Origin of the sequence: Paenibacillus qinlingensis (genome assembly GCF_031455095.1) — a bacterium.
GTDB lineage: Bacteria > Bacillota > Bacilli > Paenibacillales > NBRC-103111 > Paenibacillus_E > Paenibacillus_E qinlingensis_A.
The window spans coordinates 1-230686 of record NZ_JAVDSB010000002.1 but is presented as its reverse complement, the minus strand read 5'-3'; the positions used below and the strand labels follow the sequence as shown (position 1 = coordinate 230686).

The 230686-nt window shown below is 46.0% G+C and carries 163 protein-coding genes and 1 pseudogene (1 of these 164 cut by a window edge); 133 read left to right on the top strand and 31 right to left on the bottom strand.

Features of this window, described 5'->3' with window-relative positions; all coding sequences use genetic code 11:
* Nucleotides 1–473 carry the start of a cation:proton antiporter gene (locus J2736_RS08920; RefSeq protein WP_310225610.1) on the bottom strand. 658 nt of this gene lie to the left of the window's left edge, so 473 of the gene's 1131 nt are visible here — the first part of the coding sequence; the start codon lies at nucleotides 471–473; the stop codon falls past the left edge of the window.
* 154 nt (nucleotides 474–627) lie between these two features.
* Between J2736_RS08920 and J2736_RS08915 the strand changes: the two genes are divergently transcribed.
* The 14 genes from J2736_RS08915 to J2736_RS08850 all read left to right on the top strand — a co-directional run bounded on the left by J2736_RS08915 (nucleotide 628) and on the right by J2736_RS08850 (nucleotide 20932).
* Nucleotides 628–2127 carry a spore germination protein gene (locus J2736_RS08915; RefSeq protein ID WP_310225608.1) on the top strand — a complete coding sequence of 500 codons (1500 nt, stop codon included), beginning with the start codon at nucleotides 628–630 and terminating at the stop codon, nucleotides 2125–2127.
* A gap of 4 nt (nucleotides 2128–2131) precedes the next feature.
* Complete coding sequence (locus J2736_RS08910) at nucleotides 2132–3238, top strand: GerAB/ArcD/ProY family transporter (protein WP_310225607.1); 1107 nt, start codon at nucleotides 2132–2134, stop codon at nucleotides 3236–3238.
* The gene (locus J2736_RS08905; RefSeq protein WP_310225605.1) at nucleotides 3235–4332 is read left to right on the top strand and encodes a Ger(x)C family spore germination protein; all 1098 of its coding nucleotides are present in this window, start codon (nucleotides 3235–3237) and stop codon (nucleotides 4330–4332) included. The genes J2736_RS08910 and J2736_RS08905 overlap by 4 nt, the downstream gene beginning before the upstream one ends.
* A 224-nt stretch (nucleotides 4333–4556) precedes the next feature.
* Entirely contained in the window at nucleotides 4557–5144 is a 588-nt protein-coding gene (locus J2736_RS08900) for a TetR/AcrR family transcriptional regulator (RefSeq protein WP_310225603.1), read from the top strand.
* Between the two features lie 24 nt (nucleotides 5145–5168).
* A complete protein-coding gene (locus J2736_RS08895) occupies nucleotides 5169–6467 on the top strand; it encodes an ABC transporter substrate-binding protein (RefSeq protein WP_310225601.1) in 1299 nt (432 codons plus the stop codon).
* A gap of 23 nt (nucleotides 6468–6490) precedes the next feature.
* Nucleotides 6491–8302: a sensor histidine kinase gene (locus J2736_RS08890; RefSeq protein WP_310225599.1), complete on the top strand. Its 1812-nt coding sequence runs from the start codon at nucleotides 6491–6493 to the stop codon at nucleotides 8300–8302.
* Nucleotides 8302–9849 (top strand): response regulator, encoded by a 1548-nt coding sequence (locus J2736_RS08885; RefSeq protein ID WP_310225597.1) that lies wholly within the window; start codon nucleotides 8302–8304, stop codon nucleotides 9847–9849. The genes J2736_RS08890 and J2736_RS08885 overlap by 1 nt, the downstream gene beginning before the upstream one ends.
* Nucleotides 9850–10095: 246 nt before the next feature.
* Nucleotides 10096–12885, top strand: a complete 2790-nt coding sequence (locus J2736_RS08880; RefSeq protein WP_310225595.1) for a beta-galactosidase — start codon at nucleotides 10096–10098, stop codon at nucleotides 12883–12885.
* Between the two features lie 123 nt (nucleotides 12886–13008).
* Entirely contained in the window at nucleotides 13009–13878 is an 870-nt protein-coding gene (locus J2736_RS08875; RefSeq protein WP_397340441.1) for an ABC transporter permease, read from the top strand.
* Nucleotides 13879–13922: 44 nt separating this feature from the next.
* Nucleotides 13923–14828 (top strand): carbohydrate ABC transporter permease, encoded by a 906-nt coding sequence (locus J2736_RS08870; protein ID WP_310225591.1) that lies wholly within the window; start codon nucleotides 13923–13925, stop codon nucleotides 14826–14828.
* 36 nt (nucleotides 14829–14864) lie between these two features.
* Entirely contained in the window at nucleotides 14865–16478 is a 1614-nt protein-coding gene (locus tag J2736_RS08865) for a DUF3502 domain-containing protein (RefSeq protein WP_310225589.1), read from the top strand.
* 67 nt (nucleotides 16479–16545) lie between these two features.
* The gene (locus tag J2736_RS08860; RefSeq protein WP_310225586.1) at nucleotides 16546–17580 is read left to right on the top strand and encodes a LacI family DNA-binding transcriptional regulator; all 1035 of its coding nucleotides are present in this window, start codon (nucleotides 16546–16548) and stop codon (nucleotides 17578–17580) included.
* A 48-nt stretch (nucleotides 17581–17628) separates the two neighbouring features.
* Entirely contained in the window at nucleotides 17629–19020 is a 1392-nt protein-coding gene (locus J2736_RS08855; RefSeq protein ID WP_310225585.1) for a glycoside hydrolase family 32 protein, read from the top strand.
* A 28-nt stretch (nucleotides 19021–19048) separates the two neighbouring features.
* On the top strand, nucleotides 19049–20932 hold the full coding sequence (locus J2736_RS08850) for a glucosidase family protein (RefSeq protein WP_310225583.1): 1884 nt from the start codon (nucleotides 19049–19051) through the stop codon (nucleotides 20930–20932).
* An 84-nt stretch (nucleotides 20933–21016) separates the two neighbouring features.
* Here J2736_RS08850 and J2736_RS08845 read toward each other — a convergent pair whose 3' ends face one another.
* Nucleotides 21017–21892, bottom strand: a complete 876-nt coding sequence (locus J2736_RS08845) for an AraC family transcriptional regulator (protein WP_310225582.1) — start codon at nucleotides 21890–21892, stop codon at nucleotides 21017–21019.
* Nucleotides 21893–22038: 146 nt separating this feature from the next.
* Between J2736_RS08845 and J2736_RS08840 the strand changes: the two genes are divergently transcribed.
* The 9 genes from J2736_RS08840 to J2736_RS08800 all read left to right on the top strand — a co-directional run bounded on the left by J2736_RS08840 (nucleotide 22039) and on the right by J2736_RS08800 (nucleotide 38165).
* A complete protein-coding gene (locus J2736_RS08840; protein WP_310225580.1) occupies nucleotides 22039–24270 on the top strand; it encodes a GH92 family glycosyl hydrolase in 2232 nt (743 codons plus the stop codon).
* A 3-nt stretch (nucleotides 24271–24273) separates the two neighbouring features.
* Nucleotides 24274–24978, top strand: a complete 705-nt coding sequence (locus tag J2736_RS08835) for a GDSL-type esterase/lipase family protein (RefSeq protein ID WP_310225578.1) — start codon at nucleotides 24274–24276, stop codon at nucleotides 24976–24978.
* A gap of 194 nt (nucleotides 24979–25172) precedes the next feature.
* Entirely contained in the window at nucleotides 25173–29804 is a 4632-nt protein-coding gene (locus J2736_RS08830) for a polysaccharide lyase family 8 super-sandwich domain-containing protein (RefSeq protein WP_310225576.1), read from the top strand.
* Between the two features lie 101 nt (nucleotides 29805–29905).
* Nucleotides 29906–31615, top strand: coding sequence for an extracellular solute-binding protein (locus J2736_RS08825; RefSeq protein ID WP_310225574.1), 1710 nt, complete (start codon nucleotides 29906–29908; stop codon nucleotides 31613–31615).
* A 103-nt stretch (nucleotides 31616–31718) separates the two neighbouring features.
* The gene (locus J2736_RS08820) at nucleotides 31719–32675 is read left to right on the top strand and encodes an ABC transporter permease (RefSeq protein ID WP_310225572.1); all 957 of its coding nucleotides are present in this window, start codon (nucleotides 31719–31721) and stop codon (nucleotides 32673–32675) included.
* A gap of 12 nt (nucleotides 32676–32687) precedes the next feature.
* Nucleotides 32688–33566, top strand: coding sequence for a carbohydrate ABC transporter permease (locus J2736_RS08815; RefSeq protein WP_310225571.1), 879 nt, complete (start codon nucleotides 32688–32690; stop codon nucleotides 33564–33566).
* A 117-nt stretch (nucleotides 33567–33683) separates the two neighbouring features.
* A complete protein-coding gene (locus tag J2736_RS08810; RefSeq protein WP_310225569.1) occupies nucleotides 33684–35411 on the top strand; it encodes a sensor histidine kinase in 1728 nt (575 codons plus the stop codon).
* Nucleotides 35412–35419: 8 nt separating this feature from the next.
* A complete protein-coding gene (locus tag J2736_RS08805) occupies nucleotides 35420–37027 on the top strand; it encodes a response regulator transcription factor (protein WP_310225567.1) in 1608 nt (535 codons plus the stop codon).
* A 28-nt stretch (nucleotides 37028–37055) separates the two neighbouring features.
* The gene (locus tag J2736_RS08800) at nucleotides 37056–38165 is read left to right on the top strand and encodes a glycoside hydrolase family 88 protein (protein WP_310225565.1); all 1110 of its coding nucleotides are present in this window, start codon (nucleotides 37056–37058) and stop codon (nucleotides 38163–38165) included.
* 36 nt (nucleotides 38166–38201) lie between these two features.
* Here the strand turns inward: J2736_RS08800 and blaOXA are convergent, their stop codons facing one another.
* Entirely contained in the window at nucleotides 38202–39032 is an 831-nt protein-coding gene (blaOXA, locus tag J2736_RS08795; protein ID WP_310225563.1) for a class D beta-lactamase, read from the bottom strand.
* Between the two features lie 114 nt (nucleotides 39033–39146).
* Here blaOXA and J2736_RS08790 point away from each other — a divergent pair, with 114 nt between their 5' ends.
* Nucleotides 39147–40532: an aminotransferase-like domain-containing protein gene (locus tag J2736_RS08790; RefSeq protein ID WP_310225561.1), complete on the top strand. Its 1386-nt coding sequence runs from the start codon at nucleotides 39147–39149 to the stop codon at nucleotides 40530–40532.
* A gap of 395 nt (nucleotides 40533–40927) precedes the next feature.
* Here the strand turns inward: J2736_RS08790 and J2736_RS08785 are convergent, their stop codons facing one another.
* A complete protein-coding gene (locus J2736_RS08785) occupies nucleotides 40928–42376 on the bottom strand; it encodes a PAS domain S-box protein (RefSeq protein WP_310225560.1) in 1449 nt (482 codons plus the stop codon).
* Between the two features lie 239 nt (nucleotides 42377–42615).
* Here J2736_RS08785 and J2736_RS08780 point away from each other — a divergent pair, with 239 nt between their 5' ends.
* Genes J2736_RS08780 through J2736_RS08760 form a run of 5 tightly spaced genes read left to right on the top strand, consistent with a single transcriptional unit; the run spans nucleotide 42616 to nucleotide 50500 of the window.
* Nucleotides 42616–44055: an SWIM zinc finger family protein gene (locus tag J2736_RS08780; protein ID WP_310225558.1), complete on the top strand. Its 1440-nt coding sequence runs from the start codon at nucleotides 42616–42618 to the stop codon at nucleotides 44053–44055.
* Nucleotides 44056–44079: 24 nt separating this feature from the next.
* Entirely contained in the window at nucleotides 44080–45891 is a 1812-nt protein-coding gene (locus J2736_RS08775) for a HEAT repeat domain-containing protein (protein ID WP_310225556.1), read from the top strand.
* On the top strand, nucleotides 45867–46958 hold the full coding sequence (locus J2736_RS08770; RefSeq protein ID WP_310226363.1) for an ATP-binding protein: 1092 nt from the start codon (nucleotides 45867–45869) through the stop codon (nucleotides 46956–46958). Before J2736_RS08775 ends, J2736_RS08770 begins: the two co-directional genes overlap by 25 nt.
* Entirely contained in the window at nucleotides 46916–49285 is a 2370-nt protein-coding gene (locus J2736_RS08765) for a DUF5682 family protein (protein WP_310225554.1), read from the top strand. Before J2736_RS08770 ends, J2736_RS08765 begins: the two co-directional genes overlap by 43 nt.
* A gap of 3 nt (nucleotides 49286–49288) precedes the next feature.
* Nucleotides 49289–50500, top strand: coding sequence for a VWA domain-containing protein (locus J2736_RS08760; protein ID WP_310225551.1), 1212 nt, complete (start codon nucleotides 49289–49291; stop codon nucleotides 50498–50500).
* Nucleotides 50501–50947: 447 nt separating this feature from the next.
* On the opposite strand, the gene J2736_RS08755 is transcribed toward J2736_RS08760, so the two are convergent.
* From J2736_RS08755 to J2736_RS08745, 3 genes are all read right to left on the bottom strand, one after another.
* Complete coding sequence (locus tag J2736_RS08755; RefSeq protein ID WP_310225548.1) at nucleotides 50948–51805, bottom strand: carbohydrate ABC transporter permease; 858 nt, start codon at nucleotides 51803–51805, stop codon at nucleotides 50948–50950.
* A 1-nt stretch (nucleotide 51806) separates the two neighbouring features.
* Entirely contained in the window at nucleotides 51807–52757 is a 951-nt protein-coding gene (locus J2736_RS08750) for an ABC transporter permease (protein WP_397340294.1), read from the bottom strand.
* A 79-nt stretch (nucleotides 52758–52836) separates the two neighbouring features.
* Nucleotides 52837–54402, bottom strand: coding sequence for an extracellular solute-binding protein (locus J2736_RS08745; protein WP_310225546.1), 1566 nt, complete (start codon nucleotides 54400–54402; stop codon nucleotides 52837–52839).
* A 291-nt stretch (nucleotides 54403–54693) separates the two neighbouring features.
* Here J2736_RS08745 and J2736_RS08740 point away from each other — a divergent pair, with 291 nt between their 5' ends.
* From J2736_RS08740 to J2736_RS08585, 32 genes are all read left to right on the top strand, one after another.
* Nucleotides 54694–56991 (top strand): AraC family transcriptional regulator, encoded by a 2298-nt coding sequence (locus J2736_RS08740; protein WP_310226359.1) that lies wholly within the window; start codon nucleotides 54694–54696, stop codon nucleotides 56989–56991.
* A 172-nt stretch (nucleotides 56992–57163) separates the two neighbouring features.
* Entirely contained in the window at nucleotides 57164–60142 is a 2979-nt protein-coding gene (locus J2736_RS08735) for a polysaccharide lyase 8 family protein (protein WP_310225543.1), read from the top strand.
* 28 nt (nucleotides 60143–60170) lie between these two features.
* A complete protein-coding gene (locus J2736_RS08730) occupies nucleotides 60171–61226 on the top strand; it encodes an SGNH/GDSL hydrolase family protein (protein WP_310225542.1) in 1056 nt (351 codons plus the stop codon).
* A gap of 239 nt (nucleotides 61227–61465) precedes the next feature.
* A complete protein-coding gene (locus J2736_RS08725) occupies nucleotides 61466–62371 on the top strand; it encodes an ABC transporter permease (protein WP_310225541.1) in 906 nt (301 codons plus the stop codon).
* A 15-nt stretch (nucleotides 62372–62386) separates the two neighbouring features.
* Complete coding sequence (locus tag J2736_RS08720; protein WP_310225538.1) at nucleotides 62387–63262, top strand: carbohydrate ABC transporter permease; 876 nt, start codon at nucleotides 62387–62389, stop codon at nucleotides 63260–63262.
* Between the two features lie 59 nt (nucleotides 63263–63321).
* Entirely contained in the window at nucleotides 63322–64956 is a 1635-nt protein-coding gene (locus J2736_RS08715) for an extracellular solute-binding protein (protein ID WP_310225535.1), read from the top strand.
* 46 nt (nucleotides 64957–65002) lie between these two features.
* Nucleotides 65003–67327, top strand: a complete 2325-nt coding sequence (locus J2736_RS08710) for a helix-turn-helix transcriptional regulator (RefSeq protein WP_310225533.1) — start codon at nucleotides 65003–65005, stop codon at nucleotides 67325–67327.
* 45 nt (nucleotides 67328–67372) lie between these two features.
* The gene (locus tag J2736_RS08705; protein ID WP_310225530.1) at nucleotides 67373–68155 is read left to right on the top strand and encodes an alpha/beta hydrolase; all 783 of its coding nucleotides are present in this window, start codon (nucleotides 67373–67375) and stop codon (nucleotides 68153–68155) included.
* 680 nt (nucleotides 68156–68835) lie between these two features.
* Nucleotides 68836–70824 carry a hypothetical protein gene (locus J2736_RS08700; protein WP_310225527.1) on the top strand — a complete coding sequence of 663 codons (1989 nt, stop codon included), beginning with the start codon at nucleotides 68836–68838 and terminating at the stop codon, nucleotides 70822–70824.
* 53 nt (nucleotides 70825–70877) lie between these two features.
* A complete protein-coding gene (locus J2736_RS08695; RefSeq protein ID WP_310225524.1) occupies nucleotides 70878–71927 on the top strand; it encodes a hypothetical protein in 1050 nt (349 codons plus the stop codon).
* 44 nt (nucleotides 71928–71971) lie between these two features.
* Nucleotides 71972–73687, top strand: coding sequence for a sialate O-acetylesterase (locus J2736_RS08690; protein WP_310225521.1), 1716 nt, complete (start codon nucleotides 71972–71974; stop codon nucleotides 73685–73687).
* A gap of 177 nt (nucleotides 73688–73864) precedes the next feature.
* On the top strand, nucleotides 73865–74875 hold the full coding sequence (locus tag J2736_RS08685; protein WP_310225518.1) for a zinc-dependent alcohol dehydrogenase: 1011 nt from the start codon (nucleotides 73865–73867) through the stop codon (nucleotides 74873–74875).
* 136 nt (nucleotides 74876–75011) lie between these two features.
* Nucleotides 75012–75890: an AraC family transcriptional regulator gene (locus J2736_RS08680; protein WP_310225514.1), complete on the top strand. Its 879-nt coding sequence runs from the start codon at nucleotides 75012–75014 to the stop codon at nucleotides 75888–75890.
* A 150-nt stretch (nucleotides 75891–76040) separates the two neighbouring features.
* Entirely contained in the window at nucleotides 76041–81056 is a 5016-nt protein-coding gene (locus tag J2736_RS08675) for a golvesin C-terminal-like domain-containing protein (protein WP_310225512.1), read from the top strand.
* Between the two features lie 145 nt (nucleotides 81057–81201).
* Entirely contained in the window at nucleotides 81202–82296 is a 1095-nt protein-coding gene (locus J2736_RS08670) for a response regulator transcription factor (protein ID WP_310225508.1), read from the top strand.
* Nucleotides 82293–84071: a sensor histidine kinase gene (locus J2736_RS08665; protein WP_310225505.1), complete on the top strand. Its 1779-nt coding sequence runs from the start codon at nucleotides 82293–82295 to the stop codon at nucleotides 84069–84071. Before J2736_RS08670 ends, J2736_RS08665 begins: the two co-directional genes overlap by 4 nt.
* A gap of 99 nt (nucleotides 84072–84170) precedes the next feature.
* Complete coding sequence (locus J2736_RS08660) at nucleotides 84171–85139, top strand: ABC transporter permease (RefSeq protein ID WP_310225504.1); 969 nt, start codon at nucleotides 84171–84173, stop codon at nucleotides 85137–85139.
* Between the two features lie 27 nt (nucleotides 85140–85166).
* Nucleotides 85167–86042, top strand: coding sequence for a carbohydrate ABC transporter permease (locus J2736_RS08655; protein ID WP_310225501.1), 876 nt, complete (start codon nucleotides 85167–85169; stop codon nucleotides 86040–86042).
* 28 nt (nucleotides 86043–86070) lie between these two features.
* Nucleotides 86071–87699 carry an extracellular solute-binding protein gene (locus J2736_RS08650; RefSeq protein WP_310225499.1) on the top strand — a complete coding sequence of 543 codons (1629 nt, stop codon included), beginning with the start codon at nucleotides 86071–86073 and terminating at the stop codon, nucleotides 87697–87699.
* Nucleotides 87700–87860: 161 nt separating this feature from the next.
* On the top strand, nucleotides 87861–88202 hold the full coding sequence (locus J2736_RS08645; protein ID WP_310225497.1) for a BMC domain-containing protein: 342 nt from the start codon (nucleotides 87861–87863) through the stop codon (nucleotides 88200–88202).
* Nucleotides 88203–88217: 15 nt separating this feature from the next.
* Nucleotides 88218–88724: a EutP/PduV family microcompartment system protein gene (locus J2736_RS08640; protein WP_310225495.1), complete on the top strand. Its 507-nt coding sequence runs from the start codon at nucleotides 88218–88220 to the stop codon at nucleotides 88722–88724.
* A 17-nt stretch (nucleotides 88725–88741) separates the two neighbouring features.
* Nucleotides 88742–90112: an ethanolamine ammonia-lyase subunit EutB gene (locus J2736_RS08635; RefSeq protein WP_310225493.1), complete on the top strand. Its 1371-nt coding sequence runs from the start codon at nucleotides 88742–88744 to the stop codon at nucleotides 90110–90112.
* Between the two features lie 46 nt (nucleotides 90113–90158).
* Nucleotides 90159–91094, top strand: a complete 936-nt coding sequence (gene eutC, locus J2736_RS08630) for an ethanolamine ammonia-lyase subunit EutC (protein WP_310225492.1) — start codon at nucleotides 90159–90161, stop codon at nucleotides 91092–91094.
* Nucleotides 91078–91728, top strand: a complete 651-nt coding sequence (gene eutL / locus J2736_RS08625; protein ID WP_310225490.1) for an ethanolamine utilization microcompartment protein EutL — start codon at nucleotides 91078–91080, stop codon at nucleotides 91726–91728. Before eutC ends, eutL begins: the two co-directional genes overlap by 17 nt.
* A gap of 42 nt (nucleotides 91729–91770) precedes the next feature.
* Nucleotides 91771–93300 (top strand): acetaldehyde dehydrogenase (acetylating), encoded by a 1530-nt coding sequence (locus J2736_RS08620; protein WP_310225488.1) that lies wholly within the window; start codon nucleotides 91771–91773, stop codon nucleotides 93298–93300.
* Nucleotides 93301–93327: 27 nt separating this feature from the next.
* Complete coding sequence (locus J2736_RS08615) at nucleotides 93328–93621, top strand: BMC domain-containing protein (protein ID WP_310225485.1); 294 nt, start codon at nucleotides 93328–93330, stop codon at nucleotides 93619–93621.
* Nucleotides 93622–93663: 42 nt separating this feature from the next.
* Complete coding sequence (pduL, locus tag J2736_RS08610; protein WP_310225483.1) at nucleotides 93664–94542, top strand: phosphate propanoyltransferase; 879 nt, start codon at nucleotides 93664–93666, stop codon at nucleotides 94540–94542.
* A gap of 12 nt (nucleotides 94543–94554) precedes the next feature.
* A complete protein-coding gene (locus tag J2736_RS08605; RefSeq protein ID WP_310225481.1) occupies nucleotides 94555–94827 on the top strand; it encodes a EutN/CcmL family microcompartment protein in 273 nt (90 codons plus the stop codon).
* 4 nt (nucleotides 94828–94831) lie between these two features.
* A complete protein-coding gene (locus tag J2736_RS08600; protein ID WP_310225479.1) occupies nucleotides 94832–95116 on the top strand; it encodes a BMC domain-containing protein in 285 nt (94 codons plus the stop codon).
* Between the two features lie 18 nt (nucleotides 95117–95134).
* The gene (gene mdh / locus J2736_RS08595; RefSeq protein WP_310225478.1) at nucleotides 95135–96076 is read left to right on the top strand and encodes a malate dehydrogenase; all 942 of its coding nucleotides are present in this window, start codon (nucleotides 95135–95137) and stop codon (nucleotides 96074–96076) included.
* Between the two features lie 370 nt (nucleotides 96077–96446).
* Entirely contained in the window at nucleotides 96447–96689 is a 243-nt protein-coding gene (locus J2736_RS08590; protein ID WP_310225476.1) for a hypothetical protein, read from the top strand.
* Nucleotides 96690–96764: 75 nt separating this feature from the next.
* Complete coding sequence (locus J2736_RS08585; RefSeq protein WP_310225472.1) at nucleotides 96765–97439, top strand: MBL fold metallo-hydrolase; 675 nt, start codon at nucleotides 96765–96767, stop codon at nucleotides 97437–97439.
* A gap of 56 nt (nucleotides 97440–97495) precedes the next feature.
* On the opposite strand, the gene J2736_RS08580 is transcribed toward J2736_RS08585, so the two are convergent.
* Genes J2736_RS08580 through J2736_RS08565 form a run of 4 tightly spaced genes read right to left on the bottom strand, consistent with a single transcriptional unit; the run spans nucleotide 97496 to nucleotide 100359 of the window.
* Entirely contained in the window at nucleotides 97496–98041 is a 546-nt protein-coding gene (locus J2736_RS08580) for a D-glycero-alpha-D-manno-heptose-1,7-bisphosphate 7-phosphatase (protein ID WP_310225469.1), read from the bottom strand.
* On the bottom strand, nucleotides 98038–98742 hold the full coding sequence (locus J2736_RS08575) for a nucleotidyltransferase family protein (protein WP_310225466.1): 705 nt from the start codon (nucleotides 98740–98742) through the stop codon (nucleotides 98038–98040). The genes J2736_RS08580 and J2736_RS08575 overlap by 4 nt, the downstream gene beginning before the upstream one ends.
* Nucleotides 98743–98746: 4 nt before the next feature.
* Nucleotides 98747–99331, bottom strand: coding sequence for a D-sedoheptulose-7-phosphate isomerase (locus J2736_RS08570; protein ID WP_310225463.1), 585 nt, complete (start codon nucleotides 99329–99331; stop codon nucleotides 98747–98749).
* A 2-nt stretch (nucleotides 99332–99333) separates the two neighbouring features.
* Nucleotides 99334–100359 carry a GHMP family kinase ATP-binding protein gene (locus J2736_RS08565; protein ID WP_310225460.1) on the bottom strand — a complete coding sequence of 342 codons (1026 nt, stop codon included), beginning with the start codon at nucleotides 100357–100359 and terminating at the stop codon, nucleotides 99334–99336.
* A gap of 332 nt (nucleotides 100360–100691) precedes the next feature.
* Here J2736_RS08565 and J2736_RS08560 point away from each other — a divergent pair, with 332 nt between their 5' ends.
* Entirely contained in the window at nucleotides 100692–102674 is a 1983-nt protein-coding gene (locus J2736_RS08560; RefSeq protein ID WP_310225458.1) for a glycosyltransferase, read from the top strand.
* A 73-nt stretch (nucleotides 102675–102747) separates the two neighbouring features.
* On the opposite strand, the gene J2736_RS08555 is transcribed toward J2736_RS08560, so the two are convergent.
* Nucleotides 102748–103725, bottom strand: a complete 978-nt coding sequence (locus J2736_RS08555) for a glycosyltransferase family 2 protein (RefSeq protein ID WP_310225457.1) — start codon at nucleotides 103723–103725, stop codon at nucleotides 102748–102750.
* A 217-nt stretch (nucleotides 103726–103942) separates the two neighbouring features.
* On the opposite strand from J2736_RS08555, the gene J2736_RS08550 reads away from it, so the two are divergent.
* Entirely contained in the window at nucleotides 103943–104599 is a 657-nt protein-coding gene (locus J2736_RS08550; RefSeq protein WP_310225455.1) for a lysoplasmalogenase, read from the top strand.
* 309 nt (nucleotides 104600–104908) lie between these two features.
* Here the strand turns inward: J2736_RS08550 and J2736_RS08545 are convergent, their stop codons facing one another.
* The 4 genes from J2736_RS08545 to J2736_RS08530 form a co-directional block, all read right to left on the bottom strand.
* Nucleotides 104909–106255, bottom strand: a complete 1347-nt coding sequence (locus tag J2736_RS08545; protein WP_310225453.1) for an LLM class flavin-dependent oxidoreductase — start codon at nucleotides 106253–106255, stop codon at nucleotides 104909–104911.
* A gap of 94 nt (nucleotides 106256–106349) precedes the next feature.
* A complete protein-coding gene (locus tag J2736_RS08540; RefSeq protein WP_310225451.1) occupies nucleotides 106350–107438 on the bottom strand; it encodes an aliphatic sulfonate ABC transporter substrate-binding protein in 1089 nt (362 codons plus the stop codon).
* Between the two features lie 48 nt (nucleotides 107439–107486).
* A complete protein-coding gene (locus tag J2736_RS08535; RefSeq protein WP_310225449.1) occupies nucleotides 107487–108839 on the bottom strand; it encodes an LLM class flavin-dependent oxidoreductase in 1353 nt (450 codons plus the stop codon).
* 18 nt (nucleotides 108840–108857) lie between these two features.
* Nucleotides 108858–110213: an LLM class flavin-dependent oxidoreductase gene (locus J2736_RS08530; protein ID WP_310225448.1), complete on the bottom strand. Its 1356-nt coding sequence runs from the start codon at nucleotides 110211–110213 to the stop codon at nucleotides 108858–108860.
* Between the two features lie 394 nt (nucleotides 110214–110607).
* Here J2736_RS08530 and J2736_RS08525 point away from each other — a divergent pair, with 394 nt between their 5' ends.
* Genes J2736_RS08525 through J2736_RS08510 form a run of 4 tightly spaced genes read left to right on the top strand, consistent with a single transcriptional unit; the run spans nucleotide 110608 to nucleotide 114672 of the window.
* Nucleotides 110608–111387, top strand: coding sequence for an ABC transporter ATP-binding protein (locus J2736_RS08525; protein WP_310225447.1), 780 nt, complete (start codon nucleotides 110608–110610; stop codon nucleotides 111385–111387).
* A gap of 28 nt (nucleotides 111388–111415) precedes the next feature.
* On the top strand, nucleotides 111416–112294 hold the full coding sequence (locus J2736_RS08520) for an ABC transporter permease (protein WP_310225445.1): 879 nt from the start codon (nucleotides 111416–111418) through the stop codon (nucleotides 112292–112294).
* A gap of 60 nt (nucleotides 112295–112354) precedes the next feature.
* The gene (locus tag J2736_RS08515) at nucleotides 112355–113356 is read left to right on the top strand and encodes an aldo/keto reductase (protein WP_310225443.1); all 1002 of its coding nucleotides are present in this window, start codon (nucleotides 112355–112357) and stop codon (nucleotides 113354–113356) included.
* Nucleotides 113353–114672: an LLM class flavin-dependent oxidoreductase gene (locus J2736_RS08510; protein ID WP_310225440.1), complete on the top strand. Its 1320-nt coding sequence runs from the start codon at nucleotides 113353–113355 to the stop codon at nucleotides 114670–114672. The genes J2736_RS08515 and J2736_RS08510 overlap by 4 nt, the downstream gene beginning before the upstream one ends.
* A gap of 540 nt (nucleotides 114673–115212) precedes the next feature.
* Here J2736_RS08510 and J2736_RS08505 read toward each other — a convergent pair.
* The 7 genes from J2736_RS08505 to J2736_RS08475 form a co-directional block, all read right to left on the bottom strand.
* Entirely contained in the window at nucleotides 115213–117213 is a 2001-nt protein-coding gene (locus J2736_RS08505; protein WP_310225438.1) for an exo-alpha-sialidase, read from the bottom strand.
* A gap of 212 nt (nucleotides 117214–117425) precedes the next feature.
* On the bottom strand, nucleotides 117426–118346 hold the full coding sequence (locus J2736_RS08500) for a dihydrodipicolinate synthase family protein (RefSeq protein ID WP_310225437.1): 921 nt from the start codon (nucleotides 118344–118346) through the stop codon (nucleotides 117426–117428).
* Between the two features lie 60 nt (nucleotides 118347–118406).
* Nucleotides 118407–119285: a carbohydrate ABC transporter permease gene (locus J2736_RS08495; RefSeq protein WP_310225435.1), complete on the bottom strand. Its 879-nt coding sequence runs from the start codon at nucleotides 119283–119285 to the stop codon at nucleotides 118407–118409.
* An 18-nt stretch (nucleotides 119286–119303) separates the two neighbouring features.
* Nucleotides 119304–120185 carry a carbohydrate ABC transporter permease gene (locus J2736_RS08490; RefSeq protein ID WP_310225433.1) on the bottom strand — a complete coding sequence of 294 codons (882 nt, stop codon included), beginning with the start codon at nucleotides 120183–120185 and terminating at the stop codon, nucleotides 119304–119306.
* Between the two features lie 229 nt (nucleotides 120186–120414).
* Nucleotides 120415–121815: an ABC transporter substrate-binding protein gene (locus J2736_RS08485; RefSeq protein WP_310225431.1), complete on the bottom strand. Its 1401-nt coding sequence runs from the start codon at nucleotides 121813–121815 to the stop codon at nucleotides 120415–120417.
* A gap of 160 nt (nucleotides 121816–121975) precedes the next feature.
* On the bottom strand, nucleotides 121976–123589 hold the full coding sequence (locus tag J2736_RS08480; RefSeq protein WP_310225429.1) for a response regulator: 1614 nt from the start codon (nucleotides 123587–123589) through the stop codon (nucleotides 121976–121978).
* A complete protein-coding gene (locus J2736_RS08475) occupies nucleotides 123561–125342 on the bottom strand; it encodes a sensor histidine kinase (RefSeq protein WP_310225427.1) in 1782 nt (593 codons plus the stop codon). Before J2736_RS08475 ends, J2736_RS08480 begins: the two co-directional genes overlap by 29 nt.
* A gap of 261 nt (nucleotides 125343–125603) precedes the next feature.
* Here J2736_RS08475 and J2736_RS08470 point away from each other — a divergent pair, with 261 nt between their 5' ends.
* The 7 genes from J2736_RS08470 (at nucleotide 125604) to J2736_RS08440 (ending at nucleotide 138655) form a co-directional block, all read left to right on the top strand.
* Complete coding sequence (locus J2736_RS08470; RefSeq protein WP_310225425.1) at nucleotides 125604–126770, top strand: serine hydrolase domain-containing protein; 1167 nt, start codon at nucleotides 125604–125606, stop codon at nucleotides 126768–126770.
* 177 nt (nucleotides 126771–126947) lie between these two features.
* Nucleotides 126948–129245: a helix-turn-helix domain-containing protein gene (locus J2736_RS08465; RefSeq protein WP_310225423.1), complete on the top strand. Its 2298-nt coding sequence runs from the start codon at nucleotides 126948–126950 to the stop codon at nucleotides 129243–129245.
* A gap of 213 nt (nucleotides 129246–129458) precedes the next feature.
* On the top strand, nucleotides 129459–130463 hold the full coding sequence (locus tag J2736_RS08460) for an ABC transporter permease (protein ID WP_310225421.1): 1005 nt from the start codon (nucleotides 129459–129461) through the stop codon (nucleotides 130461–130463).
* Nucleotides 130464–130473: 10 nt separating this feature from the next.
* Nucleotides 130474–131349, top strand: coding sequence for a carbohydrate ABC transporter permease (locus J2736_RS08455; protein ID WP_310225420.1), 876 nt, complete (start codon nucleotides 130474–130476; stop codon nucleotides 131347–131349).
* Between the two features lie 109 nt (nucleotides 131350–131458).
* On the top strand, nucleotides 131459–133072 hold the full coding sequence (locus tag J2736_RS08450) for a type 2 periplasmic-binding domain-containing protein (RefSeq protein ID WP_310225418.1): 1614 nt from the start codon (nucleotides 131459–131461) through the stop codon (nucleotides 133070–133072).
* A 101-nt stretch (nucleotides 133073–133173) separates the two neighbouring features.
* Nucleotides 133174–136983 carry a CBM96 family carbohydrate-binding protein gene (locus J2736_RS08445; protein ID WP_310225416.1) on the top strand — a complete coding sequence of 1270 codons (3810 nt, stop codon included), beginning with the start codon at nucleotides 133174–133176 and terminating at the stop codon, nucleotides 136981–136983.
* 82 nt (nucleotides 136984–137065) lie between these two features.
* A complete protein-coding gene (locus J2736_RS08440; protein ID WP_310225414.1) occupies nucleotides 137066–138655 on the top strand; it encodes a discoidin domain-containing protein in 1590 nt (529 codons plus the stop codon).
* Nucleotides 138656–138718: 63 nt separating this feature from the next.
* Here the strand turns inward: J2736_RS08440 and J2736_RS08435 are convergent, their stop codons facing one another.
* Nucleotides 138719–139594: a helix-turn-helix transcriptional regulator gene (locus J2736_RS08435; RefSeq protein ID WP_310225412.1), complete on the bottom strand. Its 876-nt coding sequence runs from the start codon at nucleotides 139592–139594 to the stop codon at nucleotides 138719–138721.
* 121 nt (nucleotides 139595–139715) lie between these two features.
* Between J2736_RS08435 and J2736_RS08430 the strand changes: the two genes are divergently transcribed.
* The 3 genes from J2736_RS08430 to J2736_RS08420 all read left to right on the top strand — a co-directional run bounded on the left by J2736_RS08430 (nucleotide 139716) and on the right by J2736_RS08420 (nucleotide 144022).
* The gene (locus J2736_RS08430; protein WP_310225408.1) at nucleotides 139716–140552 is read left to right on the top strand and encodes a phytanoyl-CoA dioxygenase family protein; all 837 of its coding nucleotides are present in this window, start codon (nucleotides 139716–139718) and stop codon (nucleotides 140550–140552) included.
* Nucleotides 140553–140781: 229 nt separating this feature from the next.
* A complete protein-coding gene (locus J2736_RS08425; protein ID WP_310225407.1) occupies nucleotides 140782–143001 on the top strand; it encodes an alpha-galactosidase in 2220 nt (739 codons plus the stop codon).
* 427 nt (nucleotides 143002–143428) lie between these two features.
* Entirely contained in the window at nucleotides 143429–144022 is a 594-nt protein-coding gene (locus J2736_RS08420; protein WP_310225405.1) for an ankyrin repeat domain-containing protein, read from the top strand.
* 49 nt (nucleotides 144023–144071) lie between these two features.
* Here J2736_RS08420 and J2736_RS08415 read toward each other — a convergent pair whose 3' ends face one another.
* Nucleotides 144072–144908 carry a helix-turn-helix domain-containing protein gene (locus J2736_RS08415; protein ID WP_310225403.1) on the bottom strand — a complete coding sequence of 279 codons (837 nt, stop codon included), beginning with the start codon at nucleotides 144906–144908 and terminating at the stop codon, nucleotides 144072–144074.
* A gap of 162 nt (nucleotides 144909–145070) precedes the next feature.
* Here J2736_RS08415 and J2736_RS08410 point away from each other — a divergent pair, with 162 nt between their 5' ends.
* Nucleotides 145071–146204, top strand: coding sequence for a glycoside hydrolase family 88 protein (locus J2736_RS08410; RefSeq protein WP_310225401.1), 1134 nt, complete (start codon nucleotides 145071–145073; stop codon nucleotides 146202–146204).
* Nucleotides 146205–146299: 95 nt separating this feature from the next.
* Here J2736_RS08410 and J2736_RS08405 read toward each other — a convergent pair whose 3' ends face one another.
* Nucleotides 146300–147880 (bottom strand): HEAT repeat domain-containing protein, encoded by a 1581-nt coding sequence (locus J2736_RS08405; RefSeq protein ID WP_310225399.1) that lies wholly within the window; start codon nucleotides 147878–147880, stop codon nucleotides 146300–146302.
* A gap of 139 nt (nucleotides 147881–148019) precedes the next feature.
* Here J2736_RS08405 and J2736_RS08400 point away from each other — a divergent pair, with 139 nt between their 5' ends.
* The 9 genes from J2736_RS08400 (at nucleotide 148020) to J2736_RS08360 (ending at nucleotide 159477) form a co-directional block, all read left to right on the top strand.
* Nucleotides 148020–148883: an AraC family transcriptional regulator gene (locus J2736_RS08400; protein WP_310225398.1), complete on the top strand. Its 864-nt coding sequence runs from the start codon at nucleotides 148020–148022 to the stop codon at nucleotides 148881–148883.
* 86 nt (nucleotides 148884–148969) lie between these two features.
* Nucleotides 148970–149635, top strand: a complete 666-nt coding sequence (locus J2736_RS08395; RefSeq protein ID WP_310225396.1) for a GntR family transcriptional regulator — start codon at nucleotides 148970–148972, stop codon at nucleotides 149633–149635.
* A 33-nt stretch (nucleotides 149636–149668) separates the two neighbouring features.
* Nucleotides 149669–150766 (top strand): mandelate racemase/muconate lactonizing enzyme family protein, encoded by a 1098-nt coding sequence (locus tag J2736_RS08390; RefSeq protein ID WP_310225394.1) that lies wholly within the window; start codon nucleotides 149669–149671, stop codon nucleotides 150764–150766.
* A gap of 129 nt (nucleotides 150767–150895) precedes the next feature.
* Complete coding sequence (locus tag J2736_RS08385) at nucleotides 150896–151804, top strand: hypothetical protein (protein ID WP_310225393.1); 909 nt, start codon at nucleotides 150896–150898, stop codon at nucleotides 151802–151804.
* Nucleotides 151805–151926: 122 nt separating this feature from the next.
* Nucleotides 151927–153792, top strand: coding sequence for a hypothetical protein (locus J2736_RS08380; RefSeq protein ID WP_310225390.1), 1866 nt, complete (start codon nucleotides 151927–151929; stop codon nucleotides 153790–153792).
* Nucleotides 153793–153877: 85 nt separating this feature from the next.
* Complete coding sequence (locus J2736_RS08375; protein WP_397340266.1) at nucleotides 153878–154405, top strand: DinB family protein; 528 nt, start codon at nucleotides 153878–153880, stop codon at nucleotides 154403–154405.
* Between the two features lie 154 nt (nucleotides 154406–154559).
* Nucleotides 154560–155807: a DUF4153 domain-containing protein gene (locus J2736_RS08370; RefSeq protein WP_310225385.1), complete on the top strand. Its 1248-nt coding sequence runs from the start codon at nucleotides 154560–154562 to the stop codon at nucleotides 155805–155807.
* Nucleotides 155808–156045: 238 nt separating this feature from the next.
* Complete coding sequence (helD, locus tag J2736_RS08365; RefSeq protein WP_310225383.1) at nucleotides 156046–158472, top strand: RNA polymerase recycling motor HelD; 2427 nt, start codon at nucleotides 156046–156048, stop codon at nucleotides 158470–158472.
* A gap of 177 nt (nucleotides 158473–158649) precedes the next feature.
* The gene (locus J2736_RS08360; protein ID WP_310225381.1) at nucleotides 158650–159477 is read left to right on the top strand and encodes an AraC family transcriptional regulator; all 828 of its coding nucleotides are present in this window, start codon (nucleotides 158650–158652) and stop codon (nucleotides 159475–159477) included.
* Between the two features lie 32 nt (nucleotides 159478–159509).
* Here J2736_RS08360 and mgrA read toward each other — a convergent pair whose 3' ends face one another.
* Nucleotides 159510–160502, bottom strand: coding sequence for an L-glyceraldehyde 3-phosphate reductase (gene mgrA / locus J2736_RS08355; protein ID WP_310225380.1), 993 nt, complete (start codon nucleotides 160500–160502; stop codon nucleotides 159510–159512).
* A gap of 212 nt (nucleotides 160503–160714) precedes the next feature.
* Between mgrA and J2736_RS08350 the strand changes: the two genes are divergently transcribed.
* The 6 genes from J2736_RS08350 to J2736_RS08325 all read left to right on the top strand — a co-directional run bounded on the left by J2736_RS08350 (nucleotide 160715) and on the right by J2736_RS08325 (nucleotide 168621).
* Nucleotides 160715–162337 carry a glycoside hydrolase family 10-like protein gene (locus tag J2736_RS08350; RefSeq protein WP_310225379.1) on the top strand — a complete coding sequence of 541 codons (1623 nt, stop codon included), beginning with the start codon at nucleotides 160715–160717 and terminating at the stop codon, nucleotides 162335–162337.
* 21 nt (nucleotides 162338–162358) lie between these two features.
* A complete protein-coding gene (locus J2736_RS08345; protein WP_310225377.1) occupies nucleotides 162359–163957 on the top strand; it encodes a response regulator in 1599 nt (532 codons plus the stop codon).
* Nucleotides 163958–164193: 236 nt separating this feature from the next.
* Nucleotides 164194–165099 carry an ABC transporter permease gene (locus tag J2736_RS08340; protein WP_310226357.1) on the top strand — a complete coding sequence of 302 codons (906 nt, stop codon included), beginning with the start codon at nucleotides 164194–164196 and terminating at the stop codon, nucleotides 165097–165099.
* Between the two features lie 62 nt (nucleotides 165100–165161).
* The gene (locus tag J2736_RS08335; RefSeq protein ID WP_397340438.1) at nucleotides 165162–166076 is read left to right on the top strand and encodes a carbohydrate ABC transporter permease; all 915 of its coding nucleotides are present in this window, start codon (nucleotides 165162–165164) and stop codon (nucleotides 166074–166076) included.
* A 112-nt stretch (nucleotides 166077–166188) separates the two neighbouring features.
* Complete coding sequence (locus J2736_RS08330; RefSeq protein WP_310225372.1) at nucleotides 166189–167724, top strand: type 2 periplasmic-binding domain-containing protein; 1536 nt, start codon at nucleotides 166189–166191, stop codon at nucleotides 167722–167724.
* Between the two features lie 60 nt (nucleotides 167725–167784).
* Nucleotides 167785–168621 carry a Gfo/Idh/MocA family oxidoreductase gene (locus J2736_RS08325; RefSeq protein WP_310225370.1) on the top strand — a complete coding sequence of 279 codons (837 nt, stop codon included), beginning with the start codon at nucleotides 167785–167787 and terminating at the stop codon, nucleotides 168619–168621.
* A gap of 155 nt (nucleotides 168622–168776) precedes the next feature.
* On the opposite strand, the gene J2736_RS08320 is transcribed toward J2736_RS08325, so the two are convergent.
* From J2736_RS08320 to J2736_RS08310, 3 genes are read right to left on the bottom strand one after another with little or no spacing between them, the layout of a single operon-like run.
* Nucleotides 168777–171947, bottom strand: coding sequence for an Ig-like domain-containing protein (locus J2736_RS08320; RefSeq protein ID WP_310225367.1), 3171 nt, complete (start codon nucleotides 171945–171947; stop codon nucleotides 168777–168779).
* Nucleotides 171948–171956: 9 nt separating this feature from the next.
* Nucleotides 171957–173015 (bottom strand): Gfo/Idh/MocA family protein, encoded by a 1059-nt coding sequence (locus J2736_RS08315; protein ID WP_310225365.1) that lies wholly within the window; start codon nucleotides 173013–173015, stop codon nucleotides 171957–171959.
* Between the two features lie 32 nt (nucleotides 173016–173047).
* A complete protein-coding gene (locus J2736_RS08310; protein ID WP_397340436.1) occupies nucleotides 173048–174622 on the bottom strand; it encodes an FAD-dependent oxidoreductase in 1575 nt (524 codons plus the stop codon).
* A gap of 244 nt (nucleotides 174623–174866) precedes the next feature.
* Between J2736_RS08310 and J2736_RS08305 the strand changes: the two genes are divergently transcribed.
* The 31 genes from J2736_RS08305 (at nucleotide 174867) to J2736_RS08155 (ending at nucleotide 213888) form a co-directional block, all read left to right on the top strand.
* Nucleotides 174867–175970: an SGNH/GDSL hydrolase family protein gene (locus J2736_RS08305; RefSeq protein WP_310225361.1), complete on the top strand. Its 1104-nt coding sequence runs from the start codon at nucleotides 174867–174869 to the stop codon at nucleotides 175968–175970.
* A gap of 37 nt (nucleotides 175971–176007) precedes the next feature.
* Nucleotides 176008–177513 (top strand): extracellular solute-binding protein, encoded by a 1506-nt coding sequence (locus J2736_RS08300; protein WP_310225359.1) that lies wholly within the window; start codon nucleotides 176008–176010, stop codon nucleotides 177511–177513.
* 58 nt (nucleotides 177514–177571) lie between these two features.
* Entirely contained in the window at nucleotides 177572–179401 is a 1830-nt protein-coding gene (locus J2736_RS08295; protein WP_310225356.1) for a cache domain-containing sensor histidine kinase, read from the top strand.
* 995 nt (nucleotides 179402–180396) lie between these two features.
* Nucleotides 180397–181551, top strand: a complete 1155-nt coding sequence (nagA, locus tag J2736_RS08290; RefSeq protein ID WP_310225354.1) for an N-acetylglucosamine-6-phosphate deacetylase — start codon at nucleotides 180397–180399, stop codon at nucleotides 181549–181551.
* Between the two features lie 23 nt (nucleotides 181552–181574).
* Complete coding sequence (locus J2736_RS08285) at nucleotides 181575–182687, top strand: alanine racemase (protein ID WP_310225352.1); 1113 nt, start codon at nucleotides 181575–181577, stop codon at nucleotides 182685–182687.
* A gap of 41 nt (nucleotides 182688–182728) precedes the next feature.
* Nucleotides 182729–183124, top strand: coding sequence for a RidA family protein (locus J2736_RS08280; protein WP_310225350.1), 396 nt, complete (start codon nucleotides 182729–182731; stop codon nucleotides 183122–183124).
* 1 nt (nucleotide 183125) lies between these two features.
* Complete coding sequence (locus J2736_RS08275) at nucleotides 183126–184622, top strand: M81 family metallopeptidase (protein WP_310225348.1); 1497 nt, start codon at nucleotides 183126–183128, stop codon at nucleotides 184620–184622.
* A gap of 73 nt (nucleotides 184623–184695) precedes the next feature.
* Complete coding sequence (locus tag J2736_RS08270) at nucleotides 184696–186009, top strand: aspartate aminotransferase family protein (protein WP_310225346.1); 1314 nt, start codon at nucleotides 184696–184698, stop codon at nucleotides 186007–186009.
* 13 nt (nucleotides 186010–186022) lie between these two features.
* Nucleotides 186023–186781 (top strand): SDR family NAD(P)-dependent oxidoreductase, encoded by a 759-nt coding sequence (locus tag J2736_RS08265; RefSeq protein WP_310225344.1) that lies wholly within the window; start codon nucleotides 186023–186025, stop codon nucleotides 186779–186781.
* Between the two features lie 21 nt (nucleotides 186782–186802).
* The gene (locus tag J2736_RS08260) at nucleotides 186803–187591 is read left to right on the top strand and encodes an IclR family transcriptional regulator (RefSeq protein ID WP_310225342.1); all 789 of its coding nucleotides are present in this window, start codon (nucleotides 186803–186805) and stop codon (nucleotides 187589–187591) included.
* Nucleotides 187592–187610: 19 nt separating this feature from the next.
* Entirely contained in the window at nucleotides 187611–188552 is a 942-nt protein-coding gene (locus J2736_RS08255) for a Gfo/Idh/MocA family oxidoreductase (RefSeq protein WP_310225340.1), read from the top strand.
* Nucleotides 188553–188601: 49 nt separating this feature from the next.
* The gene (locus J2736_RS08250; RefSeq protein ID WP_310225337.1) at nucleotides 188602–189429 is read left to right on the top strand and encodes an HpcH/HpaI aldolase family protein; all 828 of its coding nucleotides are present in this window, start codon (nucleotides 188602–188604) and stop codon (nucleotides 189427–189429) included.
* A gap of 13 nt (nucleotides 189430–189442) precedes the next feature.
* On the top strand, nucleotides 189443–190234 hold the full coding sequence (locus tag J2736_RS08245; protein WP_310225335.1) for an SDR family oxidoreductase: 792 nt from the start codon (nucleotides 189443–189445) through the stop codon (nucleotides 190232–190234).
* Between the two features lie 37 nt (nucleotides 190235–190271).
* On the top strand, nucleotides 190272–191063 hold the full coding sequence (locus J2736_RS08240; protein WP_310225334.1) for an SDR family NAD(P)-dependent oxidoreductase: 792 nt from the start codon (nucleotides 190272–190274) through the stop codon (nucleotides 191061–191063).
* Between the two features lie 71 nt (nucleotides 191064–191134).
* Complete coding sequence (locus J2736_RS08235) at nucleotides 191135–193378, top strand: helix-turn-helix domain-containing protein (protein WP_310225332.1); 2244 nt, start codon at nucleotides 191135–191137, stop codon at nucleotides 193376–193378.
* A 166-nt stretch (nucleotides 193379–193544) separates the two neighbouring features.
* Entirely contained in the window at nucleotides 193545–194390 is an 846-nt protein-coding gene (locus J2736_RS08230) for a PIG-L deacetylase family protein (protein ID WP_310225330.1), read from the top strand.
* A 186-nt stretch (nucleotides 194391–194576) separates the two neighbouring features.
* A complete protein-coding gene (locus tag J2736_RS08225; RefSeq protein WP_310225328.1) occupies nucleotides 194577–196004 on the top strand; it encodes an extracellular solute-binding protein in 1428 nt (475 codons plus the stop codon).
* A gap of 80 nt (nucleotides 196005–196084) precedes the next feature.
* Nucleotides 196085–196972, top strand: a complete 888-nt coding sequence (locus J2736_RS08220) for a carbohydrate ABC transporter permease (protein ID WP_310225325.1) — start codon at nucleotides 196085–196087, stop codon at nucleotides 196970–196972.
* 16 nt (nucleotides 196973–196988) lie between these two features.
* Nucleotides 196989–197819 carry a carbohydrate ABC transporter permease gene (locus J2736_RS08215; protein WP_310225323.1) on the top strand — a complete coding sequence of 277 codons (831 nt, stop codon included), beginning with the start codon at nucleotides 196989–196991 and terminating at the stop codon, nucleotides 197817–197819.
* Nucleotides 197820–197849: 30 nt separating this feature from the next.
* A complete protein-coding gene (locus J2736_RS08210; protein ID WP_310225321.1) occupies nucleotides 197850–198869 on the top strand; it encodes a Gfo/Idh/MocA family protein in 1020 nt (339 codons plus the stop codon).
* Nucleotides 198870–198908: 39 nt separating this feature from the next.
* A complete protein-coding gene (locus J2736_RS08205) occupies nucleotides 198909–199703 on the top strand; it encodes a phytanoyl-CoA dioxygenase family protein (protein ID WP_310225319.1) in 795 nt (264 codons plus the stop codon).
* A gap of 75 nt (nucleotides 199704–199778) precedes the next feature.
* Entirely contained in the window at nucleotides 199779–200684 is a 906-nt protein-coding gene (locus tag J2736_RS08200) for an aldo/keto reductase (protein ID WP_310225316.1), read from the top strand.
* A gap of 45 nt (nucleotides 200685–200729) precedes the next feature.
* A complete protein-coding gene (gene hisD, locus J2736_RS08195) occupies nucleotides 200730–202016 on the top strand; it encodes a histidinol dehydrogenase (protein WP_310225314.1) in 1287 nt (428 codons plus the stop codon).
* A 173-nt stretch (nucleotides 202017–202189) separates the two neighbouring features.
* Nucleotides 202190–203596: an MATE family efflux transporter gene (locus tag J2736_RS08190; RefSeq protein ID WP_310225312.1), complete on the top strand. Its 1407-nt coding sequence runs from the start codon at nucleotides 202190–202192 to the stop codon at nucleotides 203594–203596.
* Nucleotides 203597–204197: 601 nt separating this feature from the next.
* On the top strand, nucleotides 204198–205940 hold the full coding sequence (locus J2736_RS08185) for a sensor histidine kinase (RefSeq protein WP_310225310.1): 1743 nt from the start codon (nucleotides 204198–204200) through the stop codon (nucleotides 205938–205940).
* Nucleotides 205941–207605: a response regulator transcription factor gene (locus tag J2736_RS08180; protein WP_310225309.1), complete on the top strand. Its 1665-nt coding sequence runs from the start codon at nucleotides 205941–205943 to the stop codon at nucleotides 207603–207605. It abuts the gene before it with no gap.
* A gap of 107 nt (nucleotides 207606–207712) precedes the next feature.
* Nucleotides 207713–209374, top strand: a complete 1662-nt coding sequence (locus J2736_RS08175; protein WP_310225307.1) for an extracellular solute-binding protein — start codon at nucleotides 207713–207715, stop codon at nucleotides 209372–209374.
* Between the two features lie 105 nt (nucleotides 209375–209479).
* Nucleotides 209480–210373 carry an ABC transporter permease gene (locus J2736_RS08170; RefSeq protein ID WP_310225304.1) on the top strand — a complete coding sequence of 298 codons (894 nt, stop codon included), beginning with the start codon at nucleotides 209480–209482 and terminating at the stop codon, nucleotides 210371–210373.
* Nucleotides 210374–210390: 17 nt separating this feature from the next.
* Entirely contained in the window at nucleotides 210391–211269 is an 879-nt protein-coding gene (locus tag J2736_RS08165; RefSeq protein ID WP_310225301.1) for a carbohydrate ABC transporter permease, read from the top strand.
* A gap of 48 nt (nucleotides 211270–211317) precedes the next feature.
* The gene (locus J2736_RS08160; protein ID WP_310225299.1) at nucleotides 211318–212973 is read left to right on the top strand and encodes an MGH1-like glycoside hydrolase domain-containing protein; all 1656 of its coding nucleotides are present in this window, start codon (nucleotides 211318–211320) and stop codon (nucleotides 212971–212973) included.
* Nucleotides 212974–212997: 24 nt separating this feature from the next.
* The gene (locus J2736_RS08155) at nucleotides 212998–213888 is read left to right on the top strand and encodes a glycoside hydrolase family 43 protein (RefSeq protein ID WP_310226355.1); all 891 of its coding nucleotides are present in this window, start codon (nucleotides 212998–213000) and stop codon (nucleotides 213886–213888) included.
* Nucleotides 213889–214490: 602 nt separating this feature from the next.
* On the opposite strand, the gene gdhA is transcribed toward J2736_RS08155, so the two are convergent.
* Nucleotides 214491–215861: an NADP-specific glutamate dehydrogenase gene (gene gdhA / locus J2736_RS08150; protein ID WP_310225296.1), complete on the bottom strand. Its 1371-nt coding sequence runs from the start codon at nucleotides 215859–215861 to the stop codon at nucleotides 214491–214493.
* A gap of 237 nt (nucleotides 215862–216098) precedes the next feature.
* Here gdhA and J2736_RS08145 point away from each other — a divergent pair, with 237 nt between their 5' ends.
* The 9 genes and pseudogenes from J2736_RS08145 to J2736_RS08105 all read left to right on the top strand — a co-directional run bounded on the left by J2736_RS08145 (nucleotide 216099) and on the right by J2736_RS08105 (nucleotide 230545).
* Nucleotides 216099–216683, top strand: a complete 585-nt coding sequence (locus J2736_RS08145; protein WP_310225294.1) for a TetR/AcrR family transcriptional regulator — start codon at nucleotides 216099–216101, stop codon at nucleotides 216681–216683.
* 101 nt (nucleotides 216684–216784) lie between these two features.
* Complete coding sequence (locus J2736_RS08140) at nucleotides 216785–217765, top strand: aldo/keto reductase (protein ID WP_310225293.1); 981 nt, start codon at nucleotides 216785–216787, stop codon at nucleotides 217763–217765.
* Nucleotides 217766–217915, top strand: a pseudogene (locus J2736_RS08135) (MerR family DNA-binding transcriptional regulator); the annotation flags it as partial.
* Nucleotides 217916–218082: 167 nt separating this feature from the next.
* Nucleotides 218083–219198, top strand: coding sequence for a glycoside hydrolase family 88 protein (locus J2736_RS08130; protein ID WP_310225291.1), 1116 nt, complete (start codon nucleotides 218083–218085; stop codon nucleotides 219196–219198).
* A 213-nt stretch (nucleotides 219199–219411) separates the two neighbouring features.
* Nucleotides 219412–220398 (top strand): ABC transporter permease, encoded by a 987-nt coding sequence (locus J2736_RS08125; protein WP_310225289.1) that lies wholly within the window; start codon nucleotides 219412–219414, stop codon nucleotides 220396–220398.
* Between the two features lie 42 nt (nucleotides 220399–220440).
* Nucleotides 220441–221316: a carbohydrate ABC transporter permease gene (locus J2736_RS08120; protein ID WP_310225287.1), complete on the top strand. Its 876-nt coding sequence runs from the start codon at nucleotides 220441–220443 to the stop codon at nucleotides 221314–221316.
* Between the two features lie 125 nt (nucleotides 221317–221441).
* Complete coding sequence (locus J2736_RS08115) at nucleotides 221442–223115, top strand: extracellular solute-binding protein (RefSeq protein ID WP_310225285.1); 1674 nt, start codon at nucleotides 221442–221444, stop codon at nucleotides 223113–223115.
* Between the two features lie 111 nt (nucleotides 223116–223226).
* Nucleotides 223227–226787, top strand: a complete 3561-nt coding sequence (locus J2736_RS08110; RefSeq protein ID WP_310225284.1) for a polysaccharide lyase family 8 super-sandwich domain-containing protein — start codon at nucleotides 223227–223229, stop codon at nucleotides 226785–226787.
* 191 nt (nucleotides 226788–226978) lie between these two features.
* A complete protein-coding gene (locus J2736_RS08105) occupies nucleotides 226979–230545 on the top strand; it encodes a polysaccharide lyase 8 family protein (protein WP_310225282.1) in 3567 nt (1188 codons plus the stop codon).
* The last annotated feature ends 141 nt before the right edge of the window (nucleotides 230546–230686 follow it).

Below are 230686 nucleotides of genomic sequence, written 5' to 3'. Positions count from 1 at the left end.
ACGACGATGATATCATCAACTAGAGCCGCGCCAAGGACAGTTGTGCTTTCTCTACTTTGTAATTGACCGAGCTCCTTAAATGTTTGAACGGAGATACTAACAGAAGTTGCCGATAGTAACAATCCAAGAAATAAAGCATGGGCAGTCTCCATGCCGATGATGATTCCCGTGATATAGCCGAGGAGTAAAGGGAGAATGATTCCTCCTACTGCAACGGATAGGGAAGAAGTACGATTGTTGTTTAACTCCTTGATGTCCGTTTCCAAACCTGCAAAGAACATCAGTAGGAGAACCCCGATATTGCTAAAAGCAGAAATAATCTCGGAAGGTTGGACCCATCCTAAGACGGCAGGTCCAATCAATACACCGATAATTAACTTACCGAGTACGGACGGCTGCCCTAATCGTACGGAGACATCGCCTGCAATCTTCGTACTTAAAATAATCACCATTAACTGTAAAATAAATGCCATTTATGACGTCATCCTTTCGACATGACCCTAAAAATGCAGAAAGAGCCTGCTGTTGGCAGGCTCCTCCGGTTCATGCAAGTATGTTATTAGATTCAGTATAGCATGTTGAAGTTAATTTCACCAATTTTCCAATGGATTATTCTGTAAGTCCGAAATGGAAAATCATGCATACGGTTTAGCAGAATTGGGCAAATATAACAATGTATATGGAAAGGAACAGCACATGAAACCGAGCCCTTCCGTTCAAGTTACGTTTGATCAGCTGAAAGATGCTGTTTCCCATAGTACAGATTTCGTTATGAAATCGATGGATTTTGCACATTGTAAATATGGCTTATTTTACTTGGAGACGATGGTCGATTCGGAGGTTTTTCAGGATCACATCGTAAGGCCGATCTCACTAAGACCTGATTTGGCTGTCAAAGAGGTCGTCACGATCAGGGTCATGAAAGAATCAGATGATATCCAAGAAGCCATTGCTGCCATTGTAAAAGGGCAGACTGTCTTACAAAAGGAAGGCGAGACTACCTTATACTTGCTTGGAACTGAGCAGAAAAAAGAGCGAGCCATTAATATCCCTACGAATGAACGAGTGCTTCGGGGGCCGCATGAAGCATTTATTGAGAATTTGGATACGAATATCAATATGATTCGCAAAAATATTGCTTCTCCTGATCTTGTGGTGACTTATTTTATAATAGGAAGCGTTTCACGGACCAGAATTGCCGTTATTCACATGAAGGGGATTGCGAATCCGGACGTCAACAACGTGATTGAACAAAGATTGCAAAACATCGATATCGATATCGCGGAAGCACCTGGATTCATTCAGGAATACATACAAGAGACGAAGTTTAGTTTGTTCCCGCAATTGTTGACAACGGAAAGGGTAGATCGAGCGAGAGCTTATTTAATGGAAGGCAAGGTTGTGATCTTAGCGGAGGGAGCGCCGGAGGTAACGATCTTGCCGGTCTCATTTTGGTCCTTTTTTCAATCGCCAGATGATTATCAAATTAGTTGGTGGATTGGCAGTGTATTTCGACTTCTCCGGATTCTCTGCTTTTTCATTGGACTTGGACTTCCTGGGCTATATGTATCGCTCGTTTCCTTTCAAACGTATGTACTCCCACTGACTGTCGCTTTAACCATCCAAGGAGCCCTAAAGTATATTACACTGCAGCCTGTGATTGAAGTCATCGTCATGCTGTTCGCACTTGAAGTATTAAGAGAAGCGACTGTAAGGCTAGCTAATCCCATTGGGCAAGCAATTAGCGTTGTGGGCGGTATCGTCATCGGAACAGCGGTCGTACAATCCAATCTCGTTTCCAATACGGCCGTTATTGTTGCTTCGATTACAGGACTGGCTTCGTTCATCATACCTTCTTACGAAATGAGCAGTTCCGTGAGGCTCATTAACTTAATAATTACGTTGTTTTCCGCTCTTTTTGGACTAGTGGGATTAGTCTTTTCGTTCTTCTGTCTTACGATTTATTTATGCAGAATGAATACAATGGGGCTTCCGTACTTTTATCCGTCCTTAGTGGACAGTGATGTACTAGATACGATAATAAGGGCACCGATATGGCGTTTAAAAAGGCGGCCCAAGGAAGCAGCTCCAGTAAATAAGCAGCGTTTCAGAAACTCAAGAAGGTGAAAGTATGATGAAAGAAGATTCCATTTCGAACTTACAACTCATCTACCTTGTCATACTGACGCAAATTGGTACAAGGGTATTAATTTTACCTTACGACGAGGCGAAGTATGCGGGGAACCATGGCTGGCTAGCTGTCCTGCTAGGAGGGTTTGCCGCACAAATAGGCATCATGCTGATCTGGTGGTTAGGGAAACGATATCCTACACAAAATATTTTTCAATACCTGCAGAGCAGTGTCGGCCGCCCCATTGGCGCCGCTTTAACCTTGTTATATGCACTGTATTTTACGTATTCTGCTTGCGTGGTCACGCTCATCTATTTGGAAATACTTAATCGTTGGGTTATGGTCAAGACGCCATGGTGGGTGCTATTGCTGTTATTTTTACTTGCAAGCGGGTATGCGGCAATGTCTTCCTTACGTGTACTTACATTTATTAGCCAATCACTGGTTAGTATTCTTGTTGTCAGTTATTTACTGGTTCTCTTCAGCGGGATCAAACAATCGGAGTTTAGCAATCTGCTGCCGTTATGGCAGCATACCCAAGGTTCTTCCTTTGTGCAAGGCATCTTCCAAGGTTTCTCAGCATGTCTGGGATATGATCTCCTCTTATATGCCTTCCCTTACGTACGAGGTCATAGTAACAAGAAGATTCTAGGCGCGATGACATGGGCAAACGGATTAACAACCTTGTATTATTTTACAGTTGTCTTGATTTGCTCATTAAGCTTCACGCCAGAACAATTAAGCATTGTGCCGGAACCGATCGTCTTCATATTGAAGCAGTATGATTGGCAATTATTTCAAAGTATAGATATTGTGTTTATTGTTTTTTGGTTTACGATTCTATCTGCTACCGTGTATGTATATCTGTTTTTGGCTGGAAAAGCAATGAGCCATATCGGGAAAGGTCATAAAGGAAACCATGTTCGATGGGTCATAATAATTACCGTGATTTGCTATGCGATTGGGATATGGTTTCCCGATAAAAAAGTCATTACCCTTATAGGCGGAACTCCTTATCGTATTTCGTCAATAATGTGTGTCGTAGCTATTCCCTTGCTTTTGTTGATCGTTTCTCACATTTCAAGTTTGAGGAGGAGGCATGCGTGAGAAAGATTGCAGGATCACTCCTCTTATTGGTCATACTGTGCGGATGTTGGGATCAGACCAGTATACAGGATTTGCAGATGATCGATGTCATAGGCTTGGACAAGGCTGAGCAATCCGACAATAAAAAAATGAGCATTGCCATATCCTCACTCCATGAAGCGCATCAGGGCGGGGGGAAACCCAGCATGCAGTTAATGACAGGTGAAGGCAAAAGTGTATCAACAGCTATTGAACATTTGGACTCTAAAATTGCTGGAGGCATAACGTTTAATCAAAGTCGTCTCTACATTTTTAGCAAATCATTCGCCAAAGAAAAGCCGGACGAGGAGTTGAAAGTATTAGGGAGGATTCCGAACTCCCCTTTAAATGCGAGTGTTGCGGTATTTGATGGCGATGTTTCCGAACTTCTTGCTAAACAGAGAATCGCTGGGAAGACGGTCGCTAATTTTTTAGTCGTCTTGTTGAAGGAAGCGCAGAAGTTAAACTACTCACCTACAGTTACGTTATTTCGTTTTATTTTGGAGAAACAAGATCCGTACGTTGATGCTATATTGCCTTTACTTAAAATGCAAGACGATGATGTTCAACTAGATGGATCTGCTTTATTTCGGGATGGCAGTTATTCAGGAATCGATTTGTCAGCGACACAGACCAAACTAGCCCTACTCTTAAAAGAGTCGAAGGGTACGAGTGTCTTTTTTATCACCGAAATTAATAATCAAACCTATCAAATATGGATTAAAAAAGCAAAAAGAAAGTTGGTTGTGAAAACCAACGATAATAAAATTAGCGAAATTATTTTACCGCTAGAGATGCAAGTTTTCTTGACAGATTCGGGAAAAAGTAACAAGGCGCTATCAGAAACAAAGTTGGATAGTATAGAGAAAATGCTGACGGAAGAAATCAATAAACAAGCGACTCAAACCATCCAGTTGTTACAGAAAGCGAATTGCGATTATCTGGGTCTCGGGCGGGATATTCATGGGTACCATTACAAGGAATGGAGCCAAATGAACTGGCGGGACGTGTATCCGAATTTGAAAATTCGTCCGGAAGTAGAAGTTCGGATATTGAATTCGGGTGTCATGCTGTAAAAGGAGTTGCGGCGATAAATAGGATCTAAGGGGAGTGTCGATTTGAATCGACGGCTCCCTCTACTCATTTTTAACTATGGTCTAGTTGAATAGAAGTGTGTATAATCGTAAACAAGTAAAAGAAAACTGGGAAAACGAAATGAGTTTTTTTAGTTTGCATATTTTAAAAGCGCTTTCATTTTAGTGGGAGAATAATCTGTTCCTAAGGAAGTGAAGGGGAAAACATGGATTTCAAATCTCGTGTCATGAAAGCGGCAATCGAGGAATTTGAGGAGAAAGGAATCCGCTTTACGATGGATGACCTTTCCGCCAAGCTAGGCGTTTCCAAGAGGACACTTTATGAGCAAATAGGGAACAAGGAAGACATTATTCGGTTGTTCATTCGAGAAGCATTCACGAGCATTAAGGAACAGGAACAGCGCATTATGTCAGATGAATCGCTGGACGTGGTTACGAAGTTAATGGCGATTATTCAAATTATGCCCAACTTCTCTGCTGTACTAGACTATCGGCGAATCTATGAAATTGAGAAATCATTTCCAGAGCTCTTTGTAGAAATAGAAAACAATTTGCAAGCGGATTGGGAAACGACTTTGTTATTAATTGAAGAGGGAATCAAGCTCAAACGCCTCAAACCGATCAATCCTCTCATTTTCAAAGAAGTATTATTAGCCACAATGGATCGCATGCTGAAAGATCGATTTTTAATGGAAACCAATTTGACGTACGAGGAAGCGTTGAGAGGGGCAATTGAGATTGTTTTTAACGGCATCGTGCACAATAAAGACTTAGCGATAGCAAGCCAAGCGTAGCGTTCGAATAAAAGGAGGTTTATCTTGAAAATATGTGCTCGTTTACTCCCCATAGGGGTATCACTCCTTCTACTAACAGCCTGCGAATCTCAGATTTCGACGACCATTCCTAAGCCAACACCGAAAGAGCAGACATTAACGTGGGTTCATCATTTTGATGAAGAGGGCGCTCGTAAATGGTTAGAAGCGGGTACACAGCTGTTCGATAAAAAGTACCCAGCCTATTCGTTTGCTCTAACGGGGGTCGATGCTGGAAATTACATGAGCTTGCTGCGGTCTAAGGCGGTCTCAAACACGATGCCTGATATCTATATGGTGGATTCCATTTCGGCTGCGAAAGATTTAATTCAAAGTGGATATGCGTTGGACTTAACAGGGCAGCCGTTTCTTTCGCAGATCGATGAACGATACCTTCAAGGCGTCAAGTCGTCTGACGGTAAAATATGGGCGCTTCCCATTGACGTAAATGGTGTGGGTGTTATTTATAATAAAGACGCCTTTGCTAAAGCGGGAATCCTTAACCCGCCTTCGACTTGGTCCGAATTCTTGCTGGATTGCCGCAAGCTGGAGAATGCAGGAATAACGCCTATCGCGGCAGGTTATAAGGATAGCTGGACGATACTCTGGGATGTCGCTGCGGACCTCTTGGTCAGCCAATATGCCTTTGAGCCCAATTGGATCACCAATGTGGAAGCGGGCCGAACGACGTTTAAGGAGGATCATATTCATTTCGAAAATGTCCTTAAGCGATATGAAGAACGACTGGCGTATGTAAACAGTAAACCGTTCGAAACAGATTGGAATCAAGCGTTAGATATGCTGGCTGATGGCAAAGCGGGCATGATCATCAATGGGACATGGACAGTAGATGGCGTTAAATCTAAGAATCCATCGAGCAATCTTGGCCTATTCGCTTTTCCATATTCGGAGCATCAAGAGGATGCAAAGTTCCCTTTAAAATCAACAGGGGGCATAGTAATTAATCCGAAATCTCCCCATAAGGAAGCGGCCTTACAAGCGTTAGACATATTTGCCTCTAAGGAAATGGGGCTTAATTTTCAGACGAATAAGAAAGCATTATCTGTAATAAAAGGACTGCCAACTGATTTCGATCCAACCTATGTAGAACTGGACAAAGCTTATATTCAAACTTCCAAAGTCTATGACTGGTCGAAGATGACGACCGACTTCGTTAACCAAGATCTTCAGAAAATATATGTGGATGCGCTTACGAGATTTGCTCTGGATAAGAATCGCAACACGGATGTCTTCCTAAGTGAGCTTGATCAAGCTTTCGATCGGATTCGTAAGCCTGTAAAATGACGTGCGAATAAGGAGTAATGCACATGAGTAGTTTCCCCTGGATTTTCAAGCCTATCAAAGATTATCGTATCCGCATGAAAATATTCTTGTCTAATATGATTATTATCCTATTTATCTCATCCGCCATAGGTGGCGTCGCGATATATGTCTCTACAAAGTTCATTGAATCGAATACAAGGGATCTTTCCATGCAAGTTATTCATCAAGTAGCTGATAATATTGAGAACAGAGCTAAGGAGGCTTTAAATTCATCGGTTTATGTGTTAAGTGACAGCGGTATTCGCCAAATTGTCGCAGAGCAGGGGGAGAAAGTAACGTCAGACAATTATCCTACCTTTCGAAGCCGCATGGAATTTCTTCTGGCGCAGTATGGGAATAGTATTCCCTACTTGAATTCAATCATGATCCAAACCCGAACGGGGCAAGTATATTGGTGGGAAAATAGAAAAGGCATCACGCATTCCTATCAGCAAGGGGATATTTCAGAAGAGACGAATCAGGCATCGGCCTATTTAAAATTGCATGGCGTGAATTTAGGCTGGTCTCCTTCCTTGCGTCAGCAAAAAGAAGTGCTCCTCATTCGAGACTTCGTCGACGTTAGTCAGCTGGATCAAAGCTTAGGGACGCTTGTTTTTAATTTGGATACGGAATATTTCTTATCACTAGGCAATAGCAGCTCCATTATTAAACAAAACAATATGGTGATTATGAATCCCTTTAATGAATTATTGGCTGGTGGCGGTACCCCAGGGACGAATGAACTCATTGCCAAGAGTTTGAGCTATCAGCTCAAAGAAGGGGATTACTCCATGGCAACGATGGAGACGGTTCAAACAGGAAGTCACTTATTTGTGCAAGAACAAACCGCTACACTGGGGTGGCGAGTGCTATGTTTCATTCCTTTGTCCGAACTCTTGTCGAATACGCGTATTCTCGTGTTGCTTATAGTTCTCGTTATCTGTATAGCTGTTGTCATCTCGACTGGGATTGCGATACAACTCTCGAAGTCAACAACGAGGAATATCAAAGTATTAGAACAAACCATGCGTAAAGTCGAAGACGGTAATTTTGATGTCCGAATTGTCCCGCAGGGAAATGATGAAGTTGGCATTTTATCTGTGCGTTTCAACTTCATGTTGTCCCGGATTAATGATTTGATTAATACGGTATATAAAGAGCGCATTGCCAAGCAGCAAGCAGAATTTACAGTATTGATAAGTCAAATTAATCCCCATTTTCTGTACAATACACTAGGTACGGTGAAATGGTATGCGCATATGAATCAACAGTCGGAGATTGTAGGGATGGTTAGTGCAGTAATCGACATGCTGAAGTCTTCGGTTAGACGTGTTGGTGAATTCCATCGGTTAGAACTGGAAGTTAATCTACTGAACAATTATATTTTCATTCAAAAGATGGGATATGGCGACGCTTTCCAGCTGAGAAACGAAATCGATGATAGCTTACTGGATTGTGAGGTTCCCTATTTCATTCTTCAACCGCTTGTCGAGAATGCGATTCTTCATGGCATTGAAATGTCTAAAGGGTTAGGCCTGATCACACTAGGGGCTTTCATTGAAGGGGAGCAGCTTGTATTGATTGTGGAAGACAACGGAATGGGGATGGATGCTCATCAAGTAGATAACTTACTTAGCGGGGTGAACCAGAAAGAGACCGTTCCAGGCTTGAACGGCATAGGTATCCGCAATGTACATGAACGGATGCAACTGTACTATGGTGAGAGTTATGGGCTAAGTTACGAAAGTGTTCCAGGGTTAGGTACGAAGGCAATATTGCGAATGCCCTATAAAAAGCTGCCAATAGAGGAGGCCTAATGATGTTGAATGCGATGATCGTTGAAGACAATGCGATTTACCGATATGCCATCAAGTCGATCATTCGATGGGAGGATTATGGGTTTCATATTGTAGGCGAGGCGTTGAATGGCGTTCATGCGCTCGATTTACTTCAACATCATCATGTTGATTTAATTGTCACGGATATTTCGATGCCAGAGATGGGTGGCATTGACCTTATTCAGAAGGTGAAACAGTTAGATGCGTCGATTAAAATGGTAGCGCTAAGCTCCTTCGATGATTTTAGGTACGTAAAAGAAGCATTGAAGCTAGGTGCAGAGGATTATTTGCTGAAGCATGATTTGGAGCCGAGTACACTTCAGCAACTGCTGGAGCAAATGTCGAAAAAAATCATTGCGGACAATCAGAAAAGGAAACAGGATGAGCTTCGGACGTCCAGCTTTGAAGAAATGAGAGGAATGCTTGGCCGCAAGCTGCTCTTAGGGGACGTTCAGGCAGAGGAAGTCAATGATCAAGCGAATGCGATGGAATTCCCGATTCATATAGAACGATCAATCGTCATACTCCTCGAAGGGCATAGCGAATCTGGTGCCTATGTATCCAAAGAGCTGCTGAATCGCTATTCGATGATCGTTCCGATATCGAAGCAAAGATCAGCCATCATCACGTATTACCCTCACGAGAAGAGTGAGAGGAAGTGTGTGGAAATGGCGCAGCAATTGGCTTCGCAGCTCTATATGGACACGAAGAGACATAGCGGATCAGCGATAATTGGTATTAGCGATGTGGGAATCGGTTTGAAAGATTTAGCTCTTCTCTACAAACAAGCCGAAAGTGCCTTGGAGTTATTCGTCTATGAGGGAGTTGAACAAATCTACCAGTATTCCGCGGTCAAGGTTAGGGAAGCGACGGAAACGATAACGCGTATGAACGTGCAGCTGCAACCGCTTATTATGGCAATGAAGAGCGGGAATTTTGAAGAGATACAGATACAAACGGAGAAGCTCTTTCAAACGCTGAATGTGCTTAGACCCCCCGTTAGCCAGATAAAGACGATCTTAACGGAGTTGGTGCTCCTATTCAAAACAATTGCAATAGAGAAGAACAACTTCACGGTCGAAGTTGAACAAAGCTGTAAGGAAATGAGGTCTGTATTGGAACGAAGTAATCAGCCTCTGAAGCAGTTGCAACAGCAGTTTCTGCATGTGAACCGGCAACTTACGGGTGAAGCTTCTGGAAGCCCCGTTGTCCGTAAGGAAATCCAATTAGCGATGGCTTACATCGATGAGCATTATGCGGGAGATATTACGGTAGCTCAAATTGCTGAGATTCTTCATCTCAGTACGAATTACTTATCGAATTTATTCAAAAGTGAAACCGGTATGCGAATGATTGAATACATCAATCGCTGCCGAATTCGCAAAGCGAAGGAACTGCTTCGAGATTCAAATCTCAAAGTCTATGAAGTCGCAGAACGTACGGGCTTTCAAGAAACGTCTTACTTTTGCAAAGTATTTAAAGAGTTAGAGGATAAAACAGTCAAGGATTATCGACGACTTCCGTGAATTGTATAATAAATCTGTGATTCTTGGAATGTAAATGGCTTCGAATTGACATACAATTCGAGGCTTTTTTTATTTTCTAGCGGAGTAAACATCGGTGTTTTTTGATAAAACTTGAAGTTTTGTTTAATGTAAGCGCTTTTACACGAGGCTATAATAACTACATAGAGCAGCGACTAACAAACCGTTGGAAATGAAACGGGTTTCATAAACGGAATTGACGATTCAGTCGAGGGAGGTTCTACAAGCATGAATGTATGTAATACCCAAGAAGCATTTGTCCAATTATCAGCTGATGCCTTACGAATCAATGGAAAACCAGAGATCGTAGTATGTGCCTCTTTATTTTATTTTCGTTTACCTCGGGCACTATGGAAGGAACGGCTTCAGAAAGTGAAAGCCTATGGATATAATGCCATTGATGTTTATTTTCCTTGGAACTATCACGAAAAAGAGGAAGGGAATTGGGACTTCAGCGAGGAGAAGGACGCAGCTCAGTTCTTGCAAGACGCCTCGCAAGCGGGATTGTGGGTAATCGCGCGACCAGGACCTTATATTTGTTCGGAATGGGATGGCGGCGCGCTTCCTGCTTACTTGTTTGTCAAAGACAACCTGCACATCAGACAGAACGATCAACACTACCTACAGAATGTGGCACGCTGGTATGATCGCATTCTTCCCATCTTGAAGTCGTATCAATTCGGACAAGGCGGAACGATCATTGCTGTTCAACTGGAGAACGAGCTTGATTTCTATCCTTGTACGGACCCTAAGGGATATATCTCTGCCTTGCGAGATATGGCGTTAGCACATGGAATTACTGTACCGCTCATTGCTTGTGCGGGACAGGGCGGCTTGGTTGAAGCATCGGGATTAGCAGAAGGAGTTGTGCCAACTTGCAACTTTTATCCCAATGACCGTGACCCTGTTTTGGAAGAAAAAGTGCTGCACTACAAAAGCGAATTAGGCAAAACTGGGCTCCCCTTGCTGGTGACGGAGACGAATCGTTCACACTACTTGCTGCGTAGGTTATTGTCTTGTGGTGTCAAATTGCTCGGCCCTTATTTGCAAGCATCTGGGACCAATATTGGATTCACGAATGCCATTAACAATTGGGGGAATCCACTCTCGTTCTTAACATCCGATTACGACTTTCATGGGATGATTACACCCGAAGGACATGTGAGAGACGAGGCTTTTGAGGGGAGACTGCTGTATCAAGTGATTCAAGTCTATGGCAGCTCGTTGGCAGAGGCGGAACCTGATGCGAAGGACAGCGGACCTTACTTTCAATTAGCCTTGAAGCAAGGCGGGTGTCTGCTTTTCTTATGCAATGTCACCGATCAAGATGAATGCGCTTACTTACCAACCGAACAAGCTAGCTTGCCAAGCTACTCAACGCTTATTGCCAAGCCTGGTCGTTGTCCGATACTCCCTATCGGAATTCCCATGCACACGTGGGGGTTAGATGAAGGCACGCTGGTTTACGCGACTGCGGAGCTTTCCATGGTGAGGCATACGAACGATCGAACGCTATTTTTCTTCCATTCCGAAGACGAGGGAGAAATCAGCTTCCAATTTCAATCCGAGCTTCACGTTGTTAAGAATACGATGAAGCTGTGTGAGCAGAAGGGTTCGTCGTTGACTGTCAGCTTTCAGGCAGAGGAGCAAGCCAGTTCCGTACTCATCCGTTTGGAGGGAGATCGTCTCATAGAGCTTGTGGGAATTAGCCGTTCCCAAGCATTACTCCTAGCGTTCATAGATGATAGTGGGCAAATGTGTTACAGCACCAAAATCGATCGAGTTACCGAGCCACGTGAGGTTGATGTTAATTGGACGCTGAGCCAGTTGAGTCCATCCTCACCGATAGCTGAAGAAACGATTTCGCTTGGAGATCAGGCGGACTACTTAGAAAAGCATGGCGTCTACCGTGGCTTTGCTTGGTACAGCTCGGAATTAGCTATGCCTTTAGCGCAGGAAACGTATAAAGGTGTCTTGATTCAACAAGCAAGTGATGTTGTTTCTATCTATGCAGGAGCAACATATCTAGGAACCGTTACACCTGGTGGCGGAAGTCACTATCTACCTTTTATAGAAGATTCAGATAGGGACTGTGATCTGCGTATGCGTGTTGAGATTTGGGGTCACACGAACTTCCATGATAAGCGTTTACCCGCACTTAGTTTGAATGGGCTCAAGGGTTTAACAGGCGTTGTAGGTGTGACGTCTACGATCGATTTGAGGCGGAATTGGCGCGTTAAGCATCTTCAATCAGACGCAGATAGAGACATATTCGCAGACCCTGTGCACGATGATTCCCTATGGCCAATCGTTGGCTTGGGGGGTTGGCTTTCGGCGGATCAACCGTCTTATGAGTGTTACCGGAAACAAATTAAGCTAAATGCTGGGGCGAATGCATGGGTCCTGCATGCGAATGGCATGGTTGCTAATGCTTTCATTTATGTAAACGGACATGCGCTGGGGCAATTAAATCCGCACAATCCATTCTTTGATCTGACTCCGTATGTAGAAGCGGGGGAGACAGCAATACTGACTGTGTATCTGGTGAAATCCTATGAGACATTAAGCGGTCAAATCGATCTCTATGAAGGAACGAAGGCAACGAAATGGTCATTATCAGCTTGTGAGGAAGATGGTTTGTTGAAACATGCTGAGCTTGCTAAGGCAAATGCAACACCCGTTGATGCAGCTGTTACGCTCACACCAGGGGACTTGGCCTGGCTTTACGGAACGCTAAGCAATACCAACGAGGGCAGAGGCTGGCGTGTATATGCTTCTGGCAGTGATATGAAGCTGACGGTTATCTTTAATGGTCTTGTGGTGGGCCGATTATGGACCAAAGGGGGAGCAAATCGTCCTGAGTTTCGTGGAGGAAACGAGGAATCATTTTATTTGCCAGGACCATGGTTCAAGGAGGAGGGTTCGGGCAGTGAAATGGTTATCTTGCTTGAGGCTGTAGGAGCCAGCGAGCATGCATGGCTGGAGCCATTACGATTCGTGCCCATCGCAGAGGCTTAAAAAGGAAGGAGTAGAAAGATGAATACAGATGCTAAATTACATGTGCAGAGTGGCGTTAACATTAGCATACAAAGACGTACGTCACGGTTTCGAAGATTGTGGAGTTTTCGGACATTACTCCTAATGTGTGTCCCGGCCATCCTATTTTTTCTGCTTATGTCGTATCTCCCGATGCCGGGACTGTATCTAGCTTTTATTAATTACAACTACACCGATGGGATATTCGGAAGTCAATTTGTCGGGTTTGATAACTTCAAGTTTCTTGTGACCTCGGGTGAACTTTGGAAACTAACATTCAATACGATTGCCTATAACTTGGCTTTTATTCTGATCGGTAATTCATTGCAAATAGGGATTGCCATTCTGCTCAATGAGCTGCGCAAAAAGTGGTTTAAGAAACTAACACAGTCATTGATGTTTTTACCTTTCTTCATATCTTTCGTACTGGTTGGTCTCATTGCCTACAATATTCTAAGTTATGATTACGGACTGCTGAACGGGGTGCTCAAATCGATGGGTTGGGATCCTGTTAAAACGTACTCGAATCCATCCATTTGGCCGTTTATTATCGTCATTACCTATTTGTGGCAATCAACCGGTTATGGATCTATCGTCTATTTTGCCGCCATAATGGGCTTGGATTCCGAGATTGTTGAAGCTTCCGAGATTGACGGTGCGAATGCGCTGCAACGTATCCGCTATATTATTCTTCCATGGTTAAAGCCAACCTTCATTATCTTGCTGTTATTCTCATTGGGAGGTATTCTCCGAGGTAATTTTGGACTGTTTTATAACTTGGTTGGAGCTAATAATACGGCCTTATTCGATACGACAGATATTATTGAAACGTTTGTCTTCCGTTCATTGCTAAATAATTTCAACTTCTCAATGGGAAGCGCTGTCAGTTTGTATCAGTCGGTTTTCGGTTTCTTCATTATTCTGACATCAAATTGGTTTGTGAAGAAAGTCTCACCAGAGAACACATTATTCTAAATTAATAGGCACGATATGTGCTAGGTAAGGAGGCGTATACAGTGATGCAGGCAATTACACGTGGACGGGGATCTGATATATCCTCAGTTGGGATTCGAGTATTCGGTTATGTTTTTATTGCTCTATTCGCTCTATGTTGTTTAGTACCTTTTCTTGTTGTGCTGGGTACATCATTTACATCCGAGAAATCAATTACACTGCACGGCTACAATCTTTGGCCAAGAGTTTTTGATACATTTGCTTATAAAATTGTGTTTGAGAATCCCAAAGTTATTATTGGGTCTTACGTCGTGACATTGGCAATCACAGTTATTGGAACAAGCATCGGATTATTCATCGTTGCCATGACGGGATATTCCCTGCAGCGGCCTGATTTTCCATATCGCAATCGGATCTCTTTCTTCATCTATTTTACAACCTTGTTTCATGGGGGCGTGGTCCCTTTCTACCTGATCATGACGCAGTGGCTGCATCTAAAAGATAATTATTTGGCCGTATTGCTGCCAGGGCTCATGAGTCCATTTCTCATTATTATGATGAAAAGCTTCGTGAGATCCATTCCTCATGCGATTACCGAATCTGCCAAAATGGACGGCGCTGGCGACTTTAAAATCTTTACGAGGCTGATCCTGCCCATGACCACACCAGCTTTGGCTACAATTGGCTTGTTTATCGCACTTGGTTATTGGAACGAGTGGTATAATGCGCTGTTGTTCCTCTCACCTGATATGGATTACAGACCGTTGCAGCTCTTCTTGTACAACGTAGTAACAAGTGCTGATTTCATTAAAAATTCTTCCGTCTCCTCCAACATTCAACCGCGTGATATGCCGCTCGAGTCCATGAAAATGGCTACGGCTGTTATTGCCACAGGACCTGTCATTCTGTTTTATCCGATGGTGCAGAAATTTTTCATTAAAGGTATTACCGTTGGTGCTGTTAAAGGCTGACGTATTCATAATTAATAACAATGGGGAGGCAGTTCAATGGTGAAGAGAAAAGGGAAAGTGTTAAGTGTAGCGTTAGCCGCCACACTAGCGGTCAGCTTATCAGCATGCAGTAGTTCATCCAGCACGGAAACAAGCGCAACGGATAAGGGAACTGGCAAGACAGATACGGCAGTCGCTACTGCAGGTGCAAGTTCAGGTAAAATAAACACGTCCGAATTCCAAGCCATCTCTTATGTCATGCTGGGGGATAAACCGAAGAATGGCCAATTTGAGAAAGTCATGGACAAAGTCAATGCCCTTTTGAAACAGAAAGTGAATGCAAAATTGGAAATTAAATGGGTGGAGTGGGCGGATTGGCAAACGAAATATAACCTTTTGCTTGCTTCCGGAGAACCTGTTGATCTCATTACCGGTGCGACAGATTGGCTGGATACTTGGCAAAACTCCCAAAAAGGAGCTTTTATGCCGATGGATAAGCTGCTTCCACAATATGCGCCAATTACATGGAAAGAAATACCTCCAGAAGATTGGGCAGAATCCAAATATAAGAATCAGATTATGATCATTCCAGAGAACCATTACACGCAATGGGTCAATCATGGCTTCTTCTATCGTGGTGATTGGGCGAAGGAATTCGGCATTACGAAGCCGATTACAGATTTCCAAGGATTGGGCGCCTATCTGCAAGCCGTGAAAGATAAAAAACCGGGTGTAATTCCTTGGGACACTAACGGTACAGGCTTAGGGATTGCCAATGGTTATGTCAATTCCGTTACGGATGCCATTGAGTTGCCGATCGGTACAGGCATGATCAATGTTATTTTCGGTAAATCCTTTAATGACAAATATAAAGCTTACAGCCCAGTCTTTGATGATACCTTTGTTAACTTAGCGAAGATGACGAAGGAGTGGGGGGACAAAGGCTTCTGGCGTGAAGATGTGCTCAACTATAAAGGAGATAATAGGTCTTTAATGGAGGCAGGCAAATCCTCTATAGATCAACATCATACCCAAACGTACCTCGGTGAGCGCAAGAAGATGGATCAACTGCAGCCAGGATCTGATCTTCAGTTATTCCCGTTCTCAGCAACTCGTAACAATCTCGTATCCTTGTCTATTACCCATGGTGGTACTTCCTTAGGTGCTCATAGTAAACACCCAGAGCGAGCAATGATGGTTTATGAGGTGCTCCGTCAAGATCCGGAAGTGTATCGTTTGATGAACTATGGTATGGAAGGCGTACAATATGTAGTTAAAGATGGCAAGCGTTATCGTCCAGATGGCTATGATGTTCAAAGAGACGAGTTCTACTCCAATTTCTGGGGTGGCCGTATCGACAAGAACGAAATTCCAGAAGGAGATACTTGGGCAGGTAAAGAGAATCTATTTGCTTCCTATGACAAAATTAAAAAGCCATATCCTTACGGTCGGTTCGTTTTCGATAAAGCAAGTGTGAATAACGAATTGACGGCCGTTACGCAAGTGGTTAATCAAATGGCGCCTGCCCTTATTTATGGTAAAGCGGGTGATCCGGTCAAAGCTGTTGAAGATTTCCGCACTAAATTAAAATCTGCTGGCTTCGACAAACTGCAAGCTGAGGTTCAAAAACAACTGGATGCATTCAAAACATTAGTAGAAAGTAGCAAATAAATGAAAGAAAGATCGAAGGTCTGTTCTAACAGGCCTTCGATCTTTATATCATGGTTACATTGATGAAATGGAAGTGTCTGTATTGGAATCTGTCACGGTCTATGATATTGCCCGCGAAGCGAATGTCTCTGTTGCAACGGTTTCACGTGTTCTGAACGATACAGCCCCTGTGCGGGCATCGACCAGACAGAAAATCATTGCCATTATCGAGAAGCATAAGTTTCAGCCCAATGCCCTCGCACGGAGTTTGGTGAATAAGAAAACAGGGATGATCGGCATGTTGATTCCGGACAGTACCAACATGTTTTTTCCAGAAGTGTTCGGAGGGGCTGAAATCGCTGCACAGAAATTGGGCTATACCCTCTTTCTCTGCAACACGTTCAGCAATTTCGATCGAGAGTCGGAATATTTGAGTCAACTCTGTGAAAGACAAGTAGAGGGGCTCATTTTCATGGGAGGACGCGTCAATGCACGTCACTGTCCAGATGCCCTCGTGCAGGAAGTCGTGAATATTCAGAGCAGAATTCCGATTGTTTTGATCAACGGAAGCCTTCCCGGAAACCCCTGTTACCAAGTTAAAACAGACGAATATGCAGGTACGCAGCTTGTTGTGCAGCATCTTATTAATCAAGGGCATCGTCATATTGGCTTTCTTGGAGGAAATTCAGAAACGACGACGACGTTAGAAAAGTTAAGAGCTTTCCGAGCTACTCTAGCTTTGAATGATCTCCATTTTCACAAGAAAAATGTGTTGTTTGGCGGATTTTCCATGCAAAATGGTCATCATTTGATGGATCGATTTATGACGATGACCAATCGACCAACAGCTATTCTCTGTATCAATGATTATACGGCCATTGGCGCGATGAAGTCGGCTATTTCTCATGGTGTCAGAATACCAGAAGACCTAGCTATTGCCGGATTTGACGACACGCAGCTTTCTTCGGCGATGAACCCTGAACTCACAACGGTGTCACAGCATAGTGAACGACTCGGGATTCGAGCGATGGAAATTTTATCGAGGTTGATCGAGAAGGAAAAGGTGAAGAAAGTGACGGTGTTGGAACCTAAGCTTATTATTAGGCAGAGTACGCAAAGTTAAGGTGGCAGCAAAATTATAGCCGTATCACATTAAAAGGGGAATGCGGAAATGAATCTATACCGACCAATTTATCATTTTCTTCCTGAGAACAATTGGATGAACGATCCGAATGGGTTGTTATATGTGAATCAAGAATATCATCTTTTCTACCAATACAACCCGTATGCGGATCATTGGGACACCATGCATTGGGGACACGCCAAAAGCAAGGATTTGGTACACTGGGAACATTTGGCGATAGCCTTGACTCCTTCGCACGAATTGGGGGAGCTTCATTGTTTTTCAGGCTGTGCCGTAGATCATGATGGCGTGCCGACAATTCTCTATACAAGTATCGGAGCTGGTGAACGGAGTGCAACCGATGGACCTGAGCAATGGCTTGCGACCAGTCGTGACGGTATGCTGAGCTGGGAGAAATATCGTGCGAATCCTGTATTAAGTCTGAAAGCTCATGGTGATATGCAAATTAAAGAATGGCGGGATCCCTTTGTTTGGAAGGAAGGGGACGTATGGTACATGGTAGTTGGCGGCATCCACGAGGACAAGGGGTGTGCGTTGATTTACAGTTCTTCGGATTTAACAGAGTGGCAGTTTTTGAATAAACTTGATGAGGGCACGGAGGGAATCTGGGAATGTCCGAATTTCTTTAAACTTGGAAATAAGTATGTATTGATATACTCGCCTGCGGGTCAAGTGAAGTATGCGATAGGGACATGGAACTCGGACTACTCCTTTACGTCTGAGATTCGTGGTGTGATGGATTGCAGTGGTTCGGATGGTTTCTATGCGCCCAACAGTATGATAGGTCCGGATAGCCGACGTCTGTTGTGGGGCTGGATACCTGAAGCTGCAAGAGGCGAATTCAAAGGAAATGCGGGTTGGGCAGGTATGCAATCCATACCTCGTGTATTGACTTTGGCACCTGATGAGACGTTGCGCATGGAGCCGGCAGTTGAATTGCAGATACTGAGAAGAAATGAGTATCGGCTTGACAATAAGCGAATTCTCTCCGGTAATGAGCCCCTTGAAATTCATGGACGGGCATTGGAAATGACCGCTCTTTTTCATATGGAAGCAGATGCACAGCCATTCGGAATTAAACTGCTCCGATCACCTAAGGGTGAAGAGGAAACGGTTCTTATTTTCGAACCTGAGAAAGGGAAAGTCTCCATAGATAGATTGCGATCCAGCTTGTCAGAGCAGCCTGATAAATCAAGGGTAAGTGGTACGTTGGATTTTACTGCGAATCACGATGTTAAGGTACAACTTTTCTTAGATCATTCGGTGTTAGAGGTGTTTATCAACGATACGCAATGCCTAACCGCAAGGATATATCCAACTCTGGTATCCAGCGATGGGGTAAGTCTCTTTGCTTTGGGCAAGGAAGACGTTCTGTTGCAGACGTTTTGCGTATGGGAAATGGCTTCCATCTGGTCTTGAGAAACTACATACGAAATGAGTTGAGACGATGACGTTGTTTTCTGATTTAAATATCAAGCACAAGCTTCCGTTCGGCATTCTTCAATCGATCAAGGCGGAGTCGGTTCATGAGGAAGACTTAATTTGGAAGATAAGTGCAAAAGAAACACATACAATTGAGCTTTGCTTTGGCTTCGGGCCTTCATTTGTTCTGCAAAAAACTAGGGAATGGTATATTCTCCCAATGGATGAAGGGGGGATGGATCTTGAGGGGGATTCCTATGCTTGGGTATTGCCCCAAGATCCTCATTCAACCGATAACTCATGGCTAATTAGAGCAGAAGGAACGATTCGAATTATCGCAGATCCTGAGCAAGAGATTCGGGTGCATGTTACTTCTGAACATTGTGAGTTAATACCATTTGAGTGCAGACCTCATGCGGATTGTTTTGGTAACCGGTATAGATTCGACTTTGAGCAGGGGGAACAACTGGGAAAAACATTGGCTGCTTTTTATTGGGGAACCATGCTCCCTACTGTCATTGAAAAGACGAAAGCGGCTGATTACCCGGAATCGGATGGATTCGTATTGAGTACGCTCATGAAGGATGTATACGCAGGGACTTACCCTGATGTGGATCATGAGTTTCAAATTAAAGGGAGAATGGCCTGGGGCAATGATCTGGATACCGCAGTTATTCGTCGAATGATGGAGCTGCAATTCAAGCTCATGAGGGAAGATCCCCAAGAGTTGTGGAGGAACCCTTGCGCTGTTCAACCAGATGGAACTAGAGAGTATCATGTACGGCGAAATTCCCTGGATGGCAAAGCGAATGCGAACATGTTCCTCATTACAGGCAACGTTGAAGTTGTGGAATCAGCTTGGCTCTATGTGGCTGTAACAAAAGATAGAGAATGGCTAAGCAGACATATCGAAGATCTTGAAGGTGCTGCCAGCGGAATTGAGGCCTATATCGACCGCAAAGGGCGGTTGTGGTCAGATGTGTATTACGAAGATCAGGTGATGAAGGATGGACGGGAATCGTTGGCTACGGCACTTGCTGCCAATTCCTTTCAGTTGCTCAGCCAATTAGAGCAGTACTTACAACGTGAAGATAAAGCGGAATGTTACGCTAAAATAGCATCACGTTTATCAGAGGTTATGGTTGAGCCACTGCCAAACGGCTACTGGGATCCCGCTAATCGCCGATTTGTCGATTGGATTGATCGCCATGGCGAAGTACATGATCATATTCATCTATTAGCCAATGAATTGCCGGTTATGTTCAGCTATGCTACCGCAGAACAGGAAAAGGCAGTTATGGCTCTGATGGATGCCAAACGCACAGCGTTTCAGCGCTTTCCTAGCTTTGTGGCTGCTGAAATCGAGCACTATACAGACACTGAGCTTGGCGATGGCGGACCGTACGACTTATGTGCAGCGGGACGCTATTGGTGCTGGGATGCAGCCTTCTGGTCCTGGAAAAAAGATCGGGACATGCTAGCTGGACAATTGCAGCGTGTTTCGGAGCAGGCAGCCAAAGAAAGCTACATCATGGGAGAACGCTATGATATGGATTATGTTTACTATGTGGACGGGAAGGATTGGCATGGTGCGGCCCATTACTATGAATATCCTTGTGTCTTCTCCTGGGTATTCATCCATGAATATGTAGGGATAAGGTTCTCTTTGGAGGCTGATTTGAGAATTGAACCCAAACTGCGAAGTTATGGGCGAGTTGAATTGCAGCAATCCCATTTTCAGATCGCTTATGAATACACGTCTTCAGGGTTTAGCTTGACCAATTTATCGGAGTCGGATCGAGTCTTTGAGGTGGATCTATCTGCATTATTTCCTGGAAATAGTTGCAGTTTATTATCGGTTGCTGCTGGTGAGGCAATATTCTTACCTTGTGTACCGAAAGAGGGTTAAATGAAAAGAGGGTGTTTACTCCTGTAAACACCCTCTTTTTTTTTTGCTAACATTCAACCGTTTGATTCGATTTTGGCCAAATTACTAGTTCGAACCATGACCATGATTGAGCTTGCGATAATCAGACGGGGACATGGTAAGCCGTTCTCTAAATACGCGCGAGAAGGTAGAATAGGAAGTGAACCCGACCTCGAAACAGACAGAGGTCACGGGGATATTGCTAGAAATGAGCAAACTGCAAGCGTGCGATATGCGTATTTTTTCTAGAAAATTATGAAAGTTGTCGCCAATGAGTGATTTAAAAGAAGTGCTAATATGAGGGACGCTTAGATAAAAGCGTTCGGCCAACGTTTCCAGTTTAATGTCTTCTCGGAAATGTCGGTAGACAAAGAGAATAATCTCCCACATTTTCCCCTTTCTATGTTTAGGGGTTGTTTGTGTTGGTGTGTCTGGGTGAGCAAAGCAATTGCGTTCTAATAAGATGAAAGCTTCCGTTAGTTTCGTTTTGAACATGAGTTGGCTTAAAGGTTGATGGCTGAGAATTTCCTGATGCATGCTCTGGAAAATAGGAAGTAGCAGTTTGGACAGTTCATCCTCCAACTGGTAGGAAGGCTCACCTTCCGTGCCAGCACGAAGCAGTAAATCGCTAAAAGCTGCCGTAGACTCATCAGAACTATAGATGGCTTGCAGTCCGATGGCTCCAACATATAGATGCAGTTCTTGACCTCGCACTATTCGGATTTGATGCACTTGATGCGGAAGCAGCAGTGTGAAGGTACCAGGCCCGATAGGACGTTCGATGCCATTAATAATTTCTGTGCCGCTGCCGTAAAAAGCGTAGGTATATTCAAGAAAATTATGCGTATGCGGAGGGATATCGGCAGTTAGTTTATGAATTTTGAAAGTATAAGGAAAGGCTTCGTGCAGTTCTTGATCTCCAGGCAGGTTAAAAGGAATCATGGAAGGAATCACGCCCTTAATAGAATCTCGATTACTTGTATCATAATCTAAAATCTTAAAAAATGAGATACTTTCCATAATATTGATAGGAAGTGATGGCAAGGAGTCATTAGAATGAAGAAAACACACTCAATGGGAAGGTTGTTATGATGATGGATGTTTTGCACTATGTAAATCCTTTGCAGGGTACAGCTTCTACCTTTCGTTTCTCCAATGGGAATACACTTCCGCTAGTTGCACGACCTTTCGGCATGACGGCATGGAGTCCTCAAACCGATGAAGGAGGCGGAGGCTGGTTTTTTCATCCCTCACATCGTCATTTGGAAGGAATTCGACTGACGCATCAGCCAAGCCCATGGATCGGGGACTATGGACACCTAACGATTATGCCGCAAACCGGTCCACTTGCCCTGGAGGCTGCCAAGCGATCGTCCTCTTTTCGAAGTGAAGAGATGACGGTTAGGCCCGATTATTTCCGTGTAAGGCTCCAACGCTATAACACGTTATTCGAACTGAGTCCAACAGAACGTTGTGCAAGTATGCGAATAACGTTTGAGGATCTGCAAGAGGCGAGGGTTATTGTTGCGCCATTTAAGGGAGAGTCATCCATCACCATAGACCCTAACGGCAGCAGGTTAACTGGGTATACCCGTGCGAATTCGGGTGGAGTTCCTGAGAATTTTGCGATGTATTATGTGATTGACTTGGATTGTGAGTTGGATGTGCAAGCGAGCGGTATTTGGGATGGGGATGGCGAAGCATCCCTACGCTTACATGAAGTAGGAGATGGTACGGGTGCTTTTATTGGACTTAAACTCCCACATTCAGGCGAGGTTAATCTTCGAATGGGCACTTCCTTTATTAGTTTGGAGCAAGCGATAAGCAACCTTTCACAGGAAATTGGTTCAAAGTCATTCGATGTAGTACGAACAGAAGCAGCCGAAGCTTGGGAAAAGATGCTAAATCGCATACAAGTGGAAGAGCCAAATGAAGATAAATTAAGCACTTTTTATACGTGCTTATACCGTGTCTGCTTGTTTCCTAGGATGTGGCATGAGTTTACAGAGAAGGGGGATAAGGTGCATTACAGTCCATACAACGGTCAAATCGTTCAAGGACCGATGTATTGTGATAATGGATTTTGGGATACGTATCGTACCACTTATCCTTTGTTCAGTCTGTTATGTCCATCTCGTTTAGGCGAAATCTTAGAATCTTACGTAAACGCCTATAAGGAAGGTGGTTGGATGCCGAAGTGGTCTTCACCTGGCGAACGAAGTGCAATGCCGGGTACGTTAATTGATGCAGTCTTTGCAGATGCGACAGTCAAGGGGATAGCAGGGTATGACGCGCAGTCGGCTTATGAAGGATTACTGAAGCATGCCAGTCAAGCGGCGGAAGATGCCCATTTCGGAAGAAAAGGTGTTCGTGCTTACCAACAATATGGGTATTTGCCAGGGGATCAGTTCCACGAGAGTGTCAGCAATACATTGGATTATGTATATGGCGATTTTTGTATTGCTCAACTGGCGAAAAGTTTAGGAAAAGAAGAGGACTATACGCTTCTCATGAATAGGGCAACGAATTATGCCCAATTATTGGACCCTTCCGTAGGTTTTATGAGAGGGAGAAAGACAGATGGCAGTTGGGTTGAGCCCTTCGACCCGACGGAGTGGGGAGGTGCCTATTGTGAAGGTGGTGCCTGGCAGTGTAGTTGGGCTGTTCAACACGATATCGCTGGATTAGCAGAGTTAATGGGAGGAAAAGAAATATTCTTAGCTCGAATGAGCGAGTTAATGACGACGGAACCCTCATTTAAAGTGGGCAGCTATGGTTTTGAAATCCATGAAATGTCGGAAATGGCTTCAATTAACTTTGGACAATTTGCAATTAGCAATCAACCAAGCTTTCATATCCCTTATCTTTTTGCGGCGGTAGGCTCGCCTGCGAGGACGCAATTCTGGGTTAGAAAAACGGCAGAGGAGCTATTTAGTTCTGCACCTGATGGCTTGCCCGGCGATGAAGATAACGGGAGTTTGTGCGCTTGGTACATTTTTGCCTGCATGGGGATGTACCCGTTATGTCCCGGTGTGCCTGAGTATGTGATTGGGAGTCCGATGTTTGAGCGGATGACCCTTCACTTGGAGAACGGTAAACAGATTGTGATAGAAGCCGATCACAACGCTCAAAGTCACCGTTATGTAGAAAGCGTGCATGTCAACAAGCAACGGCATCTGTCTTTATTTTTTTCGCATGATCAACTTATGAATGGTGCTGTCATCCAGTTTGCCATGTCGGACACACCGACGAATACAGAGGTAGAGAATAGACATTGGCCTTACTCCATGTCACGCCAAAGTCAATCGGAAGGGGAATGAAATATGACATTACAACGTGTGGAAATAGTAAAACCAGGTTTCTTTGCAACGGCTGCAGCAGCGGATAGCCGCAGAGGAGAATTTGATTTAGGTAATGAAGTCTTGATTGCGCACAAAGTACCTGTTGATTTTGTATTTATTGGTGATTCCATTACGCATATGTGGGAGCTGAATGCCTATTTTGGACGCGACGGTCGTTATATTGTAAACCGAGGAATTGGTGGAGATATTAGCAGCCATGTGTTAAGAAGATTTGAAGCTGATGTCATTCAACTGAAACCGAAGGTTGTGGTGATTAAAATTGGCGTAAACAATTTTTGGGCGTTGGATGGCGCGATAACTGAGCATAAGAGAACTGCGGAGCAAATTATACCAGCACTTGTTCATGATATTCAGGCCATGGTTGTACAGGCAAAAGCACACGGAATTATACCTGTGATCTGTTCTATTTTGCCAACGAATATGCCACAATCGGGAAATAATGCGATACGAAACGCTAGCATTTGCCGTGTAAATGAGGACCTTCAAAAAGTAGCTAGCGAACATGGCGCCATCTACGTCGATTACCATTCACGGATGGTTACGGACGACGGCATCCAGTTGCGCAATGGGCTTGCAGATGATGGACTTCACCCACATGTGATTGGCTACGATATTATGGCGGATGCTTTACGTGAAGAATTGAAACTTAAAGGGATCTCTATATAAAAGAGCAATGTGTAAATTGAACACAAAAGTTGCAGGCTCGTACCTTGATGGTGCGGGCTTTTGTCATTTTACCCACATGTGTTAACGAAAGTTCATGATCTTCATAAAGGATCATATCCAATAACTAGCCGCTGGTGGAATAATGATGGGGAAACGAACCTGTTTCTATTCTAGGGAAAGATGGTGATTGATGAATGCTAGTAAGACGAAGTGGATGGAAGGTGTATTTATTATTGATGGTTGTCGTGTTTGCGATTGTAGGATTGTTAGGGGCAACACAAGTACACGCGACAAATGATGATTATGATACGATGCGGATCAGGTGGAAGAATTATTTGACAGGAGGAGTTTCGTTAGACACATCAGATCCGGATATAGCGTCTAAGCTGAACAGTATAAATCAAACCAGTTGGAGTACGATGCAAATTAATCCGAATCAGAATTATTTATGGAGCGATTTGAACAGCACGGTCGATTCTTCCCATATAACAGGGAGCTACCTTCGAATAAAGGGAATGGCGCTTGCGTACAGCACGATGGGTTCCAGTTTATACGGAAATCAGGATCTAAAGGCAGATATTATTGATGCGATGGATTGGATGTATACCAATCGCTACAATGAAAGTAAATCAGCCTATGGGAATTGGTGGGATTGGGAAATAGGTACACCTCTGCATATTAATGATATTGTCGTACTCATGTATGACGATCTCATCAATACGCCGCAAAAAATAACCAACTATATGAAAGGGATTGAGAAGTTCTCCCCTGATCCGAACAAAGTGAACAACGCGCAATATGTGCCGACTGGGGCGAACTTAGTTTGGAAATGCCAAGTGGTTGCTTTGCGAGGTGTAATTCTAAAATCCGCCACGAAGCTGACGTCAGCAAGAGATGCGTTAAATCCGGTGTTTGATTATGTGACATCTGGGGATGGTTTCTATACGGATGGATCGTTTATCCAACATAATGTTTACGCTTACACGGGGAGCTACGGGGTAAGTTTGCTGCAAGAACTAACGAATTTGCTGCTTTTATTGAATAGTTCTCCTTGGCAGCCTACCTATGCTGGCGGAGCAAATGTGTACAAATGGATCTATGACGCGTATGAACCGCTCATCTATAACGGTGCCATGATGGATATGACAAGAGGGAGAGCCATCTCCAGAAATTATGAGCAAGATCATGTTGTTGGCCATAATGTGATCGCTTCCATCATCCGCTTAGCTCAAAGTGCTCCTACGGTTGATGCACAGCGAATGAAAGCGATGGTGAAAGCATGGATCGGTGCTGATACCCAGTTTAATTTCTACAAGGATGCTAACTTAAGCACAACAGTCATGGCTAAGGCCATTATGAGTGATAACACCATAGTGCCTAGAGATGAAAAGGTGCAGACCAAAGTTTATGCTGGCATGGATCAGGTGCTACATCTTCGTCCAGGGTTTGGATTCGGTGTCAGTATGTCATCGCATCGCATTGGCACTTATGAAGCGACCAATGGTGAGAATTTGAAAGGCTGGTACACAGGCGCTGGCATGACGTATCTCTACAACAAAGATCCACTTCAGTTTACCGACTACTGGCCGACCGTGAATAAGTACCGACTCCCGGGAACGACGGTGGATACGATGCCAAGAGCTGATGAGGAAGGCGCAGGGTATTTGAGTCCCAAAACATGGGCAGGAGGTACAGAATTACTAGGTCAATATGCAACGGCTGGTCTGGACTATAAAGGATATGGCAGTACGTTAAAAGCCAAGAAATCCTGGTTTATGTTTGACGATGAAGTGGTTGCACTTGGGACAGGAATAACAAGTACGGACAACCGAACCATCGAGACAACCGTTGACAATAGAATGCTCACGAAGACACAAGTTACACAAGGCATCGATCCCACTTCACCTCCATCCACACCTACTGGAAGCGAACCCTTGCGTCATAAAGTGTATGCGGTGACAGATAGTGTGAACGATGGCAATGTGCCGGAAAATACGTTTGACAATAACTTTGGTTCGAGATGGTCATCCAGTGGAGATGGACAATGGATTCAATATGATCTTGGTAAAATACAATCTATTGGCTATGTGGGAATAAGCTTCATGCTTCAATCTGCAAGAACGACTAATTATGAAGTCTTGGTTTCCGAGGATGGGCAGGTATGGGATCAGGTCTTCAATGGAACTTCTAGTATCATGAGCGATGCACAGCTACAAATCGTTGATTTTCCGGATACCCAAGGCAGATATGTCAAAATTATCGGTCATCAGAACTCGACAGGGCCGTGGAACAGCATCACGGAAGTGCAAATCTATGCACCATGTACGGCAGGCAATCTCCTTATCCTTCCTACAGTTGCGGCATTGAATGTGAATGGGGTGACGAGTAGCTTAGGTTCAAGCGATGTTCCACCAGTCAATGACAATGATATTCGGACGTTTTGGTCGGCAACTGGAGATGGTCAGTGGCTGCAAGTTGACTTAGGCAGCCCTACAGCAATAGGACACGTAGGGATCAGCTTCGAGCAAGGTACGGAGAAGCATTATGCCTTTGAGATCCAATCCTCCGTGGACGGCACAACTTGGACACCTATGTACAGCGGCCAAAATACGATCCTATCTTCGGAGATTCGTGCCTATGATGTCCTGGATACAACAGCCAGATACATTAAATTCATTTTCCATGGAAATGATGCGGATCTGTCCAATCACGTCTCTGAAATTCAAGTATATGCCCCAGATGCTTCAGGGCCAGTGTTAGATCCTCTGCATGCGACGAAAAAAGTCAAAGGGGATGAGCAATTCGTTGTGAATGGTGTAACGAAGCCTGCTGGATTAGGATGGACAGAAACGATGAACAATGTGTCTTATGCGTATTTGGAGGGAACAGGTGGTTACTACTTCCCGCAGCCCACTTCTTTAAAAGGGACGAGAAACGTCTCCCAAGGCAGCTGGTCACAGCTCAATAAAGGTGGACCTACGACTGTATTGAGTAAAAATTATCTAACACTCTGGTTAGATCATGGAACCAATCCGTTCTATCAGGATTACGCCTACGTGTTACTGCCCAATAAAACAGCTGCAGAAACTGCGAGTTACAGCTCGAACCCTAATATTGAAATCCTAGTTAACAATACGAACGTGCAAGCTGTGAAGGAGAAAACACTGGGAATACTGGGGGCTAATTTCTGGTCACCTAGCACTTTCGGCTATCTAACGGCATCGAATCCCTCCTCCATGATGGTAAAGGATCAAGGCAATGTCTTAGATATCGCTGTTTCAGATCCTACACACTTGCAAGCTAAGGTTACGTATGAAATTCATAAAGCTGGGTTATCTGTGATTGAAAAAGACCCAAGTATAACCCTCCTACAGTTGAGTCCTACAATAAAGTTTGAGATCAATACCCAAGCTATGGATGGCAAATCTCACAAATTAAAACTGCAGATTAACACGGCTGTTACGACGCCTTTGCCAACACCGACAGCACCTCCAACGCATACCGTTGACCCAATTCCAGATACGATTGTCGATGTGTTGGATGATTTCACACAAACTTTCGCACACAGTGCAAATTTAAGTTTTGATCGCGGGCAAGCTGAAGCATTTCTTGGTGATACGTCACGGTTAATCAGAACCAAAAACACGAACGAGTATATCATTTACAAAGCATTGCCGAATAAAGATATCACTGAATTTGCAGCAAAGGCATGGTTCTGGGCGAATGAAGCTGTAACTGACTTTGCGTTTTACAGCTCGCAGGATAATGTCACCTATACAGCTTTCACTCCAGCTAAAGTAGTTGGCGCAAATGGCTGGAAAGATGTGAATTACAGCGGTTCGCTGCCGACGGGAACGCAGTATCTAAAAATTGTTTACATGCACACTACCAGCAATGTATGGAACCCGCAGCTTGCTGAAGTCACATTGACGAGTAAATTGCCTGCTCCAACGAGCGTAACAGTCGTTGACAATGTGTACGACTACACCAAGATGTTCGCACGAAGCGCAAACCTTAGTATCAGCGGATCTAATCCTCAAGCATTTGGCGATGATGCTACACGATTAGTCAGACTTACGAACACCGACGAGTATATTGTGTATCAAGCGGCAACAGACATGGAACTGCGGAATTTTAGCGCGGATACGTGGTTCTGGCCTTATGAGACTTCTACTGATTTTCAATTTGCTGTATCTCCAGATAATGTGAGCTATACCGTTTATACGCCGGCTAAAGCAACCGTCACAGGTACCTGGAATAAAGTGACCTACAGTGGCACATTGCCTAGAGGGACGCAGTATTTGAAAATCATTTATAAGCAGCACTCGGCGAATAGCTGGAATGCTCAGATTGGTAAAGTGACTCTGACGAGTAAAGTACCGACGCCTACAAGTGCCACAGTTACCGATGATGTGTATAATTTCAGCAAGATGTACGATCATTCTAGCCATCTCTACTTTGACACTTCCAATGCCGTCGCATTTGGTGAGGATGGTTCCCGGTTAGCGCGAAATACGAATACAGACGAATACATTGTCTATAAGGCTGCACCAGAGATGGATATGAAATCCTACGCCATCGATACGTGGTTCTGGACCTATGAACCATCGGCGGATTTTGAATTGTATAGTTCATGGGATAATGTCACCTATACGCAGATTTCGCCTGTGAAAACCGATTTGTTGGTTAGGTGGTTGAAGAGAACTTACAGCGGGAATTTACCGATAGGTACGCAGTATTTAAAAATTGTTTACAAACAGCATACGGCCAACGTGTGGAATCCACAGATTGGTAAGGTCGAGTTTTTCAGTGAAGTGAATGATTAACGAAAGTTCATGATCTTAAATCTCGATCATTTCATTCCTTTTGGCCGGATGCCATAATAAAAGTGTAAGATAGTTAGTTTACAAGGGGGCATACAAATAACATGAAGCGTAAGTTCACATCACCAAAAGCATTAGTAAGCATCGTGCTTGGCATGAGCGTTTTAGCAGGTTGTACCAACGCAGCAGTTAGTCCATCAACTTCACCTGCTGCAAGTCCAGCAGCGACGAAGAGCACAGCAGTTGTAGCGAAGGAGAATGATCGAACGAAGTTTGATCCGCCTGTTACGATCACAGCAGCGATTGCCCTAAAACCATCCGATAAGCTGCGCAATGGTGACACGCCTGAGAATAATCCAATCTCCCGTTGGTTTAAAGACACGCTAGGCATTGTAACGAAATATCAATGGGTGGTCACGGATGCGAGTGCGCTGGAAACGAAAGTTCGTTTAGCTCTAACAAGCGGTGAAGCATTGCCTGACGTTCTCACTGCCTCTGGTACCGTGTTTGAAGATCTTGTTGCCTCCAAGAAAATTCAATCCATTGATGAGGCCTTCGAGAAGTATGCAACGCCAAGGGTGAAAGAATCCTATCAGAAAAATCCGGAAGTATGGAATTTGGTCAAACGAAACGGAAAACTGTATGGGTTGCCTACCCTGTCCAATGGAATTGTAGGGAACACCGTGATGTGGATCCGAGAGGATTGGCTCAAGAAGTTAAATCTCAAAGCACCAACGAATGTGCAAGAATATGAAGCGGTCATGGATGCGTTTACAAACAAAGATCCTGATGGCAATGGAAAAAAAGATACGTATGGTATGGCCTTCGGGGCAAACACCGGCTACCATAAACCAACGATGAACTTCATGTCGGATGCTTCGTTTATCTTTGGTCAAGATCAGCCTTACCAATGGTTGAAAGGGACAGATGGCAAGCTGCAATACGGCTCAACGAAGCCAAGTGTGAAGGATGCTTTAGGCAAATTACAAGAATGGTTCAGTAAGGGGTATATTAGTCCTGACTTCGGTACGCAAGACGCAGCGAAAGCTATGGCAGACTTTACTTCAGGTAAAGCTGGAATCGCTTTTGCGCCAGGATGGGCTGGCGGCTGGCCAGTAGGTACGGCAGTGACAGAAGCCAAAACCAAAAATCTAGCCTTGGATTTCAAACCATATCCGATTCCAGCGGGAATCAAAGGTGAGGTGGGAAGGCAGGCATCACCGCCGTCCTATGGAAATTATGTTTTCCGCGAAGGGTTTAAAAATATGGAAGCCATCTTTAAGTATTGGGATACGATGTACGGCTGCTCCGTTGAGGATGCCCAATGTCCATTTGCAAATGGTAAGGGCGAAGGCTATGACTTTGTGATGAAAGATGGAAAGCCGGATTGGAAGAACATTCCGGAAGGTACGCTCAGTCTGAATGCTTATCTGTTGATGTCGCCAGGATCAGGAACAGCTCCTACGAACGTCATGTCTGGACCTAACATTTACCAACGGGTCGCAGCTGGGAAGAAAGACAACATCTTTGAGCAAAAGCTAGCCGCTGAGAATGGCCAATTAACGATTGATGGCTTTGCAGTTGCCTTTCAGCAGCTGAACAAAGATGTGCAAAGCGGATTCTTCGGCGCTAACACGCCGACCATGAAAGACAAATGGGAACAGCTCATTGCCTTGGAAGAGCAAGCGTTCCTGCAGATCATTTACGGTAAACAGAAACCAGACTATTTTGATACCTTCGTGAAGCAATGGAATGATCAAGGCGGGGCACAAATTACCAAAGAAGTGAATGAGTATACAGCTAGCCTGAAGTAATTGTTCCACGATGTGATAAGAAATGCGGAGTGCTGGTGTAACTGGGGTTCTCCGCATTTTCTTTTTATAGAGAAGTCCTAACGATCGATAGGAGACGAACTGGATGAAAACGGAAACAATACAATACGCTTTACAAGAGAGGGCAATCCCCCTGAAAAAGAGAAAAGGCTTCCTCAATCTAAGACAAACGTGGCCCCTACATGTGTTCTTGTTGCCTTCCGTTGTGTTATTGCTCATTTTCAGCTATACGCCGATGGTCGGATTTGCAATTGGCTTTCAAGACTTCAAACCATGGTTAGGCATTTTTGGCTCACCTTTTGTGGGATGGAAGCATTTTGCATTTATGTTTCACGATCCAACAGCCTTGCAAGTCATTTGGAATACGCTTGTCATTGCTGTATTCAAAATTATCGCTGGTGCCATTGCACCTTTCACTTTCGCCTTACTACTGAATGAAGTTCGTGTCGTCATCTTCAAGCGAGTGATTCAATCGCTGGTGTACTTGCCTCATTTTATCTCCTGGGTCATTCTCGGTGGCATCCTGACGGATCTGCTGTCTACGAATGGGATGATCAATCAACTTCTCGTCGGGATGGGCTTGGATAAGATCTTCTTTCTGGGAAGTGGAAACTGGTATCGCTTTACCCTTGTCGTCAGTGATGTGTGGAAGGATTTTGGATTCGGTACGATCATCTATTTGGCTGCTATGGCAGGTATTAACCCGAATATGTATGAGGCTGCCGATATTGACGGTGCAAATAATTGGCAGAAAACGATTCACATTACCATTCCAGCTGTGATTCCTATAGCCATTGTTATTGTTACTTTATCGTTAGGCAACATTCTGAACGCTGGATTTGATCAAGTATTTAACACCTATAATCCACTTGTATATCCCAAAGGCGATATTATTGACACCTATGTCTACCGGATTGGTTTACAACAAGGTTCGTATAGTTTCGCAACTGCAGTTGGATTTTTCAAGTCCATCATTGGATTTATTCTCATTGCGACGACGTACAAATTAGCATCTAAATATGCAAATTACAGGATTTTCTGAGGGGATATAGCTATGATTAAATTATCGTTCTCCACGAAAATGTTTCAATTCTCGAACTATATTTTTCTATCGATTGCCGCTTTTCTCTGCATTCTTCCTATGGTTCATGTCTTGGCTGTATCCTTTAGTTCAGACTATGCGACGACAGCTTACTTAGTAAAATTTTGGCCCGTCGGCTTTAATCTCACGGCATACGAGAAGGCTTTGAACAGTAATAACTTTCTGGTTGCCTTCAAAGTCAGTGTGTTCAGGACGGTGCTTGGAACAGCACTTACGATGTTTCTGACCATGCTGGCAGCGTATTCGATGTCCAAAGAGGATCTTTACTTTAAAGGAAGAACCTTCTATGCGTGGTTCTTTGTCTTTACGATGCTTTTCCACGGCGGACTCATTCCAACCTATCTGGTCGTTCAGAAAATAGGACTAACGAATTCTCTACTAGCATTAATCTTGCCTTCGGCTGTTAATGTCTTCAACGTCGTCCTAATGATGAATTTTTTTCGAGGAATTCCCAAGGAATTGCAAGAAGCTGCGATGATGGATGGGGCGGGACATTTCCGAATCTTGTTCACCATATTCATGCCAATTTCTTTACCATCTATTGCTACATTGTCATTGTTTACGATGGTTTTTCATTGGAATGCATGGTTTGACGGCATGATTTATATGAACAAAGCAGAGCTTTTTCCATTAGCTACCTTTTTGCAAGCTTTAATTGCCAGTTTTGATTTTACAAAAATCGGTCTTAATCCAGAGGACTTGAATAAATTATCGGAACGTTCTTTAAAATCAGCTCTAATCTTTATTGGTACAGTCCCGATCTTGCTTGTGTATCCTTTTCTGCAAAAGTATTTCGTACAGGGGATGACATTGGGGTCGGTAAAAGAATAAATCCAAGTGAAATGGCTGTTAGGGCAATCCTAGGAGCTGTTTTCACTGTATGATTGTTACAATCATGAGCTTTCAATTGGTATAATAGAGCAAACGGAAGATAGGGAGCACCGGCTAATGAATCTAATCAAGAGAGTAATCCTTCTTATCGTGATGAGTTTAATCGTCATTCTTGCCCTTTACGCCTATTCCTATAAACAAAGTGTACATGTCATTGAAAATCAAATTAATACACGGAATGAAGAGAAGCTATCGTACTTTCTCAACCGAATTGAAAGCCTATTGGATCAGAATATGATCTACGCCACGCTCGTCACCAAAGATCCGGAAATTAAAAAAGTCGCCTTCGGCGAACTGCCTCCTGCCAGTTATGATCGCGTAAGTGTAGTTCAATCCATTGAAAGCAAGCTCAACCTTTTTAGCATGACCAATCAAATTATGAACATTATTACGCTCTATTTTCCAAAAATCGATCTTGCTTTGTCTACGGTACCTTCAACAGGACTGAATCAAGAGGAGATCTTAAAGGATTACACAGCCAATTGGAAATTAACGAAAGTCGATATAAGCGGTGTCAAAATGGATGCGTTTTCACGATTTTTCATATCGCCGTATCAGGCAGAAGCAACGAATATCATGAAATCGGATTTCATTATCCGTGTTGATTTTTTTACGAAAAATATTGCGAATTTACTAGATGAGTTTAAAATCGCCGGCAACGGTGACGCCTTTTTCTATGGCAGCTCCAATCAAATTGTGTATAACAGCACAGCGAATATGACACTCATTCAGCAGCTGATGCAGAAGTCTCCTTTCCAGGATGGAAAGGGATTGAAGAAGAGTTCAACGGTCGTTGAGTTGAGTGGAAAGAAGTATATTCTCTATGTGCTGCCATCTGAAAAGCTGAACTGGAGCTTGGTAGATATTGAGCCCCTGGAGGAAATTCTCAACCCGGTGAATCATAGTCGCAATTTATTTTATCTCATTTTATTTTTACTGCTATTACTCGGTATGGTGGCTGCTTATTTCTTGTATTTTTATATTCAGGTACCCATTCGTATCTTGATACGCAGCTCTGAGCATATCAAGAACAAAAATTTCTCATATCGCATCCAAAGCTTGCGGAAGGATGAGTTTAAACAATTATTTGATTCTTTTAATGACATGGCGAAGGAAATTGATGAGTTGATTAAACGTGTGTATGTAGAAGAAATTCGCTCTAGAGAAGCCGTAATGAAACAGCTTCAATCGCAAATTAATCCTCATTTCCTCTATAATTGCCTGGCGTATATCGTAAATATGGCGAAAATGAACAAACCTCAGTCGGTTATTGCAATGGCTCATAATTTGGGAGACTACTATAAATATACGACTCGGAATGAGACGCTGGAGACCACACTCGGCACGGAGCTAGAGCTGGCTGTTAATTATATGAATATTATGAATCAGCAGCTGGATAAATTTCGGTATATTGTTTCCGTCCCAGAGACGATGAAAGCGATGAAAATTCCCAAACTAATCATTCAACCCCTCATTGAAAATGCGATCGTACACGGGCTTGAGGAGATTTCAATGAACGGCCTTATCACCATTGTTGGTTTGGATGACAGTCCTCGCTATCGGCTCATTATCGAGGATAATGGGCCAGGGTTGTCGGCGGAAGCCTTGCAAGAACTTAGACGTAAGACAGCAGATGAACAGAATGATTCTCCTCAGAAGGGGATTTGGAATGTTCATCATCGCTTTCACTATTATTTTGGAGAACGCTCAAGTATGCGTTTGGATAATTCGGCGCTAGGCGGATTAAGGATTGAATTGATCTGGGAGAAAGCAGCAGGGGAGTGAGCTCGGAGATGTTTTCATTACTGATTGTAGATGATCATAAGCATCAAGTGGATACGTTAGCGGTTACGTTACCCTGGGAAGAGTTAGGGATAACCACGATTTATAAAGCCTATGAAGGCCAAGGGGCGCTAGCTATTCTGGAGGCGCATCCCGTTGATATTGTCATCACCGATATTCGTATGCCTGGCATGAGTGGTTTGGAGTTATTAGAACGCGTTAACGAATCCAATCGGAAAATTGATGCCATTCTGTTAACTGGGTATGCTGAATTTGAGTATGCGAAGAAAGCGATCGAGCTGCATGCCCTGGAGTACCTGATTAAACCTGTGCGCGATCAATTGCTCATCGACGCTGTAAGCCGCATCATTAGTAAGCGTCAGAATGAGTTACAACATTCGCAAGCCTTTGAACAGGCCAATGCTATCCTGCATCAAAATTTACCACTCCTAAAAGAAAATTTATTGCATGATCTTTTGCAAGGCGCGAAAATCTCCCCTAAACAACTGATAGAGAAACTGGAGATGTATCAAATCCCATTTTCCTGTGGCGATGAGATTCGATTCATCGTGATACAATTCGATTCGCAATTCTATGAATCTTATACTCTCTCAGATATGCATTTATTAGAGTATGCGGTATCGAATATAGCAGAGGAATTGCTCCGAAGTCATTTTAGTCTGTGGACAAGGAGAGCGCCGCAAGAAAATGTCACCCTGATGCTCAAGCCGATGCATGCCGAAGGTGCTGCTTGGCACGAGGAAGGGCTGCTGTCGATTGCGACTCTTTTGTTGGAGCAGGTGAATCGGTATCTCAAAGGTAAGGTGGCAATCTACGTATCTACGCCGGCACAATTTCCTGAAGAAGCCCAGGCTTGCTACACTTCGGTTGTTTCCTCAGCCATGAGTTCGTCGGAACGACAGGGCGTATTTATTTTAAGTAAGCAACATGTCATTAGCCGCGGAGTGGAACCTTTGCGAACTTTGTATCAATCCCCAATGCTGATTCAACTGATGGATAGCAACAATCTAGATAAATTGAATGAGAAATTTCATGCCATTTTTCAAGAATTAGAGCAAAAACAGACGGATTCCCGCGCCCATCTGCGAGAAGCCTACCTGCATGTATTGAGCTGCTTTACCTTTTTGGCCCATAAGAAAGGCAAAGTCTTGGAAGATATTATCGGCATCGGTTCCGTTCATAAAGAACACAGTGTGATTCATTCCGCGAAGCAATTGAAAGCTTGGTGCAGCCTCATTCTCGAAGCGCTCATTGAGGAAGATTCGTCCGTTGATGATGAGAATCATCTCCAGCTCGTCAATAAAATTCATGCATATATTGAGCAGAATCTATCCAAGGATGTTACTTTGCAATCCATTAGTGAACATGTCTATTTGCATGCTGTCTACTTATCGAAAATATATAAAGAGATTACGGGCTTAAATTTGAGCGAATACATTTTACATGCACGGATGGAAGAAGCGAAGCGGCTGCTTGAAAAGACGTCTTTTAAAATTTATGAGATTACAGAAAAAGTCGGATACCAAAGCCCACAGCATTTTATTCGGCGATTTAAACATTATTATGGCGTGACGCCTGACGGCTTTCGGAAGCAGTAAGGTGTAGAAGAATGAAGGAGCGTAGATCATGGCCAACACATGGGTAGAGAGGGCTTGGGAACAGGTCGTTCATAAGATAGAAAAAACAAGTTATAACATTGGTGCATCGTTTCCGAATGGAACCGAAAATGGCCGTTACGTCACTTCGCCAGCCCATGATTGGGTAGCCGGATTTTGGCCGGGAATACTCTGGTTGGTTTATGGTGAAACGAACAATGAACGGTTGAAAACGTTGGCTGTAGATTGCGAAAGACAAATGAGTCTAAGCTTATGGGAATATGAGCATTTACATCATGACATGGGATTTATGTTCGGTCTAAGCAGTATAAAGCAGTATGAGTTCCTGGCTGATGAGGATGCAAAACGACACGCCTTGATGGCGGCCAATCTTCTTGCCGGAAGATTTAATCCTGTCGGTTCCTTCATTCGCGCATGGCCAAACTGGGGTGGCGAAGATCACAGCGGCTGGGCAATCATCGATTGTATGATGAATTTGCCTCTCTTATATTGGGCTTCAGCAACGATTGCCGATCCACGTTATCGTCATGTGGCAGAGGGGCACGCCGATATGGTGCTCAATCATTTTATGCAACAAGATGGATCGGTTCATCATATTGTGGCTTTTGATCCGGAGACAGGCGCATGTGTGGGCGCGTTGGCGGGGCAAGGCTATGCCGCAGATTCTGCCTGGTCAAGAGGAGCGGCTTGGGCACTTTATGGATTTGCACTCAGCTATAGATATACAGGCAAAGAGAAATATCTAGCTGCTGCAAAGCGTGTAGCGCACTTCTTCCTGGACCATTTGCCCGCGGATAAGGTGCCATATTGGGATTTTCGTCTGCCCGACCAAGAGGCAGAGGAGCCTAGGGATTCTTCAGCTGCTGCTATTGCAGCTTCCGGACTACTTGAAATCTCCGCTCTCGGGATGGGTGATGAGAAATTACTTTATCAGCAAGCAGCGGAGGAGATTCTGTATTCACTCGCACATCACTATGCGGATTGGCAGGAGGAGTCCGAGGGATTACTGCTACATGCGACGGGATATTTCATGCAAAATATATTTGTAGACACTTCGCTGATCTATGGGGATTATTACTTTGTTGAAGCGTTATTAAAGTTGAAGAAGCTAAAGGTGTAAGGAGAAAGGCTGCCGATTCGTTACGGCAGCCGGTGATTATAGAATGCCGAGACGCTTCAAGGCTTCCATTGTAACTGTCTTAGCGGTCGTCCCGCTGCTGTCTACGTTAGTTGCGAACACCCAGTCGGTCTTCCCGCGCTCGACATAACCCACATACCAGCCGAGTCCCATGTCGGACAGGCGTGTCCCCGTTTTGCCATGCACCGTGTAATCGTCCTGGTCGTTATCGATCATGATACGCTTGACGGTCTTCATCGTCTGCTCCTGGAAAGGGAGTGTCTCTTCCACCAGTTCTTCCATGAAGCCGACCTGCTCCTCTGCCGAGATCTTTAGCGAGCTGTTCAACCAAAAGGTATCGATCCCCCCGCTAATATCCATATTGCCATATTGCAGGCGATTGACATAACTCTTCATCCGCTCGGCGCCAATGTCCCTGGCCATCGCTTGGTAATACCAGATTGCGGATGCCCGCATCGCCGAAGCCAGGGAATGGTCTCGGTTCCACACCTCGAATGGTCTGACGACGCCGTCCCATCTCTTGACGTCATATTCATCCTGAACGGCTGCCACCTCGAGACCGATGAGTGCGTTCGGCACCTTGAACGACGACTCTGGTGTGAACCGCTGCTGGCTTCTTTCAGAATTGCAGACGAAGGTGCGGTCTGTCTTCAAGTTTTTGATGACGAGGGTGCCTTGCATGTCGTGGAACAGCTCCTGGCAGGGGAGCTTCGATTCTTTTGGGGCAGCGTGCACAGGAAGTGCGGCAAGGGCCGTACCACCGGCGAATAGTAGGGTGGCGAGTGCCAGGCCGAGTTTGTTTTTCTTTTTCCAAGTAAGCAATTTGAATTCCTCCTTCAGCTTCTTCATAATGAAATAGTAGTAAGGCTCGTGTCGACAACACTGAGTATAGAGCAATATACGGCTGGGCTGCACCGACGTTTGCGGTGATTGTACCCATACAGTTCGTTGGGAGGCGTGCAAATGGAGATGCTGTATGAAGTGATTGTGGAACAACTTTTGCAGGAGATGAAGGCTGGGAAGCGGATGCCAGGGGACAAGCTGCCGTCAATTCGGGAAGGGGCGGATGCGTTCGCCTGTAGTCGCAATACGGTGATTCGGGCGTACAGAGAGCTCGAGCAAACTCACCGGATCTATGCTGTACCACAGAGCGGTTATTATGTCGCGCATCGCCGTCATGGCGGGGAAGAGGTAGGAAGCGCAGCTGGGGTACAGGATGTCATCGATTTCGAATGGGCGGGGCCGGACCGAAGTGCCATGCCGTACAGGGATTTTCAGATCTGCATGAACGAGGCGATCGAGAGATATCGCGAAGATATGTTCACGTATTCGGAGGGACAGGGTCTCGCATCGCTGCGATTCCAGCTGGCACGGCATCTAAGGGATCTGCAAGTATTTACTGTTCCAGAGCGTATTTATGTGGTGACAGGCTCGCAGCAGGCGTTGAATGTGCTTGTGGGGCTACCTTTTCCGAACGGCAAGCGGAACATCGTCGTGGAACAGCCTGTTCATCCCGGCATGATCGAATCGCTGCGGGGATATGAGGGCGAAGTGTACGGCATCACGTACGAGGAAGGTGGTATGGATCTGGAGCGGTTGGAGGCGTTCTTTCGGGAAGGGGACGTCAAGTTCTTTTACACCGTTTCGCGATTTCACAACCCGACCGGGTACAGCCACACGAACGAGGCCCGTAAGCGCATGGTTGAGCTCGCGCAGCGATATGATGTGTACATCATCGAGGATGATTACATGGGGGACTTGGATGGCTATGCGAGGAACGACCCCATGTTCGCGTATGATCCGTCCGGACGGATTATCTATGTCAAAAGCTTTTCCAAAGTCATGCTTCCCGGATTGCGTCTCGGGCTGGCTGTCTTACCTGATGGGCTGCGGGAGGCTTTCTTGCAGGCGAAGTCCGCAGCTGACGTGCATTCGCCTCTGCTGACGCAAGGGGCTCTGGAGGTGTACCTCGAGAGCGGTATGTTCACCGCCCACATCGGCCGGATGCGAGACATTTACCGCCGGAAAGCGGTGCTGCTGCAAGAAGCCTACAGCAAGTATTTACCGCCAGGAACGGCTTATAGCCGTTCATCCTCCGGCTTCTATACCACGATCGGACTGCCGGCATCGCTCCGGGCGCAAGCTGCGGCTGACTACCTGCTGGAGCGCGGGGTCCGGGTTGATCCTGCCCAGCGGATGTATCTGCCGGAGTTTCGACAGGAGGGTGTCCTCCGGTTGAGCGTCTCACAGGTGGAGGACGGACTTATCGAGTCCGGCATTCGGCGCATCGGAGACGGAATTCGAGAGCTGCTTCGACAGCGGTCGGAAGTCAGGTTTGTGTCACGATAATGTTTGGTAATTTTCACGCTTAGCTCTTACTTTTTGTGGAAGACGTGAAGCAGTAACCTTTAAACTCTGGGATATTCTTCATAGCTGCCACTACGTGTTTAGATGTATAAACTACAGCTAATTTATCCAAATCTGACCTGTTTGCAGGATTAGATGGAAAAACTACAGCTAATTTGCTAGAAATTTGAAGAAACGAGCAAATCGGAGGAATTTAACTACAGAAAATCCAGTTAACCATTCAGATTCGCGAAATCCGATTCAAATAGATGGAGAAAATCCAGTTAGATTGAGGGAAGTAAAAGAAGTAGGTTCATCACTCAAAGGTCATGAACGAAAAGAGGCTGTTCCCCAAAAGTCTAGATCAACTTTTGAGACAGCCTCCTATCGTCATTCAGTTAGGATTCAGAAAGAGTAACGATTGGCAATATCACTTCAACCATAGTCCCTTTCCCAACTTCACTTTCGATTCGTATAGTTCCCTTATGATTTTGGATAATCCGCATGGAAACCATTAAACCTAACCCTGTTCCTGTTTCTTTCGTTGTAAAAAAAGGACTTCCAATCTTGTTTATTTCACTTTGTGGGATGCCATAGCCGGAGTCTTGAATTCGAATGTGGATTTTACCGTTGATTTGCTCGGTTTGTATGACCACTTCCCCGCCTTTAGGCATGGATTCAATCGCATTCTTTAGAATATTGACAAATACTTGATTGATACTGCGCTGACACTGAATGAGTGATAATTCGGTATCAAAATCTTTCTTTATTTGAACGTTATAAAGGTTGGCTTGTCCTTCGAATAATGTGATGACGTGAATTAATTCATGGACCACGTTCCTTAGCTCATAAGCTTCATTTGAAGGTTTAGCTAACACTAAAAGCTCACTTACTATTTCATTGATTCGATCAATTTCTGATAGCATGACTTCATTACGTAAATTGTTTGTACCGTCAATATCCTCTTTGACATACAGTTGCATAAATCCTCGTAAACTAGTCAATGGATTTCTAATTTCATGGGCAATGCCAGCTGCAAGTTCGCCAACCAAGGAAAGTTTCTCAGATCTGCGAATTAATTCTTCAGATTGCATCCGTTCTGTAATATCACGCCCCATACTGATTACGTGTTGAAGCTCTCCTGCCGCATTTCTTATTCTTTTAGAGTGTGCTTCTTGCCAAATATACTGACCGTTTTTATGCCGAACACGATAAACATATATTCGGCTATCCGCGTTATTAGCATATCCGTTCTTTAACAAGTTGGAGTTCATATCATCTTGATGCCAATAATCATAGGCAGATGTTCCAATGAGCTCATCTGGCTCATATCCGAGCTGATTACGAACAGCTGGGGAGACGTACGAGATGATGCCGTCTGGCGTTAAACGCAAAATAACGTCCTGTGAATGGTCGGAAATAAGCTTGTGCAGTTCTTCAATCTTTTTATACTCTTCTTCATTGTTTTTTTGTTTGGTAATATCAACAATTTGACAGATGGATATGTCACTTCCAGTGAGTTCCTCCTGGTTTCTGACTAAAGTAACATTGAGAAGCCCCCACACAATGGCACCAGATTTATGTATATATCGTTTTTCTAATTGATAGCCATCAATTTCACCTTGTACCACTTTATACCACAATGCCAGATCTGCCTGTAAATCTTCAGGATGAGTGACGGCTGCGACACCGAGTTCTACTAATTCACTTTCACTATATCCTAACATTTGGCAGAAAGAGGAATTAACCTTAAAAAGGCTTCCATCTAAAGAAATAAACGCCACGCCAATTGGCGATTTTTCAAATGAACGTAGGAGAAGACTATGGTCGTTGAATTGAGATAACATCCGATCCTCCCTTTAACATAGCTACATGAATAACCTGACAAGGGCATTATAACAGTAATTTTAATTCAAATGAATATATGTGACTAAAAAAAGTGGTGCGAAAAGTCAGAGGAGAAATCCTCTTTTTGTCATTTCCTAATCCATAGTTCTATTTGAGGCAGGAATGCCATACCCATGAAAAAGGAAATTTAGGCAAGGTGTGGAAATGGTTTATATAACCAAGTTGTGAGGGGTACAAGATGAATTATTTAACGGAATCCTATGTAGATAGTTTGGCTCAGAACAGCAGTGCAATCAAGAACGGCAAGGATTTGGTGAAAAAAAATAGTTTTCCGCTGTTATGTCAATCGGAGGACAGCACGATTATTTTTGGAGAGTGTAAAGGGAGTGGCAAAGACCCGTATCAATGCTCGGTTGATATGGCAAAAGAGGGGAATCCCGTGTTTCGCTGTTCATGCCCAAGCCGCCAATTTCCATGCAAACACAATCTAGGTTTGATGTATGCCTATACGTCAGGCAAATCATTTACTACGGCATCTGTGCCTCAAGATATCGTGGATAAGCGGGAAAAGGCGGAGAAGCGGGAGGAGAAGAAGAAAGAACCTGTAGACCCGGATGCGTCGGTTGCTAAGCGAAAGACGAATAAGTCAGCTTTATTGAAGAAAATAGCGGCACAGTTGGAAGGAATCAGCATTGCAGAGAAGCTTATCTTGCAGCTTGTACAGTCAGGGCTGGGAAGCCTGGACAAAAAGGTACTGAAAACCGTTGAAGAGCAGGCTAAACAGCTTGGTAACTATTATATTCCAGGGGTTCAAACGGCACTTCGTGATGTGAACCTTCAGTTTCATGCTGAGGCAGATCGGGAGACCGTGTACACAAATGCGATTGAGCAGCTGACCATCCTGCAAGCGTTGATCAAGAAAAGCAGAGAGTATCTCAACCGTAGATTGGAAAATCCAGATCTTCCTATGGATTCGGAATCAACGTTGGAAGAATGGCTTGGGCATGCCTGGCAAATCGCAGAACTGCGGGAGCTTGGTCGTGTTCGCAGCGATTCCTCAGAATTAGTGCAGTTATCGTTCCGATCCTACACAGATCATGCTAGAGGCGAGTACATAGATGAAGGATACTGGTCAGACTTACGAAGCGGACAGATTCACTTTACAAGAACGTATCGACCCTTCCGTGCAGCGAAATACATACGTGAAGATGACTCTGTCTTTGGAGTCGTCAAAGCGAAAGAACTAGCCCAATACCCAGGTGAGCTTAACACGAGGGTGCGTTGGGAAGAAGCGGCGTTCCGAGATGCTGACTCACAAGATTTTCAGACAATCCGTTCTGCAGCTCACAAGTCATTCCCGGAAATGATTAAAAACGTGAAAAACCAGATTAAAAATCCGCTTTCGGACAAGCGCCCAGTCGTATTGTTGCAATTTGCGGATATGAAAAAGACGGAAACTTCCTATGTGCTTTTGGATGAACAAGGTAAGCAACTGCCACTAGGAGATATTCCATATCTCAGTGAGCCTACGACACATTTGCTGCCTATGTTAAATAAAGCGTTCTTACAGAATCAGGTGATGCTGGTTATGTTCGAGCACAATTGGCAGCATAACAGACTTGAGGCACAGCCACTAAGCATCGTAACGACGAATGAAGTCGTTCGCTTGCTCTATTGATGAATAAAATGAGGAGACGAACTCATGAGTATAGATCTATTGTTTGAACTGCAGCACGAGGTGCGCCGGTTGTTTATAGCAGGTAGTGGCATGGCGGCAGGCGATTTGCGGTTACAGAAAATGCTTCCCAATCTTCAGAAGCTCGGTGAGTCAGCGCCTGTGTTTAATCGAGTGGCACAGGGAGTTAGTCAAGTTCTTGAGGCAGAGACAAGCTCCTCAGCGAGTAGACTTCTAGAGTTAGGAACACTCTTGAATTCCGTGCTGTATACGCAAGGGAAAACGGAGACGAAAGAGACACTCGTACCTGTGGAAGGAACGGGAGCCAAGCTTTCGACGACCATAGCTTATCGTAAACTGTCTCCTTTGATTGAGGCGTTAACGCAAAAAGGTCAGGGACGAATGGAGCAGATCCGTCAAGGGTATGAGGATGGCCTATTTCACGATCTCCGCGTCATACCTGCTGCTGTTTCGGGGTTAGACGATAGTTATGCCGAAATACCCGAGTATCTTCATCGAACGGTGCTGCCTTCTCTCGGAATGGAGGCTCTCCCAGCACTTCAGCAGCAATTTAAGCTAGATGGCGGGAAAGGTGACGCACGTAGATTGAATCTTATCCACGATTTGCTTGGCTTATCAGCCTTAGATCTCTTGCTTGAAGCTGCTGGGCAAGGTTCTACAGAGGTCCGATCCACAGCAATTGAGCTTCTAGGCGACTATCCAGAGCAGGAAGAATTTATTGTAGAACAAGCAGACGATAAGAAAAAAGAGATACGCAGAGCCGCTTTCTTGGCCCTATCTCGCTTGGGAACGGAGCAAGCCGTTGCTCGCCTCTACAAGGCATTGGAATCGAAGGATCGAGATCTTGCGATAGAGCCGATTCAATTATGCAGGGCCAATGATCTAACACTTCGTGTCATCGGGCATGCGGAAAGTTTATTGGAGCGATTCGTTCAACGGACAAATGATGAAGAGGCCGCACAGCAGTTATTGACGGACATCCGCAGCTTACAAGGAAAAAGAGTACCGGAAGTTGTACATTTCCTAGAAAAATTGCTGACTACACCTAGTTTTATTATTCCCCAAACGGAAGCTGTACAGGAGGCTGCAGCTGAACTTCTCCTGCAAGTTGATCTACCTGAGGCAGACCGTTTTGCTGTCACTTTGCATGAATTATACAATCGCAAATTTATATCATACAGCTTTAGAGCGGCCATCAAGATACTTCCACCAGACGATGTTTATGAACGCTTTTACCATGATCTAAAAGATAAAAAGCAGACGGCGGCCAAGGACTTGTTACTCGTTCTGCGCACGATGTTTCCGTCTTTGGAACATCAAATGTACTATGCAACTGCCGAGTATGAGGCCCAGCATCAGGCGTGGGATCCTAGATGGGTGCATTTGTTTGTGAAGTTGGATGAAACGGAGCTCGTTTGCCGACTTGCCCATGACAAGAATGCACAAATTGCTGCTTATTTGGTAGAAGCGTGCCGGAAGAAACCTGACTTTTTCAACCATACAACGAATCATTGTCTCCTTGCCTTATTCCGTATGCCGTACAAGGAAGCTCCTGAGCTTCTTATGGAGATTTTGGAGAAAGGCAAGAAACAGATGTATTACTTCAATCATGCGCAAGGGGTGCTTCTGAAATTATTACCGCGTACTTATTCGGAGAGATTGCAGCTTTTTGCGCAAAGTGTGTCCAATGAGTACTTGAGGAATCAACTGCTGGACATCGTTGAGACGATCGCTGCGAAGCCGGAACATACGGAACCAACAGATTATGAAGAGAAGGGACAGGGATTATGGGGATGGATCAAAAGCAAGATGTCGTAAGATTGCCCTCTGAACGTTTATACAGGGAAGAGTTGGAGGCTTTGAAAAAGATAGATCAAGATGCGAAGCCAGCAGGGTGGCAGCTTTCGCCGAAGGCGGTACTGACGTTTCTGACCGGTGGGAATGCCAAAGGGATCACGATTACACCAAAATACATAGGCAACAAGCGGCTGGTAGAAATGGCCATAGCTACGCTGTTGACAGATCGAGCGCTCATGCTGATCGGGGAACCAGGAACGGCAAAGTCGTGGCTTTCGGAAAATTTGACAGCTGCCATCCACGGGGATTCTGGTAAAGTCATTCAAGGAACGGCAGGCACGAGCGAGGAGCATATTCGATATTCATGGAATTATGCGATGCTGCTGGCACAAGGACCTTCCGATCAAGCGATTATTAAAAGTCCAATTTTCCGCGCGATGGAAACAGGGGGAATTGCCAGATTTGAAGAAATCTCACGCTGCGCTTCTGAAGTACAGGACGCTTTAATTTCCATCTTGTCAGAGAAGACGATTTCGATCCCCGAGTTGGGGAGAGAAGTGTTCGCCGCACGAGGATTCTCGATTATTGCAACAGCGAACACGCGTGACCGTGGCGTAAATGAGATGTCAGCCGCTCTGAAGCGGCGCTTTAACATCATAGTGCTCCCATCCCCATCTGATATTGAGACGGAAGTCGAGATTGTTCGCAAACGTGTCAGAGAGATCTCGGCGAGCTATGAGTTAAGAGCTTCGCTTCCCGAGGAGGAAGCTGTGCGGAAGGTTGTGACCATTTTTCGCGAGCTGCGCAGCGGCATGACACTAGATGGCAAAGAGAAAGTGAAGGGGCCGAGCGGTGTGATCTCAACTGCTGAAGCGATTTCGCTTTTAACGGGCAGTATGGCGTTGGCTGGTAGCTTTGGGAGCGGTCAGATAAGTGAAGAAGATATTGCCGCAGGGCTGCAGGGGGCTATTGTGAAAGACGAAGAGAAGGACCGCCTCGTGTGGAAGGAATATTTAGAAAATGTGATGAAAAAGCGGGGATCGACATGGAGAAATCTGTACTTCGCGTGCTCGGAGATGAACAACTAGATCGCAGTCAGGAGTTTCATGTTTTTGGTATACGACACTTATCTCCTACAGGTGCTTTCCACCTGCTTGCTTTCTTAGATGAAGTGAAGCCGACGGCCGTGCTCGTTGAAGGCCCTAGCGACGCAAGCAGTTTAATTGCAGAGCTAACCTCTCATGGCGTGGTCCCGCCCATTGCTATTTTAGCCTATACGGATCAACTGCCTGTCAGGACGTTATTGTACCCGTATGCGAGTTATTCGCCGGAGTATCAGGCATTTCAATGGGCTTCTCAGAACGGTGCACAGGCTGCATTTATCGACCTGCCGACTGAACATGCCTTGGCGCTATACGAACAAAGGAAACCTAGGTCATCTTCTGCTGCGGGTGAGATCAGTCAGGCGGATGATGATTTTCAGACGTATGTCCAAGGACAGCGGAGACTGTATGAGCAGCTTGCTGAATTATCGGATGAGCCGGATTACGAAGCGTACTGGGAGCGTCATTTTGAACATAATTTGCAAAAGGATGCCTACCGCCATGGCATTTATCAATTCTCGGCTCAGATGCGGGAGTTGACCTCGCAGCAGGAGTGGCAATTCGCACCGCAAGAAGCGGCTTACAATGAGATTCGGGAAGCCTACATGCGGCGCAAAATTCAGGATACCATCGAAGCTGGGCACGCTCCGGAGAAAATTGTTGTCGTAACCGGTGCGCATCATGCCTCCGCATTAGATTTTCGCTTTCCACGGATGACGGACGAACAGTTGAAGGGACTGCCTAAGACAAGAACGAAACTTACACTGATGCCATATTCTTTCTATAAGTTGTCTACCCACTCCGGCTATGGTGCTGGGAATCAGGCACCGGCGTACTTTGAATTGTTGTGGCAGTGCCTGCAAAAGGGTGACTTAAACAGGCTTCCATCATTGTATTTCTCACAGGTAGCTGCCTACCTTAGGGAACATGGTACTTATAGATCCACAGCTTCGCTCATTGAAAGTGTGAGGCTGGCTGAGGCTCTTGCTGCGTTACATGATGGTACTCAACCTACATGGAAAGACCTCCGAGACGCAGCAATCGTATGTCTTGGACATGGGGAGCTTTCGACAATCGTGGAAGCTTTGACGAGGACGGATGTGGGCACGGCCATCGGCAGATTGCCAGAGGGCGTCAGCCAGACGCCAATTCAAGATGATTTGAATAGAGAGCTTAAGCGGCTCAAATTGGAGAAATACAAATCGACGGTTGCGTCATCCTTAGAGCTGGATTTACGTGAAAATCGCAGAGTGAAGTCAGAGGAAGCGGCATTTCTAGATTTGAAGCGGTCCGTTCTCTTGCACCGGCTAGAACTGCTTGGCATTAACTTTGCCAAGAAGGAAAGCGTGCATCAAGACTCCGCATCATGGGCGGAGAATTGGGTGCTTCAGTGGACGCCAGAAGCTGAGATTCAAGCAGTGGAGTCGACCCTGAAGGGGGAGACAATTGAGCTGGCTGCAGCTTTTGTGCTGAAGGAACGGCTCGACATTTGCGTTGATATCGCGGATGCTTCGCGTATCATTCGGGCCGCCTGCGACTGCGCGTTGACCGCGTTGATGGAGCAGGCCCAATCTGCGCTGCAAGGGCTTGCGGTGGATGCGGGCAACTTCGAGCAGATCGCGGGGGCGGCCTATGAGCTGTCGGTGTTGATCCGTTATGGATCGCTTCGGCGAATCGATACGGCTACCCTTGTTCCGCTGCTCCAACAGTTGTTCTTGCGCGGAACACTGCTTCTTGTAGACAGCGCGGGATGCAACGATGACGCTGCTCAGGGGATGGTTCGAGCGATTCAATCGCTGCACACCATTGCCCGAGACCATTTTGAATCGGTAGACGATGGTTTATGGTTGAGTCAACTGCAAGAGCTGGCTTCGCGTGATGATCGAAACGCCAAACTGTCAGGCTTTGCTTTCGCTATTTTACTGGAACGCAATGAAATATCGAATGAGCGTGTTGCGACGGAAGTTTCACGCAGGTTATCCCCGGGTATCCCCGTTGATTTGGGAGCGGGATGGTTTGAAGGCATGTCCATGCGCAATCGTTATGCACTGCTATCACGGATATCGTTGTGGCAGCAGCTTGATCTGTATATCGGATCGCTGGATAAAGCAGCATTTAGGCGTTCCCTTGTGTTTTTGCGCCGAGCTTTCGGTTCATTTGAACCGAGGGAGAAGGCATCTGTGGCCGAGATGATGGGCGATATTTGGGGAGTTGGCGCAGATCAAGGTGGAGCTGCTTTACAGCAGCCACTAAGTGAGGAAGAGAAGGAGAAGCTGGATGAGCTGGGTGACTTTGATTTCGGGGATTTATAGCCTATGACAATAATGGATCAGGAACAATTAAAGCGTTGGCGATTAATATTAGGTGCGGCATCTGAAGAGAAGCTGCTGTCTTTCGGCTCTGGAGACGGCATGCTCGACGAAGAGTCCAGACTCATGGACGAAGCGCTTGCCGCGATCTATGATGAGACCTCTAGCTCGAGTGTTGATGATGGTTCACATACCGGCGGCTCCCGCAAAGCAGGGCTTGGCCCTTCATCCCCGAAGCTAGCCAAATGGTTGGGCGATATCCGCACCTTTTTCCCGGCAGACGTGGTCTCGGTCATTCAGTCCGATGCGATTGAGCGCAAAGGTTTGAAACAGCTGCTTTTCGAACCGGAGCTTCTCTCCCAAGTGAAGCCGGACATCCAAATGGTAGCTACCTTAATGGCGCTTAAAGGGAAAATACCCGAGAAAACGAAAGAAACTGCTAGACAATTAGTAAAGGCCGTTGTAGATGACATCGTCCAGCGGCTTGCGCAGGATTTGCGCCGAGCGGTTACAGGGGCCTTGAATCGCAGGCAGCATTCACCGCTTCCATCGGCAACAGGACTGGACTGGAACACGACCATTCGCAAAAATCTTAAGCACTATGACAAGGAGCGTGGGCTTCTGCTGCCTGAGAAAGTCTACTTCTTTGACCGCGCACGGCGCAGCAAAGAGTGGACGGTTATCTTAGATATTGATCAAAGCGGATCGATGGCAGGTTCGGTCATTTATGCTTCCATTATTGGTTCTATTTTTGCCAGCATGCCAGCGCTGGACACGCGAGTGGTTGCTTTTGACACGGAGGTCGTAGATTTAAGTGAGCAGTGTGCAGAAGATCCCGTTGATATGCTATTTGGGATTCAGCTTGGTGGAGGAACCGATATTAACAAATCGATAACTTACTGCGAATCTTTTATCACGGAGCCGAAGAAAACACTGTTTATCTTAGTCTCCGATTTGTATGAAGGCGGCAATCGGACAGAGATGATTAGGCGGCTTGTCGACATGCATCAGGCTGGCGTGAAGACGATCTGTCTGCTCGCATTATCTGATCAGGGCGTGCCCTCGTATGATGATGCTGTTGCCAAAAAGCTGGCTACATACGGTATCCCCTGCTTTGGATGCTCACCTGAGAAGCTTCCGGAATTGATGGAGGGGGCATTAAAAGGGCATGATTTGGCCTTGCTTGCGGAGCGGGTAAAGCAGGGGAAGGAAATGTAGCTTTGTCGAAAGACCTTTATTCAATTAAACCTTGAACATCTGCCTATCCTGCAGATTCGTTCAAGGTTTTTTGTTCGGGCATGTGATTTGAATCACTGCTCATTCATGTATAAAGAGTTACACTATGGAGAGAGTAGGTAAGAGATTTTCAAACAAGCAGATACGTAGAGAGAGAAAGGGAGGATTACTATGTTCTACTACTGGTCAACGGGGATCATATGTTTGATTTCTTTAGTTGCGACGTTATACGTAGGATTTTCGAGGAGAAACCAAGAAACCAACGATCATTATACCAAAAGCACGGCAAAGAACTTAAACGGATTACTTGTGTTGAATGTCCTGTTTGTTATCGTGTTTAGTTTGTTTTTGGTCTATTGGATTTGGTTCAAATAGTTGTTTGCCAAAAAAGGAAGTCAAGGATAATCCCATATCCTTGACTTCCTTTTTCTATTCCTTAACAGCCCCAAGCGTGGCTCCTTGAACAAAATATTTTTGTATAAATGGATACACCAGAAGAATCGGCAGCGTCACGAAAATAATCGTAGCAGCCTGCAAGGTTTGAGAATTGTAGGCCATCGCATTCAAGTTAGCGGCCAGATCCGTGTTCACCATCGTTTCCCGCAGTTTGAGCTGCAGCGGATACAGGTTGGGATTACGGATAAATAAAATAGCATGATAGAACATGTTCCAATAAATGACGGCGTAGAATAATCCCATTGTGGCCAAAGCCGGTTTGGAAAGGGGGATGACCACTCGGAATAAGATGCCGTAATCCGTACAACCATCTATGCGGGCAGATTCCTCCAACTCATAGGGCAGCTGCTGAAAAAAGGTGCGCAGAATGATCAGATTGAATGCGCTGATTGTAGAGGGAAGGATCAATACCCAAATGCTGTCAAGCAGGCCGAGAGACTTGATCGTCAAGAAGTAGGGGATCATTGGTGCCTGAAAAATCATCGTAAAAACAATGCCCATCATAATGGTATGGCGTATGCGGAAGTCTTTGCGCGCCAGCGGGTAAGCCAATAAGGATGTAAATAGCAGGCTAAGCAGTGTACCAACCACGGTAACGAATATATTGACACCTAACGAGCGCCACAAATCCACTTTTGCTAGAATATGCGTCCAAGCGGAGCTGGTTATTTCAACGGGTAGAAACTGTACCTGATGGGCATCTACGGCTGCTGGATCGCTTAGTGAAATCGCAAATACGTGGATAATAGGTAGAATCATCGTGACGGACAGGAGGAGCAGCACGATATAATTGATCATGCGAAAGCTAGTTTCTCCCAGACTGGACTTCATATTAGAACAACCCCTGTTGTGTTGTTTTTTTGGAGATGATATTACAGCCATACAGCAGAACGAAGCCCACAATGGATTTGAACAATCCTACGGCCGTAGTGAAACTATATTGCCCTTCCAATATGCCTGTTCGGTATACATACGTATCGATAATATCTCCAACAGCTGTGGTAGACGGTGTAAGAAGCACGTAAATGTGATCAAACCCAAGCTCGAGGAAATTCCCTATTTTCAGCAGCAATAAAATAATAATCGTCGGCAGCAGCGAAGGTAATGTAATGTACCAGATTTGCAAGAATCGATTGGCCCCGTCAACTCTGGCCGCTTCATACAAACTCGGGTTGATGCCAGCGATAGCCGCCAAATAAATAATGGCTCCCCAACCAATCTCCTTCCAAATCGAAGACAGGACAACAATGGTACGGAAAAAGCTCTCGCGCTGCATATATAAGACAGGCTCAGCTCCAAGCCAGGTTCGAAGCGAATTGACGAATCCGCCCAAGGAGAGTAATTCAAAGATTAAACCGCCCACAATAACCCAGGATAAAAAGTGAGGTAAATAGAAGAACGTTTGAATCGTCTTTTTCAGGAACATCATGCGTACCTCATTTAATAAGAGGGCTAGAATGATGGGCGCAGGAAATCCGAACACGAGCTGGTACGTGCCGAGCACTAACGTATTTTTGAGCACAACAACAATGTTGGGATACGTAAACATAAATTCAAAATGCTTGAGGCCGACCCACGGACTTTTTAATATGCCGTTTAAAATTTGAAAGTCCTGAAAAGCGATAACCGATCCGAGGAGTGGAACATATTTGAATACGATAAAAAAGAGCAGTCCAGGTAAAACCATCGTATACAACATCCATTGGGCTCGAAATGTACGAAAGGCTTTCTGAGATAGGGTTCTTCGTTGGCTTACTCTTACTTCCATCTGGTTCTCGTACATGGTGCCTCCTTCTCATTCGCTAATCACATGGCTTGAAAGGAAGGGGAGGGCTCCTGCTGGAGACCTCTCCCGCGCTATGTTACTTCTTGTTTACTTTCTGATACCACTCATTGGCGCGTTTGGTTACTTCCGTTCCGCCGGATTCATTCCATTTTTTAACCAATTCGTCGAACTTCTCAATCGGCCATTCACCGATAATAATGTTGGCCATGTACTGCTGGAACAACTTATGCGTTTTAATATCCGCGAAACCGTCGTATACGCTGATTGGCATGCCATCACCTGCGAGTACTTTGGTCGTTTTGTTAATCCGATCGTACATCTCGATCATGTCTTTATAGCGGGTTGGATATTTAATCGTTAGCTCGGCTACTTTGGACTTGTAATCAAATGTACTGACGGATGCGGAGAAAATCGTTTTACGCTGTGTCCAATTTTCCGTCGTATCTTTGTCCGGTAAATATTTCTTTTTCCCGTTTTCCATCACGAAGCTGTCATTCTCAAGTCCGTAGGAGTTAAAATCAACACCTTCCGGTGTGTAATAAAAGTCGAGATATTTCAATACGGAAGCGGCTTTAGCCTCTGCTTTTTTGGGAATGACCCATTCCACGAATCCGAATCTTTTCAGCGAGTAGAAGCCGTTATAGCCAGTAACTTTAGGAACGGGCACCATGGTGAAATCCGCGTTCGGATTTTTCTTCCTTAAGCCCTCATAGCCCCCGACTGTGATGGTACTATCTACGATATGATAGAAAGCCCCTACCGTATCGTTCAGGATTTTACCAGTCCAGACTTCTTGTTTATTGAGGAAGGTTTCGTTATCCAGCAGCTTTTCCTTGTACAGATCACGAGCGAACTTAATCGCTTCCTTCATATTAGGCTGAATCCCTGAATATTGAAGCTTACCATCGATTAAATCCCATTCTGGATAACCTTCCCACATCGCCACCCCGTACATGGCAAAAATATGATCCATCCACCGGCCTTGCTCGCGTCCGCTTGTTGGAATTTCATCCTTTTTCCCGTTGCCGTTAGGATCTTTGTCCCGGAAAGCCCGCAGCATCTCGACAAATTGATCTTGTGTCTCAGGGAGACCCAGTCCCACGTTCTTCAACCAGTCCGTTCGTAAAATCAAACCACGGTTATTCGTATTTTGCAGGGAAGGAATGTAATAAATCTTGCCGTCTGGGGAGGTAGAGCGAACGATATCCCAGATCTCTTTCGGAAAGTACTTCCATAAGTTTGGCGCATACTTGGGCAGCAATTCATCGAGCGCTAGAGCTCCACCTTGCGTAATCAGCGTCTGTTCGACGCCATTCATCGGCCTGATAATGTCCGGCAGATCGCCGGATGCAATCATCGTCTGCAGCTTCTGGGCATAATCCGCTCCGCCGCCCCAAGGTGCGGTTTCATAAACAGGCTCGATCCCAAGCTGCTTGATGAAATACTGTGTATACTTATTGTTAGTATCAGGCAGAGGAGGATCAATGGGTCCTCGGAATACTCTTATTTTTTCTACCTTTTTGGCATCGGCAGCGCCACTAGTTGGTGCGGGAGCATTATTGCTGCAGCCTATAACTAACGATGTTGCTATTACAACTAATGCTCCGGAACTTGCCAAATTTCTCCAACGTAATTGTTTCATACGTCAACCCCTCTTCTGTTCTTTTGCTCGATACACCTGTATCATAAGATGCTTGGAACGATGCTATCAATAGTTGAAAACGCTTAAATATAGGCCAATTCGCCAAAACTGACGCCAATTATTGTTTATGCATATCCGCTGTTGGAATGGAATATTGCTCGGAGGCCTCTTGACGGCTGTATATTTAATGAAGAATACTTATAATGTAACTAAAGGTTTGAAGTAACGAAAGCTGTTGATTTGACGATAAGTTGAGGCATCTAGAAAGGGGGGAACTGCCTGTTGAAAACGATGAAAAGCTGGTATGACTACTTTCATTCTAACCGAAGTTCACGACTCATACTTCTCTTAACGATAGGCATGTTCATTATTATTACGACAGCAGGTTCGACTTCCTATGTGAGCAGCAAGTCCGTGCTGCAGGGGGAAGTCAGCGAGCCGCAGATTCACCTGCTCCGCCTCGGAATGGAAGCCGTCAATAACTCGATCAACACAGCAGATCAAATCGGCGTTAATATTTTATTATCCAAGTTGACCTATCAGTTTCTGAATCCCGTATCAGATATGCAGCAAACGGAAATTGCCCACTTGGTCGAGTATCTAGACAATCTTACCGTGTCTCCAGCGGTTGAAGCCGTCATGATTTATGATCTTGTACGTCAACGAATTGTCGGCAGTACTCCTTATGGCTATAGCTCGCAGCTGTCGAATCTGTTTGACACGGGATGGCAAAGTTATATTGCTGATTTAAATCCCAATCGCTTCACGATCGTGGATCGGACCAAAAGCAGTCAATTCGGCACGGAGCAAAAAATTGAAACGATTACTTTATTCAGACCCGTGGTACGCGAGGATGCCATCGTCGGCGTTATCATGGTCAATGTGAATAAAAAGAAGCTTTTTGATAAAATATTTGAAAATTACACCTCACAAACGGACGCATCCCGATTTGTTATAGATAGCAACAATCATATTATTTACGAGACCAACAATCGAATTCAATCACAAGATGGGATTGCCTCAGCTATTTCGCAAAATAATAAGACGTATTTTGATTTCTCCGATGACAAGGAAACCTATCTGATTTCCCAGGTGTCTTCGGATATAACCGGATGGAAATTCGTATCTATTATTACCCAGCAGCGATTATTGCAAAAGGTTAGCACAATTCGAAATGCGGTGTTCGGATTATCGATCATTTCCATTATTGCGGGCATTATCGGCATCATTATTACGCACTATATTACGTTCAAACCGGTCCGGAGAATCAGGCATTTGCTATTGGGGGGTCAAACACACCCTACGAATCTGGAAAATCGTGATCTGGAGGATTACTTGGTGAAGTTGACGACGGATTTGTCCAATGTGTCAAGTCTAGTTAAGCATAATCGCAGTGAGCTGCACGCCAAATATATGCATGATTTGATTGCTGGACGAATGAGCTCTTGGGAAATGAAGGATCGTTGGCATCGCCATTTTACAGATTGGACGGATCAATCGTTGTTCACCGTTCTCTTATCCATCGATAAGTATTATCAATGGACTAGCTCTTACAATGAGGAAGACCAGAACTTGCTCTGGTTTGCCATTAAAAATGTCACCGAGGAAATCATGGGCAGCCATTGGCGGATTGCCCTCGTTGAGCGCGATTTGAACTTGCTCTTGATTGTGCAGAAAACAGAGGAGAGGCAACATATTCAGCTGCTGAAGGAAGACTTGTCCTATTTAGCGGATACGATTCATAAGCTGATCCATGTTGAAGTCTCGGCAGCAGTGGGGAATGAATTTGGCGATTATGTAAACTTGCGCAATAGTTGTTTGCAAGCGGAGTTGGCGTTGACCTACCGGCTTTATCAAGGCTATTCGAGTATTACCTTGTTCAGTGAACTAGTGGAGTCTGAAGACAATAAGACGATTGATCCCCTATGGAAAAAGGATTTGTTAACCTGCCTAGAAGGGGGGAACGAAGAAATTGCCTTCAAGCTGCTAGATGCTTTAAAACAATTTATGAAAGAATCGCTCGTGTCACCAGTTGAAGCTATTTCTTTTTTTCAGCAATTGATGGATGGTCTCGTTTCTCATTTCGGCGAACAAGGTATTGCCAAACTCAGTATCCTGCGTAGATATAATAGTTTTTGGTTTAAGACAATGCATCTCGATGATATTATCCAAGTGTTTGTTCAAGTGTATCAGGAATCCTCACAGCTATCTGAGCAGCGCTCGAACAGCCGGGATTATCTGGTTGTCCAGCAAATGGTTCATTATATGAAGCAGCATCTTCATGAAAATATCGGTGTATCCGAAATTGCCGATTCTGTCGGGCTGAGCAAGTCTTCCGTCAACAGCATTTTCAAACAGGAAATGAACAGGACTTTATATGATTATTTGACCGAACTGCGTATGCATGAGATCGAGGCACAATTGGAAGGGACCGATCTGAAAATAGCGGATATAGCCGTAAAAGTCGGCTACCAGAATGAGAACAGTCTGATTCGTGCTTTCAGGAAGCATCGCAGCATTACACCAGGACAATTCAGGGAAATGGCTAGAAAACAGCAATCCTCCGATTCATCAACTTATATACAATAAAGCCGATTGATAGAGATTGGACGATTAGAGGATTCATTCGTGGATCTGACTATTGTTTCTACAGTCTCTTTTTTTTATCTTAGAAGTGGTACCTCTGTCGTAAAGGAGTTGATTTCCAGCTAAGCGGGTTCATTTAGAGATTACGTTTAAGTAAAAAAGAGGAGGCTTGTTCATGACATTTAACATGCATGAGATTGTATCCAAAAGAACAATTAGTCTTATGGTAGGGGCCGTCATGCTACTAAGTGTTGGCAGCGCTTTCACGGGTTCGCGTACAGCTTTCGCCGCAGCCATCAATGAAAACTTTAATGCTGGCACGACGGGTGCCGCACCATCTGGCTGGACCCTTACAGGAACTGGCGGCACTGCGCTTGTCGCGAACATACCGGACGGCGTCAATAAAAGCTTGAAATTGACGGATACCAGCACATCGCAAAAGATTGAAGCAGCCAAATCTTTTTCCGTATCCGGGGATATTTACACCGTCGAATTCGATGTGATGTCCGCGCAAACGAATATGCTCAGCGCATTCTACCTGAGCGGCAATTCCGGGCTGCAGGCGGTTACGGTTGCTTTTGATGAAACTGGTAATGTGTACACCTATTATGGCGCCACCAAGACGACCATTCAAACGTACTCAGCCAACACCTGGTACCATGTTAAAATCGTAGCCCGTACCAGTAGCGATACCTTTGACTTATACATCGACGGCGTATTGAAAAGCAGTAATCAAAGCTTGAAAAATGCGGTAAGCACTCTGACGGACGTTAAAGTTTCCACGTCCACCGCACAAACCGGCACTGTCTATTGGGATAATATTTCCGCAGACGCCATAACTGCACCTTCTAGTGAGTACGAGGACTTAAGAAAGAAATGGCGGAGCTTTCTGACAGGCGGAGTTTATTCGACAACGGATTCGGATATCTCTGCGCAATTGACCGCTTTGACGACGACGGCATCCGATTATCAATCCACGATGAATACGTCTGCAGGCCGCACCTATTTGTGGTCAGATCTAGATGATGGAACGACTTCTGTGGCCAATACGAAATCCAGTTATATGACGTTGTCCTATGAGCGCTTAGAAGCTATGGCCTTGGCCTATTCTTCGATTGGCTCTAGTCTTTATCATAATAGTGGACTATTAGCCGATATCATCGGCGGTCTCGATTGGCTGTATGCGAACAAATACAATGAAACCAAGACCAAAACAGGGAATTGGTTCGACTGGGAGATCGGAACTCCACTGACGCTTAACAATACGACGACATTCTTGTACGATCAGCTCAGTTCCACGCAAATTACGAACTATATGAATGCGGTGAATCAGTTTTCTCCAAGTGCGACAACGGCTAACGGAGGGACGGCCACTGGGGCTAATCGGGTGTGGAAAGCCAAGGTTGTTGGCATTCGGGGTATCCTTGTCGATAGCAGCACGAAGATTGCGGCGGGACGCGATGCGCTCACACAAGTGTTCGACTATGTAACGAGTGGTGACGGCTTTTATACAGATGGATCGTTCATTCAGCACACAGGCTTCGCGTATACAGGAGGTTATGGAAACTCACTGTTGCGGGAGATTGTTCCCTTCATGTATGTCCTGGATGGCTCCACATGGGCCGTAACCAGCACCAATTCACAGAATTTGTACAAATGGGTATATGACTCGTTTGAGCCTATTATTTATAAAGGCGCTATGATGGATATGTCCAGAGGGCGTGGTATTTCGCGGCGTGAAACTCAGGATCATGTTGTAGGTAATGAAGCGATTAGCGCTATTCTGCAGCTGTCTCAATTTGCTCCATCCCTTGATGCGGCTAAGTATAAAAGCATGGTGAAGTATTGGATACAGCAAGATACATTCCACAATTATTATGCTAACGCTGGCTCCATCTATCATATTAGCAAAGCCAAGGAGATCGTAGGTGACACCGGTGTCACTGCTAGAGCGGAGCTGATTACGACCAAGATCTTCGCCTCCATGGATCGTGCCATACATGTGCGGCCTGGATTTGGATTTGCTTTAGCCATGTCCTCAAGTCGGATTAAAAACTACGAATCCATTAATAACGAGAACCTTAAAGGCTGGTACACAGGGGACGGCATGACCTATCTATATAACAATGACCTTGGACAGTACAGTGATGAATACTGGGGGCTTGTGAACAAATACAGACTTCCAGGAACAACGGTAGATACACAGACCAGAGGAAATTCCTCCGGGCAGGGATACACCAGCAGCAAAAATTGGGTCGGCGGCACGACAAACGGTTCGTATGGTGTATCGGGTATGGAGCTGGATAGCTATAATAATACGCTCACAGCCAAAAAATCGTGGTTTATGTTTGATGATGAGATCGTCTCGTTGGGTGCCGGAATCACGAGTACAGACAACAGGACGATAGAAACAACGGTTGAAAATCGTAAGATTAACAGCTCGGGAAATAACGCTTTGACCGTCAATAATACAGCGAAATCTACTTCGCTATCTTGGTCCGAAACGATGACTGGGGTCAATTGGATGCATCTTGCCGGCAATGGTTCTAATTCGGATATCGGTTATTATTTTCCAGGTTCAGCAACGGTCAAAGGTTTACGGGAAGCGCGAACTGGCACGTGGGCAAGCATGAATACGTATGCCAAAAGCATTGACAATACTTCTCTGACCCGCAATTTCCTAACGATGTGGCTGGATCACGGCTCTAATCCTTCCAACGCCAACTATGCTTATGTGCTGCTCCCGAACAAAACCAGCACACAGGTGAGCAACTACGCCGCAAGTCCTGACATTGCGGTGCTAGAAAATTCAACTAGCGCTCAAGCGGTTAAGGAAACGAGCCTGAATGCGGTAGGTGCTAACTTCTGGACGGATACGGCTGCAACGATCAACGTCGGTGGTGTTGCATTTTTAACCAGCAACAAGAAAGCATCCGTTCTGTCCCTAGAATCGGCGAACGATATTGAGCTTACGGTCTCTGACCCGACACAAGCGAATACAGGAACCATTCAGCTCGAAATCAACCGCAGTGCTAGCAGTCTCATCTCCAGTGATCCTGCAGTTACCGTCACTCAGTTAAGTCCGACGATTAAAGTCACAGTGAATGTCAGCGGGGCAAAAGGAAAAACGTTCAAAGCCTTATTTGATAAATAGAAAAATGGAGAAGAGGGAGAGAGACGATATGGTGATATTTGAACAAATCCAATTTCATAATGTAGAAGAGCTGGAACCGTCCACTACCTTCTCAGGGCACATCTTGCAGCGTTATCCGAAGGAAGTACGCCACCGGCTTGGTCGTTCAGGCGACCAAAGAGGCCGTTTCATCGCTGCCATGTCAACAGGCTGCGAAATTCGGTTTGTCACCGAAGCACCAGTTATTCGGATCACGTTATCCGCACCTATCACAGGAGGAGATATCGTCGTGTACAACGGCGATTATGTCAACTCGGTGCATCAGCTTGAGGCTGGTGTACCGAAAACGCTCCATCTGGAAGTACCCGCAGATTTTGCTGGCGTGCGCCCCGAAGCGCTGCGTCAAGATGGGCGCTTCTCACCAGACGTGTGGCGGATATTCGTCAGCCGCAGCTATCTAGGTGGGCCTGGATTCCAGGTCGCGTTTCATGAACTGGATACATTTGGGCATGGTCACCGTCCGCCACTCACAAATGAAATTCCGGCACGTCGATGGCTTGCCTACGGGTCTTCCATTACGCAAGGATCAGGCGCTACGCTGCACCATCAGGCTTACATTCAACAGGCGGCTAGAAGACTTGGCCTCGATGTGCTGAATAAAGGTCTGGGCGGAGCATGCCTATGCGAGCCGGAAGCGGCAGACTTCCTGGCGGCTCATAATGGGTGGGAAATCGCTACGTTGGAATTAGGCGTGAATATGAGGGGACATTTTACGGTCGAGGAATTTACGGGGAGAGCGCGTTATCTTGTTGAACAAATAGCTGTCAAACATCCTGGTAAACCGATTTTCCTCCTAAATATGTTTCCAAACAGCTCAGACTTTTTACGTGATGCTTCTCATCCGCTGACAGTCGCAAATCGCGAGTTCCGAGAGGCGCTCCGAAGCATTTCTCAGCAGCTTGATCTGCCGAATCTACATCTGCTAGAAGGGGAAACGATATTGACGGATTTCTCAGCGTTGGCTGGAGATCTCATTCATCCATCGGACTATGGTCATATTCTGATGGGTCAACGATTAGCGGAGGAAATGCAGAGTCGCTTGTAGTTGTCGAAGTAGACCGATAGACAAAGCACCTTTATCCCACAGCATACTGTGCGATAAAGGTGCTTTTCTTTTTTGCTGATCACGGTTTTTTGCGCGGTACGGTCCTCGATCTGCTATGCAAAAAAACAAAACCACGAAAATATCGAAGATTTACATCCTTTTCGGCAAGCCGCTATGATAGGGCTATCCGATCGGGGAGTGACCAACGAATGATAAAAAGGAATAAGGAGATAGTGGGGATGAAGCTGGTCTTCCGTACGATCGTCCGGGATCGCGTGCTATATATCATGATGTTTCCCGGGCTGCTGTTTTATTTGATATTCAGGTATGTGCCGATGTATGGCTTGTTGATGGCTTTCCAAAACTACTCCATCTCTAAAGGGGTATGGGGAAGCAAATGGGTAGGGTTTGAGCATTTTCGGGCGTTCTTCGATTCCCCGGATGCAGCGGTGCTCATTCGCAATACACTCGTTTTGAATGCGCTAGAGCTGCTGGTTGTCTTTCCGGCGCCTATCCTGTTGGCAGTTCTGTTCCATGAGCTTCGCTTCGCGCTATTTAAAAGGCTGGCACAAACGATAAGCTATTTACCGCATTTTATTTCAACTGTCGTCATCTGCGGCATTATCGTTAATTTCTTGTCACCGTCGACAGGTATCGTGAATCATCTGCTTCAGGCACTCGGAATCAAGCCGATTATGTTTCTCGGGGAATCGCAATGGTTCCGACCCATCTATATCGCATCCGAGTTATGGCAAAAGGCCGGTTGGGACACGATTATTTATTTGGCGGCGATCGCTGGGGTCAATCCTACCCTATACGAAGCGGCTAAGATTGACGGAGCGAACCGCTGGCAGCAAATTCGCCATGTGACGCTTGTCGGGATGATTCCAGTCATGATTATTTTATTCATTATTAAAATTGGGCACATTCTCGAACTAGGCGTTCAGAAAATTATTCTGCTCTACAACCCTCTCGTCTACGATAAAGCAGATGTCATCAGCACTTTTGTGTACCGAAGAGGGCTGCTAGATGCCGATTATAGCTTCGCATCGGCAGTCAGCCTGTTTCAATCGGTGATTGGGCTGATACTGGTGATTGCTTTTAACCGGCTGGCTCGGAAGTATTCGGAGACAAGCTTATGGTAGCGGAGGGGTGAACCAATGAGAATGAAGACGAGCTTTGGCTCTAAGCTTTTTGATGTATGTAATGTGCTCGTAATGCTCGCACTAATGATGCTGATGGTATACCCGTTTCTTTACGTATTCTCGGCTTCCATCAGCAATCCAAGTTTAGTCGTCAAAGGGGAAGTCATCATGTTCCCCAAGCAAATCACGCTGGAAGCATATCGGCTCGTCGCGAAGGATCCCTATATCTGGATCAGCTATTACAACACGATTAAATATACGGTATTGCAGACGCTGCTTACGCTTATCTTCACGGCCATGCTAGCCTATCCACTAGCTAAAAAAAGGCTGCTTGGCCGGCGCACGATTATGCTGCTGATCGCCTTCACGATGCTGTTCAACGGAGGACTCATTCCCACGTTCCTAGTGGTAAAGCAACTCAGTCTGATCAACACAACATGGGCTTTGATAATTCCATCCTTAATTAGTACGTGGTACTTATTTCTGATGCGAACGTTCTTCGAAGGAATTCCAGAAGAGCTGGAGGATGCGGCTACAATGGACGGCTGCAGTGCGCTGGGTGTGTTATTCCGGGTTGTCCTTCCTTTGTCTGCACCAATTATGGCAACTGTTGCCTTATTCACGGCAGTTGGTCAGTGGAACTCATTCTTCGAAGCGCTTATCTATTTGTCCGATAAACACATGTATCCCTTGCAGATTCATCTGCGTAATATCGTCATTTCCAGCTCTGCAGCTTCGCAGGTGTCAAGTAACCAGGATGCCGATGTGTACATTTTGGAGACCGTAAAGTACTCCACGATTATTTTTGCGACGCTGCCAATTTTACTTGTATATCCTTTTATCCAAAAATATTTCGTACAAGGAAGCATGATCGGCGGCATTAAAGGGTAGAAACTACTGAAGCGGGGCTTAAATTAGCATATAATTGATTATGGGAGGTCTATGTAAAAATGGGCAAAGCAATCAAATGGCTGGCAGGCGTCACCGCCGTTGCCGCAACTGTCACACTGATCGCAGGTTGTACAGACACAAAGGAAGCGACAACGAAGAAAGATGGGGCAACGACGCCAACTGCGCAGAGCAATCCCCGTACTGGGGGGCTGAATTTACCGTTTAGCGCTACGCCGGTGACGTACAAATTCCTAATTCGTGAGGTGGCGGATATTCCCGTCAAGAATGACTGGCTCGTTCTCAAGGAGCTAGCTAAGAAAACGAACGTAAACATTCAGTTTGAACCGGTCCCATCGACGGGCTACGAAGAGAAGAAGAAGCTGCTTATCGCGACGAATAACGTGCCTGACTTCTCCTTAGTGAACGAGACGGATGCGCTTAAAGCAGGTCCTGATAAAGTGTTTCTAAATTTGAAGCCGTATATCGACAAAGGGTTGATGCCCAATGTGAAAAAGCTGATGTCTGAAATTCCGGATATTACAGCTGTGGCAACGGCAGGGGACGGTGGTATTTATTCGCTGCCAGGCTTGAGTGAGCCGAATTGGTTGAGTTATTCCTGGATGATACGTGACGATATAATGAAGGAACTTGGTCTGCAGGCGCCGAAGGATACGGACGAACTGTATCGCATGCTGAAGGCGATGAAGGAGAAATATCCGAAATCATACCCTCTTATTACACAGAATGCGGCGGCAGCCGGCTCCAACGTCCCAAGTTTATTTAACGTGTTTACAACGATGTTTACAGAAACGACGTCTGCGTTAGGATATAATCCTTTTAATAAGAAATACGAATTTGCACCAAGCCATCCGCAGTATAAAAACATGCTAACGTACTTAAACAAGCTGTATACAGAAGGGCTTCTGGATCAGGAATTTGCCATTATGAAAACGCAGAACTGGGAGCAACGGGTGCAATCAGGCACTTCCTTCATGACCTATTACAATAAAGGCCGAATTGATATCTTTACTGATGCAGCCGTGAAAGCAGATCCGAACGCAAAATATAACATGGTTGGTATGACGCCTGTGGCGGCACCTGGCATGAGGCCCTTCCAACTGATCAAAGCGAAAGTGAACGCCCCCGTATCTGTCGCGCTATCCGCTAATATTAAGAATCCGGAAATTGCTGTACAGTTCTTCGATTATCTCTACAGTGATGAAGGATCGGATATTTACATGCTGGGTGCAGAGGGCGTTACTTACCAGAAGGTGAATGGTAAAGCACAGTATATGCCGGCATTTGGAACGATTCCGACAGCCATTCAATCCAAATTAAAAACGGAATTTGGGGTTCGCTATAACAACTTTCCGATGATGAATTATGTGAACAAAGGCAGAGATGCTGAGCCTCCGATGACCAAGAAGCTACAAGAACTCGAAACAATGAACGCCAAGTCAGCGGTTGACCCTGCTCCTTCTGTTGTAGCGACAGAAGCTGAACTGAGTCTTGAGAAGTCGAAGCTTCCGAGTCTCGAAAAATATATCGAGCAGAAGTTAACAGAGTTCGTCATGGGGAAAACACCGATAACGGACGCCGCTTTAACTGATTTTATCGCTCAGTGCAAAAAGCTCGGAAGCGATGATCTAATCAAGATGTATAACGAGCAGCTGCTAAGAGCGGTGAAGAAATAGGCACTTTATTCAAAAAAGGTGTCTAGGAACGAAAGGAACCCGGAACATGTGGAAAAAGAGAAAAGGCCGGATTTTCTGGAAATATTTCTCGAGCTACATCATTTTGATCTTACTGCCTGCCATTTCCGCGTGTTTCCTGATCTATACGTACATGGTAAGCATGATGGACAGCGAGGTAGAGAAATCAGACCTCCTTATGCTGCAAAACTTCTCGCAGAGCACGGACAAAATGCTGTTCAACCTGCGAGAAGATATGGTTCAGCTGGCCGGCTCCTACTTCGTCAGCAAATTCAGCGAATACGGAGCAAGTCCGCAATCGGTTGATCAGGTGGAGCGGGTAGATACAATTAAAGAAATCTACCGGGAGCTGGCTACAATCGAGAACGCCTATCAGCTCAGCCATGCTTTTCTATATTTTCCAGAACAACAGCTTGTCATCGATAAGAACGGCGTGTCTCCTAAGGACACGTTTTTCACTTATCGACATGTGTACAAGGGGGTGTCTGCAGCAGAGCTGGCGAAGTTGTTCACCGGCAAACATCGGATGACGTTCACCCCTAAGCTAAATATTCAGCGGTATGATATTTTGAATAGAGAGGTAGCTGCCTCTTCTCCGGCCGTTAGCCTGCTGATGAGCTATCCGATCGCCTCCGACACGCCTGAGGTGTATTTGGTTGCAGATCTTCAAGGACAGTCGCTGCAGTCCGACATTACGCTAGAGACCGATCTCGGCAAAGAAACGGCCATTCTGGACGTGGCTAATCATTCCGTTATCGCGATGACGCCAGGTTATTCGGAGATGAGCGTCTTGCAGGTAGAGAGTCTGGTCGCTGCGAGCGGACGGGGTTCAGGCATTGTCGAGCTGGATGGAACGAAAGTTCACGTATCTTACGTCAGCTCACGGTTGAACAATTGGTACTACGTGACGCTAACGAAGCTATCCGAGCTGCGAAAGTCCGCGAATCTGATGCGGACGGCCTCGATCTGGTTTTTGCTTGGCTTCACGGTCATCGGGTTGGTGGTCTCCGGGTTCTTAAGCCGCCGGATGGCGTCGCCGATCTACCGCATCAAATCGAAGTTCGAGCTCATGCCTGAATACAAGCAGGACGCGCCGGACGGAGCGCAAGATGAGCTGCATATGATCTCGAAATGGTCCAATCATCTACTGAATCGAAGTAGTGAGATGGAGGTCACGCTGCGGGCGGTTGAGCCGATTATTCACGAACATTTTGTCGGGAAAATTGTGACCGGAGAGTGGCGAAATCCCTATCTTGTTCAGCAATACGCGAAAGAGATTGGCTTTAATTTGTACGAAGACGTACCCAAATGCGTGCTGATTATCGAGCTGCTCTACGATGTGAATACGCATCGAACGACGAGCGTTAGTGAGAAGACGCTGCATAGCACAGAACTGCGAAGCAAAATTGCAGCTGCTTTACCCGGGCGTATATGGTTCACGCAGCCGACGGAAACCCAGCTTGTCTGCGTTATTCGGCTGATTCCGGAAGGGGAAAGCGGCACAGAGGATGCGCTGCTCATCCAGGAGATCTTGCAGCCGTTCGCGGTCTATTTCCGCAGCGTCATCTCGCTTGGGGCTGTTGCGCACCAGCCTCAGCAGTTGTACGAATCGTACTGCCAAGCGGCAGATCTGTTAGAGAATAAGCCGGTATCGAAGCTGGAACATATCTTGAAGGGTGAGGGCTTGAAGCATGAACGAAGCTCATTTGACGGCTGTCTAACTCAACAAGAGCTAAGTCGAATCACGAATCTGGTCAAGACGATGGATCGACCTGGACTTGTCCGATATAGCTGTGAACTGCTGGACGAAAGCGTTCGGAAGCAGTATACACTGAAGGAGACGAAGGGGCTCGCACGGGATATGCTCAACGCTTTTATCCGAGAAGGGAGCATGGCAGCCGGCGTCGAAGTCAATTTGGAGACGTATCCTGCGTTGCTGGAACAGTTGTCCATGTGTGTGGAATTGGAGGAGTTCAAGCTCGTCTTCTCCGAAGCTTGCGGAACGATGCTGGCTGAAGCGGAGAGCAAGGAAGAACGATCGTTGCAGCTGGAGCAAGTCACCTCGTATATCCACGAGCACTACGCAGAAAATCTCGGACTTGAGCAGTTCGCGCGCCAACTCGGCATGTCTATGGGCCATTTCAGCCGCATCTTCAAGGACTACACGTCGGAGAAATTTGTCGATTATGTCGCCAGGGTCAGGCTAAATAAAGCCAAGGAGCTGTTGAAGGAAACCGAGCTGAACATGGAGGAGGTTGCGGGGCGAGTCGGATTTATTTCCGCAACGTCTTTCATTACGACGTTCAAGAAATACGAAGGGATTACGCCAGGGAAATTCCGGATGCTCGCTTAGTTGGTAGGTCGTTACAAGAGAAAAAGTTGATCGAGGTGAAAAATATTGCCAGTACATTATGATGTTAGTTATTGCAATGAGCTGCCGGAGACGCGTGTGTTGGATTTATTCTTACCGGATGGTATCAAGAATGGCGCAGCTATTCTCTTCATTCATGGCGGCGGATGGGCCAAAGGAGACAAGCAGCAATTCCGCGATGTTGCTGCTTGGTTTGCGGAGCGCGGCTTCGTATGTGCTTCGATGAAGTATCGGCTGAGCACTGAGAAGCCGTATCCCGCCGCCTTGGAGGACGCGAGGCTGGCGATGCAGTATATGCGCGTTCACGCAGACGAATTAGGCTTCAGTCCGACGAAGATAGCGTCAGCTGGATCATCGGCTGGCGGCTACTTGGCCGCGATGTTAGCACTGATTCAGCCAGATGACGAGCTAGGAAGAACGGCAGAGTTGGTTATGACGGATACACGTGCGAACGCGGTAGCCCTCTATTGTCCGGTGACGACGCTCCATGTCGACAAGGAGTTTGTCTTGAAGTTTATGGCTGTCCCCGAATTGGAAGCGCCAGAGCGGTATCGCGAAGGCTCTCCGATTGATCGGATATCGGGAGGGGAACCCTCATTCCTCATTCTGAATGGGGATGAAGATAATACGACGCCTCTGGCGGAAGTTCGCGCTTTTGCTGAGAAGCTGCTTGAGGCAGGCTCACGCGCAGAGGTGATCGCTCTGCCGGGTGTGAAGCACGGCTTCAGCTATGGCATTACATCGGATGCGCAGCAGCGGTCCATACAGTCGATTCTAGCTTTCCTTCAAGATGAGTTCGAGCTTGGCTGAGCAAATAGGCGGGTTGCGCGTAGATCCTGTTCTGCAGGTGAATAGATGGATTTTCTACAGTTAAATTTTAGGATTTTCCTTGTAAACACAGATTAGATGTAAAACATACAGTTAATATTGGTGATTTTTACTAATATGAGAGAAATCGCTATATTTAACTACATTTTTTACAGTTAAATCGAATCTATGAGGAAATTGCTCAAGAATAGCTGTGTATTTTCCAGTTAATACAAATTTCCCGAACACTAGCCCCTCAAAATAAAACGAACAAACGCCACTACATCGCTCGAGCGACGAGCCCCTGCGTATGACAAAGGTATTCGTGTGGATATTCTAAAGGATCGTCAGGATTAAACCTCCTTTGACGATCCTTTTTATATTTGATGCTGCTGAGCGTCTCTTTATTTTTGAACGGCTTTGTAAATTTGCACAGAAGCGGCTGCAGCAACGTTTGCAAGAAAACAATGCCGCCAAAAAATTGAAGATTTACATAAGATTCCGGCTATCGCTATGATGGGGCTAACCGGGTGCATGCGATAAAAAAAGTGGGGCATAACACGCTCCAGTCTCCCGGATGTTAAAGGAGGGTGGTGGATCGCGTTTCATTTTGATAACGCTATCATTTCATGGGTAGATGGAGCAAGATGGCTTTAATAATCGCTAGAGGAGGTTATTTGTTCATGTTCAAACACCGTTTATGGACGCATGTGGTACTCACCCTATCCCTTTCTTTCGTTTCACTGGCAGGTGCTTTATCCATCCCGAAGCCTGCCGAAGCGGCGGGCACGACCTTTTATGTAGATGCATCGATGCCCGATGACAGCGGGAATGGCACAAGCACGGCAACGGCTTGGAAGTCATTGACGAAAGTCAACAGCGTCACTTTCCAGCCAGGCGATAAAATCTTGTTCAAAGCTGATGGCATCTGGACGGGGCAACTGCATCCAGGGGGATCAGGAAGCTCAGCTGGCGGCGCGATTGCGATCGACATGTACGGCACAGGGAACAAGCCAATTATCGACGGCAACGGAATGACGGGGCAGGGGGTCGTCTTTTTCTCCAATCAGCAATACTGGGAAATTAATAATCTCGAAATTACCAATGACGCGTTGACAGAGGGAGATCGCAGAGGGATTGAAATCATCGCGGATACCCCTGGGACGATTAACCATTTTTATATCCGGAATAATCTCATTCACGACATTGAGGGTTCAGTCGGAGGCACACTCACCAACAAGAAGACAGCTGCCATCTATTTCGAGGGCCAGTCGGAGATGACGCAGTTTAATGATATCGTGATCGAGAATAATGTCATCCACGACGTAAAGAATCAAGGCATCGTGACGAATAACTCGGCTATCGATTTTAGCGCAGACGAGTATTACCCGGGCGAATCCGGCTGGAATAATGTCAAATATTCGAATCTGGCGATCCGCAGTAATACGATCTACAACATTTCCAAGAATGCGATGATTGTCCGGCTTGCAGATGGGGGTGTCGTCGAGTACAACGTCGCTCACGATACAGCGACAGGGACGACGGGGAATACGATGTTTACAAGGAGCTCCAGAAATACGGTGCTTCAATACAATGAAGGCTACTTGAATAGGAGTCCGGGCGTTGACGGTAACATGTACGACCCCGACCTGAGAAGTCCGGGAACGGTGTGGCAGTACAGCTATAGTCATGATAATAGTCATGGATTGATCTGGTTTTGTACGGATCCGGAGGATAGCGGGCTGATCGTCCGGTACAACATCAGCCAGAATGACAAAGGAAATCTGGTCTACATCAACTATGCGTTCACAGGAGCTTCTATTTATAACAACACGTTCTTTATCGGCTCGGGACTCTCTCCTAAGATCATTAGGGAAAATCCAGTTAACGCACACACGTATTCTTTTGACAATAACATCATTTACAACAATAGCTCCACGGCTGGCTATGTATTTGCATCCAGCGGGACGACGCGCTCACTGGACTCAAATACGTTCTATGGACAGCATCCGACGAGTGAACCTTCATCGGCGGTGGATACGCATAAGCTCACTTCGGATCCGATGCTTGTAGGGCCTGGTACGGGAGGTATTGGTCGCAATGGGGTGGACGGTTATAGACTGCTTGCTGGATCGCCTGCGATTGGCAGCGGGAAAGTGATAGCCAGCAACGGAGGCAAAGATTACTGGGGCAATACCGTATCGCCGACAGCTGCACCTAATCGCGGAGCTTACGGCGGAGCTGGGGTGACGTACACCGGTTTTACACGCCAGACGGAAGATTTACTGGTGACCGGTAGTACAGGTGAGAGACATATTTCGTTTGCGGATACAGCTTGCAGCGGAGGGCGGTGTACCAAATTTTCGTCTGACGGGGTTGGCGACAATGTTATCTATGGCATCAATATCCCGCAGCCCGGCACCTATAACGTGAAGGTAGGCGTGAAGAAGCTGAACGATCGGGGTAAATTCCAATTGTCAGGTGCGGGGAGCCCCATTGGTACGGAGCAGGATTTGTATTCAGTGACCTCTTCCGTAGTTGAGCTGAATATCGGCAACGTCACGTACAACCAAGCTGGAGATAAAGGGCTGAAGTTTACGGTAACAGGGAAAAACGCAGCCAGTTCGGACTATATCCTGTCATTTGACTATGTTGTGCTTACTAAGCAGTGATAATTGACTTTGGACGATAGGACGATATGCGGTTCAAGAGGGAGAAGAAAGCGATGAAAGGTAAACAACGGGTAAAAAAGCAGCTTGCAGGCTGGCTCTTGGCCATTGCACTGCTTACGGGAGGAACGGTGACAGTGGCTGTGTTGACTGGTTTTCAGGACGATAGTCTGGGCCGCATCAACGATTCGCTGATAGACCGCAGAGAGTTTGCCTTGCTTCTCTCCCAGCAGCGATCGCAGACCGTCCAAACCTACAAGAAGAAGTACAACGCCGCCGTTAACGGAACATTTTGGACGACCGCCTATGAGGGCGTGACACCCGCGGATTATGCCAAGCAAGCAGCGCTGGACCAACTGATTGAATATCGGGTTGAGCAGCTCCTTGCACAAAGCAATGGACTGGACGTACCGGCAGATTACGGACAATTTCTGCAGCGCCTGCGGGAGGAGAACGAACGGCGTAAGGCACTGCTGCAAACAGGAAGTCCTATCTACGGTCCTACCCAGTATAGCGAATGGGGCTTTTATGATTATGTACATTCCAACATGGTGATCAAGCTGAAGGATAAGCTGCTGGAAGGCGGCGCGGTTGCCACGGATGAAGAGCTTCACAAGGCATATGAGGCACAAAAAGATGTCGCTTACCGGATACCAGACGAAGTTACGGTGAATGTAATGTCTTTTCCGATGGGTGACGGGAATCGAGCTGAGGATGCGGTGTCTCAGCTAGCCAGCGGCGTTCTGTTCGCCCAAGTGAGAAGCGAGCTATCACCGTTTGTGATGAACCGTCGCGCGGATGGGGAGGGCATCCTATTGGGAGGATCCGGATCGGAGGATCGGGCTGAAGCGGAGGAACGCCTCTTACAGGCGGCGCTAGTGTTGCAAGAAGGAGAAGCGATTCGAGTTGATTTTGCCAAGTATACTTCTGTTATTCAGCTAATTAGTAAAACGAGTAATCAATATTTTCCATTCGATCAGGTTAAAGAAGCCATGCTTCGCCAATGGACCGACCAAGCGTTTAATCAGCAGATTGAGCAGTTAACAAAGCAAGCGAAAGTCGAGCTGAATCAAAGGAATTATCAGAGTTTTAACGTGGCAGAATGACAGGTTCAAGGAAGTGAATCTACCACTTCGGAACGGAGGGACGAATGATCAGAAAGCTTTTACGTGCTGTATGGATTGTTATCTTAGGTTTGGGGATACTCCCGCTCGCTCCCGGACTCTCTGGGCATGCGCAAGCGGCGGGGGTGAATCTAGCAATAGGCAAATCTGTCACGATCAATCAAGGCGGCACACTGGGCAGTACTGCAGCCAGCATGATGACCGATGGAGACTCCGCCACGATGTGGCGATCCTATGACGTTGGTACGCCAACCACTCTTTCAGCTCAGGTGACGTTGGACCTAGGTAGCGTACAGTCGTTCAACAAGGTTGTGCTGACCGAGTACAAGCAAAAAGCCGTTCAACTGACGGTTGACGTATCGATCGACAATACGCAGTGGACGCAAGTGTATACGAATTCGTTCACCGCGACGGGTTCGACCAACCGAGTCACCGACATGCAGTTGACTAATCAATCGGCGAGGTATGTCCGAATTACAGCACCTAGTGCTGTATATGCATTCGGTATTTATGAGCTTGAAGTCTATGGTGGCAATCTAGCGCTGGGCAAAACGGTCACGATTAATCAGGGAGGCACTTTCAGCACCAATGTGGCTGCCAACATAACGGACGGTGATCCCGCCACGATGTGGAGAACCTATGCAGATGGCAGTCCAGCGTCCTTATCGGCGCAAGTGACGCTGGATCTGGGCAGCCAACAGCTGTTCAATACGATCGAGTTGACCGAATATAAGCAAAAAGCGGTCCAGATGATCGTAGACATCTCAGATAATCAAACGGATTGGAATCAAGTTTATACACATACGTTTACTAATACAGGTACGACCAACCGTGTGACGACGATTGCCGTAGACAATTTGACCGCTCGTTATATTCGGATTACAGTTCCTAATGCGGTCTATGCGTTCGGTATTTATGAACTGGAGGTGTACAACGCTGCGAGTCCGCCATCTAGTCCGAACGGCAGCATGATTGTGCATACAGGATTGTATGGAGGAGCGGCTCAAACCATCACAGCGGCCAAAGCAGACTTCCATCTGTACCTGTTCATCGGACAATCCAATATGTCCGGTCGGGCACCGGTGGAATCACAGGATTTGCCAGCGATCAGCAGAGCCTACTTGTTTAATGGGTTGAATCAATGGGAGGAAGCGAAGCCAGGTCTCGTGACTAACCGCAGTTCCCTGACGACGACGCAAGGGTTTAACCGTTATTCTTCTGTTGAAGAGAGCACGAAAGTGAATGGTTTGAATGTCGCTAGCAGCTTTGCCAAAGCGATTACGCTGAGCAACCCGCAGCTAACGGTCGGCATTATTTCCAATGCAAGAGGCGGGACTAGTATCGCAGAATGGCAAAAAGGAGCCGGAACGGGTCTGTACGAAGAAGCAGTGAGAAGGACGAAAGAAGCGATGAAGACGGGAACATTGAAAGGGATCATCTGGCATCAGGGGGAGTCGGATCAGTCAAAGGCGAACACCACCTACATCAGCAGTCTACAGCAGCTAGTCGGTGATTTGAGAGCCGATTTGGTCAGTCCTTCCATTCCTTTCGTCGCCGGTCAACTGCTGCCGACCAAAAGCGAGGACTTTAATCAAATGATTACGACGATACCACAGTACATTGCGGGTTCATATTGGGTTTCCAATGCGGGCACTGTCTCGATCGGTGACGGATCGCACTTTAATGCAACGAGTCAAAGGCTGCTTGGCCAGCGGTATGCGGATGAAATTTTGAATCCGTAGCGGTTGTTAAAAGCTTTTAGAAAAAAATCGGTCCCCCTTGGGTAATAGGGGGGCCATTTTTTTGATCTCAACTCACATCGTTGTTTTCGATAAAAAATCATTCTTTCTGTCAAAGACGCTCTCCTGTAAAACATTTATATTGAAAATGAAATTAAAATGAGGGAGTGTTTCGGCGCGATGATCAACAAAAAAATTGTATTTTTACATCCATGGCAAGTTGACATGATAGAAGAGAACTTCTCGTGTCCAATTGGGTACGATGAAGTCCTGGTTAAGAAGCTGTACACCTTAATCAGTCCAGGAACTGAATTAGCGATGTTATCGGGGAGCGAAAATTGGTTCCAGATGCCTGGCGTTCCAGGTTATGCAGCTGTAAGTGAGATCTTGGAAGTTGGCGAAGGTGTGACGGGTTTTATAGCCGGTGATATCGTTTTTCATTATGGGAGTCACGCGAAGTATGAGGTTGTTTCCACGAGGGGGGCATTTCTAAAAGTACCGGAGAATTTGGAGTTGAAGTGGGTGCCATTCGCCCGGATGGCTACGGTGGCATCAACAGCCATTCGCGTCTCGCATATCGAGTTTGGCGATTATGTCAGCGTTACAGGGCTTGGACTCATTGGGAATATGGCTGCTCAACTGGCTCATACCCAAGGTGCGACTGTGATTGGCATCGATTTATCGGAAGAACGAATCCGAATGGCTAAGCAATGCGGCTTATTGCATAGCATTCATGGTGGAAGAGGCAGCGTACAGGAACAAATTGCTGAGAATACCCATGGGAGAGGTGTTTCTACTCATATAGAGGCAACGGGTGTCCCGCAAGTAGCGATCCAAAGTCTTTCCTATATCGCGAAATTAGGCGAACTCATTCTGTTAGGCAGTCCGCGTGGTGAATACAACACAGATGTGACGGATATTCTGAATTACTGCCATCTCTATGGCAGGGGCTGCATTACGTTCAAGGGAGCGCATGAATGGCGTTATCCGGTCGAACCTAATGAATTTATCAAGCACTCGTTAGTAAGAAACACGAGCATCGTTTTTGAACTGATGAAGCAGAGACGGTTGTTGGTTGAACCTCTCATCAGCCATGTGCTGAAGCCGGAACAAGCGAAGGAAGCTTATGAGGGGCTTCGGGTGAATAAGGATCAGTACAGCGGTGTATTATTTGATTGGAGCCTGACATGAGTACCTAAAGAAATGTTCCTATCGGCATGATCAGAAACTTCTCTTCGTTTGGTTATAGAAAATAGGAATATGCTTCAGTTATACTTGGTAAATGATCGTTGTATTCATCGTCATTGATTCCGCAGGAGGGAAGAACATGGAGACATGGATGAATAACATATCGCCTTTTGTCAGAGTAGTCAAAATTCATAAATCCTTCTCTCTGGCGGGTGAATGGATGGATTATGACCATGTGTATACCTATATTGAACAAGGGGAAGCCGAGTTTTTTTTGGACGGGGTCAAATATCAGGTGAAGGAAGGCGACATTCTTCTCATGCCTCCCTTCATGGCGCATATAATTCGCTCTACGTCAGAGGTGCCACTGATTCAATATATCATTCATTTTGATTTGTATTATGACGAACAACGAAGCACTTGGGAGGACCAAGCGATTACAGAAGAGCGTAAAGCCATCACCGATAAAGAGATGCAGTTTGCTTCTACAAGCCCCATTTCCCATTTGCAATTGCCGGACCAGATCGAATTAAAGAAAAGATTTTTGATCATGCAGAAGGAGTTTCTGGATCGGAGATCAGGTTATTCGTTGATCCTCAAAGGGATTTGTTTAGAGTTATTAGTCCTTTTTATGAAGGGACAAGTGGGTCATAACAGTAGAGAAGGAAAGCTGACGAAGGGCTGGGTGTTCATTGAAAACACCATTACGTTTATTAATGAAAGATATGGGGACCCAGATCTGGATAATCATACGATAAGTGAGCATGTTGGCATATCGACTAATCATTTATCGTTTTTATTTAAAGATCAGCTTGGCATTACGATTCATAAATATTTGACCCATATTCGAATTGAGCAGTCGAAAATACGCATGATTGAAGGAACTCAAACCTTAACCGCTATTGCTGAGCTAGTGGGCTTTTCAAGTATTTATTTATTCAGCCGATCTTTCAAGGCTATGGTTGGGATTATGCCCAGCCAGTTTATGGCGATGAATTCCAATATTGGCAGACATTGAAATAGTCCTTATTTTTGTCATAGATATCTTACTTCTGTCCTGTTGTGGACGCATCCATCCATTTCTTAGAATAGGATCATACCCATAAGAGCGGAGGTGACTGAAGTCTTATTACTGGTGTGATCATAATCAATGGAGGTGTGTCTTGAAATGTTGAACAGGAAGGCAAGAGGACGGAGAATTGGTGTTGTTAAAAAGGTACTAGCGCTAATCATGCTTGCTGCGCTGCTTATCAGTATCGTCCCGATTGGAATGACAGCTGTTTATGCAGCTACAGGTGATGTGCTTGGGGCTGAGGAAATTGGCGTAATCATTGATGATCAAGATCCAAGTGTTACTTACACAGGTCTTGCAGCTCCGCCAAGCGGTGCGAACTTTATTCAAGGCGCAAGTGGAACGTATCTTAACAGATTTACTTATGCGAATTTGAATAAGGCCACGCCGCAAAGTATGACGTTTGCTCCTCAGTTTCCGCAGGACGGGATGTACGCTTTTTATGTAAGGAAACCTGCTACGACGCGCTGGTATGCGGGCAACGTTCCTTATACGATTACGAATGCTACAGGTGAGCATATCATTAACAACCCGAGCTCGGGTAACGGAACAGACGCATGGGTGCCATACGGTGTATACCCTTTCCGAAGCGGGCAGACGTATTCCGTTATCGCAGGTGGAACCGGGTATCAGAATTTCCCGCCAGTAGCGCCTGCTGCGAATGGCACAATTCCAATAGCGATCGACGGCATTAAGTTTGTCAAAGTCGGAGAGCTGCCGAATCAAGCAGGATTGGATGCCGTCAAAGCAGCGCGTGATGCCGACATGACGACATCCATGAATCAATGGGCTGTTGATTTAGAAAAAGTGAAATACGAAGCAGCAGGCACAGTGGCTGCTAGTACGACAGTTGGTTCGAACGTGTATGATCAAGTTCTTCGATTAAAGACGGGGATTACAAGTAATCCCAATGTTCAAATAACCGCAGTAGCTCCTGTTGACGGTACCTATTTGAAAGTGGTTGATGGGAATCTCATACTCAAAGCTAAGAATTTGACAACTTCGGATGTAAATGAAAACGCTATCATTAAATTGAGTATGGGGAATGCATCAGCAAATCTTAACCTTGCAGTAACGATTGCGCCAAGTCCAGTCACGAACGATGGTGATGGAGACAATTTCACAGATACGCCAACCTGGTACCGCGATTATGCACCCGGTATATTCAATCCGAATGAAGGGACAATTGAACTTCGAGTGCGAATGGATAAGCCCTATGAAGAATTCGGTAACACGTGGGATTTCTTGTTCAAATTAATTCCGGAACAAAGCGGTCCTGGTAATACGTTGATTCAAGCGCATATTCCGCCCCCGACTAAGAAGCCTACCGGTACAAATGCGGTGTATGAACAACCGCTTACCTTCTTTGTGAGAAACGGCGAGGGAAGTAATGGTGCTTATGCTTATGCGCAGCCGAATCAGCTCAACTATCAAGTCGGTCAGTCGTTTAATCTAGCATTTACCTGGAAAATGGGAACTGGCGGTTATGCCGCCATCTATAAAGACGGTGTTGAAGTTACACCTCCAACGCCTGTTACTGCAGCAGCGGTATTGGAGAAATTCATGCCCTACGAATTCATGGTAGAACGCAGCAGTCCGTTCAATGTCAGTCAAGTAAAGGTTTCGACCAAAGCGCTAAGTGCAAGTGAACTGGAGCACACGGCACAGACTTTCAGCCGAGGAACGGATACAGCACTACTCGCTGACATTACATTTGGCCAAGACATTCAATCCCAAAAGTTTATTACTCCTTGGCATAACTCATCCAAATATAGCATCGTAAAGCCTGCATTTCGCAATGAGAAACAGGTTTTCTATTCAGGCGAAGATGCTGTTTATCCCGTTATGAAGGTTAATTATGGAGAGGGCAACAAGGTTTATAACGTAAGCATTAAAGCAACAGATCCCTATGGCAAAGTGGAGTTTACCGAGAACCATACTGTGCAAGTAGCGGCTGGGGGTACATATGGTATTGAGGAGTTGCCGCTTCCCTTACTGAAGAATAAGGTAGGCTTCTGGTATTTGGAAACAACGGTGAGTTCAAGCGACTCTGCACCTATCAACTATAAGAGTGGCATATCCAAAGTACCCGTAGATGAAGCGGGCGTAGCTGATGGGAAATATGCTAATTATTATGGACAGCATGCGAATTATGACTATGATATGTCAGCATGGACCAAAATTCATACGAGTGCCACACGCGGTTGGGAAGGTGCGTTACAGTTCTTGTGGTATGCTGTTGAGCCAATCAAAGGCAATTTCAATTGGACCAAAAGCGATGCATACGTCGAGAAAGCACAAGAAGCTGGCATGGATGTGCTCGCCGTGCTGGGGTACCCATCTGATTGGGCTTCTACCAGACCAGCCGAAGGGGATATTCCAGCCGGCATGAACGAACTTATGTATCGAGCAGAGCGTTGGGTACCTAAGGATATCAAGTATACGAATGGAACGCCAGGAACTGGCGAGGACTGGTCCAATTATGTCTACCAGACAATGAAGCGCTATGCTGGTAAGGTAAAGTACTGGGAGGTTATCAACGAGGTGAATTTCCACCCAACTTCGAATCCCAAGACGATCGCAGCTGCTTTCTCAGGAACGAACGAAGAGTATATTTTGATGCAAAAAATAGCTTATGAACAAGCACAACGGGTGAAATCCGAATATAAGCTGGCAACGGGGCAAGACCTTGAGCTCTTCGTAACAACAAGCGGATTTGCAACCCCTGACCCGTCGGCGGATCGTCAGTTGGCCGTTAATATGCTGAAGGGTGATAACGTCAACTACTACGATATTTACAATGTGCATGGGTATGGCGGAACGCAGGGAATAGCGGATATACTTACCGCTTATGGGCAAGCGAAAACGACTCACCCCAACCTACAGCTGTGGCAATCGGAGGTGTTCCCACTTAATAGCACCTATACGCCATGGCGCATCTACGACACGGTGTGGAATTATATGGATTTCTTGGGAGCAGGTACAGCCAAATATTTCAACATGGGCACACCGGGTGATGATACATTTGTTACACGGCATTCCCAATCTCCTACAGAAATGTATCAGGCGATGGCGACTTTGCAGCACCATATTCGTAAAGCTGACGAATATGTAGGTTCTTATACTGGCTTTGAAGGGGCTAATTTCCTGAAAGTTAATCATTATCTGAAGGATACGGATGGCAAATATCTAAGTGTACTTTCAGCGGATGACCTATTACTCTATGTGACTGTTGCCAACCCAGAGCAAATTGTAAGTGCGCAAGATGCCTACGGCAATGCAGTTCCGGTTACGGATTTCGATGGAACGAAACGGTTAATGAAAAAGAATAGCTTGTTTATTGTCTCTCAAGCTCCATTACAAATCACGAAAGCTACGGGAGATGTTCCGCTTGCGATAGTGAAGAATGGGGACTTCGAACGCGTCAGCGGAGACCCAGCAGGCGGCCCGTCCGCAGTGTTATTACCAGATTGGATGATGGGCTGGAACAGAGGTGTTTATGGAACTAATGCCTATGTAACGAAGACTTCTCAATTTGCAGGACAAAACGCGGCTGAATTCAATTCGGCGGGAGCGCCGAGTAATAGAACGTTTATGTACCAGCAAGTATCTATCACGCAGCCTGGTACGTACGTGCTTTCAGCACAAATTAAAAAGCTGGAAGGCAGCGATGTGCAGCCTGAATTGAACATTTGGGATGGGACTGTCGATCATCAGCTTGCCCCTGTTACGCTAACGAATCAGTATGTTAATTACAGTCAAACTTATGAAGTCACTGGTCCCATAAACTTAGTGCTTAATGTGGGCATCCTTTCAGGAGTAGGTAAAGTTGTGTTTGATAACATTAGCTTTGAGTTGGTACCAGAGAACGTTACCATCTCCATGGATAATTCAGATCCGACTGGCGTGACCCTCTTGGGCCAATGGGAAACCAGGACAAATGCAGATGCAAACAAAGGTAATTTCGCTTTAAATACAACCAAAGACGGAGCATCTAGCGTGAGTTACAAGCCAGTCATTCCGATTGACGGCATGTATGATGTCTATGTATGGCAACATTTTACGACTGGAACGCAGAACGCTCCTTTTACCATTCATCATGCAAACGGTTCCGAGACCGTCTCCGTGAATCAATCCCAAAACGGCAAGAGTTGGTATAAAATTGGCAGCTACCCTTTTCATAAAGGGGAATCAGGCAGCGTTGTTGTTACCAATTCTTATACACAAGGCAACTTTATTCTGGCTGATGGGGTCCGCTTTACGCGTACAGGTCCAATACCGATTCCGAATCAGGACTTGAACAATAAGCTGACAGGTCCGGCAACCGTAGATAGGGGACAAAACTTCAAAGTCACATACGGTCTGGACAGTGTGACAGACAGCGTTTATGCGCTGGATACGATTGTAACCTACGATTCAACGAAGTTAGATTTCATCTCAGCTGCGTCGTTGAAGGATGGTTTCGAAATCGTATCGACGAGAACTTCCATTGCGGACCATGTCCGCATCATTGCCTCAAGTCTAGGTGTAGCTACCGCCATACAGACAGATGGTGATGTATTGGAGTTGACGTTTAAACCCAAAGCGAATGGAACGAACGGCGATGTAGATCTTCATGCAGCTTCCATTGCCGTTGTCGGTGAGGGACTTGAAAGCACGCTGGCTTCCTTCAAACTCACTTTCAACGTGCAGTATGCGAACAAAACAAACTTAACTGCAGCGATTGTTGCCGCAGAAGCGCTCTACAATAGTTCGGTGGAAGGAACGTTGATCGGACAGTATCCAGCTGGAGCTAAAGCGACTCTCCAATCGGCGATTAACGCAGCGAAGTCAGTAGAGACGGACACTACTGCGACACAGGTACAGATTGACGCGGCAACGAGCTTACTTTTAGGGGCTGTCGATGCATTTAAACTGACCGTGAATAAGCGGAAGCCTGAGGATTTGAACGGTGACAATCGGATCAGCGTCAGCGACTTGTACCCCATATTAATTCATTATGGCAAAAATTCAACAAGTCCTGATTGGTCGACTGCTCAACAATACGATGTCAATCAGGATTTGAAGATCGATTATTTGGATATGGTTGCAGTTGTCATGAAAATCGAATAGCTGTCCACACTTCGGGAGATTGGTTCTATTACACCAATTCTCCCGAATCTTTTATTTTATGCAAAGGAGCATTGATTGAGCAAATCTAGGGGAGTAAGATACAAGTAAGTGAACGCGCTCAATTTGCCAAGGGGGGGCTCTGCTAATGTATACCATGATGCTTGTTGATGACGATTATATTTCAAGGGAAGGCTTGCGGGATCTCATCGACTGGGATCGTCTGGGTATCGAGATTACTGGTGAAGCCGAAGATGGAGCGGAAGCATTGCTCGTTGCCCGTGACCTAACACCGGATATTGTCATTACCGATGTCGTGATGCCTGTAATGGATGGCATTCAATTTGTTGACAAGTTGAAACAGGAGCAGCCTGCGGTCATGATCATCATGATCAGCGCTCATCAAGATATTCACTATGTGAAGGCCTCCATTAAATTGGATGCGATTGATTACATATTAAAGCCCTTCAATCGGGAGGAATTAAAGCAAGTTGTAGGCAAAGTTGTCGCTAAGCTGGATAAAGAAAGAGCAGAGAAGCGATTAAAGGACGACGTGAGCCAATACTATTCAGGCAGTATTTCCTCAACAGGTTTGCCGGTGATTGTGGAGTCTGTGGAGAAGATCATAGGATTATGCAGCACAGGGCAAACAGAAGCATTGACAACTGAGGTTCAGCAGTTATTCCTTACGATTCGGCGATTGAAAATGGAAAGTATGCTGTTCCTAACGACGATCTGCAGTGAGCTGCTTATAAAAGCAATTCGAAGCGCAGCCACCCATATCGATTCTGCCATTGCCCAAGAGGTGAAAGAATCCTTGCATCAATTCAGAACGATGCAAAGTCCTCAGCAAATCGAAATGTTTGTAATCGAGAAGATGACCTACTTAGAAATGGCCTCAAATGAATTGCGAAACAGTAAATCCCGCAGAATTATTAGGGAAGTAGAGGACATTATCCGTAGGATGTACGACCAGAATTTGACGATAGGACAGCTGGCGGGGGAAGTATTCATGTCTCCAGGGCATCTTCAGACGTTATTTAAGAAAGAGATGGGGCAAACGATTAACGATTATATTACCCAAGTACGGTTAGAAAAGGCGCAGCTGCTGCTTAAGGACGCCTCGATCAAAATATATGAAGTAGCCAATCAGGTCGGATACCAGGACACGTACTATTTTACAAAAATATTTAAAAAAGTGGTGGGAGTTAATCCCATGGAATACCGGGAGAATACGCGATGAGGATAGTGATGAATAAGCTCAGCAGCCTGTATTACAATATCAATTTGCGGACCAAGCTGGTTATGTCATATTTAATATTGATCATTATTCCGGTCGTTGTTCTAGTCTATTTCTCCTATGTGACGATTCATAAATCGGTGGTGGAACAGACGGGGAAAGCTTATTTGGAAACCTTAAAGCAGGCGGAGAAAAACATCACTTTTGGAATTGAATCCGCTTACAGTATCGCTGATCTGACGCAAAGCAATTACGAAATTCAGCAAATATTAAGAACGATAGCTGAGCGTCCGCTAACATCGGCTGAGGTTATTGACTTTTTCAATCTGCTAAATAAGAACGTGAGCAATCACGTAGGGAAGAACAATGTCCTTAAGGTTAACTATTACATGAAAGGGAATCCGGCTTTTGTTTCTGCTAATCCCAATTTTTTTGCGGTCGATCAGCTGGGACAAGAAGCAAGCCTTCAATCGCTTTTGAACGGTGAAACGAGGGAAACGTGGCTCTATGGCGGTGATGTCGAGCATCTAAGCTTGGTTCAATCCGATGAAGTCATTTTCATTAAGGAAATCAAGGACATTAATAAATTCCAGCAGGTGTTAGGTTATATCATGGTGGAGCTTGATGCTAAATTTATATGGAATATTCTTGGGGATATCAAGCTTCCAACTGGAGCAGAAAAGGTTGTGATGACCCCTCATAAGCGGATCGGCTTAGATCAGTTAGCCTCTGGAGATGGCGGTTTAAGTCAAATTTACATGCGTGATTTACCAATCGAAGATGAGGGCATTGCTAGCTTCGGAAAACAGGATAGAGCTAACTATGCCGTCTTTAGCAAGGCGACAGCGTTGGATTGGAACATCGCGTTGCTGATGACAGAGAATCACCTTGGGATGAATAGCAGGTGGATCCAGAACTTCATGTTGGCTTTGGCAGGTATAGTCTCGATTATCGCCATTATTACTGCATTTTTTATTTCGGGTAGCATTACGAAGAGGTTAAAGAAACTCGTACAATTGATTAAGCACGCTGAGAAGGGGAACTTTGAAACCGAAGATAATATTCGAGGAAATGATGAGTATGCGCGACTTCAGCGCTCTTTCAACAAGATGAGTATGCGAATCAAAACGCTAATCGAAGAAGTGTATCAGGCTCAAATCAGTAAGCAAGAAGCAGAAATGAAGCTGCTCTACGCGCAAATTAATCCTCACTTTGTATACAATACCCTGGACATTATTCAGTGGAGTGCTTTACGCATTGATGCGAAGGAAATCGCTGAACTGACGGAATCGCTTGCCAAATTTTTGCGTCTGAGTCTAAACGAAGGCAAGGAGCATATTAGCGTGGCGGAAGAGGTTCTAGAGGTCAGTAAATATATGCACATTATCAATTATCGCTACCGTGGTGCGATTCAGTTTATTACGGACATTGAAGCAGGCATGAATGAGCGGGTGATGATCAAAATGATTTTGCAACCACTCGTTGAAAATGCCGTTGTGCATGGTATTCGACATAAAAAAGGCAAATCCGGAACGATTATCGTCCGTGCTTATCGGGAAGATGCGTATATGTATCTTGAGGTCATCGATGATGGGGTGGGTATGTCATCAGAGAGAATTCAGCACATGTTCGAAATGGAGAGCAGAGGGTATGGCGTTAAAAACGTACATCAGCGCATTCAAGTTTACTATGGTGCAGAATGTGGGTTGGCGTTCTACAGCGAGCCACGCAGTGGCTGCCGTGCTGTTGCGAAGTTGAAGACGTCAGCTGCCTTATAATCCATGTTTTTGTCAGAGATATCTTACTTCTGTCCTGTTGTGATCGATCGGTACATTTACGTAAAATATAAGTAAATAACAAGGAGTTGAGGTGATGAAATGGCCAAGATTACACCGTCCCACGCGCTCAAGTCACAGGATGCAGGTGTGATCCCCAAGAGTAAAAATCGCCTAAAGGCAAGAATCGTACATAATCTGGATATCTATTTGATTATCTCGATACCTTTACTGGTGCTTTTGATTTACAGTTATGTCCCGATGCTGGGGATCGTCATTGCATTTAAGAACTATCGGGTATTCGATGGCATTTTGGCTAGTAAATGGGTAGGGTTAGCACACTTTCAAACGTTGATCATGGATCCTAAATTTTTGAGTGTTTTAGGTAATACATTATTGATCAATCTCTTCAAATTTGTGTTTCAATTTCCATTGCCCATTATACTGGCGCTGCTTCTTAATGAAGTCAGACACAGCATTGTAAAGCGCATGACGCAAACGCTTACGTATCTTCCGCATTTTCTTTCTTGGGTCGTCATTGCCGGCATTTTTGTCGACATTCTGTCGCCTAGCACGGGCATTATCAATGCAATGCTGAAAACTTTTGGGATATCGCCAATTGCCTTTCTTGGAGACGACAGCTACTTCCGAAGCGTTCTCGTTGCATCAACGGCGTGGAAGGAAACAGGGTGGAGCGCGATCATTTATCTCGCTGCTTTAACCGCCGTAGATCCCGATCTCTATGCGGCAGCGAGTGTCGACGGAGCGGGTAAACTCAAACAAACGTGGCATATTACCTTGCCTGGGATATCCAGCACGATTGTATTCATTATTATTCTGAGGGTGTCAACCTTATTGGGCAGTGATACGGAACAAGTACTATTGCTATACAATCCGCTCGTGTATGGCGTTGGGGATATTATTGGCACCTATGTGTATCGCGAAGGGATTCAGAACGGGAGTTACAGCTATACAACCGCGGTCGGTCTGTTTATCTCTACGATCGGATTTACCTTGATGATCATCGCGAATAAAGTGAGTCGAAGATATTCAGATAGGGGCATCTGGTAAATAAACAGTGGAGAGGAGCAAACAGCTTTGTTCGACAAACGAATGACAACCGGGGAGAAACTGTTTACCGTTTTTAATTACACCTTGTTAATAATAGTAGGTCTCATTTGCGTCCTGCCGTTTATCACACTGTTAGCCAAATCGGTTAGCGAAGAAGCCTATGTCGTAAGCGGTCAGGTCAGTTTATGGCCGAAGGGCTTTCAGCTGAAAGCCTATGAAGTACTGCTCTCAGGCGCCGATTTTCGCAACGCATTCAAGAACAGTATAGTCGTTGCTGTAGTGGGAACCGCCATTCAAGTGTTTTTTACCGCATGTGTGGGATATGCCATTGCTAAGCGGGATTTGCCCGGTCGAAAAGCGATTAATATTCTTTATGTGTTCACGATGCTGTTCAATGGCGGCATGATTCCAACCTATCTGGTTATCAAAGAAACAGGCTTAATCAATCATTTATGGGTGCTCGTTATTCCTGGGATGGTAAGCGCATTCAATCTAATTCTGGTTCGAAATTATTTCGAATCGCTGCCTCACAGCCTGGAGGAATCTGCAAGAATAGATGGAGCTAGCAATCTCACCGTTTTATTTCGTATTATGCTTCCGATTTCCAAGCCTCTACTGGCGACTATCGCAATTTTTAGTGCGGTAGGCATTTGGAACAATTATATGGAACCCCTCCTATATTTAACGAAAAAAGAGGTTCAAGTATTGCCATTGTTCTTGCAAAGCGTCGTAGCTGCAGCGAATAAGAACGGGCTGGAAAATCCCGAGGAATTGGCAAATATCGCTTCTGAGACTTTCCGGGCAGCAGCTATTTTCGTATCAGCTCTTCCAATTCTGCTAGTGTATCCATTTTTGCAAAAGTATTTTGTTACAGGATTGACGCTTGGCGCTGTTAAACAATAGATGTACATAAAGGAAGGGGACAAAAACAATGCAAATTAGAGTAAGAAAATGGTCGACGAAGTCAATGTTGGTAGCGCTTTCAGCTGGTTTAGTTCTGGCTGGTTGCAGTAAGCAAGAGGAAAAACCGACGCAAGAAAGTAAAGGAACAACAGCGGCATCCCAGACGCCTGCACAAGGTCCTAAGCTGAATAAATCGGCTAAGATCCGAATCGCCGTACCTGATAATGCGGGAGTTAAGGGCTACGAGCAAGGAGCTAGCGCGAATGATAACCAATTTCTGAACGCTATTAAAGAGAAAACAGGGTACACCAATATAGAATGGAATGTCATTCCAACTGCAAATCAATTAGAAACGTACAACTTGATGTTCGCATCCGGTGATGTCTATGACCTTATTTACACGTCAGATTTGAACATCTACAAACGTTTTAGTGCTCAAGGGGCACTCCTGCCGTTGGAAGAACCTATTAAGCAATTTGGCAGTGAAATTGGTAAATTAGTGACGGATAACGCATGGACGGCAGTTACACTGGAAGGGAAAAAATATGCGATTCCAGTACCTCCATACCAAAAGTTTGAAAATGTAGATTTGGGCTCAGGTTTCTTGGCTAGACAGGACTGGATGGATAAGCTGGGACTTACAGCTCCCAAAAATCTCGACGAACTCTATACGTTCTTAAAAACCATCAAGGATAAAGATCCGAGTGGTAAAGGAACGATTCCTTACGTTGCTGCAGCGGGTAACAATGGCAATCCACTAGACGGACTAGATATTATTACATCTGCATTCGGGTTATCCGGCATCAGTAACCTTGCTGTACCTTTCATCGTCAAAGATGGCAAGTTAGTTGACGCACAGGATGTTTATTTTAAAGAGATGCTGACCTATTTGAATAAGCTGTTTAAAGAAGGTTTGATTGATAACGAGTACTTATTTAACAAAACACAACAGGTATCCGAAAAAATGTCCTCGGGGAAAGCTGCAGCTGCATTCGCGGGGTATTGGGATCCAGCTAGTTACTTGGCAGGGTTAACGAAAACAGATGCTAACGCAAAGCTAAGCTTCCTGCCAACGGTTGAAGGAAAAGACGGAGTGAAGGGATATCCAATGCCTGCTCCAGTGTCCAACTTTTATATCATCCCTAAGAATGCCAAAAATGCGAATGAAGCGGTTGATTTACTAAATTCGTACCTAAAAGATAAGGATTTACAGAAGTATGTGAATTTCGGTAAAGAAGGCGTTCACTACGATATGGTTGATAATAAGCTCACTCCGAAGAAACCTGCTTACGATCAGATCATCTATAAGCTCTATTACAGAATGTGGAATACACCTGAGATCTGGCTTCCGAACGCCCTGCTTGGCGGTTATGAACAGGCTATGAAAAGCTTTGCCCAAGCTGGTCCTCAGCTAACTGCGTTCAATATTAACCAATATAGACCTCAGACGGATGCGGAGCTTGCAAAAGGAAGAGCGTTAATCGATCTTAGAAATGAGTATGTTGCCAAAATCATCAATGGTGCGTTGCCGATTACTGCTTTGGATGACTATTTCAAGAAAGCAGATGCAGCTGGACGACAAGATGTGATCAAGGCATCGCAGGATTGGTTTACGAAAGAAGGCAAAGGTATTTATGATAAGTTGAGTAAAAAGTAGAATCATTATCATAGAATCCGGACGGTTACTTAGTAACCGATCCGGATTTTTCTATCTATAAGCATAGAAATGTTATCCGTTATGATTTGGAGGCAGGCGGCATAAACATAACAATAGACATGCTTCTCCAAATCGTAATCTACTGAATGGAGACTGACATCATGCAAGAAGAAAAGAAAAGATTTATTCAAGAGTTTGTACCAGGCAAGCAGGTCACGCTAAGTCATCTTATTGCGAATCCGGATCTGGCATTATTCCAGAAATTAGGCATGATAGAGTCAGGAGCAATTGGTATCCTGACACTGACCCCAAGTGAAACGGTCATTATCGCTGCCGATTTGGCGACAAAAGCTGCCAATGTCTCTATCGGATTTCTGGATCGGTTTACAGGAAGTCTTGTATTAGTAGGGAGTGTCTCGGAAATTGACGTGGCGATGGGTCACATTAATACCTTCCTATCTGAACAACTAGGTTATACGACATCCCGCATCACCAAATCCTAAAAGGAAGTGCTTGCATTGAACGCCAATTATCGAGCGATGCTGATCGGATCTATCGGTGCAGGAAAATCTACGCTGCTCGATGCTTTGCTTGGCCGTCAGGTCAAGACGCTCAAAACGCAAGCGTTAAACTTTGAGGATTGGCTTGTGGATACACCGGGTGAATATACAGAAAATCCGTTCTTTTACAGGAGTATTCTGGCAACCGCACAGGAGGTCACTCACGTCCTGTTTGTTCAAGATGCCACCCATGCAAAGACTATTTTTCCTCCCAACTTTGCCAGTGGATTTAATAAATTGCCGATTGGCGTTGTATCCAAAGCGGATGCTCCGATAGCGCAAGTTGATCGCGCTGTGAAATTAGTAAGACAAGCCATCCCTAGAGGCGCTATTGTCATTTCCTCTTCTTTTACAGGTCAAGGCATGCAGGAGATTAAAGATTTGGTACAACAATGTGCAACATTGGAGGAAATGAAGACATATTGTACGCGAACGGCAGTGCGTCATTTGATCTTTCACCCTTAGCGAAAGGAGGCCAGACAATGAAATTGAAAGCACTGCTCATGGGGCATATGTATACGTTCAAGACTTTGAAGGAAGTGTTTGCGAAAGCAAACGAAGAAAAATCCGGTGATCGACTTGCGGGGCTTGCCGCTGAAACCGTGCAGGAGCGAATTGCAGCGAAACAAGTGCTTGGCGCACTGTTACTTCGTGATATTCGCGACAATCCCTTGCTTCCCGCAGAAGAAGACGAAGTTTCCCGCATCATTGAGGAGCAAGTCAATGAACCTATTTATAAGCGCATAGCAGGGTGGTCTGTCTCTGAATTGCGCGAGTACATACTGGATGATCGCACATCAGGCGAGGATTTAAAGCGGATCAGTAGAGGACTTACCAGTGAGATGATTGCGGCTGTGGCGAAGTTGATGTCCAATCTTGATTTGATACATAGCGCGAATAAAGTGGAAATCATTACTAAATGCAATATAGCGATTGGGCAAAAAGGTGTTCTGGCTTCCCGGCTTCAACCTAATCATCCTACGGATGATGTGGCGGGCATGCTCGCTTCCTTGAAAGAGGGTTTATCCTATGGAATGGGTGATGCCGTTATAGGCATCAATCCCGTTGAGGATTCGGTTGAGAGCGTGAAGCGGCTGTTGCACGCGTCGCATGATTTCATGAACGTCTGGGGAATTCCTACGCAGAACTGTGTATTGGCACATGTGATTACACAAATGAAGGCCATCGAACAAGGTGCGCCTGCGGATATGATTTTTCAGAGTATCGCGGGCACGGAGGCTGCCAATCGATCGTTCGGCATAACAGCAGCTTTGCTGGATGAAGCGAATGATATGGCTCGGACGCTAGGGACGGGGACGGGCCCAGAGCGATTATATTTTGAGACGGGACAAGGATCGGAATTGTCGGCAGAAGCTCATTATGGCATCGATCAACTAACGATGGAGGCGAGGAATTATGGCTTCGCCCGTCGGTATAATCCGTATATTTTGAACACAGTAGTCGGATTTATCGGCCCTGAATATTTGTATGACAGTAAGCAAGTGAAACGGGCGGGGCTTGAAGATCATTTTATGGGCAAAATGCATGGCATTTCGATGGGTGTGGACATTTGCTACACCAATCATATTAAAGCAGATCAAAATGATATGGAAGATTTAGGTGTTCTGCTTACAGCCGCAGGCGTCAATTTTATTATCGCTACGCCAATGGGGGACGACTGTATGCTCAATTACCAATCAATGAGTTATCACGATGTGGCCACATTGCGCCAAACAATGAATAGGAAGCCATCCCCTCTGTTTGAAACCTGGCTAGAGAAGATGGGGATTATGGAAGACGGCAAATTAAGCCGCAGGGCAGGGGATCCCTCTATTTTTTCTCGTTTGGCATGATTTCTGAGAAGTGGTTCATGCAGGTTGCTGAGGAGGTGAACACAGGATGAATCATGAGCTCATTGAATCTATTACCAGATTGGTACTGGATAAAATGACGAATACCCACCAGACGGACGGTATGGTGAAGGTGTGGGATCATTTGCCTAAGGCGGCGGTATCCATTGAAACAGGTTCTGTTCGTGTAACAGATCAGTTGGATGACGTTTTGCAGGAACTACAGACACGAGTGGGTATCGACGATGCTCATAGCAAGGATGAGTTGTTAGCACTTACCCGTACAACCCCTGCCAGAATTGGTGTGGGAAGAGCTGGTTTGCGACCCAAAACGGAAGCATGGTTAAAGTTTCGACTGGATCATGCGGCAGCAGTGGATGCTGTATACGGGGAAGTTTCACCGGAATGGCTGAAGCGTCTCCACTTATTTGCGGTACAGACGCAAGTTTCGGATAAAGAAGCATATATCCGTCGTCCGGATTTGGGAAGGCGGCTGTCCCCTGAGGCCATTCAGATCATTTCCGAACGATGTGTTCATGGGCCCAAAGTACAAATGATCGTATCTGATGGACTCAGCTCGCAAGCCATTGAGCGAAATGCGGCCGATGTGCTGTTATCACTTCAGCAGTCATTAAACAAATTAGGGATTGCCTATGGCACGTCTTTTTACATTGAAAAGGGTCGGGTAGCGGTCATGGATGAAGTCGGAGAAGTGTTGCAGCCGGAAGTGATCATCCTCCTTATCGGGGAACGTCCTGGCTTGCTAAGTGCCGAATCATTAAGTGCTTACCTTTGCTATCGACCTCGAAGAGGCATGATTGAGGCGGAACGGATGGTCGTTTCCAACATTCATTCAGGTGGCATTCCACCTGTCGAGGCGGGGGCTTACTTGGGGGATGTCATCGCCAAAATTCTTGCCTATCAAGCGAGTGGGATATCGTTGGTACAGAAGGAGGCGTCAGCCCGTCATGCCGGAAAAGATTAGGGCTGAAATATTGGCTGTTCGTATCATTCCACATGTAGATGAGTCGTTAGCGATTGAATATCAGTTAAAACCGGGGTATCGAAGCTTAGGTATGCTGACAACGACAATTGATGATGTCGGCTATACGGCGCTAGATGAAGCAACGAAACAAGCGGATGTTGAGGTTGTGTATGCACGCTCCTTTTATGCAGGCGCCAGCCATGCCTCTGGGCCGTTATCGGGCGAATTCATCGGAGTTATTGCGGGATCGAATCCAGATGAGGTTAGAAGCGGGCTTGAAGCGATTGCACATACGATTCACTATGAGGCTTTTTTTGAATCGCTAAATGAGAATCAGAGTCATGCTTTATATGCACACGTGGTAGCAAGAACGGGAAGTTATCTCTCCAAGTTGGCTGGCATTAACGAGGGAGAGCCAATCGCGTATTTAATTGCTCCGCCACTCGAAGCGATGTATGGTCTCGACGCGGCTTTGAAAGCCGCTGATGTGCGGCTCATGAAGTTTTTTGGCCCGCCTTCGGAGACGAACTTTGGCGGTGGATTGTTGACAGGCAAGCAAGCTGCTTGCCAGGCTGCAGCGGATGCATTTAGGGCGAGTATTATTGAAATTGCCAATAAGCCGCTACTCTACTAATTTGCCCGAGGAAAAGGATGGACAGAAAGGAGAAGGGGAACGATGCAGCTGGACAAAGATTTGCAAGCTATGCAAGAAATGAGAGATGCCGTTAAGCGGGCGAAGGCAGCTCAATCACAGTTTCAAGCTTTCTCGCAACAAGACGTAGATCGCATCGTCAAAGCCTTGGCAGATGCAGCATTTGGGAAAGCTTTCGAGTTAGCTTCACTTGCCGTCGAGGAAACGGGGCTAGGTGTTGTTGAGCACAAAGTGATTAAGAACCAAGTGGCTTCTCGAGACGTATATGCGTCTATTCGTGATCTGAAGACGGTCGGCGTCATTAATGAATTTCGAGATAAGAAAATCATCGAGCTGGCTGCACCCTTCGGTGTCATTGCAGGTATTGTTCCAACAACGAACCCAACGTCCACGGCTATTTTTACAAGCTTGATTGCATTGAAAGCGCGGAATGCCATTGTCTTTAGTCCCCATCCTTCAGCAGCGAAGTGTACGGTTGAAGCTGCCCGGATTTGTTCGCGAGCAGCTGTAGCAGCTGGCGCACCGGAAGGCTTGATCGGGTGGATCACACAGCCGACGATGGAAGCCACAGAAGGCTTAATGAAGCATGCGGATATTCACTTGATTTTGGCTACAGGCGGAAGTGCTTTGGTCAAGGCAGCTTACAGCTCAGGTAAACCAGCGTACGGCGTAGGCCCTGGCAACGTACCGGTTTACATTGAGAAATCCGCTGAAATAGCCAAAGCTGTTCAACGCATTGTCGATAGCAAAACATTTGATCATGGAACGATTTGTGCATCAGAACAAGCGGTCGTAGTCGATCGGGTTATTCGTGAGATGGTCATGCGCGAATTTAAGAACCAAGGTGCATATTTCTTGAATGAAGAAGAGAAGAAGAGACTGGAACCCCTCATTTCACCAGCTCCTGGCAAGCTCAATTCAAAGATTGTTGGCCGTAGCGCCAAAGCGATCGCCGATATGGCAGGTGTGCATGTTCCATCTGAGACGAGGTTGTTGATTGCAGAAGAATCGCAAATTGGAAGGGATGTGCCATTTTCCATCGAAAAATTGGCGCCGGTTTTTGCTTTTTACACGGCAGCTGGTTGGGAGGAGGCGGCTGTGATCTGCGAGCAGCTGTTGGATTTAGGAGGAAGAGGGCATACGTTAGCCCTGCATACGACGGATGATGAAATCGCACGAACCTTCGCTTTGCGAATGCCTGTGTCACGCATTGTAGTGAATACCCCTTCGGCACTTGGTGCGGTTGGCAGTACGACGGGACTCCAGCCTTCTTTTACACTAGGTTGTGGTTCATTTGGAGGAAATATAACATCCGATAATCTGACGGCCCATCATCTTATGACTGTAAAACGTCTGGCCTATGGGATCAAACAAGTAGATATCCCTAAGCCGGCAATCCAAACTTACCCTGTCTCAAAGTCTACGGGACAGCCTAACCAAGAAGAGCGGATCGCAGAATTCGTGAATCTTGTGTTAGATAAGGTTGGAGCTACAGGACATGTAGATAAGGCCACTGTGATCAAATTAGTACAACAAGTGATGGCTCACATATAATCCCAATAAACTTAGGAGGAATTTCATATGTCCAGAGAACTGACAGCGTTAGGTATGATTGAAACAAAAGGGTTGGTTGCGTCCATTGAAGCGGCAGATGCGATGGTCAAAGCGGCCAATGTGCATATTGTCGGGAAGGTACATGCTGGAGGCGGCCTTGTAACGGTGCTTGTTCGCGGAGATGTTGGTGCTGTCAAAGCGGCAACGGATGCAGGAGCAGCAGCGGCACAACGTGTAGGTGAGCTGCTATCCGTCCATGTCATTGCGCGTCCGCACAATGAACTGGACAGCATTTTGCCTAAATTTGAGCAAGAAAAATAAGTGTTTGCACATCATGCAGAAGGGAAGCTGAGGTGATTCATCATGGATCCGCAAATCGTCCAGTCCATTGTAGAAGAAGTCGTACTTCGGCTCAAACGGGCTGGCCAAACAACACCAGGGATACCTATTGGCGTCTCAGCACGGCATGCGCATGTGTCCATAGAACATCTGGAGACCTTATTTGGTGCCGGATACGAGTTAACCCAAAAGTCAGATCTATTTCAACCGGGTCAATTTGCCGCTAACGAAACTGTGCTTATTGTCGGACCGAAAGGCAGTATAGAAAATGTTAGAATTCTTGGACCTGTACGTGGAGCGACCCAAGTAGAGATAAGCAGGACCGATGCTATGAAGCTCGGATATCAGCCGCCTCTTCGAGAATCAGGAGATGTTCAGGGGTCTTCACCCGTTACAATCGTAGGCCCGAAGGGCAGCTTATATCTGACTGAGGGCCTCATTATCGCGCAGCGTCATATTCATATGTCGCCTCAAGATGCGAAGATGTATGGCTTCAAGCAGGGTGAAGATGTTTTAGTCCAGATCGCTGGGCCAAGATCCATTGTGTATGACAACGTGCGAATTAGAGTGTCTGAGCGATACAAACTAGAGATGCACATGGATACAGATGAGGCGAATGCCGCATGGCTTGCAACGGGAGATACGGGAATAATCCTACACCCATCCGATAGTAAGTGGATGCGCCAAACTACTGAATTGGATGAGCAACTGGCCGAACCAGCTAGACGTAATCGCGGCTACCAGGAGAATGTGCAGCTTATCGAGCAAAAATTACTCACACAGCGCGATATACAGGAGCTGGACGCCTCGACGATTACCGTATCCAAACATACCATTATTACCCCGCTAGCGCGTGATACAGCCAAAGATAAAGGGATTACGATTCTATTCAAACAGTCATGAGGCGGTGAACTTATGCAAGTGGGTACAGTCATCGGAAATGTGTGGGCGACTCGAAAAGAGGATGAACTTACAGGGTTAAAGTTTCTGTTCGTTCAGCCGGAAGGGCCGAATGGGTCACCCATTGATACGCCATTGGTCGCTTTGGATCGTATTGGCGCAGGCGTTGGAGATCGCGTCATGGTGACCAAAGGCAGCGCGGCCCGACTTGTTATCAAGGATAAAGACTTGCCGATTGATGCTGTCATTATCGGAATTATAGATTCAATCGATGTAGAAAGGGGGTGAGGGGATGTCACAAGCATTGGGTATGATTGAGACGAGAGGCTATATCGCTTCCGTCGTCGCTGCCGACGCTATGATTAAATCAGCGAATGTCACATTGATTAGGCAGGAGAGTGTTGACGCGGGACTGATGACGATCTTGGTGGCAGGTGATGTTGGTGCTGTTCAAGCAGCATTAGATGCAGGGAAAGAAGCAGCGAAGCGAGTCGGCGTCATGATTGCTGCGCACATGATTGCACGCCCAGACGATGGAGTCAATCACATTCTTACGAAAAGGGATGTACTTGAATAGGCAGTAGAGGTGAGGACATTGGTGTTTAAACGAAAAAAAATCGCAGTGATTGGAGCTGGCTTTACCGGTGCAACGACTGCACTAATGCTGGCGCAAAAAGAGCTGGGCGATATCGTGTTACTGGATATTCCGGATCTAGAAAATGCAACGAAAGGCAAAGCGCTGGATATGCTGGAAGCCGGACCTGTGCAAGCTTTTAACAGTCATATTAGGGGTACATCTCGTTATGAAGATATGCATGACGCCGACATGGTGATCATAACGGCAGGGATGGCTCGAAAGCCGGGCATGAGTCGGGATGAATTAGTACATACGAATGCAGCCATTATGAAGTCCGTCGCTGAAAATGTGGCCAACTATGCGCCAACCAGTTACATTCTCGTTCTGAGCAATCCGGTAGATGTCATGACGTATGTCTGTTACCAAACGACCGGCTTCCCCAAAAATCGTGTCATTGGTCAATCAGGTGTGTTGGACACAGCTAGGTTCAATGCGTTTGTTGCCATGGAATTGCAAGTATCCGTAGAGGACATCACAGGATTTGTACTTGGTGGTCATGGTGATGATATGGTTCCGTTAATACGGTATTCAAGTGTTGGCGGTATTCCGATCGATAAACTTATTCCTCCAGATCGCTTGGAGGTTATTGTTGAAAGAACCCGTAAAGGCGGCGGTGAAATCGTAAGTCTGCTAGGGAATGGAAGTGCTTATTATGCGCCAGCCGCCGCTTTGGTGCACATGGCAGAAGCCATTCTGAAGGATAAGAAGCGTGTGCTCCCATCCGTTGCTTATTTAGAAGGGGAGTATGGTTATCGAGACATCTATCTTGGTGTTCCAACGGTTATCGGTGGAGACGGTGTTGAGAAGATACTGGAAGTGCAACTAACGGAACAAGAAAAACGTGATCTAGATAGATCAGCCGATTCCGTTCGTCAGGTGTTAGCTCATATGAAGAAGTGAATGATACCCATAACCAAACGCGAAGCCTTATCGATTAGGGCTTTTTTTGCTTTTCAGTAATGGATAGAGTGCTGAGGCGACCATTAAGGGGAACCTAGATGCCTTATTTGGATGAAATTGGCTGAAATTTAATCTGAAAGGAACCTAGATACGCTATTTGGCCAATTTTTGTAATTTATCGCATTTTTCGGCGAAATAGGGTATTGTAGTTCCCCTTTGATGACGATTTCACCTATGTATCCGCAATTAGGACATCCTCGTTCCCTCTCGCGGGAAGACGTTAGGGACAGCCCTTCGTAAAGGACGTAATAATCTTTTTGTGGTAAAATAGTGAAAATATGCTAATTCTACTGTCTGCTAAGGGGGACTCATGAAATTACACTTTCCATTATTTTTCGCTGCGATCTGTTTACTGTCTATTCTTGCAGATAAATTCCTGATTAGTTGGGTATCCAATCTTTATTTGAAAGCCATCATCTTTGCTTTGAGTGTCGGCCTTGCTAATTACCTTATTGGAAAAAGCGGACTTTCAGCTAAACGTATAGCGACACCGTTAGGAATATTGATATTTGCACTTGGTCTCACTACTGTAATCGTCAGCAATCACATCTAGGGCAAAAATTGCTCTTGCCTACACCAACCCTTACAATATAAGTATAGGCTTTCTAACTTTTCTGGAGGTGCAATTATGGCAAATCAAGCAGGAATTCAACCTTTAATTTTGGATATGAATGTCAACGGGAATTCATTCCTCGTACACGCGGCATTACTTTGGGACGAGCAGGAAGTCATTCTTGTGGATACGGGTATCCCAGGTCAGTTAGGACTTATACGCGAGCAACTTGCTGAAGCTTCCTTTCCTTTTGACAAGTTGACCAAAATCATAATCACTCACCATGACATGGATCATATCGGCAGCTTGCCAGAGCTAGTTAAGGCTTCAGAAGGACGGATCGAAGTGTTGGCGCACGAACTAGGCAAGCCTTATATTCAAGGCGAAGTGCCTACTGTGAAACGCCAGATATTAGCTCCCCCGACCAAAGTGGATGTAACGCTGCAAGATGGCGATATTCTCCCGTATTGTGGAGGCATTCAAGTCATTTTTACGCCTGGACATACACCAGATCATATCAGTTTGTATCACATCAACAGCCGAACATTAATTACCGGAGATGCTCTAACGTCGCTTGACGGCATGCTGATGCCTCCAAATCCGCAATTCACGCCGGACATGCCGTTAGCGCTGGAATCGGTAGCCAAGCTGTTGGATTATGATATTGAAACGGTTATTACGTTTCATGGCGGCGTATGTACAGCTAATATTAAAGAACGTCTCGCTGAAATTGCGAACGGTCAAGGGTAACAGGCACAAACAAAAATTCCGAGGATGCCAATGATCCTCGGAATTTTTATTGACTTTTAATTCCCAAAATAAAGCTCAACAGCCTCACTCACATGTCGTACAGTAAAACTAGCCGCTGAGGCAGCACGTGCCTCACTGTCACTTAGTAAGATCGTGGTCCCGATTCCCGCTCGCATACCGGCTTCAATATCACTCTCGTGGTCCCCTATGATAACCGATGAGGCGGGGTCTAGCTGGAACTCTTCTATGGCTTGCAAAATCATACCTGGATTTGGTTTTCGGCACGATGCCTCTCGTTTGTAAGCACCGATACCGTGTACGGGGTGATAGGGGCAATAATACACTTTGTCTATATGGATACCATGATTTTTGAACTGCCTCACCATCCATGCTGTTAATGCCCAAAAGTCAATTTCCGTGTAGTATCCCCGTCCGATACCGGCTTGATTGGTCACGATGATGAGTAAAAAACCTGCTTGCTGAAATCGCAGTAAACTCTCGAAGATCCCCTCGCTGAACTCGAAATCCTCCACTTTGTACACATACGATTTATCCAGGTTGATGACGCCGTCCCTGTCTAGCAAAAGCGCTTTTGGTCTCATTGGTCGCCACCTCTGGAGCCAAGCTTGTTCTTCGCTAGTTCATAGTCAGCCGGAATACCAATATCGATAAAATAACTTTCGCTAGGGAAGCCATACATGTTAAGTGCATGCACGCCAGGATTTTGCAGGAATTGCTCAAACGAAAAAGGAGCAGTCACCTTAAATGGACACCATATGTCGGCACGAGCGACGTAGACACCAGCATTGATAAAACCAGATTCGCACATCTGTTTCTCCTGGAAGCTTGTGACTCGATTGTCTGAGCTTAGCGTAACGGTACCGTATCGGTCAAATTGCTTCATTGGTTTGAGTGAAAGCGTTAAGTCGGCAGCAGAGTCTTGATGATATTGCACCAACTGAGGGATATCGACGTGGAACATCGTGTCTCCATTTAGTAATAATACTTGCTTGTCGGAGATGTGATCCATCGCCTTTTTGCAAGCACCCCCGGTTCCTAGAGGTTCTTCTTCTATTGAATAAACGATTTGTAAGGCTCCCCAGCGGTGTCCGAAATAGGAGCGTATGATTTCATGTTTGTACCCTACCGCGAGTACAACTCTGCGAACACCTTGCAGCTCCAAGCGTTCAAGAATGTAACTTAGGAAAGGTCTGCCCTGAATAGGAGCCATCGGTTTCGGTACATCCCTTATAACCTTGCGCAATCGCGTCCCGGGTCCACCAGCTAAAATAATAGCTTCCATAGGCTTAAAATCCCTTCCCAAATAGGGATTCTTCAACAATCGCGCACAAAATATGACCAACTAAGATATGCGCTTCTTGAATTCTCGGGGTTTCGTGGGAGGGGATACAAATGCACATATCACATAATGCAGCCATACGTCCGCCCGTTTCGCCAGTGAAACCGATGGTAGTAATCCCCATGGCACGGCACATCTCTAATCCTTTTATCACATTGGGGGAGTTTCCAGAAGTTGAAAGGGCAATAAATAAATCCCCAGAACGGCCGCACGCTTGAATTTGCCGAGCAAATAACTGTTCATATCCGTAGTCGTTTCCAATTGCCGTAAGCACAGAGGTATCTGTGGTAAGTGCGATGCAAGGCAAGCCAGGGCGATCGAAATAAAACCGACTGACGAATTCCCCCGCAATATGCTGAGCATCTGCCGCACTTCCGCCATTGCCGCCAATCATAATTTTATTTCCGTTTCGGTATACCTCGATCATTTTTCTAGCTGTGCGTTCGATGACATTGAGTATAGCTCGATCCGACGCCATCACCCGTTTAATTTCCATTGCTCGCAATATTTCGCTGGTAATATAGGCCTTCACACTTATATCCTCCATCCAAGCGTACCGTTTTTTGTGAAATGGACTTGATATACCTTGCCTCCTAATTCGTTCAAACGATGGGTGACCTGTATGCGTTTGACGGGGTCTACAATGAACATCATGAACCCGCCGCCACCTGCGCCAGATACCTTGCCTGCTAAGGCACCTGCTTGGATCGCCGTTTCATAGATGAAGTCGATTCGGTTGTTCGTGATCGAGGCTGCCATCTTCTTTTTGGCCATCCAGGATTTCCCCAAATGCTCAGCGAACTTCGTAATGTCTCCCTTCAAAATACATTCCTTGATGGCAAAAGCCTCGGCTTTCACCATATGGGTCGCTTTCAGAGCTGCCTGGTTTTGGTCTATGGTATTGCGAATTTGTTCGTCAATAATTCGGGAAGATTCCCTTGATGCTCCCGTGTAATATACAATCATAGAACTTTCCAATTCGCTGATAATCCAGTTTTTCACCCGAAGCGGATTCACAATAACACGATTGTTTTCGTAAAACTCAATAAAGTTAAACCCGCCGAAAGTGGCTGCATATTGATCCTGCCTTCCACCGCCCCAGCCGACATCGACACGCTCGATTTCATAAGCAAGTTGAGCAATTTCATACTCGCCAAGCGGTAAATTAAGCCATTCTACGAAAGCTTTCAGCATCGCGACCACCATGGTGGAAGAGGAACCGAGGCCAGAACCGGCGGGAGCGTCAGAATAAGTGGTCATCCGAAAAGAGAGCGGTTGATTGGGCATAAACTGCCGGATAATCCGGTTATACACGCCTTTATGCAAGCTCAAACAGCCGTCCAACACAAGCTCTGGAAGAGCGTTAGAATGGAAGTTCTCATTAAGATCCGCAGCGACAAAGGTAAGGGTACCGTCATCGACGACCTCAATCGTACAATAGGCGTACAAATCAATCGTCGCATTGAGTACGCATCCTCCATATAGGTCGCAGTAGGGCGACACATCCGTACCGCCTCCGGCTAGTCCCAACCGTAAAGGGGCTTTTGAGCGAATAATCATGTGCTTCCTCCGTTCATTTGATGTCCAAAATATGCGTAACCAATTCAGCATATGTGCGCGTAGGACGACTTGTATGGACGGATTGTACAACGTGAAAAATTCCATGATCGTATGCTTTTTGAAAATAAACGATTGTCCCATTCATCCCTTTTGCCAAAGGAATAGTATAGCTATGTGAAATTGATTTCCGGCACGGGGGTGTAAGGGTGAAGCTGAAGGCTCGGAGTAAGAAGCGGAGACGAACAACAGCAAGACGGCGATTCATACTTAAACGTGGAAAAAACGTACATGCCCGTTGGAAGAAGCGGAATAAACGGTCTCTTACGATGGTAATGAAACGCAGACGTTCGCTAAGATTGAAACGACGACGGATTCACAGAGGAGTGCCCCCCATTGGTAAGCTGACGGTACCGGTTTGGGAACATCCGCTAGTCAGCATTATTATCCCGGTTTACAACAAATGGGATTATACCTATCGTTGTTTGGTATCCATTGTGGAACACACCCATGACATCCCTTATGAAATCATTGTGGTGGATGATCTTTCTAATGATCTGACTGCCCGAATCGGACAGTTCGTTAACCCAATCACAGTCATCCGCAATCAAGTGAAGAGGGGGTTTCTGCGGAACTGCAATCATGGGGCAGCCGTATCCAAAGGAAAGTATGTTTTGTTTTTAAATAACGATACCAAAGTGACACCAGGTTGGTTGGCGCATTTAGTTGTATCAGCTGAAAAAGACGCAACCATTGGGATCATTGGATCTAAATTGATCTATCCCGACGGAAAACTCCAGGAAGCCGGTGGTATTGTCTTTAATAGCGGCTATGCATGGAATTACGGTCGATTGGATAGTCCGGACAAACATGAATACAACTATGTCAAAGAAGTGGATTATATCTCCGGGGCATCGCTCATGATTCGTAAAGATATCTGGCAGCATGTAGGCGGCTTTGATGAACGGTTTGCACCCGCATACTCGGAGGATGTAGATATAGCATTCAAAGTAAGACAACTTGGATTCAAAGTCGTTTATCAACCCAAATCGGTTGTTGTGCACTACGAGGGTGTATCCCATGGGACAGACGTCAAAACTGGCGTTAAGCAGTATCAGGTCATTAATCACCAGAAATTCAAAGAGAAATGGGCAGAAGTCCTCCAACGACATCATCTTCCTGTCGGTGAACATCTCTATTGGTCAAGGGAACGCTCCAAGGATAAAAAGACCATTGTCATTATTGATTACGGCGTTCCAAGTTATGACAAAGATGCGGGTAGTCGAACAACGTATATGTATTTGAAACTATTTGTGGACATGGGCTTTAATGTAAAGTTTATGCCAGATAACTTCGTTAAGCCGGAACCTTATAGCTCTGAGCTCGAACAACTTGGCATTGAGATTATACACGGACCGCAGAATCACAACTATTACGAACAATGGATTCTTCAGCACAAGGATTACTTGGATTATGTTCTGTTGAACCGGCCTAACATTTCTCATAAGTATATCGATCTCATCAAAGCGCATACCCGTGCTAAAATTTTGTATTATGGCCACGACTTGCATTACGTCCGTGAGTTGAAACGGTTCGGATTGGAGAATAATCGCGAACTGCTTCTTTCTTCCAATTACTATAAAAGTCTGGAGTTCGACATGTTTGCCAAAGCGGATATCGTCTTAACCTGCAGCGAATCCGAGAAACGCATTATCGATGGACATTTTCCCCATAAAAAAGCGACATTGCTCCCAGCTTATTTTTTTGAGCAAACGATACCAAGAGATAAAACTTGGGAACAACGCAGTGGTCTGCTCTTTATTGGCGGTTTCAGCCACAGTCCGAATACCGATGGGATTGTATGGTTCTGTCGCGAAATCTTGCCTATTGTGGTGCAAGCTATTCCTGGCATACAGCTGTTCATCGCTGGCTCTAATCCTCCGCCAGAGGTGCTTGGTTTACAATCCGATCGGGTCATTGTCAAGGGTTTCGTCTCCGATCAAGAGCTTCGGGAGCTGTATAGTACGACGAAGATGGCTGTCATCCCGTTACGTTACGGCGCAGGTGTGAAAGGCAAAACGGTGGAAGCCATGTGCCATCAGATGCCGTTGGTTGCAACCAGTACAGGGATCGAAGGATTGCAAAATATAAGCCCAACGATTGAACCTAAGAATACGCCTCAGGCATTCGCTTCGGAAATCATTCGGTTATATCATGATAACCGTTTACTAGACCAGAAGGCGGAGCAAAGTAAGCAGTATGTGGAAATGTACTTTTCCAAATCAAAAGCTTTGGCGTCTATCCAATCAGCTTTATAGCGCGATAGATGAGAAAAAGTGACTGAAAGCTTCCACTTTCAGTCACTTTTTTAGTTGCGAGTAGTGTTGACGTTTAACCATTAACGTTCCGCTTTTTCCATCGTTCAGCCAAGTATCTGTCCATAACAGACGGATGTTTCCCCGTAAAAGCTTTCGTCAACACGCCAGGTTCAAGTCGTAATTTGGATTGGGAACTGAAGGCGTCCGTGTATTGAAAGACAGAAATAGGCTCAAACCGACTGGGTAGTTCCCACATGTAGCGTCCATACAGCTGGAGTTTACTATCCTTCTTAGCGTCGTCGTAACGTATGCCAATGTGATTGCGCCACATGAGGTATCTATCCCCAGACGCGTGGCTGTCATTTGCTGCACGTATTCGAATCGTATCGGGATTCGTCCAGAATTGTACCCTCGGGAATGCGACGGTATCTGCATCCTTCTGGGCCATGAGCGCAGGCAATGCCTCATGGAAGCCATCGTCCATGATTTCATGTACATCGATTGCCATGATCCAATCCCCTACGGCTTGATCGAGGAGGAAATTCCTTGCGGCAGACTCGTTCCAATCGTCCGCGGGGAGACCAGACGGCTTATGATGGAACATCCGAATGTTAGCACGGTTTTTCCAAGCATTCAGGATGCTTACATTGGCATCGCTGCTACCTGCGAGCATGATTAGAATTTCATCCGCATAGGAAGCAACGCTTTCGAGAAACAAGGGGAGAACGGGTTCCTCATTCAAGAGTGGTACGATGACAGATAGCGTTGGCCTGGGTTCGATTAAGGGCGGGTGTGGTACCCCCACCGGTTCAGGCGCTAGTGGAATGTTAATGATAGGTCGACGCAGTCGCTTCACCAGACGAGTCGATCGGACAGATGCTCTTCTCGGTATGCGTTTTTTGACGAGTCGCAGCCCCGTTTTGCGCAAAGGTACGCTTCTCCGCGGTCGTTTCCTGTTGGTGACCGTTTTACTGCGGCTACTTTTAAATATTTTACTTTTCCGGCTCGGTTGGGGGGCCTTCCTAGGTGCTAGCAGGAGAACTTTTTTCATAGATGACCTCCTTGTTGCAGTATTCGAAACGATTCAGCAGCAAAGTTACAATCCCGTTCCGATAATCAAATTTAGTATATTCAAACAGTTCTAGCCCTGAATGGACGGATAACTACATGTACGTTTTTGCGTGTGGATAACGCCAATAGATGAACTGCAAAGGATTGTAAGGAAGGTTGTCGAATAGAGTGTGTAACATGACTTGTTAGGGGATTATATGATGAAAAAAATCGGGTTACCAGTGTGCATTGTTGGGATGAGCTTGCTTTACATATTCTTCATTCCATCCGATCCAACCGCAGTTAAACTCCTGTTTAAGCTTATTCCCATGTGGCTTATTATGTGGTATGCGTATCTGCAAATACCCATTCAAAGACAGCGTTACCACATGTACATCCTCATAGGATTGTTTTTTTGCATGTTGGGTGACGGCCTATTAAGTATGTTCGTTATCGGTCTTTCGGCTTTTCTCATTGGACATTTGTTCTATACGGCAAGCTTCCTACAAAGGTGGAGTTTCTCGAAGCTGCGCTTTGCAGTGATTATTCCACTCACGCTGTATGGTCTAATTATGGGACGAGAACTTCTTCATGCTTTAGTTAGCGATGGAAAAGAGGGCTTGATTGTCCCGGTACTTCTCTATTTAATTGTCATTTCTTTCATGGCATTCTCAGCGATCATGACCGGACATCCATGGGCGATCCTCGGAAGTCTGCTCTTCGTCGTATCCGATTCGATTCTCTCGTGGAACATGTTTATCTCCGATGTCACCTACTCAGGTCCGTTGATTATGACGTCCTATTATGCGGCTCAATTCCTCTTAGCGTATAGCCTAGGGAAGTCGTCACGGGTTAGGACGAGCGTAGGGAATTAAGCTCTCTATAACTGCAAATATACATCTTTTTGTGGAGATTTTTCGTGAAATAGGAGAAAAACTGCGAAAATGCAGGTTTTTAATGGAGTTTGATCATAAATGGATAAATAAGGTAAATAAAGATGCGTATTTGCATCAATTTGCGATTTTAAAGGGGAAACTAGCTAAAAGGATGTATAATCGCATCTTTTTAGATATAACATGAGTAGACTCGTCCCCAAAAGGCTGCGTAGTCGCGGTGGCGTCGGCAATAGCTGTTAAGAAATAAGAAGAAGCCATTTCCCCTGAGCGGGAAGATGGCTTCTTTCTTTAAATAGGCGTCACTTCTTTCGCATATCGATTCGCCGGCCTCGATAAGCCGAGATTCTCGCGAAGGGTTGTGCCCTCGTACTCGTTGCGGAACAGACCGCGCTTCCTTAATTCAGGCAGCACGAGATCGACAAACTCTTCAAGCCCCCCTGGGAAATAAGGAGCCATAATATTAAAGCCGTCGCAGCCTCCCCCGACAAACCATGATTCAAGCTGATCAGCAATGGAGGAAGGGGTGCCAAAGATCGTCCAGTGTCCCCGAGCACCAGCAATTCTACGGCTAACTTCTAGGATACTAAGTTGATCTCGTTTGGCAATATCTTGGATTAAATGCAGCCTGCCCTTCACTCCATTGGAGATATCGGGAAGATCGGGAAAGGGTGCATTCGAATCATAGGAGGTGAGATCGTGGCCGATCATGCCAGAGAGCAGCGTTATGGCTGCTTCCGGATGGATGAGGCTTTGGAAATGCTCATATTTCCGAAGTGCTTCGTCATCGGTCTCGCCGATGATTGGAAGAACGCCAGGCAAGATGAGAAGGTCGCCTTCAGATCGTCCGTACGTAACAGCCCGACTTTTCACATCTTGATAAAAAGCTCGCGCTTCTTCCAACGTTTGCCAGGCCGTGAAAATAACTTCGGCAGTCTGCGCTGCAAAATCCCTGCCATCCGCTGAGGAGCCCGCTTGAATGACGACAGGGCGACCTTGCGGTGAACGCGGCATATTCAGCGGACCTCTCACGGAAAACCAGGTGCCATGGTGATTGGCTGCATGCACTTTGTCTTTATCGGCGAATAAGCCGTTCTCTTTGTCGAGTATTAGCGCGTCATCTTCCCAGCTATCCCATAGCTTGGATACGACGTCGAGATATTCTTTGGCCCGTTCATAGCGCAGATGATGATCCAAATGCGGTGATTCACCGAAGTTACCCGCCGCTCCCTGATTAGACGTTGTAACGACATTCCAAGCAGCGCGTCCATTACTCAAATGATCCAACATCGCGAATTGTCGCGCAACGTTATAGGGCTCACTGAATGTAGAGGACAAAGTGCCCGTCAAGCCAATGTGTTCAGTTACTACGGAAAGGGCAGATAACAAGGTGATGGGCTCAGGTCGAATAGCGGCCATACGTGAGATGGCTGTATCGAAATTCTCGGAGACGGCTAGAATATCAGCGAAAAAAATCATATCAAACTTCCCGCGTTCAGCCAACTGTGCCAAGTATTTATAGTGTTGGAAGTCTAGAATTCCTTGCACATTAGCGCCTGGATACCGCCATGCGGCCAGATGATGTCCTGCTCCACTAAGAAATGCGCCAAGTCGCATTTGTCGTTTGGTTTCTGTCATTATTATCTTCTCCTTCTTGGGTATGTATGGGGTTGAATGGGTTCGAATGGGTTCGAATAGCCCAGCGTGCCTTACCGGCACACTGGGCGTTGCATTACTTCTGGGCGCTTAATTCCTTCAGCGCTTGTTCCACGAATTTACTTTCCAACACTTGGGAAGTGTCTAATTTTTTATTAATAGCTCCTTGGGCAAAAAGGAAATCAGCTTGCTCCTGATGAGCTTTGGCGAATTCCGGCGTGATAGGGGATAGCAATGGGAATGAGTTTTTAAGCACAGTTTCAATAATTGGTTTATCTAGTTTTTGTGTTTTGACAAAGCTATCCGCTACTTCATCTTGATGGTCTAAGTAATATTTACGAGCCTGCTCATAGGTTTTGAGGAACAGCACAGTGAGATCTGGGTGTTCTTGTGTGAATTTGGTTCTGGCAATCAGGAAGCCTGGGGCATTAATATTGAGATCTTCACCAGAGACTAACACTTTGGCGCCTGCTTGGAACACAGCGATGGTTGCATAGGGATCCCAAATGGACCAAGCGTCGATAGCGCCGCTGTCCAGCGCTGGTCTGGCATCATCAGGCTGCAGTTGAATAACCTTGATATCATCATCTTTTAGCCCCGCTTTCGCAATGGCCATATAGAGGAAGTTATAAGCGCTGCTCCCTTTGGCAACAGCTATTTTTTTGCCTTTCAGATCTTTAAGCTCTTTGATCGGGCTGCCTTTTGGAATGACAATCATATTACCTTTCTTGCCATCACTCGTAACGCCGATAGCTTTGAAGTCGATGCCGCCAACTTGACCGGAGACGACCGGGGTTCCACCGACGCTGCCAAAATCGAGTCTGCCTGAAGCCAACGCTTCAAAGTGGGGAGGACCGCTGGCGAACTCGTTCCATGTTACTTCTGCGCCAACGGCAGCGAATGCTTTTTCGAAAAAGTTATTCTCACGAGCGTAAACTAGGATACCTGTTTTGCCTTGTACACCGATATTGATCTTCACTTTTTCCTTCGGTTTTGCTGCTTCTGTGGCTGCTGCTGTTCCAGGGGTTGATGCAGTAGCAGGCGTTGCAGCATTAGATCCTGATGCAGGCGTAGTGCTTCCTTGACCGCAAGCTGTTAATGTAAGTGCAAAAATCAGAAATAGGAAAACGGATAAGTGCTTGAATGACCCTCTTTTAATCGACATAGTTTAAAAACTCCTTTATATATAATGGTTGTTAGATCTTATCGAATCTCATAATGAAATGGCTGACTTCGTATATCGATTCTTCGGCTGGGCAAGCCCGAGATGCTCTCGCAGGGTTCGCCCCGTATAGGCTGTGCGATACAATCCGCGTCGCTGAAGCTCAGGGACAACAAGGTCAACGAACTGCTCTAATCCTTCAGGCAAATAGGGCGGCATAATGTTAAAGCCATCGCAGGCTTCCTTGAGAAACCACTCTTCGAGCATATCTGCGATTTGGACCGGCGTTCCTGCAATCGTACGGTGTCCGCGAGCGCCAGTTACCCTAGCAATAAGTTGACGAATGGTTAACTGCTCCCGTCTTGCCATATCCAGAATAAGCTGATAGCGGCTCTTGCCTCCGTTAATCTCAGTTGAGTCTGGCAGATCTGGCAACGGACCGTCTAGGGGATATGCGGAAAGATCATGCCGTAGCACACCGGAGACCATGGAGAGGCCAACGCTGGGGTGGACGAGTTCCTGTAGCGCAGCTTCCTTTTCGCGCGCTTCTTCTTCGGTCCTTCCGATGATCGGTAGGATGCCTGGCATTATTTTTAACTCATCAGGTGATCGACCGTATGCAGGCAGTTGTCCTTTCAAGCTAGCGTAGAAGCCTTGCGCTTCCGCAAGTGTTTGCCATGCTGTGAACACGACTTCGGCGGTTTGCGCTGCAAAAGCTTGACCTGTTGTGGATGAGCCAGCTTGAACAATAACAGGTCTGCCTTGCGGTGTGCGGGGGACGTTTAATGGTCCACGGACGGAGAAGTGTGTGCCTTGATGGGCTGTGGTATGCACCTTATCTGGATCAGCGAAAATGCCGGAAGCTTTGTCAATAACAAGCGCGTCCTCTTCCCAACTGTCCCAGAGCGCAGTGACCACATCGACGAATTCTTTTGCTCGCTCGTAGCGAAGGGAGTGGTCCAAGTGATGATCACGGCCGAAGTTCTGCGCCGTAATTTCCATACTTGTCGTCACCACATTCCATGCCGCTCGGCCGCCACTAAGATGGTCGAGCGAGGCGAACTTACGGGCTACATGGTAAGGTTCGCTGTAGGTCGTCGATACGGTACCCGCAAGACCAATATGCTTGGTGACGGATGCCAGCGCAGAGAGTAGTGTAAGCGGCTCTGCTCGAACGGGCACGGTATGCCGAACAGCGGTGTCCAAACGTTCTGGCAATGTAGGGATATCCTCGACGAAAATCATATCGAATTTGCCTCGTTCGGCGATTTGTGCAAACTTGCGATAGAAATCTAACGTGAGGAGACCTTTAGTATCCGTATGCGGATGACGCCAAGCGGCGACGTGATGGCCGACACCGAAAATAAATGCCCCAAGATGAAGCTGTTTTTTTGTATTCCCCATAATGGATGCCTCCTTTGTTTAAACTGTTGAAGTGCCCTTAGCAAATTGGCTCACAGGACGAACGAGCCCGAGATGCTCGCGCAAAGTTGTTCCTGTGTATGCGGTACGGAATAACCCTCTTCGTTGAAGCTCGGGAATGACGTGCTCAACGAATTCCTCGAGGCCGCCAGGGAGCGTTGGCGGCATAATGTTAAAGCCGTCGCAAGCGCCTTGCGTGAACCACTCTTCGAGTTGGTCAGCGATCTGACTTGGTGTGCCGGCAATCGTACGGTGCCCGCGAGCGCCGGTTACGCGATAGATGAGCTGGCGAATCGTCAGGCCTTCTCGCTTTGCCATCTCGGAGACGAGCTGGAAGCGGCTTTTGCCGCCATTAATGGAGGCAAGCTCAGGGAGATCCGGCAGGGGGCCATCCAGCGGGTAGCCGGTCAAATCAACATTCAGTGAAGCGGACAGCATGGAAAGTCCAACGGCCGGCAGCACTTGATCCTGGAGGGCGGCCTCTTTAGCCCGTGCTTCTTCCTCAGTTGTTCCAATGACAGCATAGATGCCGGGCATAATCTTGATATCCTCCGGTGGGCGGCCATTCGCAACGGCAAGTGATTTCACCTCACGGTAAAAACGCTGCGCTTCTTCTAATGTCTGCCAAGCGGTGAAGACGACCTCGGCCGTTTCGGCTGCAAGCCGTCGTCCGGTTTCTGAAGCGCCAGCTTGAATGATGACGGGTCTGCCTTGCGGGGAACGGGGAAGGTTCAGCGGACCGCGGACCGAGAAGGCCTGACCTCGGTGGTGAAGCTCATGAACCTTGTCGGGATCAGCGAATTGCTCGCTTTGTTTATCGCCGATGATCGCGTCATCTTCCCAGCTATCCCAGAGCGCATTGGCGATATCGACGAATTCGCGCGCTCGTTCGTATCTCTCCTCGTGACCGGGATGTGCTGCGAGGCTGAAATTGTGCGCTTCTTCATCGCGACCTGATGTCACGACGTTCCATGCAGCACGACCACCGCTGAGATGATCGAGGGTAGAAAACTCGCGTGCTAAATTGTAAGGCTCGTTATACGTTGTTGAGACTGTAGCCGCTAGTCCAATGTGCTTCGTCACACCGGATAAATAAGCGAGGAGGGTTAAGGGTTCAGGTCTAACCGAGACGGTATGCTTGATGCCCGTTTGACCACGATCTACAACAGCCAATGTATCGGCGAGAAAAATCATATCGAATTTTCCACGTTCAGCCAGCTGTGCGAAGTTTTCGTAGAAGGTATGAGTGAGAATGCCGTGCGCATCTGTTTCCGGATAACGCCAGGCGGCTACATGGTGACCGACCTGAAATAAAAATGCGCCAAGATGCATATGTCGCTGATTGTGATGACTCATGATTGTACCTCCTTAAATAAAATAAAAAGACTCCATAAGCTGTTCACCGTCGTAGACGCTGTCAGTTAGGGAGCCTTTGGATGACCAATGGGCGATATGTGATGTTGGAGTTATGTTATCAGGTTTAATCCGATTATTCAAGTGGGTTTTGTTAGAAATAATGATTGACCCGATGGTAAGGCGGTGTTAAGATCGGTTTATATCCAAAGTTTTGACAGTTTTAGTTTGGCGTTATCTCATATCTCATATGAATAAGTCCACCGGACAACTGGAGGCTTCCAATTCGATTCTTACATAGAATCGGGTCGGGAGTCTTTGTGTTTCTAAGATTCCTGAAGGAGTGATTTGTAATGACCATTATTCAATCGCAGAAGCAAGTAAGGAGGAGTGCCCTATGAGTGTAACTACATTAGAGATTGATCTGCCGCACAAATGGTTTCACACACCGCAGGGCACTCGTATTGAGGCTCTCAACAACATTCATCTAACGATCAAACAAGGTGAATTTATTACCATTATCGGACCTAGTGGATGCGGTAAAAGCACACTTTTGAAGATAATCGCAGGACTAGATACGGATCACGAGGGAAATGTATTACTCGATGGGCAGCAGGTCGTGAAGCCTGGCATTGATAAAGGATTTATTTTTCAAGAGCATCGCTTATTCCCTTGGTTAACTGTTGAGAAGAATATAGCAGCCGATCTTTCCCTGAAAGATCCTGTGGTGCGTAAAAGAGTCGATGAATTGATAGAATTGGTCAAATTGCAGGGTTTCGAGAAAGCTTACCCACGTGAATTGTCTGGGGGCATGTCCCAACGTGTGGCGATTGCGAGAGCGCTGCTGCGTGATCCAAAAGTATTGCTGCTGGATGAACCATTCGGCGCGTTGGATGCTTTTACAAGATCACATCTGCAGGAGGTAGCTCTGAATATTTGGGAAGCGAAACGCACGACCATGGTGCTGGTTACCCATGATATTGATGAGGCCGTTTTTCTGGCGAACCGTGTTGTGGTGATGAATGCAAGGCCAGGTACGATCCGCAATATTATTCCAGTCGATCTTCCCCATCCGAGAAAGAAAGCATCGGTTTCGTTTCTGGAATTGCGCAAGGTTGTCATGAATGAATTCGAACGTGTCGAGGAACTAGAACTTATTGATAGCTCGGGCATTTAATCAAAAATGAGAGAAGAGGTGAATTCGTATGAGTCAAGCAGAAGTGGTAACAGGGGTTGGCAAGGGGCTAGTGCAAGCCAAGTCTCCTCAAGATGCGCAAGCTCCTCAACAAAGACAAAGCACACTGAAAGTGGTTAAAAAAGATCCGAAATGGCTGCTCATCGTAAGAGGAACTATTTTGCCGTTAACGGTGCTTATTATTTGGCAAATCGTCGGATCGTTAGGCATTATTTCCAAAACGCTGCTGCCGACGCCTGCAGAGATTGCAGTTGCTTTTTATGACCTGTTAATTACCGGTGAGTTGTTTAAGCATTTGAAAATAAGTATTTGGCGTGCAGCGGTTGGATTCTTGGTAGGGGGAAGTTTGGGGCTGTTATTTGGTTTATTGGTTGGTCTATTCCGCAAATTTGAGCAATCGGTCGATCCTTCGGTCCAAATGCTGCGGACAATTCCGCATCTAGCGATTACTCCGCTATTCATTTTATGGTTCGGCTTTGGGGAGTTTTCAAAAATATTGCTCATTGCCAAAGGCGCTTTTTTTCCACTCTATGTACAGACCTTCCTAGGTATTCGGAACGTGGATTCCAAGTTGTTCGACGTAGCGCGTGTACTGGAATTCAATCGGTTCAAGCAAATTACGAAGCTGGTGCTTCCGGCAGCGTTGCCCAATATTTTATTAGGCTTGCGTTTATCCATCGGGGTAGCTTGGCTGGGCTTAGTTGTGGCTGAAATCATGGGCTCAAGCGAAGGCGTTGGCTATTTGATCATGGATGCCCGTCAATTTTCACAGACAGCGGTTGTATTTGTCGGTATTTTGATATTTGCTTTTGTTGGAAAAGGTTCGGATTCACTTGTACGGATATTAGAGAAAAAGCTGCTGAAATGGCGAGATAGCTTTAATGGATAAAGGTCCGAAATTGAACGGAGCACAGAGGGTAGATAAACATAAGGCTGAGGAGATGTTGGTATGAGTATCGGGCAAAGACGTTTAGGCAGAACTGGGTTAAAAGTATCGGAAGTAAGTCTCGGAACGATGGCTTTCGGTCGTTGGATTGATGAGAAGGCGTCGGCAGAAGTACTCGATACGGCGTTAGATTCGGGTGTTACTTTGATCGATACAGCCGATGTGTACGGCTCTGGTATGGATAAAGGCAACCCACTCGAAACGGGGGAATCGGAAACGATTCTTGGAAATCTCCTTGGAGCGCGTAGGCATGAAATCGTACTTGCCACCAAGGTGCACGGCAGAGTAGGACTTGGACCTAATGATGCTGGCCAAAGCAGATACCATATTGAAAGGGCAATTGATAATAGCTTGCGAAGGCTGCAAACGGACTATATTGATCTCTATCAGGTGCACCGTTTCGACGAAGAGACACCGCTGGAAGAAACTCTGAGAGCGCTAGATGACCTTGTGCGAAAAGGAAAAGTACGCTATATCGGCGCCTCCAATTATGCTGCTTGGCAGATCGCCAAAGCGCACGGGATATCAGCTCGGCTTGGACTGGAACGATACGAAAGTATCCAGCCTGAATATAGCCTCATTGCCCGTGGTATTGAGCAGGAGATTCTTCCATTGGCGGCTTCAGAGGGCGTCGGTGTTATTGTGTATAGTCCGCTTGGACGCGGTCTGTTGACAGGCAAGTACAGCTATGGCGGACAGCCGCCGGTAGGAACGCGTGGGGCAGCTGGCGAGCAGCGTCTGAAGGTTCTGCTAGAGCAGGAGCGCAATTTCCGGATCGTAGAACAATTGAAGCCGTTAGCTGAGCGAAGAGGCTGGACATTAGGTCAGTTAGCGCTGAACTGGGTGCTTAGTCAACCAGCGATTACGTCAGCTATCCTAGGTATCTCGAAGCCGCAGCATATCACGGAAGCACTCCCAGTTCTAGGCGAGAAGCTGGATCGCGAGGAACTTAAACAGATTGATGCAATCACAAGCGGGACACAATTGGAGTTGATTGCGCGATGAGTGCAAAAGAGCGTAAGCTGCATTTGAATGTGTTTTTGCGGGCAGCCGGCCATCATGAAGCAGCGTGGCGACATCCAGAGGTACATCCCGAAGGGGATCTCGATATTCATTATTTAGCGAAAATGGCGCTGATTGCCGAAGAAGGATTGATGGACTCGGTTTTTTTGGCGGATGGCTATGCAGGGCGAACAGCCAAACTCGAGCCGTTTACCCAATTAGCGGCCTTGGCTGCGGTTACCCGCCATATCGGATTAATTGCCACTGTGGGGACCGTCTATAATGAACCGTTTCATGTTGCGAGACAATTTGCTTCGTTAGACCATATTAGCGGAGGACGGGCAGGATGGAATATCGTAACAGGTGCTGGCGATGCTTCACAGAACTTTGGCCGATCCGCGCATCCTGAACTTTCCGATCGCTATATTAGCGCAGATGAATTTGTTGAAGTCGTCAAACAGCTATGGGATAGCTGGGAGGATGACGCGCTCGTGTACGATAAACAGGCGGGGATTTTTATCGCAGAAGAGAAAGTGCGAGAGATTAACTTTAAGGGGAATGTATATGCCGTCAAAGGACCGCTCAACATTCCTCGTCCACCGCAAGGTTACCCTGTTCTTGTTCAGGCAGGCTCATCAGAGCAAGGCAGGGAGCTGGCTGCGCGTACAGCGGAGGTCATCTTTACAGCGCAACAGACATTTGGCGCTGGTCAGGAGTTCTACGCCGATGTCAAAGGAAGACTGAAGAAGTACGGTCGGTCTGTGGATGAGCTGCATATTCTGCCAGGGCTCAGCCCGATCGTGGCGGACACGGAAGGGGAAGCCCGAGACATTGAGGCTGAGCTGAATGGGTTAATGGATCTGCCCAAAGCGCTGCGGGCGATGTCGGAGCGCTTCGATGTTGATTTGGCGGCGTATCCTTTGGATGGCCCCGTGCCGCTCGACAAAGCCAAAACGGCGGAAGCGTTTAACGGCATTCGCAGCCGTCAGGAAGTCATTCTCGATGCGGTGCGGCGTGAGGGAATGACGATCCGGCAGTTGATCTACCGCCATGCCGGCGGCCATGGACATATTACTTTCACGGGCTCAACGCTGCAGGTTGCCGATTTCATCGAGAAATGGTTCCGTGGCGGCGCGTCCGATGGATTTAATATTTTGCCGCAGACGTTTCCCGGCGGGTTAGAGGCTTTTGTGAACAAGGTCATTCCAGAGCTTCAGAACCGGGGGTTATTTCGCACGGCTTACGAAGGAAGAACCCTTCGTGAGAATCTGGGGCTGGTGCGACCAAGTAATGTGCGCAGTGTGGTTTCAGGCGCGTGAACGAGTAATTCGAGTAACGCGCAGCGAGAAGAGCAAAAGCAGTTGCGTAACTCGAAAAATGAGACTGTCGATTAACAGTTTATCCTGAATAATCAAATGCATCATTTAAAATTAAGAGAAACAACGGGGAACTTTTGCAACTCGAGATAACTTATCGCTCCCATGACATAGAGATGAACGTCGTTCGCAAAATAATGTTATGAAAACATCTTATTTGTTAGTGTAGAAGAGAATACGGGAGAATAACGTTATAAAATAACGCTATTTCACCCTAAATGGATAAATACCACTCCATTCGGTCGAAATAGCGTTATTCCGTAATGCAATTTCTTCGCAGAACATGCCAATGTAGCAAATAACGTTATGGCACACCTTTATTTGAAATCGCATGTGAGCATGTGAGCGTACCTTTGTAAGGAGAGACAACCTCCTCTAAAACCGTCAATTTTTATAAGAATTCACTAAGTTGCATATTTATTAAGTCTCGTTTCATTAATCGACAGTCTCAATAATCGAGTTACAGCATCCATTCCTTAATTCTTATTGCGGGATCAAAATGATCGAATCCAGCATCATAGTATACCCGGTGCTTGAGGCATTCTTTCCACTTACGGTCAGTTTGAAGGCCTTGTTGCCAGTAGTACTAAAGTTTAGCGTACCAAGAGTATGTTCCTGATAGGTAGCTGCAGCGGCGTACGTATCAAATGCTGAACCTAGATTGGTGCCGTCGATATTCAACTGAACGGTACCCGTTGTACTTGAATTCTTTGTGCGAACTTTAACCTGATAGGTGCCCGGATATTTGACATTCACGTTAAAGGTTAGGTAGTCATTTACGGCATTCGAGGCATACTGACTAACCGCTGTGCTGCTGGCGCTTGGCTCGTTACTCGTTAAACTCCGAGTATCTCCGGAGGAAGCGATGACCGGTAGTCCTTCAACTTCGTAGATTTGCTCCGGTGTTAGCGTAATGGCATCCGGGAACATTCCGTACCCGGTGCTGCTCGCATTTTTGCCAGTTGCCGCAAATTTGAATATTTTGGTCCCCGCGGTGGTGAATGATTTGATCCCTAAGTTATCGGTGCGGTAACCGATCACAGAGCTGTACGGATCAAATACGCTGCCTTGTGCTGCGCCGTCAATGGAAAGCTGAACGGTGGCACGGTTGTCCGCTGTACGAGAACGGACGGTGATGTTGCCGTTAACCGCATAAGGTACGGCAGCGTTCAGTGAGACGTAGTCACCTACGGCTGTGCCTAAATACTTTAATACTGCGCCACCGCTTGCAGCGGTATCCGCATAGGTGCCAATGACATCCCCTGATGTGGCGGCTACGCTCATCGTTTCAGCTTCATACTTGCGTTGAAGCGTTGAAGGCCCGTCAGCAAACGAATCTTTGCTGTCCGTCAGCCATTCTAGATTAAAACGGGCAGCTTTCACAACGGTAGTGCCTACCCCATACAGCAGTAAGACGGAATTGTCCTGCATCACCGTTAAGTCAGAATACGAGGCGCTGCCCGTTGTTATCGTTTTGCTGGTTGCCCAAGAATTCGTATCATCATAGCTGAGGCTGACGACCATGTTCTCGCGCGAGGTTGGATGAGCTGGTCGGCTGAACAGAATACGACCTGGATATCCTCCTGAGGCTGTGGATAATTTCACCATGCCGGCGTCTACGGCACTAAAGGGAATCATGCCCGTATCGTAGGTAGGACTTGACCATGTTAACCCGTTGTCGCTGCTAGTGGAGATAATCCGCTGCTGTGTACCCCCTGCGGCGTAACGCGCGTTAATCATGATTTTGCCGTTATCGAGCTCAACAAGTCGTGATTCGTTAGCGGGGTAAGCACTGCTAACTGGCGTATAACCTCCGGCATTCCAAGTTGTGCCTCCGTCGTCACTATAGAGAACAGACACCCCATATTCACGTAAATTGACTGACAGGTTGACGGGGTGGCGATGCCAGACCTGCATCAGCAACCGTCCTCCACTAAGTTGTATGCCGTGACCAGGACCAGGGAGGTGAAACTCTCTCGCTTCTGGATCACCGCTGAACTTAGAAGTTACACTGACAGGAGAGGACCAACTCGTGCCATTGTCCGTGCTGGAAATATAATAAACGTCGGAAGAGTTATTACTGTAATTTTGCGCATAAAACAAGAAGATCTTGCCGTTGGTTCGATCAATGACAGGCGTGGGATTGGCATAGCATTCCCCGCTTGAACTGGTAACGATCGTACTTGTTGAACTCCAAGTAGCACCATTGTCTGTGCTGCGTTTCATCATAATATGATGCGGTGAGGTATCACCTGTCGTAATGCGTCCTTCTGCAAAAGCTAGTACATCGCCATTCCCCGCAACGGTCAATCCGTAAACAAAATGCTCCGCAATGCTGTCTTCCCCGCTGCTCCAAATCGTCGATGTAGTAAAGAGGGGTGCGGCTGCTTCACTTTTCCCGGGAAATAAATGGAGTGTCAGGCAACATGCAAATAGACTCAATAACAAATGATAGCTTACTTTTCGAATACGTTTCACAACCATAATCATAGCTCCTTTCGCACATAAAGTAGTAAATTCATATTAATTGTAAGCGTTTTAATTATAGTCAAGAAGCAACGATTTTGTTGAAAATGTTCATTTTTTCATTGCCTTTTCTGCCGTGTTCAAATATTTACGCAGTACGAAGTGAGCCACGCTATGCCTGCAAAAGCCAAAAAAAGCAATGCTGCTCATATCGGCAGCATTGCTGAAGTCTAAATCGAGTGAAGCTCTTTCATCGATACACCGCCACGCCGGAGCACGGCTCTAAGGCGATCCAGCCCATCTGAGGATAAAGGAGAGAGCGGGTAATGCGGGATGCCTTGACCGAAACCGAGCAGCTGCGGCATTGCTTTGAGCACAGGAAGGGAATAGCCCTCGATGGAGAAGGAAGCCTCCAATTGTTCAATAAAATCCTGAATGCGGTATGCTTCCGCCAGGTTATTGCTATTCACAGCCTTGTAGAGGGAAACGAGCTGGTCTGGTATGAGATTCCCGACACCTGGGATCAGGCCGCTAGCTCCCATCTGCAAGCTGATGATGCTCAATACTTGAACCCCTTGCAGAACAGAGAAGGTAGGGTCCGATTCCATCAAGCGGATTGTTTTCTGAAACTGCTGCATGTTCCCTGAACTATCTTTAAAGGCGATGACATTGGGGAATTGCGCAATCTGTTTAACGGTCTCCGCTTCGATTGGATTGCCTGTATAAACCGGAACGTTATAAATAATGAGAGGCAGATCGGTTGCTTCGCGTATTGCCGCAAAGTGCTTAACAATTTCTTGCTGCTTCACGCGGAAATAGTAGGGAGTTACAGCTACGATGGCATCAGCGCCAAGCTCCTCGGCTTCTCGGACAAGCTCAAGCACACGGTCGGTACTTGTCTCCATCACACCAAATAGTAGGGGGATCTTGCCTTTACACGTTTCCGATAAAGCGATGAGCGCTTGTTCACGTTGTGCTCTTGTCAACATGGGAGATTCTGCCGCAGTTCCCATAGCAAAAATACCGTCAACGCCAGAATCCATCATATAGCGGGCCAATCCTTGAAGTGCCGCCGTATCTACGGTTCGATCAGCATTTAATGGTGTGATGATAGGAGGGATGACACCGGCTAGTTTTTTATTTTGTAACATGAAAATGACCTCGTTTCTGTATATGGTATAGTTTGTAAATCAACCGATTTCGATTAAGCCTTAACCTTTAACCCCGCTTGAAGCAATGCCTTGTATAAAATACTTCTGTCCAGCAAGAAACACCGCAATAATAGGGATGATCGCACAAGTAGCCCCGGCCATAACCAAGTTGTATTGAGCGCCTTCGGCATCATTCAAGGTTTGAAGTCCAAGTGGAATCGTATAGAGGGACTTGCTTGTAATAAATATCAACGGATCCATGTAGCTGTTCCAGTTCCATACAAAGGACAAGATGACCAGCGAAATGACGCCGGGAATAGAGAGAGGCATGATGATTTTATAAAATATTTTGAAATGATGGGCCCCATCGATATGCGCAGCTTCCGATATTTCCTTTGGAATACTGATGAAGAACTGCCGCAGCATGAAGATGCCGATGACATTAAACATTCCCGGTAGAATCAGCGCCCAATGCGTATTGTAGACCCCTATCCAGTGGAATAAAATAAATCGCGGCACAAGCGTAACGTGAGGAGGAATCATCAGCGTAGACAGATACAACATGAATACGATATTCTTCCCTCTAAAATCCATACGGGCAAACGCATACGCGGCTGTAGCGCTTATCAACACGGTACCGCCAATCGTTAGGATGGCGACTTTAATGGAGTTCCAGTAGAACAAGTAGAAGGGATACGTTTTGTTAAACCAGACCTTGCTATAGTTGCTAAATTGCAGTTCATGAGGTATCCACTGAATCGGATATTGAAAGACTTCGATTGGTTTCTTGAGTGAGGCTGATATCATCCAGGCAAAAGGCATCATCATCAATAACCCGAACAGCAGCATAAGGAGTGTGATGATGAGTTTAGGAACATCCAAGTGGAACGACATTTTGGTTGGACGAGAAGGCTTAGTGATTACTGCTGCTTGATCCATCGTGCAAGACCTCCGTTTCTAGTAAGTAACCCATTTTTTTTGGCGGTTCCATTGAATGAGTGTAATGACGAAGATAATCGCGAACAGCACCCAAGCCACTGCAGAGCCGTAGCCAAATTTGTAAAATTTAAAAGAGAGCTCATAAATGTAGTAAACAAGCACAGAGGTTGAATCGCCTGGCCCGCCATTGGTCATGATATTGACCGGGGCAAACACTTCAAAGGAGTGAATAATCCGTGTGATGAACAAGAAGAAGGTGGTAGGTGACAGCATGGGAATCGTGACGTTGAGAAACTGACGAAACCGGCCGGCGCCATCCATTTGAGCAGCTTCATACAGCTCCTTCGGAACGCCTTGCAGTCCTGCCATGTAAATGATTAGATCATAGCCGAGACCTACCCAAACCATCATGATCATGAGGGATGGAAGCGCCCATTCGGTACTGCCTAGCCATTTGGGCGGGTTATCGATGCCAAGCGTCATGAGCAGCTGATTAATCGGACCCTGGGTCGGATGATATAACTGCATCCAAACGATGGCAACTGCGACAATCGTCGTAATATAAGGGAGGAAATACAGCAGCCGAAGAAAATTTCGAGCATACACCATTTGGTTTAATATCAGCGCGACACATAAGGAGACGGCTAACGTTACCGGGACAACGACAATGGAATAAATCACGTTGTTTTTCAAAGATTTTAGAAATAGCTCATCCTGCCACATGTCGATAAAATTACGAAGTCCAACAAACTGAATATGGTCTAAGCCCGAAATCAGATCCCATTCACTGAAGGCCAGCCATAAGGAAAACAGAATAGGAAACAAAAGAAATACCACATAACCAAGCAAGCTGGGCAGTAAAAATAAATAGCCGGTTGTTAACTCTCGTTTGGAGTTCAAGATTCTCACCTTCTCTAATGTTGTGTTGAGGATGACTTTATTGTAGAAGAAACGAGGCTTGGCTAGAATCAACTATCTTATCGGCTTTCTTCACTATTCCATGCCCTTTTGGGGCTGTTCACATTTTTTAAAAGGGTGTTCATTATTTTGTTTATAGCCCTACGAACCTAAATGGGTCAGCGTAAAAAGCAATGACAAATAACCCGCTTTGTCAGCGGGTCATTTGTGTTTACTTGCTATTTTTAATAGCTTCGTCTGATTTCTTCTTCATATTGGCAAGGGCTTCATCAATCTTTTGTACACCAAAGAGTGCTTTCTCGGCTTCATCCTGCAGGAGTTTATTGAGCTCAGCATAACCTGTAAAGATCGTGTCGTTGTAAGAAACGGAGTCGTAATCGAGCACAACTCGCTTAAATGCTTCCAAATCAATCTTTTTATCAGCATCCTCGCCAAACATCACCTTCACAAGCGCATCCTTATTCGTTTTCTTCCATGTTGGGATATGTCCAACTTTGGCTAGATGAATGGAGCCTTCCGTTGCCAGCCATTTCATAAACTGCCAGGAAGCTTCTTTCTCTTTCGTGTTCGGATTCATGGATAAGTAGCCAAAATAATGCAGGCCGTTATTGAGATTTTGCTTCTGATCTTTCTCTAGAGTCGGAAGTGGGGCAACGGTTGTGATAAAGTCCCTCGGATACTGAGTCGTATCACCGATAAAGCGAGAAATCGCATTGGAAGCTACAGCCATGGCGGTCTTCTTTTGCATAAATAAATCGAAAACCTGTGCTTTGGTTGATTTAATCTCGGTGTACGGATATTGAATTTTATCCACATTTTCCATCGCGAATTTGAATTCTAAAGCCTTCTTGTAGCCAGCATAGTCAAAATTCGAAGCTCCGTCCTTGTTGTACCAGGCATTTGTTCCCAACACGCTTCGAACCGGCATTGTCCAGTAATACAAGGAATGGAAATCGCTTGTGCCATAAACTCTCGCAGGACCATCGCCCTTCGTCAGCTTCTTCGCATACTCTTTGTATTCGTCCAAAGACCAGCTTTTCGGTACGGGTAAACCAGCTTCATCAAGCAACTTTTTGTTAATAAAAACGGAGTCCGTTAACGAACTGACAGGCAGTCCGAAATACTTGCCATCCTGCTTGTAAATTTCTTTGCCCAGCTCAGCTTCAACATCAAATTTATCTTTACTGATAAATTCCGTTAAGTCTTGCAGCAGCTTTTTCTTCGCGCGAGCTTCCACCCGTGGCACACCATAATTGAAGAAAACATCCATTTCTTGACCTGCAATCAGCGAGGTATCGACCTTAACATTCCCTTCATCGGTGTTCGCGAATTTGACGTACTCCACTTTGATATTGGGAAACTTTTTATTGAACTCTTTGATCATGTCACCAGGCCCTTGATCCTCGTTCCAAGCGCCCCACCACGATATTTTCGCAGCTTTATCGGCCGCAGCTGGTGCGGCTGTCGTCGCTGCTGGTGCAGCTGATTTTGCAGCTTCCGGTTGGCTGGAAGTCTGCGAATTTCCTGTGCTTCCAGATGAGCCGCAGCCTGCAATCATCATTGTAGCAAGTACGAGTGAAGTGATGCTTGACCCTCTTGTAATCTTTTTCATGAATGGCACCTCCATGGTTGATAGGCAAACTGGCTTTGCTTCTTTCTATTCCCATTATAAAGGGGGGCTAAATGTACCAGAATGACTATTATTATGGTGTTGATTCATTAAATTTGGTCTTTTTTCTCGTATTCATTTTTTCGGGTAATCGTATTCACTTTTATTGGAAGGTTTTTGCACCATGCTCCCGATACTCACTCGGACTTACTCCCATGACCTTTTTGAAAGCTCGGCCAAAATAGTTAATATTGTCATAGCCAACCTTTTCCGCGATTAAATAACTAGGCAAATGCGTAGAATGCAAATATTCAGCTGCTTTATTCATTCGTACAGTGGTTAAAAATTCGATGAAGGAGATGTCCGTCTCTTTTTTAAATAAATGACTGATGTAACTCTCGCTCATGTTGACTAATTTGGCAGCACTGCTCAGCGTAATATTGCTGGCGTAATGCTGCTGCATATAATCGATAAGGTAATGAATTTCTTCTCGGTACGTACCTTTTCTTTTGCGTTCGGATGCTTCAATGAGCGAAGTAGCTAGCTGCCTGACGCGTATTTCCATATCCTGAAGCGTCTCCAGGTGAAGAACTTGCTCAAATAGAGGAGAGTGGGTCGTGTCAATTGCCGACCAATCGAGCTCCAGTCCGTTGCCGATCGTTTTTAACTGATGATAGACGTCCATGTAGATATCGAGGACGATGCTTATTTCATAGCGCTTTGTTTGCAGGTCCATGAATAAGCCAGATAACCACTGATCAAGTTTGTCAGTATCGCATCTCTGTATCGTTTGCTCCAAATCAACACCGATTTTGATCGCGTAGGGGAACCCCGTTGTGGAGCGTCGGCTGAAATAATCACTCTGATAGCCGTAATTGCCACCGGTGTCCTGATAAAAACTATATTTGGACGCTTCCTTAGCCTCGATGAATGCTGTTAATAGGCCGCCTATTCCCTGAAACAAACGACTTCGCCCTGCACTGATTGTGATATTGAGGAAACGTTTGGCGGCAATGATCAAATCCTGCACATGTTCCTCGATCAGTGGTTCTCGATGTAAATCCATATTTAACAGGAATATAGCTAGTTCATTGTTCTTATAACGTACGGAATCGATACGGCCTAGCGGTGACAGCTGTTGTTCGGCCAAATAAGTCAGCGATTTCAACAGCTGATCCTGATCTTTGTTGAAGGCATCCATGGGATGATTCCTTAACAATAGCGCCATCTGAGAACCGGAGGCTTCCTCCCAGTGCAATCGATTATAATAATCGGCAAACTGTTCATCGGTCAACTCACTCTCACAAAGGAGTCGAAGATACGACTGGGTCCGATCCTCTAATGTACCACTTTTGGAATCTGTCGTGGATTCTAATCGATTCATGATCAGCTTGTGCTCCTGATGAATGGACTCCGCAAGTTCTTGGAGCAAAGAGAGCAGTTCCGTCGGCTTAACCGATGCTTTGAGAATATAATCATCCGCACCAAGTTTCATCGCTTCACGGACATAGTCATAGTCACTATGACTGCTGAGGACAACGACTCGGATATGCTCAGAGCGCTTTTTGACCCTGCCAATCAGCTCCAGGCCATTCATATTGGGCATAAGTATATCCGTTAGGACGATGTCGGGCAGTTGTTTATCCATAATCTCAAGCGCTTTCTCGCCATCGCCAGCATCCCCGATAATTTCAAAGCCATGATTTTCCCAGGAAATTAATGACTTCATCCCGACACGTACGAGCATCTCATCGTCGACGATTAATACTTTCAGCATCCAGATCTGCCTCCTCTTTGGCGTATGGAATCGTAATGAGAATTCTTGTTCCTTCATTTTCCGAGCTGGTCAGTGAAAGGCCATATGCAGCGCCGAATTGATGCCTGATTCTATGATGGACATTGAGTAAGCCCACATGCAATGAATCTGCTGGCGGATCGGGCAATTGCAAGGATTCTTGAATCTCTAGTACTTTCTCAGATTTTATGCCAATTCCATTGTCGGCCACTTGGATGAACAGCTGTTGATGCTCAGCCCAGGCTTTAACTTCGATAAGCCCTTTACCATCGAGTGGCTCGATGCCATGATAGATACTATTTTCCACTAGGGGCTGCAAAGAAAATTTAATGATGGATACACTCAGCAGCTTTTCCGGCACATCGATCACCAGCGATACTTTCTCGTTATATTTAATCTTCTGCAGGTGCACATAGCTTTGAATATAGCCCAATTCCATACTTAGTGGTATCTGATCTTCACCTCGGCCGATACTGGCTTCCATCATCAACGCCAAATCGGAAATCATTTCACCAACTTCATGATCCTGTCGCATGTAGGCCATCCATTTAATATTGTTGAGCGTGTTCAGGACAAAATGCGGTTTGATCTGCGCTTGCAGCGCTTTGAACCTGAGATGCTCCTTCTGCTGATGTTCGTATTTCACATTTTCGATTAGTTCTTTGATCTGTACAATCATCTGATTGTAGGACATCATTAACGCCGCGACTTCATCGGAGCCGCGTACTTGAATGGGGGAGTTCAGACTTCCTTTTTCGATGTGAAGCATCTTTCTTCGGAGCAGTTTCAATGGTCTCGTTACCCCATAGGCAATCGAATAGGTGATCAATAGAAACACGACAAAAATGACCCCAACAATGGTGATGTTGATTTCCCGCAGCTTGAAAATTTCTTTGAAAACGGAATTATAAGGGATGCGCTGGATGAGCTTCCAACCCGTCTTGGAAACGGTTGCATAACTGATAATCATTCTCTCCTTATTCTCTGCGGTTTCATCTACCAACTGTCCGCTTGTACCACTGAGAATCCGCCCAACGTAGCTTTCACTCGATAAATCTTTGCCAAGCATGGCTCGGTCTGGATGTACAAGGACTTTGCCTTGGTCATCAAGAATCAGAACTTCTCCTTCCAGCTCGCTAAAAAGATGAAGAAATTCACTGGAGCTAGCAGTCATGACAACCACGCCGGCGCGTCGATTCGTTTCGAAATCATTGATCGATTTGACGAGTGAAATAAACGGACCCTTGGATGGTGCAAACCAGGGATTCTCATGGTAGACCCATTGAAAACGGTCTCGCGTTCCTTCGGTTCGTGTATAGTTGTCGTAAAAAGAGAGCCAAGCATCCGAAGTCTTCTGATTATTCAGCGAGGAATACAGATGACCCTGTTCATCCAGGATGGATATGGAATATTCCCAGCGATGCAGATAAATGCTGAACATTTTGGAAAGCGTCTGGTCAGCTGCACGCAGTCTTTCATAGACGCTAAATTGATCAGGTTGTTTTAAGATACGAATTAATGACTCGTCGAGTGAAATGGATGTCGTCAAAGACATCATTTCTCCCACAGCTTCCTGCAGGTTTAATTGCGTAATGTGAAGCGCTTCCTGATTAGATTTGCCAATTTTTTGTTCAATCGTTTTTTCCATGGGTTTATCAATCAAGTAAAAAGTGAAGCAGAATGGAATGATCAGAAACAAGACCACAGAAAACATAATTTTAGTTTGGAGTTTCATGGGTGACCTCCGAATTCGTTGCTGTTATAAGTAAACTAAATTAAAAGCGTGGATTCAATACTGTTTTGAGATGGAACTGTTCATTATTTTGAGCATTTGCAAGTTGTATTCACTATTTTTGGAGGAATGTTCACTTATTTATTATACGTGGACGGAGGGAGAAGACGAGCAAAAATAGTACAACGCCGAGAAAGACTTCCTATTTAAATGGAACAATATGTTATAATTGGCGAGGAAATCATTTCAGGGAGGCGATTGGAAATGAACGTAAGTAAGCGCTTAAATGAACGTGTGACTCCGCTGCTGAAGCGTATGATGGAAAATGGACCGGCTGGCTGTGCATGTACGGTAGTACGACGGGGAGAAGTCCTTTATGAGGAGACCCTAGGATATGCGGATGTAGAGAAACAGAAGGAGATCACACTGGATACGATCTATCGGATCTATTCGATGACGAAGGTCATTACTTGCACAGCGGCGCTTATGCTGTATGAGAAGGGGCTTTATCTGCTGAACGATCCATTAGAGAAATACCTGCCCGCGTTCAAAAATCAACAAGCCTTTCAAGACAACGAAAATGGTACGAAGTCTTCCTCTCCTGTAACCAATCCAATCCTGATCAAGGATTTGTTTACAATGACCTCAGGGTTGACCTACGGTGGAGATGGCACAGAAACCGAAAGGCTCACCCGTAGCATGTTGGAGAACGCTAGAAGAGAGACGATGGACATGCAGACATTGTCCAATGGACTGGCATCCATTCCGTTGGAATTTGAGCCTGGCACGCGCTGGAAGTATGGCTTCAGTCATGATGTATTGACCGCATTGATCGAGGTGCTGACAGGCCAAACGTTTGGAGCGTTTCTCCAAAAGGAAATATTTGATCCGTTAGGGATGATCGACACCTCTTTCCGGATTACGGAAGACAAGCGGGATCGTCTCTGCACCATCTATGATCGAGCAGAAGGCGGGGCGCTGACACCGAATACCAAGATGGACGCTAGCTATCAACCCCAAAGTCGATATGAAAGTGGCGGAGCTGGCCTGCTTTCGACGCTTGGGGATTACAGCCGGTATGCGCAGATGCTTGCGAAAGGCGGGGAGCACGAAGGTGTGCGGATTCTTAGTCCGAAGACGATTCAATTGATGGCGACCAATCATTTAAATCCGCAGCAGCTGAGTGATTTCAATTGGCAGCAATTGCGTGGTTATGGCTATGGTTTAGGCGTTCGCGTCATGATGGATCCAGCCGCTGGCGGCATCAATAGTTCCATCGGTGAATTCGGCTGGGCCGGTCTAGCCGGGTCATACATGTTGATCGATCCGAAGGAAGAGCTATCCGTGGTGTACATGCAGCAGTTGGTTCCAAGCCAAGAACCGATCATACATCCGCGACTGCGGAATGCCATTTATGGGGCATTAGACTAACCTAACTGTTGACCTGGCCGTAATGGCTGGGTCATTTTTGTTTGTTTATTCCAAATATGCAGTGAAATAGGAGGATACTCTTTACAGCCGCTGAGAGTTAGCTTAGGATGTAGAGAATAGTAAAATGATAGCGGTTACTTGGAAATGGCATCCAGTGGGCGGAGGAGGGAGAAGTGGATGTTAAGAACAGCGGATGTACAAAAAAAGAAGTTCTTCACCAAGGTGTATATCGTATGTATCTTGATTGTTTTTTTATACGCCAGTATTGCGGTTGGATTTCTGGTCTATAAGAACATGGAGTCCCTCAACCAGAAGTGGGATGCCAACGCCACAAGATCTGTGGAACAGATGCGGGAACAGATGGACATTCGGCTGCAGGTGGCCTTTAATTTAGTGTACCAATTGAAGCGAACGGAGTATTTTCTAAATTACAGCAACGATTCCACGCGCAATTATGCTAATATCACGTTGGTGCTAGAACAACTCAAGAAAAATAGGGAAGCTTTCGAAAACTATGGCTACCGTATTGATGTGATGAAGCCGGATGACAATTTGGTCATTACGACCTTTGGTACTATCGATAAGGACAAGTACTATAAGGAAATGGCGCTAAAAACCACGGACATTGAGCAGATCGATGGGTACATCAAAGATTCGAAGTATTCCAATGTGGTTCTAGTCCAACAACGACTGTCCGAGATGGAGAATTACGGTTACGATACGATCTCCTTTGTGAAAAAAGAGCTTACCGGCAGAAACGACCTCATGTTTGTCATTTCTTTTTTCAAAGGCGGGTTTTACCCGGATTTGCTTAAATTAGATACCCAGGTGAACCGTATCGGCGTCCTATCTGGTGACCAATTAGTGGATGTCAAAGAAAATAAGGCTAATGGCGAAATTCCAGATGAGGTGCTGGCTCAGCTGAAGGAGCGGAGAGCTCCTTATGTCGAACAATACGGCGGCGATCAGGCGCATCTCGTGAGCTCTTCTGTGCTGCCGAATGTCAGATATTTGTTCATGCTTACAGGGTATGCTTGGCAGCCGCAGTTGTCCGGCCTGATGTCTCATTCGTTATTGTTGTTCGGGCTGCTGCTTGTGATCGGTGCCGGCGTGGCTTTCTTGGCTTCACGGAATATTTACCGGCCCATTCATAATGTGCTGACGATTTTCAAAGGATTGGATCAGGGCCGAAGAGGTGTTGGTGAAGAAGCATTGGAGAGTACTGATGACATGTCCTTTATTACGGCAACCGCTGTGAACATCTCCCGCATGAACGACAGCCTGAAGGAAACCATCCAGAATAATCGGCTGTCTCTGCGTGATCATTTTTTACGCAACATGCTTTATGGAATTACTGGCGAGGCGGAGGTTAGGAACAATGCGGATAAATATGGGTTAGAGCACGTGCAGCATGATGTGACCGTTGTCGTGATGGAACTTGTGGATGCTCAAGACTTAGATGCGCAGTTCCCGGTTGAGACGGTGGTAGAGATTAAAGCGGGGATATTCAGGATGATCCTAGAGGCGGTCAAGAAAGAATTTGACTATGAACAAGTAGAACTGGAACACAAGCGGCATGTTCTCATCGTGAAAGAGCAGCAAATTGATCGAATGAAACGGATTTTCACCCATATTTTATCGGGCATTGAAGCCGACACGGAGATTCGAGTGGTTGCTGCCATCGGACGCCCAGTTGTCTCATTAGGCAACAGTGCAGAATCTTACCAAGATGCCGTACGTTTGCTAGAGCGACGTTTCTCGCTGGAAAAGAACACAGTCATTACCGTGAATGATGTCGTGCTGCAAAGATCTGATATGTACACCTATCCGCTAGAGCTCGAGCGTGAACTGATTACCTTTGTCCTACAAGGGAAGACAGACCAGGTACAGGCTATTCTATCTCGTATTCTGGATGAGCACATGGAGGAAAGTTATCTAGGCGGGGAGAAGTTGGCCCGTTTTGTGCTTGCTGTCGATGTAACGGTGCATCGGATTCTAAATCAGATGAATAAGAGCTACAGGGAGCTATTTGGACAAGACTCACTCTATGATGAGCTGAAGCAGACGGGGAACCGTAAACGGGTGCGGGAAAGAATTTATGACGTATTTGCGGTCATTATGGCGAGTATGGCGAACCGCAGTGAGAAGCAGGATCATACCGTAGCGGAGCAACTTCTGGCGCACATTCATGCGCATTTCAATGAGGATATTTCGCTCTCTGATATCGCTGAGCAATTTAACCTCTCATTGGGCTACATCAGTCTATTGTTCAAAAAGTTCACAGGGGAGAATTTCAAAGAGTACTTGAACCAATACCGAGTAAGCAAGGCAAAGGAATATCTAAAAGCTGAGGAAGTATACAGTATCAATGATGTGGCAGGCAAGGTAGGCTGCAACAATGTCAATACGTTCATCCGTATTTTCAAAAAGTATGAAGGTGTATCTCCCGGCCAGTATGCGAAGCGTAATGAATGAACCTACATCAAAAAACAGATATTGAAACCAAGCCCCGGCACATGCTGTGGGCTTTTGTATTGTTACCAATAGAGGATGCCCATAAAAATGAAAGCGTTATCAATAAATTCATGATAATCAAAATAATCAATATCGCCTACCCATCAAAATTATCGACATGCAGAAAAATAATAAGGATTTACTGGGAAAGGAAGCCGATGCTACACTTCAACCGTGAGAACCAAGCAACAAGAGAACGAGAAGGAGTGGGAATTGTCCATGAGTATGAAAACAGCAATATGGGAACCAAGAGCACATGCGAGAGCGAGATCAGGTCACAGAATACTGCGCAATCTAAAAAGAGACCGTTTCCTTTACTTACTTATTGTTCCTTTTATCGCCTGGTACCTTGTCTTTCAGTATTATCCTATGCTGGGGTTGCAAATGGCTTTCAAAAAATACAGTATATACAAGGGACTATCTGGAAGTCCTTGGGTAGGTTTTGATAATTTTGTAACTTTTTTCAAAGGTCCCTACTTCTTAAGAACGTTGAAAAATACGATCTTGATCTCTCTATACAGTTTGATTTTCGCTTTTCCGGCACCCATTATATTGGCTTTGCTGTTGAATGAAGTGAAGAACATGCTGTTCAAACGTACCGTACAGACGCTCACTTACTTGCCGCATTTTATATCCATTGTCATTGTAGCGGGATTTGTTACTAATTTTTTATCTCCGACCAATGGCATTGTAAACTTGCTGTTAGCGAAATTGGGTCTGGAAAAACTGTACTTTCTGGTGGTACCGGAATATTTTCGAACGATCTTCATCTCCATGAATATATGGCGTGAAGTAGGGTTTGGATCCATCATCTACATCGCTGCACTCTCTGGCATTCATCCAGAACTTCATGAAGCCGCTGTCATTGACGGGGCGAACAAATGGAAGCGAGTGCTGCACGTAACCCTGCCAGGTATTATGCCGACGATCATGATTATGTTGATTTTAAAAATCGGCAATTTGTTGGATGTCGGGTATGAGGCCATCATTTTATTGTATCAGCCCTCTACGTATGAGGTTTCCGATGTGATTAGCACGTATGTGTATCGGACTGGATTGCAAGATGGACGTTATGATATCGGTACCGCCGTAGGTTTGTTCAATTCAGTTGTTGGTCTGGTATTGGTCATCTGTGCGAACAAATTAAGTAAAAAATATACCGAAAGCGGTTTATGGTAGGAGATGACCTATGAAATTTCTGACACCTGGCGAAAAGATTTTTAGCATCTGCAATTATCTATTTCTAGCTCTTTTGGCTGCAGCCACCTTGTATCCATTTCTGTATGTCGTCTCAGCCTCCTTAAGCTCCTCAAATGCCGTGTTATCTGGAGATGTGGTGCTGTTTCCCAAAGAGTTAACATTGCAGGCTTTCAGGCAAGTTTTGACAGAGCAGGGCATTTGGCTAGCCTACGGTAACACAGTATTCTACACGGTAGCTGCAACCTGTATACAGATGGCCTTCACCATTATGGGCGCGTATCCATTATCCAAAAAAAGATTCATGGGCAGAACCCCGATCAGTTTCTTCATCGCATTTACGATGCTATTCAATGCTGGCATGATTCCTTTCTACTTGACAATCAAAGAGCTTGGCATGTTGAACAGTAGGTGGGGACTCTTGATTCCTTTTGCTGTAACAACCTTTCTGGTCATCCTGCTGCGAACGAACTTCCAGTCCGTACCAGAAGAGATGGAAGAGGCGGCTAAGGTGGACGGTGCGTCAGACTTTCAAATTTTAACCCGCATCTATTTACCCGTATCCAAGCCTGCACTGGCTACCATTTCACTGTTCTATGCAGTGGGCACTTGGAACTCCTATTTCTGGGCCATGGTGCTGATCCAAGATGAGAGCAAGATTCCGTTGCAAGTGCTTCTGCGCAGACTAGTCGTATCTATGAATCCAACGGAAGGCATGATGGCTACCACCGATACGACCGTGCTGTTCTCTCAAGAAACCGTTATTTACGCAACGATTGTTATCGCGATTATTCCAGTTATTGTGGTGTACCCTTTTATTCAAAAATATTTTACCGCCGGTGCTATGGTGGGCTCCGTCAAGGGGTAAGCAGCAGGCAAACTGCATCTTAAGGGAGGTGGTGCCTCCTCGATAGGCACAAGTCGTAGAAAAATTATATCATACTCATTTTATACAATCCTAGGGAGGTTGCATGTCAATGAAACGCAAAGCATGGAAGACTGCAGCAGCAGCAGCTGCACTAGTTAGTATAATTACAGGTTGTTCATCAGAGAAGGAACAGACGCAAGCTTCTCCTTCTACACAGGCTTCACCGCAATCCGCATCGGCGGCTCCGGCAAATCCGCAATCTACTAAAGCGAGCTCCAAACCGATTACGTTAAGCATTCATATGCACTATGGGAACGGCGGTGGCGGGGATAAGGTATTTAATGATGAGTGGCCCGTCTTCAAAAAAGCAGCGGAATTAACGAATGTTAGCTTAAAAGGAACCGCCTCCAAAACGCTGACCAACAGTGCTGAAGCTTACAATTTGATGCTGGCGTCAGGAACGCTATCCGATATTATTCATTTTAGTAAGAAAGAAGATGCCAACAAGCTTGGCGGCGAGGGCGGCCTTGTTGCGCTTAATGATTTAATTGATAAAAACGCGCCAAACATCAAGAAGTTCTTGGACAGTCGTCCGGACGTTCGTAAATATTTGACTTCCGCCGATGGCAAAATCTATTATATCTCTTTCGTTCCAGATGGAGCAGCTTCCACAGGTTGGTTTATTCGCCAGGATTGGCTCGATAAACTGGGACTCAAAAAGCCGACTACGGCAGATGAGTACTACAGTGTTTTGAAGGCATTCCGAGATAACGATCCGAATGGAAACGGTAAGAAAGATGAGATTCCTTATTTTAATCGTCAATCCTTTGGCGTGTACTCGCTGCTTAACCTATGGGATGCTGGTACGGGCTACAAAGTAGACCCGAAAACGGATACCGTTGTCTATGATCCGATCAACCCTACTTACAAAACGGGAATGATGAACCTCGCTAAGTGGTATTCGGAAGGGCTAATCGACAAAGAAATTTTCACTCGTAAAGGCGACACTAGGCTGGTTATGCTATCAGATAACCTCGGTGGTTCTACGCATGACTGGTTTGCAAGTACGTATGGTTACAATGTGAAAGCCAAGGATAAAGTACCTACTGTGAATCTTGCGCCAATCCCGCCAGTAGCTAGTATGACCGGGGATGTGTCCTGGTTCGATTACCGTGCCACAGTGAGTCCATCCGGCTGGGGAATTGCCAGTTCTAACAAGAATCAATTAGAAACAATTAAGTACATGGATTTCTGGTTCAGTGAGGAAGGACGTCGAATGGCGAATTACGGTTTGGAAGGTCAAACTTATGACATGGTAAGCGGCAAACCGGTTTTCAAGAAGTCGCTGCTGGACACTGGGAATGTGCTGCTCAATCTGCAAAAGATGGGGGCTCAACAAGAAATCGGCTTCTATCAGAATTTTGATTATGAGAAGCAATATACCCCAGAAGGCGTACTATCTTCCATTGATGAGTATAACGCGAAGTATATTAAGAAAGTTAGCGTGCCGAACTTAAACTTTACAGTGAAAGAACAAGAGCGCTTGAAAGAGTTGGAAGGGCAAATTGAAACGTATCGTGTGGAGACGGGGCAGAAGTGGTTGTTGGGTGCTGAATCACCTGAGGCCAAATACAACGATTTCGTCAAACAACTCAAAACACTAGGAATTGACGAAGTACTAAAAATTAAGAATGAGGCTTACTTGCGCTATAAAAAAGGCTGATCAATCAATTTATTTCCGGGCTGTGTATTTTGCGCAGCCCGGTAGTACAATAAACGCCACCAAAAATGAGCATGGGAGGGAAAATGAGGATGAGAAGGACAATGGCAATAAGTCTTATATGGGTTATGATGCTTGGATTGCTTTCACCTGGGATCGGCTCTACATCATATGCTGCAAGTGATGGCGATGCTAGTCCGCACAGCAGTGTCACTACAAGTATTAATGAAAGCGTGTACAAAGAGGTAGTGGTAAAGCCTTCAGCTGATGCCTATACCCTGAACTCAAGGGCAGACACCAATTATGGCAGTTGGGATCTACTTGTTCTGAAGAGGGATAACAACAGCAATACAAACCGCAAAATTTATACGAGGTTCGCGCTGGCAGACCTAGGCATCCGGGATCCTCAGAAGGTAATCAGCGTCACGCTCCAAGTTTATCGAACCGATACGACGGGAACAACCGGCGGCGTAGGTGTGTATCCGGTCAATGATAATTCCTGGCAGGAGCTAGGCATTACGTGGAATAATGCGCCTGCCAATGTGGCAGATCCACTAGCTGTCGTCACGGTAGGACCAGCTACCAAGTTCTATGATTTCGATGTGACAGCGTATGTAAAGTCCCATTGGCAGGATGAAGCCTTGTCTTTTGCTTTCTTAGGACAGGTGCACGGTCAGCAAATCACTTTTGCCTCTAAGGAGCAGAATGCAGCAGGCGTGGGCAAAGAACCGCGGCTTGTCCTGAGGACGACTCAATTGCCCCTGACTGCCATTGAAGTCGTCAATCCGCCGCTGAAAACGGTCTATTATCCGGGTGATAAGCTGGATCTGGCGGGTCTGGTCGTCAATGGGCATTATGAAGATGGCTCGGTGACGCCATTGACCGCTTACTCAGTGAGCGGCTTTGATAGCAGCGCGCCAGCCTCAGCGCAGCAAATTAGCTTGACTGCCGAAGGCCGAACAACCCATTTCAACGTAGATGTACGTCCGCCATCTGGGGTAAATATCCCTACGTGGCCTGTCGGAAGTACGCTTACAGCGACAGGTACGTCTAAGACGAAGACAATGCTAACTTGGCCCCAAGCCTTAGATAATGAGGATGTGACGGGCTATCGATTGTTTGACGGGGAGAATCTTATGCGTACTTTAAGCGGTGATACTTTGTCGCTTTCGCTCACAGGATTAACACCTTCAACCTCGTATCACTTCCGTATCGAAGCTGGGGACAGCGAGGGGAATTGGACGTCGGGCCCGTCGTTGAACGTAGTGACGGAACTGAGTCCACCAGCGTTGCCACAGGTAACTTCAATTGCAAGCGGTGCTTTCAATCTGGCTGCTTGGACTGTGGGTGTGAATTCAGATGGCAAAGGCGTGTGGGAGACGCCAAGTGGCAATCTCGCTTTAACGACATATGCGAGCGCAGGGTCTGATCCGCTCCGCAACGTCATTGTTCATCAGACTCCGTTGATAGGTGACTTCGTCTGGACCGGTAAGGTCATGGTGACACCTCGCAGCGATTGGGATGATCTAGCTATTGTGTTCAACTACGTAGATGAGAAGAACTATTGCTTTGTTTCCTTGAATAAGAGCAATGATGATGCGACTAACGGGATTTTCCGTGTCGTAAACAATTCGCTTGTTCAACTCAAGGATTTTAACATAGGCCTGCTAAAGCCTGGCACGGCACAGGAATTAAGGATTGACCGGCTAGGTTCGATCATCCGTGTGTATCTAGACGCTGATTATATCGGTGAAGCAGAGGAATCTCAGTATACGACTGGTCGTGTAGGCTTCGCAAGTGCAAACGATCGGGTCACGCTTTCCGAAATGAATGTATACGGAACAGAGTTGATCGATCTACAGCCGCCAAGCTCGCCTGGACAATTCACAGCGGAGGCACAATCCTCAAAGGCTATTCGCTTATCGTGGACAGCTTCCACAGACGATTCGGGCATTAAGCTTTATTCTGTTTATCGGAATGGCGTGTTGCTAGGAACGACAAACCTCACTGCTTATGTGGATGAGGGATTGGCACCGCTGAGCGAATACAGCTATTACGTGACGGCAACCGACGTCTCGAATAAGGTTTCGGAGTCAAGTGCCATCGTGACGACAACCACTCTGGAACAAGATCTGCATACGTTCCCGTTCAGTCACAAATTGATCGACAGCGCACTTCGCGAGCCGCTGTTGCAATATCAGCTAAGTCTAGAGTGGACATCGCACAGCCTGCGAAGCGGTACCGCCCTGATGTATCTGACGACGGCTGCTTTATATGACCCATCCTATAAGGGCAGCGACGGTACGTTAATTAAGGATCGGATTCTGGCACATATTCGCAATATGCTCGTACCCGGAAGCAAGCGGGAGCCTGGCGCGTCCGGTTCACTGGATACCTCAGCAACATCACTCGCAATTCAAGCACTCGATCTCGCTTCGACGATTCCAGCAGTCTGGAACGAGCTGACCTCGGAGGAGAAAGTCAAAATCAACCTCATCATGCAAGCGCATTTGGTAGCGGCGCATTGGGGACATGATGATGACAACAATTTCTCGACGGGAATCGATCAGTTGGGCAATTTCAACAAAGGATGGAATCCCAATTATGTGGAAGGCGCTATTGCCAGTGCGCTAGCAACGGTTCGTTATTTAGGCGGGGCAGACAAGGCGAATGAGTTCCTGCTCAGTTTCGATTACGACAACTTTATGAGCAAGCTTCAGGCAGCAGGACTTTCCAGCATTGCGTGGACTTTCCGTCAAACAGGCAAATCTGCGCTCGAGGCAGCGGTGAAGAATGAATTTACGTTTAGAGGCCACACGTTGGATCAACCGTTTGAATGGATGAAAGATCGCGCCTTGATTATGTACAACAAAACAGTAAAAGCACAGTTATCCAGCAACGATACGGTTCGTGCTTTCGTCCTTAACCCGGAAGGATTGCCGAATGTAGGCATGATGGGTATGGCGCAGGAATTTGACTCGGTGGATGCTAATGGAATTCGAAGCGATCTCGATTATGTGACAAGGGGCTGGAATAACAGCATTCTTAGTTTGCTGGAGGCCTATTATTATGGTGTTGCTGCATCGGGTTCGCCAGATGATCTTGCATTGATCCAATCTCGATATGCAATTGGGAGTACTGATCTCATCTACAAAGCGGTAAATGGGTATTCCGGTTATGCGAAAGGGAAGTCACTTGGCATTCGCGATGAATTCACCGCTGATGCTAATGTGGGTTACGATTGGCTGAAGGAGCTTTGGGAAAATGTGATTAGCCAGCCGTCACTAATTCCATTGCGGGAAGTGGAACCTGAGCCTCAAGGCTTAGCTGTTGCCAAACCAGGTACTATCGTGCTTTCAGACGACAATGGGCAGGATACGGGTCTATTGGATGGTCAGTACAATGTTACCATGCATATGTGGTATGGCGATAATGGCACGCTTTACAAACTCTATGAGAATGATGTGTTAATGGATACACAAGTTCTTACGGACAAATCGCCGAACGCACAATCTGCGGTAACTTCCATAAACCACAAGCCGAATGGTACATATAAGTACCATGCTGAACTCACGAATAAATTCGGTACGAGTAAAAGCGCAGATTTAACGGTAACAGTCAAACATGCAGCTCCTGCTAAACCAGTTCTTGCTAACGATAATTGGGATGGTGACGGCAATTACAACGTTAACATGAACATGTGGTGGGGAACCAATGGTACGACATATAACTTGTATGAAAATGGGGTACTCGTTTATTCACAAGCATTGACTGCGCATACACCAAACGCTCAATCCGCTGTGGCCATTTTAACGAATAAAGTAAAAGGTACGTATGAGTATCGTGGTGAACTTGTGAACGATGCGGGTGCCACATCTAGCGATACGATGATTGTCAAAGTATCAAAGCCCTGAAGGCTGTGAAGCGACTGCTGGCAGCATAATGTTTGATAAAACACGCTAGTCTATGAAGGACAGCGTACGAGGAGATGATTCCATGAAAAAGAATATGTCGATGTTCGCTTTCTGTCTGGTTGTTTTGTTTACACTGGCTTGTTTACTTCCGGGATGGGAAACACCGGCTTATGCGTCCAGTAACTTGGCACTAGGGAAAACAGCTGTCGCGAGTTCTGTGAAGAATAGCTCTTTAGCCGCCAATAAAGCTACGGACGGTGACAGTACGACTACCCGCTGGGGCTCGAACTATTCAAGCAGCGAATGGTTGTATGTCGATCTGGGCTCATCGCAAAATGTAGGCGGCGTGACAATACAGTGGGGGTCATCCTACGCTGCGGCCTTTAAAATCCAGTTATCCAGCAATGCCTCCACCTGGACGGATGTGTATTCAACTACGAGTGGTGATGGCGGCGTTGATGCCATTACACTTGCAGCAGCAGCCACAGCCAGATATGTGCGCGTGCAGGGGATTACTCCTGCAACAACGTATGGTTATTCCATCTATGAATTAGAGGTTTATGCACCGTCAGGGACGACGGATCCAGGTCCTGACCCGGGTGAAGAGCCAGATCGCGATGCCTCATTTGGACCAAACGGTACGCACTGGCCGTCGCTAATTCCTACGCCTTTTATGTACGACACCACGGTAACGAACATTGTCGATGTTAGCAACTCTTGGTCGGCAATCAGCACGGCAATTGCGGCCGTGACGCCTGAGCAGGCAGCAGCAGGGGTTCTGATCCGTGTCGCTCCTGGGACATTGACGGGCAACGGGGCCGGTTCAGGTAATACGCCAGTTCTACAAAATCTTGGTTCTTCGTCATGGACGAAGCGCATTACAGTAGCTCCTCGTGACGGTTATGGAACTGTGACCATTACGGGAGGAACTTTGATTAAGAATGTGCGCAGTGTGGCTTTCGCTGGACTGATGGCTGACCAAATCAAGCTGGAAGGCTGTGACCGCTCAGCCTTGGCTTGGACCAAAGTAACCCGTTGGTTGGCAGGGTACGGTATCGCAAACCAGACAACATCCCTGGTAGAATTCAGCGAAGTCGTTATGCCGGATTCTCAAGTCGTCGATGGGGATGCCTCCGATTTCTATTCTGTATCTTCCGGCCCTATTGACGGGTGGCGCTTCGACGGCATCTATCTTGCGCCGCATTTCTTTAATCCAGCTACCACACCGAAGCCACATACGGATACGATGCAATTCGCTGGTGCAGGGGCCTATACGAATATGACAATCCGCGATTCTGCGATCTTCTCCAGTAACAATTGCGCCATTCAGACAGGCAGCTTGAACGGATTGGTCCTCGAGCATAGTTATCTTGCAGCGGGGAGCGTGGCTCGAAGCCGCTATCCTTTCCTTGCTGGAGGATCTACGGAAGCAGGGACAGCGGCATTCAATGGCAACGGTACGAACTTTGTAGCACTAGATTCCGTGATCATTGGTGGAATAGGCTCGGCATCATGGACTTCCGCAACGAACACGAAAACCAGCTATGCTTATCAGGCTTCCCAGCAGCCAGCCAGCGGTGCTTGGACAGTGGATACGACTATGTCCGCTACGAATCCAACCATGCCGCCAATGCCAAATGATACGTATTTGAACTCGATTTGGGGGAACTAAGTAGAGAAATGAAAGAAGCTGTGCCAAAAGTCAATTTAGACTTTTGGTAACAGCTTCTTTCGCTTATATACCCAAAGGACTGTTTGTTTTGCGCCAATTCAGCGGCGTAACGCCCGTTATTCTTTTGAACACGGTAGCAAAATGTTGGCTGGATGCGTACCCCAGATTCGTCGATATGGTCAGAACCGAATTGTCGGTATGAGTGAGAATAACACACGCCTGTTTAATCCTTTGTCGTTCTAGAAAGGCCATCGGGGTATTGCCAGTGTACTGTCGGAATGTTCGCATGAAGTGAGAAGGACTAATAGACGCGAATTCTGCCATTTCCTCAATTGTTGGCCGCCAATCGGGTTCTTCATCCACTTTTCTGATCATGGAGTCGAATGCATGAACGAGATCAGGAGAGAGCGTACCACTTTCTTGAGAGGGCTGGAGAATCTGAAGCAGCAATTCAACGATCGCTTGACGAATAGCCGTAGAACGTAAAGGACTGGAGGCTTGAAGGGCATCTTTTAACCGTTGCAAAGCAGCTAGGGGTTGAATGCCGGTATGTACAATCCGCTGCAACTGATCTAGCTTTGTTCGAATCGTTGCAATCTCATGCTTAGGTAAGCAAAGCCAGTCAACTTCCGAGGGAGGGGAGAGGATAAACCACCAGAAGCGACTAGGTTCAATCACATTAAAACCACCTCGATGAATTTCACCAGGCCGTGTATGAAACACTTCACCAGCTTTTGTTTCGTAGGTTCGATTAGCTAGCTCCCAGCTTGCTTTCCCACGTTCAATAAAAACAAATTCGTAACCATGATGTTCATGGTAGCCAAGTCGAAGCGCACTGTTAATTTCATCAAATCCGAAAACAAGCAACTCAGGAACAGCCTCAATTGGCTCTTGATACTCGCGATTATACGTCCAACGGTGCTTGGCGGCAGGCGCCATGACATCATCCCTTTGTACAGAATATAGTCTAATTGTTTCTGATACTACTCTGCAAGGAGGGGAACGTCAAGACATATTCAAGCGATATATAATAGATCTGAAGATGAAAGGGAGGATGAATATGGCCATTCAAGCTCAGAAAACGTATAAAATAACGGAAGCGGATAAGGCAACATTTGAGAGAGACGGTTATTGGATTAGCCCAAAGATTTTGGATGACAACCAAATTGAAAGACTTCGCAAAGCGCATGATCGCGTCTGGTCTGGTGATTATGACGGAGATGGGATGCCAATGAATCCATATCGACCGTCAGTTAATCCCGATGCGCTACGGAAGCTGGATAATGGGTGGTGGATTAACGACGACATTCGGGATACCGTAACGGATCCTTTCATTGGAGAACTTGTGGCCGATCTGCTTCAAGTTAATGAGATACGACTTTGGCATGATCAAGTCATCTTAAAGCCAGGTGTAGGGAACAAAGAAACGAGCTCAGGAAATGTAGGTTGGCATCAAGATTATGGCTATTGGCAGTGCAGCAGTACAAGTGAAATGATTACGGTCTGGATAGCGCTTCAGGATACGGATTTGACGAATGGTGGTATGATGACTATCCTGGGGTCGCATAAATGGGGACTCATTCCAGACAGTAATACCTTCTTTAATCAGAATATGGATGAGCTCAAGGAGAAGTACGCTGGCGGGCGTGAATGGGTAGAGGAGCCGTGTATCTTAAAAGCAGGGCAAGCGAGTTTCCATCATGGACTCACGTTCCATGGATCAGGTGCCAATCAAACGAACGAGGCTCGCCTATCCATTGTTGCACACGTCATGCCGGGCGGCACGTCGTATCTTTCGGGTATTCAACATCATTCCAACATTCGATTGCTCGGACCGCGTCCTTATCATGGACAGCCTTTTGATAATGTGTATTTTCCGACGTTATTTAAGCGGTAGTAACGTTCGGAGAAATAAAAGAATAGCAATTTAATGTAGAGCCTGTTTCTCCCTGAAGCAGGTTCTTTGGTGTCTGAACAATCATTTTTCTTAGAATACAGTTAAAATGCACAGTTTTTCTGTAGCAGCATAGGAAAAGACACGTTTCCTTACAAATTTAACCTATTTTCAAGTCGAGGAAACGTGATACTTTGTTGGGATAATGATTTCTAACTTGCGAGGTGTTGGTATGCCTATTCTGTACGATGAAGCCCATCAGTTGTTCCATCTCATGACTGCACAGACAAGTTATGCTTTTCAAGTCACCCAATGGGGACTGCTTGCACATACGTATTGGGGAAAAAAGGTGCGCACAGATAACCTTCACAGGAATCTAGAACTTCGCGCTCGCAGTACAGTCTCGCCTCGTCCCGACCCCTCTGAACCTGCGTACTCTCCAGATACAATTCCGCAGGAATTTCCTGCCTACGGCGCTGGAGATTTCCGTGCTCCAGCCTTTGAAGTACTGCTTGCAAATGGCACTTCCGTCACTGATTTGACATACCGATCGCACCGCATAATGAATGGGAAACCCACGTTGGAGGGATTGCCGGCAACTTATGTGGAAGCGGAGGAGGAAGCGCAGACGCTGGAGATCGAGCTCTATGATGCACAGATCGGATTGTCTGTGTTTCTGACCTACACCGTCTACGCCTCGTATGATGCAATCACTCGTTCAGCAAGGTTTGTTCATAGTGGCCACGAACTGCTGAGACTTCAACGCGTGTTGACAATGAGTATCGATTTGCCCCATTCTGACTTTGATTTCCTTCATTTGTCTGGTGCACATCTTCGGGAAAGGGCGATTTATCGCAGGCAGCTCACGCCAGGTGGTCATACGGTAGAAAGCAGACGCGGTGTGAGCGGTCATCAGCAGAATCCTTTCGTAGCGCTGCTATCCAAAGGGACGGATGAGAACCAGGGAGAAGTTTACGGATTTAGTCTCATTTATAGCGGCAGCTTTCTTGCACACGCGGAAGTAGATCAGTTCTTTACAACGAGAGTACAGATGGGGGTTAATCCATTTGATTTCAGCTGGCTGCTCTCGCCAGGGGAATTCTTCCAAACACCAGAGGTGGTGTTAGTATTCTCTGCTCAAGGATTGGGTGGAATGTCCCGTATCTATCATCGTCTTTACCGTGATCGACTTTGCCGTGGCTCATACCGACACAAGGAACGGCCGATTCTTATTAACAATTGGGAGGCTACGTATTTCGACTTCAATGCTGATAAACTGGAGCACATTGCCAAAGAAGGTTCAAGTCTTGGCATGGAGTTGTTCGTGTTAGATGACGGTTGGTTCGGCAAACGCAACAGCGACAACGTGTCACTGGGTGACTGGGTTGTGAATCCGAGCAAACTGCCAGACGGGCTGCAGGATCTCGCTGATCGCATTGCAAGGCAAGGTATGCAGCTGGGACTTTGGTTCGAGCCGGAGATGGTTTCGCCGGACAGTGACCTTTACCGTACACATCCCGACTGGTGCTTACATGTACCTGATCGGCGGCGTACGGAAAGTCGAAGCCAATTAGTTCTCGATCTATCTCGCAACGACGTTGTTGAGTACGTTGTAGAGGCCGTGTGCAGCGTGCTGGAAAGCGCCCCAATTGCTTATGTGAAGTGGGACCTCAATCGCAATTTCACAGAGATCGGCTCCAAGCTTCTGCCGAAAGAACGGCAGCGTGAGACGGCGCATCGTTACATGCTTGGTTTGTACGGAGCACTCGAGCGAATCACATCGAAGTTTCCCCATATCTTATTCGAAAGCTGTGCAGGTGGCGGTGGTCGCTTCGATCCGGGCATGCTTTATTACATGCCGCAAACATGGGCAAGCGATAACTCTGACGCGGTAAGCCGTCTGCAAATCCAATACGGTACTAGTTTGGTCTATCCACCCGTGACCATGGGCGCGAATGTGTCTGCAGTGCCCAATCATCAAATTAGCCGAATGTCCCCCTTGCAGACCCGCGGTTATGTTGCGATGTCAGGATCCTTCGGGTATCAACTCGATTTAACCAAGCTAAATGAAGATGAGAAGTTGGCTATTCGCGAGCAAGTTGCCCTCTACAAAGAAATTAGAAGTATTGTGCAATTTGGCGACTTTTATCGCTTGTTAAACCCATTTGAAATAGGAGAAGCTGCGTGGATGTTTGTAACAGAGGATCGTAAGGAAGCCGTAGTGTTCTATTTCCAGGTACAGGCTGCGGTTGCGGGTCAAATAAAAAGACTGCGGCTTAACGGGTTGGACGAAAAGTTCAACTACCGACTTCTAAGCGGAGGACATATCGGGGGAAGTGACCAGGGGGACGTCTTCGGTGGTGACTATCTGCAGCGAGTTGGATATGTGTTACCTGCTCTCAAAGGAGATTACCAAAGCCTAATTATTCGTCTTGCGGCTCGTACATGCTGATGTATGCCGGATTAAATGTCCCTGTTCTAATAGGGGACTATGCCAGTTGTTCCTGGAAGCTGCAACGGAAAGGGATGAAGTCCGCGTAAAACGCGGGCTTTTTGGTGCTATTAAGCGATTGGAGCGGAGAACTGCAAAAATACATCTTTTTTAAGGAGAATAGACTATTTATCGAAGAATTGCTGCAAAAATACATCCTTTTCTACCGATATGCCATAAAAAGGCTGAGTGGGGTGAAAAAAGATGCATATTCGCATCTTTCCTAATGGATTGTGACTTATCTAATGGAAAAAGATGCAGATTCGCATCTATTTTAGGTTCTGACTTTTCGAGGATGGAGAAGCAGTGTATCACATGTATATCGAACACTTCTAATTATGGCATAATGGAATGGCGGGGCATTTTTGAAAGGGAGGTAGATACATAGATGAGTCAATCATTGATAGCTGCCGTTGAGCGCGGTGACATTGAGCAAGTACAGCAACTCCTGAGCAATGGTGTTAACTTGAATGAGCAGGACAACAGAGGTAGGACGGCCATTATGGCAGCCACACATGCCAACAATCCAGCGATTGTAAAGCTATTAATTGATGCTGGAGCCGATATCCATATCAAGGACGCCATGCAGGATAACCCTTTTCTATACGCTGGAGCAGAAGGGCTTCTTTCTATTTTACAGCTCCTAATTGAAGCTGGGGCCAATACGAAGCTGACGAACCGTTACGGGGGGAATGCGCTCATCCCTGCAGCAGAAAAAGGACATTTGGAAAATGTGCGAGTGCTGCTTACAACGACTGATGTGGATGTCAACCACATTAACAATTTGGGTTGGACCGCGTTGCTTGAAGTTGCTATTCTCACCAATGGCGGACCCAAGTATCAAGACATCACCCGACTTCTCATTGAACATGGTGCCAACGTGCATATAGCTGATCGGGACGGCGTTACCGCGCTTCAGCATGCGAAACGAAATCGATTTACTGAAATCGAGCAGATATTAAGACTTGCTGGCGCGAAGTAGAGTTTATATATTCGGGAAGCAGAGGAGGCAGAGGAGACAGCCTCACTTTCTATGAATATCCCTTCGGCGAAACACCAGTAATTTTCTTAAATGCCTTATAGAAATTAGAGTAGTCCTCGAAGCCTGTCATTTTACATACTTCTGCTGGTGGAATGGATAACTTTAGTAATTCAATCGCCTTAGCGATGCGTTTATGAATGATATATTGTTTAAAACTATACCCTGTTACTTTTTTGAAGAGATGAGAGAAGTAATAGCGATTCATATAGAAGACTTCCTCAATATGCTGGAGTGTCAGTTGCTGGTATAGGTGATTATGTATATACGTGACGATATGTTCAATTTTGGCATGATAGTTGCCCTCAAGCTCAAAAGTATGCAGATGTGTGGCGATCAGCTCATTAAGATGGATGAGGAGTCGGATAAACGTTAATTCAATGAGCACCTGACTTGCTGGTTGCTGATTACGATTATGTTCTTCAATCTCCGTGAAATAGCCGCTTAGTTGTTCTACTAGCTTGCTCGGGATGCGATTAAAGCTTCCGGGCTTTTTGCGTTCAAAATATTGCAAAATGGGATAGTTCATCTGCTGATAATGTTGACAGAATTCCGGCGTGAAAAAAATGAGGATTCGTTCATAGCTAGCATCACTCGTAAAATAAGGACGATGCATTTCCCTATTATTAATAATTAATAGATCCCCAGGATTGAGGGAGTACGTCATCTCTTCTACTTGATAATCGACATTGCCAGAGATTAAATAATAGATTTCGTAGCAATCCAACGTATAAGTGTGGTGTTGGTTGTCATGAGGACTTTGCGTAATGGAGTGGATGTAGCTAAATGCGTTATTTAGCAAGGAGATGGTGGTAAGAATTTCATTCATAGCGGCCCTCGGTGGCTAAGATTTAATATGTTAACTATATCATAAAAGGCAAAATGAAAAAGCAACTTTTGCAATGTATCACGCAAAGTCTACCATAGGTAGAAACTTCGATTCTCGCTATACTTAGCATATTCAAACAGATTTGTTCAGGGAGGCAACAAGATGAAAGCGATTTTACAGGAGAATAAAGCTTACATTCAAGGGACATGGGATCGAATTACTGCGAAAATAGCCAAGACCTCTACCCGCATTCAAGACGGGTTCCCGCACACGACGAATAACGGGGTCTATGATGATTGGCATGATGAACTTTCCTGGTGGACCAATTCATTCTGGGCTGGCATTCTATGGCAGCTGTACAAAGACACGAATACCGATGAGTACAAGCAATATGCGCAAAGTATTGAGAAAAAATTAGATCAGGTTCTCCACAGTTACGATGAGTTACATCATGATGTAGGCTTTATGTGGTTGTTAACAAGTGTATTGAACTACGATCTTACAGGTAATCAACAAGCAAGACAACGCGCTATGCTTGCAGCCAATGTACTTTCCGCCAGGTACAATCTAGCAGGCGGCTACATCCGTGCTTGGAATGGAGAAGGCACAGAAGGCTGGGCTATTATCGATTGCATGATGAATATTCCGCTGTTGTTCTGGGCTACTGAACAAAGTAAGGATGATCGCTTTAAGCATATCGGTATTCAACACGCAGACAAGACAATAAAGGCCTTTATCCGAGAAGATGGTTCGGTGAATCATATTGTTAGCTTTGACAAGGAGACAGGCGAAGTCCTGGATAATCCAAGAGGACAAGGCTATGAGAGCGGTTCGTCCTGGTCGCGAGGTCAGAGCTGGGCGATATACGGCTTCGCGCAAACATTCAGCTGGACACAAAAACCAGAGTATTTGCACGCAGCCAAACGAATTGCACATTATGTGTTAGCCTGCCTACCACTCACGGGGTACGTGCCATTGTGTGATTATAGACAGCCGCAAGAATCTCCGTTGCTAGATAGCAGTGCAGGAGCTATTACCGCGTGCGGCTTAATTGAAATTGCCAAGGCTGTGCCAGAAGCAGAAAAGGCGTTGTATCTTCAATCGGCCCTATTCATTCTTAAAGCACTCGATGAAAAATGTGCAATCTGGGATCTTTCGGATGAGTGTATTCTGACCAACGCGACAGCGGCCTTCCATCCCGGTAACAATAAGCGCACAGCGGTTGAGAATGGTGCACTCATTTATGGTGATTATTATTATGTCGAAGCAATAAGTAAGCTGAAGGAACTCTTATAAGTCTTTCGTTGCGTTAGCTATTTTACAGCGCACAAAGAAGAAGCTGTTCAAAGTCGATTTAGACTTTTTGAACAGCCTCTTGTGCGTTGGACGATCTAGAACGTACTTGCTTTGCTTGTATCTGGACACCAGCGAGCAGAGCGAATAAATCGAATTAAGATATCGACAGCTTCCTCCGTTCGCAGATGCGATAGTGCTTCCATGGCATAAGCTCTAACATAGCGATCCTTACTGCGCAGTGCTTGTTCAAGAGAATGAACAGTCTCATCCACTTGATCCACTTGCCCAGTTTGGCCGATACGCAGGAGGGAAAGTGCTGCGGCATAGCCGATTTTATTCGTAATGTAAGGTTGAAAGTTGGCGTTAGGCTTAGTGGACTCCTTATGAAGCGTGTCAGCATTCAGCTCATCTTGTAAAGAAGCCAGCAATACTTTTGCAATAGCGGAGACGGCATGTTCACCAGGATGTTTAAGTAATCCTAATGCTTCAACGGCATGTCGACGTACCCATTCACTCTCATCGTGAAGGCTAGAGATCAACGAAGATACCACTTCGCCTTCCGATGAACCAATCATGCCGAGCACGAAAACCGCCAATGCTCTCCGATGTTGATCTTCATGATGCAACATGCGGAGCAGCTGGGGAATTGCTTGCACGCCTGCTCCGTGCAGCCCGTATGCTGCACGTTCTGCTGCTAGTTTCGAGCCCACTGTCATCTGCTGTATCAAGGCTCCCACTCCTGGAGTGCCAAGTTGCCCGAGCGCATAAGCTGCATTCAGAGCTGTCGTTTCCGTGTGATCGTTTACTAGCGGAGCTAGGGATGACGCGCAGGAAGCGGCCTCCACACCCAGTAGTCCTAATTCATCGGCTGCACATCCGCGATTGAAGGGATCTTCATTTTCAAGCTGTTGCCGTAAGGCAACTAGTCGCTCCTCAGAAGCTACTTGACGAACTTGCTTAGACGCATCATCTCCACGCAGCCATTGCCACACATCCTGCCACAACGTCTTATGGACAGCGGGTAAGCCCTCCGGAATAAGCAGCTCTTTCTGTTGATGATTCCAGCTTGGCGACGTAGGTGCCTGCAGTCTGAGGAACTGGAATTTGAGCATGTAACGATCTATATTTGAGATATTCAGGGATGCTTTATGCCACAAGTCAAAGTGGACTAAAACCATCGTACCTGCCTTACCTGTGGGCAAGTAGGTCTCGCCTCGTTCACCAAGGAATTTCTCGTAGTATTGGCTGCCAGGCATGATGGCAGTAGGTCCAAGCTCCTCCGTAACGTCTTGCGTGTAATAGAAGACCATAGCCCACCAAGGTCGATGGCTGCGCATGGCGGACCAATACCCATCTTTATGCCATTGTCCACCACCAGGCATTTCACTCCCCGGTCGGTTGTAATGACAGTGGCGATGAGGATGCATGTAGTAGTCAGGACCGAGAACGCTGCTCAAGGCCCCTTTGACAATCGGTGTCTCAAATAGCTGCTGAATATCTGGCACACGAGGGAGTATGTTATTTCCTGGATTCCCTTCATTATGCAATACATAATGAATCTGCTTCATAATACGATTATGAAGTTGAAAGGGTAAGTCGTTTTGCAGTACTAAAAAGCCCTTGGTAATAAACTGGAGCATTTGTTCATCAGTCAGTAAGTAGTTGCTGTCTAACATCGTACATCCTCCCTGTAGATCGTTATTTATACGATAAACATTACAAGGTTCGGTGTGATTTGTATTTGCAAGATCGTCAAATCTTTGTACAATCGTCATATGAAATTCATTTACATGAAGGATGGGACGGTGATCAAGGTTGAACTTTGCAGATATCCATCCATACGTCTACTATGCTACTCGGTATCCGTTCTCCAAGGCTCAGTCAAGTAACAATCGGGTTAGTTATGTGGCTTCACTCTACCTGATAAGTGAAGGGAAGGGGACCCTTCACACAGGAGGCCGAACCTATGAAACGGGAGTGGGTTCTCTCGTATACGTACCGGCGGGGCAGCTTCACCATTGGATTGCTGATCGGGATGACCCGATGGTCCACGTCTGCTGTTATTTTGATTGGGCCTATATAGATCGACAAACGCACTTCTCTTATCCAGCCAAAATTTGTTTTCATTCGGAGACGTTAATTTCTCATTTAATTGGACCTGAATTTCCTTATGTTTTGCCCGTCCATTTAAACGTGGAAAAGCTTCGGGTGTGGGTGGATTTCTTCGAGAAATTTTACACGGACAATCAGTATGTCAATGATCGGACATACATGCGTAATTTGCGAATACAGAGTAATTTCCAACAGTTTATCGAGTTTTATTTGACGTTTGCCTTGAAAAAAGAACACATCCCCAATCTTTACATGTCTAAATTGCTCGAGCGATTGGATCAGGATCTGGTACAAGGAAAACTGCAACCTTTTGAGACTTACTATCGAGAGTTAAGTATAAGTCGCGGTTATTTTTTTGACCTATTTAAACAGGCTACGGGAATGACACCGACACAATATGTTACACAGTACCGAGTTAATCGGGCTAAGGAAGATCTCCTTTTTTCAAGTTTGACGATTACGGAAATTGCAGAGAAGCACGGTTTTTCATCCCTGCATTATTTTTCGAAATTGTTTGACAAGTTGCACGGTCAGTCACCACGAGCATACCGCGATCAGAATCGGTAGTTGTATGTATCGTTAAATTAACTATTTATTTCGAATCATAAATCGTGTATGATTTATGATATGAGGTAAAAGAAAAGGTGGCTACGATGAAAAAAGGCTTAAACCGTTATGTTTTGACCGATGAAATCTATACGTTATTAAAGGCACAAATCCTTCAGCATGACATCCCATCCGGTGAAAAGATTAATATTGATCAGTTGGCCCGTGATCTTGAAGTGAGCAATATTCCGATTCGTGAAGCACTCTCACGGTTAATGGCGGAAGAATTGGTGTATACGGTGCCTTTCAAGGGGATGTATGTGGCTCAGATTTCAATGCAAGAGTTGGATGATATGTATGAAATCCGTAAGGAGCTGGAATCATTAGCGATTCGCAAAGCGCTGCCGCAAATTCCAGAGGAGAAGATTGCTAATTTAGATCAGCAAATGAAAATATGGTCGACAAGTCATCCTGCCGAAGATGAGGACAAAGTTGCCTTAATCGCAGAGATGAACCAGAGCTTGCACGGTTTGATACTAGAATATTGTGACAACCTGGCACTAAGAAACCTGATTCATGTGTATATTGATCGCATTCAACGTTATTCATCACTCTTCCAGAAGGGAATGGAACAGCAACTATTACAGGATGAGTGGAATGAACACATGCTAGTCGTTCAAGGCTTAATGGCAAGGGATACTGTGATGGCAGAGGATGCTTTACTACAGCACTTAAGCCATTCACATCAACGAACCCGAGGTTTTATTTGCTAAGGTAGGATAGTTACAACAAAGGAGATGGATGCCATGAAAATTACGAAAGTTGAGAGTTTTGTTTTGCATGTACCGATTACACCCCCGATAACAGATGCAATTAACATAGCTACTCATTGGGGATTAGCAGGCGTTCGGATTTATACAGATGAAGGCTTTGTTGGCTATGGTTACACAGGGACTTGTGCCAATGGTGATGGGATGATCGTGGATACCATTGATAACTACTATGCACCTCTCTTGATTGGCAAAGATCCTTTCATGGTCAGAGCACTCTGGGAGGAGATGCGTTTTGGCAAGATGCACTGGATCGGTCGAGCAGGCGTGACACACATGGCGCTTGCTGCTGTGGATATTGCCCTGTGGGACATCATGGCGAAAGCCTCCAATAAACCACTTTGGCAGTATCTTGGGGGAGCGAAGACGAAACCGATTAAAGCCTATAATACCAATGGCGGCTGGTTGAACTGGTCGCAAGATCGGTTGCTCAAGGATGTAACGGAGATCGTAGAATCAGGCTTTACAGGTGTCAAAATTAAGGTCGGTAAGCCCGATCCGCGTGAGGATTATCTTCGCTGTAAAGCGGTTAGAAAAGCGATCGGTGAAGAGGTTATTTTCATGATCGATGTGAATCAACAATGGGATATCAATACGGCGATGACTTGGGGCAAAAAACTAGAAGAATTCGATCTCTTCTGGCTAGAAGAGCCATTGAATCCGGATGATATTATGGGGCATAAGAAGCTAGCAGACGAGCTCAATGTTCCCATTGCACTTGGCGAGCATGTGTATAATAAATATGCGTTCCGTGATTACATTCATCAAGGTGCGATTGAATATTGTCAAGTTGACGTTACCCGCGTAGGTGGGATTACAGAGTGGTTACAAGTAGCGGGCTTAGCGGCATCCTATGATGTGCCGATCTGTCCGCACGTAGGCGATATGGGACAAATTCATCAGCATCTTGTAGCTGCGACGCCGAGTGCCATCATGTTGGAGTACATTCCATGGATTCGACATATCTTCGAGGAGCCTGCTACGGTGATAGATGGACACTATGTGTTGCCGCAGATGCCAGGAGCTTCGACTACGATTCTCCCAACCTATTTTGAGCAATATCGAGTTAGATAATGGTTCGCCAACTGCTAGAATAAGGGGCAAAAATAAACGAATCCCCCGTTTAATTTGTCCACACGATTTTCTATCGTTTTGCATCTCCTATAGTAGATAGAGCTACTAGATACTAGGAGGAGATAGATAATGGCAACTGTTTCTGTTGTTAGCATTTTTACTAGGGGGGCAAGATCTAGCGATACGTTTGAAATGCGCAGAGCTAGAGTACAAAGCGATCTTAGTCGTGCAACTGAAGCATGGGGGACCGGATTTTTCCCAGGCGTTCGTGGTAATATAAACTTTGTTTCCTTGAATGAGTATTACATCTCAGATGTAACGATTCCATCGAATACGGTTTCGAGTGTGAATGATGAAAGGGTGCAATCGCTAATTTTACAAGCAAGAACGGTAAACAACAATGCGACTGCGCTTTATGTTGTTTACGTAAGCGGCGGTAATTTGAGCTCTGGTGCGGTAGGAAATGGCGGACCCCAGATCATAAATTTTAATAACACAAATAACTATGGCGTTTATGGACAGACAGTCTTATCGGACAATGCGGCCGATTCGTATCTGTTAGCGCATGAAGCTGGACACGCGCTTTTCGGGCGGTTTACAAGCAATAGTTCCAACAGCTTTACAATCAATGATCCATCGAACCCAGGGAATGACCATAATAATAATCCGCAAAACTTGATGAACGGTTTCGTCCCAGCGAGCGCGCCTTTCATTAATGAAGCTCAGGCTACAGTTGCACTTCAGAGCCGAATGCTGCTGGAGAACTCAACGATCCAAATGGCTACCGTAAGTCTAAGTGCATCCGGGCAAACAGCAAGCATCAGTCATGCTCCGAATCATACGTTGCAGAAGGTACCTGCTTGTCCGTGTTGTGACCGACCTAAGCCTCCAGAAGAATCCGAGAGAGAGAGAAGGATCAATAAAGCCATTAGCAAACTGATTAAAGAAATTGGTCCAGATAAGATTAATCCTAAGTTCAAACCTCCGCACGATCCGTTTAAGCATTGCAAATGTAAATGTAATGACCATCATCATTAAGTAGGAGAGGCTGCCCAGGGAGGGCAGCCTTTTCTATGTCAATTGGCACTTGGTTTCCCATTAATTTCCTATATGATTTGGTTAGCGGTACACAGCTTTGATCATACAAAGAGGAGGTAACGATGGCCTACACACGTTTGATTGTTGTGGTGATGGTGTTTGAAGTACTGATCTCGGCACTAGTTGGTCTTGGCTTATACTGGGGGTTTTCCGTGTTTCCCTATTCTCCGTCAACGGTATCGACAACGGCTGCTATGGGAAACGTCGGATTTAACGCAACGATTCCGTTATATATGCCTTCGCTTAAGGACCTGAAAATCCCATATACGTATCTTCAGGCAGGGACAAACGTATGGGGAATCACAGCCATTCTGGTTTCATTGGCTGTCATGGGATTGCAAAGTTTTGTTCGAGGCATGTACCTTGGGGGTTTGAAAGGATGGGTTCTGAACCGTAAGGTCGTCCCGCTATTTGCTTGTGGATGCAGGTACTTCAGCGATATGATCGCTTGGTCGTTATTTCAAGGCGTAATAAGCGTGTTGACTCTCGTCCTTGCTGCAGTTTTCTTTCCTTTGGGTCTCGTCTTGATAATTACAATCATGTTGTACTCACTTACACCGTATTTGATAGTTCTTCAAGATATTCCTTTCCATGAGGCAATAGGGAAAGCTCCGCGGCTATTTAGGCGCTATTTTACCTCCATGCTGCCGCTTGCGTTGTTTACGATGCTGTGCACGTTAGTAATCAGCTCCTTGCAGACTTGGGCTGCCCCTTGGGGATTTGTGGTACCCTTAATAGCTTACTCATTCATAGGGACCTGGTTAATTGGTTCGTTTATGAGTCACCTCTCTGTCAAACTGAGTCTAGACCGCCGACCGGCTTCAGAACTGCTATCGGATGAGGTCCGAACACGTAGAATTGTAAACATTCTCGTTGTACTGCTTGTGCCAGTGCTTCTTGCAACAGGTAGCCTCACTGCTGTGGGCAAGCACTTAAGTGCGTTTGATTGGGGGAGTAAAGAGCGGCTCGAAGGCGTTGCTTATTCCAATACCTTCTCAGATGTCTTCCACGCATCCCAGCAACAATATACTGCTTATGAATGGCAGAACAACGGTTACCATATGGAAATAAAACTGCCGGATTTATCGAAATCGAAGCCTGATGAACTGCGAGGGATAGCCGACATCACGTGGCAAATCAATGAGGAAGTCCGTATCAAGAATGGAAACTCGGTGTATGAAACTGCTCAGTCGGTTGTTAAGAAGAGTCGTTTGATGTATCGCCTTGTTAGGGAGACCGCCGCTGACGGCAGCAACTACTATTCTAGTTTACATGGTTTTTCCACGATCCTTCCAGGTGAGGCGCGGCCTCGGGATCCATTGTCCGTACAAATCATGGTAAGTGAAAACGGAAAGCATGTGTTTGTCTTGCAATACCCGACGCGATTTGATGTCTCCAAGGTGTTCCGTGTATCGAAGGATGGGAAGTATTTGATCCCGGCAACAAGTCAAGTAAATCCGATGGATTTTCATGCCTATTGGTTAACGGCAGATCAGCGAGTAGAGAATCTATTCGAATTGTTGGCGGCTAAAAATGAGTTTAATATTATAGGTACGATGAACCGCGCTTACCTTATGCTAGCTTGTGCGCTGCAGGAAGGTGACGGTCACATGGTCAACATGGTGCTAGGTACGATGCGGAGATCTGGCATTATCGTGAAAGCACCAGATTGGAATGACGAGACTTGGACCGACAACTTGCGTAACCGATATCAAGGTGCCGATGTCCAGAAGTCCCTGGAACTGCTGTCTAAAGCTGGCATTCAGGGTGGTTATGAAAGTAAGAAGCTTTCGGAGCAAAGCAATGAAAAAATTCGTGCGCAGCGGTTAGAAGTGCCTTTTCCAAACAGCATAGTGCCAATAACGTTTGAGGAAAATATAGCAGATGGGAAATTACTGTCTATTCAAGTTTTCGAGGAAGGAAGTTAGAGAGCAGGAACGTAGAGTTCTTTCGCGAATTACTAAAAGTCGGGCGTTACGGCCGTTCTGAACAACTACCATGCCGGAGGAAAATATGATCAACATGAACAATATTTATCTCATTACGGATATACCAGGTTATACACCCCAAGTTAGTCGGTTACTATCGATGATGAACTATGCCAGATATGTCACCTTAGAAATGACGAAAAATTTAACTGTGCAGCAACTGGATTTCTTGTTAGACGCGAAAAGCAATTCCATCGGTGCCTTATTATCACATTGTGCAGCGGTCGAATACGCCTATCAAGTTGAAACGTTTGAAAAGCGAGATTTGAATGAAGAAGAGATGCTCATCTGGGGAGCCGCGATCAATCTAGGTGATGAAGGTCGTGAAAAGATTAAAGGGAATGCGATCGATTATTATGTAAATACCTTAAATGAAATCAGGAATCGTACGTTTGAGTTGTTTAAGACCGTTGATGATGAGTGGTTATATCAAGAAGAAGAGTTTTGGTATAAAAAGCAAGCTAATCATTATTTTATGTGGTTCCACGTCATGGAAGATGAAATCAACCATAGAGGACAGATCAGCTTGATTAAGAAACGAACACTAGGATAATTACATCAGAAGGCAGTTGACCCAGTGGGTTGGCTGCCTTTTCTACATAACGACAATTATATCGTTATATTCGGTAATTATATATTGCAAAACGATAAATTGTGAGTTAATATCAAATTGACGAAAGTGACAAAGATGAGAGGGAGGTATAACCGTGGACATCAACAATCGGATTATCGAACATATGACGAATCCCCACGAGCTAGAGAGAATGTTTAGACAGGATCCCGATGCTTTTAAACAGTCTTTCACAGCCGCATGGCAACACAACCCTCATTCGGAGGTGCTTGCCGTTTGGCACGAAAGATTGCATTTCAAGGAGAGCGTACATACAGAAAAAGCGCCCCTGTTTCAGAAAAATTTTATCTTCATGGGGATCTTAGCTATATTGGCAGGGTTATTCACAAGGATTATTTTTCAATTTGTGGAACAAGAAACGATTGCCCCAATTAACTTGGCATTTGGTATTCTGCCCATCATGGCGATCTATTTTGTAACGAATAATCGTCCTAACCGAAATGTGCTCTACACGCTTGGCGCATTATTCCTAATCTCTTGTGTCTATCTGAATATACTGCCACTCGAGCAAACGGACAGTATGATCTTGGCTTATATTCATCTTCCCATTTTCTTATGGGTAGTTGTGGGGCTAGCTTTTACAGGAAATGACTATCGGAAAGGGAGTACTAGGTTAGCTTATCTGAAGTTTAATGGGGAATTCGGGATACTCTATGCGATCATGGCCATTAGCGGCATGCTTTTAACAGGACTAACAATGCAGCTATTTCGTTTTGTTGGTATGGATATTGGCGATTTCTATTTCAAAAATGTCGTATTATTTGGTGCAGCCGCGCTCTCCATTGTTGGTACTTATCTCGTAGCACGGAATCTTAGAATTGCTAAAAATATTGCACCTTATATAGCGAAAATTTTTAGTCCACTCGTATTGGCAACCCTATTGGTGTATCTGATCACGGTTATCTGGGTCGGGAAAAATCCTTTCATGGACCGCGATTTTCTGCTCTCCTTCAATGGCGTGCTTCTTAGTGTTTTGGCTGTCACCATTTTTTCCATAACTGAAAGCGGAACAGAAGAGAGGAAGAACCTGTCTGATTATATCAACTTAGGCCTCATTGTTCTTGCGCTCATCGTTGATAGTGTAGCCCTATCCGCGATCGTGTTCAGGCTTTCCTCTTACGGGATTTCACCGAACAGACTTGCTGTTCTTGGTGTGAACCTGCTAATCTGGGCTAATCTCATTTGGATCATGCTATCTTATCTACGGTTTCTACGAAATCAAACAGGTCCTACAGCGATCCAAGATGCCGTTACGAAGTATTTGCCCGTGTATGGGGTGTGGGCGGCAGTTGTAGCGTTTACGTTTCCTATCCTTGTTAAGTAGAGGAATCATAAGGCAACAAAAAGAAGAACCGGCAAAAAATGCCGGTTCTTCTTTTTGAATTAATCATTTACATGCGAGTGAGATCTATGTTAAAATCGAAAAGTCATTTCTGTTTTTATGAGTAAAAAATATAAAGTTAATGCATTTTATCTATAATTCAATTTTAGCATGATGACTTACCGTTTGTCAAACATTTTTTGTTTTTCTCATAAGACCACGAAGGAGAGTGTTCCTAAAGATGATAAATGCGAAAGATTGGCAGCAAGAACAAGAGCGGTTAACTACGGTTATGGACAAATTGCGAGGAACTATTGCTGAATTGGAACCGGAGGTATCCGGGTTGCGCGATCAGGTGACGGACATTCGCAAGCGCTTCTGGGAGGAAGTAACGATTAATACAAGCAACGCCGAAGATTTCGAAGAAACATTTTACAGCATGAAACAGCAAGAAGCTCTATTGTCTGAACGGGAGCGCAGTCACAGACAACGGATGCAGCGGTTGAAAAGTATGAAGCGGCTGCTAACGTCTCCTTATTTCGGGCGCATCGATTTTCAAGAGGAAGGAAGCAGCCTCAGCGAGCACATTTATATCGGTGTGTCATCCTTCGTTGATCGAGACGGGATAGACTTTCTTGTTTACGACTGGCGAACGCCTATCGCAAGCATGTATTATGACTTCTCGCCAGGAGCGGCGATTTATGATACGCCAGGAGGCCGAGTAACAGGGGACATGAGGTTGAAGCGTCAATACCAGATTAGCGGCGGTCAACTTCACACGGTATTCGACACCAGTGTAACGATTGGCGATGAATTGCTTCAGCAGGTGCTTGGCAAAGGCGCAGATACACAAATGAAGAGCATTGTAGCGACCATCCAAAGAGAGCAAAATGCGGTTATTCGGGATGATACAAGTGCTATGCTCATCGTGCAGGGAGCAGCAGGCAGCGGAAAAACTTCCGCGGCATTGCAACGGGCAGCCTACCTGCTATATAAGCACCGCGATAAACTAAAAGCGGATCAAATTGTGCTCTTTTCACCAAATCCGATGTTTAATAGTTATGTATCTACGGTTCTGCCAGAGCTCGGTGAGGAGAACCTGCAGCAAACGACGATGCAGGAATATCTGGCCTACTGGCTAGCCTCCACGTTCCAACTCGAGAACCCTTTTGACCAGATTGAATATGTCCTGTCAGGGACGAACTCATATGGCTATGAAGCACGGCTGAGCGGCATTCATTACAAAGCATCAAAATCTTATTTAAAGGCGCTTCAGCAGTATGGGCTGTGGTTGCGTAAAGAAGGAATGTTATTCCAAAGCATCCCTTTTCGAGATGGCGAGTTGGTATCCACGGAGCAGATGGAAGCCCAATTTTACAGCTACGACAGCTCAATTCGTCTAGCTAATCGGGTCGCTCTTTTGCAGGAATGGCTGCTGAAAAAACTATCCGTACTTGAACGTAAGGAGCGGAGGGCGCAATGGATTCAAGATGAACTCAACTATCTCGACAACGAACAATACGCAGAAGCCTACAAGGAGCTAGTACGGAGACATAAGCAAGAGGGAACTGTCATTCATTTTAACGAAGAATATGTGGGTATTTATGGTGATGCGGAAGAAGGGCTGGGTGAAGCCGAAGACTTTGACTTTGATTATGCCATGCAGGAAGAAGAGCTGCTGCGACAGATGATCGTGAAAGCATGGTTTAAACCACTAAGGCAGCAGGTGAAACGGCTAAAGTTCATCGATATGATCGGCCTGTATGCTCGTCTGTTCGGTGACGCGGCTGCCTATCAGGAAATGACGAACGAGATGGATATGCCTATGCATTGGCAGGAAATAAGCAAGCAAACAAAGGAGAAGTTGAGTCAGTCTGAGTTGTTTTACGAGGATGCGGCTCCCTTCCTGTTCTTGAAGGAGCTCGTCGAAGGCAATCGGACGAACACAGAAGTACGTCATTTATTCGTGGATGAAGGTCAGGATTACTCGCCGTTCCAATTTTACTTCCTCAAGATGCTTTTTCCTCGCGCTCGCATGACGGTGCTAGGAGATTTCAGTCAAGCGATCTTCCCGCAGGCGACGAATCTGCACGAGCTGGATTCGCCATTGACCAAGCTTTACGGAGAAGGCGAAACTAACCTCATTCGGCTTGTCCGAAGCTATCGCTCCACGCGCGAGATTGTGGCGTTTACGAAGGCGTTATTGCCGAACGAAGAGATTGTGCCTTTTGAGAGGAGTGGCCGAAAGCCCTGCCTCGTCAACGTTATCAGCAGCGAGAAGAGGGCCGAACGCATAATAGCCGACATCGCGGCGCTTCGGGCGGAAGGCTACGACTCTATCGCCGTTATTACGAGAACGGCAGACGAGAGCCGTCAGGCGTATGACGTCTTGCAATCGCAGGGCTCCGATGCGCTGCGGCTGATTACGAAGGAGACGCTCACGTTCGAGAAGGGAGCCATGGTGATTCCTTCATATCTGGCGAAGGGAGTCGAGTTCGACGCGGTTCTGATCTATGATGCCTCTTCTCAAACCTACGCTAGAGAAAGTGAACGCAAGCTCTTCTATACGGCATGTACGCGTGCGATGCACCGGCTTGTCCTCTACGCGACAGAGGAGTGGACGCCATTTATCCAAGCGATGGAGCCTCTCCTATATGAAGTAGAGTAATAAATCGAGTATTGCACGATGAAGAACAAGGAGCCCGCAGCTTACAGCAGCGTGGCTCCTTATTTGCTAGGCTCTTTTGAGCAAACGGTCTTATTTTCACTTTCACATGGTGCCAAGGTAGATTGATGTCTTGTTTATGGTATAATGTCTGTGCAAAAGAGGAGGAGGGAGTTCCGTATGGCCATCTTTCATTACAATCAGGAACGTTTATTTCGCAAGGATCCGGATTTACATTTGCTGCATTGGGGCAAAGAGGATTGTAAGCCTGGCCATGCTGTTGGGCCTGGTGTCCGTGATATGTACAAGATTCACCTTATCCATAAAGGGAAAGGAATTGTTCGTATTGGAAATGTGACGCATCAACTTAATCCGGGTCAAGGATTTCTTATTTTTCCTCATGTGATTAGCTACTATGAAGCGGATCAAATCGAGCCATGGACGTATTCGTGGATTGGCTTTCAAGGGGCGCAGGTGGAATCAATCGTATCGCGTACACGATTATCGCCGGAAAATGCTATTTTTCCGATGGATCGGAAAGTCATGCCGACGATGTACGAACAATTAACAGAGGCGAATACCTATTCAAACAGTGCCGATTTACACATCAAAGCGACCTTATTTTCGTTTATGACGGCGCTACTTGATGTGGCTCCTGCCTCCTCAAGTAGTGATGTACTGCCTACCAAATGGGATAGTTATATCATTCAAAGTATGGAATTCATCCATGCTCACTACAATGAACCCATTTCAATTGAAGGGATTGCAGCGCTGCTTAAGCTGGATCGTAAATATTTTTCGGCTATTTTCAAAGAAGCGACAGGGCTGCCTCCCCAACAATATCTCCTGCAATATCGAATGAATAAAGCAAGTGATTTGCTGGAGAAGAGCAACTATGCCATTGGAGAAATTGCCAACTCAGTCGGCTACCAGGATCAACTGATTTTCTCCAAAATGTTCAAACGTGTAAAGGGTGTATCACCTAAACAATATCGGAATTCGAACTAAATTAGCGTAGGAATGTTCAAATTGCAGATCTGTTAGGCATTTAAAATCCCATCAATGGTGGATAGCTCCTCTTTCGTAAACGCAGGAGCCTTCAATGCTTCAACGGCATCTTCAATTTGGCTGACTTTACTCGCACCAATTAAAGCCGAAGTCACACGACCACCTCGCAGCACCCATGCTAGTGCCATTTGGGACATTTTTTGACCACGCTCATTCGCAAGTACATTTAATTGTCTCACCTTCGAAATCCGCTCTTCATTAATATCCTCTTCTTTGAGGAAGACGCTTGAACTAGCAGCTCTGGAATCAGGGGCAATGCCGTTCAGATAACGATCTGTAAGAATACCCTTAAATAGCGGTGAAAAAGCAATGGAGCCGATGCCTTCTTGGTCTAATACATCCTGAAGACCATCTTCAATCCAACGGTTCATCATGGAATAACTAGGTTGATGAATGACACAAGGTGTCCCTAATTGTTTCAAAATGCGGGATGCTTCTTTGGTCTCCTCAGGCTTATAGTTGGAAAGGCCAACATAGAGCGCTTTACCTTGTTGAACGATTTGGTGCAAAGCAGCCATCGTTTCTTCAAGCGGTGTATTCGGATCTGGACGGTGATGATAGAAGATGTCGACATAGTCGACTTGCATACGTTTCAAGCTTTGATCCAAACTGGCAATAAGATTCTTTTTAGAACCCCACTCCCCATAAGGACCTGGCCACATATAGTAACCTGCTTTCGTCGAAATGATCATCTCATCTCGATAAGCAGCGAAATCTCCTTTGAGCATCTTCCCGAACATTTCTTCTGCAGAGCCAGGCGGCGGCCCATAATTGTTCGCTAAATCGAAATGCGTAATCCCTAAATCGAAAGCTCTCTTGAGCATCGTTCTGCCGTTCTCGAACGTGTCAATACCGCCAAAATTATGCCACAGTCCTAATGAAATGGCAGGCAGCTTCAGACCGCTGCGACCACTCCGGGTATAGGTCATGGCTTCATATCGGGATGAACTAGCTGAATAAGTCATTTTCGAACCTCCTAATCATGTGAATAAGTTACATTCTAGAGAGATTTGGACCAGATGACAATGTTCATAAGGATGTTATTTATGTCCTAATGTCAGATCTAGAGGTCTCGATTATTCCACATCAATCTACCAAAGAAAGTAATCACTCTCCTCTATGAAGCTCATCATGGATATGATATTTTCTATACCAAACACATGAAGGGGTGTTACCTATGGCAGAGCAGGAAATCGCCCATTGTTTGGAAGAGGCTGAAAAGAAGATAACCTATGCCCAAAAAATGATAGAGGAAAATTGGAAAAGCTACATCAATGCTCCCTTTGATTCGGCAAGAGAACATGTGAAAAAAGCAGAAGGGCTGCTGGTAGAGGCACGCCAGGCTGCGGATGCAGAAACAACTTCGAGCAAGGCTAAGCTGGCATCCATAGAAGCTATGGAAGGCTATCTATGCGCTTTGCCAAGTAGAACAGCGGAAGCTCGTGGCGTGTGGTATCGCCCTACTGAACATAACTTTGAGGAGGTAATCCTCACGTTAGATCGCATGCAGGCTGCTGGATTCAATGAGTTATATCTCGAGACTTGGCTCTGGGGCTATACGATTTATCCAAGCCGAATGGCAGTGGAGAAACAGATTGAAGAGCAGCATCCTGCTTTTCGCGGGTGGGATCCACTGGAGGCTTTCGTTCTTGAAGGTGAAAAAAGAGGGATCGCAGTGCACGCTTGGTTGGATGGGTTCATGGTCGGTATCGACCCAACGGGTGGCCCTGTACTGCGTGCTTATCCCGAATGGTCTGCATGCTCGAGAAGACAAGCGGATGCGCAGAGGCCAATGCCACAGCGGGGGACGGGTTACTTTTGGCTCGATATAACGAACCCTAATGTGCGTCAGTATCTACTGGACATCGTGAAAGAGATCATTACGAGATATAGCGTTGCGGGTATTAACCTAGATTTCATGCGGTTTCCGCATGTGGATAACGACTGGCAGGACGGGTACTGCTTCAGCGCATATGCCCGTGAAACTTTTCAACGAGATTATGGCAAGGATCCACTTGAGATTCGTGCAGACAAGCAGACGGAACTTTGGACTACGTGGATGAAGTGGGTCGAGCAGATCGAGGATGATTTTGTAAGGGAACTGTACAAGGAGATTAAGCAGATCAACCCGAAAATAATAGTATCGGCTGCGCCAGAACCAGGTGCGGAGTCTGAGAAAATTGGCAACTGGTCGCAGCATGTCGATGTCGTTATTCCGCAGGCTTACTTTGATAAAGCAAAGCTAATTCGTGCATCTGTTCAGCTGCACAAAAACGAGCTGCTCCCAGGTAATCTTGTATATAGCGGGATCTACCCGATGTACGCCAAATTGGGAGCGCATGAGACCGTAGAGCAGCTCCTTGCTGCACGTGAGATTGACTGCGGAACCGTCATATTTGCCTTCGGGCAAGCGACAGATGAAACGATACGCGCTTTGCGACAAGGACCTTGGCGAATCGATGCCATATCGACAGGCATGTATCCGCTGGGTGCTGTTCAAGCGGCATTAAACGCGATGAAAACAGACGTAGAGCAAGTTTACCTTCCACGCCAAGCGGTTCATGAGAAAATGGCGAATGATCTTGTAGGCAGAGTGGACTCCCTCCTTTCTATTTTGCAAAGGCATGAAGTAGAAGAATTGTATGCCCTGCTAGATGAGAAGATTGAAGCGTGTAAGCAATTGCTGTTGAAAGCGAGTGAAGAGGAGACGATTCACGCCTCTGTCGTGCAACAGTTGATGAACACGTTAACAGAAGTACAAGAGATTCTATGTTACTCCGAGATCAAGCAAGTGAAGTAAAATTGAGCGGGGGTCCCCATTATGAATTTATTAATTGTGGAAGATGAAATCCGTCTCAGAAACGCGCTAGCCAACAATATTCCGTGGGATAAACATGGGATTGAGGTCGTAGGTCAAGCTGGTAACGGAGCGGAAGCACTTCGAATCATCGATCGCAAAAAGCCTGATATTATCCTGTTGGATTTGCAAATGCCAGAAATGGATGGGTTAACCTTAGCAAGGCACCTGCGTCAAGTCGATCCTTTGTTAAAGATCATTGTGCTTAGTGGACATGATGATTTCACGTATGCCCAACAGGCGCTGGGTCTTGGCGTTATGAAATATTTGTTGAAGCCAGCCGGCGATGAGGAGATTTTGGAGACGGTGCTCGAAGCAGCGGAGAGGTTGCAGAGCGAGCTTGAGCAGCGTCATAACGAAGATGAGCTAAAGATGAAGTGGAAGCTGCACCTTCCGCAATTGGTAAATGAATTCTTTCAAGGGTTGTTTAATGGGAAATTCGAAGCTTGGGAGATTGAGCAGAAGTGCAAGGATTTACAATTGGATTTGCCAAAAGAAGCTTCATACGCTATAGCTATCGTCGATATGGATCCGATTTCGGAGACTGAACAGCGATTCAGCAGAAAAGATATGTCACTGCTCCAATTTTCACTCGGCAGTATCGTGAAGGAAGCACTTTCGAATACACAGAGCTGGGTGTCCACCAATTTTGCGGGCTGTACGGTTATCATTTTTCAACTTGCAAGTGATGAGGAGCCTAGAATTGCGCTGCAGAAAATCAATGCTTTAACTGAAAAGCTGCTATTCACAGTGAAAAGCTGCCTCAAGCTAAGTGCGAGTGCAGGGATCAGCGGTATGACCGGCAGCATAGCAGATATGAATAAGCTATATGTTCAAGCGGTACGCGCGTTGCAGGATCGAATTGTACTTGGCCATGATTTGGCAATCCCGTATCGTGCTGAACAGGGGAGAGAGCCAGAGCTGACGTTTCAGCCTAACCTAGAAAAGACACTGGAAATTGCGCTCGAAACAGGGGATTGTGAGAAGGCAATGGAAACGTTAACAGGACTTTGGAATAGCGGGATGGCCAAAGCGGAAACCGTTGATGATATTCGGGAGCATATTCTCTATTTCACTTGTTTATTTATCAGCATGATCCAAAAGCAGGGTTGGCCGGTGAGGGAAGTAGCTGGCGAGGATTATGTGTATTTTCATAACCATTCAGAGCTCGCATCGAAGGAACAAATCCTTTTTTGGCTGCAGCGTATGATAAGAGCGTATTTGGATTATGCTGGCCATAGGCGGAAATCGACGAGTCATGGCATGATCAAGACCATTTTGAGCCTAGTGGAAAATGAGATTGACCAAGAAATGACGCTGCATGCTGTCGCAGATAGAATGTATGTCAATTCGTCCTATCTGAGCCGCCTTTTCAAGCAAGAAACAGGGAAAGCCTTTTCGACCTATGTACTGGAAAGGAAAATGGAGCGGGCCAAAGCCATTCTGCAGGAGGGCTCACGTGTGTACGATGCCGCATCTGGCGTTGGGTACCGGGATGTGAGTTATTTTACAAGAGTATTTCGCAAATACTGGGGTGTCACGCCTGGGGAGATTCGTAATTAAATCGTATAGAAGCCGTTTTATCAGCCTTCTCGATCATCATCGGGAAGGTTTTTTCATTTTTACAGTCGAGAAGTTATCAAAGTACCAAAACAAGTAATATTCCTCTAATTCGCAAAAAAACGGAGGGTGATACACTAAGTTTAGAAAGACAGTACGAAGGAGGAGGCACCTTGAGAGATACGAACACTACAAAGGAAACTGTCCTATCGTTGAAAAAAAATGTTAAAAAGAGATATATGCAGCAGTTGTGGATCGATGTCAGGAAAGATTGGGATTTATACCTCGCACTAATACCTGGCATCGCATTCCTCTTACTGTTCAAGTACACGCCGATGTACGGAATTATTATTGCTTTCAAGGATTTTAATATTTTTGATGGAATGGCAGCGAGTCCATGGGTCGGCATGAAGCATTTTGATAAACTGGTTTCGTCTGCAAGCTTCTTGCAAGTATTTCAGAATACGTTGCTGATTTCCGTTTATAAAATCTTGTTTCTTTTTCCACTCCCCATTGTGATTGCCATTTTACTTAATGAATTGAAAAACATCGCGTTCAAGCGAAGCGTGCAAACTGTCGTCTACTTGCCACACTTCTTATCCTGGGTCATCGTCAGCGGATTATTCATTGATCTACTTTCCACGAACGGTGGAATGGTCAACAAAATCATCGTTGCCATGGGTGGTGAGCCTATCCGCTTTTTCCTAGACAGTCAAATTTTCCGCTCTGTACTCATTGGGTCGGCTGGCTGGAAGGAAACGGGATGGAATACGATTATTTATCTCGCTGCCTTGGCAAGTATTGATCCTGGCCTGTATGAAGCGGCGAAGATAGATGGTGCGAATAAATGGAAACAAATCGTACATATCACGTTGCCTGGCTTAATTCCGATCATTTTACTTATGTTTATTTTGCGGCTCGGCTACGTGCTGGAGGCTGGAACGGAACAAATTCTCGTCATGTACAATCCAAGTGTATACAACGTCGCAGACGTAATTGGTACGTATGTGTATCGAATTGGTCTCGGCGAACAAGATTATAGCTTTTCAACTGCTGTAGGGGTATTTGAATCGGTTGTCGCGTTTATTTTGATCCTATCGGGCAATGGTCTGGCTCGAAAGTTTTTTGGACGAGGCATTTGGTAAGTGCTTCTGCTTACAATGCGAGTTTTGTACTAGCAAAGCTTTAGGAGGCATGGAAGATGAATATGCAAAGTATGCTGAAACCCAAATCAGCCAGAAGATCTTCGGGCATCCCTTCATCGCTCGGCGAGAAGATTTTTACAGTCCTTAACCACCTATTCTTTATACTTCTTGGCTTATCGACGATCTTTCCGTTTATTAATCTTATCGCGAAATCGCTGAGCAGTGAGGCGGCAGTTGTTTCGGGAATGGTTAATCTCATTCCAATTGATTTTCAAATAGGGACGTATACGTATGTAGCTAGTAACGCCATGTTTCTAAGTGCGTTCATGATTTCGATTACAGTCACCTTGGTTGGATCCATCATCTCGTTAAGTATGACCACGCTTGCCGCTTACCCGCTCTCTAAGCCTAGATTGAGAGGACGCAAGTTTTTCATCCTGCTGTTTTTATTTACGATGTTGTTTAGCGGTGGGTTGATCCCCACGTATCTGCTCATGCATAAGCTTCATCTAATTAATAAGCTGCCTGTGCTATTCCTGCCCTATATGATCAATGTGTACAACATGCTCATTGTCAAAAACTACTTCGAAAGTCTGCCAGACAGCCTTGAGGAATCAGCGAAAATGGATGGGGCTAGCAACATGACGATTCTTGTTCGTATTATTTTACCCCTTTCCATGCCGGTACTAGCGACTATCGCCTTGTTCTATGCGGTTACGTTCTGGAACGATTATTTTACTTCGCTAATCTATATTAACTCGGCAGATTTGAAACCTCTGCAATTATATTTGAAAGAATTGTTCGTTTCATCAACGGACACGTTTATGCGCACGAATGTTGACGCTTCACTCAATGTTTCACCGCAGTCTATTCAAGCGGCATCGATCATTTTAGCTACACTTCCCATTATTTGTGTGTATCCATTTCTACAAAAATATTTTGTGAAAGGTGTTCTTGTAGGCTCTGTAAAGGGTTGAATCTGGAAACAAATTTTTGAAGGGTGGTGGTGGGCCGGCTCTACAAGGGTTCCATGATATTTGGTATATTGCGCTATCCATACTCAAAGGGAAAAATAGGGAGGCTCTTACAATGGTTAAAAAGATGTTAGTTCTCATGTCCATCACATCGATGGCAGCGGCAATTACGGCTTGTGGCGGAAGTACTCAGACTACGACTAGCAGTTCCACCACGCCAGCTGCTTCTACAGCTCCTGTGGCAACCGTAGAAGCTAATAAGCCGAAACCAGAATTTAAAGCACTGCTGCAATATGCACGATTTGATCCGAATACAGAAGTTGTGGCTAAGTTCCTGAATGAAAAAACGGGCTACAAGGTTACCTACGACATGCTGCCAGTTGAAAATCCGGATGATAAGCTGAACTTGCTCATGGCTAACAAAGAAAAGTATGCCTACATGCTTCTTAGCGGCCCGCAGTATTCCAAGCTTGCTGCCTCTGGTGCGCTTGAGCCGATTGACGAGCTGGTAAATAAATATGGCACGAATATGAAAAACGTGATCTCACAAACTTCCTGGAACGGTGCGAAGCTGAATGGTAAAATTTTCGGTATTCCGCAAACGGGATCGGGAACGATTGTTAATACACAACTAATCGTTCGTCAGGATTGGATGGATGAACTTGGATTAAAAGCACCAACGACACGTGATGAATTGTATACCGTTTTGAAAACGCTGAAAGAAAAGAAGAATGTAATGGGGTTATCTGGAGGGAAAAGTCCGCTTCTCCCTGAGGTTCTTCCGACATTTGGCATACCGATGGTGCAATCCAACGCAACAACTGGCTGGCAAGATGTGAATGGCAAGCTTGTGAATGCGATTGAGAATCCGAATATGAAGAAATATGTGGAATTCATGAAAAAATTGTACACGGAGAAATTGATCGATCAGGAATGGTCGTTGAACCAAGCGAATAAAGTAATTGAGAATTTCACAAGCGGTAAAGCGGCGATCATTTCAAATGCCTATTTTAACGCGCCAACTGTCCAAAATGCGTTGCTGAAAAATTCACCAAACGCGAAAATTGGCAGCTTCCCTTACCTCAAAGGGGATGATGGCAAAGTTCAAGTTATGGGCAGCGCAGGAATCAGCTTCTACGTGGGCATCCCGAAATGGGCGGATAACAAGGAAGACATTATTAAATATTTGGATCTTAAGCTGGATAAAGATATTTTCAAAGAAGCAGCGATTGGTAAAGAAGGCGTTCATTATAAAATGGAAAACGGCAATTATTTCCCAATTTTGCCGAAATTTAATGATGAATACAACAATGCTTCGACCTTCTTAACAGGTGTGGATGAGAAAAACTATCCGATCTACTGGCAAGCTCGCGTACGGAAAGATCCGATCTTAACGGAGTCTTTTACAAAAATTCAAGAAGCGGCTAAAGGGAACATCGTTCTTGACCCGCTTGCATTTGCACCACCGCTTGAAGCGATTGGGAAATACAACTTGAAGTTGCAAAAGCTGATGGAAGATACGTTCTTGAAGTACATCACGGGTGCAGAACCAATTGAAAACTATGACAAGTTCGTTGCTCAATGGAAAGCAGAAGGCGGCGACGAAATGACCAAAGCGGCTAACGAATGGTACGCAGCAAATAAAAAGTAGTCATGTGCCCCCTGCGGTTATGCCGTGGGGGGTTATTTCCTAGAGGGAGTGGAGATTGAGATGCCTAAAATCGGGTTTATCGATTATTTTTTAGATGAATGGCACGCGGAGAAATACCCAGGTTGGATCGACAAAGCGACGGATGGCCGTATGCAGGTTGCGTATGCTTATGGGAAGACCAACATAGAGGGGAAGCTTAGTAATGATGCGTGGAGTGAGAAGAAGGGAATCCAGCTGCTTAAGACCATTGAAGAGGTCGTAGAGAAGAGTGATTATTTGGTCGTTCTGTCACCGGATCATCCCGAGTACCACGAGGAGCTATCCAGATTGGCGTTGCAATCGGGCAAGCCCACCTATATTGACAAAACGTTTGCTCCTGATCGAGCTGCGGCATTACGCATGTTTGAGCTAGCTGAGCAGTACAAGACCCCTATGTTTTCAACCTCGGCGTTAAGATTTGCAGCGGAGTATGCAGGAATCGATAATGCCGGAATAGAGTCTATTAACAGTTTAGGGCCAGGAAAGTTTGACAATTATGCCATCCATCAAGTCGAGCCGATCGTTTCCTTGATGGGAACGGATGTCAGACGAGTGATGTGGACGGGAACCGACAAGACGCCTTCTCTTCTTATCGGTTATGCAGACGGACGCCAAGCGACGATCAACCTCTACGGCTGGGAATGTCCATTCAATATGGCGCTCAGTTATGAAGCGGGAATGTCGAAGTTTATGACCATTGAGTCGGATTTCTTTGGGGCTTTTATTACAAAATTAGTGGGGTTTTTCGAATCAGGCAATCCACCTGTCTCCTCCGAGGAGACAATTACGATTGCTACGATTCTAGATGTGGGTATGCAAGCTGCAAAGACGCCCCATCAGTGGCTGACGTTGAAGTAAATGAGGGATCTGGCTTCTCCTGGTGGGAGTGGCCGGATCTTTTTTTTGCGTTAAAAATGGCATCGGGGACGCCGGAAGCAGCAAATAGAAAGGAGATAGCCGGTTAAACCGACTATCTCCTGCGCAGCAGCGGTAATGAGTACGGAGTGGCCTAATTACTCAAGCTCTTCCTCAGCATCCGTCACGCTTGCTTCACTCTTATCTTTGTGGCTATTGAAGACTTTAATCTTGATGTCCGCTTGCTTGCCTCGATAGGTGGCTGTGATGGTAGCCGACCCTGGCTTCACCGCTGTGATCGTGCCGTCAGCCGCAATAGATGCCACTTTATCATGCGAGGAACGGTAGATGACATCTTGCGTGAGATAGCTCTCTACGCCATCGGAATAAGTTAATTTGAGTGGTGCTAGGTACGTTTCACCTTTGACAAGGCTATGTTTGCTTTCGTCAAAACTAAGTTTTGTCACGGCTACGACAATTACTGTGGACTTAGCGGTTTTACCCTCAAACGTAGCCGTGATTTCAGCTGTACCTGCTTTCAAGGCGGTTACGATTCCATCAGCTGAAACAGAGGCTACCGACGGATTACTAGATGTGTAAGAAACCCCAGCTACAACGGCTTTAGTTTGATCTGAGTAGACAGCGGTCGTAACCGATGCATGTTTGTCGCCAGCAACAAGTCGATAGGCAGTTGAATCAAGCTCGATACCGGTGAGGATGGGAGCTGTGCGTGTGACGTTAATCGTTTTTTCATTCGTTTTGCGACCGTCAACATAAACGGAGATTTTTACGGCATTGTTACCTATGACAAGCGGGACAGTGCCAACAAATTCGCCATTACTTGCGACTGTTGCAGGTACACCATTCAAAAGAACACGTGCTGTCCCCGGTCCAACGACGTCAACCTCGCCTTTCATCTCCAGATTAGGAAGTGCTGTACTCGTGTTTGCATCATCCAGATACCCCTGAAGCACAGCCGAGCGTACGTCATCTCCGACCTTGTAGGTTCTAGCGACTAGCTGCCTTCTCGTTCTTACGCCAGAAGCATCCAGTGCTGAGATGACGAAACCGCCTTGTGGGATCACGCTGTTATTCGGAGACATTGTGGCCCAGTTCCAGTTAAGGGCCTGTTGTTGGTTTACAACCTTTGTGACTTTACCTGCGCTGTCTACAATGGCCTCCACGCCGAACGTACTGGTTGCTGTTGTTTGACCGAAGTCGTTTGAATAAATGTTTAGATTGTTCTCGTTTCGACTCACATTAAACAGATCGGCTTCAAGGAAAGACTCAGGACTGCCAGGAACACTGGAGCCGATTTGATAATCTTTTACATAGGCCACATCATGGAGCGATGCCTTCACTACGGACCAGTTGACTTGGGAAAGATCAAAAAGCATCAGTCCGTTCGATTGCGATAAGCCGGCTTGGAACACCGAACGCTGCAGAGGAGGATCTTGGATGTTCGCCAGAGCGATACTCGCGTACATGGGAACTTCACCGTTTGTTACGATATTGCCCAAGGTAATATGATGTTCGATTTCTTTTTGTGTCGTTTGATACGTACCAATCATAAGGAAATCGATGTTGCCTGCATAGCCGGTCTGTGCATATGAGTCTGTATATAAGCTATCGTCCGGTAGTTGTAAACGACTGTCGTATTTGAAATTCGGGCTGCCCCAGTGCACGCCGTTCAAGTAGTAGGACTCGAACCAGGACCCCACGTAAGCAGAGGAATAGACTTTATGACCTTTCAAAGCGGTGTAACGATCCGTGAGTAAACGGACCTCATCCGTAAATGTCTTGATCGTTTGTGAGCGGAACTCCCACCAGTCATTGATGAGCGGCCCCGCTTGGCGCACGTTGTTCACATAGCTAAACACATCCGCAGGCCAATTTGTCAACGATTTGCCCCGTGCAGCGAGGAACGTCTCAAATTTAGCTCGTGTTAACGGGCTAAAGTCGGCTGTTTCGTTGTCATAACGGGTGCGATCGAGAACTACGCCATCTACATCATAGTTCTTGATTACTTCTTCCATGTTCTTTAACTCAAACGCTCGAACATCATCATTGGCTGGGTTTACAAAAGCAACGAGAGATTTGCCCGATGTGTAGTATTTGCTTTCACGCAGCCGCAAAATTTGACCGTTATCCTCAGGGCGATACACTTGCTCTTCCCAATCTAGATGCTGGTTCAGCAGTGCATACTCGTTGTGCGCAGGTGAACCTTCCGCAAACACGTTGAAGGCTGCGTGGATTTTAATCCCCAGCTGATGCCCATACTTGATAAACTCCTCCAGCATATCCAGATTCGGATTCGCACCCGCACGCGTTGGTGCGGTCATCTGTGAGATATGCGGACGCCCAGTCAAATCGTTCTTTTTATAGTTGGCGAAGCCTTCGACGCCTTTGACATCAAGCGCTACGGCTGTAACGCCAGCATCCTTCGCCTTGGTTAGCATATCGCGAATGTTTTCAGGAGTTTGCAGCTTGAAAATATTCGTGCCTTGGTCAACCCAGAGGACGACTTCCTTAGCCGTGCTCGTTTGTTTCTTATAAAACGCGACTAACGTCTTACGATCGTTTTCTACGCCGTTTTTAGAGGCGACGACATCTAAATAATTAACCCCCTCCGTAAGGTTAATCTCACCTTGGAAGGTGCCGTTCGTCTGTAAAGTAACTGCTTGTTGGTTGATGCGGAGCCCATAGGTGACGCCGGATTCTACGTTTTCAAGCTTACCGGAGACCGTCGTTTTCGGTGTGGTTACTGTAAACCAGTCGTCATTATCTAGTTTAAGACGTGCTTGTGGTCCTTGGCCTGTCATAAGTGCACTGACGGGAACGGCTTCACCATTTTTGCGCAGCTTAATGAGGTCGCCGACCTTGAAGTTTTTGGCGAGATACTGTTTAAAAGTTTTATTCGCCCAACTGTCATCGTTCGCTACGAGGATGAAGCCGCCTTGCGGGATCACAAGGGTCGTTGGCCCTGTCCAGACGGGCACAGCTCCGTTGATGGAAGGGTTAACAACCCGTGTCACGTGATTCGTTGAGTCAACGACAACGCCGATAGAGGTGGTACCAACCGTAATTTGTGAAGCAAATTCCGTCGTGTACAAAGCCACATAATCGGTGATTCGACTCATATCGGTGTCAACGGCATTAATTTGCTTGCGCGGACCTTCAATATCAATGGTGATATCGACGGGCGCAGCTTCAACTTCAATAAAATCGGTGGGACTGATTGCCGCAGATGCGGTTATGGACCAAGAAGAAGCGAGTAATGTAATCAATAAGGTCATGATTAGCCATTTCGATTGTTTCACTGGTTTCACGTTCCTTCCCTAGAAGCGGATTTCTTCACCTTTTTCGCTAGATTCATAGACACCGCAAAGTATTTTCATCATCTCGACTCCGTCTTGTACAGGCGAGAGGGTTTCCTTTTTACCTTGACACACTTCAATAAAGTAATTGATTTCATCCTGAAAACCGGCAACAAAATCGAAGCTTAAGTTATTGATCTGCGGTGTGAGGTTCAAGATCGTATCGTACTTCTCCGTAATGATGGATAGCTGCGGCTCCAACTCGGCTCCGCCTTTTTCACCGTACAGCTTCACTGTCAATTCATCTTCCTTGGCATGAAGCGTAAAACTGACATCAACGAGAATGGAGGCACCGTTCTCAAAGCGAATTAAGGCATTCGCCAAGTCCTCGACCGTATTATGCGTAGGGTCATAATCTGCTGCTTTGTAAAAGGCGAGATTTTTCACATTGGCACGGTTGCCAAGTTTCTTGTACGTATTGCCGGAGATGGACTTCACTTTTGGTCGACCCATCAAATACCAGCACAGGTCAATGACATGCACCCCAACATCAATTAACGGGCCGCCGCCAGAACGTTCAACATCGGAGAACCAGCCACCTGGATTGCCCAGACGACGAATACACGAAGCTTTTGCATAATAAATTTCGCCAAGCTCGTTGTTATCCAGAAAGGATTTGATGATGCGGGTATTTGAAGCGTATCGGCGCACAAAGCCGACCTGAAGCGTTTTACCTGTACGTCGAACAGCATCCTCTACAGCAAGCGCTTCGTTAACCGAGGTACAGAGCGGTTTTTCGGTGAGTACGTTTTTACCAGCTTCTAAAGCAGCTATGGAGATTTGAGCATGACTATTGTTCCACGTACAGATACTAATCGCATCTACAGCCTCATTGGCGAGCAGCTCCTTATAGTCTGTATAAATGTGGGGAATTCCGTATTTCTCTGCTTTTGCTTGTGCGCGCTCCTCATTCAAATCACAAATCGCATAAAGTTCTGCATCCGGATTATTATGGTAGGATTTCAAATGCATTTCAGAAATAGAGCCTGCGCCAATAACGCCAATACGTATTTTGCTCATCTACGAACACCTCTTCATTAGAATAGTTAAGCTTAGACGGGACGAATCGTGGGCCAAGACAGCTCGATGCCATAGCTTTCAAGCTTACGTTGAAAAACGTGAAGCTCAGATTCCGTATTACGTACCTCACGGGGGATGATTCCGCGATCGATGCAGTGACTAGCTAGATATCCAGCGGCTTCGCCAATGTTCCATTCGACAGGATGGAGACGATAACAGCCGTTAGTAATGTGGGTAACACCTAGATTCTTACATGCTGGGAGTAAATTGTTCATACGAATGGGAATCAAGCTGCCTAGTGGAATCTGGAACGGCAAAGAAGAAATATCTATATAATGACGGTTGCCCGTGCTCGGATGCAGGTCTATGCGATAACAGCCGATACCCACGGAATCGGGGAAGTTCTCGGCTTTCCCATCAGGCCGGCAAGCAGTGCTCACATGCTGCTCCAAGACGGTGAATTCCGCTTTAATTCTGCGCGACTCTCGTATGTAGGGATACATAGCCAGTCCGTCCTCGGTCCCCACGATATCTTTGCGCAGTCGAAGGCCAGGGTAGCCTTGCCCTCCGTCAGGACGTGGTGCTTCTGCTTGCAGCCAATAGAGCAGCGATAGACTGAGCTGTTTGGCATCCCAGAGGCTTCGCTCTCTGTCCTCCTCGTTGACATCGATAATCGAACCCAGCCAGTAGTCATTCTGCGGCCAGTTGACGAGCGTGATGTCGCCAGGATAAAAGCCATCCTGAAAATTCTTGCTATCAATGATGCGTCGGTAGAAAAATAGGGAGTACTTTTCTGTACCTTCAAATAGTTCATAGGAAACAGGTTCCAGCGTTTGAGGGCGAACACCGGACCAGCTGAGCAAGCGATCAGGCCAGAATTCCGCTTTGTATTCTTTCCAGAAATCGTAGCGCTCAGGACGCGCAATGGTGTGATCTTCGCCTTCGATATAATCCATGGCGAAGCAGTAAGTAAAGCCCTGCATGTCCTGTGGCAATGCTTCGCCATCTACTGCATGCGGCTCACCAGTCTCGCTTTTGGACTCAGCCCCTGTCACATATTCCGCGCCAGCTAGCGGGAGCATATCGCCACACTCTGTGGCGTCAAGGAAATAGGCGGCAGTTAACAACACCGGATCGCCACTCATCAGATTGCGAACCGTGACAGAACGGACATCATTGCCATCGACTGAGACGGATTCTATCCGATGGCGAGTTAGAATCTGCAACCTCCCGCTGTTCACGTAGGGAGCGAGCATATCCTGCAAGACGGCTAGAGCAGCGCGCGGCTCGTGGCATAAGCGTGAAACACCGCCATTACCGGGATTAAGCAACGTTCGTGTACGTGCCTCTGCTGTAAGCGGGAAATGGCGGCGATAATAGTCACGTACTCCTTCCCGAAACTGGCGATAGGTGCGTGTGCAGCCAAATTGTTCGATCCACGGATGTTCATCTGGCGGAACGGCCTGGCTCGTTAATTGGCCGCCAATCCAGTCCGTTTCCTCGGTCATGATGACTTGTTTCCCTGACTTAGCAGCAGCGAGAGCAGCTGTGCAGCCACCGGTACCACCGCCGATTACGACGATATCAGCATGGTATTCATGCCTAATAGGTGTGTTGTTTGTGGTCACCAATGCAGATAGTCCCTCCTTTTCCAATTCGCCTGCAAGCATTCACAGGTTATCCCTATTGTATTACAGCTGGTAAAGAGCCACAGCGGAGGACCATGACTTCTTTTGGTACTTTAATAACCCATTGGCTATGAAAAAAAGGGATTGCCTCCTAGAAGGCGAAGTTTCATAACAAGCAAGTAGAGGAATAGACGGTAAGCGAAGGTAGAGGAGGATATGCAAGATGGCGAATCAACAACAATCAAGTAACCCCTTGCACTTGGATTCGAATATGCGGATTCAACAATTGGTGGACGATACGTATCATTGGTTTTCACCCCTCGAGCAGCCATTTCACGTAGCAGGCTTTGGCTGGCTGAACGAGGAGAGGCTTTATCGCAGGTTGCCAACACACCCAGCGTGGGAACTCCCGGAAGCAGTGAATAGCTTGGCAAATTGCACGGCTGGCGGACAAATTCGCTTCACGACGAACGCAACTTCGTTAGCTATCCAAGTGAAACTGGCAGGGGCTGCGAATATGTACCATATGCCAGCAACGGGACAGTGCGGTTTCGACTGCTACATAGGCGCTTATGGGGAACAGTTTTATTACAGCACAACCCTGTATGATGCCAAACTTACGGAATTCGAAAGTGTATTGTTTGCGGATATGGAACGAGAATATCGAAGTATTACGTTGAATTTTCCACTCTATCAAGGCGTAGTAGAAGTTTGGGTCGGTGTAGACCCAGCTGCTCAAATCACATCTCCTATTGCCTACGAAAGCAAGGAGAAAATCATTTTTTATGGTACATCTATCACGCAGGGAGGTTGTGCTTCACGACCTGGCATGGCGTATACCAATATATTATCAAGGCGTATTAATAGAGAATTCCTGAACTTAGGTTTCTCAGGGAATGGCAAAGGAGAGCCAGAGCTTGCGCATCTTGTAGCAGAAATACCAGACCCAGCGTGTCTCGTGTTGGACTATGAGGCAAATTGCGTTTCGTCAGAAAGACTACAACAGACATTGCCTGAATTTATTCGTATTTACCGCAACCAACATGCGCTGACGCCAATACTCGTGATCTCAAGCATTTCATACGCAAAGGAACGCTTTCAAACACAGTTGCGGCAGGAGAAAGAGAAGCGCAAGCAAGTCCAGATGCGAACGGTTGAACAGCTGCAAGAAAATGGTGACGCTAACATTTATTATTACGAGGGCGCTCAATTGCTTGGTGAAAATGCTCACGAATGTACAGTCGATGGTGTTCATCCGACGGATCTCGGGTTTATGCGGATGGCAGATGGACTGACACCGTTACTGAAGAAGATACTCTCTTCTTGATTGCTTGTTTGGCTAAGTCTGAAGGGGTGATGGTTCGATGAAAAGATTGCAAACAACCTTGCTGGTCATTCTCTTAGGCTGTTTAACAGCTGGCTGTGGCATTCCTAAATTGGATATGAATGAAGATAATAGAGTAGATACCGCTAACGAACCTACGATACGAATCGTGGCGAATAGCTTAGGTATGAACTTTCCAGAAAACATGGATGAGAATCATAATCCCTATCTAAGCTATATAGAAAAGAATATTGGCGTTCAGGTCAATGTCACGCTTCCTCCACTGAATGGTTATGATGAAAAGTTAAACGTTATCATGGCATCCGGCGAGCCGCCAGATTTGTTGAATACCAGTGATCCATCGTGGTTTATACATTTTGTTAATCAAAAAGCGCTCACCCCATTAAATGATTACATTGATAAATATGGGGCTAATTTAAAAGCCAAGATTCCAAAAGAAGCTTGGGATAATGTCACAGTGAATGGCAAGATCTATGCGATACCAAGCTTAAACGAAGTAAAGGGAACCGAAATCATGTATGCTCGCAAAGACTGGCTCGATAAGCTCGGTCTTCAGCCCCCGAAGACGGTAGAAGAATATAAGACGGTAATGAGGGCTTTTGCTCAAAGAGACCCGGATGGTAATGGGAAAAATGATACCTATGGCGTATCGATTCTAGAGCGTCTTCGCAGAACGTCGCCTTTTCTTGGTGCATTTGGCGTACAAATGAAAGCATGGTACAAACGGGACGGAAAGCTGATATATTCGGGTATTCTTCCGGAAATGAAAGAGGCGCTGCTATATCTTCGGGGCTTGTACGACGAGGGTGTTCTAGATCCGGAATTCCCGCTGAATAAAATTGACGTCCTAGGTGAAAAGATTGTAAATGGACGAGTCGGCCTATTCTCGGCAGCTTGGTCGGATACGCGCGCCCATATTGCAGCCAATCGTAAAAAAGATCCGAATGCCGTGTGGATTCCGCTAGAATTTCCGGTCGGTCCTGGCGGGAAGCATGGCGTATACAGCACCTCCATCGTCCGATCCTACAATGTGGTTCCTATCAAAAGTGAGAAGCCAGAAGCGGTCGTTAAATTGTTGGATTTCGTCGCTGGCCCAGGTCAAACAAGCCTCAAGCTAGGTTTTGAGAACGAAGTTTGGAACCGAGTGAACGGGAAATTATCTATTCGTTTTGATGAACACGCGAAGCAAGGTTATCGTGGCATTTATGGCGCATTAGCGGATATGGCAGATCCGGTCGTAACAAAAGATCGACTGGAGGCACTCGGTGAGCAGTTTCATTTATACGACAACATACAGCGGATTGAGAACAATTTAATGGAAGATCAGTTCAATGGACCGCCAACACCGGCTATGGGTAAGCACCAAGTTAAGCTGTCTAAGCTGCAAGAAGAGACATTTACACGAATCATTGCGGGATTGAGTCCGATAGAAGAATTTGATGCGTTTGTGAAAAAGTGGAAGGAATCCGGCGGTGATGAAATTGCCGGGGAAGTAAACGAGTGGTGGCGCGAAACCACCAAATAAGGCGTGTGAATCCGGCAATCTGTCGGAGTGTAATCGGTCATGAATGGAGGTTGCCGAAATGACCAAAGAAATACTTCCCAAAATTCGCAAATTGCTTGCTGGTTACATCCAAGTTCGGTTAACTTGGTATTTTTTACTTATTCTACTTCCGTTAGCAGGGTTCAGTCTGTTTGCCATTGCCAAATCGCAGTCGATCGTAGAGGTGCAGACGGGAGAGCGGACACAAGGCGCGCTGCATACCATGACGGATTATATCGATCTGACTTTACAAAATATCGAGCAGTTGTCCTCTTTGATCGCTTTCGATACGAATGTCAATGCCACGCTGCAGTCTGTCGGTCAAGAACCCGAGAAACAGTCATTCGTTCATTTTGCTCAAGTGATGGATCAGATCACGAGTATGACGACGGTTAATCTCATAATCGACCAAATTACAATTATCCATATGCCATCACGCACCGTCATTTCCACGAAATTCGGAGGAGGCAAGCTGCCTGGTGGAGCAGAGAATCAGGAATGGTATCGCAATTTAATGGAAGCGAATGGGGGGACGATTTTCTTTACTCCGCAGCAAGGTGAGTCGTATTTTGATAGCGATAGTGTGCATCTAATTCGGACAATGGACCCTTATAATCGTACGTTGATGAATCCAAACTTGCTCATCCTTTCGGTTAAAAAGAGTGCGCTAATCGAGCTCGCCAAACCGCTTTTGCCTTCGGAAAATGCGAATATCTATTTATTTGATAATGAAGGAAGATCGATAACCGGCACGGGCAGAAGTGTGAATTCCCAGGTGTGGGGCAAGGTGGATAAAGTAAGAACGATTCGTAAATCACCACAGACCGGTACGGAGATGGTAACGATCAACGTGAAGTCGAAACTATCCGGGTGGACGCTGATGATGGAGCAGCCTTTGTGGGAAATTCGGAGTCATACCGACTCGTTAAAAATTTTCTCTTATGGCATTCTAGTCGTCAGCTTGGTACTTGCTATCTGGACATCCTGGATCATTTATCGAGGTATTTCCGCGCCACTGAGGAAGCTGGCCTATGGGATGAAGCAGCTCCGGACCGGTAATTTCACCATTCAGCTGGAAGATACACGGATCGATGAATTGGGCTATGTGATCGAATCCTTTAATCGGATGGCGGAGAATCAGAAAACGCTGATCCGAGATCACTATGAGAAACAATTGTTATTGTCTAAAATGGAATTGAAATTTCTGCAGTCACAAATCAATCCCCATTTCCTCTACAACACGCTGGATTCCATTTATTGGACAGCTAAAAACTATGAGGCGGATGAAATCAGCGAAATGGTGTTGAATTTGTCGAAATTTTTCCGACTAAGTCTTAACAAGGGAAATGAGACATTTCCGGTGAGGGAAACGATCGAGCATTTGAAATACTACATTAAAGTGCAACAGTTGCGATTCCTTGATCATTTCACGGTTCGCTTCGAGATTGCTGAGGAAAGCGCGCACTATCATGTGCTGAAGCTTCTCCTACAGCCTTTGGTGGAAAATGCGGTTTTGCATGGTTTGGAGAAACAGAGTGGTGGCGGTGAACTCGCCATTTCCTCCTATCTGGATGGTGGCCATCTCGTTCTTGAAGTGTGCGACAACGGAGTAGGCGTCAGTCCAGATCGACTCACCTATATTTGTGGCAAATTGGAGGAGGCTTCTAAGCAGGCTGTGGAAGGCATATCTACGGATTTGAAAAAGGAGAAGGATCTATTTGGTCTGCGTAACGTCGTTGCCCGAATGAAAATGTACTATGGCAATGAATCACAGTTTCTCTTCGAGAGCGGTTCTCACATGGGAACCCGCATCACGCTACGCCTTCCGCTAGCTATGTGTGAGTCCTCCTTAGAGGAGCGGGCAGGGTAACAGAGCATACAACTGATAGAGACCTCCGGAAGCAGCTGTTCCGGAGGTTTTTCTATATAGTGATACTCCCGCCTTAGTAAACCGGCCGGCGTAGTCGCTTATTTGTTCACCCATTTACCTCCTCACTATCCCTTTGGCTCAGAAGAACAGTCGTGGAGGGCTAGTTAGGCAGGTGTATCCTGAGTGAAGGGGATAGTGGAAGTGGAGTGAGAGTAATTGATGTATATCACGTTAGGCGGTGCTCAGAAATTTATCTGCTCACTATCCCTTTGGCTCAGAAGAGCAGTTGTGGAGGGTTAGTTAAGGAAGTGTATCCTGAGTGAAGGGGATAGTGGAAGTGGAGTGAGAATAATTGATGTATATCACGTTAGGCGGTGTTCAAAAATTTATCTGCTCACTATCCCTTTGGCTCAGAAGAGCAGTTGTGGAGGGCTAGTTAAGGAAGTGTATCCTGAGTGAAGGGGATAGTGGAAGTGGAGTGAGAGTAATTGATGAATATCACGTTAGGCGGTGCTCAAAACTTTATCACCGCACTATCCCTTTGGCTCAGAAGAACAGTCGTGGAGGGCTAGTTAGGCAGGTGTATCCTGAGTGAAGGGGATAGTGGAAGTGGAGTGAGAGTAATTGATGTATATCACGTTAGGCGGTGTTCAAAAATTTATCTCCGCACTATCCCTTTGGCTCAGAAGAACAGTCGTGGAGGGCTAGTTAAGGAAGTGTATCCTGAGTGAAGGGGATAGTGGAGGGAATTGGAAAAAGAATGGAGGAAGACGAGGCGAATAGATGGATTTTTTTTAGTTGAATTCTAGGAAATACCGATTATTTGACTGCACATTCAAGGTAGACAGGTGATGCGAGGAGAATCCAGATTTTTTGTCGTTATAAGTAAGAAAAAGAGTGGTTGAGAAAATTTGCAAATGGATCTTTACAGTGGTGAAAGGCATGCTATACTAAAAATAAAACCATGGTTTCATTTTTGGGAAAGAGGTGAATGAATGCCGGCAACGAATACGTTAGTCATTCAAAACGGCACGATTATTACAGCCCATCGCTTAATTCCAAATGGGGTAGTTCTCGTCGAGAACGGTCTCATCGTGAGTGTCGGCGAAGCAGAACAAGTGCATATACCACAGGGGTACACTGTGTTAGATGCACAAGGCGCCTACATAGCTCCAGGCTTCATCGATATCCACTGTCATGGTGGTGGCGGCGTATGGTCATGGGAGCATCCGTATGAGTTCGCACTTGCCCATTTGAAACATGGGACGACAGCTATTCTTCCAACCTTTACCTACAACGAGAGTAGAGAGCAGGTAAAGACAGGCATTCAAACGATTTTAACCAGTATGAACTCCGAAAAACCCTTCGCACAGGCCATTGTAGGCATTCATATGGAAGGCCCTTACATTAATAATAAATATGGCGCTATCACTTCACCTATTCGTCCTGTTGACCCTATTGAATACCAAGAAATATTACAAGCTGCTGGGAATCACATTAAAGTTTGGACGCTCGCACCTGAGCTGGATGGTCAAGAAGCGTTTGTGAATGAGGCGGCGAAATATGAGATTTCATTCTCCGTTGGACATTCCGAAGCGACTGCGGAGCAAATATTCCGCTTTGTCCCGCAAGGTCTGCGTATCGGCTGTCACTGTACGAATGCGTCAGGCACAACGCCCTCTCCCTCCAGATATGGGGGAACTCGTGAGGTTGGTGTCGATGAGGCGGTTCTCGTTCATGACGATATTTATGCTGAAGTCATTCCTGATGCAGAGGGGGTTCATGTCCGTCCCTTGATGCTGAAGCTTATTCATAAAACCAAAGGTACTGATCGTGTCATCATTATTACGGATGCCATGCCTGATGCAGGTGTTAACAATGGCAACAGTTCTGATCTGAATTGGAATCATCTTGGTCACTTGGCCGGCAGTTGTCTAACGATGGACAAAGCCGTTCGCAATATGATGAAGCATGCCTCAATCGGGCTTGTGGATGCCTTCCGTATGGCCTCGCTGAATCCAGCAAAAGTGATTCATATGGACGGTCAGATGGGGAGTATCGAGCCTGGGAAGTTAGCCAATCTCCTACTCATTGATGAAGAGATTCAGGTGAAACAAGTTATTCTACAAGGTCAAAGCGTTAGTTTCTAATACGCAGGATGGTAGGTGTTGAGATGAATGATGCAACATGGCCAACGGATATGGATACGCCAGCAATCGTCATCGATTTGGATCGATTGGATGCCAATCTGCAGAGTACCGCTGAATTGGCTGCCAAAGCTGGCGTACGATTACGGCCACATACGAAGACTCACAAGAGCATTTGGATCGCGCAAGAGCAGCTGCGACATGGCGCTTCAGGCATTACGGTGGCAAAGCTTGGCGAGGCTGAAGTCATGGCAGCTGGCGGTATAGATGATATTCTGATCGCTTATCCGCTTGTGGGCCGATTGAAGCTGGAGCGTTTGGGACGACTGTTACAACAACAGACTCAAGTTTCCGTTAGTGTGGACAGTTATGAAGTGGCTAAAGGATTGTCCGATCTTGGTGAGCATTTGCAACTTCGCGTACCGCTCTACTTAGATGTGAATAGCGGGTTGAACCGCTGTGGGAAAGAACCGGGTGAGGAGACAGCTGCGTTGGCTGTGCAAATTGCTAAGCTGCCAGGTATTCGTCTAAGCGCATTAATGACTCATGCGGGTCAGGCCTATAGCAAGAGTCGTGCCGACGACTGTCTGGAAGTTGCCCTTGCTGAAGCGGAAGCTTTACTGGAATCACAACGCGTGCTGCGGCGATTAGGTGTGGATGTGCCGGACATTAGCGTTGGCTCCACACCGACATCCAAGTTCATCGGTGCTCTCGCCGGCTTGGGTGTAACGGAGATGCGGCCTGGGGCTTATGTTTTCGGTGATGGCTCCCAGCTGTATACAGGCTTAATCGGCGAAGAGGCCTGTGCGATGCGCATCTATGCCACGGTCGTCAGCACGCCTAGGCAGGGAACCGTCATCATCGATGCGGGCTCGAAGACGCTGTCCAACGATAGCAGCGCACACCGCAAAGGTTACGGATTCATACCGGAGAATCCCGCTATCTTCGTCGAGCGGCTTAACGAAGAACATGGTATTCTCTCCGTGCCTGACGGCACCGATCTTCAGATCGGTGACATCGTGGAGATTATACCTAATCATTGCTGCGCCGTGACCAACCTACATGATCGACTCCTTGGCGTACGTGGGGGGCAACTTGAACGTATCCTAACGGTCGATGCCAGAGGTAAAGTTACTTAACAGCAAATCTAAAAACGTACATACAAAGGAGACGATTACTTATGTCACAGCCCATTCATTCTTCAGCAGCACCCCAATTTCCACTTCCTTTCTCGCAAGCACTTCGCGCAGGTGATTTCGTCTACGTGTCTGGCCAAGTCGGCGTAGATCCTGTAACACGTGAAGTTGTTGGAGAAACGATTGAAGAACAGACGCTCCAATGCTTGCGCAACATCGAGACTATTCTTGCAGAGGCTGATCTTACGCTCGATCATATTGTAAAAATCAATGCATTCCTCTCCAGACAAGAGGATTTTCCTGGCTACAATCAAGCTTATCAAAGCTTGATGAAGCAACCTTTTCCAACGAGGACCTCTATTGGTTGTTCCATCGGCAGTTATTTAGTAGAGATTGATGCGATCGCTTATGCAGTTACTCGTCGTGGAGAGAGCCTTTAAAATGAGGAATGACCAGCTTCAGATTGCTGTAGCCGGTATTTTGCATGAAACGAATACGTTCGCTCCTGGCATTACGGACATCGCTCATTTTCGGGAACAGTGGACGATGGGCGGTGATGCTTTTGTAGCCCGCTACGCAGGGACGCGCACTACGATGGGGGGCGTAATCGCCGCTGCAGCTGTACAAGGCGTCAGCTTGTTGCCAGGCTTGTATGTGGCGGCGACACCAAGCGGGATGGTGGAGGCAGTAACGGGCGACACGCTGATTGATGCCCTCGTGGACACCATCGACAGCAGATCAGATGGCCTTCTCTTGATCATGCATGGCGCTATGGTGTCGGAGCAGTACGCCGACTATGAAGGGGAGTGCCTCCGACGTCTTCGCGCGAAGCTAGGACCCGATTTCCCTATTGCCATGACAATCGATCTGCATGGCAATATCAGCCAAGCGATGGTTCGCCATGCGGATCTCATCGTAGGCTACGATACCTACCCGCATGTGGATATGTATGAGCGGGCGGTTGAAGCCTTCGACCTGCTCGTTCGTTCAATTCGCGGTGAGATTCGCCCTGTTCGGGCAATGGTTCATACCGGCATGCTCGTTGTACCGCAAGGCATGCTGACAAGTGTAGGCAGTATGAAACTGATAATGGATCATGCCTTTGAGATGGAGCGTATGCCTGGTGTGCTGAACGTGACGGTAGCTGGAGGCTTTCCCTACAGTGACGTGCCCGATGCGGGAATGTCTGTTGTCGTCACGACAGATGGCGATTCCGGCTTAGCTGAACGCTGTGCGGCAGAACTCGCACAGATGGCGATTGACCGGAAGGAGACGTTCAATGTCAGCTATGCAACACCGCGTGAAGCCGTAACCGAGGCGTTGGCGCAGCTGGAAGGTCCTGTTATCTTGGCGGAAGGTTCCGACAATGTAGGGGGAGGCGCACCAGCTGATGCAACGCATCTACTCGCTGAATTAATCAATGTGCCGAAGAAAGCATTCATTGTGATTCGCGATCCCGAAGCCGTGAAAGTAGCTTATTGGCACGGAATCGGAGGCCTTTTCGAAGGCTTGGTAGGAGGTAAAAGCGACTCCTTGCACGGAACGCCTGTAGCGGTGAAGGGGAAGATTCGGTTACTGTTTGACGGACATTACCGACATGCGGGTCCGTATATGACCGGCCAACATGCGGAGATGGGTTTAACTGCCGTTGTTGAATGCGGATTACTCACGCTCGTATTGACGGAGAAGCGGGTGGCCCCTTGGGATGTAGGGCATGTGCGATCCGTTGGTTTATGGCCTGGGGATTATCACATGATTGTGGCCAAATCAGCGCTTGCTTGGCAGACAGCCTTTGGATCGTTCGCCAAGCATGTGATTAACGTGGATTCACCTGGATGCTGTAATGCCAATCTTGCCCATTTTCAATATCAACACGTAAGTCGTCCAATATATCCCATGGATTCGTTGCCGCAGCCGAGATTTGGAACCTATGATTAAACTTCAATATCATCTATGAACTTACATAACGAAATCACTCTCCAAGGAAGTGCGGATTAGGGAGGATGTAAGTATGAAGCATGTTGAGAAATCGAGGCAGAAATACACGGAATCACAGGCCTATTTGGCAGGCGGAGTGGCGAGCTCGTTAAGAAGCGCCATGAAGCCGACGCCGTTATTCGCTGCATCGGGCACCGGTCCACGAATAACGGATGTGGATGGTAACACCTATATTGATTATTTGTTTGCCTATGGACCCTTGATTCTGGGCCATGCGCATGAGGCAACGACGGAGAGTGTCCATGCAGCGATGAAGCGTGGCGTTACTTTCGGGTTGCAGCATGAAGGGGAGATTGAACTGGCCCGCCGCTTGACTGAGATTTTACCTTGCGCGGATAAGGTGGCTTTAAGCGGTTCTGGCACAGAAGCGGTTATGCTGGCTCTGCGATTAGCTCGCGCTTTTACGGGCAAGCGGAAGATCGTTCGCTTTCATGGGCATTATCATGGGTGGTCGGATGCGATATTTACCGCGTTCCCAAGCTCAGACATGCGCCAGTCCAGTTCCGCTGCTGCTACGCAGGAGCAACGGCTTCTGCCAGGCACAAGCGGTCAGAGTGAGCTAGCGCTGGAAGATATCATCTTGCTTCCGTGGAATGATTCCGCAGTCTTGGAGGCAACTTTACGGGAATATAAGGATGACATTGCTGCGGTAATTTCTGAGCCAGTGATGTGCAACTCCGGTTGCGTGCTCCCGAAATCTGGCTATCTCGAGCACATGCAGGATCTAACTCAAGAGCTGAATATGGTCATGATTTTGGATGAAGTCATCACCGGATTTCGACTTGGCTTAAGCGGGGCACATGGGAAATTTGGATTGGAGCCAGATCTAATTACCATTGGCAAAGCATTAGGCGGAGGCGTTGCCATAAGTGCTGTAGCTGGCCGCAAGGACATTATGGCGCTGATTGAGAACGGAACCGTCAGCCATTTGGGTACCTTGAACGGGAATTGCGTTGCGACATCAGCAGCCTTAGCGACAATAGCAGAACTGTCCAAAGAGGATGGAACAATTTACCATGAAATGGAAAATAACGCAACTCATCTCGTTGAAGGGATTCGTAGTTTACTCGCCAAGCACGGCATTCCAGGCATCGTCAATCATGTTGGTCCAGTCTTCCATATGATGTTTACTCACGAGCCAGCGGTTGAAGATTTTGCTTCCTTTACGAAGCGGGACGGAGCTAAGTATGCAGATTTTGCAGGCAAAATGCTAGAAGAAGGCGTGCTCGTTCGTTCCAATGGATTATGGTATTTATCCGCGACGCATGGCGCTCAAGAAATTGAAGAAACATTGAAGGCTGTCGATCGAGCGCTAGTCAATTTATAAGGAGGCATGCCGGATGAGAATGAAAGATATGGTCGTGCTCATAACGGGCGGTTCAACTGGCATAGGTAAAGCAACCGCTGTGCGGTTTGCCGCTGAAGGTGCGAAGGTGGCCATTACTGGTCGTGAAAAGGCAGTTTTGCAAGCAACAGCTGAGGAGATTGCAGCTCAGGGTGGTGAAGTCATCTGGATCGATGGTGATGTACAGTTGAAATCAGATGTTAATCGCATGGTGGATACTGTTCTGGGGAATTGGGGAACCATTGATGTGTTAGTGAATAATGCGGGTATTTGCAGCCCAGCTTCCTTCTTGGAGATTGAGGAATCTGAGTGGGACCGACATATGGCGATTAATTTGAAAGGAACTTTTCTCGTCGGGCAGGCGGTGGCAAGATGCATGGTACAACAAGGGAAAAGTGGATCCATCATTAATATGTCCAGTGTGAATGGCTTAGCTGCGGAGAAAGATCAAGCGCATTATAACGCAACGAAAGGCGGCATTAATCTTCTTACGATGTCTATGGCTTTGGAGCTTGCGCCACTAGGTATACGTGTCAACGCACTTTGCCCGGGCTTTATTGAGACGAGGCTGACGAAACCGTTGATTGATAATCCAGCGGCATTTGCTCCCTACCTCGAAACGATCCCTATGGGCCGAGCTGGCGTACCCGAGGAAATCGCAGACGCTGCACTATTCATGGCAACTAGTGATTCACGTTATATGACGGGGCATTGCTTAGTTGTAGATGGCGGGCAGTTAATTAAGTTATCTTGACAAAGGAGAACTCACTATACAATGAGCAAGGATGTAGGAGAGAAACAAGAGCGTTACACCATACAAGCCATCGATAAAGCATTGGATTTACTGGAGCTTTTGGCGGAGCACGATTCCCTGAATCTTTTGGAACTAACAGAGATGCTGGATCAGCCTAAATCGTCGACGTACCGAATCATTTTAACCTTGGAAAATAGGGGATTCATCAGTAGAGACGATGACAATGGCAAATACTGCTTAGGCTACAAACAGCTGATGCTGACACGCGGGTTGTTAGAGCGAAATAAGCTAAGAACCGCGGCGATGCACGAGATGAAGAGGCTCTCTGAGCTCTATGGCGACACCATTAACTTAGGTGTTATGTTGGAAGGTGAGGTGTTATATGTAGAGATTATCGAGAGTACACAGCCACTGCGAATGACGGATACCGTAGGATCCAAAGCACCTTTTCACGCGACTGCTATGGGCAAAGCCATGTCCGCTTTTCTACCAGAGGATAAGGTTAAAGCGTTTATCACACTTCACGGCTTGCCGGCTATCACACCAAATACGATTACTTCGGTCGATCAACTTTTTGCCCAATTAAAAGTTGTACACGAACAAGGATTTTCCATGGATGATCAAGAAATTGTAGAGGGTGCACGTTGTGTGGCTGCTCCGATCTTCAACATGTATGGGAACATCGAGGGTGCGGTTAGCATTTCGGGGGCTATGCATCGGTTTGCTCCTGATTTATTGCCCGATATGGCCGAAAGTATTAAATTTGCTGCAAATCAGATCTCGCGGAAACTAGGCTATCAGTTTACATAATGGAGAGGGGGAGTTCCTCATGCAACCATTACGAATAGCAGTTCTAGGCATGGTGGAAGGCAATGGGCACCCATATTCCTGGAGTGCCATGTTCAATAACTATGACAAGCAGACGATGGCCGAGTGTCCTTACCCCGCAATACCGAATTATTTAGCTAAAGAGCCCGCAGAAAAGCTGCAAATACAAGGAGCATCTGTCACCCATATTTGGACGGATGATCCCCGAGATGCCGCACATGTGGCTAAGGCTTCGCTGATCCCACATGTCGTATCCAGGCCAGAGGATGTTATCGGACACGTAGATGCCGTCATGATTACAACGGATAAAGGCCATGAGCATGTGGAACGCTGTCGGCCGTTTGTTGAGGCGGGTCTCCCCCTATTTGTCGATAAGCCTCTGGTCGATAATGAGTCCGATCTTGCGCAGTTCCGAAGGTGGGTGCGCGATGGTGCCCCGATTATGTCATCTAGCTGCATGCGCTATTGTAAAGAATATATGCCTTATCGCACTTCCATTCACTCCTTAGGAGAACTTCGTTACACAAGCATCACGACTTGCAAAAGCTGGGAACGTTACGGTATCCATGCATTGGAGTCGATTTACCCCATTCTAGGCCCCGGTTTTATTTCCGCTCAAAACGTAGGAACGCAAGATCGCAACATCGTTCACTTCAAGCATCGCCTGCATGGCGATGTGATGGTGCTTGCGATGGATGACATGTATGGTTCGCACGGTATTCTACAGCTATGTGGGACACAAGCCAATGTCACGGTTACCGCTCAAGATACGTTTTATTCCTTCAAATCACAGCTTGAAGCTTTCATACACTTTTTGAAAACAGGAGAAAGACCCTTTCCGTTCAGTGAAACGGAAGAATTAATGCGCATGATCATTGCCGGCATTCGCAGCCGAGACGAAGGTGGAAGAGTTGTAAGGCTAGAGGAAATCACTGCGAACTAACGTAGTGAAGCACGCTTTTCGTACATAACCTTAAGGAGGACGAAAACGGATGGCTACTAACTTTCATATGCGTCAAAGTCGAGTTTTACGTAAACTGCGGGCAGGAGAAACAGCAATCGCGTTGAAGCTGAATCTCGCCGATCCACGCATAACAGAAATGGCCGCCAGAATTTCTGGCGTAGACTGCCTATGGACGGACATGGAGCATGTCCCCAATGATTTGGCTGTCATTGAACGCCAGATTTGGGCAGCAAAAGCCTATGATGTGGATGTGCTTGTCCGTGTAGCAAGAGGAAGCTACAGTGAACTGATTCGTCCGTTAGAGATGGATGCGGCAGGGATCATGGTTCCACATGTCATGAGTTTAGCGGATGCTAAGCAAATCATTTATCACACCAAGTTCTACCCGATCGGCAGACGACCGCTTGATGGTGGAAATTCGGACGGTGCTTTTTGCAATTTGGAGCTGGGTGACTATATATCGCAAGCGAATGATCAACGATTCAACGTCCTGCAAATTGAAGATCCAGAGCCGCTTAATGAGCTGGAAGATATCATCGCACTGCCTGGGCTGGACATGATATTTTTCGGTCCCGGAGATTTCAGTCAAGGGATTGGTGCTCCTGGCAAGTGGGATCATCCGCTGCTCGTTGAAACACGGCAATCGGTGGCTAGACTGGCAAGAAAGCATGGGAAATATGCAGGGACGGTTGGCAGTCCGAGTAATATGGATGATTTAGTAGCGATGGGCTATCAATTTGTAAGTGTTGGGGCCGATGTGGTTGGTTTTGGTCAGTATTTAAGCGGGATCGCATCCAGCATCAACCGCAGCTCCGGAACAGGTACGGATTCCGTCTACGGCTCAACCAAAAGCTAAGGGAGGCCACGACATGTATACGGAGCTTTTCTCATTACAGGATAAAAGTGTCATTCTAACAGGGGGTTCAGGGTATCTTGGAACCGCGATTACGGAAGCATTACTGGCATTCGGCGCTGATGTGACGGTAGCAGACCTAGCCTTCCGAACAAACCCGAACTTGGCATCTGCCCTGGAGGAGGGGCGATTACGGCAGGTGGTCTGCGATGTCTCCCAAACAACATCGATTCAAGACATGTTTGCGTCACATCACACAGCCAGCGGTCGATTGAACGTTGTTGTTAACTGTGCCACCTATGGTGCTGGCTATGGCCAAGAGGCTGAGCTTGAATTTATGACAGATGAAGTATGGGATAAAGGCGTAGATGGAGCTCTCGGTACGACGTTCCGTTGCATTCGAGAAGCCATCCCCTATCTGAGAGAGAGCGGAGGCGGGTCCATCGTTAACTTCGCTTCGATGTACGGAGTCGTCTCGCCTGATCCTTCGATCTATGGGGATAGTGGTGCCAACAATCCGCCGAATTATGGTGTTGGGAAGGCCGGCGTTGTTCAACTGACCCGATACTGTGCGGCACACTTGGCCAAGTATGGGATTCGTTGCAACAGCGTGTCGCCAGGACCTTTTCCCAATGCGGCAATCGCTCAAAACGAAGCTTTCCTACAGCAGCTGCAAGCCAAAACCATGCTCGGCCGAGTAGGCAAACCCGAGGAAATGGTAGGCGCGATCATTATGCTGGCATCCGATGCCTCCAGTTATATGACCGGATCGAATCTCATGGTGGACGGTGGATGGACCGCTTGGTAACGCGGGAGGTTGTGTCATTCGATAGGAGGAAATCGATGTGAGTACGAATGTAATGAATAGCTTCTCACTTGCTGACAAGACGGTGCTCATTACCGGAGGCGCGGGCCTTTATGGGTCACAAATCGCAAGAGCCTGCGCGCAAGCAGGAGGCAGCGTATACGTGACATCTCGCGATGAAGCTCGTTTAGAGGAGATTGAAGAGAATTTTAGAAGAGACGGAATTAAGGTGAACGCCATTCCTTTCGATCAAGAAGATCTCGGATCGATCTCTTCGATTCGAAAGAAATTAGAAGCGCGGGAAGGCAAATGTGATGTCCTCATCAACAATGCTGTCGCCCGTACGATGTCTCATTATAACGATTCGTTGGAAACCTTCGCGCGCAGCATGGCGGTTAACGCAACAGGATTGTTTGAGTTAACGCGGGTAATTGGCGATTGGATGGCCGAGAAAGGGAGCGGCGGCTCGATCATTAACATCGGTTCGATTCAAGGCATGGTCGGACCCGATCCTACGCTGTATGAGGGGTTGCCGTTAAATGGTCTGATCCCCGACTATTTCTTCCATAAGGGCGGCATGATCAACTTTACCCGATTTATCGCCAGTTATTATGGTGCAAGTCAGGTTCGGTGCAACTGCATCTCACCAGGCGGTTTTCAGACGGAGAAGAATCTCCCCGAGTTTATTCAACGTTATAATGACAGAACGATGTTAGGCCGCATGGCCAAAGCGGATGATATTTGGGGGCCTGTCGTATTTCTCGCATCGGATGCCTCGCAATATGTAACGGGCACGAACCTGCCTGTGGATGGCGGCTATACAGCCAAGTAAGGGGGAAGCGGCATCAGCGAGTGATGCCGTTTTCTTTTTCAACAATAGAAAAATAGGGGTGGTGAAAGAGTATGAGAATGTTTTCGAATGGTTTCAGAATTTTTCACGATTTAAAATTGGTGAAGAAGCTATGGTTATCGTTCTCGCTTGTCACACTTCTAGCACTCGTGATCTTTGCCTTATTGTCGTCGACCTATATCAAGCGAATGATGACCGATCAAGAAGGCAATGCCATGCTGCAAAAGATTGAGTATTTCACAGGCAGTATGGACAGCTATTTCCAAAGTATTGAGAAATCATCTCAATTGCTTGTCTACAATGAGAATGTGCAAGAACCTTTAAGTGCGAACGCCGCAAGTTTGAATGGTATGGAACGTATTCTTTCTTACAACTACATCTATGATCAATTAAGGCAATTATCAGCTCGATTTATTGGCATTGAAGCCATTTATTTGGTTGATAAATTTCAAAATGTGTACGACAGCGGAGTTGGCATGAATTTCACGCCCAGCTATTTGGTCAGTGATGAATTTACTAGCCAGGGCTGGTATGACAAAATGGCAAACAACAAAAGCAGCAATTCCTTATGGTCCTTCATCAAGTGGCGTGATAAGCAAACATCCATTGTGATGTTCAAGACGATTTATGATAAAAATAATTTGCAAGTCCTCGGATATCTCATCATTTCCATTTCCCCTACGATCCTTAACAACTACTTAGCTTCATCGAATCTGGACGAAGGGACGAACAGCATCGTTGATTCGAACGGCTATATCTTCTCAGCGGGGAGCGGCGAAAGTATTCCTCCTATTCATACTGATCAATTAACTGGGATGAAAGGTCATTATACGAATGAATCCGACGATTATGTCGTCGCTTATTCGAAGCACCCTTTGACCCAATGGACATTCGTACATACGATTCCTCAGAGCTTGCTGCTGAAGGATCTTAAACATATCAACAATTTATGGGTAGCCTTTCTTGGCGTATCCCTCATCCTGATGGTCGTAGTCTCCGTGTATATTTCCAAAACGATTTCTATGCCACTCCGTAAAATGATTCGTATGCTCCGAAATGTGGAGCATGGCAATCTGAATATGAAATTTCAGCCGTTGTTTAAAGATGAGCTTGGAGATCTTGGCCGGGCTTTCAATCATATGATCGATAAGGTACGTGAAGGTGAACCGCTCATGAGGGAGAAGCTGGTTCGCTCTCTTTTGGAAGGTAGAATGACCGAAACAGAGGCTAGCTTTTTCACGGAACGGCTGAACTTCCAGCTCGATGCGGCATCATTTCGGGTAGTATTGCTTCATTTGCACAGTAGTTATGAGAAAGAAGAATTAGATCAGCTGGAATCGATTATGCACGAATTCGAAGAGGGGCATGAGATGATTAGTATTTATTTATCAAATGAACAGTATTGCCTGATATTTAACGGTGAGAATGATGAGGCATTGCCGAACATCCATGCGTTAATCAGTGAACTAAAAGAGCGTCAGGAACTACAAATTTATGCGTTTGTTGGCAATCATTACGAGCATTTTAACCTGATTAAGACCTCGTTCGAAGAAGCAAAAGCACTTCTCAATTACCTCGTCGGAGAGCAGATGGATGACCAAACGAATACCTATTTTGTCGGGGATTCTTGGAAGTCACAATATCCGGAAGCTTTTGAAAATAAGCTCCTCTATTATATGGACGAACGAGATATAGACAATTGTGCGGCTGTGATGGAAGAACTCATCGTTTACGCGAGGGCCAGTCATCTCGTTCCGCATGTCCTATATGCCTTTATGGCAGCACTGTATAATCACTTGTATAAGCTGCTCATCAAGTCGGGTCAATCCACGGTCATGGACAAAAATTGGTTCGGTGATGTGCAAGAGAAGTTATTATCACAACCGCTTGAGAAGAACGGCAGACAATTCATTACACGTCTGAGGGAACATTTAGGTGTGAATGAACAGAAAGAGAAAAAGCATAGCCGGAATATTCTCAAATCCTTGCAGATTATTAACGAGCAATACAGCGATATTGGGCTTGGTATCGATTCCGTTGTGGAGCAAGTTGGACTGAATGCGAACTATTTCAGCCAATTATTTAAGAAGGAAGTCGGCGTTGGGTTTACTGACTATGTGGGCCAAGTGCGAATGGAACATGCCAAACGGCTGTTGGAGGATCCTGCCAATAAAATCAAAGATGTGGCACTGCAGATCGGCTTCACCAACCCGCATTACTTTAGCATTTGGTTCAAAGAGAATACAGGGCTGTCTCCTTCGCAATTTCGGAAGCAGCTTCTAGGGCAAATTAGTTGATCAGGAAGCTTTGTTATTATCAGAAATAGGTCAATTTCTTTATATTTGCTTGTAGGACTAACGAAATCCACGGGTATCTAATTAATTTCACCTACGCAAGTACGAGGAGCAGATGCTAACTTGTAAGTAGGTTACGCAATTAATCGGAGATAACGAGGAGGGTTCTATGAAAGTTATGACGATTTACGCGCATCCCGCGGATACGATTACGAATTGCGGCGGGACGCTCGCGCTTCATGCCAAACGAGGGGATGACGTTGTCGCGCTCATTTTGACACACGGCGGACGACTTCATCCGAACAAGTATGCAGAGGAGTGGCGCAAAGAAAACCCCGATGCGAGTCTCCTGCAGGCGGGCTTGGAAGAAATTGCGTTGAATAAAAAACGCGAATTGGAACGTGCAGCTCAGACAATCGGTATTTCCAAGCTGATCATGCTCGATTACGACGACAACTATTCAACGGTCAATGAAGAAATCGTGAATCGAATTGCAGAAGAGGTCTCGAAGGAGCGGCCTGACATCGTCATCTGTGATTACCCCATGAACACCGCCTTTCACAATCCCCATACCATCGCAACACAAATGGCCTTCGCTGGCCTCAGCAAGGTATCCCTTTATTTGAAAAATCTTGATGGTCAGCCTGAGTATCAAGTCAAACAAATCTTTTTAACCTCCCTTCCGGTAAGTCCGATTGATGGATTAAGTCTGTACGGCATTCGTAATGATGTGTTTATTGACATTAGTTCAGTTGTAGGTGAAAAGATCAAGGCGATGGACGAATTCAAAAGCCAAGGCTACAGCGGCTTATTCGCTCGTAAGCTGCTTGAATCCTATAACGGCGAGTATGGCCGAGCGGCTGGTGTTAATTTTGCCGAAGGCTTTTTCAGAGTCTATAACGAAACCCATGAACATCTGCCGCTGACAGCAGCTGCGCAAGAAAGTGATCTACTGATGAGGCACCTCAGTTACTCAACAATGAGTATAAGAGAGATGTTTCCCCTGCCTGAGTAACGGCTAGGCCTCCCCCTTCTTACGATCTTCCAATCCACGCACATGATGTTACCTACCCTACTCCATCAAGAGCATAGAACCTTCACCATGTAAACGTTTTCGGAAATGTCTGACAAGACGAAGAGACTTTGCATATCCAATTCATATTTATTTGGAAAAGGGAGGAAGACGAGCATGATTTCTATCATGAAAAAACGTTCATTCAAATCACTTTTTGTAGCAACGAGTGTATCACTCTTGATGGCGACAACAGTAGGGTGCAGCACAGATGAGGGGGCTAGTAAGCCGACGCCTAGCACAGCACCTGCGGGCAGCACCAGTCCGACAGCGGCAGCCACGCAAGCGCCGAAAGAGGATCCTAAGATCGAGTTGACAGTATGGGCAGCGCCGAACGGCACGTATAAGCCAGGTCAAAAAGCTGGCGACTGGTTTAAAGAAGATTTGCTGCCGGAATGGACGAAGCTCCATCCGAATGTCAAAGTCAACATAGAGCTTATTCCCTTTGATGGGATTAATGAGAAAGTCACAACAGCCATCGCCTCCAAGTCGGCTCCAAACGTATTTCTGGATTATCCAGGGCGTACATTAGCGTATGGACAAATGGGCGCATTGGCTTCGCTTGAGGATATTATCCCTGCCCAAGATTTGGCCCAAGTGAAGAAGAGTGCGGATATGATGAAAATGGTTTCGGTCGGCGGCAATGTCGTAACGATGCCGTATTATTCGACCCAACTCGGATTAATACTTGATAAATCCTTATGGAAAGAAGCGGGAGCCGAGAAATTGCTTCCTCAGGATGAATTCCGGACATGGACGCCGGATCAGTTCAAAGCCGCTTTGAAGGCTGTAGCTAATAAAGAAAAAGGCGTTTATGGACTAACGCTATTCGCATTGAATGAACAAGGGGATCAAATCTATAACAATATCATTTCCGGATACGGAGCGAAGTTGTTCAATGCTGATTACACGAAATATACAGCAGGTGACAGCCCTGAATCGGAAAAGGCTTTAACCTTCTTCAAATCACTCGTCGATGAAGGGCTTGTCACGCCGCATCCTGAAACATTGACATCCACGAACGCGCTCGATTACTGGAAGCAGCGGAAGAACGGGATGGTCGTTGCGTCAGCAGCTCACTCCGATATTATCAAGAACGGCTTGAAGGATGGAAGTGTAAGTGGACCTCATGAGTATATGTACGTCAACTTCCCTTCAACAACGCCTGGTCAAGCGGCATTAAAGTCTGAAATTGGCTTTGGTGTTGTGTTCAAGAACTCGGATGCTGTGAAAGAAGAATGGGCGAAGAAATTCCTTTACTGGACGATGAGAGATAATACGATTTTCCAAACTGCTATGAAATCATTCAATCCGCTTGGGAAAGCGCCTGCTTGGACCGAAAGTGACCCAGAGCTTCAATTCCTAGCTAAGTTAGCTACGAAAACGAAAGAATGGCCGGTTATTGACCCAGGTTGGGGAATTAAAGGCTATCCTGAGATGAGAGCTGCGATGTTCCCTGAGATTCAAAAGCTGTTCATCGGAATGTCAACGCCGAAGCAAACGATAGATACGATCTCCAAGAAGTTTAATGACACGATAGCCAAATACAATAAATAAGGGGTACTGGGCGGCAGGATGACCGTGGTCTCTTGCCGTCATTTCCATAACAGATTAGCGGCAGTAGGAAGGAGAAATTCATGAAACAGGGGAAAATCAGCAGCATCCGTTTACGTAGAGAAATCAGCGGTTGGTTATTCGTCCTGCCGATGTTGTTGTTTTTTGTGCTGTTCGTCGTGTATCCCATTCTTAAAGCAATCAAGAGCAGTTTCTATGGCTTTGATTATACGAAGTACTACTGGTCAGGCTTGGACAATTATCGCACCATTTTCATGGACCCGCTGTTCTGGAAGTCGATTCGTAATACGCTGGAGTTTGTCTTATATTTAGTGCCGTCCATTACGGTTATTGCTTTGATGATCGCCGTAACGATTCATACGTATCCGAAAAAAATGCAATCCTTTTTCAAAGCTGCCTTTTATATACCTGGCGTGACATCGATTGTTTCCCTAACATTAGTTTGGCAATACATCTATAACGGACAGTTCGGCCTTGGCAATTATGTGTTGGATCGATTGGGCATGGATGCTGTGAACTGGCTCGGGGTCAACTCAGCCACGCTGGCTTTGTCGGTGATTGTACTAACCATTTCCGTAGGATCCGCGGTCGTTGTTTTCTCGGCGGCACTTGGAGGGATTCCCAAGGATTTCTACGAATCTGCCTCACTGGACGGAGCAAAACCGTGGCATATGTTCGCTCGAATCACACTTCCGATGTTAAAACCGACGCTGTTATATGTCGTTGTGACGGGGACGATCGGTGCTTTTCAAGTATTCGCCATCATCATGATTATGACGGGAGGCGGTCCGGCGTATCGCACCACTACGATCATGATGCTGATCTACCAGCAGGCGTTCGTTAACATGAACTTCGGGATTGCGAATGCGATGGGAATTGTCTTATGTATCATCATCAGCCTTATTGCCTTTGTGCAATTTAAGCTGCTTAAATCAGATAACGAATATTAAGGAAGGTGGGATGAGGATGCCGAATAAAAAGTCACCACTATGGGGGGGGCATTTATTTCTATGGGTATTAACCTTGTTCTTCCTCTGGCCCTTCTACTGGATGGTTAGCGGTTCCCTCAAGAACCTCAAAGTTGCGCTGCAAATTCCACCGGAATGGATACCGATTCACCCATCATTTCATAACTATACGTCCTTAATAACAAATAGCCCTGTGTTCACCTGGTTTTATAACAGCATGTTTATCTCGTTGATAGCCACCGTTCTGGTTATTACGGTCAGTTCATTGTCCGCCTACGCTTTAGCCAAAATTCCTTTCAAAGGCTCTAAATGGCTGTTTTCGTTAATGATTGCAGCGATGACGATTCCGCACACGGTGCTGTTCATCCCACTTTTTCAATTGTTAAATGAGATAGGTCTCATTAATACCAAATGGGGGGTACTACTGCCCGTTGTGGGATGGCCTTTTGGTGTGTTCCTGTTAAAACAATTTATGGGCACGCTTCCCAGTGAACTGGTAGAAGCATCCAAAATTGATGGCTGCGGGGAATGGCAGACTTTCTGGCGCGTCATCCTGCCGCTTGCCAAGCCGGGTCTTGGTGTCTTAGCGATCTTCACATTTGTTAACACGTGGAATGACTATGTGTGGCAAGTTATCGTGTTAAGTGGAGAGAAGACATACACCTTACCTGTGGGTATTAAAGTTGCCCAAAAAATATCAGAACTGGAAACAAACTATGGTGTCGCCATGGCGGGTGCGATGTTCGCGACACTTCCCGTATTGGTCATATTTCTCTACTTTCAGAAATACTTTACGGAAGGCATTACCTTAGGTGCATTGAAAGGTTAATTCTTTAGCGCGACGAAAGAAGGGACTGCCATGTATCACGCTGCGATAATTGGACTGGGCAAGATCGGCTTAACCTTTGATATTCCCTATAAAGGAAGAGTAAACAGCCATGCAATGGCCTATCATTTGCATCCAGAGGTGGCATTGGTTGCAACCGTCGGAAGACGGCAAGAACAGGCGGAACAGTTGGCAATGATCGCACCAGAGGCTCAATTCTATGGGGATCATGAATTATCATCCATGCTAAGGGATCATCACCTGGATATCATCAGTATTTGCACGCCGCCTGCCGTGAGGTATGACTTGCTTCAGACTGTACTCGAGCAGTCGAAGGCAAGGGTCATCTTTCTAGAAAAACCCGTGGCGAATGAACTTGAAGAAGCGGAGCGTATAGCGGCTTTATGCAAACTGCATAGCGAACGAACCGTCGTCGTTAACTTATCGCGAAGATGGAGTGAAGGAGCCATGCAGGTTCGTAGGGCAGTCCAGAACGAGACATATGGGAAGCTGAAGAAAATACATGTACGGTATAGTCGTGGAATTTCCAACACTGGCTCTCATCTCTTCGATATGGTGCGATATGTGGCGGGATCCATTGAGCAAGTAAAGGTCGTAGAGCGAGTTTCGACCAACTTGGATGAGAGAGAGGATTGGACGTATTCCTTCTTGTTTACAGCAGCAAACAATGGGGTTACCGGGTACGCGGAGGGGTTTGATGACCGCAATTACAATCTGTTTGAACTCGTGCTGTACTTGGAAGGCGGCATGATCGAAATGGTTCAAGGCGGAACTGAGATTCGCTACTATGGGACCGAGCCTCATCCATTGCAAGCTGGCATGCGGCAGCTAGTATTCGAACGAGCAGAGAAAGATGACCTTGGCAAAGCCAGCCCAATGGTCAATGCGGTCGCTCACTTGGTCCATATCCTGGATGAGGGCTTGGAACCGCTTTGTACGTTGGCAGATGGGATTTACCCACTATATGTAGCGGAGGCGTTGAACCAGTCCTATGCAAGAGGTGGTACCACTGAGCAGGTGCTTGTTGAATGAAAGCAGGACACTCAATTCGATCTTGATTAAGGGAGATTGATGATGGAACTGAACAAATTAACGACAGCGCAGCAACAATTTTTTGAAGATCAGGGGTATTTATTGGATCTACCTGCTATTTTCCTTGGTGAAGAAGCGAAGCGCATGCAAAGGGGTTATGAGCAGGTCATTTCTTTGTTGCAAGGGGATGAGAATCCGTCTGACATCATGGGTTGGCATAAGACGAGCCGCTTTCTATATGACATTTGTGCGCATCCGCAGATTCTCAGCTGTGTTGAAGGCGTATTGGGCAAGGATTTTTATTTGGCAGCTACTGAGTTTATTACGAAATCGCCGCATTCAGACAAAATTGTTCCTTGGCATCAAGATTCTTATTATTGGTCCACTGCACTGAATAACACGGTTACCGTCTGGCTGGCTATCACGGATGTAGATGAAGCGAACGGTGCCATGCAGGTTATTCCTGGTACACATAAAGCGGGTCTGATTCAACATAAAATTGCAGGCGAGGACGCCATTTTATCTTTCGAACTGGACCAAGGAACTTTCAGCGAAAAGGATGCCGTATCCATGATTATCCCGGCAGGCGGTATTTCGATGCATGTCGATTCCCTCATTCATGGTTCGGGTCCCAATAACTCTGAGCGCTGGCGCATCGGATTTGTGATTCGGTATTCGAAGACGACGGTGAGATGGGATCCACAAATCTACCCTAATTTCGAAATTTTCATGATGCAAGGAATCGACGAGTTCGGTTACCATCCGCAGGGTGAAGTGCCTGTAGAACCGTTCGGGCGCCCACCTTATACCAAGCGTATTCGCAAGCGAGAATAATGGCATGAGTCAGAGAAAGTGAGATGATTCTTTCTGTTAAGCTACGATAAACGATGGACATCTACGATCTCCCCTTTGACGCTCGGCACGGTGCAGTTGGGGATGCCCTATGGGATTGCGAATCAGTTGGGTCAGCCCGATGAGAGCGTAGCAGGACGTATCTTGGATGCTGCCATGGAAGGTGGCATTACCTGTCTAGATACGGCAAGCGTGTACGGAAGCTCAGAGCAGATTCTAGGCACTTATTTTGAACAACAAGCACGTTCAGCCCACATCATAACCAAAATCCACTTGACGGTGGATCATGAAACAACGATTACCCATGTGGAAGAACAGATAGAAGCAAGTGTTCAAAGGTCGATGGAACGCTTGCAGACCTCATGTATTCCCGCCGTGCTGCTTCATCGGCCAAATGTATTAGGCATGTTCGGTGACAAAGTGACTGAATTGCTGCGTAAGCAGGTAAAAAGAGGGAATATCGGCACGGTGGGAGCGTCACTCCTTTCCTACGAAGCTCAGGAATTTGCAGCAAATTGGCAGCAGCTTCAGGATGATTTTTACGAAATTATCCAATTGCCTATCAACGTCATGGATCGTCGGATGTTTGCGAATGGGGCCTTTGATAGGCTTAGAAACGCAAATAAGAAACTGTTTGCCAGAAGTATTTATTTGCAAGGACTGTTCTTCCTTCAGCCAACGGAATTAAAAGGCAATCTGCAGGTCGCGGATCGTTGGCTTACCTTATTGCGCACTTGTGCGGATCAAGAAGGAATGACTGTACCTGAATTAGCCTTTTCTTATATCCACCATATGCCGGGTATTGCAAGCATCGTGTTTGGTGCCGAAACGCCAAAGCAAGTAGAAGATAATATTGCGCTTCTAGCCACACCTGCTATCAGCGAAAGGACACTGCAAGTATTGGAAACTGCTTTCTCTGAAGTCCCTGAACTCGTGATTTCGCCTTCCATGTGGGCAGTCTGATTATCGCCAGGCAATCCAAATATTCGAAAAAATGAGGAGAATACCATGGTCACCTATCTCAAACAAGGTAATGCGCAATCAGCATCTGCACTTAGCGAAGAGACGGTCTATCACACCGTTAAGGATGTCATTCAAGCCATTGCTAGCCGTGGGGATGCAGCGGTTCGTCAGATTTCGGAGAAATTCGATAACTGGTCACCAGAAAGCTTCCGATTGAGCGAAGCTCAGATTCAAGAAATTATAGCCAGCGTACCCGATCGTGTGAAGGATGACATTCGTTTTGCTCAGCAGCAAATTCGCCATTTCGCCGAAAAGCAATTGGCAACGATCCATGACCTCGAAGTTGAAACCCTTCCGGGTGTTTTTCTGGGACATAAACATATTCCCGTAGGGCGAGTAGGCTGCTATATACCTGGGGGACGCTATCCGATGGTAGCCTCGGCTCATATGAGCATCCTAACAGCCAAAGTGGCTGGTGTTCCAAAAGTTATTGCTTGCACACCGCCGATTAAAGGAGAGATACCAGCTGCGACCGTATGTGCGATGGCCTTCGCTGGCGCAGATGAGATCTACTTGCTTGGCGGTATTCAAGCGATGGCTGCAATGGCGCATGGGACGGAAACGATCGAGTCCGTTGATATGCTTGTCGGACCAGGTAATAGCTACGTGGCTGAGGCCAAACGTCAGCTATTTGGCAAGGTGGGCATCGACCTAATTGCCGGGCCGACTGAAGTGTTGGTCATCGCCGATCATACAGCGGATGCCGAAATGGTGGCTGTTGACTTGCTAGGTCAAGCTGAACATGGACCGACTTCTCCCGCAGCTTTGATTACAACCTCCGAGGCATTGGCAAGGGAGACGCTGCTGGAAATTGAGAAGCAGCTTAAGGTTCTACCAACAGCGGATATTGCTGGTGTCGCCTGGCGTGATTATGGCACCATTTTGGTAGTGGATAGCTTGGAGGAAGCCCTTATTGAAGTGGATAAACTCGCCTACGAGCATGTCGAAGTACTGACGGAGGATCCCGATTACTTCTTGGCGAACATGTCGAACTACGGAGCTTTGTTTCTAGGTCCCGAAACGAATGTTGCTTATGGGGATAAAGCTATTGGCACGAATCATACGCTTCCGACAAAAGGAGCTGCTAGGTATACCGGTGGACTGTGGGTTGGTAAATTTTTGAAAACTTGCACCTATCAGCGATGTACGAAAGACGCTAGCGCAACCGTCGGATCGTATGTTTCACGTCTCTGTGAAATTGAAAATTTCATGGGTCATAAGGAACAAGCTGATCTGCGCGTGCGGCGTTATGGCAGTAAGGCATCTGTATAATAAAATGCTTCGCAAGCCAAGCAAGCTCTCCCATTTATGATGGTAGAGACTTGCTTTTTCTCTGTTCATCTACAACAATGGACCAAGGAAGTCGTGAGTGAAAAAGGGAATTGTACTAGCGAGGTCGAAGATTGATTACCTGACAATAAATTAACGAAAAAGAAGATGATGTGATGGGAACTGCATTTAGCTTGAGACGAAAAGCTTTTATGCATAAGTATTTCTCCGGAAAAGTAATGGATTATCAACAGATTATTGGCTTATACATACCGATTCTGATTGATCAGACTTTCCTGGTTGGCCTCAACTTGGTGAACATTGCGATGATTAGTTCCTCAGGTGTTGCTGCGGTTAGTGCAGTAAGTATGATTGATTCGCTCCATATATTTCTAATCAGCGTATTCATAGCCGTCTCGACAGGTGGAACCGTTGTGGTCGCCCAGTACAAAGGAAGCGGCAATGATGGGATGGTAGCCAAAGCTGCTGCTAGCTCTATTTCCTTGGTGTCGGCATTTGCGCTCGGTATTAGTTTGTTACTGATTGTGTTTCATAGTCCCGTCTTATCGCTCCTATTTGGCACAGCTTCTCCTGAGGTGTTCGCTTATGCCAAGACCTATCTGATCGGGAGCAGTGTATCTTATGTGGGGATTGCTATTGTAGAGGCTGTTTGCGGTGCGCTTAGAGGGATTGGAAAGTCTCGAACTTCCTTGAAACTCTCCTTAATCATGAATGTCTCGTATGTACTTTTGAATGTGATAGGTATCCATTTCTTACATATGGGAGTACATGGATTAATTATCGCTGTGAATGTGTCTAGATTTCTGGCGGCATTCATAGCGGTATTGTATGTGGTAAAATTAGATACGAATTTTAAAATGCGATTGTATGATTTATTGCATGTAAATATAGCGATGATGAAGAAAATTTTATTTATCGGGCTTCCCTTTGCGGCGGAGCAGATGTTCTTTAATGGCGGGAAAATTGTTACGCAGATATTTATCGTTAGTCTCGGCACGCATGCCATGGCAACGAATGCCATTGGCGGTACACTAGCAGGTGTGTTGCAGATCCCGGCAGCCGCGTTATCTCTGACTACGGTAACTGTAATTGGGCAATGTATGGGGGCGCAAAATGTGAAAGATGCCCGCAAATTTGCCAAATCATTCCTTTGGCTAGCGTCTTTTACACTCTTCGTCATGGCGTTGATCCTTATTCCGTTGTTCAAGCCGCTGGTCAGCTTATTTCACCCACCGGATGATATCATTCGGGAGCTTTTCATTATCGTGTTGATTAATGCGATTGCACAAGTGCCGCTCTGGCCAATCAGCTTTCTCTTGCCAGCAGCGCTTCGAGCTGCGGGTGATTCCAAATTCACATCCTTGACATCGATGCTGTCCATGTGGTTGTTCCGAGTCGTTCTGGGCTATATACTGGGCATCATGTTTCATATGGGCATCATTGGTGTATGGTTAGCGATGAATATCGAATGGGGCGTTCGTGGGCTTATATTCCTCATGCGCTTCAAGGGGGATCAGTGGTATCGTCATCGATTGATCGAGCCAGCTACGGATAGCAAATAAAGGCGACACCTTCTCAAGACACCTTCTCATTGGAGAAGGTGTTTTTCTTGTTAGGCCATCTCGATAGGAGCAGAGGAGAAATTGCTGCGAAAATGCATCTTTTTAAGGAGAATAGACCGATTATCGAGGAATTGCTGCGAAAATACATCCTTTTTTACCGATATTTCCTAAAAAGGATAAATGCGGTGGAAAAAGATGCATAATCTCAGCAATTTCCACTTTTTAGCTCAAAACCCTATTAAAAGATGTATTTTCGCAGTTTTTAAAAGTTCCGTGAGCTAGCTGGCATGGTCGAGAGCTGAAAGAGTCACTTAAACTAGTTGAAAGTCTCGGAGGGGCGCATGAGTAATGTGTGGCATTTAATTTGTTTTGAGTAGCAGAGAACGGTTTGGTTGTGACAGAAGGTTGAAGCAGCAGTAGAGACAAAAATGCAAAGATCAATGAATGGTTAAACTGTATAAGGCCAGATTGTGAAGAATCATTCACTACTAAGTTTAAATTTTTCATGTTAGTATTGTTGTTAAACTAACTTTCGGTCGTCTGGTGAATGAACCGGAGTATAACAGAAGTGGATAATTTTTCCACGAAAGGGGGACTACTAATGAATCTGAATATAACGAGACATCCTTGGAAGAAGAATGCACTCAAAAGATTAATTCTTTCATTTATTTGCATTCTTTTGCCACTCTACCTGCTTAGCATGATTATATACAATTGGGGGATTCGAACGCTGCAAGATGAAATATCCAAATCAATGATCTCGCAAGTTTCAGGGTATTTCAGCGGGCTGGAGGAGGAATTCCGACGTATACAAACACTGCAGTACGATGTGTTAAGTGATGACAATTTGAATGCCTTAGGAGCGATTCCGGATTCCTTGAATGATATTGAGAAAATGCAAAGTATTCTGCGTCTCCAGCAGCGCCTCAATGCCATTCGGAACAGCAGCACATATATAAAGGATGTGTACGCTTACATCCCGGCCATCCAGAAGAATGTGTCGGCGCTAACGATCTCTTCTTTTGATCAGGAAGCCTTTCAAAAATTAAGGAACATTCCGCTGACCTTAGATTCGCAAGTGATGAATGTTGACGGTCGAATGTATTTGAGCGCTGTGTATCCTTTCTCTACACCAAGTAGCAAGAGGGGGCCTCTCTTTATTGTAGCCATCGAACTGTCGAAGGAAAAGCTGGAAGAGCATTTGAAATTAATGGTGAATTCACAGGATGAGGGACTGATATTCAACAGCTCTCAGTTTGTTATCACGACTAGTCATGATCCTGCTTTCGATCAACAGATCACTGCCCGCATGACGAGCGACGTGAATATGGGCAAGGCGCAGAAGCTCATCATCAATGACAAGCATTATCTCGCTGTATACGCATCTTCTCATTTTTTTGGTGCTGTCTTAAGCAAATATGTACCGGAAAATGCCGTATTTCAACCGCTGCAGAAGTATAGAAGTTGGTTTGTTTTACTAGCAGCAGTAGCGCTCTTTATAATCATTATTTACTCGTTATATGTGTACAAATACATTCATAAACCGTTGGATAAACTGGTCAAAGCTTTCCGTAAAATCGAGCATGGCGATCTAGACGTTCAGATTGATCATACGATTAACGATGAATTTCAGTATATTTATAAGCGGTTCAATGTCATGTCTGGAAATTTGAAATCCTTAATTGATCAAGTATATAAACAGCAATTCTTAACACAGAAGGCGGAATTGAAGCAGCTTCAATCCCAGATTAATCCTCATTTTCTGTACAATAACCTCTTTATTCTGAGTACGATGGCACGGCTTGGTGACTATGAGAATCTGGAGCAATTTACGAATCAACTGGGCGAATATTTCCAATTCGTTACACGGAATAGTTCAGATGAGGTACCGCTCTGGAAAGAAGTGAATCATGCTAAAGTGTATGCGGATATTCAAGCTATGCGATTCTCGAATCGACTGCGAGTTGAATTCGATGAACTGCCTGAACATGTTGGGCATGTCATGGTGCCGAGGTTGATTCTCCAACCGATTATTGAGAACGCTTTTGAACATGGACTGGAAAGGAAGCCAGCGAATGGCATTTTGCGGGTTCGTATTCTTAAGATCGCTAATGTGATTCATATGATTGTTGAAGATAACGGCGAGGAACTTGATGAGAAGCGAATCGAGCTGCTAAGAGTTGCCTTATCTAACCAAGATGGGGTGGAGACGACAGGTATTTTGAACATCCACCAGAGAATTCGATTGAAATTCGGACAGACTAGCGGGTTAGTTGTGGAACGCAGTGAATGGGGCGGGTTGAAGACGACGATTCAGATCGATTACACGAATGGAGGCGTATAAATGTACAGGGTGCTAGTCGTAGACGATGAGATGATTATTGCAGACGGGGTCTATGAGGTTCTACAGAGTATTCCTCAGCTGGAGTTAGATGTGTATAAAGCATACTCGGGTATTGAGGCTATGCGGCAATTCGATCGAACACGCTTCGATATCGTACTTACGGACATTCGGATGCCAGGGCTTGATGGCTTGCAGCTGCTAGAGAAAATACGGGAGAGATGGCCGCAATGCAGGGTTATTTTTCTCACGGGATACAATGAATTCTCCTATATTTACTCCGCTATTCAGTATGAACGGGTCAGTTACTTACTGAAAACCGAAGGCTATGAGAAAGTGATTCAAATGGTTGAGCATACCGTTGCTGAGATTGAAACGGAGTTGAGGGCGCAGTCATTGCTGAAGATCGCTCAGGAGCAGTTGGACGATATGAGGGGGATGCTCCAAAACGATTATGTGAAGCAGATTCTGAATGAGCAGCTCGATGTACGTGAGATTAATCAAGAGCAATTCGATGAGCTAGGAATACCGCTGAAAGCGGATCACCCTGTCCTTATTATGCTGGGTAGAAGCAATAGTTTGTCTAACAGGACGACGTATTCGGAGAAGTCTAGGCAGCTATACAGGATTAAGAAAATTGCCGAACAATACATGTCATCCCATGTTTCTTTTATCGATGCGGTGAATGAGCATATGGACCTTATTTGGCTGATTCAACCCCTAGGAAATAATTTGGAGCAAGAGGGATGGGAGCGCACGCTGACGTTCGTACAAGGGAATTTGGAGTTGGTTCAAGCAGCTTGTCGCGAATCCGTCGGCGAAATACTTTCTTTTGTTTTGGATGATAGTACAGTGGCATGGGGCGGCACAGCAGAGCGGTTCTCAACGCTTACGATGCTGATGAATTATCGGATTGGTCAAGGCGGTGGCATGCTGCTTCTAGATAAACAAATGGTGGAGCATGAGCTTCAGAAGTCGGATGGGAGTCAGCGTGAGAAGTCGCAGATTCGGCAAGCAAAATTGGACCAACTAGCCGATCAATTAGAGCATGGTCAACGTGTGGAGTTCCGCAATACGTTACTTGCTTGTGCGGAATCGCTAAAGAATATCGAGAGCATGCATGATGTCCCTGCGCAAGAGCTTTATTATTCCATTGGACTTGTTTTTTTATCCTATATGAACCGTTGGAATTTGGTAGAGACGGTTGCTACCCAGATTGGCTTGCACAAGCTTATGCAGCCAGGCGAGCATGAGTCATGGCGGGTGGCATTTGAGTATCTGAGCCGTGTAGAAGAAATTCTATTCAATCTTCAGAATCAAGAAGAAGAGAGACGGGCAAATGCAATTATATCTCTGATTCAGAAACACATTAAGGATCATCTTCATAATCCGGATGAGGTGTCACTGGTGAAATTAGCGGAGCTGGTGTATTTTAATCCGTCCTATTTGTCACGATTATTTAAACAGGTCACGGGAACCAATTTATCTGATTACATTTCGGCAACCCGTCTATCAAGAGCCAAGAGCTTACTGGAAAATCCGAATATTAAAATCCAAGAGGTTGCCGAACAGGTTGGCTATGGAACAGCGACGAACTTTACGCGCTATTTTCGCAAGATTACACGTATGACCCCACTGGAGTATAGGACCTCCATTTTCAACAAGTAAACAAGTGATTCAAATGTAAAGACATGAATATTGAATGCCGATTGATTGCGCATTACCATTAGAGATGTAGCAACTCTAGTACATTCAGATCTTTCGGGGAGGTTCACATGAGAAAAAGAGATAAAGCTAAATCGGCCGTTATTCTCTCAGCAGCAGGACTATTGGTGCTCTCTGCTTGTAGTTCAGAGGGTTCAAAGGATAGTAAATCAACGGCGACGCCTGCGACTTCTGCGTCTGGGGCTAACTTGATGGCAAAATATGAAAAACCGGTGGATATAACAGCTTGGCGCTACACAGAAGCAACCTACAAGTATGAGAATGGCGACACGATTGAAAATAATATTTATACAAAAGCGTATCAAAACGACCTGAACATTAACTTGAAATATCAATGGACCGTACCTGTCGAGCAATTCGATCAGAAGCTGAACGTGGCAATCGCAGCGGGGGATCTTCCTGATGTCATGTGGCTGAAAAATAAGCAACTTACGGATTTAGCTGATAACGACATGCTCTATGACTTGACGGAGCTGTATGACAAGTATGCCTCACCGATGGCGAAGAGTATTCTGCAGCAGGATCAGAAGGCTTTCGATACGGCTAAGATTGGCGGTAAGCTAATGGCGATTCCTCAGACATCGTCGGCAATCGACGGTCTTCCGCTTTTGTATGTACGAGCGGATTGGTTAACAAAGCTTGGTCTTTCAGAGCCGAAATCGATGAAAGAAGTGCTGGCAGTTGCAGAAGCTTTCACGAAGAAGGATCCGGACGGAAACGGCAAAGATGATACCTTCGGAATGGCATTTACGAAATCGTTCTTAGCGGATACGCATTTTGGAACAACGGGCTTCTTCTCAGGCTTTCATGCTTATGCGGGTAAATGGGTGAAGGATGCTTCTGGTAACAAGCTTGCCTACGGAAGTGTTCTGCCAGAAGTGAAGACGGCACTGAAGCAGCTCCAAGATATGTACGCGCAAGGTTTGCTCGATAAGGAATTCGGCGTTAAAGATCGTGCGAAGGTAACGGAATCCGTTGTTGGCGGCAAAGTAGGTATCTTCTACGGCAGCATGTCTGCTCCATTGTCAATCATCCAAAAGAACATCGATAACGATCCAAAAGCAGATTGGAAAGCGATTCCGTTGGTATCTGTCGACGATAAGAAGGCAACACCGATCGGTAAAATGCCAATTCAACGCTACTATGCTGTTAGCAAGAAAAGCAAAAATCCGGAAGCCATTATTAAGCTTCTGAACTTCGCAATGGATGGGTATGACGAGAGTAAGAAGATCAAACCAGAGATGAGCTTCTCCCCTACGAATGTTCCTGTCTATCTTTATAGTCTGATGAACCCAGAGCCAGCAAACAAAAACTTGAGTGCGCATAACAATACGCTAAGTGCGATTGCTGCGAACGATGCATCTAAGCTGACAACGGAAGAGAAGGGTTATTACGACAAAATCGTAGATTACCGTAAAGGAAACAATGCGAATTGGGGTACGGAGCGTGTATTCGGTACGCCGAGCAGCTTCGATGTTATTAGCAAGTACGTAAAAGACGATAATTACATGCTGGATGCTTTCTATGGTGCAGCAACACCAACGATGGTGGAGAAAAATGCATCGCTTCTGAAATTGGAAGAAGAAGTATTTACAAAGATTATTATGGGCCAATCCATTGATACGTTTGATAAATTTGTTGAAGACTGGAAGAAGCTTGGCGGTGAACAGATTACGAAGGAAGTCAACGACTGGTATGCAAAAAGTAAATAAAAAGTTGGCGGCTTAATACGGATTGGAGCTTAGGGGAAGCGGTCGTACACTGCTTTCCCTTTCGTTATTTGTGCCATTATGCAAATGGAGAGGAGTAAAACGGAGATGAACAAAAAACTGCAGGAAATTCCTTTGCATCTTATGTTGTTACCTGGTGTTATTCTTACGATAATCTTTAGCTATGTCCCGATCGCGGGGATTGTCATTGCGTTTCAAAAGTTTGTACCGTCCAAAGGAATCTTTCATTCCAAATGGATCGGGCTTGATAATTTCCGCTATATGCTGGAGATGCCCAATTTTAGCAGTGTGGTATGGAATACGGTGTTCATTGCTGTTATGAAAATCATTGTACATTTGATTGTGCCCGTCATTTTTGCCCTGCTTTTAAATGAGGTCATCAGCACGGCGTTCAAACGGACCGTTCAAACGATTATCTACTTCCCTTATTTTTTGTCCTGGGTCATCCTGGGAGGCATTCTCATTGATATTCTCTCGCCTTCAGCCGGCATAGTGAATCAGATGCTTGGCCTGCTAGGTATTGAACCGATCTTTTTCCTTGGCAACGAAAACTGGTTTCCATTTACACTTGTCGCTTCCGACACGTGGAAGGAATTCGGATATAGCACGATCGTTTATTTAGCTGCCCTGACGGCAATAGATCAGTCTTTGTATGAAGCTGCGGTTGTAGATGGAGCTAATCGTTGGAAGCAAACACTCCACGTTACTATTCCCGGCATGCTGCCTATTGTCACGCTGATGACTGTTCTGAGCTTAGGAAATGTACTGAACGCTGGGTTTGACCAGGTGTTTAATCTGTACAGTCCGATGGTTTACAGTACTGGAGATATTATTGATACGATGGTTTATCGGATCGGTTTAGTGGATGCGCAATATGGCGTAGCAACGGCGGTTGGCTTGTTTAAATCCGTGATTGCTTTCATCTTAATTGTCATTTCGAATAAGCTTGCCAATCGGTATACGGGTTATCGGATATTTTAAGGTCAGGGGGAAAGGCTATGCAAAAAGTTTCAACAAGCAGAAAATTATTTCTGCTAATCAACTATATTTTGTTGGGTTTAATAGCATTCCTATGTCTATTGCCGCTGATTAACGTGCTAGCTGTCTCTTTTAGCTCTAGCAGCGCTGCAGCAGGAGGCCTCGTCAAACTTTGGCCCGTGGAGTTCACGATCGCTTCTTATAAACATGCTCTAACAAAGAAGGAATTCCTTGAAGGGTTGTTCGTTTCCATCCAAAGAGTAGTGCTCGGCTATGCGATTAATATGGTCGTTACCATCCTAATTGCCTATCCGCTTTCGAAAGAAACAACTACACTTCGTGCAAGAAATGTATATGCTTGGTTCTTCATTATCACGATGCTTTTCCATGGCGGATTAATTCCTAGCTATATGACGATGAAAGCACTCGGCTTACTCGATACCATTTGGGCATTAGTCCTACCTGGGGCCGTACATGTATTCAACATGATATTGTTGTTGAACTTCTTCCGAAATTTACCTAAAGAAATTGAAGAAGCAGCATACATCGATGGAGCGGGTCACTGGAAGGTACTATGGAGTATGTACATTCCATTATCCAAACCGGCGTTGGCAACAATCACGCTCTTTACCGTAGTCATGCATTGGAATTCGTGGTTCGATGGTTTGATTTACATGAATTCGCCTTCGAATTATCCACTGCAAAGCTATTTGCAAACGATCATAGTCAATCCTGACTCCAGTACGCTTTCATCAACAGAACTGTACATGTCAGAGGTATCAGATCGTACTTTCAAGGCGGCACAAGTTTTCCTGGCGGCTTTGCCAATCTTAGTATTTTATCCATTCTTACAGAAATATTTCATGAAGGGCCTAGTTATGGGCAGTGTAAAAGGTTAATACAGGGGCTGCCTTAGGCAGTCCATTTCTTTTGGGGAGGCAATTACGATGAGTGAGAACATCTTACATCGGCTTCGTGAGCTATCCGTAGCGGAGCAGTTAGGTCAACTGAAGAAGGCCACAGATCGCGATGTGCTGAACGAGTGGCTCCAATCAGGAGTTAAATTTACATCCACTGGTGGTCGATTGGAGGAAACGTATTACAATGCGCTGAGCAAGTTGTTTGATTGCATCGTACCTACGATGGGGGACGCGCCTGTGCTGCACGAGGGTGGCATTTATCTAGGTTGTTGGATGGAAAGCACGGGGACGATCAACAATGAACTGTTGTCTCGGTTTCTTCCTACGGTGTCGGAGGATACCTTCGAATTGTTCGCAGACTATCAGAAGGAAGATGGTCAGCTTCCATATAAAGTGACCGAGAATGGCCCGGCGTTTCGGCAGATTCAGATGGTTACTCCGCTGGCGAGAAGCGTGTGGAATCATTATGAATTGAATGGGCGAAATCAAGCATTTTTGCGCAAAATGTATGAGGCGATGGTACGTCATGATACATGGCTTGCGACGTATCGGGATACTCGGAATACCGGCTGTGTAGAGGCATTTTGTACGTTTGATACAGGGCATGACTTGTCTCCGCGATTCTGGCATGTTCCTGATTCAGCGCATCTGGATGATGCTCGGCAGTTTAATCCAGATTCACCAACCTTGCCTTTCTTGGCGCCTGATTTGACGGCGAATGTGTATTGTCAGCGTCTCTATTTATCACGTATGGCGGAGGAGCTAGGGGACGAGCATGCAGCATCAGAGTGGAGAGTGAAGGCAGGAATAAGCTTAGACAGTTTGTTCGCTCATTGTTTCGATGAAAGTGATGCTTTCTTCTATGATCGCGATCGGAACGACGAATTCGTTCGAGTTCAGTCAGATGTCTTACTGCGAGTGCTCGCCTGTGAGGTAGGCGATGGGGAGTTTTTCGCAGCTTCGTTGCGGAAATATTTGCTCAACACGAGCAAGTTTTTCGCTAAGTATCCGTTTACTTCGGTGGCGATGGACGATCCGCGCTTCGATCCGTTTTCAAGCTACAATACATGGGCAGGAACGTCTAATTTCTTGAGTTTAATTCGTACACCGCATGCGTTCGAATATCATCATCGCTATGTGGAACTAACTTGGGTGCTGAACCCGATTGTTACAGCCTTAGCGCAGATGACTCGTTTTGCCCAAACGGTAAGCCCGTGGACAGGAAAAGAAGGTTATACGGAGTCTTATTCACCAGCTATTCTGTGCCTGCTAGACTTCGTTGAACGGATGTGTGGAATCGTGCCAAGGCCGGATGGAGAGCTATGGTTCACGTCATTACTACCGTATCCGCAAGATCACGGGGAGGTCATGGCAGCAGAGACGGGTTATAGTCGAATCGTAGATGGAATGACATTTGAGTTCGTCACGACGAGTGAAGGCAGCACTGTGTATCGGAACGGGAAAGCTTATTTGCAGATACCGATCGGCACTAGGGCAGTGACGGATCGCAGCGGTCAACTGAAAGCAATTATTGGTATGAGCGTGCGGACCATCGAGGGGACTGTCACTTATGAAGGTCGCGATATTCCGCTTCTTGTGAAAGGGAACGAGGGGGTTGAGCTTTTAGAAGGGCGATTTGTTAGTGTGCGCGATGTGGGCGTTATTTATCCAACGTATCGGTAAAATGGGAGGTAGTTAGGTATGGCGATGATAAAAAATAAGGACATACAAATTAGGGATCCCTTCGTTGTTCCCGTAAAAGAAGAAGGAAAGTATTATTTGTTCGGCAGCACGGATTCGAATATTTGGGGCAATGGAACTGGATTTAATGCCTATGTAGGGCGAGATTTGGAGGAATGGGAAGGACCTTACACGGTCTTTAAGCCCGAGGAGGATTTCTATGCCGAGAACAACTTCTGGGCACCGGAAGTGCATAAGTACGAGGGACGTTATTATATGTTCGCAACCTTCCGTCGGAAGGATAATAATTTGCTAGGAACGGCTGTTTTGGCAAGTGACAGCCTGTTAGGCCCATTTACGCCTCATAGTGACGGGCCAGTTACGCCGAAGGACTGGTGTTCGCTGGACGGGACGCTGTTCGTCGATGAGGAAGGGCTGCCATGGATTGTGTTTTGCCGTGAATGGCAGCAGGTAGGTGATGGCCAAGTTTGTGCGGTACGACTAACTGCAGATCTGAAGGATATCGTTGGAGAGCCAGTCGTCCTCTTTTCCGCATCTCATGCGAAATGGCCGACTTCCTTCCAGCATCCCCGTTACCCTGGACAGGACAACTACGTAACGGATGGCCCATCCTTTTATCGTGCAGCGAATGGAGACTTATTCATGTTGTGGGCGAGCTTCATTAATAATACCTATGCCCTAGGTGTGGCGAAATCTGCTTCGGGCGACGTGTTGGGTCCATGGGAGCAGGAGGATGAGGCACTATTCCAAAGCGATGGCGGACATGCGATGATGTTCCATGCGTTCGACGGAGCATTGATGCTTGCGATCCACACGCCGAACCAGACGCCGAATGAGCGACCGCTATTTCTTGAGATTGAAGAGGTTGAGGGGAAGCTGCGGGTACGAGCGACATAGAGGGTTGGGAAGGAAAGGAAGAGCTGCCGGGAGGCAGCTCTTTTTGCGTGTTGGGGAAGCTGCGGGAGGTGGAGTGCAGCAGCGTTTAAACAGCTGTGTAACTCGAAATAAGAGACTGTCGATTAATTCCCAAGCGTTTGCCCTACAATCGATTTTAATGAGTTAGTTCAAACCGAAAAAATATTTAATCGATTAGAAATGACTTGGTAGAACGAATCTCAGCTATTTAACGGAATTGGGACCCCTCAAAATAATTAATCGACAGTCTCAATAATCGAGTTACAGGCGAGAGAAAGAGCGAAAGCAGCGGTGTAACTCGAAATAAGAGACTGTCGACATGAATTCCATTACAACTGCCAGCAGCGCTGACGCCCTAGCGCACAATTTTCTGTGCGCAAGCAAGTAAGTGCCAGCAGCGCCGAGGTCGAGCATACCAAAAATAGGGTGTCCCAAAGTAGCTGAAACTACTTTGGGACACCCTATCACTTTAAGGCACTAAAGTTCCCATGCCATGTCTATTACTTGTACCTAGCAATAAAAGACATGTTAGGTACTTTAACTACTGTTAGCCTTATGTTTCTTAAACTCTAGCCTTATGCTTCTTAAACAACACCTTGAGCGATCATGGCGTCAGCCACTTTGGTAAATCCTGCAATATTGGCACCAACGACAAAGTTACCTGGATGGCCATATTCCTCAGCAGCTTGGACAGCGCTTCTGTAGATATTTTTCATGATCGCATGAAGCTTATCGTCAACCTCATGGAACTGCCAGGAGTATCTCATGCTGTTCTGTGACATCTCAAGAGCGGATACGGCAACTCCGCCTGCATTAGCTGCCTTAGCCGGCCCAAATAGCACGCCTGCTTGCAGGAAGACGTCAATGGCTTCCAGAGTCGATGGCATGTTCGCACCTTCACCGACAGCTTTGACACCGTTACGTACAAGAATCTTAGCAGCATCCTCATTAATCTCGTTCTGTGTGGCGCTAGGAAGCGCGATATCGCACGGAATCGTCCAGATGCCATTACAGCCTTCATGGTAGGTTGCGTGAGGGTGTACTTTGACATACTCGCTGATTCTGGATCTCTCAACTTCTTTGAGGCGTCTAACCGTCTCGAGGCAAATGCCTTTTGGATCATAAATGTAGCCGTTAGAGTCGCTGCATGCGACGACTGTCGCGCCTAGCTGAACCGCTTTCTCGATGGAGTAGGTGGCAACGTTACCGGAACCTGAAACGACGACTGTGCTGCCCTCAAAGCTTAGTCCTTGGGCTTGCAGCATTTCATTCACAAAGTACACACAACCATAGCCAGTGGCTTCGGTACGACCTAAGCTTCCGCCATAGATGATACCTTTGCCTGTCAGAACACCAGATTCATGCACGCCGCTAATGCGTTTGTACTGTCCGAACATGTAACCAATCTCACGAGCGCCTACGCCGATATCGCCAGCTGGCACGTCTGTGTCTTGACCGATATATTTATAAAGCTCTGTCATGAAACTTTGAGTGAAACGCATGATTTCATTGTCAGACTTGCCTTTAGGATCAAAATCGGCGCCGCCTTTACCGCCGCCAATCGGCTGACCTGTAAGGGAATTTTTGAATGTTTGTTCAAATCCAAGAAATTTGATAATACTGGCATTAACGGAAGGGTGGAAACGCAAGCCACCTTTGTAAGGTCCAATTGCACTGTTGAATTGAACGCGGAAACCGCGATTTACTTGTGTAACGCCTTGGTCATCTACCCAAGGTACTCGGAATGTAATTAAACGCTCAGGCTCTACAAGACGCTCAAGAATGCCGTGTTTGATATACTTCGGTTGCTTGGAGAGAACCGGAATCAGTGACTCGATAATCTCTTTCACAGCTTGATGGAACTCTGTTTCGTTGGGGTTTCTTTTGACTACAGTTTCGTAAATGCCATTTACATATTCTCTTGCTGCTACATCATTGTCCACTTGAACTAACACGCTGTCATCCACCTTCGCAATTTTAAAATAGGGTAAAAAGTTATTAGTATAGTTTTACCCTATTCCGGCCAATTGGGCAATCAAAATTTACATGTCATGTAAGCTTACTAATTGATGTGAATAAAGTGTTCATTAGACTAAATTTACAGATTGTAGTATAATTTACACGTTTTAAAATGGCGTAAATAAATACATGTTTCACCCAATTATCATGTAAGAGTAGAGGACATTAGAACAATGGATAATCGAACAATACGTACAGACCCGCGAGTTATTCGCACACGTCAATTGCTGAAAGATGCTTTTATAGAGTTACTTCAGGAGATGGATATTGAGAAAATTTCCGTGAATCGGATCGCAGAGCGTGCCACAATCAACCGTGTTACTTTTTATCTTCATTATAAGGACATCCCAGACATGATGGAGAAAATAGCAGATGACATGATTGAAGACATCCATCGTAGTTTGAACATGACTTCAGAAAGTCAACCTATGACCGAAGAAGATGATTGGACGATGTTGGTGAACTTGCTTGAGCATTTTGCTGAGAATGCTAAGTTTTATAAAGTCGTCCTTGCGTCCAGACGTACGCCGATCTTTACGGAGCGATTGTTAAATTTGTTGACGGAATTAATTACTTTAAGAATAGAAAGAATGGGTGGAGACGCTGCGTTAACTACGAATGGTGTTCAAAAGGATATTGCCATCTGGTACGGTTCTTCTGCTTTAATCGGAACGATTGTTGCTTGGCTCCGCAAGGATATGCCCTATACACCAGTGTTTCTAGCAAAGCAATTTACCTTGATGCGTTCATTGTCCTGAGAATAGGAACGAGATAAACCTTGTCTTGACTTGGAGTTAACTCCAAGGAGTAGAATGAAGAGGTAGAAAATACGATGTATAGGGAAGCGAGGAACACGAAGATGGACTATGTGAAACTTGGAAATACGGGCTTGGACGTATCGCGAATCAGTCTGGGTTGTATGAGCTTTGGTGTTGCTGAGCGGTGGACGCATCCTTGGGTCCTTAATGAGGAGGACAGTCGGCCTATTATCAAAAGGGCATTAGAGCTCGGTATCAATTTTTTTGATACGGCTAATATTTATTCGGACGGAACTAGCGAAGAGATTGTTGGACGAGCACTGAAAGATTATGCGAACCGGGATGAGCTTGTCATCGCGACAAAGGTTCATTTTCGTATGCATCAAGGTCCCAATGGGGCTGGTCTTTCCCGAAAAGCAATCCTGAGTGAGATTGATAAGAGCCTTAAGCGACTAGGAACGGATTATGTAGATCTTTATCAAATCCATCGCTGGGATTACCATACCCCTATTGAAGAAACGATGGAAGCCCTGCATGATGTTGTGAAAGCTGGAAAAGCAAGATATATTGGTGCTTCTGCGATGTACGCATGGCAGTTTCAGAAGGCCTTACATGTCGCTGAAAAAAATGGGTGGACCCGGTTTGTATCGATGCAGAATCATCTAAACCTCATTTACCGCGAAGAGGAGCGGGAGATGATGCCGCTTTGTAAGGATCAAAAAATCGGCGTGATCCCCTACAGCCCACTCGCATCAGGAAGGTTAACACGTGATTGGTCGGAAACGACGCATCGTTCTGAAACTGACCAAGCGCAGAAATCCAAATATGATGCGTTTGCAAGCAAGGATCTCCCGATTGTGGAACAACTTGCAGTCATTGCTGAAAAACGTAGTCTGCCGCGGGCACAAATTGCACTTGCCTGGTTGCTGCAGAAGGAACCTGTCACGGCTCCGATTATCGGCGTTACGAAAAACGCCCATCTGGATGATGCGGTAGCTGCGCTTTCCGTTACATTAACCCCGGAAGAAATTGCTTCATTAGAAGAGCAATATGTTCCGCATCGGGTAGTGGGTGCAGTCTAAATGCTGATTGCGGAAGTAAGCCAAACGTATGAATTATCTCAGGATACACTTCGCTATTATGAACGAATCGGTCTTATTCCACGAGTGAACCGCAATAAGAATGGGATAAGAGATTATTTGGAAGAAGATTGCAAGTGGGTAGAATTTATGTAAACCATTTATTTTAAAATCCCACCCGCCATGAGGCGCCACGCAAGGGTATATCCCTTGCATGGCGCCTTTTTCATGTTCCTGTTAACCCAACGAAAACATGTATATTGAGCCAGCGGCTTCCGATAGATATGCTTGGGACATTCAACGGAGGGAGTGTAGAGAGAATGACACAAGAACAATGGATAGGAGATGCCTGGGAACAAGGCGTCCGCAAAGTAAAGAACACGAGCCTGCGAGTAGGTGCAGCATTTCCTCACGGATCGAATGAGGGGCAATTCCAATTGACCTCGCCGCATTACTGGACAGCAGGGTTCTGGCCAGGGATCTTGTGGCTTATTTATCAAGATCGCCAAGATGAACAATTACGCCTCTTGGCTGAGAGCTGTGAAACACAAATGGATACTGTCATCGAGGCTTATGAAGCTCTCGATCATGATATGGGCTTCATGTGGACATTAACTGCGATCACGAATTGGCACCTGACCGGCAACGAACAGTCGAAACGCCGAGCTTTGAAGATTGCTAGCCATTTGGCGGGGCGATTCAACATCAAGGGAAGCTTCATCCGGGCATGGAATCATCCGGAGCGTGTAGGATGGGCAATCATCGATTGTTTGATGAATTTGCCAGTGCTCTACTGGGCTACGCAGCAAACTGGCGATCCGCGCTTTAAGCATATCGCGGAAGCACATGCTGAGATGGTCACCAAGCAGTTTATTCGCAAGGATGGGTCTGCGTATCATGTCGTTTGCTTCGACCCGGAGACGGGGGAACGCACCGGCGCTCTTGGCGGCCAAGGCTATGCGGAAGAGTCCGCATGGGCACGGGGCTCGGCATGGTCGATCTATGGCTCGGTGCTCAGCTACCGTCATACCGGCCGTGCCGACCTGCTGGAAGCAGCGGAGCATGCGGCGGGATTCTTCCTCTCACACTTACCTGAGGATAAGGTGCCGTATTGGGACTTCCGATTGCCTACCTTCGAGAGGGCATCGCGCGATACCAGTGCCGCAGCGATTGCGGCAAGCGGATTGCTGGATCTAGCTGAGGTATGTGAAGGCGATCGAGCACTCTTTTATAAGGAACAAGCGTGTGCGATCTTGCAGTCATTAACGCAACATTATCGTGCAGATGATTCGGAAGAAGCGATTCTGCTTTCAGGGACTGGCAACCTGCCAGGCAATCAGAATATTAACAAACCGCTCATTTACGGCGATTACTACTATATGGAAGCATTGGCAAAGCTGAAAGGTTACCCTACATTTTCAATAGCAAAAGCATGAAGAGGTTAATCGATAAAGAATGGTATATCCATCGTTCTATCAGGCCCTAAAGCGCATAATTGCACATGTATATCCCAAGAAAAAGTGTATATCAGACAGAAAATATCCACGATAAATCAGCCTGTTAACTGATCGAAATCATGTATATTGTCCAGATGGCGGATCAACAGGTACGATGAGCTCAACAAATTACAGCGCAAGGATGTGAACCCGATGAGTCAAACACTCCCTCCTTCAACACCAGCGATGGTGAATCAGAAGGCGAGTACAGTTAAAACCAAAAGCAATTGGTTAGTAAGGAAGTATGGCAAACGCATACTAAAACAAAACATTCCGTTGTACATCATGTTTGTGCCTGTCATCGCTTTCTTCCTTATTTTTAAATATTACCCGATGACGGGGTTAGTCATTGCCTTTAAGAAGTACAGCTTCATTAAAGGGATCTGGGGCAGCCCTTGGGCAGCTTTCGATAACTTTAAAATGATTTTTCAGACGAAACAAATTTTTAGTATCATTTGGAACACCCTTAAACTAAGCGGGTTAAGTATCATAATCGGCTTTCCGCTTCCCATCGTACTAGCCCTCTTGCTCAATGAAGTAAGAAAGATGGCGTTTAAGCGAGTGGTTCAGACGCTGGTATATCTACCACATTTTCTGAACTGGGTTATTGTGGGGGGGATCGTCGTTACGGTCTTTTCACAAAGTACAGGAACACTCAGTCATGTGATTGAAAGGATTTTCGGCGAAACGTATCCGTTCTTATATAAAGAGGGTTCCTGGATTGCCATTTATCTGGGAGCGGGTGTTTGGAAAGAAGCGGGTTGGAACGCGATTATTTATCTCGCTGCACTTACATCGATTGACCAGAGCTTATATGAAGCATCCAGTATTGATGGGGCGAATAAATGGCAGCAGACGACTCGGATTACACTGCCTGCGATTATGCCGACGATCATTATCATGTTGATTTTGAAAATCGGACATCTGATGGAGTTAGGTTTCGATCAAGTGTTTGTCCTACAGAATAATGCCGTACTTGAAGTCTCGGAGGTCATAAGTACCTTCATGTACAAAATCGGAATTCAGCAAGCGAATTTCAGTCTTGCGACAGCCATGGGATTGTTTGAATCCCTTGTAGGTCTAATCTTGGTACTTGCAGCTAATCGCATTGCACGCCGTTTCGGCCAAGGCTTATGGTAGGCGACCTCGCTGTGCACGGACAACGTTAAGAAGGAGAAGCTTATGAATCATACACGTGGAGAAAAAATGTTTTTCGGCCTCAACTATATTATTTTGTTCATCATTGGTCTCAGCTGTTTGTTGCCAATTGTGCATATATTCGCTCTGTCACTCAGTGATAAACATGCGTTAATGTCAGGAATGGTCAGCTTTTGGCCAGTAAACTTTAGCTTAGATGGTTATAGAGCGCTATTTAAGGAAAGCCCAATCATTACGGATTTTAAAAATAGTGTAATTATTACCGTGGTAGGTACCTGCTTGAACATGGTATTCACGATCCTGGCTGCATACCCGCTGTCTAAGCGTTATTTTATTGGACGCAAATTCTATTCATTCGCGATTATTTTCACCATGCTCTTCTCAGCCGGACTCATTCCAACCTATTTATTGGTCCAAAAGTTGGGGCTTCTCAATAGTTATGGCGCTCTGTGGCTGCCTGGCTTGATTACGGTGTATAATCTTTTGGTTTTAAGAAGTTTTTTCGAAGGTTTGCCGGAAGAGTTGGAGGAGTCTTCGCGTATTGATGGCTGCTCTGAATGGCGCTTGATCATTCAAATTGTATTGCCTTTGTCACTGCCAGTTCTAGCTGCCTTAACTTTATTCTATGCGGTTGCTCATTGGAATTCTTTTATGAATGTTCTAATTTTCATTAATGATTCTAGCAAATTAAATCTAGCTGTATTGGTTCAACAAATGATTCAGAATCAAAGTTTGATGCAAGAACTGAGCAATACACAGCCTGAAATGGCCGCAATGATTACGCCGGAAGGTGTGAAAGCATCAGGTGTCGTTGTGATGACATTACCGATGTTAATTGTCTATCCATTCTTACAACGTTTCTTTGTGAAGGGTGTCATGATTGGTGCTGTGAAAGGGTAATGGTAATTCTTTGAAAGGAGTGATGTGCAGCGCGAAACATGGTAGGCTTAGCTGTACAAGGATATGAAAATATTGGGGTTATCTTAAAAATTGCACGTACATAACATGAGGGGTGACTTATTCATATGAAGAAAATTAGCAAAATGAAAGCAACGTCCGTATCCTTAGCTCTTGTACTCTCAAGCACAGCACTTCTAACAGCTTGTGCATCCGATAAGAAGACAGATACCGCAACGACGACGCCAGGCGCTGCAAGCACAGCTGCGGCAAGTGCGAAACCAGCTGGTCCTAAACCTAAAATCACAGTTTCCATTTACGATCGCAACAACGTACCTGAAGGCGAAGGCACGATTACAAATAACCGTTGGACGAAGTGGATTAACGAGAATGCACCTGTACAAGTTGAGTTTATCCCAGTCCCACGTACAAACTCTTCCGAGAAGTGGAACGTATTATTCGCTTCAGGTCAAGCTCCTGACTTAGTTATGGAATTCTCGAATCCATATATGAAAGATTTGGCGGCAAAGGGGCAAATTATTCCTCTCGATGATGCGATTGCGAAGTATTCCACGAATTACAAAAAAGTGATTGCTGGCAATGAGTCTTTGCAGAAATTAACGAGATTTAATGGAAAAACGTACTTCATGGGTCGCACATTGCCATTTACAGCCAACCATTATGTGATGGTTCGCCAGGATTGGCTAGATAAATTGAAACTTCCAGTTCCAAAAACAACGGAGGAATATCTCCAAGTTGCCAAAGCATTTACTGAGCAAGATCCTGATGGAAATGGCAAAAAGGATACACTTGGTTCGACTTTCTATGATGTGGATGCATTCTTCCAATTATATCAAGCGAGTGATGAGACATTGCCGATGATCACGTCCTATCATCTGATCAATGATCAATATGTACGAACATGGGATCGTCCAAAAGCAGATTTAGCATACAGAAAAGCGCTTTATGATGCTGGCACTGTTGATAAAGATACGTTCACAGATAAAAACATGGAGAAAGCAAAGCAGGATTGGGTAAACGGTAAGCTTGGTATTTATGGTTCTGATGTAATTGAAGGAATTAAAGGATACGATGTTTACACTGCGTTGATGAAAAATAATCCAGATGCAAAAGTGACAGTTATACCTCTTCCAAAATCTGAATTTGGTCAATTCTCACCTGCAGGCGCTGTACCGATGCAATTTACGACTGCCATTAATGCTACAGCGAAGAACGTAGAAGCTGTTGTAAAATATGTTGATTGGTTGATGCAACCAGAGGTTCAAACAACATTAATGTACGGTATGGAAGGCGTTCACTATAAATTAGTTGATGGCTGTCCGAAACCGATTGATACGGAGAAAAACAAGAAAGAACTCAATTGGAATGGCGATTTCCAAATGATGTCTCAGACAGGCACAATGGGTAAATGTGTAGATTATACGAATACACTGGATCCTTCGAAGCCACTTGATAAAGCGTATACTGAATTAGTAAAGCAAGCAAGGGCTGCTTACATTACAGCGGATCGTCCTACAACGTCCGAAGTCGTGCTTCCAGTAACATTGACGGAAGATCTGACAGTGATCAAGAACACATTGAAGAACACGCTAACAAACATCTATACAAAAGCAGTTGTTGGTGGCACAAGCTATACAGTTGATCAAGCGATGAAAGATGCGCAAGACGCTTGGGAAAAAGGCGGCGGTAAGAAAGTCGATGACTTCTTAACAAAAGCCTATGCAGATAACAAAAAAGACGTTATTTACACCAAAGATTACTATAAATTGTTGACGAAATAAGAATTATAAATTAAGAATGATAAATTCATACAAGTAGTTCATCATGTGCTTCCTTCCTGCAGCGAATATGTTCGGGAAGGAAGCAATTTTAAATATGAAAGGGGATTATTAATGATTAAATTACGTTTTATGAAAGCGCTTTTATTGGTTTTGGTTATGACAGTTACCTTACAAGCACTGCCAATGAACTCTGCCTATGCGGCAGATGAGTATGACACCTTGCGACAAAAGGTTTTTGATTTAACCACGGGAGGGCCGACCTACGATCCGAATGATCCAGACATCAGCGGCAAGATCGCCAATATTGTGACGGCTGCACAGACGAACTGGGATACGATGAATAAAAGTGCTGGTAGGACGTACTTGTGGAGTGACTTGGCCACAACGACAGAGTCCGAGCACGTATCTGGAAGCTACGCACGGTTAGAAGCCATGACGCTAGCTTATGTGACAAGAGGCTCATCACTTAAGGATAACGCCGCTATGCTGGCAGATATTATTAGCGGTATGGATTGGATGTACACGAACAGATATAACACGAGTGTCGTGTATAGAGGTTATGACAACTGGTTCGACTGGCAGATCTCCTCGCCACTCAGCATCAACAATATTACAACTTGGATTTATTCGAGTTTAACCTCGACGCAGATTACCAATTGGCATGCTGTCATCGACTATCAAGCGCTTCAATGGAGCACTGGCCTGACTGGAGCCAATCGCGTATGGGCCTGCAACATTAAAATTACGAGTGGCATTATTGTGAAGAATAGTGCCAAAATCATCCTAGGCAGAGACCAGCTTAGTCCCGTATTTGATTATGTGACTTCTGGCGAAGGCATGTATAGCGATGGTTCGTTTCTTCAACATACTGCGCTCATTGCTTATAACGGCGGATATGGCATTAACTTGATTGATAATTTGACCAAGGTGATGTACATCATTGCAGGTTCTACATGGGATATTACGGATTCTGACGTTGATAACATTTTTCAATGGGTGTACAACGCATTTGAGCCGCTATTTTATAATACGAATATGGCGGATATGGTCAAAGGACGCAACATTTCCAGAAAAGGAAATGATGATCTAGGTTTATCGTCGATGGGGGCGCTCGGAGCTTCCGTAGCAAGGATGGCATTGTCCGCTCCGTCGGCAGACGATCGGGCAGAGTATAAATCAATGGTTAAAAAGTGGATGACGGAAGCCACGTCTCCAACGAAATATTCTGATCTGATTATGATCAGCTCTATCGTGCAAGCGAAACAAATCATGAGCGATCCATCCGTTACGATGAGAGATGAGCTTGTGATGAACAAACAATATCCTAACATGGCTAGAGCGATCCACCTCAGACCTGGTTTTGCATTTGGCATTAGTATGTCATCCAATAAAATTGGAAATTATGAACTCATTAATAATGAGAATCTAAAAGGCTGGCATACTGGCGATGGAATGACGTATCTGTATGATGCCGATTTGACCCAGTACAAGGATAATTACTGGCCGACCGTTAACAGCTACCGCTTACCTGGTACGACTGTGAATCAGAACACAACGGCAACAGCGAATGCGAAAAATCCAAACAGCTGGGTTGGCGGTACGGAAATCTCCGGTTTGTACGGAGCTACGGGTATGCAGTACACCGCCAATGGCTACAATTTGTCTGCGAAGAAATCTTGGTTTCAGTTTGATGACGAAATCGTAAGCCTAGGAGCAGGTATTACCTCCACAGACAACAAGGTTGTAGAGTCTATAGTTGAGAATCGCAAGCTGAACAGCAGCGGCAACAATGCGCTTACTGTCAACGGTACGACCAAATCAACTGCGCTAGGTTGGAGTGAAACCATGACCAGCGTGAGCAAAATTCATTTGGCTGGGAATGTGGCAGGCTCAGACGTTGGGTATTATTTCCCGACAGCAGCGACAATCAAGGGCGTGCGCGAGGCACGAACAGACAATTGGTATAGCGTTAACCTTTCTGCAGATCCGGCATACTTGACGAACTATACACGCAACTACGTCAATATGTGGTTTGATCACGGCACCAATCCGACGAATGGCACCTATGCCTATGTAACGCTGCCAGGCAAGTCCAGCACGCAGGTAGATGCCTATGCCGCTAATCCAGACATCACGGTAGTTGAGAATTCAGCCGATGCACAGGCTGTGAAGGAAAATTCCTTGGGCATTCTAGGCATTAACTTCTGGAACGATGCGTCCAAAACAGTGAGCGGTGTCACAAGCAACAAAAAAGCGTCTGTCCTAGTACGCACGGGCGAGAACGGAACTGAAGTTTCCGTATCTGACCCAACGCTGGCCAATACCGGCACGATTCAACTTACACTGTCCCAAAGTCTTGGGCCGGTGGCTTATAAAGATTCTCGCATTACAACAAGTACCAGCGGAGGTAATACGATCCTCACTGTCAATGTGAATGGCGCTGGCGGCAAAAGCATCAAAGCCTATTTCGCAACGCCTACTGGCGTTCCAGTTACCGGATATACGGTGAACGAAGATTTCAACGATCTGATGCTTGGTGACTTGACAGGTCAAAATGGCTGGATTTTCAATAACGCAGGCGTTGCTGAGAATACGGTTGTGGTACAGAAGGATAATGGCTCTTCTACGGACAAATCGCTGAAAGTAACAACAGCTTCAACTAGCGGAAGTGCAGATGCATCCCGACTGTTTAATGCGCCTCAAACCGGCTACATCACAGCGGAAGCAACCGTAACAGCGGATGACATCAATTGGAAAAATGCGTTGATTATTTCGGACAACAGCTTAACTTCCAATAATGTAGCTGCTCAACTGGTTATGCAAAACGGTAAAATTTGGGGCTATAATGGCAGCACCAAAACCGATGTGTTAACGGGAATCACGAGCGGCCAACCGTACCGTTTGAAAGTCGTCCTTAATGCATCTACGAAAAAATACGATGTCTACGTCAATGATGCGCTGCTCGCTTCCGGTTGGAATTATCGCTTCACGGGGATAACTGCGCTCGACAAGTTCTCAACCTCTATCGCCGGCAACGCTAGCTCGATGAGCGTAGACGATGTAAAAGTATCGTATAAGCCGCTGACGATAACTTCCCTCGTTGATGAGAATTTTGACGGCTTGACGCTTGGCAATTTGAACGGGCAAGGTGGTTGGGTGTTCGATAACGGTGGCGTAGCGGGAAATACAGGCGTTGTACAAACGGTGAGCGGATCCAATAAATCCGCCAAATTGACAACAACGTCCACCAGCGGCAAAGCCGAAGCGTATCACGCCTTTATCGCACCGGCAAACAGCACAGTTATTGCAGAAGCGACCGTGACCGCAGATGATAACAACTGGAAGAATGCGTTAGTTATCTCTGACAGCAGTCTTACTTCGAGCAACATTGCCGCTCAGTTGATTATGCAGAACGGAAAAATTTGGGGTTACAACGGGGGGACGCAAACGAACATTTTGACCTCCACGACAAACGGTGAATCTTACCGTCTCAAAGTCATCATCAACACAGCGACGAAAAAGTTCGATGTCTACGTGAATGGCGTGCTGCTTGGCTTGCAGTGGAATTATCGCTATTCCGGTCTGACGAAGGTGGATAGACTGGGTTCATCCATTGGTGGCAACGCCAGCTCGATGAGCGTAGGTAATGTCCAAGTGAGCTATATTCCTTAAGGTTTTCAAGTAGATAATCCTAACAACTAGTCAAGTTCATGGCTCCTCTTTCAATCGTGTGGTTAGCAACTTCATCCATTCATCGTAGAGGAGCTTTTTTCCATTGACAGGAATCTTGTATATTGTTCAAACGTTAATTTACTACGTATAATCCGAGCGGAAAGACATTTTATTTATGAGAGGAGTTAGTTATGTTAAAAAAAGGTCTATTCTTGAAAGCGCTTGTATTGGTGCTAGCCCTGGTAATCAACGTCGTGGCAGTACCGGTTCAACCTGCCCATGCAGCAGACGAGTATGACACCTTGCGCGCGAAAATGTACGATTTTACCACAGGAGGATCGACGTACGATACGAATGATCCGGACATCGTCACCAAAGTCGCCAACATTACAGCAAGTGCTCAATCGAACTGGGACACGATGAATAAGGCTTCAGGCAGAACGTATCTGTGGAGTGACTTGGCAACAACGACGGAGTCGGAACACGTTTCCCAAAGCTATCAACGTTTAGAGTCGATGACGCTCGCATATGTAACGAGAGGTTCATCACTTAAAGGCAACGCAACATTGCGTACGGATATTATCAGCGCCATGGACTGGATGTATACGAACAGATACAATACCAGCATTCCTAAAAGAGGGTACGACAATTGGTTTGACTGGCAGGTTACGTCACCTCTTGTGATCAATAACATCACGACGTGGTTGTATGACAGTTTAACACCTACGCAAATTACCAATTGGCATGCCGTTATCGATTGGCAAGCGCTTGCTTGGGGGACTGGATTAACGGGAGCCAATCGCGTGTGGGCTTGCTACATTAAAATCCAAAGCGGAATTATCGTCAAGAACAGCGCCAAAATTATGGAGGGCAGAGACCAGCTTAGCTCGGTGTTTGATTATGTGACTTCCGGAGAAGGCGTGTACAGCGATGGTTCCTTTATTCAACATACCGCACTCATTCCTTACAATGGAGGATATGGCACAGCATTGCTCGATAATTTGACAAAGCTGATGTATGTCGTAGCAGGGTCCACTTGGGATATTGTCGATCCAGATGTGAGCAACATTTATCAATGGATTTATACGGCGTTTGAACCCCTTTATTATAATAACTCCATGTTTGATAGTGTCAGAGGAAGAGGTATTGCCGGATTCAGAGACGATGATAAAGGATTAACTTCAATTAAAGCGATCGGTCCTGCCATCGTTCGAATGGCTCTGTCTGCACCCAATGCCAGCGATCGTTCCGCCTACAAATCGATGATCAAAAAATGGTTGCTCGAAGCCACATCGCCAACCAAGTACGCGGATTTGGTCATGATGAGCGATATTGTCCAAGCGAAGCTAATCGAGGGTGATACATCCGTTACCCCAAGATCACCGCTGATTATGAATAAACAATACCCTAGTATGGCTAGAGCTGTGCACCATAGACCGGGATTTGCTTTTGGTATCAGTATGTCTTCCAATCGAATTGGGAATTATGAGCTTGTTAATGAAGTCAATTTAAGAGGTTGGCATACCGGCGACGGGATGACCTATCTGTATAACTCGGACTTGACTCAATACAAAGATTCCTTCTGGCCAACCGTCAATAGTTACCGCATGCCAGGTACGACCGTGAATCAGAATACCACGGCTGCTGCTAATGCCAAAAATCCGAATAGTTGGGTCGGAGGCACGGAAGTTGCAGGCTTGTACGGCGCAACAGGCATGCAATACACAGCGAATGGCTACAATCTGACAGCGAAGAAATCCTGGTTTATGTTTGATGATGAAATTGTTAACCTAGGCGCTGGCATTACGTCCACGGACAGTAAAGTCGTCGAAACGATTGTCGATAACCGCAAGCTGAACAGCAGCGGAAACAATGCCCTAACAGTTAACGGCGCAGCAAAATCGTCTGCACTCGGTTGGAGCGAGACGATGACTGGCGTCAATCGCATTCATTTGACCGGCAGTGTGGCTGGTTCGGATGTCGGTTACTATTTCCCTACGGCAACTACGATCAAGGGATTGCGCGAAGCGCGAACAAACCAATGGTCGAGCATCAACCATTACAATCTAGGCACCGATTACACGACGAATTTTACACGCAACTTCATGAATCTATGGTTCGATCATGGTACGAATCCGACAAACGGCACGTACTCGTATGTACTACTGCCTGGTAAGTCCAGCAGTCAAGTAGATACGTATGCGGCAAATCCAGATATTACGGTGGTTGAGAATTCCACAGCTGCACAGGCTGTAAAGGAAAACTCACTGGGCGTTTTAGGTATCAATTTCTGGAATGATGCGGTTAAAACAGTGAGTGGTATCACTAGTAATAAAAAAGCATCCGTAATGGTCAGCACGACCGAGAACGGCACAGAAGTTTCCGTATCGGATCCAACGCTTTCCAATACGGGCACGATTCAATTGACGATTGCGCAAAACCTGGGACCAGTTGTATATAAGGATTCACGGATTACGACAAGCACAAGTGGCGGCACGACAACCCTTACGATTAATGTAAATGGCGCTGGCGGCAAGAGCATTAAGGCGTATTTTGCAACGTCGACAGGCGTTCCGGTTGCCGGTTATACGGTAAACGAAGATTTTAACGACATGCTGCCTGGTTCACTTACTGGGCAAAATGGTTGGATTTTCAACAACGCAGGTGTTGCAGCGAATACCGTTGTTGTACAGCCGTTAAACGCGGATAACACGGAAAAATCATTGAAAGTAACGACGGGCGTGGCAAGTGGAAGCGCGGAGGCCTACCGTTTGTTCAATGCTCCGCAAAATGGTTACATTGTAGCGGAAGCAACCGTAACGGCGGATGATGCCAATTGGAAAAATGCACTCATTATCTCGGATAGCAGTTTGACATCGAATAACAATGCGGCTCAATTGGTTATGCAATCAGGCAAAATTTGGGGTTATAACGGCGGCACGAAAACCGATGTGTTAACGGGGATTACGAATGGCCAGCCTTATCGTCTTAAAGTAGTAATCAACGCGTCGACACAAAAATTCGACGTCTATGTCAACGATGCGCTGCTAGCGACAGGCTGGGATTATCGCTATACAGGCTTGACTGCACTTGATAAAATATCTACTTCCATCGCAGGTAATGCGAGCTCGATGAGCGTAGACGATGTGAAAGTATCGTATAAGCCGCTTACGTTAACTTCGCTCATCAACGAAAGTTTCGACAGCTTGACGCTTGGTAACATCAACGGACAAAGCGGATGGGTGCTCGATAACGGCGGAGCAACGGGGAACACAGGCGTAGTACAGATGGTGAGCGGATCGAACAAATCCCTCAAATTGACTACGACTACGACGAGCGGAAAAGCAGAAGCGTATAAAGTGTTCACTGCGCCAACGAACAGCACGGTCATTGCAGAAGCAACGGTTATTGCGGATGATGACAACTGGAAAAATGCCTTGGTTATCGCGGATAGCAGTCTCACCTCGAACAGCGCAGCTGCGCAGATTATTATGCAAGAGGGCAGAATTTGGGGCTACAACGGCGGAATGGCAACGAACATCCAGACTTCGACTGCGAACGGAGAACCTTACCATCTGAAAGTCATTATTAACACAGCGACGAAAAAGTTCGATGTCTACGTAAATGGCGAGCTGCGAGGCTCGCAGTGGAGCTATCGTTATGCCGGAGTGACCAAGGTCGACAAGTTTGTCTCCTCCATCGGCGGCAACGTCAGCACAATGAGTGTGGATGATGCCAAAGTAAGCTACATTCCATAAGTTTTAAGTAAGAAACCTGAGGCTGACTCAGGTTTCTTACTTTTTCAGTGCGCCCAGCATGGGCGCTATCTCTAGGGTTCAAGTCCCGAATGGTGAAGGCAGTAGTAACCATAGCTTAAGGCAAGGGTGTCCATCGTGAGA

What these genes read in the sequence shown, in the direction of transcription:
- J2736_RS08850 (WP_310225583.1), top strand. Translation starts at nt 19,049, where the DNA reads ATGACGTTGTTTTCTGATTTAAATATCAAGCACAAGCTTCCGTTCGGC.
- J2736_RS08700 (WP_310225527.1), top strand. Translation starts at nt 68,836, where the DNA reads ATGTTCAAACACCGTTTATGGACGCATGTGGTACTCACCCTATCCCTT.
- J2736_RS08410 (WP_310225401.1), top strand. Translation starts at nt 145,071, where the DNA reads ATGAAAGCGATTTTACAGGAGAATAAAGCTTACATTCAAGGGACATGG.
- J2736_RS08265 (WP_310225344.1), top strand. Translation starts at nt 186,023, where the DNA reads ATGAGAATGAAAGATATGGTCGTGCTCATAACGGGCGGTTCAACTGGC.
- J2736_RS08180 (WP_310225309.1), top strand. Translation starts at nt 205,941, where the DNA reads ATGTACAGGGTGCTAGTCGTAGACGATGAGATGATTATTGCAGACGGG.
- J2736_RS08105 (WP_310225282.1), top strand. Translation starts at nt 226,979, where the DNA reads ATGTTAAAAAAAGGTCTATTCTTGAAAGCGCTTGTATTGGTGCTAGCC.
- J2736_RS08680 (WP_310225514.1), top strand. Translation starts at nt 75,012, where the DNA reads ATGGAGACATGGATGAATAACATATCGCCTTTTGTCAGAGTAGTCAAA.
- J2736_RS08635 (WP_310225493.1), top strand. Translation starts at nt 88,742, where the DNA reads ATGAAATTGAAAGCACTGCTCATGGGGCATATGTATACGTTCAAGACT.
- J2736_RS08480 (WP_310225429.1), bottom strand. Translation starts at nt 123,589, where the DNA reads ATGCTGAAAGTATTAATCGTCGACGATGAGATGCTCGTACGTGTCGGG.
- J2736_RS08865 (WP_310225589.1), top strand. Translation starts at nt 14,865, where the DNA reads ATGGTGAAGAGAAAAGGGAAAGTGTTAAGTGTAGCGTTAGCCGCCACA.
- J2736_RS08280 (WP_310225350.1), top strand. Translation starts at nt 182,729, where the DNA reads ATGTCACAGCCCATTCATTCTTCAGCAGCACCCCAATTTCCACTTCCT.
- J2736_RS08220 (WP_310225325.1), top strand. Translation starts at nt 196,085, where the DNA reads ATGAAACAGGGGAAAATCAGCAGCATCCGTTTACGTAGAGAAATCAGC.
- J2736_RS08160 (WP_310225299.1), top strand. Translation starts at nt 211,318, where the DNA reads ATGAGTGAGAACATCTTACATCGGCTTCGTGAGCTATCCGTAGCGGAG.
- J2736_RS08475 (WP_310225427.1), bottom strand. Translation starts at nt 125,342, where the DNA reads ATGAAACTCCAAACTAAAATTATGTTTTCTGTGGTCTTGTTTCTGATC.
- J2736_RS08750 (WP_397340294.1), bottom strand. Translation starts at nt 52,757, where the DNA reads ATGTACGAGAACCAGATGGAAGTAAGAGTAAGCCAACGAAGAACCCTA.
- J2736_RS08255 (WP_310225340.1), top strand. Translation starts at nt 187,611, where the DNA reads ATGCAACCATTACGAATAGCAGTTCTAGGCATGGTGGAAGGCAATGGG.
- mgrA (WP_310225380.1), bottom strand. Translation starts at nt 160,502, where the DNA reads ATGACTTATTCAGCTAGTTCATCCCGATATGAAGCCATGACCTATACC.
- hisD (WP_310225314.1), top strand. Translation starts at nt 200,730, where the DNA reads ATGGTCACCTATCTCAAACAAGGTAATGCGCAATCAGCATCTGCACTT.
- J2736_RS08760 (WP_310225551.1), top strand. Translation starts at nt 49,289, where the DNA reads ATGACAATAATGGATCAGGAACAATTAAAGCGTTGGCGATTAATATTA.
- J2736_RS08670 (WP_310225508.1), top strand. Translation starts at nt 81,202, where the DNA reads ATGTATACCATGATGCTTGTTGATGACGATTATATTTCAAGGGAAGGC.
- J2736_RS08245 (WP_310225335.1), top strand. Translation starts at nt 189,443, where the DNA reads ATGTATACGGAGCTTTTCTCATTACAGGATAAAAGTGTCATTCTAACA.
- J2736_RS08545 (WP_310225453.1), bottom strand. Translation starts at nt 106,255, where the DNA reads ATGACAGAAACCAAACGACAAATGCGACTTGGCGCATTTCTTAGTGGA.
- blaOXA (WP_310225563.1), bottom strand. Translation starts at nt 39,032, where the DNA reads ATGAAGAAGCTGAAGGAGGAATTCAAATTGCTTACTTGGAAAAAGAAA.
- J2736_RS08915 (WP_310225608.1), top strand. Translation starts at nt 628, where the DNA reads ATGGAAAATCATGCATACGGTTTAGCAGAATTGGGCAAATATAACAAT.
- J2736_RS08515 (WP_310225443.1), top strand. Translation starts at nt 112,355, where the DNA reads ATGAGTATCGGGCAAAGACGTTTAGGCAGAACTGGGTTAAAAGTATCG.
- J2736_RS08690 (WP_310225521.1), top strand. Translation starts at nt 71,972, where the DNA reads ATGATCAGAAAGCTTTTACGTGCTGTATGGATTGTTATCTTAGGTTTG.
- J2736_RS08470 (WP_310225425.1), top strand. Translation starts at nt 125,604, where the DNA reads ATGAACGTAAGTAAGCGCTTAAATGAACGTGTGACTCCGCTGCTGAAG.
- J2736_RS08880 (WP_310225595.1), top strand. Translation starts at nt 10,096, where the DNA reads ATGAATGTATGTAATACCCAAGAAGCATTTGTCCAATTATCAGCTGAT.
- J2736_RS08755 (WP_310225548.1), bottom strand. Translation starts at nt 51,805, where the DNA reads ATGAAGTCCAGTCTGGGAGAAACTAGCTTTCGCATGATCAATTATATC.
- J2736_RS08740 (WP_310226359.1), top strand. Translation starts at nt 54,694, where the DNA reads ATGAAAAGCTGGTATGACTACTTTCATTCTAACCGAAGTTCACGACTC.
- J2736_RS08120 (WP_310225287.1), top strand. Translation starts at nt 220,441, where the DNA reads ATGAATCATACACGTGGAGAAAAAATGTTTTTCGGCCTCAACTATATT.
- J2736_RS08380 (WP_310225390.1), top strand. Translation starts at nt 151,927, where the DNA reads ATGGCCTACACACGTTTGATTGTTGTGGTGATGGTGTTTGAAGTACTG.
- J2736_RS08590 (WP_310225476.1), top strand. Translation starts at nt 96,447, where the DNA reads ATGAAATTACACTTTCCATTATTTTTCGCTGCGATCTGTTTACTGTCT.
- J2736_RS08645 (WP_310225497.1), top strand. Translation starts at nt 87,861, where the DNA reads ATGCAAGAAGAAAAGAAAAGATTTATTCAAGAGTTTGTACCAGGCAAG.
- J2736_RS08505 (WP_310225438.1), bottom strand. Translation starts at nt 117,213, where the DNA reads ATGGTTGTGAAACGTATTCGAAAAGTAAGCTATCATTTGTTATTGAGT.
- J2736_RS08810 (WP_310225569.1), top strand. Translation starts at nt 33,684, where the DNA reads ATGAATCTAATCAAGAGAGTAATCCTTCTTATCGTGATGAGTTTAATC.
- J2736_RS08520 (WP_310225445.1), top strand. Translation starts at nt 111,416, where the DNA reads ATGAGTCAAGCAGAAGTGGTAACAGGGGTTGGCAAGGGGCTAGTGCAA.
- J2736_RS08115 (WP_310225285.1), top strand. Translation starts at nt 221,442, where the DNA reads ATGAAGAAAATTAGCAAAATGAAAGCAACGTCCGTATCCTTAGCTCTT.
- J2736_RS08575 (WP_310225466.1), bottom strand. Translation starts at nt 98,742, where the DNA reads ATGGAAGCTATTATTTTAGCTGGTGGACCCGGGACGCGATTGCGCAAG.
- J2736_RS08855 (WP_310225585.1), top strand. Translation starts at nt 17,629, where the DNA reads ATGAATCTATACCGACCAATTTATCATTTTCTTCCTGAGAACAATTGG.
- J2736_RS08675 (WP_310225512.1), top strand. Translation starts at nt 76,041, where the DNA reads ATGTTGAACAGGAAGGCAAGAGGACGGAGAATTGGTGTTGTTAAAAAG.
- J2736_RS08405 (WP_310225399.1), bottom strand. Translation starts at nt 147,880, where the DNA reads ATGTTAGACAGCAACTACTTACTGACTGATGAACAAATGCTCCAGTTT.
- J2736_RS08345 (WP_310225377.1), top strand. Translation starts at nt 162,359, where the DNA reads ATGAATTTATTAATTGTGGAAGATGAAATCCGTCTCAGAAACGCGCTA.
- J2736_RS08780 (WP_310225558.1), top strand. Translation starts at nt 42,616, where the DNA reads ATGAATTATTTAACGGAATCCTATGTAGATAGTTTGGCTCAGAACAGC.
- J2736_RS08800 (WP_310225565.1), top strand. Translation starts at nt 37,056, where the DNA reads ATGGCCAACACATGGGTAGAGAGGGCTTGGGAACAGGTCGTTCATAAG.
- J2736_RS08275 (WP_310225348.1), top strand. Translation starts at nt 183,126, where the DNA reads ATGAGGAATGACCAGCTTCAGATTGCTGTAGCCGGTATTTTGCATGAA.
- J2736_RS08430 (WP_310225408.1), top strand. Translation starts at nt 139,716, where the DNA reads ATGGCCATTCAAGCTCAGAAAACGTATAAAATAACGGAAGCGGATAAG.
- J2736_RS08260 (WP_310225342.1), top strand. Translation starts at nt 186,803, where the DNA reads ATGAGCAAGGATGTAGGAGAGAAACAAGAGCGTTACACCATACAAGCC.
- J2736_RS08360 (WP_310225381.1), top strand. Translation starts at nt 158,650, where the DNA reads ATGGCCATCTTTCATTACAATCAGGAACGTTTATTTCGCAAGGATCCG.
- J2736_RS08685 (WP_310225518.1), top strand. Translation starts at nt 73,865, where the DNA reads ATGATCAACAAAAAAATTGTATTTTTACATCCATGGCAAGTTGACATG.
- J2736_RS08725 (WP_310225541.1), top strand. Translation starts at nt 61,466, where the DNA reads ATGAAGCTGGTCTTCCGTACGATCGTCCGGGATCGCGTGCTATATATC.
- J2736_RS08190 (WP_310225312.1), top strand. Translation starts at nt 202,190, where the DNA reads ATGGGAACTGCATTTAGCTTGAGACGAAAAGCTTTTATGCATAAGTAT.
- J2736_RS08770 (WP_310226363.1), top strand. Translation starts at nt 45,867, where the DNA reads ATGGATCAAAAGCAAGATGTCGTAAGATTGCCCTCTGAACGTTTATAC.
- J2736_RS08830 (WP_310225576.1), top strand. Translation starts at nt 25,173, where the DNA reads ATGCTAGTAAGACGAAGTGGATGGAAGGTGTATTTATTATTGATGGTT.
- J2736_RS08295 (WP_310225356.1), top strand. Translation starts at nt 177,572, where the DNA reads ATGACCAAAGAAATACTTCCCAAAATTCGCAAATTGCTTGCTGGTTAC.
- J2736_RS08225 (WP_310225328.1), top strand. Translation starts at nt 194,577, where the DNA reads ATGAAAAAACGTTCATTCAAATCACTTTTTGTAGCAACGAGTGTATCA.
- pduL (WP_310225483.1), top strand. Translation starts at nt 93,664, where the DNA reads ATGGATCCGCAAATCGTCCAGTCCATTGTAGAAGAAGTCGTACTTCGG.
- J2736_RS08535 (WP_310225449.1), bottom strand. Translation starts at nt 108,839, where the DNA reads ATGGGGAATACAAAAAAACAGCTTCATCTTGGGGCATTTATTTTCGGT.
- J2736_RS08445 (WP_310225416.1), top strand. Translation starts at nt 133,174, where the DNA reads ATGGCAATAAGTCTTATATGGGTTATGATGCTTGGATTGCTTTCACCT.
- J2736_RS08840 (WP_310225580.1), top strand. Translation starts at nt 22,039, where the DNA reads ATGATGATGGATGTTTTGCACTATGTAAATCCTTTGCAGGGTACAGCT.
- J2736_RS08540 (WP_310225451.1), bottom strand. Translation starts at nt 107,438, where the DNA reads ATGTCGATTAAAAGAGGGTCATTCAAGCACTTATCCGTTTTCCTATTT.
- J2736_RS08485 (WP_310225431.1), bottom strand. Translation starts at nt 121,815, where the DNA reads ATGAAAAAGATTACAAGAGGGTCAAGCATCACTTCACTCGTACTTGCT.
- J2736_RS08415 (WP_310225403.1), bottom strand. Translation starts at nt 144,908, where the DNA reads ATGAATGAAATTCTTACCACCATCTCCTTGCTAAATAACGCATTTAGC.
- J2736_RS08110 (WP_310225284.1), top strand. Translation starts at nt 223,227, where the DNA reads ATGATTAAATTACGTTTTATGAAAGCGCTTTTATTGGTTTTGGTTATG.
- J2736_RS08330 (WP_310225372.1), top strand. Translation starts at nt 166,189, where the DNA reads ATGGTTAAAAAGATGTTAGTTCTCATGTCCATCACATCGATGGCAGCG.
- J2736_RS08325 (WP_310225370.1), top strand. Translation starts at nt 167,785, where the DNA reads ATGCCTAAAATCGGGTTTATCGATTATTTTTTAGATGAATGGCACGCG.
- J2736_RS08745 (WP_310225546.1), bottom strand. Translation starts at nt 54,402, where the DNA reads ATGAAACAATTACGTTGGAGAAATTTGGCAAGTTCCGGAGCATTAGTT.
- J2736_RS08235 (WP_310225332.1), top strand. Translation starts at nt 191,135, where the DNA reads ATGAGAATGTTTTCGAATGGTTTCAGAATTTTTCACGATTTAAAATTG.
- J2736_RS08560 (WP_310225458.1), top strand. Translation starts at nt 100,692, where the DNA reads ATGAAACGCAGACGTTCGCTAAGATTGAAACGACGACGGATTCACAGA.
- J2736_RS08450 (WP_310225418.1), top strand. Translation starts at nt 131,459, where the DNA reads ATGAAACGCAAAGCATGGAAGACTGCAGCAGCAGCAGCTGCACTAGTT.
- J2736_RS08875 (WP_397340441.1), top strand. Translation starts at nt 13,009, where the DNA reads ATGTGTGTCCCGGCCATCCTATTTTTTCTGCTTATGTCGTATCTCCCG.
- J2736_RS08500 (WP_310225437.1), bottom strand. Translation starts at nt 118,346, where the DNA reads ATGTTACAAAATAAAAAACTAGCCGGTGTCATCCCTCCTATCATCACA.
- J2736_RS08215 (WP_310225323.1), top strand. Translation starts at nt 196,989, where the DNA reads ATGCCGAATAAAAAGTCACCACTATGGGGGGGGCATTTATTTCTATGG.
- J2736_RS08340 (WP_310226357.1), top strand. Translation starts at nt 164,194, where the DNA reads ATGCAGCAGTTGTGGATCGATGTCAGGAAAGATTGGGATTTATACCTC.
- J2736_RS08130 (WP_310225291.1), top strand. Translation starts at nt 218,083, where the DNA reads ATGACACAAGAACAATGGATAGGAGATGCCTGGGAACAAGGCGTCCGC.
- J2736_RS08455 (WP_310225420.1), top strand. Translation starts at nt 130,474, where the DNA reads ATGAAATTTCTGACACCTGGCGAAAAGATTTTTAGCATCTGCAATTAT.
- J2736_RS08585 (WP_310225472.1), top strand. Translation starts at nt 96,765, where the DNA reads ATGGCAAATCAAGCAGGAATTCAACCTTTAATTTTGGATATGAATGTC.
- J2736_RS08805 (WP_310225567.1), top strand. Translation starts at nt 35,420, where the DNA reads ATGTTTTCATTACTGATTGTAGATGATCATAAGCATCAAGTGGATACG.
- J2736_RS08715 (WP_310225535.1), top strand. Translation starts at nt 63,322, where the DNA reads ATGGGCAAAGCAATCAAATGGCTGGCAGGCGTCACCGCCGTTGCCGCA.
- J2736_RS08175 (WP_310225307.1), top strand. Translation starts at nt 207,713, where the DNA reads ATGAGAAAAAGAGATAAAGCTAAATCGGCCGTTATTCTCTCAGCAGCA.
- J2736_RS08425 (WP_310225407.1), top strand. Translation starts at nt 140,782, where the DNA reads ATGCCTATTCTGTACGATGAAGCCCATCAGTTGTTCCATCTCATGACT.
- J2736_RS08835 (WP_310225578.1), top strand. Translation starts at nt 24,274, where the DNA reads ATGACATTACAACGTGTGGAAATAGTAAAACCAGGTTTCTTTGCAACG.
- J2736_RS08580 (WP_310225469.1), bottom strand. Translation starts at nt 98,041, where the DNA reads ATGAGACCAAAAGCGCTTTTGCTAGACAGGGACGGCGTCATCAACCTG.
- J2736_RS08775 (WP_310225556.1), top strand. Translation starts at nt 44,080, where the DNA reads ATGAGTATAGATCTATTGTTTGAACTGCAGCACGAGGTGCGCCGGTTG.
- J2736_RS08390 (WP_310225394.1), top strand. Translation starts at nt 149,669, where the DNA reads ATGAAAATTACGAAAGTTGAGAGTTTTGTTTTGCATGTACCGATTACA.
- eutL (WP_310225490.1), top strand. Translation starts at nt 91,078, where the DNA reads ATGCCGGAAAAGATTAGGGCTGAAATATTGGCTGTTCGTATCATTCCA.
- J2736_RS08860 (WP_310225586.1), top strand. Translation starts at nt 16,546, where the DNA reads ATGGAAGTGTCTGTATTGGAATCTGTCACGGTCTATGATATTGCCCGC.
- J2736_RS08185 (WP_310225310.1), top strand. Translation starts at nt 204,198, where the DNA reads ATGAATCTGAATATAACGAGACATCCTTGGAAGAAGAATGCACTCAAA.
- J2736_RS08620 (WP_310225488.1), top strand. Translation starts at nt 91,771, where the DNA reads ATGCAGCTGGACAAAGATTTGCAAGCTATGCAAGAAATGAGAGATGCC.
- J2736_RS08765 (WP_310225554.1), top strand. Translation starts at nt 46,916, where the DNA reads ATGGAGAAATCTGTACTTCGCGTGCTCGGAGATGAACAACTAGATCGC.
- J2736_RS08845 (WP_310225582.1), bottom strand. Translation starts at nt 21,892, where the DNA reads ATGATTCCTTTTAACCTGCCTGGAGATCAAGAACTGCACGAAGCCTTT.
- J2736_RS08825 (WP_310225574.1), top strand. Translation starts at nt 29,906, where the DNA reads ATGAAGCGTAAGTTCACATCACCAAAAGCATTAGTAAGCATCGTGCTT.
- J2736_RS08125 (WP_310225289.1), top strand. Translation starts at nt 219,412, where the DNA reads ATGAGTCAAACACTCCCTCCTTCAACACCAGCGATGGTGAATCAGAAG.
- J2736_RS08890 (WP_310225599.1), top strand. Translation starts at nt 6,491, where the DNA reads ATGAGTAGTTTCCCCTGGATTTTCAAGCCTATCAAAGATTATCGTATC.
- eutC (WP_310225492.1), top strand. Translation starts at nt 90,159, where the DNA reads ATGAATCATGAGCTCATTGAATCTATTACCAGATTGGTACTGGATAAA.
- J2736_RS08210 (WP_310225321.1), top strand. Translation starts at nt 197,850, where the DNA reads ATGTATCACGCTGCGATAATTGGACTGGGCAAGATCGGCTTAACCTTT.
- J2736_RS08665 (WP_310225505.1), top strand. Translation starts at nt 82,293, where the DNA reads ATGAGGATAGTGATGAATAAGCTCAGCAGCCTGTATTACAATATCAAT.
- J2736_RS08885 (WP_310225597.1), top strand. Translation starts at nt 8,302, where the DNA reads ATGATGTTGAATGCGATGATCGTTGAAGACAATGCGATTTACCGATAT.
- J2736_RS08510 (WP_310225440.1), top strand. Translation starts at nt 113,353, where the DNA reads ATGAGTGCAAAAGAGCGTAAGCTGCATTTGAATGTGTTTTTGCGGGCA.
- J2736_RS08650 (WP_310225499.1), top strand. Translation starts at nt 86,071, where the DNA reads ATGCAAATTAGAGTAAGAAAATGGTCGACGAAGTCAATGTTGGTAGCG.
- J2736_RS08565 (WP_310225460.1), bottom strand. Translation starts at nt 100,359, where the DNA reads ATGATTATTCGCTCAAAAGCCCCTTTACGGTTGGGACTAGCCGGAGGC.
- J2736_RS08735 (WP_310225543.1), top strand. Translation starts at nt 57,164, where the DNA reads ATGACATTTAACATGCATGAGATTGTATCCAAAAGAACAATTAGTCTT.
- J2736_RS08440 (WP_310225414.1), top strand. Translation starts at nt 137,066, where the DNA reads ATGAAAAAGAATATGTCGATGTTCGCTTTCTGTCTGGTTGTTTTGTTT.
- J2736_RS08300 (WP_310225359.1), top strand. Translation starts at nt 176,008, where the DNA reads ATGAAAAGATTGCAAACAACCTTGCTGGTCATTCTCTTAGGCTGTTTA.
- J2736_RS08285 (WP_310225352.1), top strand. Translation starts at nt 181,575, where the DNA reads ATGAATGATGCAACATGGCCAACGGATATGGATACGCCAGCAATCGTC.
- J2736_RS08600 (WP_310225479.1), top strand. Translation starts at nt 94,832, where the DNA reads ATGTCACAAGCATTGGGTATGATTGAGACGAGAGGCTATATCGCTTCC.
- J2736_RS08435 (WP_310225412.1), bottom strand. Translation starts at nt 139,594, where the DNA reads ATGGCGCCTGCCGCCAAGCACCGTTGGACGTATAATCGCGAGTATCAA.
- J2736_RS08350 (WP_310225379.1), top strand. Translation starts at nt 160,715, where the DNA reads ATGGCAGAGCAGGAAATCGCCCATTGTTTGGAAGAGGCTGAAAAGAAG.
- J2736_RS08140 (WP_310225293.1), top strand. Translation starts at nt 216,785, where the DNA reads ATGGACTATGTGAAACTTGGAAATACGGGCTTGGACGTATCGCGAATC.
- J2736_RS08910 (WP_310225607.1), top strand. Translation starts at nt 2,132, where the DNA reads ATGATGAAAGAAGATTCCATTTCGAACTTACAACTCATCTACCTTGTC.
- J2736_RS08165 (WP_310225301.1), top strand. Translation starts at nt 210,391, where the DNA reads ATGCAAAAAGTTTCAACAAGCAGAAAATTATTTCTGCTAATCAACTAT.
- J2736_RS08385 (WP_310225393.1), top strand. Translation starts at nt 150,896, where the DNA reads ATGGCAACTGTTTCTGTTGTTAGCATTTTTACTAGGGGGGCAAGATCT.
- J2736_RS08145 (WP_310225294.1), top strand. Translation starts at nt 216,099, where the DNA reads ATGGATAATCGAACAATACGTACAGACCCGCGAGTTATTCGCACACGT.
- J2736_RS08170 (WP_310225304.1), top strand. Translation starts at nt 209,480, where the DNA reads ATGAACAAAAAACTGCAGGAAATTCCTTTGCATCTTATGTTGTTACCT.
- J2736_RS08695 (WP_310225524.1), top strand. Translation starts at nt 70,878, where the DNA reads ATGAAAGGTAAACAACGGGTAAAAAAGCAGCTTGCAGGCTGGCTCTTG.
- J2736_RS08550 (WP_310225455.1), top strand. Translation starts at nt 103,943, where the DNA reads ATGATGAAAAAAATCGGGTTACCAGTGTGCATTGTTGGGATGAGCTTG.
- J2736_RS08820 (WP_310225572.1), top strand. Translation starts at nt 31,719, where the DNA reads ATGAAAACGGAAACAATACAATACGCTTTACAAGAGAGGGCAATCCCC.
- J2736_RS08395 (WP_310225396.1), top strand. Translation starts at nt 148,970, where the DNA reads ATGAAAAAAGGCTTAAACCGTTATGTTTTGACCGATGAAATCTATACG.
- J2736_RS08465 (WP_310225423.1), top strand. Translation starts at nt 126,948, where the DNA reads ATGTTAAGAACAGCGGATGTACAAAAAAAGAAGTTCTTCACCAAGGTG.
- J2736_RS08815 (WP_310225571.1), top strand. Translation starts at nt 32,688, where the DNA reads ATGATTAAATTATCGTTCTCCACGAAAATGTTTCAATTCTCGAACTAT.
- J2736_RS08335 (WP_397340438.1), top strand. Translation starts at nt 165,162, where the DNA reads ATGCAAAGTATGCTGAAACCCAAATCAGCCAGAAGATCTTCGGGCATC.
- J2736_RS08900 (WP_310225603.1), top strand. Translation starts at nt 4,557, where the DNA reads ATGGATTTCAAATCTCGTGTCATGAAAGCGGCAATCGAGGAATTTGAG.
- J2736_RS08420 (WP_310225405.1), top strand. Translation starts at nt 143,429, where the DNA reads ATGAGTCAATCATTGATAGCTGCCGTTGAGCGCGGTGACATTGAGCAA.
- J2736_RS08615 (WP_310225485.1), top strand. Translation starts at nt 93,328, where the DNA reads ATGTCCAGAGAACTGACAGCGTTAGGTATGATTGAAACAAAAGGGTTG.
- J2736_RS08250 (WP_310225337.1), top strand. Translation starts at nt 188,602, where the DNA reads ATGGCTACTAACTTTCATATGCGTCAAAGTCGAGTTTTACGTAAACTG.
- J2736_RS08305 (WP_310225361.1), top strand. Translation starts at nt 174,867, where the DNA reads ATGGCGAATCAACAACAATCAAGTAACCCCTTGCACTTGGATTCGAAT.
- J2736_RS08530 (WP_310225448.1), bottom strand. Translation starts at nt 110,213, where the DNA reads ATGAGTCATCACAATCAGCGACATATGCATCTTGGCGCATTTTTATTT.
- J2736_RS08605 (WP_310225481.1), top strand. Translation starts at nt 94,555, where the DNA reads ATGCAAGTGGGTACAGTCATCGGAAATGTGTGGGCGACTCGAAAAGAG.
- J2736_RS08495 (WP_310225435.1), bottom strand. Translation starts at nt 119,285, where the DNA reads ATGGATCAAGCAGCAGTAATCACTAAGCCTTCTCGTCCAACCAAAATG.
- J2736_RS08315 (WP_310225365.1), bottom strand. Translation starts at nt 173,015, where the DNA reads ATGAGCAAAATACGTATTGGCGTTATTGGCGCAGGCTCTATTTCTGAA.
- J2736_RS08525 (WP_310225447.1), top strand. Translation starts at nt 110,608, where the DNA reads ATGAGTGTAACTACATTAGAGATTGATCTGCCGCACAAATGGTTTCAC.
- J2736_RS08375 (WP_397340266.1), top strand. Translation starts at nt 153,878, where the DNA reads ATGATCAACATGAACAATATTTATCTCATTACGGATATACCAGGTTAT.
- helD (WP_310225383.1), top strand. Translation starts at nt 156,046, where the DNA reads ATGATAAATGCGAAAGATTGGCAGCAAGAACAAGAGCGGTTAACTACG.
- J2736_RS08870 (WP_310225591.1), top strand. Translation starts at nt 13,923, where the DNA reads ATGCAGGCAATTACACGTGGACGGGGATCTGATATATCCTCAGTTGGG.
- J2736_RS08720 (WP_310225538.1), top strand. Translation starts at nt 62,387, where the DNA reads ATGAGAATGAAGACGAGCTTTGGCTCTAAGCTTTTTGATGTATGTAAT.
- J2736_RS08785 (WP_310225560.1), bottom strand. Translation starts at nt 42,376, where the DNA reads ATGTTATCTCAATTCAACGACCATAGTCTTCTCCTACGTTCATTTGAA.
- J2736_RS08555 (WP_310225457.1), bottom strand. Translation starts at nt 103,725, where the DNA reads ATGAAAAAAGTTCTCCTGCTAGCACCTAGGAAGGCCCCCCAACCGAGC.
- nagA (WP_310225354.1), top strand. Translation starts at nt 180,397, where the DNA reads ATGCCGGCAACGAATACGTTAGTCATTCAAAACGGCACGATTATTACA.
- J2736_RS08155 (WP_310226355.1), top strand. Translation starts at nt 212,998, where the DNA reads ATGATAAAAAATAAGGACATACAAATTAGGGATCCCTTCGTTGTTCCC.
- J2736_RS08790 (WP_310225561.1), top strand. Translation starts at nt 39,147, where the DNA reads ATGGAGATGCTGTATGAAGTGATTGTGGAACAACTTTTGCAGGAGATG.
- J2736_RS08660 (WP_310225504.1), top strand. Translation starts at nt 84,171, where the DNA reads ATGGCCAAGATTACACCGTCCCACGCGCTCAAGTCACAGGATGCAGGT.
- J2736_RS08205 (WP_310225319.1), top strand. Translation starts at nt 198,909, where the DNA reads ATGATGGAACTGAACAAATTAACGACAGCGCAGCAACAATTTTTTGAA.
- J2736_RS08710 (WP_310225533.1), top strand. Translation starts at nt 65,003, where the DNA reads ATGTGGAAAAAGAGAAAAGGCCGGATTTTCTGGAAATATTTCTCGAGC.
- J2736_RS08730 (WP_310225542.1), top strand. Translation starts at nt 60,171, where the DNA reads ATGGTGATATTTGAACAAATCCAATTTCATAATGTAGAAGAGCTGGAA.
- J2736_RS08270 (WP_310225346.1), top strand. Translation starts at nt 184,696, where the DNA reads ATGAAGCATGTTGAGAAATCGAGGCAGAAATACACGGAATCACAGGCC.
- J2736_RS08230 (WP_310225330.1), top strand. Translation starts at nt 193,545, where the DNA reads ATGAAAGTTATGACGATTTACGCGCATCCCGCGGATACGATTACGAAT.